The sequence below is a fragment of the Ferdinandcohnia jepli genome (genome assembly GCF_047246645.1).
Classification (GTDB): domain Bacteria; phylum Bacillota; class Bacilli; order Bacillales; family Bacillaceae_L; genus Ferdinandcohnia.
Genome location: NZ_JBFOKR010000005.1, coordinates 57,672 through 257,264, shown reverse-complemented (window position 1 = coordinate 257,264; position 199,593 = coordinate 57,672). Strand labels below are relative to the sequence as shown.

The window sequence follows — 199,593 nt, the reverse complement described above, 5'->3', positions numbered from 1 at the left end:
CCGTGCAGTACAGGAATCATCTTTTACAGGTAGCCTAGGCCTTTTTTTAAAATGTCCTTTACAGAGGGTACACTTTAAATCAGGTCATCCTTTTTTCTATTACTTACGTAAACAATACCTCTACATATGAGGATACAAGCAAAATGGTAATAAGTATATTTATTGTTCTAAACACTTTCGGCTGGCGGTCGTCAGGAATTTCCTTTTGCTCACAGAGTCTGTATGTCATTTGATTAATATAGAACAAGATAAACACAGCAAATGGAATATAAAATAAGATCAATCCTACTCCCCCCAAACATTCTTCTTAATTATTAATTAATATATCGTAGCCATCTTCAATTTCTTCAATTAGACAAGACTTCGGTGCTCTTATTATCTGTTTGAGATATATAAAATCCGGTACACAGAGACCGAAATTAATGGCCGCAGCGATTGTAAAATAATGAATATAACCTGGAAATAATATACATGCACCCAATAATAAAAAAGTTAAAACCAAGCATGGTGTAAGAAGCACACCGGTAATAAATGGTTTTGATAGCGAGTATTTTGAACGTGTTGAAATTACTGGTACAGCGCCATACCATTTCAGAATAATTGTTATCCGTTTGCCTGACAACCAAAATGGAATAATATGCAGGAGCTCATGTAAAGGATAAATTAGAACTAGTGCTAATACAAAAAAAAGTGAGCCCTCTTCCCTCAAATCGATTGAAGAATACATTAAATTCAATGGTAGATAAAACAGAATAAATGCCATGAACATTGATATGAAGGATATCAATGTAATTCGATGGAACCCATAATCCTTTGACAGATTAATGGTTTTCCAACAAGTCATAAAAAATCACCTTCCGCAATCATCAATAGTAGCAATAATGCGTGTTCAATGAGTCAGGAACAATGAGAAAAGAATGGATCCACAAGGGTCGGAGTACATAAACTCCTACAGTCTAATCATTTGGTGACTTTTTGAACATCTTCATATTTAATAATCTCTAAACTTACTAAACTACTTTACTGTGTTTCTGAAGAAATTGCAATAGGTACAGCAAAGAACGACAAAGAACTTGTAAATTCGACTTTTTTGGGAATAATAATAACCAAATAAGAACGATCCTTATAGGGGAGATTCGGATGGAGACACTTGAAGAACGCATTGAACGCCTTGAGTATTATCAATCTTTAGTCATGGGACTTGTGGATGACAGATTAGCGCCCTTTTATAAAATGATAATAGACGCTAAATTAACGAAGAACGATGTTGAGGAATTATTGAACCTTTGTGAAGAATTGAGCATTAAATTCAAAGAACAAAAAGCGGAGGGATTGGTTGTATTCACACCGCTTTTAACTCATTTTGTAGGCATGCTTCATCCTAATTTAAATCCTGAGCAGACCATATATGTCCTGTTGAAACAAGGGATGTATACTGATCTAATGCAAGAACTAAAAAAGATGGTTGCTAATATTCAGTAATTTTACAATAAGTTACGATTCTATTTTCTCTTCTACCCTTTTATATAACTTACCGTCAACTTCAATGAATTCATCCTTAATATTTTGGAACGATTTTTCAAAGATCTCCATGTAATCATCGCCGTAGATATTTCGAACGATACTCATTACTTCAACTACCTCTGGGAACTTCCCATAAAGCTTGCGTAATGGAAGGGCACCGTCGAAAACTGCATTTTTACTAGGGTCATAGGCTTCAATAATCTTAAGGAATATCTCTTCACCTTGTTCAGTTAGTTCAATGTACGTGTTACGTTTATCATTTTCTTTCTTAGAAAACTGAAGTAAACCTCTTTCTTCCAATTTCTTTGAAAAGTTAAACACAGTAGAAACATGCATGACTCCAAACTTAGCAATCTCAGAGATTGATGCTCCCTTCAAATGATACGCAATCCAAAGGATATGATGCTCATTAATATTTAGATCATAAGGTTTGATCCACTGTTGCCAATCCTTTTCAATAGATTTCCATAGTGCCTTACTAAGTTGTGCAATTCTCTGACTAAAAAGGATTGCCTCTTTCATAGAGTCCAATTTTTCTTCATGTTTCATAGATTCACCCACTTTTTATTTCTCTTACTACTATTATGCCAATAAAATAAAAATTAATAAAGATGTAAATTTACAAAATTTTTAAATAAAGTGTAAAAAACTGATTTTATTTATGTAAAACTGATTCTTCAAGATTTTGCAGTGCGCTTTCAATTTCTAAAAGCTCTTTTTGAATATTTTTCTGATTCCCTTCTACATCTTGTCTCCAATCCATGATGGATTGCTTTACCTCAGTAGAAAAATCAGAAATAGTAGAGACAGAATGTTTTGTTGAACTAACAACTTTGTTTTTTAAATTTTTACCATCAGCAACCACATGTGAGATGACTTGAGGAAGCCCCTTTTGATTATTTCTCAATACTTTTCTAAGATCTTTGCCAGTTGTAGGGGTACTCAATAAAACCGAAATTCCTCCTATAACTGTTCCAATTGCAACTCCATATAATAATGACTTTGTTTTGTCCACTTCTATCACTCCATATCCAATACTTTTTCCCCTCTTTTTAGGTAGTAAGGTACCACATTTATACTTTAAGATTGTTCTGTTGGTGTACTTCACTCGGGACTTTAGCCCTTAGAAAAAACAATCAGGTTTCTGTGACTATTATCAGTAGGTAAATACTCCTACTGTGCAAAGTTTTTCACTTTATTACACATTTCTACAAAAAGTGAAAAACTCCTCTTACTTTCATTATTTTTTAGATAGTTCTTTATGTAAAAGGTCTTGTTGAATGTACCAGCGATCAACGATACTGTTTCGCAATAAGACAAAGGTAAGTTGTATTGTTTCTTTTCCCCCTTCCTTTTTAAAGATTTCTACTTCAACTGGAATTTCAATACTTAAAAGGCCATGACTATCATCAACTGGTAAATAGGACATATTTTTTATTGTAAAGATACTAATTTCATCTAATTTTTTATATAGTTTTTTCAACTTCTTTCTTTCCATCATTGTTTGAGCAAGTATTTTTTTATCACCTTGGTTAATACCTGCAGAAAATATATTGATTAATTGATATGGGTCAGCTTTGTTAATGAATTCATCAAGCTTTCCTCCTGCCTTTAAAAGCATAAGCATATGGGCAAAGTCAGGTTCTTTTGACCCGTGTGTGGTACTTCCTAAGAAGTGCACACAAAAGTGTCCTGGGAAACCGTTTTGAAGTGCACCCGCACCGTGTGGCATTCCATGCATAGAGGCGGCAATCATTTGGTCTTCATAGCGCACAATAATTGCTCTTCGTTTCCAACTCCATTTACCACTATATATTTGTTTCATTATTTTTGTATCTTCTATCGTTAATGGTTGTACATCAGCATGTGCACTGCCAGCTCTTCTTTGAACACGGAATTCTAAGCCAGTTTCAATATCAATTATCGTGAAGAAGGATTTCCTCGGAAGTAGCTCATTGACGATTTCCCACGGAACGAGCTCAATTTTAAAGCTAATCGGGGAATCCTGTTCTTCATATGGACTGCTGTTAGCCTGTACTGTTGAGAACACTGGTACACACAAAAGCACACAACATATAATTACTTTAATCATCGTTGTTCCCTTCTTTCTTAAATTTAGCTTGCCAAATAATTCTTAATTCTATTTATAGGAAAGAAAAAAACTCGCCCATAGTAGGACGAGTTTTCAATAAATTTATTTATGAAAGCCTGGCTTATAGAAACTGCGATTATCTAATGCAAATACCCGTTCCGAGAATTCCCCAGGTTTAACTCGGTCAAGAGCACGGTCTAGCATATTCATCTTGGCGTCAAGGTTATCAATATAATGAAGAATTTCTGCTTCCTTAATGAGTGGAGGTTTAGGACTTCCCCATTCAGCCTTACCATGATGACTTAAAACAATATGTTGAAGAACTGTCACTTCTTCTCCGTCAATGCCTAGTTCTTTAGCAGCCTGTCCAATTTCGTTGACCATAATCGAAATATGCCCTAGTAAATTTCCTTCTACAGTGTACGTTGTTGAGATAGGTCCAGATAGTTCAATTACTTTTCCGAGATCGTGTAAAATAACTCCTGCATAGAGTAGGTCTGTATCTAATGACGGATACAGATTTGCAATAGCCTTCGCTAAATCCAACATAGACACAACATGATATGCTAGGCCAGATACAAATTCATGATGATTTTTTGTTGCGGCTGGATATTCATAAAAAGATGCTTGGTATTTTTTTAATAGGTGTCGAGTAATTCGTTGTATATTTGAGTTTTGCATCTCAAAAATGTATTGAGTAATTTTAGTTGCCATTTCGTCTTGTTCAATAGGTGCAACTTCCAGAAAGTCACCTACCGTAACCCCATCTAAGTCAGTGATAGGTCTTATATTACGAATTTTAAGCTGATTTCGTCCTCGATAACTATTGATATCTCCAACGACTTTAACAATACTTTGTGCGGCATAGCTTACTTCATCATCAGGAGTCGCATCCCATAACTTTGCTTCTATTTCTCCACTTTTATCCTGTAGGATTAGTGTTAAAAATGGTTTACCGCTACTTGCAATTCCTTTTGAGGATGACTTTATAAGTAAATATACGTCTATTTGCTGTCCAACCTCATAGTGGACAATCCCGTTGACCATATCTATTCCTCCTGCATGTATTAATTGTTATCTAGTTATCTATCAAATTATAACATACTTCGTTAGTATATCTCTTTGTACGTTAATTCCTGACCTAGTAAAATAGGTTTACTATCTTTGCATTTCTCCAATACATGTTGATGACAAGTAAACAACAAAACTTGATGATCCTTGGAAAGTTCTTGAATTAGTGATATTGCATAATCTAATCTCTCTGAGTCAAAATTCACAAAACTATCATCAATAATAAATGGAAATGAAACATTCGGATGCATTGTATGTGCCAACGCAAAACGAAGTGCAATATAAAGCTGTTCAGCGGTTGCCTGACTTAATTCGATTGGTTTATAGCGAATACCATTAGTACCCTCTACGAGAAAACTTTCTGAGTCACTTTCTGAAAATATACGATTGTATTTTCCATTTGTTAGGATTGAAAAATAAGTTTCAGCTTTAGCAATTACCATAGGTAGACGGATCTCTCGATACTGTTTGATTGTTTTCGTTAAGATGTCTTTTGCAACAGCATGTGCCGCCCATTTTTTAGCAAATTCTTTGGCAGCCGTTTTTTTAGCTTCAAACGAATGAAGGACATCTGCATATGTTCCTCCATCTTCAAGCTCTTTAATACGATAGTTGATTTCTGAACGTTGCAGCTGCAAACCTTTTTCTTTTTCTGTAGTTTGTTTAATTTCTTCGGTCGTTTCCTCTATTACAGTTTGATAATTTTCGTCAAGCTCACACTTATCTACAAGAGTTTCAAATCGGTCTAATTGTGCTTGAAGTAAGATAAGTTTTTCTTTTATTCCTTTTGCTACCTCATTTGACTGTCCTTTCGCTCGAAACTCTTCTTCATTGTTTACATTAGCATGGTCCCATAATGTCTGGCACTCACTCATAATATGCTTAATTTCAAATTTTAACTGTGACATTCTATCAGATGCATCCTTGATTTTCCCCTCATCATCAAAGACCTTTTCTTGTTTCTTTTTTTCTTCTTGTAGATGGATGATTAGCTTTTCAACAGCAGAACTATAATTATCTACTTGAAGATTCACTTTTTGAATAATCATTGCCACTCTTTTTTGGTAGCCCTTGATTGCTTCTAGAGTTTCCTTAATTTGCACCTCGAGCTTTCTCTTCTTTAAAACTCTTTCTTTAAGAGATTCTAGAATTAGAAAGGCGTCCATTAAACGTTCATTGGTAATTTGTTCTGAAATTCCATATTGCACCCTGCATTGTTTAGCTTTTTCCTCTATGGCAAATTGTCCTTTTTCCCACTGTTCAAAGGCTTCTACTACCTTGTTATAGGCTCTTTCGTTTTGCATCAAGGAGGATTTTTCAATCTCAATTTGCTGCCGTACTTGCTGATCTCTTATGAGTCTATTAGATGCTTCGGTATCGTGATTATACACTGTGCTTTGAAGCTGCTCCTGTATTTGCACTAATTTTCTCGATAATATATCCCTTTCTTCTTTCAGGTCACCTACGCCAGAGGAGAATTGGGATAATAATAAAGTTCCAAAAGGGAATAAAAGAACTAATAGAAGCGTAAAGAAACCTCCAAAAAGCCAGTCTGACTTCATGAATGAAAATATCAATGCAAGCATGATTGCTGCACCTATCCCACCCAAAAGAAACTGTAATTTTCTCTTAGTTTGTATCCGCTTTTTCTGAGATCCTTTAATCTTTAAGTCAATTCGATTAATTTCTTCTTCGATATATTCTTTTTCTTTTTCTAAATCTGACCTTTGTGACTGTGAACGTGCAGCCTGCTCGCACCTCTTCCTTTCGTCTTCCGAAAGAACTTGTTTCTGATACTCTTTTAGTTTCGTTTCATTGGTTTCTAATGCTTCTTTAGCTCGGATAAAGTTTTCATCTAAAAACTGTTTCCGCTGCTTACTACGTTCAAATTCCGAAGTTATTTCAGAAAATAGATCTTTTGCGGAAATACTTGTATCAAGCAATAGTAATTCTTCATCAGACACCACCATATTTAAGCGGTTTTTCAAGTGTGTCATCTCATCTTCAATTGAAAGCAGTTCATTCTTTAAAGCAGTTGCATTATTTTTTTTCTCATTATAAAGGCTCTTATTTTTGGAAAGCTCATTGATAGCCTGTTCATTCTCAAGATATGAATAATTAAGCTCAATGCTGGTCATTGATTGTTCCCATTCGACAACTTTTTGAGTTAATGCTGAAAGCTGTGCTTCATATGGCTTTAATTGTGACTGGAGCTGGTCTAACCGCTTAATACCGGCTTCTGGGAATGGTTCGTAGCTAGGAAGTTTTTCCAGGTGTCTTTCCAGTGTCTTGTATTCCTCAAGCAAAGGCTGAATCGATTGTAGGCGTTCTGCCTCTTTAATCTTTGACTGTAATAATGCTTTGTGGAGTTCAAGATGTTCTAGGCTTTCATCAACCTCACTTTTTCTATCTAACAAAGCCAAATATTCATTGTTTTGGTTTTGCCATTTTAATATATTTGCATGTTCCTCTTTAAGCATCGCAATTTCATGATTAAGGAGTGGCTTTTTTCCACTTGGCTTAAATATACCGTCCATTTCCTTTATAAGCTTATTTTCTAAGCTTAGTAAAGCATCTGTTCCGACAACACCTGATGAAAATAAAAATCTTCCTACATCTTCAGAACGTAATTGGTGGACGCCTTGAAGACCATGGATATTAAACGAGTAAATATTTTGATAGAGTGACTTGTCCATTCCTCGGAACAACTCTGCGAGAAATTCTTCACCAGCCACAGTTCCATCAGGTAAATAAACACTTACATCACCCGCTGCTTTTCCAGGCAATCTTTCAACCATAAGCGTTCCATATTGTTCTGTTTCGACGATTAGTTTTCCTCCATACTTCGCACCTGATTTAGGGACATATCTTTGTTCTTGTTGGGCCTTTGTAGGAAAGCCAAATAAGATACTATGTATAAATGACATAATTGTTGATTTCCCTGCTTCATTTTCACCATAGAATGTTTGAAACGTTGGAGAAAGCTGAAATTCTCTATTTTCAAGCTTTCCATAGCCATATATTTGAATACCAATAATTTTCACAAGGTCACCCCCTTTTTGCTTGATTTATATTTGAAAGGATTAGCTTTTCTGCCTCTTGGAGAATCTCCTGTAATTCCTCGTCAGTAAATGACTCTACATATCTTCTATAGCCTTGATTGCTACGTAAAGGGGCAAATGCATCACCATACTCCTCATAAGTCTCAATGTTTTCCAACAAATCACTAATAAAATGTGATTCTTTTTTAAGTTTGTCACGGTCAATTTCTATTTGGCTATTAAACTTTACTTTACTCACCCAAACAAAATTGTTTGACTCTTCATCATCATTTAATAGCGCGACTAAGTCTTCCTGTGTCGTGTTGTCTTGAAGACTCTCGTGGAGGGTCCCTGAACCTATTAATTCAATGGTTAAAAATAAACCTTGCTTTCCTTTACGAAGGCTATCTTTTAAGGAAAATAGTTGGTCGCTAAGCTCGTTAAAGCTCTTAATACCCGTAATATCAAAAGAAGTAGTTTCCCATAGAATCTCTGCGGTAGGTATAAAGATAGTCGTAGCGCCCTGGCTTGATAGGGTTACGAGATATCCACCTTTCTCACCTGTTTCCTTTCTATGCCTGCCTTGAATATTCCCTGGATATATAATCGGCGGATTCTCGGATAATACGTCTCTTTTATGAATATGGCCGAGTGCCCAGTAATCAAACTCTTTTTGTAGTAGCTCTGAAAGTAAAAATGGAGCATAACGGCTATGACTGCTTTCTCCTTCAATACTTCCATGCAGTAAACCTATATGATAAGGAGATTCATCTTTTTTTACATAAAAACGTGTTTTATTTTCTTCTACTGATTTCCTTAAGTAGCTAAAGCCATATATGTTTGCCAGAACCTGTCCTTCTTTTTCATAAGACTTTACTTCAACTTCTTCGCTTGTAAACACATGTACATTACTTGGCCATTCAAAATGTGGCCAACTTCCTCCTAAGTGATCATGATTTCCATGAATGATATACACAGCAATATCGTATTTTTGGAGGCGTTCCATTTCCATACGGAATCTTGACTGAGCACGTAAACTTCTATCTTCCCCATCAAATAGGTCACCTGAAATAACGACAAAATCAACCCGATGTTTAATGGCAGCATTTATTAATCGTGATAAAGAGATAAAAGTACTTTCCTGAACACGCTTAAATATACCTTTTGGAAGATTTGATAACCCTGAAAATGGACTATCTAGATGTAAATCAGCAATATGTAAAAAAGTAAGTTCCTTCATACAGTCCGTCCTCCTAGTATTAGTACTTTCATTTTACCACCCGAATCATACGAATGCACGTTCTTATTTATAGAAAAGAAAAACACGCAACCATTGGTCGCGTGCTGTAAAATCATTTCTCTTTTTTCGTTAGATGCAGTGCTTGTCTTATGTCTTTAAAGGACGACGACTTTCCATACATTAGTACTCCGCCACGATATACTCGAGCCCCAAATATAGCTAGAAGGACAATGGTTAAAACAAGTAAGCCAATACTTAATGCAATTTCCCAAGTTGGGATTGTTAACATTCCTACTCGTAGGAACATAATCATTGGCGCAAAGAACGGAATATAAGATGTTACTGTAATAAACGGAGCTTCTGGCTTTGTTAAACCAAACATTGCAATCATGAATGCAGCCACAATTATCAGAGTCATAGGTGTGATCATTTGGTTAATATCTTCAATACGACTTACCAGAGATCCTAAGAATGCTGCTAAAGTCGCGAATAAGAAGTAACCTAATATAAAGAAAACAACCGCATAAACAAATGTTGAAACTGGTACATCACCGAAACCAAACACCTCAAAGAATCCACCATCCATCTCTGACATGCTTTGTTTTAGTGATGCGTATCCAATAGCAAGGATTACCGCAAATTGAGTTAAACTAAGCAAAGCGATTCCAAGGATTTTTCCAAACATTTGTTTAATAGGTGAAACACTAGATATTAGAATCTCCATTACTCTTGATGATTTTTCAGTTGCTACCTCCATCGCAATCATGTTTGCATACATAATGACTGCGAAATAGATCACAAATAGAAGCACATATACTAATCCACGAGCTTGACTAAGTTCTTCCTCGGATTTAGCATTTTCAGCAAGTGCCACTTTTTCAAAATATACAGGAGAATATAGCTCAGTAATTTGGTCTTGAGTTAAACCGGCTTTCGTCGTAGCAATAGTTACCTTTAACTGTTGTAGTGTCTGTTCTAATTGGCCAGACACTTCAGAATCTGTAATTGATGTTGCCTTATAGACACCCTCTGGTAATCCATCTGCATTTTCTGATAAAAGGAGGTATCCTGTAAGATCTCCATCATTTACCTTCTTCTCAGCTTCTGTCTCATTTCCATCAAATCTCTCTAATTCTATGTCAGGTGACGAGGCGTTAAGTGTCTGTTCAAAAGCTGTAAAGAGGCCATCATTTTTAGTTAATACGGCAATATTTATATCTTCCTCTTTATCAAACGTCTCAATAATTGTTTGGATATTTGATAATCCAAAAATAAGTAATGCAGTGACAATTGTTGTAATTATAAAGGATTTTGTTTTAAGCTTACTCCAATACGTATGGAAAAGAATAATCCAAAACTTATTCATAGGAAGCACCCACTTTCTCAATAAAGATATCGTTGAGGGATGGTTCCTCGAGTACGAACTTTCTTACAAAACCTTTACCAGAGATTGATTCTAATATTTTTTGGGATATTTGCTCACTCTCTACCTGAAGGTGAAGTCCTTCTGCCGTTTCCTTTGCTTTCGTTACACCAGGAATACTTTTCAGATGACTAATATCAAAATCTGCATGAACGATTACATTTTTCTTACCAAAAGAGCGTTTAATTTCTTTTAGAGATCCATGCACAACAGGCTTTCCATGATGCATAATACATAGATGTTCACATAACTCTTCTACATGCTCCATACGATGACTAGAGAACACGATTGATGTTCCTTCATTTTTTAAATCTACAACTGCTTCTTTTAAGAGCTCTACATTGACAGGGTCAAGTCCACTGAATGGTTCGTCTAAAATTAGAAGTTTTGGCTTATGAATCACTGACGCTATGAATTGAATTTTTTGCTGATTTCCTTTTGAAAGCTCCTCGACTTTTTTTGTAGCATATTCAGGAACTTTAAATCTTTCTAACCAATAATCAATTTGTTTCAGGATTTCCTGTTTTTCCATACCACGCAATCTAGCTAAATAGACTAGTTGATCTCGAACCTTCATTTTCGGATATAGTCCTCTTTCCTCAGGTAAGTATCCTATTAGATGACTCGTATCATAATTAATCTTTTTACCGTCCCATGAAATACGGCCTTCAGTAGCGTCTAGTAATCCAAGAATCATACGAAACGTTGTCGTTTTTCCAGCACCGTTCGCACCTAGAAATCCAAACATTTCCTTTTCAGGTATTTCAATAGATAAATGATCTACTGCTGTAAACTTTCCAAAACGCTTTGTAACATTTTCTAGTTGTAATGCCATTTTCGTCTCCTCCTTCTCCCATTAGGTAGTACGTTTAAATGTACTTTTGGTTTCATTTTTCTACAACTTTTTCCATATAAAAAGCTACCATGGCCTATATCATAATTGTTGCATCAAGCCTGGCTATCTACTAAACTTTAAGTATCAGAATTTTTATACAAAAGGAGATTAATGAAATGAATTACGTTTTAACTGTATTTGATAAATCTGGAGAAATGCTTTTAGAGGAATCCTTCGAGGCAGCATCTGAAAAAGAAGCGAAAGAAATAGGCGAAAAAAAGTTGCAGGAGAACAACTATTTGGAAGCGACGCACCGCTGCACAAGCTCTGCAGGGAAACTAATTTTATTCCATCGTTAAAGAAAAAGGTTACCCATTGGTAACCTTTTTCTTTTACTACTTATTTCCCTACAAATGTTGGCTTACGCTTTTCTAGAAAAGCCCTTACGCCCTCTTGATGGTCCTCTGTATTTCGCATTTCCTGTTGTCCTTGTTTCTCTAATTCTAGTATTGTCTTAAGTTCTGGTAAGTGAACCTGGTTAAAAATTGTTTTTGTTTGTACCATTGCTTTCACCGGTTTCTTTAACCATTTTCCAACCTTTTGTAAAACTGCGCCTTGTAAGTCATCGTCAGCCACTTCATCGATTAACCCGATTGATAGCGCTTCCTCAGGAGACATTTGTTTTCCTTCCCAGATGACTTGCTTCGCCTTAGCTTCTCCAAGTCTTCTTTGTAGGAAGAAGTGTCCACCACCATCTGGAATTAAAGCGATTCCAATAAAATTCATTGCTAAAATGGAATGTCTATCAGCAATAATATAATCTGCAGCAAGCGCAAAACTGAGTCCTAGTCCCGCAGCTGGTCCATGAATTGCACTTATCACTAGTTTCGGCATTGTATAAAGCGTTGTCATAAGTTCTGAAATAGTATCCATTACTGGTCCAAATGCACTTTCATCAGTAGAGCTTAGCATCGTTTTGATATCTCCACCAGCCGAAAAACCTCGCCCACTTCCAGACAAAATAACAATGCTTACTTCATCGTTGGATGCTACCTCTTTTAACGTTTGTACAAGTTCATTTAACATCGTGACATCCATTGCATTAATTGCTTGAGGACGATTAAGAGTGACATGAGCTACTCTATTATCGATATGTAAAAAAACAGTTTCACTTTGTTGAGTTGCCATTTTTACTACCCCCTGTTTGTTATTTGTTTCCATTATACAATTATATAAGTATAATAGAAATAATTTTCTAATAGTTTAAGCCATCCACTGAAGATGGATGGCCGTGCATTACTACTTCATTTCTGATAGATGTTCCTTCAATTGGTCTCGTAAAGCTCTCTTTAAAAACTTTCCTACAGAAGTTTTTGGTATCTCGTTCATAAAGACAATATCGTCTGGTAGCCACCACTTTGCAAATTGAGGTTTTAAGAACTCATAAAGATCTTCTTTAGTCGTTGTATCTTTAGCAGTATCTTTTAAAACAACACATGCAAGTGGTCGTTCCTGCCATCTTTCATGAGGAACAGCGATAACAGCAGCCTCAAATACCGCATCATGAGCCATCAGAGCATTCTCAATATCGACTGATGAAATCCATTCCCCACCGCTCTTAATTAAGTCCTTTGTACGGTCGACAATTTTTACAATTCCTTCTTCATCAACTGTTACAACATCCCCGGTATGTAACCAGCCATCTCTAAAAGCATCTTTGGTTCTCTCATCCTTATAATATTCATCTGCAATCCAGTTTCCTCTTAATAGAAGTTCTCCCATTTCTTTGCCATCCCAAGCTACTTCACCATCAGGTCCAACCACCTTCATATCTACAAGAGGGACTAGTGAACCTTGTTTTGACCGAATTTCCAATTTGTCTTCATCAGACAAATCATTTTGGTAGCTCTTTAAGCGAGATAGTACAACAAGAGGCGTTGTTTCAGTCATGCCATACGCATGAATAAATGGAATTTTATATTTTGACTCGAATGCTTTAATAAGCCCCTTAGGTGCTGCAGAACCTCCACATAAGATACGAGTTAAACTACTAGTGTCATAGTTTCCTTGCTCTAGTTCATTCAGAAGTCCTAACCAAATGGTTGGTACCCCTGCTGTAATTGTGACTTTTTGTGATTCAATTAGTTCCGCAATAATTTTTGGTGTAAAATAAGGTCCTGGCATTATTTGTGTCGTACCAAACCATGTGGCAGCAAACGGAATTCCCCATGCATTTACATGGAACATTGGCACAACTGGCATTGCTATATCACTTTCAGATAAACCGGAGCTGTCTGCAAGTCCAAGGGCCATACTATGTAAGACAACTCCACGATGAGAATAGATCACACCTTTTGGATTACCTGTAGTTGCAGAAGTATAGCACATCCCAACCGGGTCATTTTCATCAATATCTTTTTCGAATTCAAATGATGGGTTCCCTTCACTAATGAGTTGCTCATAATGATAGACTGGCTCAAGGGTAGTTTCTGGTAAGTCTTCCTTATCAGTCATAATAACGAAGGCTTCTACCGTTTGTAGTTCGTCTTTTATTTTTTCAATCAAAGGTAGCAAATCATCATCTACAAATAAAATTTTATCTTCTGCATGATTCACTATATAGGATATATGAGCAGGTGATAGTCGAATATTAATGGTATGTAAAACAGCACCTACCCCAGGAATAGCAAAATACGTCTCCAGATGGCGGTGATGGTTCCACGCAAGAGTACCCACACGTTCTCCTTTGGCTACCCCTAATTTGTGGAGAGCACTTGAAAGTTTCCTTGTTCTCTCGCCTATTTCCTTATACGTGTGAGTCACAATTCCAGTAGATGTCCTTGTGACAACTGTTTTCTTTGGATAATACTTTTCTGCGCGTTCTAACATAGAAGAAACAAGCAACGGTACATTCATCATACTTACATTCCTCCATAAAATGTATTTAAAGACTTTTCTTTTTAGCCAGTCCTTGGATGATTTTTTCACTATGCTCTCCTAACGCTGGAGCACTCGTTCTTCTTACTACAAAATCCTGCTCATATCGAGTTGCAACCTGGACACTCTCTTTATCCTTTACAATCATCTGACGAACTCCACTGCCGTACCTATTCATTGCTTCTGTGGCTTCAAGTACTGGTGCAAGGCAGCAATCTACCTCTTCAGCAAACTCACTCCATTCTGCTAGAGTTTTGCTTTTAAAAAGATTAGTTAGTTCCATGAAGGTAGGATTCTCTAGATTTGCGTAAGAATATTGAGTTTTTATCCATTCAGGTTTTTCACAAGCATTACAGAAGTTCTCCCAAAACTTTTTCTCTAAAGCGCCTAGACTAACATACCTGTGATCGCTAGTTTCATAGATAGCATACGAAACAATGGTACCTGCTAAAGCTGTAATTCCATTTTGCTTTCCTGTTTTATGTGCTAGGACAAAATGATTATTCATTAATCCTAACAACGCATCTACTAGTGAAACATCGATATATGTTCCTCTCCCTGTTTGCCCTCTTGCAAATAATGCAGCTAGTATGCTTTCAGATGCAGCCATTCCTCCTAGATGATCTGCGAGTGTTAACGATGGATGTATTGGTCTCCCTTTATGATCCTTCAATTGGGAAAGGACACCTGTTAGTGATAGATAATTTATATCATGACTACCTAGAGTTGCTTCCTTTCCCACAAGCCCATAGCCTGAAATAGAACAATAGATAATTTTTTCATTGGCTTTGCTCACAGATTCATAGTCAAGTCCAAGTCTTTTCATTACTCCTGGTCTAAAACTTTCTATAAGTACATCGGCACTTTTTATTAACTCAAAAGCTCGTTCTAACCCGCCTTCACTTTTTAAATTGACTGTAATGCTTTGTTTAGAAGCATTGTTTGCCTCAAATACAATTCCTTGTTCATCCGGTGGACCCATTTTTGCACGAGCAAGCTCTCCATTAGGAGGCTCGACTTTGATGACAGTTGCCCCAAAGTCTGCTAATCTTAACGCCGCATAAGGACCTGGGATATATTGTGAGAAGTCTAGGACTGTTCTCCCTTTTAAGTACATGTTTTAAAGCCCCATGTTTTTTACGATAATTGTTTTCATGATTTCGTTCGTTCCCGCATAAATAGCAGAAACTGGCGTATCTCGATACCTTCTGGCAATCTCATATTCTTCCATATATCCATAACCACCATGCAACTGCATACATTCTGCTGCTACTTTTTTAGCCAGATCTGTTAGCCACCATTTTGCCATTGATACTTTTGTAACTACATCCTTACCAGCCATATGTTGTTCAATCAAATCATCTATAAACGTTCGGCCAATTTCAATTTCTGTTGCCATTTCAGCTAGTCTAAATTGAACAGTTTGGAATTTACTAATCGACTGGCCAAATGCTTCTCTCTCTTTTACGTATTTAACAGTTAGCTTCAACATAGTTTCGGCGGCGATTTGTCCAGAGAGAGCCACAATTAATCGTTCCTGCTGTAACTGTTGCATAAGATAATAAAATCCTTTACCTTCTACTCCTAATAGATTCTCAGCAGGTACTCTCGCATCCTCAAAAATCAACTCAGCTGTGTCCTGTGAATGGAGACCGATTTTCTCTAATTTTCTTCCTCTTGAAAAACCAGGTGTATCTTTTTCAATTACTAATAAACTGATTCCCTTATGTCTTTCTTTAGGATTTGTTTTACAAACTACGACAACAAGGTCAGCATGTATGCCATTTGTAATAAAAGTCTTTTGGCCGTTCACTATATAGTGGTCACCATCTTTTATAGCTGTTGTTTTGATACCTGCCAAATCTGAACCTGCTCCCGGCTCAGTCATGGCTATGGCTGTTATGAATTCACCAGAAATACATTTAGGCAACCATTTCTTCTTTTGTTCTTCTGTTCCATATTCGTTGAGGTACGGTACTACAATATCGTTATGTAGACCAATCCCTACCATGCTTGCTCCAACTTTTTCAAGTTCTTCATTAATAACAACTGAATAACCAAAATCAGCTTGTAACCCGCCATATTTTTCATCTACCCATGGACAAAGGAAACCATTCTCTCCCATCTTTGACCAGAATGATCTTGGAATGATTCCGTCTTTCTCCCATTGATTAAAAAAAGGATATGCTTCTTTTTCTAAGAACTTTCGAAATGCATCACGTAGTATATGATGCTCTTCTTGTAAGTAACGCGCTGTCATTATTGTTGCCTCCTACTTTTTACGCTTTTGCTGTATCGCCTGTGAATTGCTGACGTAATAAAAACTTTTGTATTTTCCCACTCGCATTACGTGGCAGTTCGTCTACAAATATATACTTACGCGGTCTCTTATAACCCGCTAATTTATCACTATTTTTACAAAATGAATCAAGTTCATGTTCAGTTACCTGGGGATCCTTTTTCACAACAACTGCTATAACTAATTCACCCCATTTTTCATGAGGTTCCCCTAAAACTGCAACATCCAGGACACCTTCATGTTCATATAAGACATCCTCCACTTCTCGTGGGTATACATTTTCCCCGCCACTGATTACCATATCGTCAACACGATCTGCTACATAAAGATAGCCATCATCATCGAAATATCCTAAATCACCAGAATGATACCACCCTTTATATAATGACTTCTCAGTTGCTTCTTCTCTATTAAAATACCCCACCATCATACTTGGTCCTCTAACGATAATCTCTCCGACTTCATATGGAGGTAACATATCCTCGGGGTCTGATGGTCCATCTTCAGTTGGTCTCACAACACGTACCTCATGATTAAAACAAGCTTTGCCTGCAGAACCTGCTTTTGTAAGTTGTTCATCCTCAGTAAGGAACGTAATAGCCGGTCCCATTTCTGTCATACCGTATGCTTGGATTAAATTAACGCCAAGCTTTTCTTTACATGCTTTGACTAATACCGGCGCCATCGGTGCTGCACCATATAATCCAAGGCGTAACGAGGAGATATCATAGTTTTCTAGATTTTCCTGTAGAATCATATTCCACATGGTCGGAGCTCCAAACATAACCGTAATCTTCTCTTCCTGAATGCTTTGCAGTACTTGCTTAGGTTCAAAATGGTGGATAATCACATTACTTGCTCCTACATGGACTCGAGGTAAAAAACAGCAATGAAGCTCTGCACAGTGAAACATCGGTGCTGTTACTAAGCCTCGGTCATTATGTGTAAGCCGCTTTGCCGCTATACATGTCATGCTCTGCTCAACCATATCACGATGGCGGTGCATAACCCCTTTGGGTTTACCAGTGGTACCACTTGTGTACATAATCGCATATACATCATCTTCTGAAACGGTAACTTGAGGTGACTTCGTAGAAGCTTGACTAACTCGTTCATGGTAGTTAACAGCATAGGTTGGGGTAACATCATCAATTGACCAAAACGATGTTTGTGGGTATTCTTCTGCAATTGGAGCAATGTTTGGCTCTAAGACTTTTTCAAATAAAAATACCTTTGGCTTTGCATCTTGTAAAATATATGCGATTTCCTGAGACTTTAATCTAAAGTTAATAGGGTTTAAGATTGCGCCAATTTTGGTGCAAGCAAAAAAAGTAGTTGCCAGTTCACTATTGTTAAAAAGGTAGGTAGAAACCCGGTCGCCTTTCTTTACACCAGAAGCAATAAATGCATTTGCTAGTTTATTCACTTCTTCATTCCATTGATGATATGTCCAGCGGATTCCTTTTGTTCGGTCAACTAGTGCTTCTTTCTTTGGAAATTTGCTAACTGTCTGTTCGAATAGAGTACCTATGCTAACGTACATATAAATCCCCCTTTTTAAGTTACCAGAAAACGCTTACAAAAAATTCGGAAATTGAAAGTACTAATCAGTTAATCTTTATGATGTCTAGTACTAGATTAATTCCTCATCATAGGAGAAAATCCCTTTTAATTTTTTAACTTTTCAGTTTTTTATTGTAAAAGAGTTTTATCTATACCCCCTATGTTAATGAACACCGTTTTTGGGATTCCATACTCCCTGCTGCTTGAGGTTATGAAGAATCTGCCCAATATGGTAGGAGTTATGAATGTTGATATTTGCAATGGTCGTGTTCCAGTCCCCTTCTAGATCTGGTCTTACTCTACTTTCTAGTTTCTCATCATCTGCATTCTTGAGAGTATTTCTCCAATCTTCCATTACAAACAACAACTTTTCAACAGCTCTTCTCCAGCTATCTTCTCCTTCTTCTAGAAAGGTAAAAGTGTCATCATTACTAGAGATCATTGATTCTTCAAGTTGGTTGCCTTTAAATCGTTGTAAATAACGGTCATTCCAAAAAGTTAGGTGAGCCACAATCTCCCAAATTGAATTTTCAGCACCTACTTTTTTCATTGCTTGTGATCGTGTTACTTCTGCTAAAACATTTTTAAGTGGCACAAACCAATTCGGTTGGTCAATGCTTGCTGAAAATTGAGCAATTAATACTTCTTTTGTAGTAAGAGTCATCCTAGTTTCCTCCTATACTTTCGTTCTTTTTATAGTATTTTTTGAGCAGTAGTTTCATGCCGATTTTTCTTTAGAATCGTATTTTTAAATAAAAAACTCCCATTCTTAAGAATGAGAGCTTGGTACTTTGAACAAGTCATTGAGGATATTTAGTTTCTTTTCAGTATACTCAGCAAAACTATCGTTATAGGTTTTTGGGTCTTTCGGGTTTGCAAATTGTGTGATTTTGCCTGTGTCTGGCTCAATAAATTTACTTGCTGCTCCACAACCTAAACCGATAATAGTCTGTTGTTCCTCCATGATCATAATATTGTAGATGCTTTCTTGACCTGGAAGAGCATAGCCGACATTTTCTAAATTACCGAGAATGTTTTTCATACGATACAGGTAATATGGCACATAGCCATGTTCCTGCGTCCAAGTAGAAGCATTGTCCATCATTTGTGTGATTTCTTCTCGTCCTGCAACCTTGTATTTATCTTTATTTCTTGTCATTTCAGATGCACGTTTAAATGATAAAGTGTGCACTGTTAAAGATTCAGGCATTAATTTTTCAGTTTCCGAGAGAGTATAGTTAAACTCTTCAACACCTTCTCCAGGTAAACCAATAATCAAATCCATATTTATATTATTCATACCCATCTTACGTGCCAAATGGAACTTTTCTATCGTTTCATCAACCGTATGATGACGTCCAATTGCTTTTAGGGTTTCTTGAATATACGATTGTGGGTTGATACTGATTCTGTCTATATTCCACTTTTTAAGAACATCAAGCTTTTCAGGTGTAATGGTGTCTGGTCTTCCTGCTTCCACAGTAATTTCTCGGATGTCCTTCACATCTGGAAATGACTCATACATTTCTTCATAAAGCATGTCCATTTCTTCGGCAGTTATGCTTGTTGGTGTACCTCCGCCATAATAGACAGTGGTAATTTTAATTCTATTTTCTTTCAACCATCGACCGATTTCACGCATTTCATAGTGAAGTCCGCCTAAAAATGAATTCACAGAACCTTGTCTTCCGTTTATTGCATATGCAGGGAAGGTACAATAGGCACATTTCGTAGGGCAAAATGGAATACCTATATAAATACTAACTTCTTTTTGAAGGTCATATAAATCTGGAACCATTGTTAACTGTCGCTCTACAATTTGCTGCATCAATTCTATTTTTTCATCCGTAATTAGATAGTCTTCTTTTAATTCTTTATGTGCCTCCTCATACGAAACGCCTGCGTTACGCTTTTTATGGAGGAGCTTTGTTGGTCGGATACCTGTTAAGATTCCCCAAGGTTGGATAACTCCTGTCAGTTCCTGTAAGACAGTTACATACACATGGGAAACAGCACTTTTTACTTTCTTAAACATTTCTTTTTCTGTTTCAAACGGAGGAAATTCCTTTGAATAGTTTCCTTCATACATGTTACCAGTTGCGATTTCTGTAAGCTTTGCATGGGCAGTTATAATCGAATCAGCAATTGAATATTGAATATCTATAATAAGCTCAGGATCCGCTAATGTCGTGATCGAAAGCTCACTTTCTTCATAAAAAAGATTAGTAATTAGCTGAAGGGGTCTACTAAATCTTTCATCCTCTAGCCCAGTAAATAAAATACGCATTTGAGTCTCACCTTTTCTAAAATTAGCTTACTTAAGTGTACAGAATGTAGGTTTTAGAATCAATATGAGAATTACTGTTAAAAATTTGTTTATGTGTTAATGGCGCATTTACCTATCAGTAAATAAGTTACTGTCGTTATAGTAAAAATAATGGCGTTAATTCTTAAATACTATCGTTACTCTGGATTTACGGCCATTATTCTAAAATACAGCTGATACTCTACGTTTTAAACATTAGCCAAATTAAACAAAACCCCCACATCAAAATGCGGAGGTCCGAACTTACATATTTAAGATAAGTGCAAGTTATTTTTCAATTTTAATTTGTTTTAAAAACTCAATTCTCTGTTGTTTTCTAAAGTGTTCCTTAATCATGTAGGATACACCATTCATGTTATTTGACCGTGTTACCCAGTCCGCTGCAAATTTCACTTCCTTCGGTGCATTCCACATTGCAACACCCAGTCCTGCCGCTTCAATTATTTCAATATCATCATGAGAATCACCAATAACAACCGTTTCAGATAACGGAATATCTAAATGATTTGCTAATGCTTTTAATCCAATTAACTTTGATACACCAACCGGGACAATTTCTAATTTGTGAGGTTCAACCAAATCCACTTGAACATATTCAAAATGCTCTAAGATGGTTTCTTTTACATTTTTTAGTTCATCTTCACTTTGAGAATAAACCTCAACTTTTGGTGGAGCTACTGGATTATCAGTCAGGTAGTCACCTAGTGAATCTACAAACTGCATTGGATAAAACAATGGATCTCCCGAACCGAACATTGCTTTTGCAATCAGGTTTCCTGGAAATCTCATTCGATTACCAATAGAGAATTTTTCATGCTGCAGTCGAATCGATACTTTATAGTTTTCTAGAACTTGAACAATATTAAAAGTCTTTTCTTCTGAGATTCGTTTAACATGAATTGGATTATCAAGATTATCACTAATAAATGCACCATTATGTGTTATTAGCAATGAATCTAGTTTTAGTGCCTTGGCGATCTTTTTTGTTGATGGAAAGTGACGTCTTGTAATTAATGTCACATACACTTCCTTCGCCCGAACAAAATCAATGGCTTCCTTAGTACCACTTTGAAGTCTGCCATTCGACCGTAATAACGTCCCATCAACATTTATTGCAAGCAACCTATACATATAGCGGATCCTCCTTCTCGATGTAGCTGTCCCTATACATATGGTTATGAAAAAAGAAGAATGATTAGAACTATGAAAAAGTGCAAGCGCGATGAATAGACCTCAAGGGAAAGGCACTGAAACTAAACAAAATAAGAACCCCACATCTCTGCAGGGTTCGTCTTCGCGTATCTTATTGTTGTTCCATGCTGCCGTATAGCTCTTCTAACGGTTTCAACATGATTTGATTTAATTCATTCACAACCATACTCATTCGTTGCTCAGCTTCCATAAGCTTTGAAATTTTATCATGTTGTTGAACTAATGCAACTTGCTTTTGTGCTTGTTCTACTTCTGCCTGAGTGATTTCTTCACCCATCATTTGCTTTTGCTGAAGTGAAAGCTGAATGTTACGGAAGCTTTCAAATAAGCGTTTTGCACCCTCATCACTATTGACAACATCGTACATTTGCTTTAACTGTTTATATTCAGCACTCTCACGAATTGCCTTCTCTACACTATAAGCTACATCATATAAATTTACTGCCATTGTTTTACCTCCTTTTTTACTTTACTACGCACCAAAAAACTACATGAGTTGTCGATTATAAAATGGAAATCGTAGCATTTTTTAACACTTTAATCCTATTCAGGAAGTCTTTATGTGTTAAATAGTACCCATCAACTATAACAAACTATTCTATAGAAAGCACGTGATGTGGGTAAACCATGTATTATCAAGATTGCTATAACTTGTTATCCACAATTACCAGCATATTCATAAGTAGGCTATTGTGATATTCTATTGAAAAATTTGAACGATAACTCCTTGAAAAATCCCGATTATTCCTCCAAGTAAAGCTCCAAGATACGTAATCATTTTAAACTCTCGTTTCGAGATAGAAAGTACCATTTCTTCTAATCGATCTACAGAGAATGTTTCAACCTGATTTTTAACAATTTCCGCTAAGTGAAGACGTTCCATCATTAGTTCAATACGGTCTGCTATAAAGTCACCGATTAGCCCGATACCTTTTGGAACTAGGTCTTCCACAATCTTGTGTTTAAATGGCTGTAACAGCACTTCTGCTGGCGTTTCAAGGTATTGCTTAATTGGGAAGAGCTTGAGTGTTTGCTCTTTTACTATCGTTTGAACTTTATCAGTATCAATTTGTTCTAATAGTGTTTCAACATCCCATTCCTTTACCTTATTCCATTCTCTTTCCATTAGTGAAACTAACAAATCTCTTGTTCCTGGATTTTGGAGGAATTTTATTATTTCTGGCTGCACCTTGTCAACCAAACTCATATTTCCTAGAAACATTTGAAGCATGTTACCAAGCATACCTCTGTTGGCTAAAAAATCATCTATCATACGTCGCAGACGACCTTTTCCTTCTTCACTCTCAAAATATTCTATTCCCTTTTCCGCAATATAAGTGGCTACTTCTGGGAACTTCGCCTCAATCTTTTCAAGTAAAGGCGCTGGTATTACGGAACCAATATGCTTATTCCTAATTTCACTTAACAAATGATTATACTTTTTCTCGACAAATGCTGTGATCTTTTCTTCTGCAACCACATCTAATTTATGTATACCAATCGACTCTGCAATCTGTATCAAATTCTTTTCTGAAGAAATAAAATTATCCACTTCTTCCTTCGCCCATTCTTCAATACTCGAAACAAAACTTTGGTCCTGTAGCTTGTTCTTAATGCTTTCTGGAGTTAACAAATGTTCTACCACCATTTTCCCCATTTGTACAGCAAGTTCGTCTCTTCTCTTAGGGATTAAACCTGGTGTAAAGGGGAGTCGTTTCCCAGCAATATAAACTGCTTTATATGGTCTGAAAAGCATTTTAATAGCTAACGAATTTGTAATTCCTCCTATGATTGCACCTATTACCGCCATAAATAAAACCAATAATAACCCTTCCATGTATACCATCCTTTAAAATCATTATTTATTTTCACTCACAGATTTTCAAGAGTTTTCATACGATACGATATCAGCATTCGCCTAGATATAAAAGCGCAAGCGCCTTGGAAAAAGGAACATCGACTAAATAACCGCCACGTCCTGTGGCGAACGCCGATGTCAGCACATCCTCGAAAATGCTACGCATTTTCTTCGTGCGATGTGTATGCTGCCGTAGCCTTCCTTGTCCTGTGCAAGTCCGACAAGCGCTGGCCGGCTAATGTCGCCACATCCTGTGGCAACGCCGGCACTAGCACGTCCTGTGCGTCGGAACCCTGACGAGGAGGCTCAAAAAATTGCTAAAGCAATTTTTCTGCGAGGTTTATGCTCACGTAGCATTCCTTAGTGTTGCCGCCGCAGGAGGGGTGAAGCGACCTCGAGCTGCTTAAAAGTAGAGCTTTTGCGCAAGATACTCGAAGAAGCTTATTCATGCAGGAAAACTGGCTAGGCGCTGGAGCTGGATATAGAAAACTATATAATTCACTTAAACAATTATAGTGCTTGAACTCCAAGTCAGCAAATGAGGGAATCGGTATGATAGATAAAACACATATTGAGGTTGTGCCTTTTCCAGATGAAGAGTTGCACCCTTTTAAGATAAAGATAAGTGAAAAAATAATCAATTTATTTTCTTTACACCATACACAAGAAATTGAATTATCCTGTAGCAGGAATAGTACTCTTGTAGAAATCGTATCTATTAATGAAAGAGACCCTGTCATACACCTTAGTTACTCACTTTTACAAGAACTCAAACTGCCAAATGAAACTTTTTCTCTTTCACTTTATAAAGTTAGCAAAAATCGGCTGTCACTCGGCCCCATCATTGGACTGCTTACTGACATTTCAGAGAAACAGAATCATGTTTCTTTTGGGTCGATTGAGAACTTTTGTAGAGAATTATCTATGTACGCAGATCAAGTTGGTGCATTTTTTTATGTATTCTCTATAGATACGTTTAACGAACAAGTTGGTTTTGTATTAAGAGATGATAAATGGAAAAAAACTGTCGTACCATTTCCAGATGTTGTACACAACCGCATTCACTCTCGAAAAAAAGAGCAATCTAGTCTATTTAAAACGTTTGTTAGTACCCTGCAAGAAAACCATACTCCCTTTTTTAATGACCATTTTTTAAATAAGTGGGAGGTTCATGAGATTCTTCAGGAGAATGATCATTTGCTCTCTTACCTACCCGATACAGAGTTATTAACACATAGAGATATACTCTATGAAATGCTTGAAAAATATGAATGCGTGTTTATTAAACCCGTTCACGGGAGTCAAGGAAAGAATATCTTTCGAATTTCCAAAACCAATGAGAATATATACTTTCTAGATTATACGACGTTTTCTGGTGAAATCGAAACAGTTTATCATAGTTTCACAGCACTATTTCAATCCTTGCATTATCGGTTTAAACAACAAACCTTCATTGTCCAACAATGTATACCCCTTCTTCAATATAAAGAAATGCCTTTAGACTTTCGAATTCTTTGCCAAAAACAAGAAAATGAGAAATGGAGTACAACTTCAGCAGTTGCAAGAGTTTCATCTAAAGATCAATTTGTTTCAAATATTGCAAGGGGTGGTGAAATAAAAAAATTGAATGATGTTCTGTTAGATAACTTTGAAGCTAGGGAAGTTCCAAATATTAAGCGCCTAATGAAGGACTTGTCTATCGAAGTTGCAAGTATTATTGATATGTCGAATGAGGGTGTTTATGCAGAACTGGGAATCGACCTAGCCTTAGACAAAGACGGTAAACCTACGATTATTGAAGTCAACACAAAACCTTCCAAGAACCTAGAACAAGATAAACCTTCAACCAAAATCCGGCCAAGTGCCAAGGCAATTATCCAGCACTGTGTGTATCTTGCAGATTCTCGTTAGCCAATAAAATCTATGATGAAAGGAGAGATAAGAGATGATAGCCCTTGGTTTTGTAACTCTATATGCAAATCAAGAAAGATCGTATGCTACTGAAATTGCAAAACGAGCACAAGCATATAATATCCAGTTTTATAGATTTACCCCAATCTCCATTGACCCTATGTCTGAATATGTCCATGGTGAAATCTATAATTTTCAAACAGACTCTTGGGAAAAGGCAGAATTTGAAATTCCTACGTTCCTTTATGACCGATGTTTCTACAGTAATGATGACCATTCAAAAAAGTGTCAACCAATTATGAACTGGTTAAAAAACAGACCTGATTGTATTTTTTTAGGGCATGGGCTTCCAAATAAATGGGACATTCACAATGTACTCATTCAAGACAAACTACTCTCCCCTTACATTCCCACGACTGAACAAGCAACTTCAACAACAGTCATACTGCATACATTGATGAAAATCCACAAAATAATTCTTAAGCCTGAGAAGGGCTCAATGGGGAGAGGAATTGTTGGTCTTGTCCTACACAGAAGTTATGCAGAAGCCATTTATAAAGAAAACGGCCAACTACGAACAACACAATTTGCAACGAGAGGCGATTTAAAGAATTGGCTTAGTGATAACATTTTAACTCAGCCATACCTGATGCAACCTTACTTACCACTTCATGATGAAAACAACCGACCTTTTGATATTCGAATACTTTTACAAAAAGATCCAAAAGGGAAATGGATTGAGCAAGGCCGTGGAATTAGACAGGGCTTTGTGGACCACATTATTTCAAATATAGATGGTGGTGGACAGATCATTTCTTTTGAAAAATGGTCTGAGAGTTTATCAGATAATCAAAAACTATTATTACAGGAAAATATCCAAACACTAACTACAAGACTTCCCTTTCTATTAGAGGAACAATTTTCACCTTTATTTGAATTAGGTATTGATGTAGGAGTTACAAAGGACGGCGCACTTTGGCTCTTGGATACAAACTCTAAGCCCGGTCGAAAGGTATTATTACAAACTACATCCGATGAAAAAAAGGAAGAATTATATACTGCACCATTACGATATTGTCTCTATTTACATTCACAACTATCTGGATTAAAAAGGAGCTGAAATTATGCGAACATCACTTCCACTTTCAGTAAGTAAAAATGAGTCAGGAAAAGTTTATATTCCTAATACTTTCAAATTAAATACTCCAATTAAACAACTATTTTTTGGGACTTCTTCTTGTGAATGTGAAGTTATACAGGTTGAGAAACAAGAAATAAGAATCTCTGAAGATATATATTCTGCATTACGTATCCCTTACATTAGCAGGACTCAACTTTTTTTCAATGAAGACACCCTATATATCGGTCCACTAGTTGGCATATTTACAGCAGGATTTAGTGAATCGGCTATTCGTCCTATCGGTGAGCGAACACTCTTTTTTTCAAAGCTCCTAGCAGCGGAAAAAGCTGTCGGTGCATATGTGTTTGTTTTTGGAGCTAAGCATATCGATTGGGAAAAAGGCACAATTCAAGGATTATTTCACCACCGCAACGGCTGGGAAACGATAGAAGTTCCTTTTCCAAATGTTATCTATGACCGATTACCAAACCGCAAAACTGAGAAAAATAGAACTCTTCAACAAATAAAACAAAGATTGCATAATGAATATTTAATTCCTTGGTTCAATCCTGGATTTTTCGATAAATGGGAGGTCCATCAGCTGCTTGAGGGAGATAGCAGAGTAGCAAGTTATCTTCCTGAAACACATAAGACACCGACATTTACATTAATTGAGCGAATGCTCTCTAAATATCAGCATGTCTATCTGAAACCGGCAAATGGCAGCCTTGGATTAGGTATATTCCAAATTATTTTTGATAAGGAAAATGAAGGTTACTACTGCCGGTATCGAGATGAGCAAAATACAAACAGATTACAACGCTTTTCAACCATTGAAGCATTAATTAATACTCACTTCAAAAAGAGACGACTAGAGGATTATATTGTGCAGCAAGGTATTCATCTAGTTCGTGTTGATAAAAAGGCGGTCGACTTCCGAATCCACACCAATAAGAATGAAGAGGGTCAATGGCAGGTCAGTGTAATGGCAGCGAAAATATCTGGTCTTGGAAGTGTAACGACACATGTAAATAATGGTGGAGTGATTCGTACAATCCAAGAAATCTTTCCAAATACAGAAGAGTGTGACCGAATTACATCCTCCCTTAACGATGCTGCCCTAACACTTAGTAAAGTAATTGATAGAAGATATAAAGGGCATATTGGAGAAATTGGTTTTGATTTAGGCGTCGATAAAGATGGAAAGGTATGGCTGTTTGAAGCAAACTCTAAGCCAGGCAGATCCATTTTTTCACACCCAAAACTGCGGAAATATGATAAATTATCAAGTCAGCTTCCTTTGCAATACGCCATTTATTTAACTGAAGCTACAATTAAATCGCCAGAGGAACTTTTCAAATGATTTCCCTATACTACCACCTAGCTACTAAAATGTGGTATCACACTGAAAAGAACATAGACTACACCTTAGGACAAACAAATCAGGTTATTTCGTACCAGGGGAGCAGACTCAATGATTCGCTCCCTTTTCCTATTGCAAGTGATGGTACGAAACTCGGACCTCTTCTCGGTATTTTAACAGGGGCAGGTGAAAATTCGTTTTTGGGTAATGTTTCAACTTGTCGGAGAATCCTTGGCGCCCTTCAGGAACAAGGAGCTTTAGGAATCGTTTTAACTCCAGATTCATTTAAAAAAGAATTTGTAGATGGATACTATTATTACCATGACTGGAGAAAATGGATCAGAGTGCGAACCCCACTGCCTGATCTTGTATATAACCGTATCCCATACAGATACATGGAGGAAACGCCTGAATATCTTCATACCATTTCTATTCTAAGGGATAAGACTATCCCCTTTTTTAACCCATCCTTTTTTTCTAAATGGGAGACGTTTCAAATATTGAAAAAAAACAAATTCCTTTCTGTTTTCCTTCCCGATACCATACTCTTTCGAAGCAAAGATGATATAGAAAACATGCTGTCTAAACACCAAACAATTTACGTAAAATCCACTAATGGACATAAGGGTTTAGGGATATATGTTATAACTCTTGAAAATCAAGGAGTTTGTGTAAAAACAATAAAAGAGAATATACCTTTTGAGAACTTTGAAACATTTTGGAAGGAATACTCTAGGATCTTTACAAAGGGTGATTTTATTATCCAAGAGGCGATAGAAGCCGACAAATATAATAACCAACGCTATGACCTACGGATTCTTTGTCATTCTCTCGAAAAATCCTATACAATAAGTGGAATTGGTGTGAGGCTAGCAGGAAAGAAAACAATCACAACACATATTCCGAACGGTGGTTCAATCATTCCTTACTCGAACGTTCAATCACGATTCAATGAAACACTGATCGAAAAAATCGCAAATGAAATTGGAACAGAGCTTACCTCCCAAATTGGAGAGTTTATAGGAGAGTTTTCAATTGATTTAGGGCTTTCAACAGAGGGACAGTATGTTATCTATGAAGTAAATTCAAAGCCAATGGTATTTGATGAGCCTCATATCAAAAAACAAGGCCTTGAAAATTTAACCAAACTCCTTATAATGAAAGCAAAGACAACCTAGGGGGAGCTTGGTATGATATCGCATTTTCAGTGGAAGCCACTTTTTAAAAGCAGCAAAATTCCTGGCTGGAGCTTTTCCTTTTTCCTAAACGGGATAAAGTACAATGGCACATACAACAAAGATGGAAGTATTGATTGGCACGGCATACATCCTGAAATAGACAAAATCGACGATGTTACAAAACAAATTCATGAACTGATGCTATTTCATGTTTATGAGTAGTTTAAGTTTATTCAGCAGAAGTCCCCTACTTCTAAAAGTGGGCGATGAATGCAAAAAGAGTATACAATTCAGCTGTTGTTCAAACTCCGGATGAATAAAATTAAAGCCTCCGGCGGATGCCTCGATTTTTATAAGGAAATTTTCCACGCTTTAACTGGCAATATTGCCCTAACGGCCAACTGCCAGTAAAAGCCTGAGAGTGAACACAGACTAACAGCGCCACGTCCTGTGGCAACGTCTGTGTGACCCACTTCCTGTGGGCCGCAACTAGAATCAGTGGAAAATCACCACTGATTAAGTTTCACTCTATCGAGCGTGCTCGAAAAAAAACGGGCGCAAATACGCCAAGGTGCATTTGATTTGAAAAGCATTTTTTTCTCACCTCCTTCACACACTATCCATATATCGGGAAGGAGGTTTTCCTATGTCTAAAAAAGGGAATGAGCGTGTTGACCTTCAATACGAGGGTAAAGACAAAGTATTTATGGACGTAGATCGATTTATTAACGAAGGAATGTCAGGCGGCAGTGTCCACCGGTTCCATGGTTCAACCAATATAGAAGAAGCACGCGATTTCGAAAAAGAAGACCCACCACATACATCAGAATAAGCTAACTTTCATACATTCAACATTACAATCTCCTTCTGATATAATAGAAGGAGATTTTTGATTGCAGGATAGAAGGGACACGAACTAAAATGTTAGAAAATCTAAAAAGGCATTACAAAGATGCTTTGATCCTTGGTGATCTACCTATTCAAACCGATACATATTTGTGGTTTATAACAGAAACTGGTGCTTATTTCGGCATTAAAAAAGACCATCTAACTTCACAAGAGGTAACCTTGTTATCTTCCCTATTTACACCTTATGGTAAGAACAATCAAGAAATGTCTGACATACAGTTATACTGGTATAATCTCTTATTTTTAAATCAACTAAATATGAAAAGCCCACAAACTTTTTCTCATTGCAGACTGATTCATATACACGCAAACCAACCTATTACTGACAAACATGAATTCCAAGAAGCTATTGTTTCAGTACTTTCAAGGGAAACTACATTTCTTTGGGAAAATGAATACACCGGTTTAATTATTGAGCATCGAAATGATGAAACAGTTGATGAAGTTAGCTTTGAAGAGCTAGTTGTTACGTTAACTAGTGACTTTTATGCTGATTTCCATTTATTTGTTGGACAGGTTCATTCAATAACTCAACAGCTACATGACACTTTTAGAACAGAAAAAGAGTTATTCCAAAAAGGAATGCATTATTTGTATCAGACTAAGGTTTACTATACTCATGATATTTTACCGTATTTATTTCTAGAAAAAATGGATTCCCCCCTCCGGAACACCCTTGTAAACGTAATACCAGAGGATATCCAGAATGATGATGAACTTTTAGAAAATATTAAGGTTTTCTTAGAAAGTAACTTAAATGTCTCTAATGCCTCAAAGCGCCTATATATGCATCGCAATAGTCTACAATATCGAATTGACAAGTTTATTGAAAAGTCCGGTATTGATATTAAGCATTTTCAAGGTGCTGTCACAACCTATTTAGCGATTCTTACATTGGAGCATTTTACTGATTCGTAGACATGCACGAAAACCCTTTCAAACTTTTGTGCACTTTTTACATTTACGGTTTTACGTTGATTCAGTAAACTAAGCCTATAGAAAGAAAACGATTTCATTAGGAGGGCTCAAAGTGGCTGAATTAAGACTTGACCATATTTATAAGGTATATGATAACAAAGTAACTGCTGTAGAAGACTTTAACCTTCATATTCAAGATAAAGAATTTATTGTATTCGTAGGTCCATCTGGTTGTGGTAAATCTACAACTTTACGTATGATTGCTGGTCTTGAAGAAATTTCAAAAGGTGATTTCTACATTGACGATAAGCGTGTAAACGATGTTGCACCAAAAGACCGTGATATTGCAATGGTATTCCAAAACTATGCATTATATCCACATATGAATGTGTATGATAACATGGCATTCGGTTTAAAACTTCGTAAAATGCCTAAAGACGAAATCGATCGTCGTGTAAAAGACGCTGCTAAGATTCTTGGATTAGAAGAATACTTAACTCGTAAGCCAAAAGCTTTATCAGGTGGACAACGTCAACGTGTTGCACTAGGTCGTGCTATCGTTCGTGATGCAAAGGTATTCTTAATGGACGAACCTTTATCAAACCTTGATGCGAAACTTCGTGTACAAATGCGTGCAGAAATTTCAAAGCTACACCAACGTTTACAAACAACTACTATCTACGTAACGCATGACCAAACAGAAGCGATGACAATGGCTACTCGTCTTGTAGTTATGAAAGATGGTATCATTCAACAAGTCGGTGCACCAAAGGATGTATATGATAGTCCTGAAAACATCTTCGTAGCTGGTTTCATTGGATCTCCTGCTATGAACTTCTTCCAAGGAACATTAAAAGATGGTTCATTCCAACTTGGAGATGTATCAATTGCTGTTCCAGAAGGAAAAATGAAACTTCTTCGTGATAAAGGCTATGTAAATAAAGAGGTTGTTCTTGGTATTCGTCCTGAAGACATTCATGATGAACCAGTGTTCATTGAAGCTTCTCAAGGTTCAAAAGTAACTGCTAACATTGAAGTTGCTGAATTAATGGGTGCTGAAACAATGCTTTACTCACAAGTATCTGGTCAAGAATTTGTTGCTCGTGTTGATTCACGTACAGACATTAAGCCAGGACAAAACTTAGAACTAGCATTCGACATGAACAAATCTCACTTCTTCGATACAGAAACTGAATTAAGAATTCGCTAATAAACGAAAAGGTCGCCCGATGGCGACCTTTTTTCATTCCTTAATAAACTTTACTTCCTCATTCTGACAGTTATTACAATAAAACAAATGAGCACATTCATGTTGGCTCAGCGTATTCTCGTAACCATCAATTTTTTTCATCTCATCAATTGGCATATACGCACTATAATCATCAAAAAAATCGATTACTCGTCCTGAATCCTCCAGTCTATTTCCACATTGATTACAAGAAAAACTAGCTGTATCCAATCCATTACATAACGGGCATATATTCATAAGTTGTCTCCCTTTTATCGTATTCCTGTACTTCTAGTTTTTGATGAAAAAAAGGTGTTATGCTTTCTTTTTTACAGGAATTAATTGCCACTTACTTTTTCGAATATAATCATTTGAATTTCACATAATACTTAGTACAAACACAGCAACACATTAATTCAACGGCAACAACGGAGCAACAATTAATAACATTACGGGTTAGCCTAGTGGCTAAGGAAACCCTTATATCTGGTGCAATTCCGGAGTAACCCACCAAAAAAAATCTTAGTTTAAGGAGATGAAGGAACATGGCAAACAACAACAACAGTAACCAATTATTAGTAGCAGGTGCTCAACAAGCAATCGATCAAATGAAGTATGAAATTGCTCAAGAATTTGGTGTAAACTTAGGTGCTGATACTACATCTCGCGCAAACGGATCAGTTGGTGGAGAAATCACAAAGCGTTTAGTATCTTTCGCTCAACAATCTATGAGTGGTCGTCAAGCTTAATATCAATTAAATAATATGGCTGAAAAGAGGCACCCTGCGGGGTGTCTCTTGTATTGTCTACGTAAAAACATAGTTGTGTTATTGGTAAGATTGCGGAGTTACGTACCTCCACTTGAACTTTCTTCTGTTTGAGGGTACGATTCCTGGGTTTATTTTAAGGAAGATATTTGTGTTCTAGTATATCTTGCCTAAATTTCCTATCCCCTAAGAATTACCTCAGACACCCTTCCTTACTCTCAACCTAATGTTCCAAGTTTTGACTTGACTTATTACAAGTAAGAGAAGAAATACTAAATACGAAGATATATTTTCAGGAGGAGATTACTTTGAAGGATAAGTTTCAAAACAGCACAGATGAATTAGCTGGACGATATTATCATACAGACGACTATAAAAAAAATGACGAACTTTCTTCTGGCCTGGCAACTACACATGAACAGGTAAGTGATGCATATATGGAAGGTGAGATTAAAGCTGTCATAGATGATGCAAATGGACAGGACTTTGAAATTCCGAGAAAAGGTTACGAGGAGTAATTTCGGAATTGTTCTTAGGAGAGAGTGCAGATGAGTGAAGTAAATCAGTTTTTACGGAATATCACTAACATGGCAAAAACCACAATTAATCATACATCAAATGCTGTAAAAGCTAAATTGGATTCAGTGTTGCATAAGCCTTCGATGACGTTGACAATCGATGAGCTTGCACAATATATTGCAACACATCCTGATACAGTCTTTGATACAAAGGTCTTTCTTGGGTTTCAGTATAATTTTTATCATTTAAAGGTCGATGATAAAGTGTTTTATCTTGAAACAAAGGGAGATAAGGGAGATTACATCCTCGAACTGAGTGTAAAAACGCCTACAGATATATTGTTTGATTATCACTCTTGCGACCATAAAGCCGATTCAGAAGAAAAAATACGAATACCAGAACACCTTGAAAAGTTGGTTCATTAAAAGAAATGCGCAAGCGCCTTGAAAAAGGAACATCTACTAAAAACCGCCACGTCCTGTGGCAACGACGGCACTAGCACATCCTATGCGTCGAAACCCTGACGAGGAGGCTCTAAAAATTGCTAAACCAATTTTTCTGCGAAGCTTATGCTCACGAAGCCATTCCTTAGTGTTGCCGCCGCAGGAGTGGTGAAGCGACCTCGAGCTGCTTAAAAGCAAAGCTTTTGCGCAAGATAATCGAAGAAGCTTATTCAGGTGGGAAAACTGGCTAGGCGCTGGGGCTAGACATAAAACTTAGTTGAAAATTATATGCTTTTTCCTGTTGAAAAGGATAGCCCAAAGGCTATCCTTATTTTGTAAGTATAAAATTCTTTCCTATCTGCATAAGTGCACTACGGCTCTGCTCTCGCCTAGTTTTCTAATCAACTTCTAGTATTGGTTGATTAACTTCAACATTTACTTTTCGAATACGTCTATTTTCAACTTCGGTTACAGTTAATGATAAATGCAAGTAATCAAAAGTATCGCCTGTAACAGGTATTTTTTCAAATGATTCAAATATCCAACCGCCAAGTGAATGATGAGAGCTTTCTGGTTCTTCAATTCCCATTAACTCAGCAAAATCATCTAGGGGTATATCAGCATTTATTTCATAGTTATTTTCATCTATTTGTGTAATGTATTTTATTTTTTCATCGTGTTCATCCCAAATTTCACCGACAATCTCTTCAAGAATGTCTTCTAAGGTGATTAGTCCAGAAGTTCCTCCGAATTCATCCACGACTATTGCCATATGTGTTTTACTCTTTTGGAGTTCTGGTAATAGTGTTGAAATCTTCATCGATTCAACAACAAAGAATGGCTTTCGAACTAGAGAGCGAATATCAATCTTCTTTTGCTGCACAAGATGACTTAAAAATTCTCGCTCTGATAAAATTCCGATTATATTATCAGTATTATCTTCGTATACAGGAACACGCGAATAGCGCTCCTCTAAAAACATATCACGAATTTTATCAATGGAATCATTCACTTCAACAGAGACCATGTCAATCCTTGGTGTTAGGATTTCACCAACTAGGATATCATTAAAGTCTAAGGATCGATGAACCAGTTCTTTCTCCTTATTATCAATAACTCCTTCTTCTTCACTCATATCTACCATTACTTTTAACTCTTCTTCTGTAAAAGATGGAGTGTCATTATCACTCTTAATAAGCTTTGCAGCCATTGCTTTTAACAGTCCGAATAGAAAAGTAATCGGTGTTAATATTTTCATTAACGTAAATAAAACACCAGATACAACTAATGAAAAGGATTCTGCATTTTCTTTCGCAAAAGACTTTGGAAGAACTTCCCCAAAGATTAATATTAAGATTGTCATTACAAATGTACTTACGACAAGCCCAGTGTTTCCACCAAATATATCACTCGCGACCTTGGACGCTATTGAAGCAGCTGCTATGTTTACAATATTATTACCTACTAGAATAGTCGATAACGCATTATCAAAATGCTCTGTAATATAATAAGCCTTTTTACTTCCCCGTCGCTTTTCGTCAACATAGTTTTTTAGTCGAATCCGGTTTACACTTGAGAAAGCAGTTTCACTTGCTGAGAAAAAAGCAGATAAAAGAATTAAAACAAATAATAAAACAATGGTACTCAGTGGCAATTCGTCCACGAAAAATTCACTCTCCTAGTTTTGTTAATCAGCTCTGTGTAAGGTCACAATAATAAGTGAAGTTTAGTATTAGAGTACCTACAAAAGCTTATTTGTTCAGTCATTACTCTGACCATAAAAAAAATAGATATTTTAATAATAGCAAAGAATCGTAAAAATGAAAATCATATAGTGCCGAGTGTGATACAAATCACTTTAACTGATTTTTAGTATTGGTATAGTAACAATAGAAAATTCTACGGTGGTGACAAGATGGAACAATATAAAATAAACACTTTATTTGAAGAAATTGGTGGTACACCGACAATAGAAAAATTGGTAAATGCTTTTTATCCAAAGGTATATAGTGATCCTGATTTGAGCCCTTTGTTTGAAGGTGACATCGAGGAAATAAAAAGAAAACAGCGAATGTTTCTTACTCAGTTTTTAGGCGGACCTACACTTTATAGTAACGAATTTGGACCTCCTGCGATGAGACATCGACATATCCCATTTGAGATTACACCTACTCGTGCAAATGCATGGTTACGCTGCATGAAGGAGGCATTCGAAGAAACTGGACTAACAGGAGATGCAGCAGATGCATTTTATAGTCGCTTGCAACAAGTTGCTGGAATAATGGTAAACACAGAGGAATAAAAAAATACTCATCAGATATCACGCTGATGAGTATTTTTAATTAGGATTCAATTATCATACTACCAATAAAGAATACTAGAACTAAGGCAGCTGCAATGTTAAATGTAATTGATAGTTCTTCCAAGATGACCCCTCCATACCCTCTTTTTTATTAGAGTACCACCGATTCTTTAGGAATCATGTGTTATTTTTGTCTATGGAGTGAACATTTTATGAACATTTCTTTACAAGTAACTTAGCCTGCCATTGATGAATTTTTGCCTTGTTGTAACTGATACATCTGATAATACTTGCCTTTATTTTGCATTAGTTCATCATGATTTCCTTGTTCCACAATTTGGCCACGGTCTAAAACTAGAATCTGGTCCGCATTTTTGATCGTCGATAATCTATGCGCAATAATAAAAGTTGTTCTTCCCTTTTTCAGAACCTCTAGTGCCTCCTGAATTACCGCTTCGGTTTCAGTATCAATACTAGCAGTTGCTTCATCTAGGATTAGAATTGCTGGATCAAACGCTAGTGCACGAGCAAAGGAAATTAATTGACGTTGGCCTGATGATAGAGTACTACCTTTTTCAATAACAGGCTCATCATAGCCGTTTGGTAGGCTTTTTAATAACTGATCTGCCCCGACATCACTTAATGCCTTTTCCACCTTTTCACGAGAAATGGATGGGTCATCTAAGCTTACATTTGATGCAATAGTTCCTGTAAAAAGGTATGGATCCTGTAAAACAATCCCCATATGCTTTCTGAGTTGTTGCTTAGGTATGTCGTTTATATTCAATCCATCAATCGTAATTTTACCTTCTTGGATGTCATAAAAACGGAATAATAGGTTCATGATTGAACTTTTTCCAGATCCTGTATGACCCACTAGTGCTACCGTTTCTCCTTGTTTTGCTTCAAACGAGATATCTTTTAGGACATACTCGCCTTCTTTATAACCAAAGTTTACATGTTTAAACTCAACATTTCCCTTATATCGTGGCATTTCATCTTCATATACATCAATACCTTTTGTATCAAGTAATTTAAACACTCGCTCACCTGCAACCAGGGACTGCTCAAGTAGAGCAAGCTGGTTTACCATGCCGGTAATTGGTTGGAAAAGACGATTTAAATAATCTACAAACGCATAAAGAACACCTAACGAAATCACGCTATCTGCACTGAGCGCTGCTCCCCCGAAATACCAAATCAAAGCTACAAATGCAAGGTTCCGTAAAACGCCTACCAGGTTGTGCGATGTTAACGCATTTAAGCTCAGAAGCTTATTTTGATAAGAAAAATGGGTTTCGTTCATTGCTTCAAATTCTTTTTTAGATTCTTCTTGTCGCTTAAAGGCTTGAATAATTGTCATACCTTGAATGGACTCATTAATCATTCCGTTTATTTCACTTAATAGTGAGCGAATTTTGTGATTGTACTTGGATGCAAATTTCCGATACACCTTGATCCAAATAACTAATATTGGAACTAAAACTAAACAAATTAAAGCTAGTTTTACCTCTAGTAAAAATAGTGCTATGAAAATACCAGTCATATAAATTGCACTTGAGAAGAAGTTTGCAAGCACTGTTACATAAAGGTCGCGAATTGCTTCTGTATCATTCGTGATTCTTGATACTACTTTACCTGCCGGCAAGTTATCAAAGAATTGAATTGGAAGACGTTGAATTTGACCAAATACATCTTCCCGCATTTTTTGTATGATGCGATTTGACGACGTTTGTAATAAATATCGTTGTCCGTAATGAAAAATGGATGCAATAACTAATAATCCAAAGTAGATTGCAATTAGTTTTATTAACTTTGGAACTTCTGGACGATAGAACCTGACAAGTTCATCAACTGATAACTTTTCAGCAGCATAAGAAGCTGTTTTCCCATTTCGACTGATTTCAATACCATCGTTGGTAGCTTTTCGCTCTCCATCAAATTCAATATTATTATTTAAAAAATAATAAGAACGGCCAACCTGAAGGATACGTGCTTCATTCCCTTTTTCTTCACCACCAGTAAAGTTGTCTGAACGCTTATACCAGGTATTATTGTAGTTCACCGCGTCTTGACTTTCGGATGTTTCATACCAGGTATTTTCAATACCAAGGATATGGTCATCGATCATTATTTTTGCGATAAATGGGCCAGTTAACTCAGCTGCTACCGCTATGGATAGCATCAATAATGCTGAGATAATAATCTTTTTATATAGGAGTGCATAAGAAACGAGTCTCTTACCTACGTTCATGCAGACACCCCACTTTCTGTCATTTCTTCTACTTGTTGACGTATAAATTGTTCATTGTACCAACCGTTTAGTGCCAGTAAATCTTCATGGCTTCCTTCTTCAATAATTTGACCTTCATCTAGAACAACAATCCAATCGGCATGCTCAACTGCTGATAAACGATGAGTAGTGATAATCGTTGTTTTTCCAGAACGTTCACGTCTAATATTCTCAATAATCTTTGTTTCTGTCTTTGCATCAACAGCTGATAAAGAGTCATCTAGAATTAAAATTTCCGGATCCACTAGCAATGCTCTTGCAATCGAAATTCTTTGCTTTTGTCCACCAGATAAAGCAACACCTTTTTCGCCTACAAGTGTTTGAAGGCCGTCAGGAAGCATAGTTAAATCCTTTCGAAATGCTGCTAATTCAATTGCCTTTTCCAACTCAGCCTCTGATGCATCTTTTTTACCAAATAAGATGTTTTCACGAACAGTCCTGGAGAACAGAACATGATCCTGTGGAACATATCCAATCCACCCATGTAAATCTTTAATTGAAATTCGGTCAATTGGTACTCCAGAGATTAGTAATTCTCCTTGCCCAACCGGATACTCCCTTAGCAATTGTTTTACCAGCGTTGTTTTTCCACTGCCGGTTTTCCCGACTACTCCTAGGGTGCCACCTTTTTCAATTGTAATAGATACATTTTCTAAATTTTTTACCGTTGAAGTTGGATACTGGAACGTCACATTATGAAACTCAATACGCTTTGGAATATCTACCTTTACAGGATTTGCGTGTTCAACGACATCTGCTTGATAGGAAAGTGTTTCATTTACCCTATCTAATGAAGCATTTCCTCGTTGCATAATGTTGATTAGCTCCCCAATTGCAAACATTGGCCAAATCATCATACCTAGATACACATTAAATGAAACTAATTCACCTAAGGTAATTTCATTATGAAATACTAAAAAAGCACCATAGCCTAACCCGATAAGATAACTTATTCCTACTAGAATTTTCATCGTTGGGTCAAATAGAGCATCTATCTTAGCTACCTTTATATTCTTTTCAAACACATCTTCAGTTAAGTTATGAAATCTTTGTTGATCAGCTTTTTCTTGGACATATGCACGGACAACTCGAATACCGGCTATTGATTCAAGTACCTGATCGTTTAGAGTTCCAAACGCATCCTGCGCCTCCATAAATCGTTCATGAATTTTCTTACCATACACATTCATGACCATAGCCATGATAGGTAGCGGTATTAAGGATGCTAATGTAAGCTTCCAACTAATTAAGAATCCCATCGTAAAAAGTATTGTTAACATAAAAATACTTGAGTCAATTAGTGTTAAAATACCAAAACCTGCTGTTTGAGAAACAGACTTCAAATCGTTAGTGGCACGAGCCATTAAGTCCCCGGTTCTATTTTTTTCATAGAAACCTGGTTTCATTTTTAATAAATGTCTCATAAACCGACCACGGAGAATTCTTTCTACTACATATGCTCCTCCGAATAATTGGTACATCCAGACATATGTGACTCCATATATAAGGACCATTAATCCTAATAAAAAAAGTAGATATTGAACAATCTTATCCTGGGTTAATGTCCCAATATGAATTTCATCAATTGCAACTCCAATTATCTTTGGTGGAATAATCTCCAGAATCCCAACGAGTATTAACAGGATAATTGCAACTGTATATCTCTTCCAATGCTGTTTAAAAAACCAACCTAATTTAAATAATACCGAAAACATAGCTGTTATCTCCCTTCATGTCTACAATTTCTACTAGCCGCTTTCTGGATCTCCGACATATTTAATTCCACTTACTACAAATCCCCTCATTTTGTGTTCCTCCTTAAAATTTTTTATAGCAAACAATCTGGTAGATTGTTGTACCCAATTTGAAACCACGCAAAAAGGACATACCACACGAAACAGCGATATGCCCTAAAAAAGCATAAAAGCACACGTCACGTATTAAAAGTGACCTGTACTTTTGGTTAAAAGTGTATAAATGTAGTAGGAAAATGTTTATCTACTATAATTAAACAAAGGAAAGGTCACGAAACTATTTAACTTTGTGATTGGTAAAATCAATACATTTTTCATTTCGATACCCTCCCTTTCCATTTACTAGTAATTTTAATACTTAGTTAGATTACCACCGTGGACATATTTTTGTCAATTACTACTTTTTTGATAATTACCTATTTTTCGATTACCCCAAATATCTGTGGTATAGAGTTTTCGCTTCTGCAATGTCCTTTGTCCCGTGAACCAGCACTCGGCCATCCTTAAAAATGACGAGCCTGTTTTTACCGATTGTAAAAGACAGTAAAAATGGGTTTTGCTCTACAATTCCTCCATGTGTCTTTAAAAGTGTAGCTAATTCATCTAAATTACGTTCAATTCTTTCTGATGGTCTTATTTGTACTGAATCTCTTCCACATAACACGGCTGATTTGGTTTGATTTTCAAATGATAAGTATGGATAGGTTCTATCCGTACCACATGAGAGACAACTATCCTTTTTTACTTTGTCTACCTTAATTGCTGTATACTGATTTTTCCAAAGATCAAAGGAAACTAATTTTCCACGAAGTGACCCGATATCTTCAACTAAGATTTTTAATGCTTCTGTTACTTGGTAGGCAACCACCATTTGTACCGCAGGACTAATAATTCCTGCCGTATCGCAGGTTAATCCTCCAATCGGCACTGTCTCAAGCAAACAATTGAGACAAGGAGTTTGGCCAGGTAAAATGGTATAACTTATCCCGTAACTTCCGACACATGCTCCGTAAATCCAAGGGATATTGTATTTTTGAGATGCATCATTTACGAGCATTCTCGTATCAAAGTTATCAGTTGCATCTATGATGATATCGACTTTCTGGATGAGTTCTTGAATCTCTTCAACGCCTACATCCATTACATAAGCATTAATATCAACCTCTGAATTCACTAGTTGTAAACGCTCTTTGGCTGCAATTGCCTTTGGCAAACGATTCCTAGCATCCGATTCCGCATAAAGCTGTTGTCGCTGTAGATTACTCCACTCTACATAGTCTCTATCTACAATCGTAAGCTTACCTATGCCGGCACGCACAAGTGCCTCGGCGCTTCCTGTTCCAAGAGCACCTGCACCTACTACCAAGGCATGCTTATTTCTTATCTTTGTCTGACCCTCAACCCCAATTGGAGCAAATATTTCATGTCGAGAATATCGTTCACTCAACCGTTCTCATTCCTTCCATTGTCTAGTATTCATATTATTGAATACTACATGTCTGAGGTCTATGGTATCATATTGGCTTCCTATTTTTGTAGTTGTTTGGTTCTATAGTGGCTATTTTATAGTCGATTTCAACTTTACTGGCCAATTCTCATGTGTATACGCCATTTCCCAAAAGGCGTATTCATATTGACTACTAATTATAAAATGCTCTTTCATTCTAGCACGGTCATTTTCTGTTACTCTCTCTGCTAATTCGTCAATCAATTTAATTTGTTCCTCAACTAGCGTTTTGAACCAAGCTCCACCGTATGCCGAAATCCATTCCTGATAAATTGGTTGAGATGGTTGGCAATCTTTTAGCTGTTCTCCAATTTCGTAATACAGCCAATAGCATGGTAATAGTGCTGCAACTATATCACCTAAATGCCCTGTATAAGCTGCCCTATATAGGTGGGAGGTGTAGGCATATGCTGTTGGGGCTGGGTTAAACTCTGTAATTTCTTGTTGATTGATCTTCAGCTGTCTCGAGAAGTTTTCATGTAGTGATAATTCTGCTTCATAGGTTCCTTGAGCATGAACAGCAAAGAGATTAGTTGTATGTAAGTCTTCAGCTTTTGCTGCACCTAATGATTGTATTTTTGCAAAATGTGAAAGGTAATATGAATCTTGTAAGACATAATAGCGGAAAGACTCTAAAGACAAAGTTCCATCCCCGATACCTTTAACAAAGGGATGGTTAAAGCTCGCTTTCCAAATTGAATCTGCTGCTAAACGAATTTCTTGTGAAAATTTCATTATGTTTCTCCTCCTACTGTATTTATTTATTAAGATTCAACAATTCCACTTGTAAAAAATCAATTAAAAAACCACCTCCTCTACACAACGTAAAGAAGGTGGCTAATTTTAGAATACAACTCAAAGAAACTAAAGGTATGTATTGGCCTGCCCACTTCCCTACGCTGGTATAATCCAGATCAGGTTCTAAGAGTCTTAAGGTCATGTACGAACAATCCTCAATCTCAGCCTTTTGCTTTTATGCTTAAAGGCACCCCTAGTGGTAAACTACTATTCACTTTTCATAGTTATCCTAACATTTTTATAATCCTTCTTCAAATCTTTTATGCAATAGCTTTTTCTTTCTTATTATGCCTAAAGTCCAAACAAATCCAGGTACAAAAATGGAAATAACAGAAGCTACTAGTACCCACTGATTCTCCATAATCATAATTGCGCGATGATGATCAAAGACAAGCCAATAACTATAGGCACATAATATAATGCCTACAGGAATAATAACAGGTCGATAATCTTTTAGATTAAATAGACGTTGAAACGATATGGATGCACAGAGTAGTGTCATTAGAATTTGTGTAATCGAAGAAAGAGCGAAAAATGCAATCATAATCATTTCATATCTATGAATAAACAACCCTATTTCTGCACTTCTAGCCATTTGCATACAAGAGATTATATAATTGCCTGTTACTTCTGCAGATAGTACGCCCGCTTCTAGAATCGGCCACATTAACACAAAAGCCCCGCCATATCCAATCCCTGCAACGCCTGATTTACCCCATGTTTTTGGATTCTTTACATTAGGTAAAATGAGTGCAGCCATCATTGTTGCCATAGCCCAGTCCGTATTGTTATGACGGCTTGCCCAAAGTGTTTCTCCTACACCTGAACGAAATACAGGTAACAATTCGCGGATATCAAAGTTCGATAATGACCCCAGAAGCAGTAAAATATTTAGTGCAAGTATCGATAAAATGCCTATGACTGCCATCCTTCCGATAACCTCTAACCCAAACATAATTCCATAGACACCTATTAAAAATGGAACAATGATAAATAGTAAGATCGGTGCATCAGGTAAAAAATAATCTTTTAAATGATAAACAAACGTTGTCATAACCGCACCAAAAGCACCAATAAAGAATACAAAAAGCAGCAGACTTATAACTTTACTAAACCATTTTCCTCCCAGTACAGCACTTTGTTCTATTAAATCTGATTGAGGTAATCTCCTAATAATAAGTACAGTAAGAAGCATAAAAAGAGCACCCTGAAAAGTAGATAGTGCAGTTGCTATCCACATATCACTACCAATCTCACGGGCCATCGATCCTTGTGTTAAACCAATGGCTTTGGCATAGACCAAATTTATGATAATCGCCATAAACATACCATTTGTAATTTGTACTCTCATTCCTTATCACCTGTTACCCCTCGTTTTGTGGGCCTATATAATAGGGCAGAATCATTTAATTCAGCAATTACTTGAATTTCTACTTTCGCTTGAGTAAATTTTTCTTCCCAGTTATCCTTTATCTCTTTCCATTCACTTGGATACTTATTATTAAAAACCTTTCCTAGTTCAAGAAAATCAGATTGATAATCTTCTTGTGCTAGCTTTACAACTTTTGTTAATTCATTTTTCAATGTCTCTTCAAGTTCTGTTTCAAGTTTCTTAATGCTTTTTCCATCAGCCAAGCTAAAAGGACAGCCCGCTTCAACAACACTAGCGAAGGTGTGCATTTTCACAAGAAATGATGGTGTTTGATTACGATAAGAAGGTGTAACATCAAAGGTCTGCTTTCTAAGCTCCACACTTATTCTTTTTGGAGGATTATTTGGACATGATAACGCAACAATACCTGATTCTAAACTTTCTACGAACGGGAGTAGCCCTCTTACTTCATCCGGTTTGATAATGCCAACTAACTTATCCTTTTTGAATACTCCAGCACCTGCCAGCTCTACTTGCTTATACGCACCAGCCTGGCCTGGTTTTTTATTAGACACTCCTCTTTCTGTTAAGCGTACCCTTGCTAAAACTGGTTCAGAGCTTTCACTTAAGTAGGCAGACTGTAGATCAATCATTTGCGTCCTAGGTGCTTGGGCAGATATATCAGTAAATCTAAATAATTTATCCAATGCCTCTCCTGGTATAACTTCAAGGCCGGTAATTGTGGAAACGACTTCACTAGCATTGTTAGGAGTTACGAGGACCCAGGTTCTCATCCTTAGCTCTGGATTGCGCGTGAAAAAGTCAATAATATCTGCAATCCCCTTTTCCCTGGCGACATCTTCATTGATTACAACGGCATAGTTATGGGCCCAAAACACTCTCCTTGTTGCAAAAGTAGCCAGATTTCGAATTGCCTCAAAAATAGTTTCCCCTTCTGCACTGGCAGACCAAATTGGGTCTCCAGTTTGACCTGACGGAGCACCAGTTTGCCCTCTTGCATCTGCTGGACGGGCGACCTGAGCAGTAATTTTTATATGTCCATCTTTCTCTGCTTTATCTATTCCTACTGCCATGACTAGAGCAAGGTCATTAATCTCTCGCTTTCCTACACAGCCAGTAAGAAAACTAAAACATAATAGAACAAGTGCTACTTTTTTTACCATACACACCACCAATCCATTTATATAATCATGAGTCTACACTATTCTTTTTTCGTACCACCGTCTTTCGGAGGTTTTGGAATTTGCTGTTTCCCTTCACGCATTTCTTTCCCCTCTGCTAGTTCTGGTTGCCTTTCCATTTTCCACCAAGGGAAACGAATTAAAGCATCCTTTTGGTCTGTTGGTGCTAATGGTGCTGCTGGCGCTAGATATGGCTCACCAAATGAACGTAAAGAAAGTGCATGAATTACCAATAAAGTAAACATTGCTGTAAATCCTAATAACCCCAGCGTTCCTGAAGCGAATAATAATGGGAATCGTACCAGCCTAACAGAAATAGATGCTGCATAATTGGGAATGGCAAAAGAAGATATGCCTGTAATTGCAACAATAATTACCATGAAAGGGGAAACCAACCCTGCCTGAACTGCAGCCTGACCAATTACTAGTGAACCGACAATACTGACAGCCTGTCCGACTGGCTTGGGCATTCGTAATCCCGCTTCTCTCATCAATTCAAAAGCAAGTTCCATAATTACTGCCTCTATTAAAATAGGAAAAGGAACAACCTCTCTACCAGAAGCAATTGTGAGTGCCAAAGGAGTAGGGATCATTTCTTGATGAAAACTCACCAACATGACATAAATAGATGGAAGTACTAAACTGAACACGAACGCGGCATACCTAACTATTCTAAAAAAAGAACCAGATATAAATTTAGAATAATAATCGTCACTTGCCTGTAAAAATTGCCAGAAATACGTGGGAACTATTAGTACAAAGGGTGTATTATCAACAAAGATGGCTACTCTTCCTTCTAAAATAGCTGCTGCTACTTTATCAGGTCTTTCTGTACTTTGAATTGTTGTAAAGGGGGAATAAGGAGCATCTTCAATTAGTTCTTCAATATATCCACTCTCAATTACTCCATCGATTTTTATCTTTTCAAGACGACTTTTTACTTCCCTAACTAATCCCTCTTTCACAGTCCCCTCAAGATAAGCAATATTAATGTCCGTTCTTGTTTTTTGCCAACCTTCAGGGCTTCAAGCTTTAAATACGGATCTTTTATCCTTCTTCTAACCAACGCAGTATTCGTTCGAATATTCTCAGTAAAACCATCCCTTGGACCTCTGACCACTTGCTCGGTTTGTGGTTCACTTATTGATCGTTCGTTCCATCCTCTTGTTGAAATAAGTAATGCTTCATTAGACTGATCTATTAGGAAAACAGAATCTCCACTTAAGATGCCATTAACTGCTTCTTCTACTTTGGTTATCAATTTAACAGTTTGGATATAAATAAAATGTTTTTTTACCTTCTCCGCAAGTTCTTGTCCAATGTCCGGCTTATCCGATGTAGAAAGTAATTCATTTGCCTGAAACATAAAAATCTTGATAATCTCATTGATGTCTTTTGAGTTAACAAGTCCATCAGTATACACACTAATAGCTTTTAGATTTTTTTCGTCCTGGAAGACAAAGTCACGAAATATAACGTCATCTGTCAATGTAAAGATAGACTGGAGGAGAGATTTATTTTCTTCAATACTAGGTTTTAATTCCTGTTTCAAACTTTCCTCTATTGCTTTACTCATTGTTGTCAAGCCTTTCTAGAAGTACATTTTACGTGATTTACTCTATATCTTTTAAAATAAACATATGTTGTGATCTACATAACTGCTTGTGAAATTCCTTTCCTTTCTCTATTCATTTAATCACTTATAGAAGGAATTTTATTATGTATAGGAATACCATTATCTCCTGTTATATCCATTTATGTAGGCTATTATTCGAAGGGTTAACTGAATGTATCTTTATTTATATGAAGGCAATAATGGATTACTAATGAAGGCAGAATAGGGTGAGGAAAAGATGGATTTATATCATTCATGGCTTTATATACATGTACTCAATACAACCTGGTTTGTGTGGGCAGTGGTAATTATCGTATTTGGTTTTAATCTAATAGCTCCGATTATTATTTGGTTCGTGATGAACGGCAGACGAATTAACATACCTTTTATGAGAAAAAAAGAAAAAGCTAGACAATAATTCCGTCTAGCTTTAGATACTATTCAACAAACACTGCTGTACCATATGCAATTATTTCAGAAGCATTTTGCATGACTGCTGAAGTCTCTAGTCTCATTGCAATTACTGCATTAGCACCTTTTGCTTGAGCATCTTCCACCATGCGTCCAATTGCTTTTTGTCTAGCTTCATTCATCATTTCTGTATAATCAGTGATTTCACCACCAACTATTGTTTTTAAACCAGCCATTATGTCTCTTCCGATATGCTTTGATTGAACTGTACTTCCTCTTACAAAACCCTTTAATTCCTTTATTTCTTTTCCTGGCACGTAATCAGTAGTCACGATAATCATTTTCTTCATCCTCCTTCTTTTCTTTTTTTCTTTCTCGAATCAATAACCAAAACAATAGGAGTATTGTAACCATATAAATCGCGTAAAAAGTTAATGCAACCTCTATATTGATGAACAGGAAGATTATTCCTACGATTTGGCCTATTATTGCAACACTTAACACAAAGTATTTCGCCACATTCTTCATTATTTCCTACCTACTTTAAACAGCAAATATTTTTTTCTTGCAAAAAGAACATAAAATACGGTTGGCCAGGGTGCCTGTATTAAACCCAATATCCCCCAAAACCAGTGATTATGTCCACGCTTCCTGGCATCTAAAAATAACCATAAACTCTGAATCATCAAGATGACTACGACTAGAATAATTACGATGATATTGTCTGTTGTTTTCATGCATTACTCACCCGTTTTCTATATTGAAGGTACACATAGATGGGCAGGCTAATCGTTGCAATCCCTTGAACAATAAAAAATGCAATCGGAATTCTGAATAAAGCCGTAACAAGCCCAGTTAACACCAATAATGCGATCAATATAAAAGCTGTTAGTTCCTGCCTGAATTTTTTCTTTTGCTTCGCTTGTTCGGCGATGACCATTTGCTCAAAGACTTGTAAATCAGGAGTGAAAACCGAATAATTGTTGTCGACTTTTGTGAAAGCCTCATTGATCTCCTGTATTGTTTCAACATCTTCTTCAGGTTGTTGATCTTTTTTTAGTAGCAGTAGTTTGTTTTTCTTCATTTGGTCTCAACTCCTTTCTCACAGTTTGTATTCCATTATGTATCCTAGATTTAACAGTACCTAGAGCAATATGTAACATATCAGCAATTTCTTCATACGAATACCCATAATAGTGTTTTAACACAATTGGTATCCGAATTTCATCAGACAGCCTTCCCAAGGCGCTTAATACATCTGTCCATTCCTCTGATTGATTTTCAAACTGCCACTTCATTTTTCGCAATGCTTGTTCTTGTTGTTGGTAGCTTTGTTCTCGCTTCTTCTTACGGAGGTTATCGATATATAGATTCGTTGCAATTGTAATCAGCCAAGAAGAGAATTTTGCTTTTCCGTTGTATAGTTTTATCTTCTCCATGCTTTTCATCATAGTTTCTTGTGCTAAATCTTCTGCTACATCAGGCTTCATTGTAACCTTGATTAAATATTTAACTAAGAATGGATAATTCTCCTTAAAAAGCATTGCGAATGCAAGTGAGTCACCTCGCTTTGCACTGTTAATCAAATCCCTCTCATCCATTAATTTGTTTCTCCCCCAGAAGAATATATTTTTTTATTTTTTTGTCTACTCAAGCCTATTTTACATAAGATTCGTTAATAGTACGAATGAGGTTTTAAAAAGTTCACTAGAATTTTTAAAAATGTAAAACTTTTTTTATGAAATTTTTTTATAAAGTAAAAAATGGCCTCAACAGAGAGCCATTTTAAGCAAACCGATAATAGATAAGAATAAATGTTGCTAAAACAAATAGGAAGTTTAAGAATACGAATATCATTTGGTCTAGTATGGTTTTGTGAATTCGGATTGGAGGGTGATAAAACGATACACCTTCGATAATAAAGATAACCAGTACAATATGGATCATTAAATGACCTACAACTTCTGTGTAGCCAAATAACATGGTTGTGGAAATAAAGATTAACGTTAATATGAACGAAAGAATTCTGTTTAGCACACCCACTACAAGCAAATACCCCACCACAAATTCAATAAATGCTGCTAGTACGATAAATGCTTCAGGTGGAAAACCAAAGGTAGGTACCCCATGGTTATGAATAATATCTAAACTCATGGCTGGATACACCCATTTTTCTACCGCCACCCAGCATAATGAAAGTCCTGTTCCTAAATATAGGAAAGGAAAACCCCAGTTTTCGAGCTTTGTTTTACCAATTAATAAGACAAAAATAATGGCTATGTAGAAACCGTAATCGAGCATATGAAAGATTCCAACTTGATTAAGTACATTTATAAATAAGAGTAACAATAGTACTGCTCCTGCCTTGGTTGCGTAATGAATAGGAATCACCAATAATATAATAGCAAGCCATGCTAGAATGACTTCCCAAGTCTCAATGATATAAAACTCCGGAGCAAATATTGTTCCTGACATAACCTGAACAATTAAAGCTAATGCAGTACCATATTTTAAAATGTATCTGGAATATTTACGAAAATAATCGAGCTTATTATCAATCTTCTTAGCATATGGAATTTCCATTAATTTTGGAAGAAACTGCGGAAGTACTGCTAATACTACCGCCACTAAGAGTGCAACAGTCATGAATAATGGAGATAAGATGTGTTCTATCGTCTCTTTTTTCGGTTCAACCTTAGTGAACCATTTAACATGTGCTAACGTAATAATTGGTGTAAGAGTGATTACACTTACAAAACATGCAATCCAGCCTTTTTTCATGAATAATCTCCTTTGTGTTGTTGATAGCTTTATTGTTTGCTCCACAAGGAGAAATATGCGATAAGTGTAATCATACTTATTGTTTTAACGAACGTAAAAAAGCCGATTCATCAAAATTGACAAATCGGCTGTTTGTATTATTCACTAATCTCTGTTTTTTTTGCTTGAGCTAATTCTTCAGTGAGGTTATCAATGCTGTTTTTGACGTTGCCTTTTCCTGAAAGATTCTCAATGATCTCTTTTACATCAATACCAGATGAAGCTTTTAATGTCTCTTGTAGTGATGACATTAAGTTAGTTGCATAGCCGGTAACTTTGTTTGCTCCACCGTTTTCACCACTACTACCCGTATCAACAACTGTAATCTTATCGATATTAGATAATGGAGCAGCAACTTCTTTTGCATATTGAGGAAGCATTTTAATAACCATATCCAAGATTGCAGCTCTTCCATACTGTTCGAAAGCTTCCGCAATTTTTTGTTTTGCTTCCGCTTCTGCAAGACCTTTAAGGCGGATAATTTCAGCTTCAGACTCCCCTTGTGCTCTTTGGGCTTCTGCTTTAGCAAGACCATCAATACGGATTTTCTCTGCTTCCGCTTTTGCCATTGCTTCAATTCGATATTTATTTGCATCTGCTTCTGCTAATTGTTTTGCTTTTTCAGCTTCTGCAGCTTGAACAACCGCATAACGATCAGCGTCCGCTTTCTTTTTAACTTCTGAATCATATTGCTTTTCACGTCGTAGAATTTCTTTTTCTTCTAACTCAATCTGTTTTTGTCTTTCAATAATCTGAATTTGCATTTGTTGCTCAGTAACTTCTTGTTTTGCACGAGCTTCTTCTAAATGATATGCCTGGTCAGCACGAGCTTTTGCGATATCCTGCTCTCTACGGTACTCAGCACGTTTTAACTCATTTATTTTTTCAGCTTCCGCAACCTCAGTTGCACGCTCCAGCTCTGATTTCTTCGCATCTTTGTCTGCTTCAGCACGCTTAATACGTGTTTCTTTGTCTGCTTCTGCAGTTGCAATATCAGCATCACGTTTTACTTGTGCGATTCTAGGTTTACCTAAAGACTCAAGATAGCCATTCTTATCTCGTACATCTTTAATTGTAAACGATACAATCATTAAACCCATTTTTGCTAAGTCTTGTGAAGCAACACGTTGAACTTCCTGAGAGAACTTCTCACGGTTTTTATAGATTTCTTCTACTGTCATGGAACCAAGAATAGAACGAAGATGTCCTTCTAGTACTTCACGTGCTTCGTTTTCACGGTCTTCTTTACGCTTACCCAAGAACTGCTCAGCTGCTGTAGCAATTTCTGAAATAGAACTGCCAATTTTGATAATTGCTGTACCGTCAGCCATAACAGGAACACCTTGCTCCGTGTATACCTCAGGTGTAGAAACATCCAATTTACTAGATAATAGACTTAAAGGCTCTGATTGTTGAAAAACTGGTAATATAAATGCACCGCCGCCACGAACAATTTTAATACGGTTTCCTGATTCGTCAACATGCACATTCTTTCCACCTAAATAACTACCAGTAACGATTAGCGCCTCATCAGGTCCAGCTGTTTTGTACTTTGTTACAAATACACCAATGAGAGCTAATAGTAAAAATGCAACAACTCCAATTACAATTAAAATTCCAGTTGACATATGGTTTCCCCCTTTAATATTGATTCATACTTTGATACGGTAAAACGTAGACTACGCTTTCCTTTATATCTATAACAAGAACCTTTTCATCATAAGGAATCGGCTCATTATTAAAGCTTTTCGCAGATTTTGCAATTGTCCCGCTAATACCCTCGATAACTATCTCTCCAAACCCATCGACAGGTATTGAAGTAATTACCCGGCCAATTCTCCCTTTTAAATCTTCTTCTTTATAAGCAATTGATTCCTCAGCCGAAGATAATGGGATTAACACAAAAACATTAAGTAACGTGACTAATATAAATGCTAATACAAGAGCAATAAGAAAGGTAATTAAACTAGTAAAAGACAATATTTTTTCAAAAATGTAACCTGATGCACTTAGAAATGTGAGGAAAGAAAAAACAAGTGTGGGGCTCAGGAAGCTGTCAGGGAACAAACCATCAAGAAAATCGCCAAATAAAATGAGAAGAAGTGTACATACTCCACTAACTACTAAGCCAAAAAGATAGATTGTTTGGATGTCATATCCGAATAATTCCATAGCTTCACCTCCATATTAAAAACTAATGACTTACTTCTTTACCCGATACTTTCATTTACGAAATAGATATGTAAAAAGTTTCATTTTATCAAAAAATAAAAATTTTTATCTTTTATGTCGAAAATTAAAAAAGCTCCTTTGAAATCCAAACTTTTAAGAGGAATCCGAGCACAATATATGCTACTATGTACTTCCATTCAATTATTAAACGATCATTCTTTTTTTGAACAATACCTAGTCCAATAATCCACCAAAATAGTTTTGAATCAGTTATTCGCTTTTTACTAATATGGATTGAGTTACTTTCATCTCTTTTCTTATTTTCATGTCTAGCCCATAAAATGACGATTACAATGTCCGCAATCGCTCCAATTGAAATAGCTGTTAATACAAATGCCGGCGAAGGCTTCCATCTATCTGGATCCTCTGCTGCCTTCCTTTTTTCAACCCGCTCTTGCTCCTTCTTAAGAGCCTCTTGAAAACTTTGAGTAACTTGGGTATACTTCACATTTTCAATTGCCTTATTTTTTGGTACATCAAAGGTAGAATAGTAGAGACCTATTCCAACTGCTAATAAAATAAACAAGCAATAAGCTAACGCAAAAAGAATTCCTTTTTTCATAGAGATAGCACCAACTTATTTAATTTTTTTCCATTGTTCCTAAGTGATTTATTCTATAGAATAATAGTCCTTCATTAATTCTTTAGACCATTTTGGTTGATTAGCTACTTCTCGGGGAGCAAATTCATTCATATATGGTTTGATATCTATAACAGGTGTACCATGAATAGCATCAAGACCTTCAACAGTCAATGTGAGTCCATCTACGCTTATTAATTTGCAGCAACTAACTCCTAACAAATTAGGACGACCTTTTGCACGTTGAGCAAAGATGCCCACCTCAGGCCAATTTGGATTATTACGTGGTCTTCTGGCAGTTGTTTCAATACGCTCTGGATTAACTCTATGGAAAAAATACACAACCTCTAAATGTGAGAATCCATCCAACCCCTTTGTTACATCACTAGTAAACTGATTTTTATCGAGTGTAATCGTTGAAACGATACCACCCCAAAAGTCATCCTTTACTTCTGTTCTTTCGTTACTAACGCTTCCAATAGACTTGATCCTAAATTCCATCGTTTCACCCCCACATTCTTCCTATTTCTACAATACTTTACAAATTAAAATAAATAAAGGACTAAATTACTATAACTATTAATAAGGTTTTCTTATATACATCAATCGAAAAAAAAAAGACTCCGTTTTCCGGAGCCTAAGGCTTAATCATCATCGTCAACTTTATCTTTTTTACCCTTACCCTTACCGTTGCCATTACCTTTACCGTTTTTCTTTTCTTTCTTATTAGCTTTACCATTTTCTTCTTTTCGCTCTTCTGTTCTTTGTTTAACAGGTGGCTGGTAGTATGGTAGGTTAAACGAGCTCGATGGGACGTTTGCCAGTGATTGTTGCATAATCTCTTTGAGAACAGTTGCCGCTGTAGCACTTGTTGTAGTTAAATAATGTTTTTCATCTGTTTTGTCATAGCCCATCCATACAGTTCCAACTATCTCAGGTGTATAGCCAACCATCCAAATATCCTTTGTCCCGCTAACACCTTTAATTCCTACTTGAGTAGAACCTGTTTTACCTGCAAGTTCTCTACCATCCATTTTGGCATTTTTGCCTGACCCGTTATCAACAACACCTTTTAGCATAAAGGTAATACGTTTTGCAACTTCAGGATTAAGGATTTGTTTTGGCTCTTCTTTCCATTCTGAAATAATATTACCTTTTGAATCTACTATTTTTGTAATGGCATGTGCTTCAGTTTTTTTTCCTTCATTTGCAAAAGCCGAGTATGCTTCTGCCATATGAACAGGTGCAACACCTGTATGAAGTCCCCCTAATGCAAGACTTAGATTATGGTCATCTTCGGTAATCGGTAAACCAAATCTTTCAACAGAGTCTATTCCCTTTCGTAACCCAATTTCATTTAATAACCAAACAGCAGGGACATTATCAGAATTACGAACAGCATCATACACTGTAACACTGCCTTTAAACCTACCCGAAACATTTTGAGGTTCATATCCATTAAAGGACATTGGCTTATCTGGGAGTACGTCATATATACTATACCCGCTTTCTATAGCAGGCGTATAAACTGCAAGAGGCTTTATTGTTGAACCTGGCTGTCTTTTTAACTGAGTAGCACGATTAAAGCCTCGGAAAACATGTTCACCACGTCCACCAACTAATGCATTTATCCCCCCAGTTTTAGGATCAATTAAGATTGCACTACTTTGAAGCAGCTGATCCTCAGTAGAAGCAGGGAACAAATTGTCGTTTGCAAATACATTTTCAACAGAACTTTGCATATGTTGATCCAGCTCCGTGTAAATATGCAGTCCTCCTGACATTACTTCACTTTGCGTTAAACCATATCGTTTTATCGCTTCCTCAATAATATGATCTACATAAAAAGGATATTTCCCTTTATAGGGATCAATCTGTCTACCTTTAAACTCCATTTGTTGTGCTTTTGCTTCTTGTACTTCTGTAGCTGTGAGAAATCCATGCTGCTCCATCATACTTAGTACAAGGTCTCTTCTTTCAAGAGACTTTTCTTCATTTATTAAAGGGTTCATCTTGGAAGGTGATTTAATTAATCCAGCAAGTATTGCCCCTTCACTTACTGTTAATTCATTAACTTCCTTTCCAAAATACACAAGGGCAGCATTTTTAATTCCCCATGCTCCTTCACCAAAATATATTTGGTTTAAGTACATCTCCATAATCTTTTCTTTAGAAAAAGTACGCTCTATTTTTTGTGCGAGGAAAAACTCATCAATTTTACGCTTTAATGTTTGGTCATGAGTCAAAAACACATTTTTCGTAAGCTGTTGTGTAATCGTACTTCCACCTTCAACCACTCCACCCGCTTTTAAATTCCGAGCAAGGGCACGGAAAATCCCGATATAATCAACACCGGGATGTTTGTAGAATCTATGGTCTTCAATTGCGATCACGGCATTTATAACATGTTTAGGAATTTGCTCGTAATCAACAGCCTCTATTTTGGGTCCAGGTACCTTACTCGCAATCTCCCCATGCTTATCATAGATGATGGTTTCTTCTGGAAGTGGATTATTTAATGAGCTTACATCCTGCTTATTAATGTACATATTTACACCAATTGTTACGAATAAAATAAATACCAATGCTAATAAGAGGAAGATTTTCATTTTTCCAGCTTCGGAAATAATTTTAACGAATTTTCCATTCATTCAATACGTCCTCCATATAAGTTTGTTCATGATGTCTTTAACTAATGTTTTACGCTATAGAGCATTACATATATTGATTCGTTAGAAATCTCTTTTTATGGGGGATGTACAATTACCAATTTGTAGGAAAATTTATCCCTTTAACTAGGTGGGACAAAGGGAAAGGTTCACTTTCCCAATTTCATCCTCACCAACCATATTGATTAGGTTTGCTGATTTTTCATATCTCTTACCACGAATAAGTTACCGTTCTTTTAAGAATTCTTGAATTCGACTCGTAAAGTCTGTCCTGTCATAGCTACGATATAAATTGCTGGCTAATCTAATTGGGTCTCCAAAAAAGAAACGTTCATACAGTGTTTGTCTTGACCCAAACGCACTTAAACAAATATCCCAGGCAAGTCTGAACAATTTTACACGTTCATGGCCATTGGTATTTGTTCCTTGAAGATACCTTTCAAGATCTTCTCTTTTTGCGGATGCAAAGTCTTTTTCAGTAGGAATTGACACTAACCCGCTTGCACCTAATAGCTGTAGTATTTCAGTAAAGCGCGGATAGAGTCGTGGGAATAGGTTAATCGCACTGTATAAAGGGTTTAACTCCGGTGCCATGGTCCCCCATTTATCAAAAGAAGCATGATGTTCAGAGGAGTACAGCAATGCTTTTAACGTCTCAAGCGCAACAATTATCTCACTTATTTTCCCTTGGACATGTTGGTATTCCCCAATGTTGATTGTATCTACAAGAAGCTGGGCTACTCCTAGTAAACTTTCCGTTTTAACTACTTGTCTTGAAATAACCTGGTGCAGAACTAGAGGGAAAAAGCTTGTTTCGCTGTACATCTTGTTTGCGCACTCCATATTCTCATGCAAAAACACTCTTTCCCATGGTACAAGCACATGGTCAAATACAAGAACAGTGTCCATTTCTTCAAATCTTGCACCTAGTGGATGATCAAACGTTGAATCACGGTAAGCAAACGACTCCCGGCAGAGGAAGGAGAGTCCTTTTGTGTTGCTTGGGATTGAAAATGCAAACGCAAATTCCTTTCCCTGTAGATTACCTCCAGAGGGAAAAACGATTAACTCATCTGTAATCCCTCCTTGCGTAGCAAGCAACCTAGCTCCATGAATGACAATTCCGTCTGCATTTTGATCGACTACCTTTGCTGCAATAATTTGGTCATCTTCCTCGAAATGAAAAAGGGCTCTGTTTGTCTGTGGATTTATAAAGGTATGGGTAAATGAATAATCATTTTCCCTAGCTTCCTCATAAAACCTTACAAGATTCCTGGCAAACTCCGGTTTGTTCGAAGAGAAAACGTCAGCGCCTGCGCTTACTGCCATTAGCGCGGTGTTCATATAGTCTGGAGATCGTCCCATCATCCCAAGGTTGCTCTTCGCCCACTCTTGAATCATATGCCGTCTTCTTTCTAAATCTTCCTTTGTTTTTGGTATTAGATATGATGTTCCTACTTTTTCTCCACTTATGGGTGAAGTGTATGTCATTATACCTTGCTTTTTCTTATCAAATTGAAGGTCATAGAGCTTTGCCTGACTTTTCATAATCCCTTTAAAAGCTGGATGCTCAGATATGTTTCCGCTAACTCGCTCCCCTTCAACCCATACATCCGATTGAAGCTTATTAATACGATCAATATACTCTTTCCCTGATATAATCCCCAACACCCGCACCTCCAAAAAATCACTACACTAAAATATGCAACACCAAACCATACCGTGTAGGCACCCGAAATATTGATGTGCCAGCATTTACGGACAGTGTACTTTTGTAGTGTCAGGCACCACAAAAAGACATTTCGTGCAATTTGTCCTTCTCAGGAGGACACTTTCAATTCAAAAGCGGCCAGGACTAGACATCCTGACCGCTTTTTTAAACCTTAGATATATATTTTCACATCCCATCAATAAGCTATGTTTCTCTCTAGTATCAGTAATAGTGCAAATCAGCTCTCATCCCTGCCTACCTCCGATAAAATTCTAGAATGTCAGTATACATTTTAGAATGATAGTACATACCTAACTGCAAACCTCTTTCTATCAATTGTTTACATTCTCCCTCATATTTTGTAGCAACGACCTCGTAGATTTCATTTGCATGTTGTACATCAAGCACTTCATGGTCTGTAAAATGCACAAGTGACTTGTTTTCACTTCCATAATTATGTTTGGCAAATTGACCAACAATAGGTGAGACACGTGCAACAATCTCTTCGATAACCCCTAGGGCGGCTAATCCTTCTAAATAATGATAATGAAGACATAAATCAGTTAATGCACGGTTATACGCTATTACCGGTATAATCGGCTCACTTTCTTCTATTTCTGAATCTGAAACTCCGATTCCTTTTAAAAACTCCTTATACGTAACACTATGAACATACTTTTCATTCATTTTCCCATGTTCTTCAAATAAGTTTTCTACAAGCGGCATTCTCATTCTGTAGTCAGACATGTTTGTTAATATCGCTGATAGGAATCTTGGAAAATAAAGAACAACCTGATAAATCTGAAGTGCAATGTCCTTTCGTTGTTGCTCACTAAATTCATCGTTTTTTAAAGCCACAAACAAAGGATGTTCCTCTATTTTTTCAGCTTCAAACATTGCTTCGGTAACTCTTTTTAATTCTATAAATCTCTCCATCTCTATTCCTCCTAAATTAATGTTAATTCGTGAAAATTTATTACAGTATCTCCTGGAAGGTCACCATAGCCATATGTTGTAGATGATAACTCAATGTGAAAAAGTCTTTTCCTCCATGTAACAGCATGTAATTCTGAAACTCCGAAAAACAAATAGGTGTATCGATGTTTATACTGGTTCTGAATGTAGGGAAGAAATGCCTCTCGGTAATCATATGTGCTATCTTTAGTAGCATAAAAAGCCATATACGCATGTTTAAATTCTTCATCCTTCCCCGGTAAAGAAGGACAACCAGTTAAGCGACATAGTAAATTAAGAATTTTAAAAGATAGAGGTGCATTTTCTGAGTACCTTAACTTCCTTGCTGCAGACTGATCAACAAGCTTACAAAGCGCCAGAGGTTCATTTTTTCTATTTTTTATGGTTAGGAAGATATCATTCTCTCCAAGAAAAAGTCTTTTATCGCAAGGGGCAAAGTTTTTGCCTTTGGACAGCTCTTGAAAGATTGGCCATGCTTCGTGTCCCTTTATTTCTTCAATATCATATTCAGCATTTTTTTGTCTCAGAGGTATAAACAGTGGAATTCCAATATGGACTGTTTTACCAATTGGTTTACCTCTTGGCAGTATGTCAGTATCTTTTGTAAACGATGATGAATTTTGATTACCGTCTAATACTGTGGAAAACATCCATTTAACCTCGCCTTCCTTCTCATATATCGAATGTAATTGTTGAAACATCCGATAAAAAGCCAAGGTCTTTTGGTAACTTGGATGTATTCGCAGGTCATTCAAGTAGTACGTTTTTGTGCATATCCCCCCAATGAGACGATAATGCATACTTACAGCAACACTGCCAATCAACTCTTTATTTTTGAATAATCCAAACTGCCTCGTCTCTCCGAACCCGTTGGATAAATGAAAGAAATTGGGTACACGATCTACATAAAACAAATCAGACCCAGTGTTTGTGGTGAATGATAGTTTTATCAATTCATCATTATAGGTTTCATCTAATTCAACCAATAAATATGTCATGTTAAACGCCCCACTGTTACTTTCTGATACAGCATGGATCGTTCTAATTGTTCAAAGTAGGATGATAGTTTTTTATCAACTATAAAATTCTTGTTAAAGTAATCTGGTAATCGGCTTGTGCTTAACATATTGCGATATAATACAATCGCATCAGTAGACTTCGCCTCCAGTATGCCATTACATATTTGCACCCTATCTTTTTCACTAGCCCAATCAAAAACATTGGAAAGATAGAATGCATCAATAGAATTCACTTTTTGTAAAAGTGAGTGAAGAGCTTCGTTATAGATATGAACCTTTTCAATATTTCGCTTCACAATTTCATAGCCGTGTTCAGACATATAATATGGAAGGCCTTCTGGCTCATTGTATAAATAAGATGAGAATAAAATTTGTGATAGAAAATAATTATTTTGAATTTGTTTCGTAGTGACCTCTTTCTCAAATTGCTTCATAAAGAAATTTCCAAAATCATTCTCACTTGCATTAGTGAACATAAAGGTCGGAAAGAATTGAAGATGAGTGGTTTTGCTTAGTAAAATCTTTACAGTTGTCTGCCATTCAAGTGTTGTTAGATACTTTTCATAAAAGGCAATTTGTTCTCCCAGGTCCCTCGACTCAAAAAGTAGTTTCCAGATTGATTCATCATAAAGATTTCTGCAGATATTTTCTCCAATAAACCTGTAAAAACGTTCGTTCACACCACAGTGATTAATACCTTGTTGTATGGATTCAGATTTATGTTCCCAGTAATTCCTTGTGGACTCCTGTAAATATTGCTCTAAATAACGAAACGTCTCGATACGTCTGTCATCAGGTGTCTCACCTATAAATGCCAGATATTCTTGTCTGCCTAAGTGCTGAATAGCAATCTTTTTTAATTCGATTAAGGCACATTGAGCAGGATTATAATCCACACAAATAACTTCTTTAATGTCATCCTTTAATAGTGAGAAAGCAGTACACCCACCTGATCCGACTACGACTAGTTTTTTGGGATTCTCTATACTGGATATCTCTCTTTCTACTAAACTATCTTCTCTTATCTGCGAAAAAAATAAATCAAACATAGTTCGTAGCCCCTTCTTCAAAACGTTTAAGAATTTCGTGTTTTGTCGTCTTCCAGTTACTCATTTTTTCTCTTCCTACTTTCAGTTGGTTAAGCAGTCCCATCCTTCCACCATCTTCATGTGGAACCATTGCGTAAAGTAAAATATTAGTTCCAGAAGTGAAATCTATATTTCTCAAACGTAACCAGGACTCAAGAGAAGAATGAATTTGCCTGCTCTGATACAGTGTTTCTTCCGATTGAGATGTGAATTGTTTAAAATTTATGTTCTGAATATGACTAAGATACTGTGAAAAGACCGCAACCTTTTTCTTATTTTCATCTGGTATGCCGACATGTTTGAAGGCTGGATATGCATAATCTTCGAACAACGCTTTAAAAAGGATTAGTACCTCTGGATTTTGTATTTCAGCTAAAAGATGAATGTTTTTGGTTTGATGTCTTACCACTGCATCATTAAGGGATGTTAAAAATAAGTCCAAGAAACAACTCATCTTTGAAAACATTGGTCCATAATAGACAAAAATTTCATCATTATGTTGGAACTCTTGAATGAATTGGAATGCACATAACCTACCGGCCATTCTCGCACTTACTACACTGTTGTACATAGTAAACCGGTCCATTATATAAGAATCCTGTATCTTACTAACTTTTTGTGAGAATCTAACCATATCAACTTTTTCTTGCTTACTTACAGAAGTTGTTTGTTTTGTCTCGATATCTAAACTCCACTTCATTTCTATCCCTTCCTTTTAATAAACAGTCAGTTACTAAAAGTGTAAAATTACACTCAAAAACACCTTATGTGTAATTTTACACTTTTATGAATATATTTCAAGTTACTTTATAAAACTTTTTAAAAATAAACAAATCGCCTATCTTAAACTGTCCGCCTGAGGTGGACAAACTGATCAAAATGTCTTTTTGTGGTGCCTGACACCACAAAAAGACATTCGTCAAATATTACATTTTTGTAAATTCAGTGAAAATAAGTTGTAAATTCGACAGTTTTAGATAAAAATAAACAATGGATTTCATTTTTTTATTGGAGGCAAAACACTATGTTGTTTGAGAAGAAAAAGGATGTATTTTTCGAGTCACTTACTGCTATTTCCACAAATCTTAAAGAGGCAGCTGATTACTTTGTTCAATTTAAGATTAAAGATGTAAGTGATTTACCTACGTTCTCTACCGAAATGAAGAGTTTTGAGAAAAAAGGGGACGAAATCATCCATAAATTAATCACTGCACTTAATAAATCCTTTATTACACCGATCGAGCGTGAGGACATCCTACAGTTAGCAATGAAAATGGATGATGTTCTTGATGGTATGGAGCAATGTGCATCTCGTTTTGATATGTATACAATGACAGAAATTGATGACTATATGAGAGAGTACGCTGATTACATTCACAAAAGCACAATCGAGATTTTCCATGCAATAGAATTTTTATCCGCAAAGAAACTATTAGATATGAGAACACATGCCATTAAAATTAATGATTACGAATCTCATTGTGATGAACTTTTACGTACTTCAATTAAAGAACTTTTTACAAAAGAAACAAACCCAATTAAAATAATTCAACTAAAGGAAATTTATGAGATTCTCGAAGGTATTTCTGATTACTGTGAGGATGTTGCTGATACACTCGAAACAATTATCATGCGAAATGCGTAAGGGGATCTTAATAGATGGATACTTTATTTATACTAACGATTTTAATTATTTTCTTTGCACTAGCATTCGACTTCATTAACGGATTTCATGACACTGCTAATGCAATTGCTACTAGCGTTTCTACAAAGGCTCTAAAACCTAGAGTTGCAATAGTACTCGCAGCATCTATGAACTTTCTGGGAGCAATAAGCTTTACAGGAGTAGCTAAAACAATTACAAAGGACATTGTTGATCCTTTTGCGATTGAAAATGGGACAGTTGTCATCTTGGCTGCCCTCCTTTCCGCTATTGCCTGGAACTTGATTACTTGGTACTACGGAATCCCAAGTAGTTCGTCACATGCATTAATTGGATCTATTGCAGGTGCTGCCATTTCCGCAGCAGGTGTGGGAATCCTAAACTATGGAGGCTTTATAAAAATATTACAAGCACTCATAATTTCTCCATTTATTGCATTAGCTGTTGGATTCCTAATGATGAGTCTTTTTAAAACTATATTTAAAAATACGACCCTCTATAAAACCAATAAAGGATTTCGTATTTTTCAAATCTTCACAGCTTCACTTCAAGCCTTTACTCATGGTACAAACGATGCACAAAAAGCAATGGGTATCATGACAATGGCATTAATTGCTGGTGGTTTTACAACATCCACAGACATTCCTTTATGGATACGTATTGCTGCAGCAACTGCAATGGGACTAGGAACATCAATTGGTGGATGGAAGATTATTAAAACAGTTGGCGGTAAAATCATGAAAATTAGACCTGTTAATGGTGCCGCTGCCGACCTATCATCCGCATTAATTATATTCGGAGCAACAACAATTCATCTCCCTGTTAGTACAACACATGTCATCTCCTCAGCAATTATGGGTGTTGGATCTGCACAACGTGTAAAAGGGGTTAAATGGGGAGTTGCTCGTAAAATTGTGTTAACATGGGTCATTACACTTCCAATATCAGCAATACTTGCAGCTTTAATTTATCAAATCATTAACATTTTTTTCTAAAAGGTGGCAAATGCCGCCTTTTTTTGTTGCCAAAATTTATATTTAAGTTTACAATATATTTAAGGTAACTAAAATGTTAATTATACTTAATTATAAAGGAGGGTTAATTATGGATATTAAAAATTACACGAAAGAAACATTTAAATTATTAGATAAAGTTAACTCACTCTTACTTAGAGAATTTGAATCTATTCTCCAATACGAATTAACGCCAAAGCAATCAATGTTAATTCAATTTGTACATATTGCAAAGACAATTACAGTTAATGAATTAGCCCTGCAGATGAATACTACTGCAAGTGCCGTGAGTCAATTGCTTAATAAACTTGAAAAAGAAGATTACATAAAAAGAGAAATCAACCCAGAGAATCGTCGTGAAATTCTTATTTCACTTGGACTTAATGGCCTAAAGCTTTATGAAGAGTACGACAAGATTGACCAAAGAGTCATCGATAAGTATTTTTCAAAATTAACAACAGATGAAATGGTTCAATTTAGAGCAGTCATTGAGAAGCTCCATACAATCATTACAGACGAAAATGATAAAGGATAGGTGACGATTATGGTGTGGTTTCTCACTCTCTTACTGACTATTAGTTGTATTCCCGGTATTCTGTTTATGCTAAGTTCAGAGAAGAAGATTCTATCTTCTTCTGAAGAGGATATACCATTACTAACCAGAGTTATTACACATATTCTTGCTGTTGTACTTTTTTCTTTAGCAGGTTCCTTTTTTGCAATTAAAACGAACCTTGTTGACCCATTTACAAAAGGTATTTTAGATGGAACATTTAGTTGGCAACATTTTACCGAGCTGATGCAAACCGGGGTAACCTACGGTCTTATTTGTTCCATTGCAAATATCGCAGCCTATTACTTTATCTTTAAGAGAGCTGTTGATGCGGATTCTTTTAATAAAATTGAACAGCATTATCAAAACATGGGCATTGGTGCTCGTATTTTTTATGGGGGAGTTATTGAGGAAATCATTTTCCGTCTTGGAATAATGGGTTTTATTATTTGGCTAGGCTCAATGATCCTAAGTACAAACAATAATATTCTCATTTGGGTTGCCATACTCATTTCAAGTATCCTATTTGCACTAGCTCATGTACCTGGAATCTCATCTATGGGATTGAAAAAGACTCCTGCGATCATGATCTATGCTCTTGGTGGAAATATTTGGGTAGGGATATGGTGTGGTCTTGCATTCCTACAAGCAGGAATATTCGCAGCAATTGTTGTTCATATTCTGTTTCACTTGCTTTGGTATCCAATACAGATGAATTCAAATAAACAAAGGGGGAGTTTACATGGTACAATCATCAAAAAGTAAAACAATTATTATCTTCATCTTAATTGCTCTAGCAATTCTTAGTTGTAATTATATTGTGATGACAACAGATATTGTTGGCCCAATTGATGATTTGATGATTATTGCTTCATTAATTGACTTAACCATTGTCCTTCCATTGTTTTTCTATATTTTAGTCGTCAGAAACCGTTTCTCCATTATTACCCTACTTCCAGTAGTAATTGGTGGTTTCTGGTTTTCCTACTTCATAGTTCCTCATCATGAACTTGCTGTTTTCTCATACGTTAAATATAGTATCTATGCCTTAGAAGCCATTTTTATCGCTATTGAATTGGCACTAGGTATTATTTTATTACGTAAAATTCCAACGCTTATAAGGAACTACAAAAAAAGAAAAGAGCTAGATTTCTTTTTTTCGACTACTCTACGTAATGCATTCCGTGAAACATTTGGCCAGAAAAAGTTTGCAGACATTCTAGTGTTTGACTTCTCAATCTTTTACTATGGACTATTTGTCTGGAAAAAGAAATGGCAACCAAACGAGAACGTCGGAGAGGTATTTTCTTTTCATACAAAGTCAGGGTATTTTGGAATCTTCATTATGCTAGTTCATGCGATGGTCATTGAGGTGATTGGAGTTCATTTCTTAATCGCTCAATGGAGTACAACCGCTGCTTGGATATTCACTGCTTTTGATGTATATGCGTTGCTATGGATTATTGCAGACTATCATGCAGTGCGCCTTTCTCCTATCGTATTATCAAATGGTAGACTTTACGCTCAAGTAGGGGTTCGTAGAGGAATCGAAGTTAACTTAGATAATATTAAATCAGTATCTTCTACAATAACTGATAAGAAAAGTAGAAATCGCGAAAAAAATAGCTTTGCTATCACACTTCCTGATTTCTTTGAAGAAGATCCGCAATTTGAAATTGAACTGAAAGAACCAACAATAGCAATTCTTCCTTTCGGAAAACAAAAAGAAATTACAAAATTGTATGTAACCGTTGATGAAAAAGATAAATTTCAGCACATGCTTAACTCCGTAACAGAAGTAAATTAAGCAGATAGAGAACTCACTCTTGGAAGGCTAGTCTATTCTGTATATTTTCTAATATACATGTAGAAAGGCTATCAGGGATGTGAGTTCTTTTGTTTTCTTATATTAATCGAAAAAAATCACTGTATAGGGCATTAATATTCTTAATTGTTTACTTAAACACACTATTAACTTTCACTGTGATATATATATTATTAGATGTGTTTAACCTGGGTGAACTACATGACCATTATGCTTCTGATTCACACCAAGGACAATCCATTGATATGATTACACGGTCTTTGTATTTTAGTGCCATTACACTACTATCTGTTGGCTATGGAGATGTAACTCCATTTGGTTTAGCAAGAGCCTTTGCCATTATTGAAGCTCTTATAGGATATTTATTACCGGTTGTAATCGTGATACAATTTCTCCCACCCTTTTTAAGTAGAGGGGAAGAGGATAATTTTCCTTACAATTAGAAAACTCGGAGATTGCCGACCTTTAGCGACAGCAGAGCCGTAGTTGCCCTTATGCAGATAGGAAAGAATTTTATACTTTTCTATCTGCATAATAAGAGCTAGCCTCCTTGGCTAGCTTTATGTGAATATCATTGTGTACCCTTTTTTATATATTCAGCAATTGTAACAGTACGCTTCGCCTGGTGCTTAACTGCAGCTTCAACATCTTCTACTATGTTTCCATTTTGGTCTACTGTTGCACTTGTTCCATATGGATTTCCACCTGCTGCGAAAATGGATTGATCTGTATAGCCTGTTGGGACAATAATTGCACCCCAGTGATACATTGAATTATATAAGCTTAACAATGTAGATTCATGTCCACCATGAGCGTTACTTGTTGTAGCCATTGCGCTCACCACTTTGTTTACCAATTTACCGTTAAACCATAAACCGCCTGTAGTATCTAAAAACTGCCTCATTTGCGCCGGCATGTTACCGAATCTTGTAGGCACGCTGAAAATAATGGCGTCTGCCCATTCAAGGTCATCTAATTTTACTTCTGGTACATCCTTGGTTTCATCATAATGTGCTTTCCAAGCCGGGTTAGATTCAATTGCCGCTTGCGGAGCTAACTCTGGTACTTTTAACACTTTCACTTCAGCTCCAGCTTCCTTTGCACCGTCTGCTGCCATGTTGGCAAGCTTATAATTCGTGCCAGTCGAGCTATAGTAAATAATTGCTAAATTTACTCCAGTCATTTTTCATTCTCTCCTTATGTATTTAATTTTTAAAATTTCATTTTAGTATTGCGCTTTCCCACTCCTCATATGCATACACCAAAAGTTTTATAAAGGCTGCTCATCCTGGGCCATTTCAACAAAATGCCCTGAACGTTCAATTTTTGTTTTTAAATATTTTTTATTAAACTCAGATACATCGCCCCAAATTGGCATACGTTCTGACACATTCATCCCTGCATTTTTTAACGCATTCAACTTTCTTGGGTTATTAGTTATTAATGAAACTGGTTTTGAACGTAGCACTTTCAAAACCTCGATGGCATCATCATAATTTCTTGCGTCATCAACAAAACCAAGCTTAATATTGGCTTCCACAGTATCCAATCCGTTTTCCTGTAACACATATGCCATCGCTTTACTGAACAAACCAATGCCCCGACCTTCATGATTTGCTAGATAAAATAATGCTCCGGAACCATGGTCTCTTATTATTCGCATTGATTCTTTCAACTGAAATCCACAATCACAACGCTTGCTTCCAAAAATATCACCGGTGTGACAAATACTATGCATACGGATAAGTGCTTCTTCTGAATGTTCAAAGTCTCCATAAACTAAAACACTTGATTGCTGCATCTCAGCCAAATTCGAAGCGGATAACTTTTCAATGATTCGATTGATATCTTCAGTTACCTCATCACAAAGTAACCAGCAGTACCATTTAAATATGACGGTTTCACCATCTAAATTTACTGGAAGTTTTATTGGCCCTACTAAATATATAGCTTTTTCTCCTTTACGGATTAGCTGAATCTTATCTTCTAAAATGGAAATGATGTCTTTTGTAATCACAATAAATCCCCCCATGATTCTTTCTGATTACAAGTAGTATTTGAATTTTGAAAGGGATTATCCCAAGTGTAAATTAAAAACCCGATTAAGCCTCTGATTGAGGTTAATCGGGTTTTGGTTTTTATTCTTCTACTACCTTTTTACCGTTAAATAAGAATACTCCTAGAGCTAATACAGCGAATATTGCGAAGTAAATAAATAATACTCCGAGATTCGACCACATAAAGCCGCTATCATTTAGTGAAATGATCGACTTAAATCCTGCATTTGAGTATGTTAATGGTAAGAATTGGCTTAGATTACGTAAATTTTCAGGTAACATTTCAATTGGCAGGTTTGCACCTGTAATTGATAGCTGCAATACAATAAACGTTAGTGCAGCAAAACGACCAATGTTACCGCCTAATGCTACGAGGAAGAAAATGATTGTCATGAATGTCATACTTACGAAAATCGTAAACAGGATAAACGAAAACGCACTTCCCACCTGGAGCTTTAGGAACAGCAACGCAAAAATTGAAACAAGTAAAGCTTGAGTAATTGCGAAAATAGAAAGCTTCATATATTTACTTGCAAACCAGCTTACTTTTGAAACTGGTACATCTGCAGGCTTCTTAAAGTCTACTACAAATGACATAATAAGCATTCCTACAAACAATGCAAGTGAAATAATATATGGTGCAGTTGAATCTCGATAATACTGATATCCATTCACCTTTTCACCAACTGTTTTAACTGGTGAAGAGAACATTGAAATATTAGTGTCAGTAGCATTTATACCACCAGTTTTTTCAGCACCATCGCTTAAACCGCTATTTAACTCTCCGCTGCCGTCTTTAATCTTACCTACCCCATCATTGATTTGAGTAGCACCATCAGTTAAATCGCCCCAACCTGTTTTAACAGTTTGAGTACCATCACTTACTTGCTTCATACCTGCATGGAGTTTACTAGCTCCTGCAGATAGTTGCTGCCAGCCTGTGTTTACAGTGGCATTACCCACAGCAATTTGTGAAGTACCCGCTTGAAGCTGTGTAACTCCACCTGTTAGGGTTTGCCAGCCTGTGTTAACTGTTTGATTGCCGGCTGCGATTTGCTTAGAGCCTGCATTTAACTCAGTTGCACCTGATGTTAGTGCTTTCCAACCTGTGTTAACGTCTGCTGTACCTGCACTTATTTGAGTTGTACCCTCTTTTAAATCTGATACTCCTGCAGTAAGTTCTTTCCAACCTACGTTAACTGTGTGGTTTCCACCTGCAATTGATTTGGCACCCTCATTCATGACAGGGATCTGTTCTAGCATTGTGCTCCATGAAGCGTCTAATTGTGTAGTGCCTTCTGCAAGTCTCGTAAATCCTGGAATCAACTCATTGTTAATACTTGTAGATAATTGGGTTTGACCAGCAACAAGAGCAGCAATACCATTTTTAAGAGTTTCTGGTTTATCTGGTTCAAAAATGCCTTTTTCAAGTGCTTCAACACCTGGTTTAAGAGCAGTATCTATACCTGTAATAACATTATTAATTCCATTCTCTAAATCCTTACTTCCTTGGACTAATTCTGCAAAAAGTGGGTCAGCAGCAAGTAATGGATGCTTTGAATATGCCTCTAATCCTTCTGCTAACCTCTTCGAACCTTCTGATAGCTCCCCTACACCATCTCTAAGTCCACCTACCCCAGCATTTAAACCTCGAACACCTGGTAAGATTTTATCATCAATACTCTTTTGAACACTTTGTAATCCACCTAATACCAGCTCAGCTCCACCTTTTAACCTAGGTCCACTTTGTTCTAATGCCAAAGCACCTTGATGAAGCTCAGTTATACCATCAGAACCAGCAGTAACCTTATCTAACAAGCTCTGAACACCAGCAGAAAGATCCTTTGATCCAGCAGCGAGTGTTTCAATGTTTTTCGAACTTTCGTTTAACTTGCTTAATAAAGTTGCAGTCCCAGCATCAGCAGCTGCAGCACCTTCTGCAAGCCTAGTAATATCAGGCTGTTTCACAGTCAAGTTAGTCAAAAGTTCTTTCGTTCCTGCTTCAAGATCCTTAGACCCCTTAGCCAGCGCAGCAATATCCCCAGACTTCCCTTTCAAATTACTTAAAATCTCACCCGCTCCATCATTAGCCGCCTTTGCACCTGCAGCTAGCTTGGCGATGTCTCCCTTTTTGCCTGTAAGGTTGCTAAGTAATTCTCCAGTACCAGCTTCAAGCTCCTCTGCACCCGCAGCAAGCTTATCGATATCTGGTGCTTTTTCTTCTAAGGAATCTACCATTGTAGATGTTCCTTCGTGAAGTTCTTCTGAACCAGAGTGAATTTGCTCAGAGCCATCGGCAGCAGATTTGAAACCGTTTGCAATTTCACCTAATTGAGAGAAAAGGTTTTTTGCATAGGTTTCTGTAATTTGGTTGCCTAATTGTTCACGAATTCTTTCTGTGGCACTATTTGTTACTTGTGATGCCATAAAATTTAGACCTTCGTTTTGGATATAACGAAGCTCTGGAATTTGAGGATTTTCATCTAACACTGTTGTAATCTTCTCTGAAAAATCCTCTGGGATTTCAATAACCATGTAATAATCTTGGTTTTCTAGTCCCTTCTGCGCTTTTTCTTCACTAACAAATTGGAAGCCAAGCGTCATACTTTCTTTCATACTTGCAACTAAATCTTCACCAACGTTAATCGGTTCATCCCCTGACATACCACCTTTATCTTTGTTGACTACAGCAACAGGTAAGTTTGAAAGGTTGTCGTACGGTGACCATGTTGCAGATAACAGAATTCCTGCATAAACAATTGGAACGAGCAATACAGCGATAACTGAAAGCAAGATTCCCTTTCTCTTTGTCAGTTTTGCAAGATCTGCTCTGAGTAGGTTGAATGCATTCATAGAAAGCCCCCTTACATTTTTTATTTAATCAATAATGAATGAATACTCATTCATAATATTCAATCATTACTGACTTTTCTTAATATTCTAAGTGTAATGTGGAAAATCCTTCTAAAAAATGCAAATGTCGAATAATATTTTTGATGTCAATACATGTCGACCTGAATTTCCAGCGATAAAACTTGCATTTTCTATTATATAAATGATATAGTTACCTAGGTAACTAATTCGGTGTATATTATCTGAGGTGATATGATGCAATCAAAACACAAGCTCTTTCATGCTGTTCATCAACTATCACGTCAACTTACAAAGCATGTAAATGAAACATTAGAACCATTTGGACTATTTAGTGCACAATGGTCGGTTTTATATGTATTAAAAACGAAGGGTACATTAACACAATCCGAGCTATGTGAATACTTATCCGTTGAAAAGCCACCTATGACACGTACAATTCAAAAGCTTGTAAATCTCGGGTATGTTCAACAAATAACTGGAGAAGACAAACGTAGAAAAAATATTGAATTAACGGAGAAAACATTAACTGAATATCCAAATTGGGAAAGAGCCATGCAACGAATGAATGAAAAACTACTTGAACATTTTCCTAAAGAATCACAAGAACAATTAACAGAGCTTTTAAAAGAATGGTCAACTCAAATTAAATAACCAACATTTACTCAGTGGAGGACCTTGTCCCCACTTTTTATTGTGGTTCAAAACTTCAACAGGGGGAAAACAAATGGGAAAACAAAAACTCTGGACAAAGGATTTTATTAATATTTCATTGAGTAATTTCTTTGTCTTTTTAAATTTTTATTTTTTACTGGTTTCATTACCGGTTTATACATTAGGTGATTTAGGTGGAAATGAGCTGGAAGCAGGACTAATGATAACTGTATTCTTATTCTCAGCTATCATCGTTCGTCCCTTTGCTGGTCAATGGCTGAACACATTGGGAAAAAGAAAAACCTTCATGCTTTCCTTACTAATATTCATGGTGTCATCATTCTTATATTTCCTACCAAATTCAAGTTATACTGTGTTACTTCTTCGTTTCTTTCACGGAATTGGTTTTGGGATGGCTACTACTGCTGCTGGAGGAATCGTTGCAGATATTGTGCCAGATTCACGTAAGGGTGAAGGAATGGGGTACTTTATCATGTCAAATAACTTAGCAATGGTAATTGGACCCTTCCTCAGTTTAACAGTGATGAATAAATATGGGATGGATAGTGTTTTTATTCTAAGTATAGTGTGTGCTGTTATTGCTTTCGGAACTGGCTACTTTATCAAAATACCAGAATTGCCAATTGCCAAAACTACTACAAAAACAAAACTCAGTTTTTCAGACTTGTTTGAGATACCTGCGTTACGAATTGCAATTGTTGGTGGACTCTTCGGTCTAGTTTATTCTTCCATTCTTTCCTTTGTTTCCGTTTATGCTCAGGAATCTGGTTTAGTAGAGGTCTCAAGCTTCTTTTTCGTTATTTACGCTGCTGTTCTGTTACTCTCAAGACCGTTTACAGGTAAGTGGTTTGACCTATACGGTGCAAATGTGATTATTTATCCTGCAATCGTATTGTTTGCGATTGGGATGTTACTTTTAGGACTCACAAGTAATCCGGTATTGTTTTTAGTTTCTGCCGCTTTGATTGGTCTAGGTTGGGGTACATTATTTCCTAGTTTCCAAACAATTGCAATACAACAAGCTGCGCCAAATCGAAGGGGTACTGCGACGGCTACCTTTCTCTCTATATTTGATACTGGTATTGGCGTAGGTTCTTCTATTGTCGGAATCATTGGAGCAAGAATTGGCTTTGGATCCTTTTATTTTTACAGCTCATTTTACGTTTTATTTGGAATTCTTCTGTATTATTTTATACATGATAAAAAGATGAAACTTTCATTAAAACATAAACAGACTTCTGAAGTTTCATCTACAATGTAAAACAGTAGGACATAAGGTTCTTAATCTTATGTCCTTTTTTCTACCCATAAGACTCCTATTTTTGTCGACTTGGCACTTCCTTAAAGCAGAAAATTAGATTCCCACATTTGAAACCGCTATAATTATTGTTGAATACTAATTTACATAAGGGGTGTTTACGCAATGTTTGATGTTATTATCGTTGGTGCAGGTCCTGCAGGAGCAAGTGCAGCTCTATTTACAGCAAAAGCTGGAAAAAAGACATTACTAGTAGATAGTGATAAAGGTATGACAAAACGTGCATGGGTTGAAAACCATTACGGTGTTATGGAAATTGAAGGCCCTGAACTTGTTGAAATTGGAAAAAAACAAGCAGCTAAATTTGGTGCAGAAGTTGTTCAGAATGAAGTTACTTCTATTGAAAAAGTGGATAATGGCTTTAAAATAAGCACTAATAACGGTGATTTCGAAGCAAAACATGTAATCCTAGCAACTGGTGTTTCTACTGATTTAGCATCATCTATAGGTGTAGCAACAAAAGCAGGCACAGAGCCACGCATTAAGACAGTCCTAGATGTAGATGCATCAGGTAAAACAAATGTAGATGGCATTTGGGCAGCAGGAACTTGTGCAGGAGTAAGTGTTCATACCATTATTACTGCTGGTGACGGCGCGAAAGTAGCTATTAACCTAGTTAGTGAAATGAATGGTGAACGTTATGTTGACCATGATTTATTAAAAAACTAAACAAAGCAAAAACCAGGTATGAAGTGCTCCTACCTGGTTTTATATTGTAATAAGAATGCCTATATATGCCGTCATAGTACATAATATAATCGAACTACTTATATACAGTAACCCTTCTCTTTTTCTTCTCTCAAGTAATAATTGAATTGCCTCATAACCAAAGGTCGAAAAAGTTGTAAATGCTCCACAATATCCAATACCGAATAAAAGCCAAACCCACTCTGAGATACTATGAGATAAATAAAGACTAGAAAGGATTCCTAGTAAAAACGAACCTGCCATATTGATCAGTAAAGTTGCATACGGAAACTTCTTCCCTATCTTTTTGGTAATCCAAATTCCGATTCCGTATCTACTTGCGGCTCCTAACGATCCTCCCAATCCAACCAAGATCATCAAGACTGTTCACCTATCTTTCTTTGAGAAAGTCGATAGCCACCATATGAAAGAACCATTCCTAAAATTCCGCTAATCAAAATATAGATTAATGCAGAAATAACCTTACCAGCCTCCATTAAATGAATAACTTCTACGGAAAAAGTAGAAAATGTGGTAAATGACCCAATAAAGCCAGTACCAAATAATAATAGTAGCTTGGGGTCTATTCTATTTGAGGTTGCTGATAAAAACCAACCAAGTACAAAACAACCAATCAGATTTACTGTTAGCGTTCCAATTGGAAAACCATTTACTGTTATTAGCCATTCACCAAGCAAATATCTCAAAATAGCTCCAAAGAACCCCCCGACCATAACCATGATTACATTCATTTTCAACACGTCCTAAGTCTTAATAAAGAGATTATATCATGTTGTCTTTTTATTAGTTGAAACCATTTTTTAAAATATACGTATTACAACTATCAACTCTAAAGCAATCTTATAAAGAAGGGTGAACGTTATGGAATCAATACAGACTCTTGAAGAGGAATTAAAAAGAATAGAAAAGTGGGAAAAGGATCAATCTGGGCTATTTTTTTGGGAACGAATAAGCCGTCTCCCTTTTAAAATTTTAGATAAAATTACACCAAAGTTTGTACATGAAAAAATTGGTGTTTTATTAGACGAAGTTGGAAGTTATATTCAAACCGGTGGCAAATATCTTATCCAAGAAAAGACAATCTTTTCTCTTGTTGAAAAAAAGACGAAGACCCCTATCTCAAGTATTACTGATATTAAAAACATACCGATTCATTCAATGGACGAAATAAGTAAGGAGCATGCAGAAACATGGTCAACTGTAGCGACAATTCAAGGTGCTACAACAGGAATCGGTGGTATTTTTACGTTAGCAATAGACATACCCGCTCTACTTGGAATGTCCTTGAAAACTCTTCAAGAAATTGCACTGATACATGGCTATGATCCAAAAGAAAAGAGTGAAAGAGTATTTATTATTAAATGTCTGCAATTCTCAGCAGCCGATATAGTTGGAAAACAGGCAATTCTAAAGGAACTTACAAGCTTTTACCAGGAAGATAAAAACTCCTACGAAATGATGTCGCAACTGCAAGGCTGGCGTGAAGTTGTTTACACATACCGAGATAATTTTGGTTGGAAAAAGCTTTTTCAAATGATTCCTATCGCTGGGATTATCTTTGGAGCAATAACAAACCGCTCAATGATTCAGGAGCTTACTGAAGTTGGGAACATGTTATATCGAAAACGAAGAATTATGGAAAGATTGTATCTGGAGAAAGAAAAACAACAACAAGATGATGTTGTGTAACTTTTAATTTTAAGCGCTAACTATTTGATTTTCTTGGTTAGCGCTTTTTTCTATCACCATTCTTTTTATAAGCATGTTCCCCCTTTTTTTGCAGGAGACCTGAAACCTCTCCATCTTCCAGTATTACTACTTTAGCAGTAAATCCCCCAACATAACTCACGTTTCCCCAAAAAAGCGAATACGATACAAGGAGACTTAAAACGAAAGGTGACTTTACTATGAAGTGGAAAAATTATGGTTTATGGGTCTCACTTGCATCTATACTTTACATGGTATTTCGAGACCTGGGAGTTCAAATAGATTTAACAACTTGGGAAACATATGTTACTGCCGTACTAGGCATATTAGCAACACTAGGAATTGTTTCAAATCCTGACAAAGGAAAAGGATTCTTTGACAAGGTTCCTACGTCACCAACTGAAGCAATAGCCCAAGTAGCACAGCATCTCCAGAATCAAGGTCAACAAAATCAACAAACAGGTTCAAACCTGCAAAACCTGAACCAACCAATGGAAAATCAGCAAATGGGGATCCCACAACAAAACGCAGAACAGTCATTCCAAGGACAACTACACACTCAACAAAGCCAACCACTTGATTCGCAAAAAAGCTATAACCCAAATAATTACTCTAACACTTCACCTTCATCACCACAACAATCACAAGATACAGAACCATCAAGTGTACCTTCTGAGATGTATGACGAATCGCAATCCATTCCAAATGACAGCTTACAAGATGCACACCCAACAAACCAATCAACACTTGATCGAGACTCTGTTCATGGCATGCCACCACCACCTAATGAAAGAATGTAATTAAGAAAAGCGCAAGCGCCTTGGAACAAGGAACATCGACTAAAAAGCCGCCACGTCCTGTGGCGAACGTCGATGTCAGCACATCCTCGAAAATGCTACGCATTTTCTTCGTGCGATGTGTATGCTGCCGTAGCCTTCCTTGTCCTGTGCATGTCCGACAAGCGCTGGCCGGCTAATGTCGCCACGTCCTTATGTCTTCGCCGGCACTTGCACGTCCTGTGCTTCGGAACCCTGACTTGTCCAGCTTCAGCGGCTAGAAACTCGAGAAATTTCAACTCCTCCGTCAGAGGCAAAAGACGCCTCTTTTGTCGGAGTCTCCAATTTCCTCGTTTCTGACCAAGCCGCTTCAGCATTTCAGTGAGGAGGCTCGAAAAAAAGCAAAGCTTTTTTCCTGCGATGAATATGCTCACGAAGTATTCCTTAGTGTTGCCGCCGCAGGAGGGGTGAAGCTACCTCGAGCTGCTTAAAAGCAAAGCTTTTGCGCAAGATACTCGAAGAAGTTTATACACGTAGGAAAACTGGCTAGGCGCTGGAGCTAGACACCGAAAACTAGGTTAAAATTCATATACTTTCTTGTTATTATAGAAAAACACCCAAACCAATTTGGGTGTTTTTATTCGCCTTTAACTATGAATAATCTTTTGTGAAATTAAGAAACTATACCTATAGAAATCTGAAGAGTGGTGGATATTACGAATGTGAAGGCGATCGAACGGTTATTATGGAGCATTGCCCTACCAGGATTTGGGCAATTATTAAATAAACAGTATATAAAAGGTATAACCTTCATTTTATTAGAGTTCTTAGTTAATACAATGGGGAATTTTAATGAAAGTATTAGGTTAAGTTTTCTTGGGGAAACGCAGCTTGCCTTAGAGACAACGAATTATGGATGGCTTATGTTTTATCCCTGTCTTTATTTTTTCGCAATGTGGGATGCTTTTAAAGAAGCTGGTGGAGGAAGAGCACCCTATTCATTTTTACCATTCGCTTTTTGCGCCTACATGGTTACTGTAGGATTGATGTATGCACCTAAGGCCAATTTTTTTGGCATTACCTTTGGTCCAGTATTTTTTCCAATGCTTTGTGTTATTCCCGGTCTTATTATTGGATTTCTGATTCGATGGATTATTCTCACCTTCAGTAAAGAAAAAATAAGTACATAAAAAGGGAGTATACATTCACTCCCTTCTTTCTTATTTTCCTATAAACATCTGGGTCCAGTAATTACCTTCAACATGTCCAACACCAATATGAGTAAAGTTTGAGCTTAATATATTCTTACGGTGTCCTTCACTATTCATCCAGGCTTGTACAACCGCCTCTGGAGATTGCTGCCCCATTGCGATATTTTCACCAGCAGCACGATATTGAATTCCAAATTGTTTCATCATATCAAATGGAGATCCATAAGTTGGACTGGTATGAGAGAAATAGCCATTCTGCTTCATATCTGCAGACTTTGTTCTCGCCACTTCACTTAGCTTTTCGTCAATTTGTAACGGAGCAAGACCATATTTTGCACGCTCTTGGTTGGTTAATGTAACAACCTTTTGCTCAAATTGATTTAATGAATAAGAAGTTGGCTGTAGTTCAACTGGCTTAGTTTCTGCTACAGGTTGTTGTTGAACTGGAGTGTTATTTTGTACAGGTTGCTCCACCTGTTGTTCCTTTTGCTGTGGTGCAGGTTGCTCAGTTTCTTTTTCAACCTCTTGATTTGTAGTAGTGGTTGGTTTGTTAAATTGTGAATAGTACTTACTTAGTAAATTTTGAATATATTGATTCCAATTCGTATTTTCATTGAATGATACTGTATAAGTTTTTTGATAGACTTTATAGGTTGAATCAGCATTACTTTGTGCAGATCCTACGATTGGTCCTCCTACTAGTAAAGCTCCTGTTAAGACGATTGCTGCAAATTTCTTTTTCATCTTTCCTACCTCCTTGTTTCTTTTCATATTTGAATCATACCACGTGTTTTTTGTAATATTTGAGGTAGGAATTTCCACATATTTTTTTTAAATAGTTTACTTCCCTTTTATTTTATTATCAGTTCTATAAATAACGAACTGATAGGTAAAAATAACTACAACTATATATTTTAATTATTTTCCCAATACTGGTTTTTTTTACATGTAAATTAATCTTGACAACTTGCCAACCTCCATTGAAATATGACAAACATTAACATATCATTACAAACTTTATCATTCTATGTCTCCTCCCCTTTTTTAATTATCTAAAAACCGAAGAAGGTACATCAAATATATTCCATAATAGAATAACAAAAATAATAGAGACAACCCATGCAGGCAAAGGTTTCAAATGATGTAAACGTATAATTGAGAACATGACTATATTAAAAAGTATCGACCAACCCAAATTCCACCCATTGTAGTACTTAATTAATCCTAAAGATAAATCGGCAAACTCATTTAATGTGTATATCAAAACCCAAATTAATATGTATAAGTACTGTCTGGTTCTTCCCTTCTCTTCAGGAAATCTACCAAGGAAAATTGCAATCGTAGCAGGGTATTTTATTGCCATAATTGATAGAGATACATGTGTATCCGTTATCCCAATTTCTGAGTCTACTCCTTTTGGAATGTATTTCCACATTGGATAATAGTCATTTAGCATATACAAGTAAAGGAAGTCTCCCAATAAAAAAAAGAGGAAAGTGGGGTAATACTTATTAAAGTTTCTCCAATCCCCCCATATAAATAATGCCAGTAACCATAGTAGTCCATAAATCCCGTTCACAAGAACACCCTCAATTCAATTACGAAACAGTTATTTGGAAATTTTTTGAAGTTACCATATATTATTCCCAAACAATTAAAAAATAAAATAACTACCATATAATGGTAGTTATTTTAGGTTTATTTATTTTTCTTATATAATTTAACTTTGTCATTAATTACTTCATAACTATTTTCTTTAGGCATAAATTGAATGGTTTCTTTGTCCCCAAGCCCCAAGATTCCTAAGGATGCCAGGCTGTCATAAAATAGTTCGTGAACTCTTTGTTGTAAATGCTTATTAAAATAAATTAAAACATTCCTGCATATGATTACATGAAATTCATTAAATGATTGATCTGTCACTAAGTTATGCTGAGCAAAAACGATATTTTTGTTTAAATAACTATCAAATTTTACACCTGTATTCGTAACCTGATAATAATCGGAAAAGGCTGTTTTACCCCCAGCTTGAATATAATTACTTGTATACTTTTTCATTCTTTCTAGGGGAAAAACACCTGATTTGGCATTTTTTAAAGCAACAGGATTAATATCGGTCGCATAGATTTTGGTTCTTTCATATAAACCCTCTTCTTGTAAAAGAATGGCCATTGAATACACTTCTTCGCCAGTGGCACAACCAGCATGCCATATACGTATCGAAGGGTATGTCCGTAAAATCGGTACTATCTTATTGCGAAATTCTCGAAAAAATATAGGGTCTCTAAACATCTCAGTAACATTTATCGAAAAGTCTCCAATAAGTCGTTGTAAACAAGCTGAATCATGCAAAACCTTATCTAGTAGACTAGTGATTGTTGGAAGGTTTTCTACATTTACCCGATGCAATACCCTTCTTCTAATTGAGTTATAGGCATAATTTCTAAAATCATAGCCACACCAAGCGTATAACCCGTGAAGCAGTAGCTCAATCTCAATTTTTTCGATATCACGTGTATCTTGCCTATCTATATTGTCGAGCATGTATTAGTTCCTTTCCTGATACAACCAAACCTTAATTAGCGAGATCAGTTTGTCAGGATCAACTGGCTTTACGATATAATCAGATGCTCCGACAGTTAAACACTTCTCACGGTCTTCCTTCATTGCTTTCGCTGTTAATGCAATAATAGGTAAATCCATTAGTTTTGGTGTTTCTCTAATTTTTCGAATTGCTTCATAGCCATCCATTTCAGGCATCATAATATCCATTAGCACTAAGTCGTAGTTATTATTACGATTCAAAATGTCTAATCCTTCAATCCCATTTTCTGCAAAAGTAACATCCATACCGTACAATTCAAGTATATTTGATAGAGCATATACATTCCGGACATCGTCATCAACTAGGAGAATTCTTTTATTTTTTAGATCGTCCATTTGTTCAACTTTGCCAACATGAAGTAATTCAGACGTTACATTATATCCTTCAAAAAACAAGCGAAGTTCATCCTTTAACCGTTGTGGAGAATGCTCATTCTTAACGATAATGGTATCTACATATTTTAATAATTGCGTCTCTTCTTGTTGTGAAATGATTCTTCCAGAATACACAATGATCTTTCTTACCTCATTCGTTTCCTGCTCTTTCATTTTTTCAAGCAGGCGAAATCCAGTTGTATCTTCCAGACTTAAGTCGAGAATTACACAATCAAACTTATTAACCTTTAATTCCTCTAACGCTTCTTGACCAGTAGCGACGGCTTTAATAATTACATCTAAATCCCCGATAAGTTCCATTAAGCTTGTTCGTTGCTTCGCATCATCGTCAACGATAAGGATTCTTTTAATATGACTGTTTTTACCCGGTAGGTCAGCTTTTTCTTGTTGCGGACCCAGGGTATCACTATTGCTTAATACTGGTTCATCAATGGATGCTGCAGCTTCATCAAGAGCACTATATTCGGATAACTGGTCAATAATAAAGTCACTGACTTTGAATGTAAATATACTTCCTTTTCCTTCAGTGCTTTCTACATTGATTTCTCCACCTAGTAAATTTGCATTTTCTCTACTTATAGATAAGCCTAAACCGGTACCCCCATATTTTCTACTTGTGGTTCCATCAGCCTGTTGAAATGCTTCAAAAATTTGTGCAATCTTGTCCTTCGGTATACCAATTCCTGAATCTGAAACAGTAAATAAAAAGCTATTTTTCGAGGTAGAGGTAGGGGCACTACTTATCTCTAAAGTAACTGTTCCTTTATGAGTAAACTTACATGCATTTGATAAGAGATTTCTAAGAACCTGTTGGATTCTTATCTCATCACTAATAATCCACTTCGGAAGTCCTTCTTCTTGAAGAATAGATAACTCCAACCCTTTTTCATTTGCAATAGGTTCAAATGTACTACGCGCAAAATCAACAAGGGTCGAAATTTGTACCTTTCTAATATCAAGATCCATTTTTCCTGATTCAATTTTTGCCAAATCTAATATATCATTTATCAAAGATAACAAATCATTACCAGATGAATAAATTGTGTTTGAATATTCCTTTTGTTTATCAGTTAAGTTACCTTCTTTATTATCTGCTAAAAGCTTTGATAGAATTAACAAACTATTTAAAGGTGTTCGTAATTCATGTGACATATTTGCTAGAAATTCAGACTTGTATTTTGAAGCTAAGGAAAGTTGGTATGCTTTCTCTTCTAAATCATTTCTTGCGTTTTCCACTTCTCTATTCTTTTGTTCAAAACGCCTATTCTGTTCCTCTAAGCTCTTCGCCTTTTCTTCTAACTCTGCATTTGTTTGTTCTAACTCCTCTTGCTGAGCCTGAAGTCTTTCTTCAGAGTAACGGAGCGACTGAGTTTGCTGCTCCAGTTCTTCATTTGTTGCCCGAAGTTCCTCCTGCTGAACCTGTAACTCTTCCGACTGTGCTTGTATTTCTTCCATTAACGTTTGAGATTCTTCTAATAATGTTGCTAAACGGATTCTTCCCATTAAGTTTTCATAAATAATTCCTAAGTTAGCCGTTAGTTCCTCTAAAAAGCTTTGCTGAATATCGCTATATTTCTTAAAGGATGCCATTTCAAGTACAGCGATTACGTCCCCCTCAAAAAGAATCGGTATAACGTATATATTTAATGGCGTTGCTTTTCCAAGTCCAGATGAAATCTGAATGTAATCAGTTGGCACATCAGTTAATAGAATAGGTGATTTCTCCAGGATAGCTTGACCAACCAGACCTTCTCCAGTCCGGACTATATTTGAGATTTGTTTTCTTTCTTTTAAAGCGTACGAAGCTAGTAATTTAAAAGTTGGTTCTTCAGCTTTTCCATTGATATCCCTACTATAAAAAACAGCATGGCTTGATTCTACAAGAGGTACAGTCTTTGACAAGAAAGTCTGGGCCAATGATTCCAAATCAGGAGTGCCACTCAGACTAGTTGTAATTTCAGCAATATGCGTTTTTGCCCAAGTTAATTGTTGATCTTTTTCGATTTGGTTTGCTAACGTTCGAGTCATTTTATTAAAAGAGCTAGCAACATCAAATATTTCGTCTTTTGATTTAACTTCTACTTTCGTATTTAACTCTACTGAGCCATTTGCTATATCGCTCATAATACCAGCCATAGAAGTCAATTGTTTGGATATACTCCATACGGTTATAAAAAGTAAAATTCCTATACCACTAATACCAATTACAAGTACTACTAGACTATTAATAAGTTCTCTTTGAGAATTAGACAGCATTTTCTCTAACGATGATTCCATACTCGTTTCAAACGAATTAGTTAACTGTTTGGATACTTTAGAGAATTCTTCATGAAGAGAAATCGAGTTTTCACTCATTAGTTGTTGAGCTTCACTCACTTTTCCATTGCTTACTAAAGTTACAACTGCATCCTTATATTTATTAAATCGGTCGTTTAAAGCTCTTAATTCAGCCACTAGCTGTTTTTGTTCAATTGAAATACTCTCAGATTCAAGTGAATTTAAATTTTGTTGAATAGCCTCTGTTTCTAACCGCAGCTTAGCTAATTCTGCTTCAATTGAATCCTCATTTCTAAAGATAACTAAGTTTCTAAGTATGATTCCTTCATCTTTTACGTCCCTATATATTTGTTCACTTAAAGTTGAAATTTTATGGTTGTCTTTAACCGACGTACTGGCCTTTGTTAGATGAGTAATTTGTACTATTCCAATTCCAATTAAGATGAGTAATAGAAGTGGAAGGGTACTAAGAGAGAGTAATAATTTTGTTTTTATTTTCATTAGAGACTCCTTCATGGCTAACGTGTCTTATTGAATAAGAAGAGTTTCCCCCTCTTTAATAACCGTATCATACACTTTTGCCATAGCTTGTACACGGTCGGTCACCTGTAATTTTTGCAGAATACGAGTAATATGATTTTTGACAGTATGTTCGCTGATAAATAACTTATCCGATATTTCTTTATTACTAAGCCCAGTAATAATTAATTTAAAGACATCCATTTCCCTGGAGGAAATAGAATATTGATCCTTTGCGCGGTTAATAGCCGCTTCAAGAACTTCTATGCGAAGATCTTTGTCTGGGGTTAAAGTAATTGTTTGTTGTGAATTCCTATCGGACTTGATATCTCCAGACGATTTAATCGTTGACTTATAAATTTGAGGATTCACTAAAAAGCCTTCAAAGCTGGAAGGTTCAACAGGCTTACTAAATATGAAGCCTTGAACCTCGCGGCAATGTGTTGTGGCCACAAAGTTTAATTGTTCTTCTGTTTCAACACCTTCAGCAACCACTGACATCCCCATGTTTTCGGCTAAATTAATAATTGTCTGTACAATTGCTTTGCCATCTAAACCATCATTAAATATATCTTGAATAAACGACCTGTCAATTTTTATTGCATCAAGTGGGAAACGTCGCAAGTAATGTAAGGAGGAATAGCCCGTTCCAAAATCATCAAGGCTTATCTTAATACCCATCTTTCTTAATTTCAAGAGTGTTTGTGTAATGATGTCTTCATTTCCTAAAATAACGGTTTCAGTAATTTCTATCTCCAATAGCTCAGGAGGTAATTGAGTTTCAGCTATGATGGTCTTAATAGACTCAACTAAGTCTTTTTGTAAAAATTGCTGTGGAGAAAAGTTAATTGCAATTCGAACTGGTGTTAGTCCTTTGTTTTTCCATGTCTGTATCTGTTTACAGACTGTTTTTAACACCCATTGTCCAATTTCAACGATTAAACCCGTTTCTTCTGCTAACGGAATAAAATCCATAGGCGATATTAATCCCCAGCTATGATGATTCCAACGAATTAAGGCTTCTGCACTTGTGACCTTCCCAGTTTCAAGGTTTACACGTGGCTGGTACACAAGTGATAACTGATTTCGTTCAATAGCATAGCGTAGGTCGTTTTCCATTAGGAATGAACGATAGGATTGTATATTCATTCCAGAATGATACACTTTGTATTTGTTTTTACCTTGTTCCTTCGCTCTAAATAAAGCCACGTCCGCATTTTTTAATAATGTGATAGAGTCCTCGCCATCGAAAGGAAAAACACTTAATCCAATTCCGACTGTGAGAAATAATTCATAATTATTAATAAGAAATGGTTCTTCAAAGGAAGAAATGATAGATTCCGCAATCTCTAATGCCGTTTCTCGATCAGTTTCCGGTAGCAGAATATTGAACTCATCTCCTCCGACACGTGCAACTAAATCACTTGTTCTTACTAATGTAGAAAGTCGCTTTGCTATTTGTTGCAGTAACCTGTCACCAGTAATATGACCCAGAGAATCATTCACATACTTAAAGCGATCCATGTTTAAATACATAATCGCTAAGGTTGAATTCATCCTTTTGGAATGATCAAGTGATTGGATCAGTTTGTCATGAAAACTCCTGCGATTTGGCAGTTCTGTTAAGGTGTCATGATACGCCATATACTCAATTTCTTTATTCTTTAGTAACAAGGCCTCTGATTGTTCAACTAGCTGCTGTCTTATTTTATAAAGCTCCACAAACCCTTCTACCTTTGCCTTTAAGATGAGTGGGTTGAAGGGCTTCATAATATAATCAATTGCTCCTACTGAGTAGCCTAGAAATATATGTTCAGCATCCATATTATTTGCTGTTATAAAAAGAATCGGTATGTTTTTCGTTTTCTGACGAGCTTTGATAATTTTAGCCGTACCGTAGCCATCCATTCCAGGCATTTGGACATCTAATAATATCGCGGCAAAGTCATATTTTAATAGGTATTTAAGCGCCTCTTCTCCAGAAAAGGCTTTGATTAATTGGTAGTCATCGGACTCGATGATAGCCTCTAAAGCTAGTAAATTCTCAGGTCTGTCATCTACAATGAGAATATTAATCTTCCCCTCATTTTCTCCCATGGTACTCACCACTCCAATTGACATAATTTCGACACATTTTTTATAGAATACCACATTACTGTCAATTGAAGTGTTAGAATTAGTCTGTTGGGCATACTAAATTATACCAATTAGTAAAAAATAGAGTATAAGAGGTAGATGTTATAAACCTTTAGTACTACTCTTTAAAACTATGACTCTAAATTCTTAAGAGTTGAAACCAAATCACCAAAATAGGGTTTAACGATAAAATCTTTTGCACCATTTTGCAATGCTTCGAGCATTAATGATTTTTGTCCTAAAGCAGAACACATAATTACATTTATATCTGGATTAATTTCACGTATACGCTTTAGCGCTTCGATACCATTCACTTTTGGCATTGTGATATCTAACAAAACGATATCTGGTCTAAATTCTTTACACCGATCGACTGCCTCTATACCATCTTTCGCTTCTGTAACAACCTTAAATCTGCTATTATTACCGAGCATATCTCGTAACCACATTCTCATAAATTTAGAATCATCTGCAATTAACACCGTTTTAATCATTCTTTTTCCCCTTTACTTATCCATCCTATTTTAGTTTTTGATATTGAGTAATAAATTTATCTAACTCCTGACTCACATAAAGTGTATCTCTATGATTCATACCTTTTTCCTCAGCAATCTCAAGCAATTGTTTTTTTAATGAAGTAATACAATTAAAAAGATGAACTTTGTAGCATTCATTACCTAGCCAATCCAGCATATTTCCAGTATGATCCCGCTCGTTAATTTCAAAATATGCTATATCTTCATATCTTTTTGTCTCATCTAGAAAATGTCTAATACATAACACCTCATTTTTTTGTATTACCTACTGTTTCGGCAAGATTAAGTATGTTGAGGTCGTAACTTTTTTAAATAACTATACTTATCATCTTTTATAAAGCTACAACCTTCTAAATATGGATTATTACGAAGCTGTAAAGAGAAATGATGTAATTTTTTTATGATGCAGTCTCGACTCGATTCATCAATTGCAAATTCTAATCCATATTGAAAGATACCCTTACTTTCTTCTTTCCAAACAATGTTACCCATTACCTTTTCAACTTGTCCCATGATGACCGTCTCAAATTCAAATAGAACATCCGGCCTAATTGGTAATTGGATAGTTGAAAGAAACTTAATGCCTCCGGGTCCAATATCCTCTATTACTACTTCCGTACTTCCCACATCTACACGCTTTCCCTGAATAGATATCAAAGTCATGTTAGCACTCAATGGGAATAAGGGTTGAATTCGATAATATTTTCTTCTCTCTTTTTGTATGTCTCTTTTACTGTTAGCTTTTGGTTTAATAATATTGTTTTTAAGAAGCATGCCGAATTCCTGTTTCGGAACAGGCTTACTATAGATATAACCTTGAATTTCGTTACATTCTAACTGGCGTAAAAAATGTAACTGTTCATTTGTTTCAACGCCCTCAGCAACTACATTTATCTCCAAGCCTTTTGCCATAAAAATAAGCGATTTAATGATCATTTCTACATTTTGAGATTTCTTAATCTGCTTGATAAATGACTGATCAATTTTTATTGCATCAATTGCATAATTTTTTATATATGACAAAGAAGAATAACCTGTCCCAAAATCATCTAAGGAAATTTTTATTCCAAGTTCCTTTAAAAACGCAAATGCCGATTCTATTGCCTTTTCATGTTTGATTATAGTTGTTTCAGTGATTTCTAATTCAATGAAACTTGGGTCCGTATGATGTTTTTCTAGAATCTTAGAAAACACCGTTTTCCAATCATTCTTTAAAAATCGTTGTGCAGCAATATTAATTGATATAGGAACGATACGAAGGCTTTCATCTTTCCAATCATTCAGAGTCTGACAAACCTTTTGTAACACCCAATCACTAATGTCATTAATAAATCCTGTCTCTTCTGCAAGAGGGATGAACTCATTAGGTGCAACTAATCCCCACACTGGATGTTCCCAACGGACTAATGCTTCTGCACTTACAATACGACCAGTCGAAGCATCTACTCTGGGTTGGAAGTGTAATACAAGTTGATTGTCAGAAATTGATTTACGTAAATCTCTTTCTAAATCGTATTGTCTAAAGGTTGATATATTTAATGTAGAAGAATATATTTGATACGTATTTTTACCCATTGATTTTGCCCGATAGAGTGCTACAGCAGCATTTTTGATTAAGTCGTCTACATTCTCCCCATTCGATGGGTAGGTTGTTACACCAATACTTGTAGTTAAGAATAATTCGTACTCCTCAATCAAAAATGGTTTTACTAGGCTCTCCACAATTGTCTTTGCAACTTTTATAGGATAATCACTTTGACCATACTCCCAAATAACAATGCCAAATTCGTCTCCGCTAATCCTCGCAAACATTGTATTCGAAGGTAATAGCGCTGTAATACGTTTGCAGAACTTTTTAATTAGTTCATCTCCCATTCGATGGCCAAGAGAATCGTTAATCATATAGAATCTGTCTAAATCTAAATACATTACTGTAAAACAATTGCTGCCCTCATTTAAAAGACTCTGAAGTTTACGTTCAAACAAAATTCGATTAGGCAAATCTGTTATACTATCATGAAAAGCTAAATGCTTTATTTGTTTTTCATACTCTTTTTGGGGAGTTATGTTTGAAACAATCCCATCAATTCTAATTAGATTTCCATTAGCATCTAATACAGGCTGGGTCTGATCCTGAACCCATATAACATCACCTTGTCTATGGATAATTCGGTATTGATGTTCCAATTTTACGCCTTCCTGAAGTTTGCATTGTAAATCTGTATACGATTGAAAATCATCCGGATGAATGAGGGAATCCCAGGTTAAACGGTTGTGAAAATCCGAAGGTGTATAACCTGTAATGATCTCAATACCCTTTGAAAGTAAAATATACTCCCTTTTCGTTACATCATACGACCAAATGCCAACCTCCAGGTTATTGTATATATATTCAATCCTATTTTCTGCCTCTTCTAGTTTCATTTCCGCAAGTTTACGTTTTGTAATATCCAACAGAGTTCCTATATAGCGAATAGGGATTTCGTTTTCATCTAACATGACCTCCGCTTGTTCTGTGACATAAGATACCGTCCCATCCCTTCGTACCAAACGATATTCAGCGCTATAGTTCTCACCATTCAGCAATGCATTATAATACGTATTTCTATATTGTTCACGATCCTCTGGGTGAACGAAAAGTAATGCTTCTTCAAATGAAGGTGTGAAACTTTCTAAAATTTCTCTACCTGTTAAATGGAATAACTGGTTTGACCAATATATTTCGTCAGCCTCAATATTGAAATCCCAGCTTCCCATTTTTCCAACTTGCTGGGCTAATTCTAGACTTTCTTTTATCTTATCTACTTCCTCCTTACGTTGAACAAATGTTGTAATATCCTTTGCAATTTTATATAAACCAATTATCCTTTTGTTTCCGTCCATGATTGGAATATATGTAATATCAACATGAAATGATTTTCCCATTTTATTTGTGGCAATGGTTTGATGATTTTGAGCTTTCCCTGTTAACGCAAGGTTTGTATATGTTTCTATTTCTCTATTTTCATAGTAATAATTAAGGTTTTTATGTATGCCATTTTCAGTAATTCCATACATTAAGGCTGCAGAATGGTTAAAGCACTTTACCTTGCCTTCCACATCTATAACAAAAACAGCAGAAGGATGATTTTCAAATAAACCTTTGAACATTTCTTCATTATGAAGAGTTTGACCGTCTACGGAAGTTCTAGTAGTAAAAGGAATCGATCCTTTTCTGATTTGTTTTAAGAAAGGTAAGCTTGCCACAATGTAACCCCCAATAAGAATAGTAGAGAAAGTGAAACTGTTTTCTGGTATTTTTTCAATTTAACTTTTTCGAACATCATTTATTTTCTATATTTCTATTTTGCTGGATATTTACTGAAAACAGAATCACCAGGAGTTCTCAATGATATAGGAAGTCATTCCTATTTGTGATTAGGACTAGTCCTAATTGTAGAAGAGTTGTCGAAATAAACTAATTTTGCATGCAAAAAAAACACGCTGATTTTTACTATCAGCGTGTTTTCCTTTATTGATTTACTGCATTATCAAGTCCACCAGGAGACTGGTGTATAGCAAGCTTTTTAACTAGCTTATCGCTTTCAGTGTTCAAGCCTTTAAGGTTTACTTTTATGCCATTCTGATGATATTTAATCACCACTTTATCAATTGCACCGACTGCTGAATCATCCCACAGATGTGCATTGGATAAGTCTAAGTCGATTTCTTTAACATTTTCTTTAAAATCAAAACTGTTAACAAATTCAGTAACAGACGCAAAGAATAATTGTCCTGAAACATGATATACCTTACGTTGTGAATCCTTTGCAGAAAGACTTGTTACTTTCACCTTCGAAATTTTTGCTGCGAAGAAAATAGCACTCAGGATAATACCTACTAATACACCTTTTGAAAGGTCATGTGTTTGCAGTACAGTAGCAACTGTAACAATCATAACTATTGTATCCGTAACTGGAACTTTTGTTATTGTCTTTAAATATGCCCAATCAAATGTTCCGATAGAGACCATAAACATAACACCGACAAGTGCAGCCATTGGAATTTGAACTAGGAAGTCACTTAATATCAGGATAAGGACCATTAGGAAGGTTCCAGCAACAAATGCTGATAGTCTTCCTCTACCGCCTGATTTCACATTGATTACTGATTGGCCAATCATCGCACAACCAGCCATACCGCCAAAGAAACCTGAAACGATATTCGCAATACCTTGCCCACGCGCTTCCTTATTTTTATCACTTTCTGTATCTGTCATATCATCTACAATCTGGGCTGTTAAAAGCGATTCAACTAACCCTACGATAGCGATTGATAATGAGTAAGGAAAAATAATCTTCAACGTTGCTAGGTTGAATGGAATATCAGGGATTAAAAAGATTGGAAGTGTGGAAGGTAACTCTCCCATGTCCCCAATTGTACGTACACCACTGTTTGTGAAAACGGCAATGACTGTCATAACAATAATTGCAACTAATGGTGAAGGAACTGCTTTTGTAAAGCGTGGGAAAATATAAATAATTGCCAATGCTCCAGCTAACATCACATACATTTGCCATGATTCACCGACAAAATGCGGCAGCTGAGCAGTAAAAATCAAAATTGCCAGTGCATTAACGAAACCTGTCATTACAGAACGTGGCACAAACTTCATAAGTCTACCGAGCTTCAATACTCCCATGACAATTTGTATAATTCCTGTTAATACTGTTGCAGCAAGTAAATAATGTAAGCCATAATCCGCAACTAAGGTTACCATGAGTAGTGCTGTTGCTCCGGTGGCAGCAGAAATCATTCCCGGTCTTCCACCGACAAAAGCAATTGTAACTGCAATACAAAACGATGCATAAAGTCCAATCATTGGATCGACTCCTGCAATAAGTGAGAATGCAATCGCTTCTGGAATTAATGCAAGCGCAACAACGATACCCGCAAGTATATCTCCTCTCACATTTCCAAACCATTCATATTTAATTTTAGATAAATTCAAATCGGCACCTCTTCCTATATTATTCATTTTGTTTTTTGTCCAGCTGCAGCGCCTAGGAACTCGAGAAACTTAAACTCCTTCAGAAAGAAAGAGCGCTTCTTTGTCAGAGTCCGAGTAGTCTCGTTTCTATTCGAGGCTCTTCCGCTTTTCTTGTGACTTTCAACTCTCATGAAAGTCGGGTCCGTCTAGAACAAAACAAAGTATATAGCATTGTGACATTTCTGTGAATCAGTGATGTAAACGTAAACATAATATATTTTCTTCAATTTTCTCTTTGTTTCTTCCAAATACATTGTAGTAAGGGAAATCACAAAAAATATGCTGGTATAATGAGGAAGGGTACCAGACCATTTTTTCATTTTTTCCATAAAAAAATAGCTCATCTGTGGATGAGCCAGGAACATAGATTCTGGAGCATTTATTATTTTACGATCAGCACAGGGCAATTCGCTCTTTTGGCTACCTTATGGCTAACACTACCCAACACAAACTCTTGTAGGACATTTAGTCCTCTACTCCCAATGATAATGATTTCAAAATTGTACTTGTTTGCATAGTTTACAATTGTAGGTCCTGGATCACCATGTAATATTTTCACTTCAAAAGGCACATTTGCAGCATTAGCTAACTTTTCGACATCCTTCATTCGTTCCTTACACTTGTCTCCAAAATCAACTGAATTCCAGTTCTTCAGTACATCTGACTTTACTTTGTCAGGGTCCACAACATAGACAACCTCTATCATTGAACCAAGACTGCATTTTGCTATATTTATTGCGTTTTCTGCAGCCCTTTTTGAATGCTCTGAACCGTCTGTAGCCAATAGTATTTTTTTATACATGTTCCATAGCCCCCATGAATTCAATATGAAATTCAATTATTAACTACTTCTATATTTAAATGATGTAATCCTGTAACTTACTTTAGATTTCTTGAATATGCTATCATTTTTATGATAAATTCCATTTTTCGGTATGATTGCTATTTTTATTATGAAATAATACATGCATTTAGAATGTGATAACCATCACATAACTTCATGTGAATACTTCTACTACACTGTTTTGTTCAAACACCTACTAAGCAATACAAAAAGAAGCTACCACTAAGTAGCTCCTCGTTAACTTAACTTATATATACTTCCTATGGACAGATTTCCCGTCATACGTAAACACAACAGTTTTGTTCTCAAGCACCGTTTCCATATGAACTGGTCTGCCCCATAATTGAAAAATATAAGGGAGTACTTTTTCAAGGTACTTTAAATCCAATTCAATGTCTTCATACCAGTGTTTTAAGTATAGCTCTCCACTTTTTAAGTAGTCACCATCGGTTACTGTAATATATGGGAATCCACCATTCACACGCATACTAACAAGTTGATCACGAACCTGCTCCCATGCTTTGTCTACAATCTTATAGTCACGACCTTGCTTTTGAAACAAATACATATCTTCTCTCATTACCAATTCTTTTGTTAAATAATTTCGGATGAATGATATATCTGATTCCACTTCTCGAACTTCAAATATCTTGTCACGGCCAGAACCTGCTTGAACACCTCTTTCCATCATTTCCTTTGTAGGATTATTATATCGCTCCTCAATGTCTTCGAATATTTTCAAGCCAAGATAGTAGGGATTGATACTTGTACGTGAAGGCTGAACTACGCCCGCATTTAGCTTCGCGAATTCAATTGCTTCATCTGAGGTAAGATCCATTTCACGGATTATTCGTTGGTGCCAATAGGAAGCCCAGCCTTCGTTCATGATTTTCGTTTCAAGCTGTGGCCAGAAATAGAGCATTTCCTCACGCATCATCGTAAGGATGTCGCGCTGCCAATGTTCAAGCTCCCTACTGTATTCTTCAATAAATAAGAGGATGTCTTTTTCAGGTTGAGGTGGAAATTTCTTTTTCTTCCTTTGTACCGGCTTTGGTTTTGTATTTTTTGTATCCAAACTCCATAAATCATCGTAAGGTGTAATAGGCTTCTTTACTTCCTGTTCCTCTTCAAGGTCTTCTAGACTCCAAGCTAACTTTGGTCTCATAAGCGAGGGGTCAATATGCTCTTGAATCGCAAGTACAGCATCTAAAAAAGTTTCTACCTCTTGCTTGCCATATAAATGTTCATAATGTTTAACTCTTTCAGCAGTAGCAGCCATGCTTTCCACCATGTCACGCTTTGTGTTCCCAAAACGACAGTTATTTTTAAAGAAATCACAATGTGCAAGCACATGGGCAACTATTAACTTATTCTGAATCAGGGAATTGGAATCTAATAAGAATGCGTAGCAAGGGTCGGAGTTAATAACAAGTTCATATATCTTACTTAGCCCTAAATCATATTGCAATTTCATACGATAGAATTGTTTACCGAAACTCCAGTGTGAAAAACGAGTTGGCATTCCATAAGCACCGAATGTATAAATAATGTCTGCAGGACAAATTTCATATCTCATTGGATAAAAGTCGAGCCCAAAGCCTTCTGCTATCTCAGTTATTTCGTCTATTGCATATTCCAGTGCTTTGCGGTCTGAAGTATTCACAGTTGATCTCCCCCTTTTCGTCCTTATCACAATTTATGAAGGATTGGTCGAAATGATGAGGGAGATTTAAAAGAAAAGAGGAGTGCTGCTTTGGTTTAAGAACATGACTTATATACCGCTCTACTTTTTCATACGAAGCAGGTACCGTTACTCACTCTTTCGATACCCGCTCCACATTAGCACCTTACTTTACTTCTTCAATACTTAAAGACATTAATGTTTCTGTTTTAGGGTTAAACAAAATCATTACTCTTGCTGTAAATGTACGTTCTTTTCCTTGGACTTTTAATTCAAAGGTGTCTTTAGCTTGTGTATCAGTGATTTCTTCCCTACCTTTATATTGGTAATCACTAATTTGGCTTTCAGGGTAGTTTAACTTTGCCACATCAACAGCAATCTTCCCCCACTTTTCATAATCCGTAGGCAGTGGTTGTTGTTGCTCAGCACCTACTATTGCTCCACTTGTAGCAAGCAGAAGAATACAGATTAAAGTCGTTAATCTTGCTTTTACCTGTGTCATTTTTAAATCATCCTCTCTACGTAAAAATCAGTTGTAGTATGCGCATATTTTAAAAATTTCCACCATAGAAAAATAAGGAATTTCGACCTATACAAGTGAATAGATTATTCACTCAAAATGTTTTGGATTCCTCACCAAGATTTACAGTGAAAAATTCTCCTGATTCTCCACACACTATAAACAACTCCTATAAAGGAGGTAAAAAAGTGAATACTGTAGATTATGACAAAGCTCTTTATTACACGCACCGGTCACAGTGGGACAACCTGCTTATTTTAATGGTTCGCACAAAGGACGATTTCCTTTCCAAGAAAATTGAACACTTTTTACACGCATATAACTTTGAAAAAGACTACTCAGTTATCGAAAGACATCTTTATTCTTTACTGCGATATATTGACCATGCGTCGACGGATAGCATGGAAGAATTAACTGCATATATGTGATGGATATAAACAAAAAGAGGAATACCCTTTTTACAGGAGTATTCCTCTCTTCATAAACAATTTTATAATCCATGTTTAACAGCATACAGTGCTGCTTGTGTTCGGTCTTGCAGCTCCAACTTGGATAATATGTTGGAAACATGTGTTTTGACGGTTTTTTCAGTAATGATAAGACTAGCGGCAATCTCTTTATTGCTTTTTCCTTTTGCAATTTCTGAGAGAACTTCCAACTCTCTTTTTGTTAGATCGTCAAGTAACGACTGTTCGTTTTTATCGCCATTCATTAAATGTGTCATTACATGATTGGTTACTTTTGCATGGAGTTGGCTTTCTCCTTTAAAAACTGCCCTAATCGCCTGAACCAGTTGATCAGGCTCAATATCCTTTAACTGGTAACCAGTTGCACCGGCTCTAATCGCTGGAATCACATGGTCTTGATCTGAAAAGCTGGTAAGAATCAGTATATGAATATTAGGATGTTTTTCTTTTATTTTTCTTGTTGCTTCAATTCCATCCATCTCTGGCATAACCAGGTCCATCAATATGACATCAGGCTGTAATTGTTCCGCCAATAAAACTGCTTCCTGACCATCTTTCGCCTCAGCAACAACCTCAATATCTTTTTGTGTTTTTAGAAAAAATAATAATCCTCTTCTGACAACATGGTGGTCGTCTGCAATCAATACTTTAATTGTCAACTGACTACACCTCCCTGAGCGGAATTTCAATATAAATTGCTGTACCTTTACCGATTTCACTTGTTAGTGTAAACGTGCCATTCAAGGCTTCTGTACGTTCCCTCATACTTGCTAATCCAAGTGAAGGAATTGGTTGGTCTTCCACGTAGTGAAAGCCGCAACCGCTATCCGTAATTTTCATCGCGACTGCTTTTGTAGTAACACTGATCATAATGGTTGAAGCAGTGACTCCCGAATGCTTTTTACAGTTATTCAAAGCCTCCTGGCCGATTCTCCATAAAGCTTCCTCAATCTTACTAGGCAAATCAATGACTCCTTTAACTTCTACATCTACTTGAATTCCAAGAACTTTCCCATAATTTAAAAGAGCACTTGCTACACCGTTTTCTAATCCTTGAGGACGCAGCTGCCAAATTAGAGCTTTCATTTCACTCAATGCTTCCTGTGAGAGCTCCTGCATATAGGACAACATCTCTTTAAGCTCTGGATCCTCTGTCAATTCTTTTGTACCTCTCACTGTTAAAACCAATGAAAATAGAAGCTGATTTACTGAATCATGAAGATCACGTGCCAACCGATTACGCTCAGCCAACAGGGCAAGATTTTGCTCATTTTCTGCTAGTTTAATTCTTTTAATGGCTGTTCCAATTTGAAATGCTACCGATTCAAGCAAGGCAAGTTCTTCATTTGTAAAATGCGTTTTATTAGGTGATGCCACATTTAACAGACCGAACCTTTCTTCACCCGCTCTTAAAGGTACTGTCGCATGATGTGTAATTTGATTGGTCTCTCCCCAGTTGTATGTAACTGCATCCTCAAGTCGTTTACATTCCATAATATTTGCCGCTCGGAGTAGCCTACCTTTGTTATATTTATCAACACACCAGCAAATTCCCTGACACATAGGCTTTTTTTGTTCCCAAGTTAAAGCTGGTGGTAAATTGTAATCAGCTATAAGCTCATACTTTCCCTTAACATCAATTAAAAATAGCCAACCCGTTTCAAGTCTAGTTACCTCTAATAGCTCTTTTAATACCTGTTGTAACATAAGATGCAAATCATTTGACTGATTTAATGTTTCTGCAATTACCTTTAAGGTTTGGAGCTTATGCAGCTGCGAAACTTTGTCCACCAAATTGGTTCCTCCCCACAAACTGTATCTATTTTCCATTATACAACCGTTTGGCAGGATTTGCGTTAGAAAAAAGTCTTGCAGTTTTCTACGACTTTAGACTGAGGGTTTTAAGCAAAAAAAAAGACCCAATGGGCCTCTTTCTTATCCTAATACTTTATGAACTTGTGCCATGACATCTGAAGAAATATCTTCTAAAACCTGCTGACTGTTCTCAAGTGAAGTACCTTTTACAGCAAAGTAGAATTTCACTTTAGGTTCTGTACCTGAAGGACGAACACAGAACCAAGAACCATCCTCAAGGAAGTATTTTAATACATTTGATTTAGGAAGCGTAATTTCTTCAACATTTCCTTCTGCTACATGTTTGCGAGTACTTTCTTTGTAATCCTCAATCAAGGTTACTTTTCGGCCAGCAACTACAGTTGGTGGTTCGCTACGGAAGGTTGCAAGCAGATTATTAATTTGTTCTGCTCCTTCTTTGCCTTTTAAGGTTAGTGACTCTAAACCTTCGCGATAATAACCGTAATTTTCAAAAATCTCCATAAGACCTTCGTACATGGTCATACCTTTATTTTTGTAATATGCACAAACTTCGACAGATAATAAGGCAGCTTGCACCGCATCCTTATCACGGGCAAAGTCACTAATTAAATAACCATAGCTTTCTTCATACCCAAATTGGAACTTGTATTCACCAGTTTGTTCATATTCTTTAATTTTTTCACCGATAAATTTAAAACCTGTTAACACATCAATTGTATCCAGGTTAAAGGACTTAGCAATTTCACGTCCGATTTCCGAGGTTACAATTGTCTTAAGAACTACACCATTTGAAGGAAGTTTTCCTTGCTTTTGCTTTTCAGACAAAATATAGTGTAACAAAATTGCACCTGTTTGGTTCCCTGTTAAAACAACATACTCACCTTTATCATCTTTTACAGCTACACCTAAACGGTCAGCGTCCGGATCTGTACCAATTAAAATATCAGCATCAATCTTTTTACCTTCTTTAATCGCTAATTCGAATGCTGCATGTTCTTCTGGATTAGGCGATTTAACTGTTGAGAAGTTTGGATCTGGTAGCTCCTGTTCCCTGACAATAGTTACATTTTCATAGCCTAATGCTTTCAGACCATTGCGTACAGGTTTATTTGCAGTACCATGTAATGGGGTGAAAACGACTTTCACTCCTTCTTGAGAAAGTTCAGGATTAAGTGAAATTGTTTTTAATTTTTCAGTGTATGCATTATCAATTTCTTCCCCAATCATAGTAATAAGACCAGACGCTTTTAACTCTTCCTCACTAGCAACCTTCATTTCAAGTTCGTTTTGGACAGCATTTACTTTTTCAATCACTATATCTGCTGCCTCTGGAGGTAGTTGTCCCCCATCAGAACCATACACTTTGTACCCGTTGTATTCAGGCGGGTTGTGGCTTGCAGTTACTACAATACCTGAAAAAGCATTTAAGTGACGAACCGCATAGGATAGTTCAGGAGTTGGGCGTAATTCATCGAAGACATATGTTTGAATACCATTTGTAGCAAGTGTTCGTGCTGCTTCCATAGAGAACTCAGGTGATTTGTGACGACAGTCATACGCAATGACAACTCCACGTCGCTTTGCTTCCTCCCCATGGGATTCAATAAATGCAGCAAGTCCAGCAGACGCTTTACGAACTGTATATAGATTCATACGATTTGTACCTGGACCTATTTCCCCACGCATACCACCCGTACCAAACTCTAGATTTTTATAAAAACAATCCTCTAATTCCTTTGGGTTGTCCTTTTTCTCAAGTAATTGTTGCTTTATTTCTTCATCCAACCCTGGCGTATTCAACCAAAGGTTATACGTATCCTTCCAGTTCATTTACGAACCTCCTAATATCATTCTGTTACACACATTATGTCAATAGTTTCCCTCTACCTATTCTATAAAAAAAACTTTTCATTTCCAATTATTTTATGTAAGAATGTCTGTTTTTTGCAGAGAATGAGGATAAGACCTATGTATAATGCCATGAAGTTGTTGATTTTACATACTCCGTTTTCTTTTTGACTTGAGTGGGGGTGGTCCTTCATTTACTTACCCACTCAACTCTCTTTTGTCACTTGAGTTGCGATGACTTAGCATTTATATTCAACTCATGTCTAATAGTAGAACCTTTAGAAAAAAACATTTTGGTAGATTTGATGAAAAAAGTAAGAATATAATTAATCTAACATAGTAAAACATTTATTGGTTCAACGTGAAGGGGGAGGCAATTTGAAACAAGTTGGAAAAATTAAAGAAATTACCCGCTATCCTGTTAAATCCTTTGCAGGAGAATACTTAGAATCCTGTAAAATAGATACATATGGTATAGTTGGCGACCGTTTTTATTCATTTTATGATGAAACAAAGAATGATTGGAATCGATTTGTTACTGCCCGAACTATTCCTGCAATGCTTTCTTACAAGGCGAACTTTATAGACAATGATGTAAGGATCACATCACCTGATGGCCGGACGTTTTCTTGGAATGAAGAACTTCTTCAAGAAATACAGAGATACTCATCCAAAGTGATAACAATGTCCGAACACAAGTCACCACATCCAGACAACCCGAATCTTTTGTCAGTTGATGCAGCAAGCATTCTTCTCATCACAGATTCAACCTTACATAAACTTGAAACCATGTGGGGTAAGAAGCTGGACTCACGTCGATTTAGAGCAAATTTACTTGTGTGTTTAGATGACTCTGCTATGTCTGAAAGCGATTGGATTGGAAAGCGGATATTTGTCGGTACCACTGAATTAATGGTGGATTGTTTTTGTGAACGTTGTTCGATGACTACAATTGACCCTGACACACTCGAAAGAGATGCATCTCTATTGAAAAAAATTAATAAGGAAATGGATTTACATTTCGGCGTGTATGCCTCGGTTATAAAGACCGGGGAAATTACTGTTCAGGATAAAGTATATATAGAATAAGTTGAGCACTAAAAATTGAAAAAGCAGCCTAATTAATTTGGGCTGCTTTTTTGCCTATTAATACAATTACTACATACTCGCCTCAGTTGCATCTTTTATATACTTTTCTACTTCTACCTCATAACCTAGCATTTCTTCTGAACTCCAGCCGTAACGTTCAGCCATGTACTTTATTATCGGGTTCTTCCATCGATTCACCCATTGAATATCGAAGAACATCGCACCTGTACGACGAATCAGATAGTCTATTGGTTTGGTTACCATTTCATGTTGAATCCCATATTCTACGGAAGCATAAATCTCGAGTGGTAATTTTGCATTTTCAGCATTATTTCCTGTTTCTCTCATGATCCCAATCAATGTATCAATGTTGGATCCATATAACCGTACTAGTCTTTCGGCTTCTTTTTTTGAAAGTGAAAAGTCATGTACGAGTTTGTCAATCTTTTCGGCAACAAACAATGGATATTTCTTGGAACCACCTACACTACCGCCAGAAATTTCAATGTTCTTTGTTTGACAAGACTTAATATTGGTATAGCCTTCTGCTTTAAATAGCTTCGCTACTAAGTCAACAACGATTTCTGCCATTTTGCGATAGCCTGTTAATTTTCCACCCGCAATTGTAATAAGACCAGTTTCTGATTGCCAAATTTCATCTTTACGTGATATCTCTGATGGATCTTTACCTTCTTCGTAAATAAGCGGACGCAGTCCAGCCCAACTGGATTCGATATCGTTGTCAGTGACTTGTACACTTGGGAACATATAATTTATGGTCTCAATGAGATACGTCCGATCCTCAACTGTAACTGTAGGACGAGCTGTATCTTGGTCATAAAATGTATCAGTTGTTCCGACATACGTTTTTCCATCCCTTGGAATTGCAAACACCATACGACCATCTGGTGTATCGTAATATACAGCTTGCTTTAACGGAAACTTGGATTGGTCAATGACGATGTGAACTCCTTTAGTAAGTCGTAAAACCTTCCCTCTTCTAGAACCATCTATTTCACGCATTTGATCAACCCATGGACCTGTCGCGTTAATTATTTTTTTGGCAAATATCTCGTATTCCCTGCCAGAAAGTTGGTCTATTACTTTTACGCCTTTTACTTTTCCATTTTCGTAAATAAAGGAATCAACTTTGGCATAGTTAACAGCTTTTGCTCCTTTTTCAATAGCTTTTTTCATGACCTCAATTGTTAGTCGAGCATCATCAGTTCGGTATTCGACGTAATAACCACCGCCTACTAATCCGTCTTTTTTAATCAAAGGCTCTTTTTCTAAAGTTTGCCTTACATCTAGCATCGTTCTTCTTTCCGAACGTTTGACTCCCGCTAAAAAGTCGTACACTCGTAGTCCAATTGAGGTCGAGAACTTTCCAAATGTCCCCCCCTTATGAAGTGGTAATAGCATCCACTCTGGAGTTGTCACATGTGGTCCATTTTCATAGACAATCGCACGTTCCTTACCTACCTCTGCCACCAATCCAACCTCGAATTGCTTGAGGTAACGAAGGCCACCATGTACCAATTTAGTAGAGCGGCTTGAAGTACCAGCTGCAAAATCCTGCATCTCAACTAATGCTGTTTTTAGACCACGTGTTGTTGCATCAAGCGCAATACCCGCACCTGTAATTCCACCACCAATGATAAAAACATCATGTATCTCATTTTGCATTTCCTCTAAAATAGTACTTCTATTTAAACTTGAAAAGTGTGTCATACATATCTCCCCTTTAGATAGAAAAAAGAGACCACAAAACCATTATAATCGTCGTCGATTACAATGTCCTGTGGTCTCTCCGTATCTCCTACCGAAATATTAACTTACTTTTATGTTAACACACATTTTATTTAAATGCCATAGTTGCATTTACTGCCTTTTTCCAACCGCTGTAAAGCTCTTCACGTTGCTCCTCTGACATAGTTGGTTCAAATGAACGGTCGATATTCCACTGAGTTGAGATTTCAGACTGATCCTTCCAATAGCCAACTGCTAATCCTGCCAAGTAAGCTGCCCCTAATGCAGTTGTTTCATTTACAACTGGACGCTCAACAGGTACTCCTAAAATTCCGCTTTGGAAATCCATTAAGAAGTTATTTTTAACAGCACCACCATCAACACGTAGTGTTTTTAAAGAAATTCCAGAATCAGCTTCCATCGCAGTTAACACATCTTTTGTTTGATATGCCAAAGACTCAAGTGTTGCACGGACGAAGTGTTCTTTTGAAGTACCACGAGTGATACCAAATACTGCACCTCTAACATCACTATCCCAATACGGAGCACCAAGCCCTACGAAAGCAGGTACTACGTACACCCCATCAGTTGACTCAACCTTCGCCGCGTAGCCTTCGCTATCTTTTGCATCCTTAAACATGCGTAGACCATCTCGCAGCCATTGAACGGCAGAGCCAGCAACGAAGATACTTCCTTCTAATGCATACTCTACTTTTCCGTCTAAGCCCCAGGCAATTGTTGTTAATAGCCCATGGTCAGATGGAACAGCTTTTTCTCCAGTATTCATTAGCATAAAGCAGCCTGTTCCATAAGTATTTTTCACCATACCTTCTTCATAGCACGCTTGCCCGAATAATGCTGCTTGCTGATCTCCTGCAACACCGGCAATTGGTACTTCTTGACCAAAGAAGTGATAAGGAGTTGTGGAAGCATACACTTCAGATGATGGTCGAACATCCGGAAGCATTGACTTTGGAACTGTCAGATGCTCTAGTAACTCGTCATCCCACTGTAGATCATAGATATTGTACATCAATGTTCTAGAAGCATTAGAATAATCTGTCACGTGAGCTTTACCGCCTGAAAGCTTCCAAATTAACCATGTATCAATTGTTCCGAATAATAATTGGCCATTTTCTGCTTTTTCTCGTGCACCTTCAACATTGTCTAAAATCCATTTTACTTTGGTACCTGAGAAATACGCATCAATTAGCAAACCTGTTTTTGCTCGGAATGTATCATTTAGGCCCTTTGCTTTTAAATCTTCACAAATACCAGCTGTTTGACGGGACTGCCAAACGATCGCATTATAGACTGGCTTACCTGTTTCCTTATCCCAAACTACTGCAGTTTCACGCTGATTTGTAATCCCGATTCCGGCGATTTGCTCAGCTTTCACCTGAGATTCAGATAGTACAGATGCCATAACTGATAAAATAGAGCCCCAAATTTCATTTGCATTATGTTCTACCCAGCCTGGCTTTGGAAAGATTTGAGTGAATTCTTTCTGTGCAACGTGAACAATTTCCCCTTTTTGATTAAACAGAATTGCACGAGAACTCGTAGTTCCTTGGTCTAACGCTAAAATGAATTTTTCCATTTATGTTGCCCCCTTATATTTCAACTAATTTTACCTAGCACATAAATTCTTTACTTATGATTAAAACACGCTTGCTTGTTTTTTGCTACCAACATACCCAATAATTAGTACAACAACCAATGCAGCAAGTACATACCAGAATGCACTTAGTATAACTCCTTCAAAAACAGCCTTATAAAATACGCCTCCAAACGATCCCCCTACTAGCGGTCCAATAACTGGAATCCATGAATATCCCCAGTTTGAGCTACCCTTACCTGGAATAGGAAGTAAGAAGTGCGCAATTCTTGGTCCTAAATCACGAGCTGGATTGATAGCATACCCAGTAGTTCCCCCTAGCGACATACCGATTACGACAATTAATAGACCGACAATTAACGGATTTAAGCCTTCTGTAAATTCATTCGCTCCGATTGCAAGAATCCCCATTACCAATACAAACGTCCCTACCATCTCTGAGATAAGGTTTGAAAAGTTGTGAGGAATCGCTGGATCAGTTGAAAATACTGCTAGTTTTGCTCCTTGATCCTTTGTTGCTTTCCAATGTGGTAGATAATGAGCAAATACAATTGCCGCCCCAATAATAGCACCAATCATTTGTGCTGCGATGTACGCTGGAACATCAGCCCAAGCGAAATCACCAGTGAACGCCAAGCCAAATGTTACCGCAGGGTTTAAATGTGCTCCACTAAACTGTCCTACAGCATATACTGCCATTGCCACCGCAAGACCCCACGCAAATGTAATGACTACCCAGCCACCTGCATTTGATTTTGTCTTGTCTAATACAACACCTGCAACTACACCACACCCGAGGATAATGAGGATCATCGTACCAATAAGTTCACCCATAAAAGCTGTCATAGATTAATTCCCTCCCATGTAAGCGTTTTTATTTTTCGTTAATAAAAGAGACGGGTTGATTTTAGTGCGGTAATGAAACCTTGTTACACTATCAAAATAGGTAAAAGTAAAAAGATGGCTATACTTTTTTCCGCAAAAAAGACCACGACAAATGAACCTACACTAAGGTGTTTATCGTGGACTCCGTATCTCCGTCACTTTTATTAACTTACTATATTCATATGATGCTAGAACTCATTACATGTCTAACTTTTAATTATTTTTTCACACCATAATTCTACATTTGATGTTGTAACAGCTGAAGCTCCAGCTTTTAACGCATTTTCAATATCTTTTTCAGATGATATAAATCCTCCCGCTAATATTGGAATATTCGTTTTGTTGCTAGTTTCCTGAATTAGGGAAGGGACGATCCCAGGTAACACCTCAACAAAATCTGGTAACGTCTTTTTTAAAAGAATAATGTTTTTCTCAAATGCATGTGAGTCTAGTAGAAACATGCGCTGAATCGCGTAAATCTTCTTTTGCTTCGCTCTTTGAATGACGTTCCCCCTTGTTGAAATGATTCCATAAGGCTTTACTTCTTGGCTTAAATAGTCAACTGCATATTCATCACTTTTCAAGCCTTGAACAAGGTCAACATGCAAAAGCAGTTTCTTCTGATGAGCCGATGCAAGCTGAAATACATTCTTTAGCTGTGCAACATGCAGTTCTAATAAAACCCCATACTCCAAAGGACCTTCAAGGAATCTTTCAAATGCTTTCATATTACGAATTGCTGGGATAACCTTCTGCTTTCGGAAGCTCATTGTCTCCCCCTCTTTACACTATATGAAACTCTCAAGCCAGCTTACTACTTCCTGTTCGTCCTCACCATTTACCTTGAAAGTCAATTTCTGCCCCTCTTTAATTCCAGCGCTCATCAAACCTAGGATGCTTTTGGCATTATAGCTTCTATTATTTATATTAATTTCTACATCACTAGTATACCGACTTAAATTTTTTACTAACTCAGCCGCCGGTCTTGCATGAAGGCCATCTTTAAGAGTTACTGTTATCTCTTTTTCAATCATACTATCACTCTACTTTCCTACAGTACTGTATGTACTGGTATTATCGAGTAAGCTTATTTAAAGCTCTGACTCCCTCTGCAGCCTGCACGACTTCCAACAAAGAACTTCCACACCCGGATTCAACGACTGCTACATATGAGCCCTCTACTATAGGTGCATCCACTAGTTTCATATTTTCGTTATTTCCTAGCATTTCTATTGCCATTTCCGCATTTAGTAGGGCACTTCCTAAATCAAAAAATAGAACAACACCTTTTTCCGAATTTACAAGTTCAATTGCCTCTTTGATAGCAAACGGATCAGTACCAATTCCTCCATCCTCTGTTCCGCCTGAAATGGCAATTGGAACGTCAGGCTGAATTTGGTTGAGCAGTGCTTGTAGTCCTTTTACTAACTCGACACTATGCGAAATCAACACAATTCCTACATAACTCATGAAGCACTCACTTCTTTACAAACCTTCGCTAACTCCTCAAAAAAGTAATACGAAGAAACTGAGCCTGGATCTAAATGGCCAACAGAACGCTTACCTAAGTATGCGGCACGCCCTTTTTTAGCCTCTAATTCCTTTGTCCCTTCCATACTTGTTTTCGCAAGGGAAACGAGAGCATCCCAATCTTCGCTTTCTTTTTGCAGGTATCCTACAACCGGCTCCCAGACATCGATCATTGTTTTGTCTCCTATATTCGCTTTTCCTCTCATTTTGAGTCCTTCTAATGAGGCAGCTAAGGCAGTAGAAAGATCAGCATAAGTTAACTCTTCCTTCCCTTTCACTTCTGCTGAGGCTTTTAAAAAGACTGTTCCGTATAGAGGCCCGGAGGCTCCGCCTACTTTTGAAAGCAGAGTCATTCCAATGTCTTTAAATAAACTCCCTACATCTTCATAGTTAATAATCGTGATTTTGTACACAACCTCTTGAAAACCTCTAGCAATGTTTAAACCATGGTCACCATCACCAATTGCTTGGTCCAACTCTGTTAAATATGTCTTTTGTTCCTGGAGTTTTTGACTAAGCGCCTGCATCCATTGCTTTACGTGTTCTACACCTAGTTTCATTACATTCCCCTCTCAATCCTTGTTTCACTTTACCTTTTAAATGCAACTGTTTGCGCTTCAGCATTCAATAATTCAGTTAACTGGTCATCCAACTTCAATACTGTAATTGAACAACCTGCCATCTCTAAAGAAGTCATATATTCACCTACAAACGTTTCATAGACATTAATTTCTCTTTCCTTTAAGATGTCTGCTACTTTTTTATTTAAAATATAAAGCTCCATAAGCGGTGTAGCACCTAACCCATTCACCATGACAGCAACATTAGCCCCAGCTTCTAATTGTAAATCTTCTAGTACTTTCTCTAGTAGGGTTGTTGTTACTTGGTCAGCCGTTTGAATTTCTCCCCGTTCAATACCAGGTTCACCATGAATCCCCATACCAATTTCCATTTCTGTCTCACCAATTGTGAAGCCTGGTTTCCCAGCCTCAGGAATTGTACACGGTGTTAACGCCATTCCCATCGAGCGAACGTTTTCAATTACCTTATTCGCAATTGCCTCAACCTCTTCAAGAGAAGCACCCGTTTCCGCCAATGCACCTGCAATTTTGTGAACAAACACAGTACCAGCAATACCGCGTCTACCTGTTGTATACGTTGAATTCTCAACAGCTACGTCATCATTAACAACAACCTTCGCCACCTTGATGCCGTCCGCCTCTGCCAGCTCAGCCGCCATTTCAAAATTTAAAACATCACCTGTGTAATTTTTAATGATTAATAGAACTCCCTTGCCACCATCTACTGCTTTAATTGCCTCATACACCTGATCTGGCGTTGGTGATGTAAAAACCTCACCCGCTACTGCACCATCAAGCATCCCTGTACCAACAAACCCACCATGTGATGGCTCATGACCACTTCCACCACCACTTACCAATCCTACCTTCCCCTGAATAGGAGACTCTGCGCGAACAATAACAGACGTATTCGGAACAAGCTTCACCTGCTTCGGATGGGCCAACACAAACCCCTCCAACATCTCGCGCACAACTTCCTCTGGCTGATTAATCAACTTCTTCATACACATCCTCCTCAATTTATGTCCTTGTACAGTTTATTTAGTAAAAAAGCAGTAGAGAACAACAAAACAGAAAAAACTTTGGTTGTATGGGAGAATTTGTGTGGTGTCAATTTGTGGTGTCAGGCACCTTAGAAATACAGTTGTCTTTTTGGGGTGTCAGGCACCACAGAAATACATTCGTCCACCTCAGGAGGACAGTAGATTAATTTTCGTGTGGGATAACGGGGTTTTGGCTTGTGGCGCCTGGCAATCGTTATCATGGGGTAACCTAAATTTCCATAAATTAAAACACCACTTCCAAAGGAAGTGGTGCAGTAACTTCTTATTTCTTTTCTAATTTCTCAATGAGTAATTTTAGTTCAATTTCAGCCATTGATTCTAGTCGGTCGTCGACTTCACAGAACTCTAAATCTTTTGTGACCGCATTAGGGACAATGACACAATACATGCCTGCTCGCTTCGCTGCAAGAGCACCATTTGCAGAGTCTTCAAATACTAGACATTCTTCTGGTGAAACGCCTAGGCATTTTGCTGCTTCTATGTAAAGAGTTGGATCGGGTTTTACAATTTCAACATCATCAGAGGTACGAATGCATTCAAAATACTCAAACAGACCAAGTGTCTTCAAATGAGTCGAAACCCATTGATAGGTTGAGCTTGAAGCAAGCCCTACCTTCAGCCCTATTTCTTTTGCAGCCTTTAAATATGCCTCAACTCCAGGTAAAGGACCTTCACACTTTGTTCTTTCCTCAAATCTTTGTTTTCTAAGTTTAGCTAGTTCCTCTTGATTAAGCTTTTTTCCAATCTGTTCTTCTAAATATAACAATGGATTAAAACCAGCTTGCGTTCCAATTACTTTCCCCCAAACTGACAGAGGAAGTTCTGTCCCATGTTCTTGAAAAATTTCATTTAACACGTTATATTCATGGGTTTCAGTATCAAAAATCAGTCCATCAAAATCAAAAATTACTGCTTTTATCATGATAACAACTCCTACCTACGGGATTTCTATCTCTATTATAAAGGTATGTAGAATAAAGTCCATTTTTCACAAATGCTAATACACGTTATAAGTTAACAGAATATTCACATTCAAAGTCAGGTACCATCATTATTTTCTGTATAATTAGCTTGATGTCTTAATATTAAAAGGATGTGAAATATGCTTCATAAGGTTCGTACAAAATCAAATGAACTACTAATTTTAGAATCTTTAAACTTGAGGATGAGTTTATCAGAAAAAGAGAAACAGCACTATCTCAATTTAAAAAAGGGATACGAAGGGGAGGTTTTATTTGACTCATTTACAGAAAAACTTACTAATAAGTGCATTGTATTAAATGATCTACTCCTCAAATACAACAACACTTTGTTCCAGATTGATTCAGTTATCATCCACTCAAATAATCTACTTTTCTATGAGGTGAAAAATTTAGATGGAGATTACTTTTTCGAAGCGGACAAACTTTACAAGAGTCCCAAAACGGAAATTATTAATCCATTGCTTCAATTAAATAAAAGCGAAACGCTATTACGACAATTACTAAAGCAACTTGGATTTAACTTTGCTGTCAAAGCTTCGATTGTGTTTATCAACCCCGAATTTACTTTATACCAAACTCCTCTAAATAAACCATTTATCTTTCCAACACAATTAAAACGCCACATAAATGACTTGGATGAGTTACCTTATAACATCACTAATCAACATCATAAACTAGCTGAAAAGCTGATATCCATACATTTGGATGAATCACCATATAACTCATTGCCATCTTATAAATACGACCAAATTAAAAAGGGAATTACCTGTTCTATGTGTGGTTCGTTTTCGGTTGAAGCTGAGAGGTATTCTTGTACTTGTCTGGAGTGTGGTCAAAAAGAAAGGAATGAACTTGTAGTATTAAGAAATGTAAAAGAAATTAAACTCCTTTTCCCTACAAAAAGTCTAACTACAAAGGTAGTTCAAGACTGGAGTAATAATTTAATAACAACAAAAGTCATAAGAAATACTCTAGAGAAAAACTATAAAAAAGCTGGTATTCATCAATGGACTTATTACATATAAAATATTCATAAGTGTGTTTTTTTCTTCATGAGGGCTTTCATCACTCTATGAGTGACCTCACTATGTCTTTATTCTTTATAAGGGCTTTCATCACCTCTATGAGTGACCAACTCCTACCTTCGGTACCCTATCTGGCTCTATAAATTCGTGAATAATCTATGACGAAAGCTTTTCTAATTTACATCAAGTATATTTGATACTATAATTTGAGATATATACTTATGGAATGAGGTAAAGTTGTGGATTCTAAAACAAACGAAAAGGCACTTGAATCATATTTATTTATAGCATTCGCTGCAGCGTTGATTTCTACATTAGGAAGCCTTTATTTTTCAGAGATAAAAAAATATATTCCTTGCGAATTATGCTGGTACCAACGTATTTTCATGTACCCACTCGTTATTATTTTACTAATAGGAATTATAAAGAAAAACTACACAATTGCTCTTTATACATTTGTTCTTTCACTAATAGGCGGGTCAATTTCGGTTTACCACTATCTCATTCAAAAAGTGTCCTTCTTAGGTGAGCATTCCATGTCTTGTGGAGTTGTTCCTTGTACAAGTCAATATATTAACTGGTTTGGGTTTGTAACAATCCCTTTCTTAGCACTGACCGGTTTTACGATTATTGCAATCACAAGCTTCTTAACTCTAAAAAAAATGAAAGAAGGTAAATAAACTTGAAAAAATTAATAATATTCACAGTAATTATTGTTGGTTTATTTGGAGCTCTTGCATTTATAACTACTTCACAGAATAAGCAAAAGGTAGAGGGTAACCCATACGGCAAAGATAATCTTGAACAGGCTACAATTGATCAACTTGATGATGAGAATTACGGAAATCAAATCTTACCTGAAGAACTTGAAGAAAAACTAAACAATGGTGAATCAGTAACTGTTTACTTTTACAGCCCTACCTGTGAATGGTGTAAAAAAACAACTCCTGAGATTGTACCTATGACAGACGAAATCGGCCTTGATCTTAAGAAATACAATTTACTTGAGTTCGAAGATGGCTGGAACACTTATGGCATACAATCAACACCAACTTTAGTTCATTTCGAAAATGGTGAAGAGGTATCACGTTTAGTTGGGTACCAAGAAGATCCGGATAGCTTTAAAAAATGGTTTGAAGCTGCGCTAGCTTCATCTGAGTCAGAAAAATAATATACGACCCTTACTAAAAAATCCCTACTCATTGTGAGCAGGGATTTTTCATTTTTAAAGGTCACCAACCTTTATGTATTAAGCTAAGTATTGATTTGCGGGCTTGGAGTACTTACTAAGTACTTCGTGATTTACACTTTGGAACTCATTAATTGTAAATGGAAAAGAATAGCCATAATCATTTAATGTCTGTGCATTCTTTAAAAAGATTTCTTCGTGGCTATCCTCGAAACCCTCATACTTAACAGTTTCTAATACCGCAATAATGGCTTGCAAGCTAGAAATTACCTTAAAAGCTTTGTCTAATGTTCTGTTATAGTAGACGTCTTCCTCTTTAGGTGCTAATACATTTAGTTTTTCGAGTTTTACAATGTAGTCATCTTCAAAATAAATAGGAAAGATTGAAGAATACATGTAATTGATTAGCTCCTCGATATGATGTTCCTGCTCAGGAGTTGATGCTACTACGATTCTCAATGTTAAACCCACCTTATATCTCCATATTGTTAATTAACACTAGGATAACATAGGCTACACAGCTTGTGGTAAGGTAAGTCTTTCCTGATTAGCCACTTCTCTCTTTCTTTTCCATATCCCTTTCGATATACTGAAGAAAATTAGCAATGTCTACTGCCAATTATAATTTTACATGGTAAATGAAGGTGATTTTTTTGGAAATAACTAAAATTGGTGAATGGCTCGAGATACTAATTCCCCAAGACTGGGATGGATTATCAATTGAATCTATTCTTAAAGATAGTTGGGGCATCCCAAAACAAATGCTGCATCAATTTCGAATGGATAAAAGTGTAAAGCTTAATGGAGAAGTCACTCTGTTTAATACTATTGTTAGGAAAAACAATAGGCTTTTGCTTCATCTATTTACCGAAGAAGAGTATGGAGTAGAACCGGAATATACGGAAAACATACATATCTTATACGAGGATGACCATATACTTATAGTTAATAAACCTGCTGGAATGGATACTCATCCTAATGAAAAAGGCCAATTAGGAACTTTGGCAAATGTTATTGCTTATCATTTTCAACTAAATGGCGTTCAAACTAAGGTCCGCCATATTCATAGACTAGATCGTGATACAACAGGAGCTGTTTTGTTTGCAAAGCATAAGCTTGCTTCTGCTATTTTAGATCGCCGTTTAGAAAATAGAGAAATTAAGCGTACTTATCTGGCTCTGGTTCATGGAATTGTGAAACAGAAAAAAGGTGTGATTGACAAAGCAATCGGTCGTGATCGCCATCATCCTACAAGAAGAAGAGTTTCACCGACTGGTCAAAGAGCAATTACTACGTTCAAACTACTAAAAACCATACCTAATAAAGAAGCATCCCTTATAGAGTTAGAGCTTCAAACAGGTAGAACTCATCAAATTCGTGTCCATATGAGCGATATGGGGTATCCACTTCTTGGTGATACATTATATGGCGGTAAACCAGTTATTCACCGTCAGGCTTTACATGCTGCTAAAATAAGGCTGCGGCATCCAATTACGAATGACATCATTGAATGTGAGGCACCCTTTTTAGATACCCCATCTATTTTCGAGGTATAAACAACCATTTGTAAAAAATTCAGGACCTGTACACATACAAGACCTTGTTTCTTTTTATATACTTATCATATTGAGAATGTTAACGAAAGGAGACCATCTTTGCAGGATTTAATGATTTATCTCATATTAGGACTATGTATTGGAGTGATGTCCGGCTTCTTTGGAATTGGCGGTGGATTTATTTTAACCCCCACCCTCATCTTAATGGGCTTTTCTCCTGTCATAGCAATCGCAACAAGTCTCTTATATACAGTTGCTACCTCCCTGTCGGGTGTTGTTGCACATCTACGGTTAGGGAACATTAAGTGGGAAACGTCAGTTGTTTTAGGTATTAGTGGTATCGTTACGACACAGCTTGCATATCCATTTGTTCTCTTTTTAGAGCGTTATCAACTTGAAGATACCGTTATTCCAATCATGTATTTGGCGTTGATTCTTTATTTTTCAATATCAATTCTTATGACAAAGTCTCAAACACAGGTAACCGCAAAGCACTCCAAGAATACCTATCTTAAAATTGTCTTCATTGGCGCATTTGCCGGATTTATCTCGACGGCATTAGGCGTAGGCGGTGGATTCATTATTGTTCCGTTATTAATGAGTGTCCTGGCTTTTCAACCTAAATATGCGGTTGGTACAAGCTTGCTCGGGGTCTTAATGATCGTTATAGCTGGATTTGCCTCTTACGCATCATCAATTCAGCTTGATTATTGGGTCATCGGATGTTTAATTATTGGAGCTTTAGTTGGTGGGCAACTAGGAGCGAGGGTTACCAATGTTTACGAAGATACACAGGTACGTTACTTCCTTGCTGGTTTGTATATCGCAACTGGAATAAGCTTAGGTTTAAAGCTACTTCACCATGAGATGATTGGGTTATTAATTTTATTCACATATTGTATATATATGCTTGTCCATTTTGTACTTCACTCGATGAAAAGGCTACGCCTGAAGGAAAAGGAAGCAGGATAAAAAACAACATCCCCTACTTAAGAGGATGTTGTTTTCGTTTAGTTAATTGTTTGGTGTTTAACGATGTAATCTAACATAAAGATGATATCGTTTTTGCCTTCAATTTCTAGATGCTTCTCATCAAGTTTGCTAACTTTTTCGCTTAGTTTTACTAGTTGTGTATAGCCTTTTGCTTCATTTTTATCGAATGCTTTCTCTGAATTACGAATCTGAACAACAAGTGAGTTTTTAATACCCTTATTGCCGTCTGCTGCATGAACTAGCTCTATTGTGTTTTCAAGATTAGCTGCAATAACATCAACCACAAGTGATTTTGCTGCTTCCACATTCCCTTGGTTATCTACTGCTCTGAAAAGCAGAGTATGAGTACCTTCACCGGAAATTGTAATGCCTTCACCATATTGAGTCCATGTAATTCCTTGATCTAAACTATATTCTATATATTGAACTCCTGATTCCTCATCAGTTGCATTCAACTCGACTTCGATTTTTTCTACATACTGACTAGTTGAAAGATCTGCTTCTGGTACAATTGCTGTTGTTACAGGTGTAACTGTGTCAGCCACAACTGTTACCTCAGAAATACGGCCTTCAGCCTCATAAGCAATCGGACCATCATAGCCTCTGACAAAGTCAACCGTTGCCTGTAAATCGTCTGGACCTTGAACTGGATTTTCACCAAGCTCTAGTAATCGATATTTATCACTGCTATGTGGATACATATAGTTGTTTACTGTAACAGTGTATGTTCCATTTGAATCAATTTTTGAACCATCTTTTAAGAAAATGTCGACTACCTCTCCCCATTCTCCAAGTGAAGGGTCCCATGTATAACTGAAACCACCTACACTCACATCAGGGCCATAGCTGCTAAATTGCGTATTTAGTACTTGTTTAAGCTCATCGCCGGTAATTTCAAGTTTAACTAATGTATTACCAAAAGGTTGGATATTAAAAAGCTCATTCCAGGTGATGTCACCAACATTAAGGTCATCACGGATTCCTCCGCCATTCATTAATGCAAAGTCACTATTCATTGCGGCAATCATTCCGTCAGCAATCAGGTTACCAAGTGCATTATCACCAATTTCACCTTTTGTTGCATAGCCACCTGTCATATCAAAAGCAGCTACACCAATAACTTCATTAAGTTTTGGACCAACTTCTTCAAGATACTTGTTTAAAAGCCCCTCAACCTCTGGGTCTGGAGTTACGCCTTCTTGGACAACATCTACAATTTCAGCTGACTTTTTGACAATGTCACCAGTTGCACGATCAATTTCTAGGTCAACATCGGCAAACGCCTTACCATATTCCCATGCTTGAACGATTAGTTTATTATCAACAACAGCATTTACCTTCACATGATTGTGAGCTGCAAAAATAACATCAACTGCATCGTTTACTTCCGTTGCAATCCTTGCAATATCACCTGAAGCAGTTTCCCCAGATTGATTTCCAGGTACATGCGCTAAAACTACAATTGCCTCTACTCCTTCAGCCTGTAGTTCAGGAACAAATTTATTTATTGCTTCTACTTCATCAGTAAATTCTACGTTCTCATTGCCTTTTGCAATAATCATATTTGGTGTGTCTACAGTAGCTACACCAATAAATCCAATTTTTTCACCATCTACTTGTAAGATTGTATACGGATCAAGAACTAATTCGTTTGTATCCTTATATTCTACATTGGCTGCTACCATTGGAAAGTCAATACCATCATAATTAGGAGTCCCATTTTCATGCTCTCCACCATTGATTAAGCGAAGCATTTCAGCTACACCTTCATCAAATTCATGGTTTCCTACAGTTCCAACATCAAATCCGATTGATTCCATCATCTCTACTGTTGGCTCATCCTGTAAAAGTGCTGAAACTGGCGAACTTCCACCAACCATATCTCCAGAATGAACAATTAATGTGTTAGGATTAGTAGCTTCTCGCTCACGCAAGTTTGAAGCTAAATAATCCATTCTTCCGTAATTCACACCATCCACATTGCCAGTTACATCAATTTTCCCGTGTAAATCATTTACACCTAGTAATTGCACTTGTAGATTATCATTTTCTGCACCATTAACTGGTACATATCCATTTTCTTCAGCTTCTTGTGCACTTGCAAAGAAAATTCGTTTTTCAACTGGTACATCTTCAAAGTCCTCAGGAAGTACATATTCCTTAGTATCCGAATTACCTACATAACGTAGTAATCCTTTGCCTTGCTCTCTTGCACGGAATTCAAATGGCAATTCAAGAAGTGGATCCTCATGATTCCAAATTCCTTTTCCTGCATCCTTAGCTTCTTTTACAGTAGCTTGGAACAGATTGTAATCCGCTTCATCTCCAATTGGCCATAAGAAATAGGTAGAAGCATAACCTTGTTGTACCATATCAAGATTTGTATTTAGGTTATCAGATTTACGAATAACCTGTGCTAATAAACGTCCATAATCATCAGTTGCCTCTTCTCCAACTTTTAAAAGAACTGCATCGCCAGGTTTAAGGATTTCATTAAGGTGTGCTTTTGCAGCATTACCATGATCTAACTGATTTTGATCCAGTTCACCTTCAGGTTTATGATAGGTTTCTGGTGTATCGATATTTACGTAACGAACTTTTGTTGTTCCCAGAACAGGAGTTGATAAATGAATGGTGTCGCCATCTACCACACTAGCAACAGTAGATTCATATACTCCTGCTGGTGATGGAGCTTCAGGTTGTTCTGCTGCGACTTGAAGATCTGTTTGTTTTCTTGGAATAAGCTGATAAGAATCATATTGGCTTAAAATAGCCGTAACATCATACCATTTACCTTCCTCTAGTTGGCTAACATCCAATGATCCTTCCATTACACGAAGAGTTGTCGTATTTAAGTCAGCATCAACAAACGAAATATTATATCCGCCACCTGCTGGTGAGCCTGGAATATCTTTAACAAATCCATTTACATGGACTAATGATCCTTCTAAATGTTCTGCTATACTAGCATCCTGCATTTGTGAGATTGTTAGAGTAGTAGGTTTTGGTAGTGCTTGCCCCACTTCAAGAATCTCAATACTGTCAGGCTCAATTTCTGTTAGCCCTCGATATGCTGTTATGTTTCCTTGAATTTTTACAAGGTCGCCTTCATCTAAATTCTCAAATTGAGAAGCGTCAAATGCAAAAACGTTAATACCTGCTGTTTCATCTTGTATGTAAGTTGATAGTTTGCCACCGCCAATAGCTGTATTGTCAGCTGTAACAACTCCCTCTACCTGAACAGTTTCCCCTCTTTTGGACTTTGCCTCAGTAATTGAAATTGTTTCTAGGGGTACATCAGGGTCTGGTTCGGAATTACCGTCTACTAGTTCAAATGAAGTTGGGCTTTTTAGTCCAGGAACAGTAAAGTACGCTTCTAAACTACCTGTTACATGAATCTTCTTACCCACTAAGTCCGGATTTTCTAATAATGCAAACTCTCCCCTAAAATTACTTGTAACTTGAACAGGCATAATCTTACTTGGGTCTCGTTCAGTTGGAGAGTCAGCAATTGCAATGTTATGGTCATTTGCAAAAGGCGCCTCAAAATCATAACTATTCGTTGATTTCGTATGCCCTACCACATACCCCTCAACAGTAGCACTCCCACTGTTGTTAGCAATCGCTTCGCTTACAGTGATTACATTTTCTTCTGCTTGTGCAGTCGAAGTAAACATTGTTGAAAAGTTTGATAGAATTAAAGTAAAAATTGCTAGAAAACTTATAAACGTTCGAGCAGTTCGTTTTTTCATCTTGATCCTCCTACAACAAATTGTTTTACACTCTATTAATGATACAGACCCCATGTTTAGACAATATTAAAATAGTGTAAAACTATAAAACAGTTATTTATCACTATAGGTTATTATGGCTGCTCTATTACTTAAGGTACATACAAAGTCTGACCTTTAGGTCATTTGCCACAGTTAGTTCTTCGTTCCGAAATATTGATAAAATTGGTATGATTATGATAGCAATATAATTTAACAAAATGGGGTGTTAACTTGAATTTTTACAATGAGGTCCTAAAACGAAAAGATGATTTACTAAATGATCTTCAAACGATTCTTCGAATTGATAGTGTAAAGGATCTTCAAACCAAAACAGACAATAGGCCAATGGGAAATAAAATTGGAGAAGCACTAGAAACGATGCTTTCGATTTCAGAAAAGGCTGGCTTAGAAACGACCAACATAGAGGGAATGGTTGGGTATGCCGAGTATAGTCCTTCAAAAGCAGATGAGTATATAGGAGTTCTCTGTCATTTAGATGTTGTTCCAGCAACTGGTGATTGGACAACGCCGCCATTTGAGCCTGCTATCCGAGATGGAAAGCTTTTTGCTCGCGGTGCAATTGATGACAAAGGTCCAACTTTGGCAGCATTTTACGGGTTAAAAGTTGTAAAAGAATTGGGTCTTCCACTTAAACACAATATCCGTATTATATTTGGAACGGATGAAGAAAGTGGTATGAGCTGTATGAAGAAATATACAGAGGTAGAAAAAATGCCATTGGCAGGATTTGCGCCAGACGCCGTTTTTCCAATCATTCATGCCGAAAAGGGGCAAATTAATGTGAAACTGGAACAAAAAGACGGACAGTCGGAGACTCAAGGAGATTGTAACCTCCTTTCGTTCATTGCAGGAGAAAAAGGAAATATGGTTCCTGATCAAGCTGAAGCAGTTATTGAAGGAGACCATGACTCTATCGTTTCGAAATTTATCCAATACTGCAAAGAAAAAGGTTTGGAATATACATATTCAAACGAGGATCGAAAAACGATACTCTTATTGAATGGCGTCTCTGCGCACGGAATGGAGCCTGAAAAAGGACTAAATGCTGGATTTGAATTAGCTTTTTTCCTTCAGGAGCTTTCTTTCAGCGAACATGCTAATCAATACATTCAATTTATTACAAAAGCCTTATACAACCAACATAAGGGTGAAGGTTTAGGAATTGTTTTTACTGATGAAATAACTGGTCCTTTAACCGTAAATGCTGGTATTTTCAAGTTTAATCCAGAACTTTCAGAAGTGCATCTTAATATTCGCTGTCCTGTGTTAACAAACTATAATGAAACCATTGAAACATTAACAAATACAGTAGAAACATACGGCTTTACAGTTGCTTCACTCGCATCAAAGGAACCTCACCATGTACCTAAGGATTCTCCAATGATTAGGGCTCTTCAGGAGGTTTATTTCCTTGAAACCCACGAGGAACCTACTCTATTATCAACAGGTGGTGCAACCTATGCACGTTTTATGGAAAACGGAGTTGCATTTGGAGCTTTGTTCCCAGGAAAAGTGATGACTGCTCATCAAAAAGATGAATATATTGAAATTGAGGATTTGCTGAAGGCAACTGCTATCTATGCACATGCTATATATAAATTAGGAAATATATAAATATAAAAGAGGTATTTCATGTGCATACCATGTGAAATACCTCTTTTTCTGTAACTCCATATTTGTCCATTTCATAAAACAAGTTATCGCATATTTTATAGTACCCCATGTAAAAAGGAGGTGCTACTTATGGGTTATGATGGAGGAAACAACAACAACAGCTTTGCGCTAATCGTAGTACTATTTATCCTACTAGTTATCGTTGGCGCGTTCTATATGTATTAATCTCTGTGTGTGTATGCTGAATCCACAAGTATCCACCCCTAACACCTCTTTGAAGCATTCTTCTTTATGAAGAATGCTTCTTTTCACTTTTAACCAGTCTGGTATTCAGCCAGTCGATGATATCACGATAGACTTCTTCCTTATTAATTTCATTTAATATTTCATGTCTACCTTCTTTGTATAACTTTACAGAAACATCCTTTATACCGAGCTTTTTATATACTTCACTCGCTTGAAGGACACCCTTTGAAAAATTACCAACGGGGTCTTTATCACCAGATAGTAAAAAGATCGGTAAATCTAGTGGAACTTTCTTATTTTCCTCATCGTTATAAATGGTAGAGATACCTGTTAAAAGGTCGTAATAAAATCCCGCCGTGAAAATCCCTCCACAAAGTGGATCCTCGATGTATTTGTCAACTTCTTTTTCATCTCTTGTAAGCCAATCAAATTCAGTTCGAGCTGACTTAAAGCTTTTGTTATAACTTCCAAATGTCAGTTTATTCATTAATGGACTTTGTGTTTGCCCGCCTTTTCGTTTCATTTCCCGTTTAGCAATTGCCATCCCAATTTTACCGATAAATCCAGGATTTCCCCCTGTACCTGATAGGAGCACCCCTGCAATCTGATTTCCGTAAAGCTGTATATATCTTCTTGTTAAGAAAGAGCCCATACTATGGCCTAATAAAAAAATCGGAATAGCTGGATGCTCTTTTTTAATAAGTGCTGTTAATTGATGCATATCTTCAACGACTCTATCAAACCCGTTCTCATCCGCAAAATATCCGATACTATTTGTTTCTTTTCCTGTTTTTCCATGCCCACGATGGTCATTTCCGTAAACAATATACCCCGCGTTTACTAAATTAGTAGCAAATAAATCATAACGTGCGATATGCTCAGCCATTCCATGCGCAATTTGAATAATACCCTTTGGATTCGTGTTGCCAATATCTATCCATTTTTTACAAAAAACAATGATGTCATCACTAGTTGTAAATGTAAAATCAATACTTTCCATGATCTCCACCTACCTTTACACCTATTATATGATGAATTGAAAGTAATAGGAATTACTTTCATTCCTCTACCAACCAAACTTGGAAATAACCAACTATTTTTATCTAGGTTTGTTTTTGTTACTATAGAGACATCAACAAATGCTGTAATGTTTGTTTCCTACTATTGTTTCAACCGAATACTAGATTTTAGGGAGTTCAAGAGATTTTGCAGCAACATCAGGCCATCTCGAATATGGAAGATGACGCTGCCTATGCGAACACCCACCTGTGAGAGTGCAGGTTGTGAAACAATATGGGGACGGCAATTGTGGCATTCCCTTTGTAATCTAGGCTGGTTCCGGTTTCCGGATCCAGCTTTTTGCGTTTCCTCCATTCTAGGAGGTCAATTTTTTTGTACCGTTTCAAACAGATACCTTTCGTGTTAGACGTCTATACGATTATAATTAAAAGTAGGAATTCAGAAAACTATGAAAGGAATGAAAACAATGACAGCTGCTTTTACTGTAAAAGGTACATGGACTGGAAATCGAAATGGAGAAGGTACCATTTCAACAAACGGTTTACAAACTGTCGTTTCTGCTCCGAAGGAATTAGACGGACCGGGGAACGGAACAAATCCTGAGGAATTACTGATATCTTCAGCTACAACCTGCTATATGATTACATTAGCTGCGGTTTTATCAAATAGAGAAATAGAATACATAAGGCTTGATGTTACATCAGAAGGTACTGTTCGAAAAGATGGTAAACGTTTGGTATTTGAAAAAATCACACATAAACCAGTGATTTCAGTTACGCAAGCCGACAAGGAACTTGTTGAAAAACTAGAGCAACTTGCGCATCGTGCTGAAAGAGCCTGCTTTATTTCACAAACTTTAAAAGGAAATGTTGAAGTTATTGTTGAACCATCCGTAAAAGTTATAGGATAAGTTTAGACCCCCTTTTTGTATAAGGGGGTCTTTTATGCAAGCGAATAATAGTCTTGAAGATATTTTTGGAATAAGCCTGTTTCCTCAGACGGATTGTTTGTAACAACATATGTTGCTGCAATCGGTAGCTCAAATCCGTCCGTATCAACCTCAAGAACTCTTCCTTCCAGTATTTCTCTTGTAACAGTTGAGTGTGGCAAAAAAGAAATGCCAAGACCCTCTTCTATGAACCGTTTTGTCACATTAACTTGAGATACTACCATTGAACGTACCCTTGGAAACCTTTGTTTTATGTATAGTAGCAATTCATCCCAATATACTGGGTGATTGTGTGAGAATACCATATGTTCATGAATTATTTTTTCAAAATCGATTGGTAACGCAGTTTCCGCATCTCCCCCATCATGAGGTACAATAAGTCGAACAGGGTCATCATATAATTTAAAGCTACTAACTCCAGTATCATGACTCATTCTCGATAGCCCTAGGTCTGCCTTTCCTGCTCTAACGGTTTCCCCGATAATTGCTGATTCGACTACATTAATTGCGATCTCAATGGTTGGGTGCTTCTTCATAAAAATTCGAATTAGATTCGGTAAAATCGAAGCTGCAATTAGTGGAGAAACAGCCAATGTAATTTTCTGATCGTATCCTTGCCGCCATGCCTCAATATCCCCTATTCCTGTCTCAAAACTCTCTAATATATTACGGGCATATGGATAAAACCGTTTTCCAGCTGTAGTAAGAAAGATATTTCGGCCTCTTTTTTCAAACAGACTTGCTCCGACAACGTTTTCTAATTGTTTAATATGGACAGTTACGGTTGGTTGTGCAATATATAGCTTTTCAGCAGTTTCGTGGAAGTTTTCAGTTGAAGCTGCCGTAATAAATGTTTTTAACCATTTGATATCCAAAAAAAACCTCCTTTTTGATTATATTTCATAATCAATTTATCAGTTATTATTTATTATTCATAATCAAATGAATGTTGTAAAGTAATAGTAAAGAAATAGTTTTAGGAGGGGATTTACATGGCAAAGGTTACAGGATTAGAAGGAATTATTGCGGCAGAAACCGAAATCAGTTTAGTTGATGGAGAAAACGGATACCTCGTTTATAGAGGACAATGGGCAAAGGAACTTGCCCTTCATTTTACATTCGAAGAAAGTGCATATCTATTATTATATGGCAAACTTCCATCGGAAAGTGAACTTCTTATGTTCACAAATGAGTTGAAGCAACACCGCAATATTCCTACACATGTCCGTGACATAATTGGCCTTATACCGAAGAACACAGAAATGATGAGTGTACTACGGACAGCTATCTCGGCTTTAGATGATGGTTCTTTTGCCTGGAAACCAACTATTGAACAGGCTATTAAAATAATTGCAGTTTTGCCTACCATCATTGCGTATCGATTCCATTCAGATAACTTAACTTCATTTGTAGAGCCAAACAACCAACTAACACATGTAGCCAATTACTTTTATATGTTGCAAGGCGCTTATCCAACAGAAGCTCAAGAGCGAGCACTTACTGCTTATTTTATATTAACGCTTGAACATGGTATGAACGCTTCGACGTTTTCAGCAAGAACCGTATTATCCACTGAAACTGATATACTTTCTGCAATATCAGGTGCAATAGGAGCAATGAAAGGCCCGCTTCATGGTGGTGCACCTACTGAAGTTATTCATATGCTAAATGATATCGGGACGATTAAACGTGCAGAAGCTTGGTTGCGGGATAAGTTAGAGAACAGAGAAAAAATTATGGGCTTTGGCCACCGTATATATAAAACACATGATCCACGTGCTGTAGCTTTAAAGGAGATTTCTCAAACTCTATCTGGACAGGATCCATGGTTAGATTTAGCATTACATGTTGAGGAAACAACAATACGTTTGTTAGAGGAATTTAAACCCGGGAGACGGCTTTATACGAATGTTGAATTTTATGCTGCGGCTGTCTTAAGAGCAGTAAATATGCCTGCTGAACTATTTACTCCAACGTTTACAGCAAGTCGAGTAGTTGGTTGGTTAGCACATATACTAGAGCAAGCTGAGCATAATCGAATTTTTAGACCTCAATCGAAGTATGTTGGTGAGATGCCGGCTCGTTATTGAGCTGGCTTTTTTGGTTTTCTGATTAACGGCCGTTTTTTTAGATTAATAGCTGTATTGTGTAGTACCGGCCGTATTTCTCGATTAATAGCTGTATTATCTAATTAACGGCCGTGTTTCTATTTTAACGACCGTATATCAAAAGAGGTAGTGCACTTTCGCACTACCTCCAACTACAAATTATACATTCTTCGCTTCATACACCTTTAAATTCGAATAAATCACCTCAAGTAAAGGTGTTTCGATATTGTGTTCTTGAGCTATTTTATATAAGTATCCTTGAAGTTGATCCGCTTCAACCTGAATGCCTTTTTCCATATCGCGCTGCATTGATGATTTCATTTCATATGTCATTTGGTTAATTGTTTCGAGATGTTTTTCTTCAATGTCATCAGCTATCGGTGCATTAATCGCACGCATAACTGAACCAATCTCTTTATAGAGGTTTAAGATCAACTTTTGACCGTTGGCTTCTTCGCGTATCGGGCCAATTGGTGACCGCATTAAAGTTGTTATTCCTGATAAACCAGTAATAAACATGTATTTATGCCACATATCACGAATGATATTATCACTTAATTGGAAATTAGTTTTTGTACCAGAAAGAGTCTCTTCTAATTGTAGGATACGCTCCGTTTTCTCACCTGATAATTCTCCAAAAACCGCCATATGCCTAGGACTGGTTTGTAGAATCGTTCCTTTCGGATCAAGTGTGGTCTCAATAAAGCATAGTCCACCAATTACATTTTTTGAGTTGAATTTAGATCTTAGTACCTCAAGATGACCAAATCCATTTAACAACGGGTAAATCATCGTGTTCTCATTCACATAAGGCTCAATGCTATGTAAGGCCGCTTCTAAATGATACTGCTTCGTTGAAAGAATGATTACATCAAAAGGTCCCGCCTCATCCCCTGATTGTATGGTTTTAGGAGTCAGGTTCATATCTCCATGAACACTCTCAATTTGAAGTCCATTCTCTTGTAATTGCTTTTGTCTGTTTGCTCTTACTAAAAATGTAACATCTTCCCCCTTTTCAAGAAGACGCCCGCCAAAATAACCGCCAACTGCTCCCGCACCTACGACAAGTATTCTCAAATTCTCACAACCCCTTTTCTACTATTCTGACTTATTTATATTATACATAGAGGCCATAGAAAAAAGCCAGCAGTGCTGGCTTTTACAGTCTAGGAATCTCTTTAATTCGAAACATAATTTGCAGCTGAACGGATTTGAACTTCAATAGTTCCGCCCTGTACAATCGTTTTAATTACAATTGGGTACGGTCTGTTATTAGCAAATTTGAAATCTTTATATGGGTAAGCAACTGTTGCATCTTGGCCATAAGGAACATAACCAACTGGCTCTGAATGGTGGTGAAGTTCCAGAATCTCAAGTCCCGCTTTTGCTACTGCATTATACAGTGTACTCGAAGTTTGACATACACCCCCACCATATCCAGGAACAAATTCATGATTTACGATTACTGTTGCAAGACGGTAGCCATTCGCCTTTGAGGCATTCCCTACAACCGTGTTAAAATAAAAACGATCACCGGGTCCAAGAACAATCTCGTTAATCTCTGCTGCCGATTTCTTAATATTGAAGACCCTGCCTTCAACACTAGGATCAAAATAGGTTGTAAAGCTTCCTAATTCGACTTCGTCAATACCGGCAACTGCTTCCTTAGTAACATTTGGTGATACCTCTTCTATCGGCAACACGACTTGTGTATTATACACAGATTTATTTAACAGTTGCTCAACTAATACAGATTCTTTTAAAATCATTCTGCTCTGGCCTTCAACTAGTTCACCATTACTAAGTTTTGCAGGTATCATTGGCCTGTCAATCGTTGCTGCCAGTTCAGTAGCCAATTGACTTGCTTTCAATTTCAGTTCTTCCTCATTTTCAAATTGTGTTGGGTTGATTACTTCAATGACCTTGTTATCTCGTGGATCGACTACTGCAATTTCATGTACAAAGTCTTGACTACGCTCTTCTAAACTTGTAGGCGTGACCTCATGTAAATTCACGGTCACTTGTTTCTTTTCACCTATGCTACAACCACCAATGAATAAAACTCCCAGCAAAAAGGTTAAAGTTGTTTTCTTCATGCCTCTCTCTCCCATTTAAAAATTACTTAGCCGAACTTTCCCCATTTTTTACATTTTTAGGTCCTAGGTAACAAACCGCCCCAAATTAGTGGACAAATGTAACAAATATTAAAAAATAATTACAGAAAAGCCTACATAGGAATCTTATTTTTTTAAAAAGAATATATTCCTACTTACTGTAAAAATTTAACTGTTTGTCTTCTCATGTATAGTGTAATGTATGTTGAAAGAGAATTTTGTAGAAATTAGGCAGAATATTTAAAAAATATATGCTAAAAGTAGTATTGCAGCAGAGAAGAATGTAGGATTGTTACGTCATACCATTAGACGAAAGAGGGCTTGTACTTGTTACTATAAAATGTAATATTTGTAAAAATGTTTGTATAACCAAAAATAGCTACCCTCATAAAATTAGAAAAGCGCAAGCGCCTTGGTAAAGGAACATCGACTAAATAACCGCCACGTCCTGTGGCGAACGTCGATGTCAGCACATCCTGTGCAAGTCCGACAAGCGCTGGAACCCTGACGAGGAGGCCGTTGCCGCCGCAGGAGGGGTGAAGCGACCTCGAGCTGCTTAAAAGCGGAGCTTTTGCGCAAGATACTCGAAGAAGCTTATTCAGGTAGGAAAACTGGCTAGGCGCTGGAGCTAGACACCGAAAAATAGGTTGGAACTTTTATACTTTCTAATCATTAAAAAAGCCTGTAACCAAGTTCTCTTGATTACAGACCTCCATTAGGAACCCTCCTCTGAAATATTTCCGAAAGAAAGATTCTCACTGTCACTTTCCATATATACACGTCTTGTTGGTAACCCGAGAGATACTCCCTCTTTGCCCAAGATATCCAAAATTTTAAAGTTGATTTCCTCACGAATTTGTAAATACTCTCCCCATACCGTCGTTTTTGTAAAAAAGTATAAGAAGATGCCGAGACCATTATCCTGGTATTGATCAAAGGTAACAAAAATTGTTTCCTGGTGCACTTCTGGATTATTTTTTAACAATGATTTAATTTGCTCAACAACCGATTCCAGTTTTTCCTTTGATGTTTCATGAGTTACTCGTAAATTAAATGATATTTGTCGCTTTCCCATTTTACTCCAGTTTGTAATTGTTTCATTTGCAAGTGTAGAATTTGGTACCGTTACTAACGCTTGAGCAAATGTACGAACCATTGTACTCCTAAATGTAATGTCCTCTACCGTTCCCTCCACACTCGGAGTCATAATCCAATCACCAATCGAAAATGGCTTTTCAGTAATTATAATGACACCGCCAAACAGGTTTTTAATAGCATCCTGTGCAGCCAGTGCAAATGCAAGTCCCCCAAGACCTAAACCGGCAATGAAGCCATTGATATCATAATCAAATTCTTGTGCAATAATGCTGATTCCAATTGCAATAATGATTACACGAATTGCTTTTGATAAAAAAGGAATAAGAATTGCATCAATATGTAGATTAGATCTTTCATTTATTTTATGAAACAGTAAGGATGACGAAGATGAAAGATTGAAAAATCCCCACGCAATTAGAAAAATAATGGATGACCGAATTAGGTCATTAAATAACCTATTATCTTGATCTATGTAAGGAAAATATCCAACAGCCACATATATGCCAATTATGATAAATAACCATTGTACTGGTTTTTGAAAAGCTAGAAAGATATGTGTAAAAAAATCACTTGGTGCCTTTCTGCTTAATTTTAGTAACAGGTTAAAGATATACTTGGTAAACAACTTCCGGAAAATAAGGAACAACAAGAATATTCCAATGGAGATTCCAATATTTAACCAAGTTTCTTCGTAATGAAAAGGAATCCATGACATTGTTAACTAACCTCCCCGTATTGGTTTAGATTACCCTTGCGATAGTTCTTTTGATTTTTTAGTACAGCTCTCCATTGCTGAAATAATGCTTGATCGGAAATTATACTTTTCTAATGTGGCCACTGCTTGAATGGTTGCTCCACCAGGTGTACACACGTTATCTTTTAGTTCTCCTGGGTGAAGTCCAGTTTCTAACACCATCTTTGCTGCACCTAATAAAGCTTGTGAGGCTAGTTTATAAGCCTGATTTCTTGGAATTCCCTGCATAACAGCTCCATCAGCTAGCGCTTCGATAAACATATATGCATACGCAGGAGATGAACCGCTTACTGCGGGAATAGCATCCATCAGCTTTTCCTCTACCACTTCTGCCCGGCCAAAGCCTTCGAAAAGACTAATAACTTCGGTCACTTCTTCAGAAGTAACTTGGTCGTTTACACAGAGCGCACTCATTCCTTCTCCGACTAGTGAAGGTGTGTTTGGCATTGATCGAACAGTTTTGACTGCCTTCCCAAAGTTGCTTTCAATAAAGCTTAAACTGATACCGGCTGCGATTGTAATAATGATAGTTTCTCCTTTTACATTATCAGCAATTTCCTTTATGATCTCAGCATATAAATTTGGTTTTACTGCTAAAAAAAGCAGATCTGCTTTCGATGCAACCTCTCTATTATCAAGAGTTGTTTTAACGGAATATTTATTTTCTACTACAGTTAATGTTTCATTTGTATTCGCACTTACAATGATTTGTTCTGCTCGTACAATTTCTGAAGAAAGTATCCCTTGTATAATAGCCTGTGCCATCTTTCCACAGCCGATAAATCCAATTGTTTTATTCATATTAAATCTCCTTATAAACGTAGATAATCTCAATTATAAAGAAACTTAGCCTATAAACAAACTGATGTGCCTCTAAAAACCTATTCATATAATTAATAAAAAAGGACAAACTAACCCAAAAAGAGGTGAAGAGCATGTATCGTTTTGAAAGGCTACTTGATACTGTGTTTGGATATACCGGCTGGCACGATATCACTAACACAATGATTTCGCGAGAACAAGAATTAGGATATTTATACGAGGAAGAAGAGGAAGATAGCACTCAATTTGATACATAAGAAAATAGCCGGGTTGCCCGGCTATTATTGTTTCCAAATAACAAGTAAAGTACGATTAATCACCGCAACTACAGCAAGAGCCCAGGCAAATCCTTGGTTTCCTGAAAAGTAAAGCGCAAAAAAAGCTGCAGCGAAAATAAGTATCTCCACCACTAAACGCATCGGTTCATCAAGAAGGTATGGAGATTTAGGCGCAATGAATGTTCCCCAAATAACTGCTGCAATAAGAGGCGCACCAATTCCAACTCCCCATTTAAGGAACATGCCTTTATCAAGTGTGAAACCCCAATACCCTAAAGATGCCAACACACAGAGCTCTAATAAAAAACGGACGCCTATATTGAGACTTTTCAGCAGCATCATATAAACCTCCCCACTTCCCCCAAAAAAATGGTACTATCTATATGATTATTTTCGCTAATCAGGACTATTTTCCTTTATTTTTCTAGCTGTATTTTTCCATAACAATGACAATTTTGGATGTGGTCATTCACCATACCGACAGCTTGCATAAATGCATAACAGATGGTTGAACCTACAAACTTGAAACCCCGCTTTTTTAAGTCTTTACTTAGTTTATCACTTATCTCGGTAGTTGCTGGAACTTCACTTAGCGAGGTAAAGTGATTTTGTACAGGCTTTCCTTCAACAAACGACCATATGTATGAAGAAAACGAACCAAACTCATCTACCACTTTAAAATAAGCCTTTGCGTTTGTAACAACTGCATTCACTTTTAATTTATTGCGAACGATTCCCGGGTTTAAAAGGAGTTCGTCTATCTTTTTCTGATCATATGTAATGATTTTCTCTGGATCAAATTTATCAAATGCCTTCCGATAGTTTTCTCTTTTCTTTAAAATAGTGTACCAGCTTAAACCAGCCTGAGCACCTTCTAAGTTTAAGTATTCAAACAACAATCGATCATCATAAACAGGGACTCCCCATTCATGATCATGATATTCGATATAAAGTGGATCTTCATTTACCCAACCGCATCTATTCAAGGCTCTTCCTCCTCTCACTTATGTATACAAGGATTATATCAAACCGAGCCCCAAAAATATGTAAGGAATAAAGGGCCATCCTTTATTCCGTTATCTCATTATTCTTTAATTCCCTGTAGCCATTCCTGATAGCATTCATTACACAATGTTTCTTCGCGCTCACCTTCAACATTGACAAATGCTACGTAATGAAATCGTTGTTCTTCAAATGGTTGATGACAATAGAAGCATTCTGCTGTCATATTCAATACCTCCTAATGGAATAATTCCTCCTTCTTATTTTTATCTATCTCTTCCGTGTTTTTTCACGTTAATTATATCCATTAAGGGTCATAAGACTGCATACAGTGAAAGCAAAAAAACATTTTTCACCTAAAAGAGACCAATTTATGAGAAATGACCGAATTTAGATAGGAAATTAACAGTCTGGAAATGATTTATGATTTTTAATTTCAGAATACGATTTTTAATCTTGATTTACGGTTTTTAGTAGGAAAATACGATTTATAAATTCAAAATACGGTTCTTAATTAAAAAATACGATTTTTAGCAAAAACGACGTATACTAGAAAACTCGGCGATTGCAGAAACTGTAGGCGACAGCAGAGCCATAGTTGCACTTATGTAGATAGAAAACAATTTTATACCTTCCTTTCTGCCAAAAAAGAGTCAGCAAAATGCTGACTCCACTTTACATCTCAATATACCTATCACTTGGTATATCACTAAAAAACGTACTTCTTTCACCTACAGAAAAGATATGAAGTTCATGCATCGCTCTCGTACAAGCTGTATAGAAAAGCTTTCGTTCATATTCTCTGCCATAGCTAACGTTTGAGCCATTGTAAATAATGACTGCGTCAAATTCAATTCCTTTAGCAAGATAAGTTGGCAAAACAAGTATACCCTTTTCAAAAGAGTACGTTTCTTCATCCATTAAATGAAGCTTAATTTTGTCCTTATATGCCTCAAATACTTTTTCACTTTCAGCTGCAGTTTTACAGATAATCGCAATTGTTTGATGACCCGCATTTTGTAAGTTTTTAATTTTTTCCAGGACCTTTTCGTGCAATGAGTTTTCACTTTCGACAATGGTCAAGGTAGGTAAATCTCCACTACGATTGAAAGGTTCAATATCTTCTCCACCTGGAACCAAGACCTTTGTAAATTCAACAATTTCTTGAGTAGAACGATAACTTTTTGTTAGATTGATGACTTCGTACTTTCCTTCCTCGTATAACTCAGGAGAAAGAAGTGTTGGTGCATTCACTGAATGTGCATAAATCGCTTGGTTGTAATCACCTAAAATAGTCATTCGACTGCTAGGGAAAAGTTGTTGTAAATAGGCTAATTGGAATGGTGAATAATCTTGCGCCTCATCAATAAATAGATGTCTAATATTCGTATTTGATTTCTTTCCCTCAATTAAATCTTGCAAGTATAAAAATGGGGTTGAATCCTCATAAGTTAATTTGTTATTTTTGAGATTATTAATCGTTAGCTCGCAGATCTCTTTCCAATTTTCCGTTACAGATTGTTCCTTGTAATAAGTAAATAGTTGTTCATAAATCGCTGTTATATTGATAAAACCAAGATTTTTTATAAACTGTCTAATCGGTTTAAAATAACGTCTAACAATTTCTTTGGCAATTAATTTTTCTTCTCTATCATAGTCATCAAACGTTTCCTCTGAAAATTTTCGTTTACGTTGAAGTTCTTTATAGATCATTAAGTATTCCTCTTGATCCATCAGCTCGGCTTCTTCAATAACCCAGTCCTTTTTCCGTTCTTTTCTTTCAATACGTATTACTTCTTTTGTAAGCCATTGAGTTAATGAACTTAATCGATTTGGAATTGAAACGGATTGCTCTAGACTTACAAAATGACTATGAATATCTTCCTTAGAAACAATTATTTTTCCTCTAAAGGTTATATCTTTAAATTGAAGCCCTTCACGACTAAGAACTCTAACAAAATTATCAATTAAATCTTTAAATTGTAAACTCGCTTTGAACGAAATCGCATTTAAACGAACATCATATAACTCATTGTTCATTTCAGTTAGTAGAAATTCCATTTGTTCAAACGGATTCTCAATTGTAAAAAATCTATCTAAGCGGTACTCCACATATTCCTGGAATGTTGATTGTTCCATATTGTCTTCACCAAGCTCAGGTAAAACCGTAGCAACATAGCTATTAAATAGAGGATTGGGCGAGAACAACATGATGTTGCTTGAGCTTAGTTGTTCACGATAGCGGTATAGCAAATAAGCAACCCGCTGAAGAGCAGCAGATGTCTTACCAGACCCAGCAACACCTTGAACCAGTAAATATCGACTACTTTCATTCCGAATGATTTTATTTTGTTCTTGCTGAATGGTAGCCACAATGCTTTTCATTTGGGTATTAGAATTTGCACCGAGTACAGCCTGGAGCATTTCATCTCCAATTGTTACCCCTGTATCAAACATACTTTTTATCTTACCGTTTTTTATAATAAACTGACGCTTTACTTTCATTTCTCCCTCTACTGTCTCATAGTGGGTATCGTATTTAGCCGGACCAGGATAATAATCGTAATATAGACTTGAAATAGGAGCACGCCAGTCATAGATTAAAAAATCCTCCTCATTCTTATCAAGAAGTGAAGCAATACCAATATAAATTTTTTCTACTCCTTGCACAGAATCCTCTTCAAAATCAAATCTTCCAAAATAAGGAGAATACTTAAGTCTACCTAAGGTTTTAATTTGTCTTTGAATTTGTGAATGACTTCTTTCACGCTCACCTAACAATTCTGATTGTTGTTTAATGCTTTGAAAGGTTTCAATTACATCATCAGGTTCATCCAGGTTAACAGTTACGTCTTCCCAGAACGAATTTCTAAGGCCAACAACCTCACTTTTTATGCCGCCAACCTTCGATTCAAGTGCATTAACCTTCTGATCTATTTCCTCCAAAACATAATCTACACGATTCTGTTCATGGATAAAGTCTGCGTTTCCTTTTTCCATTTACAACCATCTCCTTATTCGTGAACTCAGTTCCGTCTTCCGATTACTTATCTCTTCTTAAGGTATGACAATTAGTAAGAAATTAATGATAAAGCGTGCCATTAATCAATAGTTTTCTTTCCTCCCGTATTCTAAGTTAAACATTAGCCTGACTAATTCCTTCCATGTCAGCCTCATTATTTTACCCATAAGGCTACTTGCAGGATAAAAATTAAGTAGTTGACATTCGTTTAATATTGAGTTAAAATTATTATAGGGAAATCTAACTTATAAAATAATAAATAGATAAAAAAAAGACAGAACTAATTCATGTTACCATGTTGTTCTGTCTTTTTCAATGTTTTTTTAGCTAGTTTTTTGCATATACTCTAGTGTTTTTTTAATGCCAACTTCATACGGTGTTGCTGGCAAATCCCCTATTTCACGCGTATATTTCGCGCCTTCTAAAACAACAGGTTCTTCTGTTAAGTACAACATCTCTACAACTTCCCTCATTTGTTTATCAAATATCCCTAGAAGACGAATCATATTTTTGGTCACAGTTGAAACCTTTTTATGATAGGAAAGATGATCACTTGCAATTTTAACTACCTCTTCTCCGGTGATCACTCCTGCCGCAGGGATATTCCAAATTTGTCCGTATGCATTTTCATGTAAAGAGAGTTCTACAATTGCTTTTGCACCATCTGGTGTATAAATATATTCACGTGCATTTGTTTGATCACCCACAAACATCGCCTTCTTGTTTTGCACCATTTTCTCAAATGTATAATGAAGCATTGCATTTACAGCATTCGGCCCATAAAAGTCTGGAAAGTGAGCAATTAAGACGGGAACCTTGGCCTTTGTTGCTATTTTTCCTAATTCAACACGAATCTTCCCTTTCTTTGTATGCGGATTTTTTGGTAACTCTTCGTTTACTTTGCTACCATTACCTCTTCCATAGGAATAGATATTATCTACAATAGCTAAGTTAGCGTTTGCTTTTTCAGCTGCCTCAACTACATTTTTCATAATTCTTGGTTGTTTCTCCTCCCATTCACTATAAGGGATGTTTACTGCATGATAAATAACATCAACATCTTTCGTAGCAAGTTCCAGGTCATCCTTATTAAAAACATCACCCGGATGTATTTTTACTTTCTTGTTTACTCCAAAAAGCTTCTCCATTTTTTCCTTTGATCTTGCAAATGCAATTACCTCAATACCTCTAGTCGCTAGCTCTTCAACAATTGCAAACCCCATCCCACCTGATGCACCAAGTACTATTGCTTTTTTCATAATTACCTCTCCTTTTATTGAACACTGTTCAATTATTGTTAAATTTTTTTTGAGGGTCTTATTTTTATATGCCCCCATTTTCACTTGTTAAAAATTGGTTTTAAAATATAGTCTATATGCGCTTTTGCCATTGTCTTAACGTCTTCGTAGGTTTGGTCGCTTCTACAATAATGTGTAACAAAGCCATGTATAGACAAAAAGATAGACCAGATATCTTGCACGTTTGCTTTCTGGTTACTCAGTATTGCAATCGTTTGAGCAAACCTGCTATAGCTTTCAAGTGGTTCCTGCTGAATACAGCTTTTCACTTCTTCATCGTTGATTAAAAACATTAACTCATACTGACTTTTATGAGTAAGACCGAATTCTATATATCCTAATAAGATTTGTTTGATTTTTTCGTCTGAATGTAGATCTTTCTCAATTATCTGCTGAAGTACATTATTCAACATTTCAAAATCCTTAACAACCATTGCGTAAAACAAATCTGCTTTATTTTTAAAGTGATAATAAATGGAACCATGACTATAATTTAATTCCTTTGCTATTTGACGCATAGATACATGCTGATAGCCTTTTTGAACAAATAGATCATGTGCAACATCCATTATTTTTTCTCTTGATAGTTCTTCTTGAACTTGTTTTCTCGGTGACATGTTATAAACTCCTTTTTGACCACTGTTCAATTATAATATATTCCATTATCATCCAACTGTCAAATCTTTTTAATATATTATTGCTATTTTGCCTTCTATCTTTGAAAGTGAAATATACATACTTTAGTGGTGATTTCCGCTCCTGGCACTCGCTTTCCGCGGGCGGACCGTGAACCTCCTCTACGAAATGCTGAAGCGGCTTGCTCAGAAACGAGGAAATTGGAGACCCCAACAAAAGAGGCGTCTTTTGCCTCTGACGGAGGGGTTGAAATTTCTCGAGTTTCTAGCCGCTGAAGCTAGACAAGTCGCTCGCTCCTGCGGGGTCTCACTTGACTTGCACAGGATGCGCTGACGTCTACGTTCGCCACAGGACGTGGCGGTCTATAGTAAACGTTCCTATGAACCTCCCGTAGGAGTCTCCTGCCATGCGCTCCAATCACCTTCCGGCAACATAATATTCAGTTTTTATATCATTTTCAATACATTAATGAGCAACAAGTTTTAAAGAAAAAGTGGACCCTATATAGAGTCCACCATTTGAGTTTATTCAACTTTTCGTAGCACTTCGTGTTCTGCTTGTTGGGCATTTGCCTTTGCTTCTTCGTTTTTCTTTTTCTTGAGGTAGCCTAGGCCAACCACTGCTGCTACTACTACTAATTCAAAGCCATATTTCACAAATCCATTTTCAAAGTATACCTTTAGGAACTTTTCTCCGACAATCATTTTTGATGCTGTCCATGCTAATACAGCAGCTCCAATTGTGATGATGATTGGAAATCTGTCTACCCATTTTAGGATTAGCGTACTACCAAACATAATCACAGGTACAGATATTAATAACCCAAGTACAACTAATAACATGCTTCCATGAGATGCACCGGCAATCGCTAAAACATTATCCAGACCCATAAGTGCATCTGCAATAACAATTGTTCGTATAGCAGCCCAGAAATTACTTGCCGCTTCTACGTCATGATCTTTTTCATCTGTAAGAAGTTTATAAGCAATAATAACTAATAAAAGTCCACCAACCAGCATTAAACCTGGAATTTTTAATAACCAGACAACTGCTAGGGTTGCTACTATTCTTATAAGAATAGCCCCCACTGTTCCCCAAATAATTACTTTTTTCTGTTGATGCTTAGGTAAGTTTCTCGCTGCTAGACCGATAAGGATTGCATTATCTCCCGCTAGTACTAAATCAATCATAATAATAGCCATAAGTGCAGTGAAAAATTCAGCGCTAAATAGTTCCATCAAAAATCTCCCTTCTAATTAATCTTTAAGTATCTAGTAAACTATTTATCTCAAATATGAAGGGTAAACCCTTCATATCGAATTACTTTGCGTCGTTTAAGTGTTTATCATCAATACGTTTTTCGATTTTCTCAAGCTCTACTTTATCTCGTAAAAGATCTTCTTTATTCTTTTTGATTAACTCATCAAATGATGTAGTCCCTATTCTTTTTTTCAACATCCTGCTCACCTCTCTTACTACTTCTCCTAAAAAATATAAATGACCTTTACCGTTTTGGTAAAGGTCATAAATAAAGACCTCTACCGTTTTCTGGTAAAGGTCTTGCTAACAACGTTATAGTTGCCAACAAAGCCGAGAGTTTTCACACTCTGAAATGACGACTTTGCTGTAAAAGCTACTCCCCTTTAGGAGAACTATTCGAAATATTTTATTACTTAAAATTTTATACCATGTTTTTACTATTGTCAATCATTATATAATATTTTTCCCATAGAAGATCTCATCCATCTCCGTAATTAAACGTTCTGCAATTACTAATTCTTCTTCTGGAGTGAGTGTTTCTTTAGTGGTTTCGAAGAATAAATAGTGCTCTAAATCAAATTCTTTTAGCTTACACTTCGTATGAAATATATTTTCTTGGTAGACGTTCACATCAATCATGTGGTAAAGCTCTTGGATTTCCTCTGGAATGTAATTTTGAATGGAATTGATTTCGTGATCAATAAATAATTTATGTCCCGTTACATCTCTTGTAAAGCCACGAACTCTGTAATCAATCGTCATAACATCTGTTTCAAAAGATTGTATCATATAATTTAGTGCCTTTAATGGTGATATCTCTCCACATGTTGATACATCGATATCTGCACGAAACGTACTAATACCTTCATCAGGATGAGACTCGGGATACGTGTGAACTGTAATATGACTTTTATCTAACTGACCAACAACCGAACCTGGAATCGGTCCTGGTGATTCTTCAAAAGCTTCATCAGGTGATTGGTCAACTGGCCCTTCTGACACTAAAATTGTAACACTTGCTCCTTGAGGAATATAATCCTGTTTTGCTACATTTAAAACATTAGCTCCAATAATATCAGCAACATTTGTTAAGATTTCTGTTAATCGATCTGCATTATATACATCATCAATATATTCAATATAAGCATCTCGTTCTTCTTGTGACCTCGTGTAGCAAATATCATACATATTAAAACTTAATGATTTTGTAAGATTATTAAAACCATGTAATTCATTGATTTGATTTGGAGTCAGCTTCGTGTGCATTTTGTGTGTCATCTACCATTCCCCTTTTATTTTATTTATCTTAATAATCGTTACTAAATGACTGTAGTTTTAAGTTCACTATTTTTATGTTGGTTGAAATGGAGAATTCTATGCATTTTAGGATGGATTTCATTTGAGCACTTGTTTTCAAATATTAGGTATTGAGTAGGGGTTCATGCGGACATTGTTGATTTATGGATAGAATTTAAAGGAAACAAAACCTCAATATTGCCCTTTATGCATGATATTTTGAATTTGTGCATTTTAATACGAGAATAAGCATTATAATAAATAAAACTTACGCATGTTAGCAATTCTTCCTAAAATGCTCAAAAAAATACCCGGCAATAAGCCGGATATTCATGAATTGTAAAGGGGGGATGAAAAAGAGCTTTTTCACATCTTTAATACTACCCCTTAAATATGAACAAACTATGAATAGACCATTACGATATTATTAAACTTCATTCAATTCCTTTTAGGTAGTAGACGATTAATCAGTAATATCTACCATTTACATATACTTTTTAGAAGTTCAATATCAGTACTTCCCATTGAAAAAACACAACTATAGGAGTTGATACCCATTACATTACAAATCGGTATGATCGGAACAGGGTATTTTAGTAACATGCATTGCAGTATATTAGCCAAAATGCCTGGAGTAAAAATAAAAGCAATATTAGGTACTAGCAAGGAAAAAGCCAATCAGTTTGCTAGTCAGTTTGACTCCGCTAAGGGTTATGATAGCCTGACCCAAATGTTAGATATGAATACTTTAGACGCAGTATACATAAGTGTCCCTCCAATGTCTCATGGGGAAATAGAATTGGAATTGATTAAAAGAGGTATTCCGTTTTTCATAGAGAAGCCACTTAGTAATGATATAGCCACTCCCACAAAGATTTTAAATGAACTAAAAAACAAGCCATTATTAACTTCAGTTGGCTATCACTTTAGATATAAAGAATCCATTCAAAAGTTGAAGAGTCTATTACTTGAGCAACAGCAAGGAATGGTAGTTGGTGAGTGGTCAGGTGACATGCCCATGGTATCATGGTGGAGAGACCAGAATAAGTCCGGCGGACAATTTATTGAACAAACAACTCATCTTGTAGACCTTTTGCGGTATCTTGGTGGAGAAATTGATGAAGTATTTTGCTATGTTAGTAATCAGGTTATGCATAGAAAAGCAGACAACGTATCAGTCTCAGATGTGGGAACAGTTAATATGAGGTTAACCAGTGGGGCTGTAGCAAACCTCTCAAACACTTGTATTCTTCCTCCTGGTATAAATAAAGTGGGGCTTTCTTTTTATACAGATCAAGGTTTGCTAAGTTGGTCTCAAGAAAAACTTCATGTACGTACTACTTCAGCAACCTATGATGTAATAGATAAAAGCAATCCATACAATATTGAAAATAAAGCATTTATAAAAGCTCTAAAAACTGGTGATACTTCGGGCATTCTTTCTGATTATGAAGATGCCTATCAAACGCTATTGGTTAAAGTCGCTGCTCTAGAAAGTGCTGAAAAAGGGGTACCTGTTTTACTTGAAACTCTTAAAAGGAATTGAAAAGCCAGCCTCCTTGGCTGGCATTTTTTTATGCATACATCTTATTTTCTTCTTCTTTTTTAAAGAAACTCTTCATCGCGTGGAATACATCCGCTTTTTGCTTTAGAATGTAATATCTGAACTTTTCATCTTCAATATTTTTATAAGCTGACATTAGCGTACTGTGTCTGTTGTATTGATTAACTTCTCCATATCCAAACATATTGGAAACCTTCATCAATTCAGTGACCAGCTTTACGCATCTCGCATTATCTGATGTTAAGTTATCACCGTCTGAGAAATGGAAGGGATATATATTAAAGCGGTTTGTCGGGTATTTATCATCAATAATTTCTAATGCTTTTCGATAAACCGAAGAACAAATTGTTCCACCACTTTCTCCTTTTGAAAAGAAATCCTCTTCTGACACGACCTTCGCTTCTGTATGATGCGCAATAAATTCAATCTCGACTGTTTCATATTTGGTACGAAGGAATCGCGTCATCCAGAAGAAGAAGCTTCGAGCCATATACTTTTCCCATATTCCCATACTTCCACTTGTGTCCATCATTGCAAGCACAACAGCTTTTGAGTCTGGCTTAACAACTTCATTCCATGTCTTAAATTTAAGATCTTCTTTAAATATCGGATGGAAGCTAGGTTTACCCGCCATTGCATTACGCTTGTAGGCAGACATCATTGTTCGTTTTTTATCGATATTGCCCATTAATCCTGTTCTGCGGATATCATTGAACTCAATGTTTTCTACAACGTTTTGATCCTGCTCTTTTCGTTTTAAGTTTGGTAATTCTAATTCCTTAAATAAAGCTTCCTGCAGTTCCATTAACGATACTTCTGCTTCGTAATAATCTTCTCCAGCTTGATCTCCTGCACCTTGACCTTTTCCAGGACCTTTTTGCCCAGCACTTGAACCATCTCTTGCGATTACATCACCAACTTGGCTCTCTCCATCTCCCTGGCCCACGTGTTTATTTTTATCATAATTATAGCGGATCTTATATTCATCTAACGACCGAATCGGAATTTTCACAACTTCTTTTCCGTTTGACATTACGATGCTTTCCTCTGTTATCAAATCCGGTAAATTGTTCTTAATCGCATCTTGGACCTTTTCCTGGTGCCTCTTTTGGTCATCATGGCCTTTTCGATGGAGGGACCAATCTTCTTGCGAAATGACAAAGTTACTTTTCGACATTACTTTTCCCCTCCTTAATTTTTTTGACATTGTTAAGACCTTATGTTGATATACACCCTTATTAAAGAAGTTGCGAAACCTATTAGTGAAAAAATCAACATTCAGTTTAACAGAGCCTAATTTAAAAATTCTCCTTACATCATTCACACTTTCTTATTCGTTTACATAAACTATCTTGACGGTTTTTAGGAAGTAATAAATAAAAGAAAAAACTCCAACAATAGCAGCTCACAAAAGATTTAAACTTATACATTTAAGGGATAAGCAATTGCATAGCTGCAACAAAAATTAACCGGCTACTCACACTCCAACTTTTGCGAAAGCTAGAATGAATATAAAGTAGATTACTCTATACTATGCAAGAATATCGTATTATTGACAAAAAATTTCGTAAATTAGGCGATAAGTCTTTTAAAACAGACAAGTTCTGTTTCTTTAACGCATGAAAAAATTAGTATATAAGAAAAGTATTAAATACGTTTGCTTACAACGTAGACAAGCATAATTGTTATTCCCTACATATTTATTAAAAGGTGAAATTGGACATTAAAAATGGGAGTATTTCTGGAGATTGACGGTAATGGGGTAAAAAGGGATTAGACCTAAATGGCCTAACCCCTTTCATTATTTAACGATTTAGTAAGCTTCCAACATAACGAAGCAGCTCATTTGCGGAAGTAGAATTGTATCCATGCTCATCAATTAAACGTGCCACAACCTCATTAACCTTTTTCAACTGCTGCTCATCTGGTGTTTTGGTTGAAGTAGTAATTTTGACGACATCTTTTAAATCTGCAAAAAGTTTCTTTTGAATCGCTTCACGTAAACGTTCATGGGAGTTATAATCAAATCTTTTACCTTTACGCGCGTAGGCTGAAATTCTGATTAAGATTTCTTCACGGAATGCTTTCTTTGCATTTTCAGAAATTCCAATTTGCTCTTCAATCGATCTCATTAGCTTTTCATCCGGATTCATTTCTTCACCCGTTAATGGATCTCGCAGTTTATTTTTGTTACAGTATGCTTCAACATTATCTAAATAGTTATCCATTAATGTTTTAGCAGATTCTTCATAGGAATACACGAATGCCTTTTGAACTTCTTTTTTCGCGATATCGTCATATTCTCTACGTGCGATTGATATGAAATTTAGGTATCGCTCGCGATCTTCATTACTAATCGATGGATGGTGCTCTAGTCCGTCTTTCAATGAACGCAAGACATCCAGTGCATTAATCGATGGGTTTTCTTTTCGGATAATGGTTGATGAAATACGATTAATCACATAACGTGGATCTATTCCACTCATTCCTTCATCCTGATATTCTTTTTTAAGTTCTTCAACGTCAACCGCGTTAAAACCTTCCACACTTTCTCCATCATACAATCTCATTTTCTTCACGATATCGATATCACCTTTTTTTGGTGCTTTCAATCTTGTTAAAATGGTAAACATCGCTGCTACTCTAAATGTATGCGGCGCAATATGGACATCTCGCACATCACTTTCACTGATCATTTTTTCATAAATTCGTTCTTCCTCAGATACTCGTAAATTATATGGAATTGGCATGACAATAATACGCGAGTGAAGTGCTTCGTTCTTTTTATTGGAAATGAAAGAGCGGTATTCTGTTTCATTGGTATGAGCAACTATAAGTTCATCAGCAGAAATTAATGCAAAACGTCCCGCTTTAAAATTACCTTCCTGTGTCAAGGAAAGCAAATGCCATAGGAATTTTTCATCACATTTTAACATTTCCTGAAACTCCATCATTCCACGATTCGCCTTGTTTAGTTCCCCATCAAACCGATACGCACGAGGATCGGATTCTGAACCATACTCTGCAATCGTTGAAAAGTCAATACTCCCAGTTAAATCTGCAATATCCTGTGACTTTGGATCAGACGGACTAAATGTTCCAATTCCAACACGTTTATCCTCAGAGAATAAGATTCGTTCTACAATTACATCTTCAATTCGATCGTTGTATTCTTCTTGTAGCCTCATCATATTTAACGGTGATAAATTACCTTCAATCCGAATTCCATATTCATTATAGAAATCTTCTCGTAAATGATGAGGTATTAAGTGTAGAGGGTCCTCGTGCATTGGACAGCCTTTTATCGCATAAACCGCACCCCGTTCTGAATGAGAGTACTGTTCTAAGCCTCTTTTTAATAATGAAACAAGCGTCGATTTCCCACCACTTACAGGGCCCATCAGTAAAAGTATTCTCTTTCGAACATCTAAGCGTTTCGCAGCCGGGTGGAAATATTCTTCAACTAAGCGTTCAAGCGCCTCTTCAAGACCAAATAACTGATGATCAAAAAACTTATACTTTCGTTTCCCATTCACTTCTTCAATTCCAGAGTCTTTGATCATATTGTATACTCTTGAATGGGCAGATTGGGCAACCCAAGGCTTTTCCTTTAAAATTTCCAAATACTCAGCGAAGGTACCTTCCCACTTCAAACGTTGTTCCTCTTCACGATACTTTTCTATCTTTTTTAAGATATCCATTAGGGGCCTCCTCCATCATGATGTCATATGCACGTTTAATACAATGTATGCGAGGATGTCCTTTAACATGCTTTTATCTTACAAATTTCAACATGTCCAATTACCTTGAAAAAACTTCCAAAACTAAATAATAGCACTTGGACAATAAGAAAAAAGGATAAATCCTTGGGTGGATGTGAAAGAATAAGAAGTAGAAGATGTTAAAGAATATCTCTTTAGATTATGTGGGAGTCTAGAATCGGTTCACAAAAAGTTCAAATTTGTCCATAGTTTTGATTCACACTTAAAATAAATTGGGTTATAATACTGTTATAGTGTGTATGAAGAACTACTAGGGTTCAAACAAAGCATTTGAACTTCCTTACATAAAGGAGGAAAAGCACATGAAATTAATCCTTATTTTTGGAGTAATGCTTGCCTTTATTACAGCTATCTTTACTGGTGGCTACGAAGACAAGCCAGGTGTAAAGAAATAATAAAAATGACCTTTACCAAAATGGTGAAGGTCATTTTTATATTCAAATGTGATATATTCTCTTCCACTTAAACTTCCGTAATCGGCGGATTTATTTTAAGTAATCCTGGATAATTCTGCTGACGTAATGCTTCATAGATAAGAATTGCAGCAGTATTGGAAAGATTCAATGAGCGAACATTTCCTGTCATTGGAAGGCGTAACGCACGGTCCATATTTTCTCTAATAAAGTCTTTAGGTAAACCTGTTGTTTCTTTACCAAACACAAAGAAGTGATCTTTGTCTACATTACTATAATCAAAGGATGAGTACGTTTTTTCTCCGAATTTCGTTATCAGATAGAATTCTCCATCCCTATATTTTTCAAATAACTCATCTAATGAATCATAATAAAAAATGGTTACGTGTTCCCAATAATCTAAGCCTGCACGTTTCAGCATTTTATCATCTGTTGAAAAGCCAAGCGGTCGAATTAAATGTAGTGTTGTATCGGTTGCAGCACAAGTACGAGCTATATTTCCTGTATTTGCTGGTATTTCTGGTTGGTATAATACGACATGTATTCCCACTTTCGTCACCTCATTGGTTATTATACCAAAAAGCGAATGTTAATTATTAGTGATATGAAAAAACTTGTACTTGATATTGGGTGTGTATGCGGTTGAATCTTCATACGACCAATACCTCATCCTGCTATTTTGTGATTGTGCATTAACAAGTGGATACCCTCTCGCGTCCTTTGCTACAACAATTGTGTTGTGATTGAACTTACCATCTCCTTCAAAATCATAGCAGATAACATCACCTAATAGTAACTGTCTTGGAGAGGTGACCTCTCTTGCACGAAGCCCTTTTTGTGAACCTGATAAGTACCATCGAAGCGCATTCGCAACAGACCAACTCCAACTCCAGCTATTATTCTGCATCCACCAGCCCTTTCCACGGTCAGGGTGACCATACATAGGTGCTTCACCAGCATGCAGGCACTGGGATATAAAATTTGTACAATTATCATTGAACTTCTTGTAGTTCGGATTATAACCATTCCACCAACGTTCTGCATACTGGACCGCGGCTAACCGATTATAACGAAAACTTCTCGGCGAATCCTCTTCCTCTATTTCCCGCACCATCGGTTCATAGTCTTCATTTACTACCTTGGGAATTTCAATATCACTTACTAATTTATTCATTGTAAAGGTAGCCTTTCTTTCCTCACATTGTTCTTCAAGATAAAGGTTCTTATTTTGGCGCACCAAAAATTGATAATGAACAAGATAATGAAGGTGAGTCTTACCATCCACTTCATCCTTCTTAAGAATCTTCCCGTCAGCATGACATTTTACAATTTCTGAGGAACGCTTCTCAAGAAGCTCCTTTTTCCTCTGAATGAACTTGAGATCCTCCTCAGGTAATTCAACCAAACTACCTCGTCTATTACCCACAAGCAAACTAGCCCTTGCCTTAATAACCTTCGCTAAAGCATCCTTCATCGTTCCCACACCACCTTCTCTCTGTGTTACTACACAATATGACGCACCACCTACTTTAAGTACGAAATTGGAGTATTAGGATAGTGTAAAACGGTGCCAGGCACCGTAGAAATACATCTGTCTTTTTTGGGTGTCAGGCACCACAAAAATACATTTGTCTTTCTAGGGCGGACACATAAAAAACCAAGCACGAATGGAAGGAGTAGCATTCGTGCTTGGTTAGTTAGACTCATAGGCCTTTTTTAACTGTTCCATGTTAATTTTTGTTTTGGTTTGAAGCAGTGCCTTCATTACTCTTTCTGCTTTAACAGGGTCCTCATCACTAACCATTTCATTTAATGTTGCTGGGACCACTTGCCATGAAACACCAAATTTATCTTTTAACCATCCACAGACTTGTGCTTTCTCGTCTCCACCCTCAGAGAGTTTATCCCAAAAGTAATCTATTTCCTCTTGAGTCTCACAATTTACAATAAATGAAATTGCTTCGGTAAATTTATATCTCGGGCCTCCATTTAATCCTACAAAATCTTGACCCTCCAACTGAAATTCGACGGTCATCACTTTTTCTTCCGATAGAGGATTGCCTTCATTCTTATCTTTTCCATAACGGGTAACTCTACTGACCTTGGAATTTGGAAAGATAGATGTATAAAATTTGGCTGCTTCTTCTGCTTCATTATTAAACCAAAGATTTGTTGTGATTTTTTGTATTTTATTAATACTCACATTCTACACTCCTTTGTTCTTCATTCATTTACTTAATATTTTCTTTTTACTTTTGTTTTCCTATTATGGCCACAAAAAACAAAAGTAAGTTGCTGCTCCATGAATATTAAAATCTACAAAAAAGGATAATTTTTACATCATGTTGAATATACACTATAAAACAATAAACGAGGTGTATTCTTTTGAGTAATCAAGTTTGTGTAATTGGCATTTATGTTCCGAATCTTACTGAAGCAATTGACTTTTATACCAACACTTTAGGCTTTGAAGTGAACAAGCAGTACGGTCCAAAAATCGTAACTCTTGTCCATGGAGATTTACCGATTGTATTAGAAGAAAACGAAAATGCGATATATAATCGGGACAATAACGCTTCAGGAATTGCATTAGCATTACGAACTGAAAATATCTATGAAACAGCAAAAAACTTAAAAGAAAAGAATGTTACTTTTATTGTTGAAGAACCAACTAACTGTCCTCCAGGAAAATTTATTAGTTTTAAAGATCCTTTTGGAAATATGTTAGAATATCTTCAATTTGAGAATATGTAGTAGCTGAACATTAGAAAAAAAGAAGCATGGATTTGGATACCATGCTTCTCCTATTTTTTATCTAAGTCTTCTTTTCCTAACCAAGCCATACAGTAATACTCCACCTATTAAGAACACGAAGAAGCCAACTACAATTCTTATAAGAGACACACTACCAACAAACGTATCATAACTGGTTTGTTCCACTGTTACTACTGTCCACCAATCACCCTCTGTTGAGAAGTAGATTGCTAGAAATAACCATGTTAAAAAGCCGAAAAAGGTAAACAAGAATACACCAATTTTTCTATTCAAGTGAATTTCCTCCAAGCATACTTTCTTTAGTTACTCTATCATTAAATAACCATAACATACGTTAAGCCCTTAAAAAGAACCCAAGCCAAAATAGGAAACACAAAACTTTTCAAAGCAGTCTTCCACCCATAAACTCCTTTTCGATATAATATGTAGTCCACAATAAAGAACACAATTGATGCTATTAGACTAAACAAAAACAATATCGACCCGAAAAGTACATGAAAAGTGAATGATAAAGGATACTTCATCTCTTTAGCAGTGTATTTTGCTAACAGATGTCCAAGCGATTCACTTATTATAGAAGCTAAGGTGCCGTACAGCACGATGAACGGAAAGCTTAATGGAAGAAAAGTTGAAACTGTAGAAATATAATCGTTAACATACTCTCCAAAAGTATTTAAATCGCTCGAAAAAGTAACTAGACCCATTATGATGGCATATACAACTACCGAAATTGCAGCTGCAATGAACTTTCTTGAGATCGTTTTATTAAATTGTATTTCCATATGGAGTCCTCCCCAAGTTCTCTACTCAATTAACTTGCAATAAATCAATACTGGTAGAGGTCTAATGGTAATGTTCTACATTGTAGAGAGAGAATCCTTCTTAGGTTATAGCCGGAATAAATTCACCTCCAGATTTGAAAAATAACCTTCCAACTTGTTTGTATACATATATACTTTCTATAAATAAATAGCTGATGCCTCATTAGGTGAAAACTCTTCCAAAACTGTTCGACTTGCAACTAAGAAAAGATTTTGATTGGAAGCTTTTTTTGGATCAGATGCAAACAATTTCGCATAAGGATAGATTGCTTTAATCCTAGAGTATATCTTATATAAGTTTTTATCATTTTTTATCGTTCCAATATAATTAATGAGTAATATACCATTATGGGAAAGTTTTTCGTTTGTCAAAGCAAAAAACTCTTTCGTTATTAAATGTTGCGGAACCCCATTACTGCTGTATGCATCCAAAAGAATAATATCCTGAGATTGTAACTGAAGTGTTGATAAGATTTCTAGTCCATCGCCTACTTCCACATTGTTTCCAGAATGACCAAAATATTTTTTGGATACTTCGACAACTAGAGGATCAATTTCTGCAGTAACCAAATATTTTTCATAATAATAGGAACTTATTGTGCCAATTCCATGACCGATTATGAACCCCTTTTTACAAGAAGATCCATAATAATTAATAAGCTCTACTATAGTTCGAGAATATGGTAAGACTAGAAAATCTGGGTCATCCATTTTCTTTACACCTTGTACAGCATCTGGAGTAAATTTTAGTAGCCGGAAATTACCATGTACTCCTTCGTACTCGCTTTTTTCCACAACGTAAATGTCTTGAAATGAGCTAGTAGTCTTAAAAATCACCCTTGATCCTGAACTATTTACCTGTCGATTTAAACCTTCATTTTTATTTGAATAAGACATTGTTGGTCCTCCATAACACATTTTTACTATAGACTATTCACTGTTCTATTTTTTGAGCGAAAAAATGCCATAAGAATTATGTAGAACATAGAGGCAAAGTACAATGCTTACAATAAAAAAAGGACCTAATGCTTAGGTCCTTGTGTAGTATTTTCATATGAAACTAACGAAACATTGCCAAACCATTCTCAATCTCATGTAGAACCTGTTCATCCTTCTCTTTTTGCTTCGCTTTTTCTAATATCTCAACAGCTACTTCGTCTCCAATTCTGCCTAACGCCCACGCTGCTGTGCCGCGAAGAACCGGTCTTGGGTCATCTTTTAGAACTTTTTCTAAATCAGGAACAGCACTGCGATCTTTAAAATGTCCTAATGCAATAATTGCATTACGTTGAATTGGTTTCTTGCCCCGCCAAGAGCCAGATAATTTTCCAAATGTCTCTTTAAACTCTTTATTACTAATAGAAAGTATCGGTTTTAGCAATGGCTTTACAACTTCCGGCTCCGGTTCCATCTCTTCATGGAAGTGAAAATCGATACCCTTATTCTTTGGACATGCTGTTTGGCAGGAATCACAACCATACAATCGGTTCCCAATTTTAGTACGAAACTCTTCCGGTAAGAAGTCCTTCGTTTGGGTTAGGAAACTGACACATCGTTGCGCATTGATTTGGCCACCTTGAACCAACGCACCTGTTGGACACGCATCAAGACATGCAGTGCATGAGCCACATTGATCCTCAATGGGTGTATCTGGTTCAAATGGAATGTTGGTAATCATTTCACCAAGATAGACATAAGATCCGAATTCAGGAGTAATGATGGCGCAGTTTTTCCCGCTCCAGCCAATACCTGCCCGCTCAGCAACCGCTCTGTCCGATAATTCTCCTGTATCAACCATTGATTGCAATTTAGACTCAGGTAGTTTTTCTTTAATAAATGCCTCAAGCTTTTGCAAACGATCGCGGAGCACATGGTGATAATCCTCTCCCCAAGAAGCTCGTGCAAATAATCCGCGACGTTCCTCCTTTGTACTTCTCGGTGCATCCTTAAGTTTTGACGGATAGGCTAATGCAATTGCAATAATTGATTTTGCTCCAGGTAAAAGTAGTTCAGGATTTGTTCTTTTATCAATATCTCCTGCTTCAAAGCCTGACTGATATCCGAGTTCTTGTTGGCGAATCAATCTAGATTTAAGTTCATCAAATGGTGACGCACTAGTAAAACCTATCTTATCAATTCCAATATTCTTACTATACTCTATAATCTCTTGCTTTAGTTTCATCATGTCCATGCTAAAACCTCCTTTCTTTAAAGGCCGTTCTTTATTCTTTCACTAGCATTTATGGTACACTATTCTCAATTAATTTTGGAGGGATTAAATGATGGAAATTACTCTTTCTCCTTTTGTTTTAGAAAAAGTACCCAATTTTAAAGTTGGTATCATTCAGTATGATAACATTGTTGTCGAAGACTCACCACAAATGCTACGCGGAAGGCTTCAAACCTTCCAGGAGTCACTCTTTTTTGACCTAGAAGATAAAAGCTTTTCAGACTTTCAAGGAATCTCTGAATGGCGGGATACTTTTAAAAAAATCGGAACTGATCCCGATCGCTATCGTCCTTCAGTCGAGGCGATTTACCGTAGGATAAAAAAACGAAACTTCCTGAACCTTATACATTCAGCTGCGGACCTAAATAATTTCTTCTCGATGCAATATGAAATACCAATCGGTATCTATGATACTGACAAGATTGAGGGTAAGGTCGAGATACGAATAGGACATGCTCAAGATGAGTATGTAGGAATTAATGGAAGAAAAATCTCAATGGAGAATAAGCTACTATCCAGTGATGACCTAGGAGCATTTGGAAGCCCATATGTTGATTCAGAGAGAACAGCAGTAACAGCTGATACCAAGAATGCGATACAGATTGTATATTTGAAACCGTCTCTATCAATCGAAAGTTCGGAAAAATTAGTTGAGTCTCTCGGAACAATGTTTACACAGATTCACGGCGGTACAGTAGAATCATTTGTATTGTCGTAAATTCTTTTCTATTTGAACATGAACATGAAAAAACGCAATACCTCGTTTATCTAAGAAACGAAACACTGCGTTAGTTATGTATGGAGCGGGTGATGGGAATCGAACCCACGACATCAGCTTGGAAGGCTGAGGTTTTACCATTAAACTACACCCGCACATTATTAAATTAACATTACATCATTCAGCAATACGATTTGATGGCCTTACATGCCTCTTCCTCTGCAAGCTAATTCTAGGAAGCTAATCCGTCGAGGCAACTCGAAGGTTATTCATAGATGCTTTGCTCGTGGCTGAGGTTTTACCATTAAACTACACCCGCACATATCAAATTATATCCGAAATATGTGAATATTAAAACAAATAATTTTTAAATTTGTAAATATTTTTCTTTGTTGAATTTTGTCGAATGTTGTTCCCTCGACTACTTTTCCTATTATACATATGTGTATTTTATTTTGCAATAGTTAATTACGATTTTTTGATTACAATAGGGAAAACCCTTTTTATTGAAGGGTTTTCCCTTATTCATGTCCTAACGTAAAAACTTGCAAGTCCATTCTAAAAAACCTTTGACTTTACCTTTTGACAGGAGTAGATTCTATATATGTATATTCAAATAATCAGATATTCTAACAATCAAAGGAAGGTTGAACATGCTACATAAGTGGTTCTTTACAGGAAGATTTAAAAATTATTCATTTCAATCCTTTCAAAAGGATCTTATATCAGGAATTGTAGTTGGTATTATTGCGATACCTCTGGGGATGGCATTTGCAATTGCATCCGGAGTGAAACCAGAATACGGAATTTACACTACAATTATCGCAGGGATCCTAATTTCTTTACTTGGCGGATCTAGGTATCAAATAGGCGGACCTACTGGCGCCTTCATTCCTATTCTTTTTGGTATCGTTGCTACCTACGGATTTGAGAACCTGTTAATCGCTGGTTTTATGGCAGGTATTATTTTGTTTTTAATGGGGATTTTCAAACTTGGCTCTCTTATCAAATTTATTCCGAGACCTGTAACAATCGGTTTTACATCTGGAATTGCTGTTATTATTTTCGTCGGCCAGGTTCCGAATTTCCTTGGTTTATCAAATGTAGAAAAACACGAATTATTTTTAGACAATATGAAAGAAATCTTCCTTCATATCAACGAACTCAGTTCGTACAGTGTGTTGACTGCTGTTATTTGTTTAGTAATGCTACTACTTACTCCAAAATTTTTTCCAAAAGTACCCGGTTCATTAATCGCATTAGTCGTTTCAACGGGTATTGCGACTATGTTTTATCCAACTCAAGTAGCTACTATAGGGTCAACATTTGGCGATATACCTAGTAATCTACCAAGCTTTCATTTTCCAGATATCACGTGGGATCGTATTGTAGAATTAATTCGACCGGCTTTTGTAATTGCTATTCTCGGAGCAATCGAATCATTACTTTCTGCAGTAGTTGCTGACGGCATGACTGATAGCAAGCACAATAGCAATCGCGAGCTGGTAGGCCAAGGAATTGCTAATATGGTGACTCCTTTATTTGGTGGTATTCCTGCTACAGGAGCGATTGCACGGACAGCAACAAATATTAAAACAGGCGCAGTGTCACCTTTATCTGGTATCATTCATGGATTCGTTGTACTTCTCGTACTAGTTCTTTTTGCGCCTTATGCTTCAAAAATACCATTAGCAAGTATGGCTCCTATTTTGATGGTTGTAGCTTGGAATATGAGTGAACGACGAGTTTTTTATCATGTACTTAAAACAAAGACAGAGGATTCACTTGTATTAGTTGTCACTTTTTTATTAACCGTTTTTACAAACCTTACTATTGCTGTAGAGGTTGGACTTGTGTTAGCGGTTATTATATTTACAAAACGAATGAGTGATATAATAGTTACTGAAAAAGCTCTTCCAAATCCGGCTAACAAACATGATAAAGTTGAAAGCCATGTTGTAACCGAATCGCATGATTGTCCTCAAATTAGTATTTATAATGTTGAAGGACCACTGTTTTTCGGTGCCGCTCAAGCATTTGAACAACGGATTATGAGCACAATTAATTACAAACCAAGGGTGCTCTTATTACGTCTTAGTAGAGTTCCATTTATGGATACAACTGGTGAAGCTCGCTTAGCAAGCATTATAAAGGACTTTTCAAAACATGGTATTGTTCTAATCTCAGGTATCAAGTCTCAGCCTAAAAGTGTACTTATGAAAACTGGATTATTCGAACAAATCGGGGAAGAACACTTTTTTGAGCATACTGGAGATGCCATCAACTTTGCACTTACACAATTAAATAAACATAAATGCCTGGGGTGCAGACATTATGCTTTTAAAGAATGCACCGCACTGTCAGGAACCAAAGAGAAAAAACTTGATAAGAAAACCGTCGTAGTACATTAGTAGAAAGTGAGGATATCAAGTGAATTTAGAAATGCAGCAATTCAAAGCCGACTTTTTTAAAGCCCTAGCACATCCATTACGAATTCGAATTCTTGAATTACTAACAGAAGGAGATAAAAATGTTAACGAGATTCAAAGTCTAATTGGAAGTGAAGGGTCTGCAGTCTCCCAACAATTAACCATCCTTCGATCTAAAAATATTGTGATTGGAACTAAAGACGGTAACAGAGTAATCTATTCGTTACGCGACCCAATGATTGTAGAACTATTGTCAGTTGCAAAGCAAATCTTTAATAATCATCTCGTTGATACTATTAGTCTTCTTGATAAAATGGGGGAAGATGAGTAAGTAAACCCGCTAAAGGCGATTTTTTATAAAGGACACCGTTTTAAGTGTATGTAAAAAACAAACGGTGAACTGTAGTCCAAACTCAGTTCACCGTTTCTCTATCAATCTATTATCTTGCTAACGGGAATCCAAATCCTGAAGCAATATCATCTCCTGCTCCAGCATATTGCCCACCTTGAATGTCATTGCTTTTTGCACGGTTTTGAAGTTCCAAACGTAATTGATGATTTGTCAAACTTGGATTTTCAGCCCAGATTTTTGCTGCTAACCCTGAAATATGAGGAGTAGCCATTGAAGTTCCACTAATTGTATTATACGTCCCATCACTCCATGTTGATTCAATCGCACGTCCAGGTGCTGATAATTCAACATCTCCTTCACCGATTACATAATCGCCATCAGTATTTGGATTACCTCTTGAGGAGAAGTCAGCTACACGATAGTTACCATTTTGTTGAACATCCTCCAACGCTGCAACTGCAATTGCATTATGAAGACCTCCTGGGTATCCAATAGTATTTGGAGCTGGGCCTTCATTACCCGCTGCCGCAACAACTAAAGCACCGTTATTAACTGCATATGTGACAGCATCTGCAATTAGTGTATCCTTTGAACTCGAACCAAGAGACATTGAAATAACAACCTTTACTCCATTTTTCTTCCCCTCATCCGCAGCATGGCGAATCGCTCCAGCAATATCGTCTGAATAGCCAAATCCGCTATTACCTAATACTTTATATGCCCATAGCTTAGCATCAGGAGCTACACCATATATCCCAGTACCTGAACCACCATTTGCTAATACCGTCCCAGCAACATGTGTACCATGACCATTTTTATCAGAACATTGCCCATTAACAATCGGAGATTTACTTTGGCTGAAATCCTTACATTGTTCCGCATTTGCTTGTAAATCTGGGTGTGTAATTAATGTTCCAGTATCTAATACAGCAACACGAATGTTATCTCCACCGTCAGTTGCTGAGATACTGGCATTGTCATAGATTGCTTCAATTCCCCAAGGTGTACGATCTGTTGGGGCTGCACCTGCACCTGGCTGAGGCTTGGCGTTAATTGACACTGTATCAACTAAAGTAACTTTAAGATTTTTATTTTTTAAAAGTGCTGCATACTGATTTTCATTAACAGTTGTCGTAAAGCCTTTACCTGCAAAGTCCCAACGCGCTCCATAGTCAGACATCAACTTTGCTTTATCTGTCATTTTGAGAGGCTGGATTAAAATACGCACGTCTTTTGAAGGGGATTTGTCTTGACTAGGCGCAGCAAAAACCCCCATTGCAAACACTGAATAAAGAAATACGGCTACCAAAATAACAGACATTGTCTTTGTTAAAGTTTTCAAATCATTTCCCTCTTTTCTTTTTTATATGTAGGTAAAGAATCTAGAAATTTTATAAGAATAGTAGTATAGAAAAGGTAGGTGTACTTGGAAGATTTTTTTGCGGAAATAAGAATTACTTTAAAAATATTTGAAAATAACCACCTCCGATAAATCTTATCCGAATATTTATAATATTCGTTAACCAATTATAAACTCTGCTCTCCATTTTCACATTGGTTCAAAGGAACGATTTTCTTTCTTTAGTAGTCGTAAAGTAGCTATTTTTCGGGGTGTAATAAATCCTAAATTAAACTCCAAAAAAAGAGGCCAACTCAGATTACTGAATCAGCCTTGCCATCTATAATTTTTCTTTAATCTCCTTTATTTGCTCCATATGTCGTTGCTCGTGTAACCCAATAAATTCAATCCACTGCGCTAAGTTTAAGTCCCCAAAGATAGGATGAACATAAGATTTCTGTTCTAATAACGAGCGTTCAACTCCTTCAAATGATTTGAGGAACCCTACTCTCGATTCTTTGAGCATTCCCTTTATCTTTATTAAAGAAAGAAAGTCCTCTTTCGGCACTAAAAATGATGGAGCGTCTATTTTTAAGCTTCTGTTGAGTGTATGTTTTAATGGTTTGGTTACTACAGGTTTAATTGTAGCAGACTCTAATTTACGTTGGATAAGGTTTGTGACTGACTTTTCAAGTAAATACAAATGTTCCAGTACCTGCGCAATGGTCCATGACCCTTCTTCTACACAAGTATTTAGTTGTTCATCAGTCAACCCTTCTACTAGAGATAGAAGCTCTTCTCTAATTTGATTATTTATTTCAATCATTATTTTTCACTCTCCTCTAGAATTTAGTGTTTTTAAACTTTTCTGGTTTTGTAACATAGGAATCTATAATATAGCCACAGTTTGTGCAGATATTATAGATAATGTCTGACCCCAAACTCATTTTGTTTATTGGGTGTATAACCGCATAACCCGAATGTTTGCCCTTCCCAATATCCTTACTCCCACACTTTGGACACTCTAACATTCTAAAAAACCCCCTATTCTAATAAATTATATATCTGTAGCCTTAATGACTTATTTTCACTATTTCTTTTGTCATATGTGATATAAGCAGGAACTCTTATTTGATGTTTTTAATATATATGTCTATGTATCTATTTCAGAATAAGGTGGTGGAACTGTGGAAAATCAGAATCGAATTAAGGATGTAGAAGATAATAAGGTCATGGCAATATTAGCGTATATCATCTTCTTTCTTCCATTATTAGCAGCCAGAGAATCTACATTTGCGATGTATCATGCAAATCAAGGACTCCTTCTTTTCTTATTAGCAGTAGGTATAAATATCGTTGGCACAATCATCCCATTCATAGGTTGGATGATTATCCTTCCATTAGGTAATTTACTTGTATTAGCTTTAGCAATCTTAGGAATCATAAACGCTGCAAAAGGCGACGAGAAACCGTTACCTATATTAGGGAAATATCGTTTAATCAAATAGTTCTTCTTGCTAAGTTTGTGTACTACACTTAAAGCATTTGTTTATTGGCAAATGCTTTTATTTTTTATACACAGTGTAATAGCGAGTCGTCATCAGAACAGCTACTAGTATTCCTATTGAAATTAGCGATGATAACCACCCAAACCATACATCTGTCGAAGTCTCTTTGAACATAAAAATTCCATCACCTGGTTTACCACTTACACCATAAAAAAGTCCATATACAACATTCAGTCCAAAGTGAATCCCTGTATTTACCCAAATTGAATTCGTTTTATAAAAAACATACGTTAAACTTAAACCAAGAACAATTGAAAATATCGTGTTTTGTATACTAAAGCCTGCGTACCACACATCGTCAAAGGCATATAACAATATAGAGATAACAAAAACGGTTGGAACTGATAATTTATCCTTAAAATGATGGAAGACAAGCCCCCTTGTCAGCATGTCATTTATAAGTGACCCTGTCCCAAAGCCAAATAATACTGCAAACATTGGGAAAACGCTCTCGTTTATTGACTTAAAACCCAGTATTTCATACTTCCCTAAGGCAATATAAGAACCGAATAAAATCGTCCAAAAAAATGCACCAATTATAAAACCTATTAGACTATTTTTTCCCCAGCCTTTGTAAAAAACAACCCCATAGATCCTAATGTCACCCTTACTAAAAACCCTTGCAACAAAATACGCAATTGGAAAAAATAAAATAATATGGAAAAACCGGAATACATCATTCATAGGAAGAATGAAAGGAAAAAGATTAAAATATAAACTAAGAATGATAAATTGTGTTAAAAAAATAAGAATTGTTTTTTTCATATATGCACCTTTTCACGTAATTATTAGATATATTCTATAAAATGAGCTTTTTCCCTTTAATAATATCCTAGATTGTTTTAAAAGTAGTTGGCTAGGAATCCTCGAATTAAACGTAAGTTCTAAAACCTGTATACAAAAAAACAGCCCAAAACACTAACCCTAGCATTTTAAGACTGCATAATGATTTTATTCATTATTTGTAAAAGATTCTGGTAAATACTCTTCACCAAAATTATTTAATATAAACTCTCGTTCTTCGGCTTCATTCATTAACCCGTAGGCTTTGCCGACGGTTCCATTTTGATAATCCCAAAAGTAATTATGGTCATCGTCAGCACGGCTAAAGTCCCCAATTTTCCAACGCTCGATAATTTCCAGTAAGTCTTTTTTTCTTTTAAAATCACTCTTTATTAGAATCTCATGTATTTTATTAATAGTATCTGGAATCATCGGAGTTGTTCCCCATTTATCTTCTGCTTAAACCTTTTGATGAGTCATTTTATGCATGGCCACAATAACATCATATTCTGATGAAGAAGAATCCAACTTCAAATCAAAGGTAATGCCGTTTACTTTTCTCGTTTGTTCCTTAAATTCTTTTTCTTTGTCTTTTGCGGAAGGCTTACCCTTTGCTTCTAAAACTGTTTTTGAATGTTCTCCACCAGTGCTTTCAAACATTTTATACGCGCCAAATGCGAGTGCTGCTGATCCAATGACAAGAATCGTTATCCCAATAATCCATAGCCACGTTTTCATCTAATCCCCCCATTGAACCTTGCTATTATAACCCCGGATTCTTCAGAAAGGGGTAGTAACCCAATATCTATCATATCATATAAAATTCCAGATTATTACTATTCAATCCTATTTATATACTAACCTACAATGCTTTACTATTAATTTTGTCTTTTGCTATACTCCTTCTCCCTTTTCTTAACCTTTATGTGCTCTAGGCATGAGAGTAAGACCAAACTGATATGACTACTCTTTTTTTGTTGTAACATCTTAAGGCATTGAAAACATACGTTTTAAAATTGCTAAAATGCATAAATCGAAAATAATATCCCTAGCAGTAGCCTAGATGGTCAAATCTCAACCATTGTCAAATAAGTGACAAAGAAGTAATAGAAATCTATCGATATAGGAGATTAAATTAAATAAAATCACCTATTGTAATAACAAAAAGGAGTAAAAGTTAACCTGTTAACTATCCTTCCTCCCAATTCGAGCAAACCCCAAACCCAGACCACCAAAAAAAGCAGTCTAATTTATTTCTAAATTAGACTGCTTTAGACAGTTACTTATATTTATTAATTTTGTTTTGCTTACCCTATACTGTTGCAGGCTTTGAAGACTTTTGATTCATATTTTCAATCTTACTTACTGCTTCTGCACTTGTATCAACACGTTTTACAAACAATGCCATGATTAGAACGATTATATTAATTATAAACGTTATATAAAAAGAATATTGAATACCTGCTAGTAATGCTTGCTGTGTTAAAGCAGCAGTGGAAGCTTCAGTTAATGTTGTAGGATCGACGGTCTTCATTAAGCTTTCAGCTTCAGTTTTAGTTACAGAGTTCATAATTGTGATTAACACAGCTGTACCGATAGAACCGGAAACTTGTTGCGCTGTGTTGTTTAGCGCTGTACCATGTGGATTCATTACGGTTGGTAACTGGTTAAGCCCATTTGTCATAATCGGCATCATAACCATTGACATACCAAACAAACGTAAAGAATAAATAAAGATGATATAGCCATAACTAGAGTCAATTTGTAAATGTGCTAGCATGTAGGTTGAAATAGCTGTAATTGTAAGACCTACTACCGCTAGAATTCTTGGACCAAATTTATCAAACAACTTTCCTGTAATAGGTGACATGATCCCCATTATAATTGCTCCAGGTAACATCATTAACCCTGAATCAAGTGGTGAAATACCACGTACACTTTGTACATATGCAGGAGTTAAAATCATCCCTGAAAACATCGCTACTGAGTTTACAATTGCAATAACTGATCCAAGAGCAAACATTGGATACTTGTAAACGCGTAAATCTAACAGTGGCTTTTCAATTCGTAATTGACGAAGAATAAATGCAAGTAAAGCAATACCTCCGATAATCAACGTCGCTAAGACAACTCCATCTGTCCAGCCATCTGAGCTAGCTGAACTACATCCGTACAGTAATCCACCAAAACCAATTACAGACAATACAACAGAAAGATAATCAACTGTTGCAGTTTTATCTTGTTCCATCACATTATCGAGCTTCCAAACAGCTAATAATAAGCTAATAACTGCTAATGGAAGGATCATTTCAAAAAGCACACGCCAGTCATAATATTCAACAATGTAACCAGATAATGTTGGTCCGATTGCAGGAGCTGTTATCATAACTAATCCGAAAATTCCCATTGCAGCACCACGTTTTTCACGTGGAAAGCTTACTAACATAACGTTCATTAACAATGGCCCCATTACAGCTGAACCAGCCGCTTGAACCATACGTCCAGCTAGTAAGAAACCGAAGTTCGGCGCAAATGCTGCTAACGCCGTTCCTAACGTAAATATAACCATTGATGCAATGTATAAACTACGATTCGAAAATCGTGTAATTAAAAATGCTGATGCAGGAATTAATACACCACTTACAAGCATATATCCTGTAGCTAGCCATTGTACCGTTGAGTAATTTTCAATCTCTAAATCTATCATAATAGACGGCAATGCCACGTTTAATAACGAGTTATTTAAAAACGAAACAAATGCACCCACGAACAAGACAGCGATCATTAAATATGGTGTTTTTTTATGTTGGAAAGTAGTATCCATATTATCCATCCCTCTAGTCTTAATAAATTTTCTTTGACTTGATACATTTTATACCGATTGTATAAAAAATACAATAACTTTATACTCATAGTATAAATATTGTTTTTCTAGTTCGGGAAAATTATACTAGTTATACCAGAGTTCAACGGGAGGACGCCATGAATAACCGAAAACGAAGAGTGGCTGATATTGCACTAAGCTTGTTTGTTGAAAAAGGAATCCTGCAAACCTCAGTCCAGGACATTATTGAAAAAGCCAATATTTCAAAAGGAACGTTTTATAACTACTTCAATTCTAAAAATGATTGTATAGCAGATATTCTTGAGTTTCTTCGCTATGATGCAAGCCAACAGCGAATTGCTATTCAAGTTGGAAAGGATTCTAAGGATCGAGACGTTTTTATAGAGCAAATTACAATCTTAATGCGATTAAACGAAGAACGTAACTTACATGCTTTATTTGAGAACATATTGTCTTCAACGGAAACTGACCTAAAAAAGCTGGTCCTCCATCATCGAGTCTATGAAATGGACTGGCTGGCAAATCGGTTGATTGAGGTTATTGGGGAAGATATTCGGGAATATGCATTTGAAGGTACCATTTTATTTTACGGTATGCTTCAGCATATACTATTTACGATGCGACTAACAAACAACACCTTTTCATTAACTCATTTAGTAAATGTTATATTATCTTACTTAGAATTAATTTTTGAACATATGAAAGCAAATAATACATCGTTATTAAACTACTCTGCTATCGACTTAATGCGAAGCAAAATTGATAAAAAAGTGGTAACTCTACAGGAATTAAAAGAAATGGCTGAACACCTCCATTCGCATCATACATTTAATGAAGAACAACAAGATTTATACAATGCAATAATGGACGAACTCCAGCGTGAGCGTATACGAAAAATCGTTCTCCAGCCATTACTAAAACCATTCCAAAAACAGTTTAACGGAACCAAAATTGAAACACAAGTTCACACCTTTATTAATATGCTTTGGTATTACTTAAAAAGTGGAGCTTAGGACCTTACGTAAAACTGAACCAATTAAAGCTACCGAAATTTGGTAGCTCCTTTCATTACCTTACTTTACTTAACAAATACATGTTTTTCGTTTCAATCCTACACGGTCTTTTAATTCAACTTTTTTAATATAGTCTGTTGCCATTGGTACTTTACATGCTGTATTTCCGACATCAACATGCACCTTTCCAATATGCTCTGCAACTTGCTTTGCTTCCTCTGTGAGTTCCTTTACGTAGCAACCAACTGACAACACAAATCCATTCATCACATACCGAACCCTATTTTTTTCATCATGGATTGTATCTTTCACTTGTCTTAACAGGCCCTTTACTTCCTGAATATCAAGTTCTTCATCAGGTGTTATTGATAGATAGTTTGCATATGTATTCCAGCCGGCAACGGCAATCATTTCTACTTCTGATTTCATCCATTCGCGAGCCAGCTCAAGAGCATAACTACTTTCTGCTGCTACCCCGGCGACCGTGTATTCCGCTAACAAATACCAGTAGGCTTTCTTCGCCCACTCCTGTAACGTCTCTTTCGATATCAGCTTCGGATTGACCGAAAGTCCAGCTAAATACATGGCGTCATGGTTTCCTGAATTATATAATTGTAAAGCCAATTCTTGGTCCTTTTTCACGTACTTTACGAGTTTTTTCAAGTCTCCTATTTTAACGCCAAAATATGGTTCTTTCACTCCATGATTTGTATAGATCTTCTTTGTTTGACCGGAACCTAATTCCTCTAGCTTTTGCATGATCTCCTCGTATGTCATTCTAACTACCTCCCTTATCTCCATAACCCTAAAATTGTGCCCATTACTGTAAATGTAAGGACATGATAACCAGCATTGGTGTAAAGATTTTCTCTCAAATAAATAAGTAATCCGCATTGCTACCGCGACCAATAAAAGTACAAACATTTACCCTGCAAATCGCACCGAATACTCTTATCCCCCCTCCTTAGATTCTACCCACTAATTCCTATCGACCAGACTATTTATACAATTATTCAACAATGATAATCAGAGTCCTGCATGGAAAGTTATTTGTTTAATCCACTAAGCATGTATATTTCTGTTTAATAGAGTTATATACTGAAGATAAGGTAATTTTTCCAAGTCAAAAAAAAGGGGAGAACTATGAAACTAGGAGCATTTTCTGTAAGTTTAAATGTAAAAGACATATCTGCTTCAAAGGAATTTTACGAGAACTTAGGATTCCAATCATTTGGAGGGGATATTTCTCAGAATTGGCTTATCATGAAGAATGAAGGTTGCGTTATTGGATTATTCCAAGGAATGTTTGATAAAAACATACTAACGTTTAATCCCGGCTGGAATCAAAATGCCGAAAATATTGATTCATTTACAGACGTTAGGGAACTCCAAAAACAGCTTAAGGAAAAAGGAGTTGTTTTTAGTTCTGAAGCAGATTTATCAAGTGAGGGGCCTGCACATTTTACAATTGAAGACCCGGATGGTAATTTAATTCTTGTCGATCAGCACCGTTAAAATTGTACATAAACTCAACGGAAAAGACCCTTTGTAAATGAAGGGTTTTTTTATCTATTATGTTACTTTCTTCGAATTTTCCGCTTTTAATAGGTAATAAATTCCGATTATTATACAAGCCAACATTGTTGGGAGTACATATTAAAATTGAAGAATATGTACTTTCGACTATCAACTTCTCCATAAAAAATACAAATACTGTTGTGAAAAGTAGAAAGTAACAGATCGCGACAGTTTTATAAGCTTTAGCAGAGTAACTCTTCTTAATTTCACCCAATTATACGCCCCCTTCTAAGTCGTATGTATGACAAAACTAGAGTATTAATTCAATTATTTTAGAGTATCCAAAAGGTAGAACAGATGCGATTATTAAACCTACTACACTTGTTATGATTGAATATAAAACACCCTTCCGAACAGTTAATTGGTTTCTTTCAACAGTTATCTTATAGACCCTTATCATTTGAAAAACACAAATAAAAATGATAAGTGCTGAAAAAAGACTAGTTACTACTAATACCATTTCATCCCCACTTTCATTTAACTTACTATCTTTTAATACGAATCAACCCCTTTTTTGTTTCAAATTTTTACAATTTTAGACTTTTAGTGCTCGCTGATTGTCGAGTCGTTTTTAACGGGTCTCCCACTTTTCAAAGCTCTACAGGTATGATATTTTCCCCATTCCCTAATCCCATTCTACTGATTCAATAGTCTCGGAAATATAAGATATTTTAAAATTGAACCAACTAAATATCTATGACTTTGTGATTATTTTTAATTTTCTAACAATTTAGCAGTTTGTAATCTATTAATTGATGGTATTATTTAGTAGATTTAAATAAATTTAGGGAGGCTAAATACATGCAGCAATTTAAAAAAGCTTTTTTATTAATGGTAGTTTTTTTGCTGTTTTTGTCGACACCAGCTTTTGCAGACAAACCAGGTTTAACAGATTTTCCTGAACCACAGGACCCAAAGTCTTGGGTACTTCCTGAGGATATGACTTGGGGTGATTACAAGCCAGTTCCAGGTTATGATTGGCAAAATACTAACATAGAACCACAGAGAGTAATAAAAGGCGCATTAATTGTTGTTGATTTCTCTGATCGTGAATTTATTGTAAGTGGAGATGTGGGATCTGAATTAGCAGGTAACCCTATTAACGGTAATATCCCTAGAGACGAAGTTCCACAATTTTGGGAGGACTTCTTAACAAAGCCTCAAGCACTTAACAACTATCGTACAATTGACGAGTTTTGGAGAGAAAACTCCTTTGGAAATTGGGCTGTTGAGCTAGAAGCCTTCGGTCCATATCGCATGCCACATACTGAGTTCGATTATGGTATGAATGAATGGAACCAACAAGAAAACAAACCACCACAATCTGAAGGTAGCTTTGACTTAAGAAGGGATGCAAGAGCAATTGCTCAAGCTGATATTGATGCATCTGGTGAAGATTTCGACTTTGTATTTATCCTTCATGCTGGCTATGACGAATCAGGAGTTTGGCAGGAGTTTGGTGAAATGATGTTCCAAACTGCTGAGGATGTAACTGATGAGTTTGGTGTACCGTCTCTCTATGATCCGGATAACCTTATGGCTAACTGGGCAAATACTCGTTACGTACCATGGACTTCTTGGATTGCGGCTAGTAGCCTTTGGTCTAGAGCTGGAAGTGGAGTTTCAATTCAAGGTGAAAACGACGGAATGGGAACTTTCGCTCACGAATTTGGACATATTATGGCTCTTGCTGATAACTATAACAACCCATACGGAAGCCCAGTATCACGCTCATACTCTGGCCCTTGGGAACTAATGAGTCGTGGTAGCTTTAACGGTCCTGGTGGTCCGCATACGCGTTGGATGGTTATGCCTACATTAGGTGCTTCTTCACCATCACACCATATGTTACGAAATAAAATTAAACAAGGCTTCTTAACGGAAGATCAATACATTAACATTAGTCGTGAGGAACTTGCAGAAACTGGTCCACTTTTTGCTGATGTTCTTGCCCGTGAAATTCCGGCAGGTAGTGAGTTCGGACGTTCTGATGAAGTCAATGGGATTAACATTCAAATGGAAGATTTAACCCCAGCAAATTCTCTAAATGATGATTGGCGTGCTGATATGCAACGTGGAGCAAAATGGTATAACAATTATACAGTTGAGGTTGTTGATCGAATTGGATTTGACTCATTCCAAACAGATTCCGGTGTCCTTTTAGCAAAAACGAAGAATGCTGAGTCGTCTCCTAATATCTGGGTAGTTGATTCTCACCCTGAAGATATCGACCAAGTTGATTTTGTAAGACCTGATGGTACAGAAGCAATGTACTCTAAAGGTGATTACAGACAGCTTGCTGATGCATTATTCAAGGCAGGAACAGGTGATGGAGTGATTAGTGAATATGTTGATGAGCATAATCGTCTCCATTTCTATATTCTTGATAAGACATATGATGATGTAGGTGCCCTTTCCTATCGTGTAGCTGTTCGTCACATGGATAGTGATGGTCCATTCACACGTGGAGTAACTGCTTCTCGTGGTACAACTGAGTTTGCAGCTGCTGGAAATGTAGCCGTATACAATTTCAATGTAACAAACACTGGTAATTCAACTGACATCTTCCGTCTTGATGCCAAAACTGCTTCTGGTTGGGAAGTTATGCTTAAAAATAACTTCGTTGAAGTACCTGCAGGTGAAACGGTAGTAGTACCTGTATATGTGAAAATTCCTAAGAACAAGCCAGTTCCAAACAACTTATCGTTTACAAGTACATCTGAAACAGATGCAAATAAATTTGCAAGTGTATCTGTACGAGTTGGGCCTGGCAAAGGGAAATAAATTAAAGTCACATGAGAGGAAGTATTTTATGTACTTCCTCTTTTACTAGAGTAAAAGAATCATAAACATTAATTTCTTAGGAGGTAACTATGAAACTTAGAAATCGTTTTTTGAAAGTTGCAATGTGTTCTACACTAGCAATTCCTTTACTCCTTAGCTCTAACAGTACATTAGCAAGTGAGACAATTTTAACTGAAAACAATAATAGCCCCACTACTGTACCACAGATAGAAATTATCGATGGAATGACTCAACCGATTTTTTCCCACAGCGAGTCTATAACTGAGCGTATCTATGTGGAGACAACTGTTGATAGTGATCGTGACGGGAAACTTGATCGAGTACGAGCAGATATAATTCGACCTAAAGAGACAGAGCAAGGACTAAAAGTACCTGTTATTTATGAAATGACTCCATACCGTTCAGGTATTAAGAATGTACCTGTATATGATGTTGATGTTGAGCTTAATGATGTTCCTAAAAAAGGAAAAGCTGGAGAGAATGGCGGAAAACCATACGCTTCTTATGCACCAGGAAGTTTTCCTACGTACTATGATGATTACTTCGTGCCAAGAGGATACGCTGTTATTTTAGCAGAGAGTATTGGAACTGGTTTATCGAATGGGTGCCCTACAACAGGTGATGAAAACGAAGTCCTTGGTACACGTGCTGTAATTGATTGGTTAAACGGTCGTGCTGACGCATATACACAAGATGGCGAACCTGTAATTGCTGATTGGACAACTGGAAATGTTGGAATGACAGGTGTCTCTTATAACGGCACTCTTCCAAACGCAGTCGCAACAACAGGTGTAGAAGGATTGAAAACAATCGTTCCGATTGCTGCAATAAGTAGCTGGTACGAGTATTATCGTTCCAATGGTCTTGTAGTAGCTCCTGGTGGTTACCAAGGCGAGGATGCCGATAACATGGCCGAAGCAATTTTAACAAGAGCTAATCCAGAGGCATGTAGTGACGTCATTAAGGAACTGACTGAAGGCATGGATCGTCAATCCGGTGATTACAATGCATTTTGGAGTGAACGTGATTATTCAAAGGATGCAAAAAATATTGAGGCTAGTGTCTTCCTTATACATGGATTAAATGATTGGAACGTAAAAACTAAGCACTTCTCCGATTGGTGGACTGCTTTAGAGGAAAATGATGTTCCAAGAAAACTATGGCTTCACCAAGGCGGACATTCGAGTCCATACAATTTTAGAAGAGATGTATGGCTTCCTACTTTAAACAAATGGTTTGATTACTGGTTATATGATATTGAAAATGACATTATGGAAGAACCTATGGTAGATATTCAGCGAGAAGATAGAAATTGGACAACAGAACAAAACTGGCCAGCAATTGGAACTGAAGCAACAGCACTACATCTAAAGCCTACTACAGATAGTGCAGGTACCTTCAGTCTAAATCCAGTACCAAACAATAATAAACAGAACCAAACCTTAATTGATAATCCCTTAGTTAGAGCAAATCAGTTAGTAACGTACTTGGACGCTAATACAGAAAATCGTCTCGTATATAAAACACCTGCTCTTACTGACGCTATGAGAATTAGTGGAACACCTAAAGTTGAGATTCGTGCAAGTATTGACCGTCCAACTGCAAACCTTACTGCTTTACTAGTAAACTATAAAGCTGATAAAACAGAAATTGTCACAAGGGGTTGGGCAGATCCACAGAACCTGCATGATGAATCTAGATCAACTGCGCTAACACCAGGTCGTGAATATACCTTTACATGGGAGATGCAGCCAGATGATTACGTGTTTGAACCAGGAGATCAACTCGGAATCGTCATTATTGCCAGCGATAACGAATACACAATTCGCCCAACAGCTGGTACTAAGATAACAGTAGATCCTGAGCGTAGTAAAGTGATTCTACCGGTTGTTGGAGGATCTGACGGTGTGAAGTGGGAATAAAGTGTGAAAGAAGAGAGTGCCTTGTAAGAGTAGTTATATGCCCACTCTTTCAAGGCAGTATTTAACAGTCTGTTTTGATTATTAGTGCTAAGTAATCATATCTTTTAAAGATTGATAGTTTTTTACTATTTATACATTAGTATTATAAATATTTTCAATAACATTAGTCCTAGTAAAAGTCGGTTAACTAACCAATTAATCTATTGGAGGTAATCAATGAAAAAGAAAAGCAAGTTCTTGTCAGTTATAGCTACGGCTGCCCTATCGATTCCTTTACTTCTTAGTAGTGCTGTTCCTTCAGTAAATGCATTGAGTCTGCCAAATAATGAGACTACTTCTGTCAAAACTACAGCGAATCTAGCTGTGGGTGACGTAAACATTGTTCCACTTCAAGTTACAGGACCTGCAGATCAACGACTAAACCTAATTATATTCGGCGATGGCTACACAGTAGATGAAATGGACAAGTTTCATGCAGATGTGGATAGGAACCAGAACGTTCAATGGGGAGTTGAGCCGTTTCGTAGCTACCGTAACTACTTCAACGTGTACATGGTTGAAACCCCCTCAATGGATTCTGGTATAAGCTGCGACCCTGATGATGGAAATGTTCGTCGTGACACAGTTTTCAAACTTCAGTATGCGAGTAACTGTCCTGCAGATAAATTAGCCCGTGGTGTTACGTATGGATCTGGTGGAACTCAAGCACGTAATGATATCATTAATAATTACTTAGCTCCGTATCTCGGTATTTCAGCTAATGCCCAAAACATTCAAACATTAAATATTGCCAACACATCTACTTATGGTGGAATTGGTGGAGTTCATGCAACAACAACTGGAGGAAGTCCTCAAGGGCCCCTCGTTTCTCTGCATGAATTAGGACACTCACTAGGTAATCTCAGAGATGAGTATGCTTACTCAAACCGTGATGTTCCAGGTGGTCCACATCCAAATAGTGAACCTAGTTCGTTCCATCATACCCGTATGAGTTCTGAAGAGATGATTGAGTTACAGGAGAAATGGTGGCGCTGGCTTGGTGAGGAAAGTGAATCAGGTGGAATTATCCGAGCAGCTGACCCAGATGGTTATGAAAGTGGATCACTTCGAAGTTCTAACGTATGGCGTCCGAGTGAACACTCAATGATGCGACATACTGGTTTCTACTTTGATCAGGTTGGTAGGGAGCATATGACCCAACGAATTACTGGAATGCGTAATGCAGATGAAATGCCGGTTAATTCCACCCCTGAAGGTGAAGTTGGGCCAAACGATATACTTTGGGTAGAAACCATGCATCCAAGATTCCACAAATTAAATGTATCATGGGAACTTAACGGAAATAAGATTGCAAATACGAATAATAGTAGATATCTTGAGCTTACAAACCTGGATGCAAAATTAGGTGATAAGATAAAAGTCACTATCCAAGACCGTACTGAATTCGTGCGTGACCCATTTTATTTAGATGGTCCGAGAATGACCCAAACAAGAGAATGGACCATTGGAAAATCCCTAACAAAAGCAGAAGTAGACGTTAAGTTTACTGGCCATTCTTCAACTGAGCGCGCACTTGCATTTGACGAAGTTGCCTTTGTTCAAACAACACATCCAACAGATCGAATGCTTGATGTAACATGGGAACTTAATGGTGAAATAATTGAAGACACTTTTAACAGCCGTCTACTCGACTTGGCTGAAATTGATTTACCAAAGGGTTCTTCTACACTTAGTGCAACAGTGATTGACCCAGCAAATCCATCTGGTCAGTCTGATACAGTTACTTGGACAGTTGACAACGTTCTTCCTACTGCTCCAAAAACACTTACAGAACCACTCACAACACTATTAGGAACAGTGGAGCATTATGTATACTTTAATGAATTTGACATGCTGCTTGATCCTCAGGATGACCAACCCGGATTCGTAGTCGGTGAACTTCGTCTAAATAAGGATGGTTGGTACAATTATTTCGGATTCCCTGACCAACCGGAAGGTACACCATTTAAGTTCTCACACACTGGAACTGATATCAAAGCATTAACATACGGAAACCTTGGAACTGGGGGACTTTCTAAAGTCACCTTTGAGCAATCCTACACTGCAAATGACCCAGGTGGTGCTTTCGTACCGGGATTCGGAACACACATAATTGAACATCGAGCAATCGACGCAACAGGTAATATTGGTAAGGCAGAAATGTTCAAAGCTACTGTGCTTCCTGGTAAAGCATTAGAGTGTACATCTACAATAACAGGTAACCAAAAGCGTCTAACAGTTAACAAAGGTGTTACTTGCTTGGAAGATGCAACCGTTACTGGAGGAGTTATAGTAAGCAACGGTGCATCATTATTGGTATCAAACAGTATTATTAATGGTCGTTTAAAGTCTGACAAAGCAAATGTGATTCATATATTTGGTACAAAGGTTAATGGAAAGACAGAAATTACTGGTACATCTAACAACATAGTCCTTGCAGGAAATTCATTAAATGGTGGACTTACCCTATCTGAAAACAGCCAAATCTCTACTAATGAGCAATATGGCGATTACGGGCCAATTTTAGTAGGGAACTCTATAAGTGGAGGATTAGATTGCGACGGTAATAGCTCCAACGTTACTGATTTCGGAGCAACCAACATTATTGCAGGTGCTAAAAAAGGTCAGTGCTCTGGTCTATAAAAATGATGAAAAACCGTTCCTCGTTTTTTCAGGAACGGTTTTCATATTTCTCGGTTGTTGTTGCAAAGGCTCTTGATAAGTCCCGTTAAACATCCATTTCTCCTATTACTTCCTAGACCTACGATTATAATCCCGCTCAATCCCTGCTTTCCACGTTCTGTCAATCGTCTTCCCGCTGCGGATTTTCTCAACTGCTTCGCTAACCATTTCATAATTTAATTGAGTTCCAATATTGTCGGCATGGTAATCTACCGCAAAATCTTCATCAATACCAAACTCTGCTGCGGTTGAGACAGCATCAATATTCGCACCAAGGAACATGAAATCCCAGCCATATTTCTCTTTTTGATGCTGAACCATCTTCTTTATTTTTTCTGAAGTGAATTCACGACTCGCATTCTCCATACCATCTGTCGTTATGACAAACAGAACTTTATCGGCTCTTTCTTCTTTACTTGTACGCTTTTGAACATTCGAGATTTTTTGAATGGTAAAGCCTATCGCATCCAATAAAGCTGTTGTCCCTCCTACTTCATAATCTCTTTCTGTTATAGGAGAAATACCTCTTATATTAATTCGGTCGTGAAGTAATTCATAATTATGGTCAAATAAAACAGTCGTTACAAAAGCTTCCCCTTCAGCCTGTTTTTGCTTTTTCAACATGGAATTAAAGCCACCAATTGTATCTGCTTCAAGACCTGACATTGACCCGCTTTTATCTAAAATAAATACTACCTCTGTTACACTTTTTTTCATCCTATTATCCTCCGCTCTTTGTTTTAATTTACAAGCTAAGAATAACAAGATTTTCATTTGAGTTGGTCGCTTCAAAAGCGACATTTTTACGCTCCAAGCAAATGTTGATCAAATGCAAATAAAGCTTCATTTATTTCATGGATATTATAGTTTCCTTGTTGGATGAAAAATTCAATGATTACATCAAATTTACTGCTGTGTGATAAGGTGTACCCTGCAGCAGAAAGTAGTTCATTTGTTTCAGCAACACTTAATTGTAAAGCAATTGCAAAAGCAACAGCCGTTTTCTTTTTAGGCGTATACTCTGGTTCATTTCTTATTTTTGAAAATAAGCGCCTGTCAATATTCGCTCTTTTATAGGTCTCAACATCTGTCATTCCCCGTTCATCAATTAGCCGAAGAAGACGTTCTGAAAATGACTCATCAAGCTCTTCTATTAAATTAACTAAACTATTCTCAGTGATTGCTTCACTTTGTTTTACAGAAAATTTCTCCTCGAGCTCTTCCAATTGTTTAAAGCGGTCTTGTCTACGATTGAACAGTACCTCTACTTCTTCAACATAGTTTTCATCAATATATTCATAGATAGATGTAAACAGCTTTTTGCTTAACCCAAAAGATGCATTATCGAAGACCACGAGATAAACAAGCATTTCATTTTGTAATAAAAATGAACTAATTGTAGAGACAGCAACCTGTAGAGCTTCTTCTTTCGGGTAACCATATATACCAGTTGAAATCAGTGGAAATGCGACTGATTTACAATTATGTTGTTGAGCTAGTTCTAGCGAATTCTGATATGAATTCTTTAACTGCTCTGTCTCATGATGAGTACCATCCTTCCAAACTGGACCAGGCGTATGTATAATATATTTTGCTGGTAAACTATATCCTTCGGTAAGCACAGCTTGTCCCACCGGACATCCACCAATCTCATTACATGCCTGCTGAAGCTCCTTCACACCAGCAGCCTTAAAGATAGCACCACAGACACCGCCACCCATCTGCAACTCCGTATTCGCAGCATTTACAATCGCATCTACCTTCATCTTTGTCAGATCATTTCTCACAATCTCTAATGGCATAAGCAGCAGTCTCCTTTCGTCGGGGTGGGACGCAGGGACAAGTCCCTTTGTCCCAAAACTAGTACTCTCATTGACTCTATAGTTAGTATGTAACCTAGGTAACCTAATATAGTCATTATACACGAAAGCGTTCATAAGCTAATTACCATATTCGGTAAAAACTATACATACAAAAAGCACCACATTAGCGGTGCTGCTCGTAGAAATTAAGTCTTTATTTTGCATTTTCATCTGGTTGATGAATGCCGATAATATTTCCTTCCGTGTCCAAATAGTAGCCCTGCCACGCCATTCCTGGTAAGGCATATTTCGGTAATGCTACCTGGCCACCATTACTTAAAATCTTGGCTTCAGTTGAATCATAGTCCTCTACACCCATCGTACATGAAAAACCATTCAAAGGCTGGCCTTTTTCCGGAGGAGGGCCTTGTCGTTTCATAAGTGCTCCATTAATTCCTGGTACGCTATCATCCCCAGTCACAGCTCCAAAGTATGGCATACCAGCATATTCTGTCCAGTCTTGAAATGTCCACCCAAATACTTCTCCGTAAAACGTTTTTGCGCGCTCCATGTCATCAACATGAATTTCGAAATGAACTAATCTTCCCATGTAAACCTCCTGCTATTTTTTCATTTAGACCTTTAGTATGTAATTCAACATCTTGCTGTGTAGCTCCTTCTTCATTATCGTTAAACTTTAGGAAATCTATACTAAATGGGACAAGAGACCTGTCACTCTTTCCCTCCTACCAGAAAATGTTTTGATAGGCCCAATTTAAGGTGAGAACTAGTATGCCAGCAACTATGTTAAACCAGCCTAGGAATTTGCTTACTTTTTTTTCTTTTTTCAATTTTTCATCTTTGTATATTTTTACATCGAATAGGAGGATTAAGACGCCGGTAGTAATACTTAAAATGACAATATAATTCGTATACCCGATATAGACCAAATTAAACTCCTCCCGAACACTTAAACTATTTTCCCTTTGTACCAATTCTACGAATTTTAGATGAACATTGAATATCAAAGGTTATATCCTTATATATTTCTCTCCAGTTTTCTTTTGTTTTTACTTTAGTATTCCAATAATTTGGTTGCTTCGCTCGTACATATTCTCCAAATCCAAATATATCGGACTGCTCCGCTTGTAACTTTTTTATTAATTTTGTAGTTCCCTCCACTACTCCTTTTGAACCTGACTCTTCAATTTTCCGAAGAATCTCAGGATCATTTATTTTCACATCAAGAGTTCCTTCATCAACTAACGCCTCATAATGTATCTTTATAGTAAAATGCGGTATCCCATTTCGAATAGATGTTTTTATAGATGACTTACGTTTGTCCGCCCTAACAAGTACCTTAGAATCTGTATCAGGTACTTCAACAAAGACTTCATACCCACCCATTTTTTCACCTGTTATAGCCATGAACAACCCAATTTCAACCGGCTCTGTTTTACCCACCATTTTGTCATCTACAAAGTAGGCCAAACCTGAAATTTGAATATTATCCTCTTTTTTTATTTCTAGATACGGAAGGAACGTTTCCTGCCCTTTACTTTGAAGCTTCGTCCAAAATAACCCTATAAAATCATCAGGAAACTTTCCCAATCCAACAGCATTTTCAACCATTGCTGATAAATATAAAGTAGGTACACGTTCTAGCTTAGGAGCTACTTCCATGAACTTCTTTGCTTCTCCCTTTGAAACGACCATCCAGGCTGTTCTTCGTATTTCCGGATTTCTTCGAAGGTAGTCATTGAATCTTATTAATCCGTCTTTTGCAACTTCCTCACTAACTACAATGATTCTGAGATGACCAAAGAACAGTTGGTCTGCCACTTCCTGCTGAAGAACTGCAATCGCGTCATCAATTGTATAACCTACTACTTTGATTAACCAGGTTGGCTTTTGATCTACGCCAGCCCCTCCGGTCTGAGGCCCCAATGGAATACGCCCTGGCACAGCAATTTGAGCAGTAAGTTCAATTAATCCTTCTTTAGGTTTAGGAAAATTCTTACCCAATCCAGTTATTTGCTCAAGAGATTCTTCCGCTTCTGATTTATCAATTTTGTCAATCGATATCCCCAATACAACTGCACGTTGTTCAATATCTTCACTATCCCAGCACCCAGCTAATAGCAGGCAAGGTACAACAGTCATTAGAATCGCCTTGATGATAGACTTATGCTTTGATACTCCCACTTTTTTTCACCTTTTTCTTTATAAGGTCTACACAAAGTAATAAAGATGGATAACCAATCGTTATGATAAGACCTAATCTACCAAAGACTTCAATAACGTCATATAATTGCAAAATATTTTGGGGAATCATCGCTATAACAAAAACAATCGGTAAAATAAATAAGGATAACATTTTATGATCCCTTAACCTAAATAACTGACTTATAGAATGAACCGTAAACATATAGCTTGAAAAAAGGGTAGTAAAAACTGCTGTTACCCATACCGATAAAAATACAATATCCAAACGTTGCAGAATATTTCCGGGTATAGATGTAGTGCGTGCTAATTCGAGTGTTGGCCATAATAACTGTTTAATTTCACCCGGTCCAAATACAGCGACAGTTGCTACAACAATCAAAAAATATAACCCACCTGCAAATATCATCCCAAATAGACTAGCCTTTATTGCTTTTTTGGGATTTCGCATGTAAGGGATGATCATCGTAAAGATAAACGAGCCCTGGAATAATGCTGCAATAGTAGTCGCTCCTACAAAGTAATTCCCTGGTTCGTTACCCATAATCGGAAATAAATATAAAGTATTTGCATTTTTTAAAGATAATGCAACAACGATTAATCCTGGTGCAATTATGATTGGCACATAAAAATTATGTATATAAGCAAATATATTGATATCATTTCTCGTCGAAATTGCAGCAAGAACTAACATTACAATAACCGTTACCTCAAGGGGAGTCTGCTTTAGTATTGCGGTTATAACAACCGCCCCAAATTCTCTTGATGTTAATCCAGTTAACGTTGCAAAAAAGAGGATAACCATAAGGCTTGAAAGCCTTCCTGCCCATTTCCTAGAATATCCTCTCCATATACAATTAAAGATTTACGTGGGTGGCGTATCCCTAGGAAGGTAATTATTCCAAGTCCTAAAGATGCAATCGCTATCCCCATTAAGGTAACCAGCGGAGCACCAGTATCAGCAGTCTCTACTGCAAATAGTGGAAGTGCAAGAAGTCCGACACCAATAATCGTACTAATTAGAATTGTCGTCGCTTGTATGACTGTTATTTCCTTTGGGTATTCCATCAGACTTCCCCTCCTTCCACTTTTCATTTCCGACCTTTAATGGATCCAACGTATTACTTGGTGCTTTTTTCAATTCCTCCTTAGTCGTTCCTAAACGGTCCGAATTCTGGGGGTGAAGCATAGCTGGACGTTTAGGCATCCACCAAAAAGGTGCCCTTATGATAACATCCTTAAAACCTTGAAAATTACCGGGTGTAACGGGGCTCATATAGGGAACTCCGAAGGATTTTAATGAGAGCATATGGTTAAAGATAAAAATAACTCCAATCACTACACCATAGAGCCCAAAAAAACCAGCCATAATCACAATTGGAAATCGCAGCATACGTAGCGCAAATGCAGCACTATAGGCAGGTGTTGCGAATGACCCAATCGTTGTTAAAGCAATAACAACAACTGTAATAGGGCTTGCTATCCCGGCTTCAACAGCAGCTTGTCCAATAACAAGAACTCCTACTATAGAAAGAGCCCCACCAACCTGCTTGGGTAAACGTACAGTCGCTTCTCGGAGTACTTCCATAGCTATCTCAATGATTAGAACTTCGATAACTGCTGGAAAAGGCACCCCTGCTCTACCACCTGCAACTGCTACAGCAAATTCAGTTGGCAAAAGCTCAGGATTAAACGATATAAAGGATACATAAAGAGACGGAAAAATTAATGAAAAAACTAAAGCTACCATACGTGCAAGTCGCACAAAGCTTCCCATTAAAAACCGGGATGAGTAATCTTCAAATGTTTGATAAAACTGGTTAAAAACAACTGGTACGATGAGAGAAAAAGGGGACCCATCTACTAGTATGGCAACCCTTCCTTCTAGCAGGCTTCCAACCGTTTTATCAGGTCGTTCCGTGCTCTGTATCTGAGGGAAAGGGGACATATGATTATCTTCAATAAATTGCTCGATATATCCCACATCTAATATCGCATCTATATCAATTTTACCTAGCCGATCTTTAACCTCATTAACTAGGTCATTCGTGGCAATTCCTTCTAGATAACAAACTGCAACAGTTGATTTAGATAAGCGCCCAATTTCTAATGTTTCTATACGGAAATCAGCTGTTTTCAACCGATTTCGCAGCAATGCCAAATTAGTCTGAAGAGATTCAATAAAACCTTCCCTCGGCCCTAGAATAACCTGCTCTGTTTCAGGTTGAGAAATCGAACGTTTTTCGATATTTTTTACACCAAATTTTATAGCAGTATCTAATCCATCAATAAAAACAAGCGTTTCTCCTCGTAATAACGCTTGTATGATTTTTTCAATATTACATTCACCCTTCGCCTCACTATGAAATATGGATTCATTAAAAATAAAATCCTCCAGGTTTTCTAATGTGATAGTAGAGATATCAGTATAAATTGGGATATACATTAACGGCTTCATAACTTCATTGTTAATTGCCTTTTTATCAACTAGGCTGGAAAAATATACAATGACAGCACGAAACTTTCCATACAATTGGAAGTGCCGATAAAAAAAGTCAACATTTTTCCCTAATAAATCTTGGAGTAACTCAATAATTTCATCAAGACTCTTGCCAATCTTCTTCTTCTCCATGTCCTCAACCAACTTATGAGGAATTGGGATAGCTTCTTCCGGCTTTTTTTGAGAACTATTTCGTTTACTCCTTCTAATCGTTGACCATGACATCGCGCTACCTCATTCAAAGATATAGATTTTTTTATTATTTTCCTATAAAAACGGTATTTTATTCTTTCGCAGGAAAAATGAGTAAAAACAAAAAGCCACTCACACTCGAAATTCTCATTTCAAGTGTAAGCGGCTTTTTGTGACATGGTTCCCGTCTGGGACAGAGGGACAGGTACATTGTCCCAAAACCAAAGAGAAAGTTAGTCTAGTTAAGAAAGAATCAGTCTAATTCCAATAACTAATATAAAAATTCTAAAGACAAGTACAATTGTTTTCTCATTTAATGATTTGTTAAGAATTGCACCAAATTTTGCTCCGAACCATGCGCCAGGTATGAGAGCAAGAGCGTATAGCCATTCGACATTTCCTTGTTGGATATGTGCGATTGATCCTGTAATTGCAGATAGAAACACTAGTAACATAGAGGTTGCAACAGCTACAGATGGTGGAAAACGAAAAACTAGTAACATGAGAGGCACCATTAGTGCTCCCCCACCTATTCCGAATAGGCCAGACAATGCACCAACCACAAAAGCAAATGCGATACCCAGAGGTATATAAACTCGATAAGTCGTTTCCTTCCCTTCATTATCTATATAGGTTCTTTCAAGCCCCTTAGAGAACTGGATAGGTTTTAGCTTGTTTGAAATGGCCAATACGAACGAAATAAATACCATTAATATTCCGAACAAGGTATAAAAGAATGTAAGCTCTAATTTATCATTTAAATAAGCGCCAACTATAGCTCCTGGTCCGCTTCCAATAAAAAATATCAATCCACTTACATAGTCTACTTTCTTTTGTTTTAAGTAGGCTAACGTCGAAGATAAGCCAGTAAAAACAATAATTAGTACAGACGTACCAACAGCAGTTTGTGGGCTTATTGAGGGAATAAGCGCAAGACTACCTCCTAAGAACAATAAAGAAGGAACAATAACTACTCCCCCACCTAAACCGGCAAGACTACCAATCGTACCTCCCACAAACCCAATTAATAAAAGAAGTATATAAACCAATTTTGTACGCTCCCTTATGCTGGCACAGAGGACAGGTCCCTTGTCCCATTTTCTATGTATCTTTCAATTATACAGGAATAGTCTAATTACAAAAGATAGATTTGGTAGTTTTTCATTTCACAGTTGACATTTCAATTTGTAAAATGTAAAGTAAAGTCTATAAATTTAATATTTCGTTTTCTTTCTTATCAAGAGAGGTGGAGGGACTGGCCCTATGATACCTCGGCAGCGGACTTTAAATAGTACTGTGCCAACTCCAGTAGCGTAATGCTAGAAGATAAGAAGAGCAGGATTCTACTTATCTATTACCCTCTCTTCTTATTTTTGAAGAGAGGTTTTTTATGTTTGGACATTAGGACAGTGACCTGTCCCCTTGTCCCAAATCAATAAAAGGGAGAGATTCAATTGACAAAGACATTAGTTAAGGCACCGTTTAGAGCAGATCATGTAGGTAGTTTATTACGGCCAGAGAGGATTCATCAGGCAAGAAAGGCATTCCAGGCAGGCGATATTACTGCACAAGAATTACACGGAATTGAAACAGAAGAAATTAAGAAAATTGTTGATAAGCAAATAGAGGTAGGATTACAAGCTGTTACTGATGGGGAGTTCCGTCGCCGTTTTTGGCATACTGATTTCCTAGAGCATTTAAATGGTGTTGAGGGCTATGTTCCTGAAAGTGGTTTTGCATTTAAAGGTGAGGAAACTGAGCGTTACGATGTGCGTGTTGTTGGAAAAATCTCGTTTAACCCGGACCACCCACATGTTAAAGACTTTATTGAATTTAAAGAAATTGTTGGAGACCGAGCTGTTGCTAAACAAACGATTCCAAGTCCTAACCAATTATTTAACGCTGGTATCCGTAATTTAGAAATCTATCCTGACATTGAAGAATATACAAAAGATATCATCCAAACCTACCGTGATGCAATTAAAGCTTTTTATGATGCAGGATGCCGTTATTTACAGCTAGATGATGTTTACATAGCTGGTCTGAATGCACCAGAAATTCCTTTTAATGATAGTGGCTATTCACGTGAAGAATTAATTGACCTAGCTTTACGTGTTGTTAATGGTGTATTGGAAGATAAGCCAGAGGATTTAGTTGTCACTACTCACCTATGCCGTGGTAACTACAGATCTAAATGGGCTTTTGAAGGTAGTTATGCGAAAATTGCGCCTACCCTTTTTGCTAAAGAAAAAGTAACTGGGTTTTTCTTAGAATATGATGATGACCGTTCTGGAGACTTCGGACCATTAGAATATATTCCAAATGGGGGACCACAAGTCGTACTTGGAGTATTCACTTCAAAGCATGGTACTTTAGAAAACAGGGAAAACATTAAAGCTCGTGTAGAAGAAGCAACAAAATATGTACCACTTGAGCAATTATGTATCAGCCCACAATGCGGTTTCGCTTCCACTCACCACGGTAATATCTTAACCGAGGAAGAACAATGGGCAAAATTGAAATATATCGTAGATATCTCTAAAGAAATTTGGGGATAATGGGACGCAGGGACTATCCCAAAACCATAGTAAAAGCGAACACCTTCATATAAGATGTTCGCTTTTATACTATTATGAATAGGAGTATACAATTGTCCTTTCACACAACGCATTATTTACTCTTACACCTAAATAAACATATTACGTGTTTAGTACTAGGCACAGTAAACCAGTCTAACCCAAGTTTGGACAACGACCTGTCCCTCAGTCCCAGCAGTTTGGAACAAAGAACCCTTGTCTCACTACTGAACTACAATACTAAGTTCCTCAGTCATTCTATTTGCTTCAACCTTCAAGCTAATTTCTCCAGCATTTAAGGCTTTTAGCTCAAGTGTTTGCTGGTTAAAGAGTGCATCATATTTACCGGATGATTCTGCACGGGCTAGTTCCTCTCCCTTACCGATAAAGACATTGTTACTACCTTCCCATTGAACAGTTGCTGGATAGCGAAGCGGGAAGTTTAGATTGTCTTTTTGATGGCCAGTCGCCTCAATTTTTACAGTTTCTCCTACTTTTACACTTACAGGTGCTTGGAGAGTAATTGATAGTAATAATGGATTAACCTCAGCTTGAATCCAGTCCGAACCTGATACGTTACCATTTGATTGCTCTGGTCCCTTTGCTTTATCAGGTATCGGAGTTGGGTCAACTCCAAACATAGTCCACTCATAAAAACCACCCGCATCTGATGAGCCGTATGGTGCTTTTCCAGATGGACCAACGACCATATATGGAACACCTTCGACACGGTCAACACTAACAGTATGTGCATGTCCGCCTACGAATAGCGCTCCCTTACCACCTGAGTCTTGACGGAACTCTGTTAAAAATTGTTCAAGAAGATTCGATTCTTTTCGGTCACTAAGCTGACTATTTTTCGTTGGCAGCGGATCTCTTGTAGGATGATGTGCCATTACAACGACATTTTTTACCTTCGGATCTGCTGCTGCTTCCGTTAATGCTTTTTTCAAGTCTAAAAGCTGCTGAAAATCGCTAGTACGGAAACTTCCAGTCGATGAATCTAGTAAAATAAATCGTGTACCTTTGTGGTCAAATGTATAGCGGTTGTTTTCATAGACTTCTAAGAAGTTATCCAATGTACCTGGTCCCATAATTTCATGATTTCCAGGAAGATAATAGATTGGTAGCTTATCTCCAACCTCTTCTTGTAAAATTTGCTCTGCAAGGTCAAAGTCCTCTTTCCAGGCTGAGTCAACTAAATCCCCGTTTATAACCAAGAAGTCAGGTTTCGCGGCCACGATTTGGCGTAGTGATTCGCGAGCCATTTGTACTTGAGAACTGTTTGGTGACTTTGCAACAAACTGACTGTCTGCAAGTACCGCAAACGTCCAACGTCCTTTTTCAATTTCCCCATTTTGAATGATGAGTGGATCGGCATCCTTAGTTTCTTCAGGGACATCAATTGATGTAGGAACCTTAACTGTCACATCATCAAACACTAGTTGACCTGTATACTGATTATTTCTGTTAGTTTCAACTGGATAAATTCTCCAAAGTTTTACTGGATATCGTACACCTTCTGGTATTGTTGTCTCTACATACTTCCATCCAGTCCAATCCACTTTATCTGCTAGAGTTAACGTATACCTTGTGCCTCCTGCATCTTCAAGTACTGTTCGAAGCCAAGCTCCATTTCCATCACCTTTTACCCATAATCCTATTTTCTGTACACTGCCCGGAAGCTCAATCATCGGTGATGCTTGTAAATAAGCCGCTCGAGTCGCTGTTGTTGTTGAAAAATCATATGCTAGCTCTATCCCCTTGCCAGTCCTTCCGTCAACATGACTCATGGATGCCCCAACGGCATCTGGATACTTTGTAAATGACCAACCATTTATCTCTTCAAACTCATCTATTTTCTGGGTAGCAAGACCAATTGTTACCGGAAGATACGCAACCTCATCTTGAACCGTTATTGTGACTAACGCAGACTCCCCATCCTTTTTAGGAACTACAGTAAAGCTGCCATCTACATTTTCCATGATTGAAATAATAGTATTATCATATTCTAATTTCACATCCCGTGCCTCAATAGGTGCACTGTACCCATCCTTGTCATAACCGTTAACAGAAAAACTAGTCTGTTTTCCTACTTCAAGACTCAGACGTGATTCCGAAGCTTCAATTTTATTTAATGCACTCAGAACAGTAATCTCCATTGATCCTTTTGCAGACTTTACTTGTGCCTCAGCAATTGCCTTACCAGGCTTTTTAGCATGAAATTCTCCATCTTTCCCAAAAGTCCCTACATCTGCAGGTAGCGCTTTCCATTTTACGTCCTCAACTGAAACCGGAGTATAATTTTCATCATGCCCCAGACCAATAAACGTTCTTGTTAAACCTGGGAATACACGGCTACTCTTTTCTGATTCAAACACTGTCGCAACAGTAAAGCTATTCAATTCGCCACTTCCAGCCTTTGCAAATATCCCAATTCCATTAGGTACAGACCTTTCAACACCATCTGACGGCTGATTTACAACCTCAATATTGTCTGTTCCTGGTTTGCGAGCAACCATAGTTGTTGAGCCTCCACCGTCAAGGTTTAATGCAGAATATGCACCATATTCTTTTAACAACTCCGCTAACTCTTTAAAGGTCATTCCGCGACTATCTGTTTGACGTCCATCAACTGCAACTAGAATCATTGTTTTACGATCCTCTGAAAACCCAACAGCACTTCGGGGAGCCGAAGTAGAATCATCTAGATTTGAAAGGACCTGCCCTTCTTCGACTAATTTAACATTGCCTCCAACAGCGAAGGAGACGTCGTTGTCGGTCTTAGGAGCATAATTTACACTTACATCATCTCCAACTGATAATGTTTGTAATGCAACTGCACCCTTTTCCCTTCCGACAAGTACAAAAGCATTTTCAGGAATAGCACCTCGTCCAGCTCCTTCAGAAACGGAAGAAACCTTTCCCTCCGTTACAGTTACCTCATACACTGGACTTCCACCTTGTGATCGTTCTGCACTTCCCCAAATAGATGTATATAACCCAATACCATCTTTAGAAATACCATATTGATTGAGTGTATCAAGTGTAAATTCACCGGTAGGAAGCTTCACTTTTCCATCAAGTAGAATAGTAGAAATATATCCAAGCCCACTTTTGTCTACTCCAGCCGTTAATGTGTGACTACCTTGTGGCCCCTTTATCATTTCTCCCCCACTGATTGCAGTACCAAGTGGAGCTTTTGTATTATTAATATCAAAAAAGTCTCCATTTACTCCTGCAATTGCCCCAGCCTCCTTTGCCATTTCAGACAGTGGTTTAGCTGACGATATTTTTCCAGGATATAGCAAGTCCGTTGAAACGCTTTCATTTCCTAGCTCAATGGTCATAACTTCTCCGTTTAACCAACCTCGGATATCAAACCTTTCAAACCTGGTAAGATTAATACCGGGACCTATAGGAGTTGTCTCCTGATTTGATACAAGCGTCTTTCCAGCTGGTCCAACAAAGATAACTGGTTCATTTTTGTTAGAAGATGTTGACCGAGCTTGAGCTACATCTGATGGTTCACCATCAGCATGTACAGTAGGTGCCAATGGAACTGTAATTACTGAGGCTAGTACAACATTTCTCCACCACTTTACATTCATTTACCTAATCTCCCCTCTTTTTGAATTTATGAAACGCTAGTGTGAAATAAAATTTTACATAATGCATAATATTCTTGAAGTTAATTTTCATTATAGCAAGAATCTATTTATAAATTAACATCCGAATAATAAGGAAACATTAGCGTAGTATTAAGCTTTTACAGGTAAAAAGCAGCGGAAATATTTACATTAGAGAAGAATGTTTAGAGGTTTTTGGGGGAAAACCGGGACTAAAGATTTAGAAAATATAGTAATAGAATCAAACGACTAAGTGTAAAACATCTAAAAAACAGTTAAATAGTCATATGGTTAGACCTCAATTCTCTCATCTTTCTTTTGTGTGCAATACAAAAGGAGCCCACCTTCCGTAGGCTCCTACTTGTACTTTATCAAGTACACTAAAAAATTTTAAATCATGTTGTCATTGATACCGGACTTTCAAATGAAATATAAAAAGTAGTTCCTTGATTCAATTGACTATCAACTTGAATCGTTCCCCTATGATTTTGAATAATTTTATAACTTACCATAAGCCCTAGGCCATTTCCTTCTTGCTTAGTCGTAAAAAATGGCTCACCTAATTTTTGAAGCTGGACTGGTGCCATTCCAATACCTTCATCTTTTATCGTGATTGAAAAATTCTGTTCTACCCTTTCAACACTAATAAAAATGTTACCTCCGGTAGGCATAGCTTCAATGGAATTCTTTAAAAGATTTAAAAACACTTGTTTTAATTGATTTTTTTCACCGGAAATGACAATACTTTCTAATGGGAAACTGTATTCAATATTTATATTTTTGAGAATCGCCTCTGGCTCGAGAAATTTCACTACACTGGTTAAAATACTTTTTAAATCACAGTCACTATAGTAAATTTGATGAGGTTTTGCAAAAACCATAAACTCACTAACAATAAAATTAATACGATCTATCTCATCAAGGATTGTATTGACATACTGTGGCTGTGTTCCGTTACCATTCAATAACTGTATAAATCCACGGACAGTCGTCAACGGGTTTCGTATTTCATGGGCGATGCCCGCTGCCAGTTCTCCTATCATCGCAAGTTTCTCAGTTTTACGTAAGGCTTCTTCCGTATTTCTTTTTTCTGTAATGTCATATTGTATGGAAATGTGTTTATACCGCTCACCATTTGCATCAACAAACGGAATGATGGTTGTATCAAGCCAATATTTTGTTCCATCTTTCGCTTGGTTAAGTATCTCCCCTTTCCATACCTCTCCACCTTGAATTGTATTCCAAATTTCGTCAAAGAATGAAGGGGGATGAAAGTTTGAAGAGTATATATCATGTTTTTTCCCGATTAATTCTTCTCTAGTATATTTATATAACTGGCAGAAGTTGTCGTTTGGATATATAATTTTATCTTCGCGATCAGTTATCGCAAAAATAGTGGCTTCATTTAAAGCTCTCTCTAAATCTGCAAGCTCACTAAGTGTCATTCGTAAATCTTCTTTTGACTCATCTAATGCGAGTTTAATAACAGATAATTCTTCATTGTACATGTTCATTAGTGTTTTAGAGATAATCTGGTATATGTTTTCAATTATACTAATTACTTCAAAATAACAATTTATGGAAATACTCTCATTTAGTACTTCTTCTTTAAGCATCTCCATAATTAATGAACGAGTATGATAAACAAAGTTGAAAGATTGATCAAGGGAAGCTTTCGTCTGGATAAAAAAAAGACCATAATTTTCTACGCAAGTAATAAGGTTATTTTCCAGTTCATCAATCGGGTTCATTAAATACTCCCCTATATGAACGAATACGTTTTCCACCGTAATCCGTGGAAATTCCATTCTACTATATTTAGGTTTTTTATAATTATCCTCTCCGATCGGGATTTTAATTGCTTCCATTACATCCTTATTTAAATCTTGTATTTTCCTACCAATGTACTCAATTTGTTTATTCATCGTTATCCCTCATATAAAAACATTTTTTTCTAAATATTTGACAAAATTCATCAAATCCCTTCTTTGTGACAATAAATTAGGTGAAAAACAAGAACATTTGTTAATACGAGTATATGACGAAAAAATCCCCAACGAAACATAAACATATAGGTGTCAGGGTTCTTTCATTAGTTAAGTATTGGTACTTATTTTATTAAACATAATATATTTCCGCAGAATAACAAGGAAAATTTTGCAAGAAAACAGTGCATAGTATTCTGAATTGATTAGATAATAAAAGGTAAAAAAGGTGAAAATTTATTATGCATTTAGTATTATCTTTATGTTTATTTGGATTTGCTTACTTCATGGGTGATTGGAGAAACTGGCAAAAATATATCCTTACTATTCAATATGTAATTATTTCTAATCTTCTTTACAACTATTTCTGTCATGATTACCTACTTTGGCATTACAAAGGAGATATTTTGCCGAATAAACATTCTATCGTTGACTTGGCCTATACTTTTGTCAATTTACCTGCTATAACGTTATTATTTCTTTCTCACTATCCTTATTTAAACACCAAACTAAAGCAAGCAAAATATATATTATTTTGGGTAATTGGTTCATTTTTGGTTGAATTTCCATTTGTGCATTTTAAAAGGTTAATATTAAAAAATGGATACGAGTATTGGATGGATATATTCTTTTACATAGTAATGTATGTAATGATTCGTCTAAATCACACTAGACCTATTAAAAGCTATCTCTTTTCTGTGGTAATCATTTTATTTATGCTGTGGTTTTTTAAAGTACCGATAAAATAATTATGTATTACGTACAAAACTCAAACGTATAAAGTAAAAGGATTGAATCCAGTGAAATTACCGAATTCAATCCTTCTCTGCTACATTAAGACCTCAATTCTTTTTTTAGAAACCACTTCCAAATTCCAAACGCTATATACAAAGTAAAAAACATCGAAATCCAGCTATAATACCATTCCCAATGCCTGTACTCAATATTATCTGTATAACTCTCAAGGATTAATTCCACTACTGTTAATCCAGAGACTATGACGCATGTAAAAAGGATACCTCTTCGGATAGAGTTCCGTGGATAGTACAAATTATAAATGGCACTAACTATCGGGAACACAAAGTACTCAAAAGTAAAACTTGTACGAGCTGCATAATCAAAAAGTCGAATTGGATAACTAATTAATTTAAACTCGGAAACAATAAATCCTAATGGCCATGTGATTGATTGCATAATAAGGAAGCCTAAAATTGCTAATCGGTAATTTCGAGCCGGTACTAAAAAATAGAATAGTAAGATTGCTATAATCCATGCTGAAAATATAATAATAGTTTCTAACATTGATACCTCGCCCTTTTCAAAAGCAAGATCATTAAAGAGGTACAAAACCAAGGTGTTTTTCTGTTAAATAACCTTAATCTTCATTATTTTCTACCATCCATATTAGCCATTCCTTTATGGTTTGTCTATAAACCTATACAAAATTACTATATATAAAATAACTTTTTTACTATCTCTATATAAAAAAGGTAATATATAGAAATTAATATTTAGTCGATTTATTTAATATTTTTAATACCGTAAATTTCAATAGAATAAAAAACATCTTTTTGTGGGGGAAACTTGGATATCCATATGCAAAAGACACATACTAAATAAATGGAAGATTAAAGGAGATGTTTCTAATGATTGGACTTCCCCTTGCAATAATATTTACGCTTTTTATTTCTTATATCTTTTTTTTTCAAAGGAAATCCTTAACCTTTCTAGAAAATTCCATTATTTTCATGCTGATCACCATACTTGCAACAAATGTTATTACGATCTTATCTTTAAATTTCAAGCTAATTTACACAACGGACAATCCATTACTATTTCCAGCAGTACTACTATACAGAGATGTAATTATACCGTTGCTTGTTCTATTTATTTGTAATGTTTGTTTTACGGGATTAAATTTAAAAGTGAAGTTTGTTAATTTCATTATTACTTTTGCATGTTTGCATGGTATTGAGATACTTTTAGTTTTTCTTGATGTATTTGAGTTTAAAAAATGGAATTTTTTCTTTTCAGGTATTATTAATGCAGCCTACCTACTTTGCGGATTAGGAATTGCTAAAATTGTTTTGTTTATTTCAAAAAGGAGTCTAAGCAATGACAGTAGTTTATGAAAATGCATTTGATTGGAATGAATGGTTTGTTATTATTACGCTCCTATCGTTTAATCTCCTTGTTTTTATATTACCTAGAATTCTTCCCATACTTGAGGGAATTGCACATTATCTATTTGGAATTACAATTGTTCATTTCTTTGATCATACAACTAGTGTTAAACCATGGGATTTGTATGATGTAAATGATAATTCCAAATTTCAATTGATCGATTTCACTTATTATGTAATGAATGGTCCGTTTAGTTATTTTTTTATCTACTTTTACTCGAAGCTAACAATAAAGGGATATAAAAATATAATCTACATCATAGTCTGGTCGGGATTCTCCGTTTTAGTTGAATGGATTGGAGTAAAAATCGGTCTTTTCCATTACGATAAAGGATATAAAATGTACTGGTCCTTCCCCATTTACATGATTGTCCAAACCCTCCAAATTATCTACTACCACATAATTCGCAAATCATCAGCTGTGTGACATTTGGAAAACAGGAAACCTGGCCATAGTGGGACAAGGGACAGTGGCCCCCTGTCCCACATCTTTTCATCTTTTCCTAAAAATGCTAAAATTTCCCTAGGATGTTTTCCCTATTTCGTTTTATTGCCTCTTTTAAATCATAGATTAATAGTAACTCCACCTGAGACAACTCATAAAAAAAACAAATATGAAGCTAAATTACATAGGAAAGGCGACTTACAATGTTCACTCAGTTAAAAAAGTGGAACACATTGCGCAACCAAATTTTGTTTGTTTTCTTAGTTGTTATGATTATTGTTCTTTTCATCGTGAGTCTTCTAACACTTAGACAAGTATCCTCCCTTTTAAAAAACAATGCAGAAAAGCAAATCCAGCAGGTTGCCATTGAAGCAAATGGTAGAATGGAATCTCTTTTTGAGCAAATTAATATGTCTTCCAAGCTCGTGATAACAGATGAAGAAGTTCAGCGCACGTTAACTAAGGTTTATGACGGAAATGATGTCACCTTTAATGATCGTCAACAATTAATGGGACGTATTAACAGAATAATAGGTAATACCTATGGAATTGCTTCTTTTCAACTCTTTTCCCACAAACAGCAGCTTGTTCTTCCTCTTGGTGATATTGCGTTAATGAATCGTTTTAATAAGGATTGGTTTGTCGAGGCAGATCGTGCACAGGGTGGCTTGGTCTGGCTTGGCGACGATCCGAATGATATTAATAACTTCCTGGCTATCCGTCGGGTCAATTTAATGGAACGAAGATATATCAATGGTGGTTATCTATTATTTAGTATTAATCGCAATCACTTTCAGTTTGCGAATGAAAAGAGTGATTTCAATCAATATTCTATTCTAGTAGATCAAGAGCAACAGCCGATTATTCAAAATTACAATGGAGATGTATCGAGCATTATCCAGAGTGAAAAAACCACTGTTCATCTTGATAAACAAGATTATCTGGTAACCAAACAATCTTCCAGAAAAACAGGTTGGACCGTTCTTATTTTAACTCCTGTCAGTGAACTTACAGAGGGGATTACAATGATTCGAACTGGTATCCTACTATCTGGAGTTGTTGGATTACTAATTTTTACGGTTTGTTCTTTTCTCCTTTCCACAATCATTACCAGACCTATTTTACGACTGACCAAAACCATGCAGCGTGCTGGAGAAGGTGCATTAACACTCACTCCAAGTGTAGCGTCAGTTAACGAAATTACAGAGTTAAACAGCACCTACAACCAGCTTGTAAAAGAAACTAATCACCTTATACAGATGGTGTATCAAAAAGAAATCTTACGGAGCAGGAGTGAGTTAAAAGCGCTGCAAGCCCAAATTAACCCGCATTTTTTATTTAATACATTAGATGCACTTCAGTGGTCACTTGAAGAGAAAAACGAAGAAGAACTCGCAGAACTGGTCATCGCAATGTCCGACTTATTCCGCTACACCATTACAAAAGAAACTGATGACGATTGGGTCTTTCTAAAGGACGAAATCAAACATATCGGGGACTATATGGAGATTATGAAAATGCGCTTCGGCGAGAGACTTCAATGGCAAGTTACTCTTCCAAAACAATACGAGCTTATTAAAATACCAAAATTAATTATCCAACCTTTAGTAGAAAATGCAATTTTACATGGAGCTGGAAACAAAGCTGGAAACTGCCACATTTCAGTATCAGTTGAACCTGTAAGAAAAGGATTTAAAGAAAGAATTCGAATCTCAGTTCAAGATAATGGTTCTGGTATGGATAAAGAACGTCTTGACTGGATTCTTCAATCAATGGAAACGGGCGGCACATCTTCAGAGACAGGAAAAGGCATGGCTATTTCAAATGTGTATAAACGTTTGAAGTTGTATTACAAGGAATTTTTACAACCAGATCTTTCAATTAAGAGTACGTTACATGAGGGAACACGGATTTCATTTGAACTACCTATAAATGGAGGGGAGTAAATGATTACAAAAAATATAGTTATCGTTGACGATGAACCTAGAACGAGACAAGGTATTCAGAGAACATTGGAAAGCTGGAACAAAGGTGAATTCACAGTTCTTACTGCAGAAAGCGGAGAGGAAGTGCTTCGTATTACAGAGGAAAAGAAGATTCATATCTTACTATCTGACATCCGCATGCCTGAAATGAATGGGTTACAGCTATTAAAAACCCTTAAAGAAAAAGGTATGACACCTGTAGTCATAATGATTTCTGCCTACTCCGAGTTCGAATATGCTCATGAAGCCATACGACTTGGCGTCGTCAACTATCTTCTAAAGCCGATTGGTAAAAAAAAGCTCCTTGAAGCTATAGAAGAAGCTGTAACCGTTTTGGAAAAACAAGTACGTGCCGGCATGATTGAAAAAGTTGTTGATCAAAAAATTGTCGAAGCTAATACAAAAATTGAAACGACAAAAGATACAATTCGCGAAGCCGTTGCCTATATTGACCAGCACCTACATGAAGAACTAACCCTAAAGGATGTAGCAGCCCACGTGTATTTGAATTCCAGTTATTTTAGTGTGTTATTCAAGGAGCAGATGAACCTGAATTTTAGTGAATACATTACAAGGCGCCGAATGCAGCGGGCAAAGGAATTGTTGCTTTCCACCTCTCTACCGGTCAATGAAATTGCCGAGGAAGTTGGTTATAAGACATCGAAATATTTTATTAAGATTTTCAAAGAATATGAGAATACAACACCAAGTAAGTACCGAAGAACAACAAATGAAAAAGCTTTCTAAAAATAGTAGTATTTTTCCTAATCCTGGCTCCCTTTTTTGAAAATTAGGACGATGGTAGACTTTAACTAGTAAGGAACAAAATCAAAACGTTGAGGGGGTTTTTGATTTATGAAAAAGAAAGCGTTTTCTATTATGGTGTCCTTAGCTTTACTTGGGGGGCTCATTTTAGGAGGATGTTCAAATTCTGATGACACATCCAACGAACCAGCAGATTCATCTAGTGGAGACAAAACAGTTGTAAAGATGATGCATTTATGGCCAGAGGGTAGTTCAAAGGCCCAATTCACAATCGTGGACAACATTATCAAAGCGTATGAAGACGCAAATCCTGATGTAGATATTCAGACAGAGATCTTGGCAAACGAGCAATACAAAGAAAAAATCAAAGTATTAACTGCATCAAATGAACTTCCAGACATTGGTATTACTTGGGCAGCTGGATATATGCAGCCCTTCGTTGAAGGAAATATGTTTGCACCTCTAGATGATATTGTTAAGACAGATCAATTTGTCGCTGGCACACTTGATGCTTTCTCAGTAGATGAGAAACCATATGCACTACCTCTTGAATTAAACATTGCACCTATTTATTACAATAAGGAAATTTTTGAAAATAATGGGCTAGATGTACCAACAACATATGATGAGTTCTTGAATGTCGTTGAAACTCTTGCTAAAAATGACGTAATTCCTATTACTTTAGGAAACAAAGACCGTTGGACTGGTTCAATGTGGTATATGTACCTTGCAGACCGTATTGGTGGAACTGATACATTAAACAATGCAATCAATCGCTCTGGCAGCTTTGAAGATCCTGCTCTTGTAAAAGCAGCTGAAGAAGTTAAAAAACTTGTTGATATGGGTGCTTTTGTAAAAGGAACAAATGGTCTTTCAAATGACGAAGCGAAAGGATACTTTATGAACGAACAAGCAGCGATGTACTTAATGGGTACATGGGAGCTGCCAAACTATACAACAAGCCCAGATGTTCCTCAAGAATTCAAAGACAAAATCGGATATTTCAAGTTCCCTACGTACGAGGGCGGAAAAGGTAATATTGATAGCTTTGTAGGCGGACCTGGTGTTGGATTATTCGTTTCAGAACAATCAAAGGTAAAAGATGAAGCAAAAGAGTTTGTTGCTTACTTAGTTGAAGAATGGGGTAAACATTCAGTTGTTGACGCTGGTGTAATCCCTGCTACAAAGGTTGATACTTCAAGTGGCGACCTAGCACAAATGTACATTGACATCCTTAATGACTTAGGAAATGCATCAAACCTGACTCTTTACGCGGATGTGCAAATGTCTGCTGCTGTAGCTGATGTTCACTTAAATCAAATTCAAGCGCTATTTGGCGGACAAACAACTCCAGAAGAGTTTGCCAAAGTCCAAGAAGAGGCACTTGCTGCTGAAGAATAATAGTTACGTAGGAATGAGGGCATATTGCTGAGAATATGTCCTCTTCTTTAATCTACTGACACCTATCGAAAGGAAGGTGACGAACCAGATGAAACATGTAATGTCACAAAAATATATAATTGCCCTATATACACTTCCAGCGTTGCTTCTTATTCTCATCCTTATTTATATTCCGGTTGTATTATCAGGTTATTATGGTCTCATGGATTGGAATGGAATTGGGGAAATGGAATTTATCGGGTTAGAAAATTACGTCACCCTGATTCAAGATAAAGTATTCTGGACAAGTACATGGCACTCCTTTCTCCTAGCCATTTTCTCAACACTTAGCCTCCTGCTTTATATGGGAGTATCGCTTATTTTAGCTAGTAAAATTAAGGGTTCTGATATATTGCGTAAAATATATTTGATCCCAATGCTTTTATCTTCTGTTGCCATTGCGCAGCTGTGGATGAAAATTTTTGACCCTACAAATGGAATGCTTAATAAACTACTTGAACTCTTTGGTGTAGAAAATACACCGATATGGTTAGCAGATCCAAACATTGCATTGTATGCCATTTTCATTCCCATCATTTGGCAGTACGCCGGTTTTTATATTTTGATATATTACGCAGCTTTAAAAAATGTACCGGATGAAATTATTGAAGCTGCAAAGATTGATGGTGCCTCCCCACTTCAAATTGCGTTACGAATTAAATTACCACTGATTTCAAATGTTTTTAAGATAACAATTATGCTTGCGGTAGTTGGTTCTTTAAAATATTTCGATTTGATCTACGTAATGACTGGTGGAGGACCAAACGGTGCAAGTGAAGTTATAGCTTCTTATATGTATAAAGAAGCATTTAAATTAAATAACTTTGGTTACGGTAGTGCCATCGGATTTGGACTATTAGTCATCTGTCTGGTCATGACGTGGGTAACGTCAAGACTAACAAAAACGAATGAAGATGTTCAATATTAAGGGGGAATACACAATGAGTGAGGTTCAAACGCAGGTCACATCCAACCTTCCCTTACCTAAAAATACAAGGAAATCCTACTTAGGCAAAATCGGCTTTGGCATCCTTTATCTAGTATTAGGGCTATTTGCAATTATTCAAATCTACCCATTGGTTTGGTTAGTATTTTTTTCACTGAAGACCAACCAAGAAGTGTTTGGGATGTCTCCCTTCGCATTACCAAAGGATCCACAATGGGGAAATTATACGAAGGCTTGGACATCCGGGAATATCGGAGTCTACTTTTTCAATTCGGTCTGGATTACAGTATTATCAGTTGCCTTAACCATCATTCTAGCTAGCTTTGTAACATTTGCAATAACAAGAATGCATTGGAAACTAAGTGGTCCCATTCTCGGATTATTCTTAGTAGCTTATATGATTCCTTTGCATTCTACGTTAATTCCTTTGTTTAAAATGTACAATTCAGCGAACTTAATTGATAACCCGTTATCGATTGTCCTATCATATACGGCCTTCAACCTACCGTTGACCGTTATGATTTTACTTGGCTTTTATAAAACATTCCCACGTGAAATTGAAGAAGCCGCAATAATGGATGGATGCTCGGTTCACCGACTTTTCTTCCAAATCACGCTGCCAATGACGTTACCTGTGCTATCAACGACAGCAATAATTAACATGATTTACAACTGGAATGAATTTGTATTTGTAAATACATTCATCAGTTCTGACAGTTGGAAAACACTAACGGTCGGTATCAATAACTTTGTTGGTCAATACTTAACAGACTGGGGCGCGATTGGGGCAACTCTTGTTATCTCGATTGTACCTATATTAATCGCTTTCTTGTTTTTAAGTGATAAGATTGTGGAAGGTATGGCAGCTGGGTCTGTGAAAGGGTAGAGTAAACTCGGCGATTGCCGATCCCTTTAGGGGACAACAGAACCGTAGTTGCACTTATGTGTTTAGGAAAGTATTTTATAATTTACTATCAGCTAAATAAAAAGACAGATGAATGGCTTCTCTTTCGGGAAACTATCAGTCTGTCTTTTTTTATACTATGTTGATAAGTTTGCTTTCTTGTTATCTGCCTTTTTGAAAGTTAGTAAGCAAGTTGCCATTATCACAGTTGCTGAAAGGCTACCTGCAAAGAAAAAACCGAAGCCTGGAATGAATTTCACCACAAAAAATATGGCAACAAGACTAGCAATCATCACAGTGTTTTCTAGTGGGTTGATAAGCATTAGGAAAAATGAATTTTTTATGATTTGATTTAGTTTGAGATTGTAATGGACATAGACCGGGAATATGTATATGGTAGTTAACCCTGCCACCAAAATAAGCATGTATACAGGAATTTGAACTAAACTTGTATATGAACTGCCTGTAAATTTAATGAAAACAAGATCAAGCACCAGTAAGCCAGCAACCAGCCAGATGATTACTCCTAATACATTTCCTCTGATAAACTCTGATTGATAGGTTTTCCAAAATGTTCGAAATACCGGAATGTCTCTATCCCCCATTAACCATTTACGAATGACAGTAAACATTGATATTGTTGCTGGGAAGAATCCTAGGAAGACTAAACCAAGGAATGAAAAGCTAATCCATAGTAGGTTAATATATACAATTCTTGTAATCCATTCGGTGGCGGTGTAGGCTCGGTTTAACATGTAATCGTATCCTTTTTAATTAAGATACATTCTATTATATAGTAGATTTCGTTACCTGAGCATATATTCTTGATGTGTATAGGGAAACCAGTATGTAAATGTAGGAACTGTTAACTTAATTTTGTAGAAAAGTTCTAAAATATCTACAAATAGATTTAAACAAATGAATCGTTTCAACTGCTTCGTTAATATGGTGATGCAAGCTAAATTATTTACGTAGTTGTTTTTAACGTTCTATAATTTACATTTCCTTAAATTTTAGACTTAACATATCATTTCTTTGGCTTCTACCTTCATTTCATTATATCGTTCATTTAAAAGTACTAATATGGAGTCATCAGCCGTAAAATGGCGAACGAAGGTCTGAATATCACGTCTGGAATATTTCCCCTGATCATGTATTTTATATCCCCTACCGTTAAGTTTAAACCTTATCATGAAACTGTCGGGTTTCGTATTTTTTCTCGGAAAAACTTGAACAAAATTTAGTACTACTTCGAGACATGCGCAATCTGGATTCATACAATATGAATCCGCGATCAAGAATAACCTTTCATTAGAGTTAAGGTGGAAAAAATTATTGTTTTCATTGGGGAAAACCTCTGAATAACAAACAGTAATACCTTTGGCAATCTTACTTAGCACAGCATTCATAATAACGCTCCTTTTGATTGAACCGGCATATTCCCCATCAATTCAAATAATCTATTGAGCAAATTCTCTTAAGTATTTTTACTGGATGTGGATAGTATAGGGGCTTAATAGTGGATTTTAATTGAAGAGATTGGACGGGGAAAAACTGCAGATTAATAGAATGAAATCAAAATCTAAAACACTTATTATTACTATGGTTATTAGTTCGACATTTTACTACCTCCCTTCCAGTAAAATTATATCACATTATACTTATCCATACTTTTTAACAAGTAAGAATTTATTACAATTTTGTGAATATTAATCAAGGCGGCAATCTCCCCTGAAACGTCCTGCTTTCACTTAACAGTTTCTTGTCCCTAGTTAACCCTTGTTTCAGAAAACTTATTATCAAAGGGATGAATAGGTATTATTTAGAAGAATCGAAGACTGCCAAGCCTATCATTCGGCCGTAGAGCTGTAATACGCTGATGTTTTTAGGAAAGTATTTTATAATTTACTATTAGTAAAAGATCACCCAGGCACTAGTTACCAGAGGTGATCTACTTTTATTTTCTCTATATCTTCAGTCTCTTTGCTGAGAACCTCTGGATTTCTTTTCTTGTTTTTTCTTTTCCTCATTTTTATTTTCTATATGCCCCTGCGCATTCACTTTTGAATCTCTATTCATGTTTAATACCTCCTAGTAAGTAGTAAATTTGTTCATATGATTATTTTTGATTAAAACGTTTCCATTTATTCCTAATGTAACAATAAAAAAATAACCATAAACAAACGTTCATCAAAAACAATATTCCTAATTAAATATATTTACACTTACTATTGGGTTCCAATTATATAACTGTTTATCAGATCGAGTGAATAAAATAAAAAGCTGTTTAAAAGACAGATACCCTAATTTCCCCACCGATTAGTGTGTTTTTTCATAACTTTTCATTGATCTATATTGGATCGGTTTTTCATTCGCTAAATTAATAAGTCTCAATTTCCATTCTTTTAAATGTTCTAACCTAACTTCTTCAGTAGCACCTGCCGGGAATAAAAATGGCTCTAATACATCCATGCCACAGTAGTATAGTTTTTCATGATTAATATTAAATAACAGATCATCAATTCTCCCTTTAATACCATCGTCTCCATAATCAGAAAGGTCCTCTCCACCATGTGTGATAGACAGAATAGCCTTTTTACCTTTTAGATTACCTTGGTCATAACGCCCAGGGCCATAGGCAAATTTATATGATAATACTCTATCAAACCACCCTTTAAGAATTGCTGGAACGTCACTCCACCACATCGGGTACTGCAATATCACCAAGTCGGCCCAAGCAATATAATCCTGCTCTATTAAGATATCATTTGAAAATGTCTTATTAATATATGCGTGATACTGCTCAGAAATATAATTGAACTTATGTGGGTTCTTTAAAACAGTAAAGTCATTTTTATCTGCTACAGCTTTAAATTGCTTAGCATACAAATCAGATACTATTACTTCATGCCCCTGCTCTTCTAATATTTCTACAGCTATGTTTTTAAGAGAGGCATTTAATGAGTTTTCATCGGGGTGTACGTATACAATTAGTACATTCATTTGCTAAATCTCCTTTACTATTATTGTTATTCAGTTCTTTTCCTCAAAACAGCAAAACCTTTATATGTCTCTAGCTTATCTTCTTTTCTCTCTTTTTTACCTATTTATATGAAATATAAAGCAACCCATATAGAAAGAAAGAAATCCTTACGTAATATCCTTATTACTTGCTTACTCCAATTCCTTTTCATTATAATGGTAATAGAAAAAAGTATAAATGCTCTAAATTCTTATTTTTTCATAAAAGTATACTTCCAAAACACTATGTTAATTCTCTTACACTATCCTCAGATTGTACGATTTGTTTTAAATTTTAAAATATGTATGTACTCCCTACGAAAAATAAATCATGTTTTCAAATTCACATTGAAGCAAATTGCATTGAATTCTCAATTACATATAGTATTTCGCAACAAAGATATCGTTCGTGAATTCTATAATCTCCTTCTATATAGTACTTCTTCCAAGGACTAAATCAGTGTTTTAGTCACTACAATAAATAAACTATCATTCTTATACTCTATTTTACTTTCAATTTAACGAATCTTATATTATAATAATTACAGAATAACAATAATTATAAATTTAGTTCATAAACTAGATTCATAATTATTAATCTTACATATAAGGAGAGTTGAGAAATATGGATCATAAAGAAAATGCAACCACTGGAGGCTGCCCGTTTCACGGCGGTGCTACTAGTCCAAAATCAAGTGGTACTACAAACCGAGACTGGTGGCCAAACGCGTTAAACCTGAATATCCTCCGTCAACATGACACAAAATCAAACCCTATGGGTGAAGACTTTGATTACGTAGAGGAATTCTCAAAGTTAGACTATGATGCTCTTAAGCAGGACCTTAAAGACCTAATGAAAAACAGTCAAGATTGGTGGCCAGCAGACTATGGCCATTATGGTCCATTCTTCATTCGTATGTCTTGGCATGCCGCAGGTACTTATCGTAATGGCGATGGCCGTGGCGGTGGTGGAACTGGTAACCAACGTTTCGCTCCACTTAATAGCTGGCCAGACAACGTTAGCCTTGATAAAGCACGCCGTATTCTATGGCCGATTAAGCAAAAGTATGGTAATAAAATCTCTTGGGCAGACTTGCTTGTTATGGCAGGTAATGTTGCGATTGAGGACATGGGTGGTCCTGTCATAGGTTTTGGAGCAGGTCGTGCTGACATTTGGCATCCAGAAGAAGACATCTATTGGGGTGCTGAAACAGAATGGCTAGATGACAAACGTTACACTGGTGAACGTGACCTTGAGAATCCACTTGCTGCTGTTCAGATGGGATTAATCTACGTTAACCCAGAAGGTCCTAACGGTAAACCAGACCCTCTTGCTTCTGCTAAAGACATTCGTGAAACATTTGCACGTATGGGAATGAATGATGAAGAAACAGTTGCCTTGATTGCAGGAGGACATACTTTCGGTAAGGCACACGGTGCTGGAGATGCTTCTCAAGTTGGCCCAGAACCAGAGGCTGCTCCAATTGAAGCACAAGGCTTAGGTTGGGAAAGTACCTACGGTTCAGGAAAAGGTCGTGACACTATCTCTAGTGGACTCGAAGGTTCTTGGACTGCTAATCCTACACAATGGGATAATGGTTACTTTGATTTATTGTTCGGATATCAATGGTGGCTTACAAAGAGTCCTGCAGGTGCATGGCAATGGATGGCTGTAGATCCTGCTGAGGAGCATCTAGCACCAGATGTAGAAGATCCGTCTATTAAAGTTCCAACGGTTATGTTTACATCAGACTTAGCGTTAATTCATGATCCAATTTACGAAAAGATTTCTCGTCGCTTCCATGAGAATCCAGAAGAATTTGCAGCTGCATTTGGTCGTGCTTGGTTTAAGCTATTACACCGTGACATGGGACCAAAAGCTAGATACCTTGGACCTGAAGTTCCAGAAGAAGATTTTATCTGGCAAGATCCAGTACCAGCTGGTAACTATGATTTAACTGATGCTGACATAGCTGAAATTAAAGCGAAAATCCTAGACTCAGGTCTTACTGTTAGCAAACTTGTAACAACTGCTTGGGCTTCAGCAAGTACGTACCGTGGTTCTGATCACCGTGGTGGTGCAAATGGAGGACGTATCCGCCTTTCACCACAGAAGGATTGGGAAGTAAACCAACCTGAACAGCTTGCACAAGTTCTTACAGTACTTGAAGGCATTCAAAAGGATCTAGATAAAGACATCAGCTTGGCTGATCTAATTGTTCTAGGCGGTAGTGCTGCTATCGAAAAAGCTGCTCGTGATGCAGGCTTTGACGTTACAGTTCCTTTTGCTCCTGGACGTGGCGACGCTACACAAGAGCAAACAGATGCTGAAAGCTTTGACGTATTAGAGCCAGTAGCTGATGGTTTCCGTAACTATCAAAAGAAACAATATAGTGTAAGTCCAGAAGAACTCTTAATAGATAAAGCACAACTATTAAACCTAACTGCACCAGAAATGACTGTTCTTATTGGCGGTATGCGTGTTCTAGGTACAAACTTCGGTGGTACACAACACGGCGTATTCACTGACAATGTAGAACAACTTACAAATGATTTCTTTGTTAACTTGCTTGACATGGGAGTACAATGGAAGCCTGTAGGAGCAAACGTCTATGAAGGCCGTGACCGTAAAACAGGTGAAGTAGTTCGTACAGCAACTAGAGTAGACCTAGTATTCGGTTCAAACTCTATTCTCCGTGCTATTGCAGAAGTATACGCTCAAGATGATAACAAAGAAAAATTTGTGCGTGACTTTATCGCTGCATGGGTTAAAGTTATGAATGCAGACCGCTTCGATCTTAAAGTGGCTAACCGTAAGGAAGCTCAACTAACAAAATAAGAAGTAATGAATACAAAGAAACCGCCGTCTGTAGATGGCGGTTTCTTCATTCATTCAGTAAGCGGCTTCTATCTATATGTTTGGAAATCCTAGGTATTCCTTATAAAAACAAAATATGTAAGTAGTTCTTTTTCATTTATCGATAAACTACTCCTTAAATCTTCTGTTCGCAAAATAAATTCTTTAACTCCTATAAATTCCGATTCTGAAACTAAATAAAACAGTGTACCTCTTTTATGTTCCTTAAAGTTGGTTTTTAGTTTATACGTTTTCATTGGATAACCTTCCTAGTTTCTATCAGAAGTAAATACTTATATTATCTCATTTTGCTTATTTTCTGCTTACCTCCTTGTTTAGGTGAAAAAAGGAGGAACCACTACTGGCTCCCCCTACTATCTACATATAAATAAAATAAGCAATAAACATCACAAAGAGAACATACATAATCGGATGCACATCTCTATGCTTTTTCAAGGCAATCATTGTAATAGGATACATAATAAACCCTAATGCAATCCCTGTAGCGACGCTTGATGTTAAAGGCATCATAATAATCGTTGTAAATGCAGGTATGGCTATATCAAGCTTCGTCCATTCAATATGGCGTACTTCCGCAACCATCATAGCACCTACAATGATTAGTGCAGGAGCCGTTATTTCGGCTGTAACGACTGATAACAATGGTGAGAAAAAGAGCGATAATAGGAAAAATCCTGAAATAACAATAGAAGCAAAACCTGTACGAGCTCCCGCAGCGATACCTGCTGTTGATTCTATAAACGAAGCAGTTGTTGATGTCCCCAAAATTGAACCTACAACAGAGGCAGATGAATCAGCTAATAGAGCTGGTCCAGCATTTGGAATTTTATTCTCCTTTAGGATACCCGCTTGACTAGCTACTGCAATTAACGTTCCTGCAGTATCAAAAAAACCTACAAATAAAAAAGTGAATATAACAACAAATAAGTCAGGTGTAAATACATTTGGAAGCTCCGAAAACACGACACCAAATGTAGGCTCAAGACTTGGAATACTTCCGATAATTCCTGTTGGTCTATCAATAATACCTACAATCATCCCGACAATTGATGAGATGACCATACCATAAAAAATACCGCCCCGAACTCCCCTGACTAGCATAACGGATGTAATGATAAATCCAAATAACGCAAGAGCTGTAGGACCTGAAGTAAAATCCCCTAATGAAACAAACGTCGCATCATTTCCCTGAATAATCTTCGCGTTTTTCAACCCGATAAAAGCTACAAAGAATCCTATTCCACCGGCTATCGCATATTTTAAATCCTGTGGAATGACATTAATAATTTTTTCACGTATTTTTAACACACTTAAAATTACAAATAATATTCCTGAGATGAAAACACCTGTTAACGCTGTCTCCCATGGAATTCCCATCCCGATTACAACTGAATACGTAAAGAATGAGTTTAACCCCATACTTGGTGCAATTCCAATTGGATAATTCGCTAGTAAGCCAATTAGCAAGGAACCGATAATCGCTGTGATTGCAGTTGCAGTAAATACAGCACCCTTGTCCATCCCAGACTCACTTAGTACTAGTGGATTAACAACAAGAATATATGCCATTGATAAAAATGTTGTTAACCCCCCAATGAATTCCTGCTTAAAGGTTGTTTGACGTTCGCTAAATTTAAAATAAGTGTGCATAGGCATATGCCATCTCTCCCCATAGTGGTATGTTTATAATAAATCTGACAGTAAAATAAAAATTTTATACTTAGTTTTCCCCACTACAATTAAAAAATGCCTCGATAGCATAGCTACCAAGGCATGTACAAAAGAGAGGTTCATAGAACACAAGTATCCATATAAACCATCCTCTCTTGTAGTCAAGCTTTTTACGGTAGCCTGGTAGAAACGATCGAGCCATATTCTCGAACATATACAAGAAAACTATATTAATATAATTATAAAAGTTTATCAGGTATTATGTTTATCGTCAAGTGAATCGGATTCAGGTTCAGATTTTATAAAATGTAACAACAAATTAAGACATGAGAAAGAGGCTGACTCAGACGGTCCGATTTACCGACACTTTGAGCCTAGCCCCTTTTTATCAATTTTCACTTATTCTTTAAAAGTGTATAGCTCTAAAATCTTTCAAGGGCTATATCCCTCACTTATCTACAAGTAATATCCAATAATGGGTACATTTACTAATAACTACTCATAAAGAACCAAACCCAGTACTATAAAACTATTGGAGACAGTCCCTAGATAAACTTGTTCCAACCAAAATTAAACAAGTTCTACGTAAAATCTCTTCTCTTCTTCAGCCACAACAAAACCAACGGATTTGTATAAATTCAGGGCCATTTCGTTCTCCGTATCTACCATTAATTTCGCTTTTTCCAAGTCCTTGTCCTTAAGGTAAGTTAGAGCAGTAGTTAGAAGAAATTTTGCAATCCCTTGTTTTCGCCATTCAGTTTTAACAAATACATCCTCAATAACTCCCAGTTCTTCTTCTTGCCATGCCATTGCACAAGCAATAATTTCACCGTCTTTCCTAACCGGCAAGGCCATCCAGTTAGGATTATTCTTGTATTCTCGTAGTCTATTTAATCCTAAAGCAGCATCTGGCCAAATAATACATTCTGTTTCCAAATATTGGTTTTCCTCTTCTTCACTTTCCATTTTCCAGAACTCCCAACTTAGTTCCTCCTGAGATAAATTAGCAAGTGTAATTGGTAAGTGTAAGTTCCTATTCATCGTATATAAGGTATTCGATTGCCGAAACCCTTTTTCTTCTAAGAAAAACCGATTATTGTGTACCTCTGTTCCAAAGTTACCTACGCATAGATGGGTTTTAAAGTTTGGTGACAATGATTCTTTTAATTTTAATGCACGTTGATAAAGACTTTCATACACTTTATTTAATAAATCTGTATCTGTCTCTCGGTCTGGCAATGTCTTTAGGTTTAAGTAAATGCTATGTCTGCTAGCTTCAGGATGTCCGTCAGGAATCGTATTCACAATTTCAACCTGCCCCTTAGCTATCATTTTTCCATCTTCATACGCACAGAAGACGTTTTCCCAATTTTCCTCAGAACCAATCCACCAGAACACAACATTCTTATCTTTCGCAACTGCTTGATAAAAAACTCCTAACAATGGCATATCTTCTTGTTTAAAATTCCGAACCTCAATTGAATTCATGCACTATCTCCTTTTAGGATCCTTTATACTTATTTATCATTCTATATGACGACTCTTTTCAAAAAAGGTTTCATTATATAACTCAAATTATATTTCCTTTAAGAAGGTCAACAATATCATATAATTTTACCAAGTTGTTTCTTTCTCCTTAATATAATTTAACTGATATAGGGTTGAAGAAAGGATTTCATTTTATCACTCCAAGCTGACCCATATAATCATTTTTCACTAATATCCCTTCCATACTAACGTACGTTAGTGTAAAATGATAATTAATGTTTTTATGGATGGAGGTTTCAAGCATGACACTCAGTACGAAGGAAAAAATCTTCAATACTTCCCTCGACCTCTTTTCACAAAGAGGATTTAGTGGGGTTTCTATTCGTGAAATCACAAGAGAAGTCGGAATTAAAGAGAGTTCTTTATATAATCACTTTCGTAATAAAGACGAAATATTGGAATCCATTTTAAATTACTTTAGAGATGATTTTTCAAAGACTCTTCCACCTGTTGAGTTATTAGATGAGATTTTAC

183 protein-coding genes, 1 tRNA gene, 1 other RNA gene, 3 pseudogenes and 3 riboswitches (1 of these 191 cut by a window edge) are annotated in these 199,593 nt (G+C 36.6%); of the genes and pseudogenes, 62 read left to right on the top strand and 126 right to left on the bottom strand.

Annotated features, from left to right (window positions below):
• Positions 1 to 103 precede the first annotated feature (103 nt).
• Both AB3M96_RS07425 and AB3M96_RS07420 read right to left on the bottom strand, forming a co-directional pair.
• Positions 104 to 283, bottom strand: coding sequence for a hypothetical protein (locus tag AB3M96_RS07425; RefSeq protein ID WP_412966941.1), 180 nt, complete (start codon positions 281 to 283; stop codon positions 104 to 106).
• A 24-nt stretch (positions 284 to 307) separates the two neighbouring features.
• Positions 308 to 844, bottom strand: a complete 537-nt coding sequence (locus tag AB3M96_RS07420; protein WP_412966940.1) for a DUF3267 domain-containing protein — start codon at positions 842 to 844, stop codon at positions 308 to 310.
• Positions 845 to 1,140: 296 nt separating this feature from the next.
• Between AB3M96_RS07420 and AB3M96_RS07415 the strand changes: the two genes are divergently transcribed.
• Complete coding sequence (locus tag AB3M96_RS07415) at positions 1,141 to 1,482, top strand: DUF1878 family protein (protein WP_412966939.1); 342 nt, start codon at positions 1,141 to 1,143, stop codon at positions 1,480 to 1,482.
• Between the two features lie 12 nt (positions 1,483 to 1,494).
• On the opposite strand, the gene AB3M96_RS07410 is transcribed toward AB3M96_RS07415, so the two are convergent.
• The 8 genes from AB3M96_RS07410 to AB3M96_RS07375 all read right to left on the bottom strand — a co-directional run bounded on the left by AB3M96_RS07410 (position 1,495) and on the right by AB3M96_RS07375 (position 11,226).
• On the bottom strand, positions 1,495 to 2,073 hold the full coding sequence (locus tag AB3M96_RS07410) for an HTH-type transcriptional regulator Hpr (protein ID WP_412966938.1): 579 nt from the start codon (positions 2,071 to 2,073) through the stop codon (positions 1,495 to 1,497).
• 106 nt (positions 2,074 to 2,179) lie between these two features.
• Positions 2,180 to 2,539: a YtxH domain-containing protein gene (locus tag AB3M96_RS07405; protein ID WP_412966937.1), complete on the bottom strand. Its 360-nt coding sequence runs from the start codon at positions 2,537 to 2,539 to the stop codon at positions 2,180 to 2,182.
• 225 nt (positions 2,540 to 2,764) lie between these two features.
• Positions 2,765 to 3,616 carry a hypothetical protein gene (locus AB3M96_RS07400; protein WP_412966936.1) on the bottom strand — a complete coding sequence of 284 codons (852 nt, stop codon included), beginning with the start codon at positions 3,614 to 3,616 and terminating at the stop codon, positions 2,765 to 2,767.
• Between the two features lie 102 nt (positions 3,617 to 3,718).
• Positions 3,719 to 4,663, bottom strand: coding sequence for a 3'-5' exoribonuclease YhaM (gene yhaM, locus AB3M96_RS07395; RefSeq protein WP_412966935.1), 945 nt, complete (start codon positions 4,661 to 4,663; stop codon positions 3,719 to 3,721).
• Between the two features lie 62 nt (positions 4,664 to 4,725).
• Positions 4,726 to 7,731 carry an ATP-binding protein gene (locus tag AB3M96_RS07390; RefSeq protein WP_412966934.1) on the bottom strand — a complete coding sequence of 1,002 codons (3,006 nt, stop codon included), beginning with the start codon at positions 7,729 to 7,731 and terminating at the stop codon, positions 4,726 to 4,728.
• Positions 7,732 to 7,735: 4 nt separating this feature from the next.
• Positions 7,736 to 8,968: a metallophosphoesterase family protein gene (locus AB3M96_RS07385; protein WP_412966933.1), complete on the bottom strand. Its 1,233-nt coding sequence runs from the start codon at positions 8,966 to 8,968 to the stop codon at positions 7,736 to 7,738.
• Positions 8,969 to 9,080: 112 nt separating this feature from the next.
• A complete protein-coding gene (locus AB3M96_RS07380; protein ID WP_412966932.1) occupies positions 9,081 to 10,334 on the bottom strand; it encodes an ABC transporter permease in 1,254 nt (417 codons plus the stop codon).
• Positions 10,327 to 11,226, bottom strand: a complete 900-nt coding sequence (locus AB3M96_RS07375) for an ABC transporter ATP-binding protein (RefSeq protein ID WP_412966931.1) — start codon at positions 11,224 to 11,226, stop codon at positions 10,327 to 10,329. The genes AB3M96_RS07380 and AB3M96_RS07375 overlap by 8 nt, the downstream gene beginning before the upstream one ends.
• Positions 11,227 to 11,402: 176 nt before the next feature.
• Between AB3M96_RS07375 and AB3M96_RS07370 the strand changes: the two genes are divergently transcribed.
• Entirely contained in the window at positions 11,403 to 11,585 is a 183-nt protein-coding gene (locus tag AB3M96_RS07370) for a YhzD family protein (protein ID WP_412966930.1), read from the top strand.
• Between the two features lie 40 nt (positions 11,586 to 11,625).
• Here the strand turns inward: AB3M96_RS07370 and AB3M96_RS07365 are convergent, their stop codons facing one another.
• From AB3M96_RS07365 to AB3M96_RS07320, 10 genes are all read right to left on the bottom strand, one after another.
• Positions 11,626 to 12,414, bottom strand: a complete 789-nt coding sequence (locus AB3M96_RS07365) for an enoyl-CoA hydratase (protein ID WP_412966929.1) — start codon at positions 12,412 to 12,414, stop codon at positions 11,626 to 11,628.
• Between the two features lie 111 nt (positions 12,415 to 12,525).
• Entirely contained in the window at positions 12,526 to 14,145 is a 1,620-nt protein-coding gene (locus AB3M96_RS07360) for a long-chain fatty acid--CoA ligase (protein ID WP_412966928.1), read from the bottom strand.
• Positions 14,146 to 14,170: 25 nt separating this feature from the next.
• A complete protein-coding gene (locus AB3M96_RS07355) occupies positions 14,171 to 15,280 on the bottom strand; it encodes a CaiB/BaiF CoA transferase family protein (protein WP_412966927.1) in 1,110 nt (369 codons plus the stop codon).
• A gap of 3 nt (positions 15,281 to 15,283) precedes the next feature.
• A complete protein-coding gene (locus tag AB3M96_RS07350; RefSeq protein ID WP_412966926.1) occupies positions 15,284 to 16,423 on the bottom strand; it encodes an acyl-CoA dehydrogenase family protein in 1,140 nt (379 codons plus the stop codon).
• Positions 16,424 to 16,442: 19 nt separating this feature from the next.
• Positions 16,443 to 18,005: a fatty acid--CoA ligase gene (locus AB3M96_RS07345; RefSeq protein ID WP_412966925.1), complete on the bottom strand. Its 1,563-nt coding sequence runs from the start codon at positions 18,003 to 18,005 to the stop codon at positions 16,443 to 16,445.
• Positions 18,006 to 18,188: 183 nt separating this feature from the next.
• Complete coding sequence (locus AB3M96_RS07340; protein ID WP_412966924.1) at positions 18,189 to 18,689, bottom strand: DinB family protein; 501 nt, start codon at positions 18,687 to 18,689, stop codon at positions 18,189 to 18,191.
• Between the two features lie 105 nt (positions 18,690 to 18,794).
• A complete protein-coding gene (locus AB3M96_RS07335; protein ID WP_412966923.1) occupies positions 18,795 to 20,312 on the bottom strand; it encodes a coproporphyrinogen III oxidase in 1,518 nt (505 codons plus the stop codon).
• A 306-nt stretch (positions 20,313 to 20,618) separates the two neighbouring features.
• Positions 20,619 to 21,482, bottom strand: coding sequence for a Cof-type HAD-IIB family hydrolase (locus tag AB3M96_RS07330; protein WP_412966922.1), 864 nt, complete (start codon positions 21,480 to 21,482; stop codon positions 20,619 to 20,621).
• Positions 21,483 to 21,654: 172 nt separating this feature from the next.
• Positions 21,655 to 22,011, bottom strand: coding sequence for a YlbF/YmcA family competence regulator (locus AB3M96_RS07325; protein ID WP_412966921.1), 357 nt, complete (start codon positions 22,009 to 22,011; stop codon positions 21,655 to 21,657).
• Between the two features lie 252 nt (positions 22,012 to 22,263).
• Positions 22,264 to 23,400, bottom strand: a complete 1,137-nt coding sequence (locus AB3M96_RS07320; RefSeq protein ID WP_412966920.1) for a DUF445 domain-containing protein — start codon at positions 23,398 to 23,400, stop codon at positions 22,264 to 22,266.
• Between the two features lie 573 nt (positions 23,401 to 23,973).
• On the opposite strand from AB3M96_RS07320, the gene AB3M96_RS07315 reads away from it, so the two are divergent.
• The 8 genes from AB3M96_RS07315 (at position 23,974) to AB3M96_RS07280 (ending at position 32,030) form a co-directional block, all read left to right on the top strand.
• Positions 23,974 to 25,332 carry a YheC/YheD family endospore coat-associated protein gene (locus AB3M96_RS07315; protein WP_412966919.1) on the top strand — a complete coding sequence of 453 codons (1,359 nt, stop codon included), beginning with the start codon at positions 23,974 to 23,976 and terminating at the stop codon, positions 25,330 to 25,332.
• A gap of 34 nt (positions 25,333 to 25,366) precedes the next feature.
• Positions 25,367 to 26,452, top strand: coding sequence for a YheC/YheD family endospore coat-associated protein (locus AB3M96_RS07310; protein ID WP_412966918.1), 1,086 nt, complete (start codon positions 25,367 to 25,369; stop codon positions 26,450 to 26,452).
• 4 nt (positions 26,453 to 26,456) lie between these two features.
• On the top strand, positions 26,457 to 27,815 hold the full coding sequence (locus AB3M96_RS07305) for a YheC/YheD family endospore coat-associated protein (protein ID WP_412966917.1): 1,359 nt from the start codon (positions 26,457 to 26,459) through the stop codon (positions 27,813 to 27,815).
• On the top strand, positions 27,812 to 28,993 hold the full coding sequence (locus AB3M96_RS07300) for a YheC/YheD family endospore coat-associated protein (protein WP_412966916.1): 1,182 nt from the start codon (positions 27,812 to 27,814) through the stop codon (positions 28,991 to 28,993). Before AB3M96_RS07305 ends, AB3M96_RS07300 begins: the two co-directional genes overlap by 4 nt.
• A gap of 12 nt (positions 28,994 to 29,005) precedes the next feature.
• Positions 29,006 to 29,215, top strand: coding sequence for a YheE family protein (locus AB3M96_RS07295; protein ID WP_412966915.1), 210 nt, complete (start codon positions 29,006 to 29,008; stop codon positions 29,213 to 29,215).
• A gap of 424 nt (positions 29,216 to 29,639) precedes the next feature.
• Positions 29,640 to 29,825 (top strand): hypothetical protein, encoded by a 186-nt coding sequence (locus AB3M96_RS07290; RefSeq protein WP_412966914.1) that lies wholly within the window; start codon positions 29,640 to 29,642, stop codon positions 29,823 to 29,825.
• Between the two features lie 89 nt (positions 29,826 to 29,914).
• On the top strand, positions 29,915 to 30,820 hold the full coding sequence (locus tag AB3M96_RS07285) for a PucR family transcriptional regulator (RefSeq protein ID WP_412966913.1): 906 nt from the start codon (positions 29,915 to 29,917) through the stop codon (positions 30,818 to 30,820).
• 112 nt (positions 30,821 to 30,932) lie between these two features.
• On the top strand, positions 30,933 to 32,030 hold the full coding sequence (locus tag AB3M96_RS07280) for an ABC transporter ATP-binding protein (protein ID WP_412966912.1): 1,098 nt from the start codon (positions 30,933 to 30,935) through the stop codon (positions 32,028 to 32,030).
• A 33-nt stretch (positions 32,031 to 32,063) separates the two neighbouring features.
• Here the strand turns inward: AB3M96_RS07280 and AB3M96_RS07275 are convergent, their stop codons facing one another.
• Positions 32,064 to 32,306 (bottom strand): hypothetical protein, encoded by a 243-nt coding sequence (locus AB3M96_RS07275; protein WP_412966911.1) that lies wholly within the window; start codon positions 32,304 to 32,306, stop codon positions 32,064 to 32,066.
• Between the two features lie 287 nt (positions 32,307 to 32,593).
• Between AB3M96_RS07275 and AB3M96_RS07270 the strand changes: the two genes are divergently transcribed.
• The 3 genes from AB3M96_RS07270 (at position 32,594) to AB3M96_RS07260 (ending at position 33,759) form a co-directional block, all read left to right on the top strand.
• A complete protein-coding gene (locus tag AB3M96_RS07270) occupies positions 32,594 to 32,797 on the top strand; it encodes an alpha/beta-type small acid-soluble spore protein (protein ID WP_412966910.1) in 204 nt (67 codons plus the stop codon).
• A gap of 326 nt (positions 32,798 to 33,123) precedes the next feature.
• Positions 33,124 to 33,333 (top strand): YozQ family protein, encoded by a 210-nt coding sequence (locus AB3M96_RS07265; protein WP_412966909.1) that lies wholly within the window; start codon positions 33,124 to 33,126, stop codon positions 33,331 to 33,333.
• A 30-nt stretch (positions 33,334 to 33,363) separates the two neighbouring features.
• The gene (locus AB3M96_RS07260) at positions 33,364 to 33,759 is read left to right on the top strand and encodes a hypothetical protein (protein WP_412966908.1); all 396 of its coding nucleotides are present in this window, start codon (positions 33,364 to 33,366) and stop codon (positions 33,757 to 33,759) included.
• Positions 33,760 to 34,174: 415 nt separating this feature from the next.
• Here the strand turns inward: AB3M96_RS07260 and AB3M96_RS07255 are convergent, their stop codons facing one another.
• The gene (locus tag AB3M96_RS07255; RefSeq protein ID WP_412966907.1) at positions 34,175 to 35,440 is read right to left on the bottom strand and encodes a hemolysin family protein; all 1,266 of its coding nucleotides are present in this window, start codon (positions 35,438 to 35,440) and stop codon (positions 34,175 to 34,177) included.
• A gap of 252 nt (positions 35,441 to 35,692) precedes the next feature.
• Here AB3M96_RS07255 and AB3M96_RS07250 point away from each other — a divergent pair, with 252 nt between their 5' ends.
• Entirely contained in the window at positions 35,693 to 36,079 is a 387-nt protein-coding gene (locus AB3M96_RS07250; protein WP_412966906.1) for a globin domain-containing protein, read from the top strand.
• 235 nt (positions 36,080 to 36,314) lie between these two features.
• On the opposite strand, the gene AB3M96_RS07245 is transcribed toward AB3M96_RS07250, so the two are convergent.
• From AB3M96_RS07245 to AB3M96_RS07215, 7 genes and pseudogenes are all read right to left on the bottom strand, one after another.
• Positions 36,315 to 38,333, bottom strand: coding sequence for an ABC transporter ATP-binding protein (locus AB3M96_RS07245; protein ID WP_412966905.1), 2,019 nt, complete (start codon positions 38,331 to 38,333; stop codon positions 36,315 to 36,317).
• On the bottom strand, positions 38,330 to 40,087 hold the full coding sequence (locus tag AB3M96_RS07240; protein WP_412966904.1) for an ABC transporter ATP-binding protein: 1,758 nt from the start codon (positions 40,085 to 40,087) through the stop codon (positions 38,330 to 38,332). Before AB3M96_RS07240 ends, AB3M96_RS07245 begins: the two co-directional genes overlap by 4 nt.
• Before the next feature lie 466 nt (positions 40,088 to 40,553).
• Positions 40,554 to 41,573, bottom strand: a complete 1,020-nt coding sequence (locus AB3M96_RS07235; RefSeq protein WP_412966903.1) for a thiazole biosynthesis adenylyltransferase ThiF — start codon at positions 41,571 to 41,573, stop codon at positions 40,554 to 40,556.
• 111 nt (positions 41,574 to 41,684) lie between these two features.
• On the bottom strand, positions 41,685 to 42,368 hold the full coding sequence (gene tenA / locus AB3M96_RS07230; RefSeq protein WP_412966902.1) for a thiaminase II: 684 nt from the start codon (positions 42,366 to 42,368) through the stop codon (positions 41,685 to 41,687).
• Between the two features lie 139 nt (positions 42,369 to 42,507).
• Positions 42,508 to 42,636: riboswitch (TPP riboswitch) on the bottom strand.
• A 33-nt stretch (positions 42,637 to 42,669) separates the two neighbouring features.
• Positions 42,670 to 43,782 (bottom strand): GerAB/ArcD/ProY family transporter, encoded by a 1,113-nt coding sequence (locus AB3M96_RS07225; RefSeq protein WP_412966901.1) that lies wholly within the window; start codon positions 43,780 to 43,782, stop codon positions 42,670 to 42,672.
• The gene (locus AB3M96_RS07220; protein ID WP_412966900.1) at positions 43,779 to 44,987 is read right to left on the bottom strand and encodes a Ger(x)C family spore germination protein; all 1,209 of its coding nucleotides are present in this window, start codon (positions 44,985 to 44,987) and stop codon (positions 43,779 to 43,781) included. Before AB3M96_RS07220 ends, AB3M96_RS07225 begins: the two co-directional genes overlap by 4 nt.
• Positions 44,988 to 45,025: 38 nt before the next feature.
• Positions 45,026 to 46,581: pseudogene (locus tag AB3M96_RS07215) on the bottom strand (spore germination protein).
• 277 nt (positions 46,582 to 46,858) lie between these two features.
• On the opposite strand from AB3M96_RS07215, the gene AB3M96_RS07210 reads away from it, so the two are divergent.
• On the top strand, positions 46,859 to 47,038 hold the full coding sequence (locus AB3M96_RS07210) for a hypothetical protein (RefSeq protein ID WP_412966899.1): 180 nt from the start codon (positions 46,859 to 46,861) through the stop codon (positions 47,036 to 47,038).
• A 19-nt stretch (positions 47,039 to 47,057) separates the two neighbouring features.
• Here the strand turns inward: AB3M96_RS07210 and AB3M96_RS07205 are convergent, their stop codons facing one another.
• From AB3M96_RS07205 to AB3M96_RS07130, 16 genes are all read right to left on the bottom strand, one after another.
• Positions 47,058 to 47,372: a YbjQ family protein gene (locus tag AB3M96_RS07205; protein WP_412966898.1), complete on the bottom strand. Its 315-nt coding sequence runs from the start codon at positions 47,370 to 47,372 to the stop codon at positions 47,058 to 47,060.
• A complete protein-coding gene (locus tag AB3M96_RS07200; RefSeq protein WP_412966897.1) occupies positions 47,353 to 47,559 on the bottom strand; it encodes a hypothetical protein in 207 nt (68 codons plus the stop codon). The genes AB3M96_RS07205 and AB3M96_RS07200 overlap by 20 nt, the downstream gene beginning before the upstream one ends.
• On the bottom strand, positions 47,559 to 47,768 hold the full coding sequence (locus tag AB3M96_RS07195) for a sigmaY antisigma factor component (protein ID WP_412966896.1): 210 nt from the start codon (positions 47,766 to 47,768) through the stop codon (positions 47,559 to 47,561). Before AB3M96_RS07195 ends, AB3M96_RS07200 begins: the two co-directional genes overlap by 1 nt.
• Positions 47,765 to 48,115 (bottom strand): YxlC family protein, encoded by a 351-nt coding sequence (locus AB3M96_RS07190; protein ID WP_412966895.1) that lies wholly within the window; start codon positions 48,113 to 48,115, stop codon positions 47,765 to 47,767. The genes AB3M96_RS07195 and AB3M96_RS07190 overlap by 4 nt, the downstream gene beginning before the upstream one ends.
• The gene (gene sigY / locus AB3M96_RS07185; protein ID WP_412966894.1) at positions 48,069 to 48,632 is read right to left on the bottom strand and encodes an RNA polymerase sigma factor SigY; all 564 of its coding nucleotides are present in this window, start codon (positions 48,630 to 48,632) and stop codon (positions 48,069 to 48,071) included. The genes AB3M96_RS07190 and sigY overlap by 47 nt, the downstream gene beginning before the upstream one ends.
• Before the next feature lie 184 nt (positions 48,633 to 48,816).
• The gene (locus tag AB3M96_RS07180) at positions 48,817 to 49,812 is read right to left on the bottom strand and encodes a DoxX family membrane protein (RefSeq protein ID WP_412966893.1); all 996 of its coding nucleotides are present in this window, start codon (positions 49,810 to 49,812) and stop codon (positions 48,817 to 48,819) included.
• Between the two features lie 137 nt (positions 49,813 to 49,949).
• Entirely contained in the window at positions 49,950 to 51,479 is a 1,530-nt protein-coding gene (gene floT, locus AB3M96_RS07175; RefSeq protein WP_412966892.1) for a flotillin lipid rafts scaffold protein FloT, read from the bottom strand.
• A gap of 13 nt (positions 51,480 to 51,492) precedes the next feature.
• The gene (locus AB3M96_RS07170; protein WP_412966891.1) at positions 51,493 to 52,023 is read right to left on the bottom strand and encodes an NfeD family protein; all 531 of its coding nucleotides are present in this window, start codon (positions 52,021 to 52,023) and stop codon (positions 51,493 to 51,495) included.
• A gap of 124 nt (positions 52,024 to 52,147) precedes the next feature.
• Positions 52,148 to 52,645, bottom strand: coding sequence for a hypothetical protein (locus tag AB3M96_RS07165; protein ID WP_412966890.1), 498 nt, complete (start codon positions 52,643 to 52,645; stop codon positions 52,148 to 52,150).
• 48 nt (positions 52,646 to 52,693) lie between these two features.
• Positions 52,694 to 53,164: an SAM-dependent methyltransferase gene (locus AB3M96_RS07160; protein ID WP_412966889.1), complete on the bottom strand. Its 471-nt coding sequence runs from the start codon at positions 53,162 to 53,164 to the stop codon at positions 52,694 to 52,696.
• A gap of 143 nt (positions 53,165 to 53,307) precedes the next feature.
• Positions 53,308 to 55,314, bottom strand: a complete 2,007-nt coding sequence (locus tag AB3M96_RS07155; RefSeq protein ID WP_412966888.1) for a transglycosylase domain-containing protein — start codon at positions 55,312 to 55,314, stop codon at positions 53,308 to 53,310.
• Positions 55,315 to 55,557: 243 nt separating this feature from the next.
• Complete coding sequence (gene hpaB / locus AB3M96_RS07150) at positions 55,558 to 57,000, bottom strand: 4-hydroxyphenylacetate 3-monooxygenase, oxygenase component (protein WP_412966887.1); 1,443 nt, start codon at positions 56,998 to 57,000, stop codon at positions 55,558 to 55,560.
• Positions 57,001 to 57,298: 298 nt separating this feature from the next.
• Complete coding sequence (locus tag AB3M96_RS07145) at positions 57,299 to 57,979, bottom strand: iron-containing redox enzyme family protein (RefSeq protein ID WP_412966886.1); 681 nt, start codon at positions 57,977 to 57,979, stop codon at positions 57,299 to 57,301.
• Positions 57,980 to 57,990: 11 nt separating this feature from the next.
• Entirely contained in the window at positions 57,991 to 59,016 is a 1,026-nt protein-coding gene (locus tag AB3M96_RS07140; RefSeq protein WP_412966885.1) for a hypothetical protein, read from the bottom strand.
• Entirely contained in the window at positions 59,013 to 60,086 is a 1,074-nt protein-coding gene (locus AB3M96_RS07135) for a DUF3419 family protein (protein ID WP_412966884.1), read from the bottom strand. Before AB3M96_RS07135 ends, AB3M96_RS07140 begins: the two co-directional genes overlap by 4 nt.
• Entirely contained in the window at positions 60,079 to 60,825 is a 747-nt protein-coding gene (locus AB3M96_RS07130; RefSeq protein ID WP_412966883.1) for a hypothetical protein, read from the bottom strand. The genes AB3M96_RS07135 and AB3M96_RS07130 overlap by 8 nt, the downstream gene beginning before the upstream one ends.
• Before the next feature lie 324 nt (positions 60,826 to 61,149).
• Between AB3M96_RS07130 and AB3M96_RS07125 the strand changes: the two genes are divergently transcribed.
• From AB3M96_RS07125 to AB3M96_RS07100, 6 genes are all read left to right on the top strand, one after another.
• A complete protein-coding gene (locus AB3M96_RS07125) occupies positions 61,150 to 61,770 on the top strand; it encodes a DUF47 domain-containing protein (RefSeq protein ID WP_412966882.1) in 621 nt (206 codons plus the stop codon).
• Positions 61,771 to 61,784: 14 nt separating this feature from the next.
• Complete coding sequence (locus AB3M96_RS07120; protein ID WP_412966881.1) at positions 61,785 to 62,783, top strand: inorganic phosphate transporter; 999 nt, start codon at positions 61,785 to 61,787, stop codon at positions 62,781 to 62,783.
• 109 nt (positions 62,784 to 62,892) lie between these two features.
• A complete protein-coding gene (locus AB3M96_RS07115; RefSeq protein ID WP_412966880.1) occupies positions 62,893 to 63,336 on the top strand; it encodes a MarR family winged helix-turn-helix transcriptional regulator in 444 nt (147 codons plus the stop codon).
• Positions 63,337 to 63,345: 9 nt separating this feature from the next.
• Positions 63,346 to 64,119 (top strand): CPBP family intramembrane glutamic endopeptidase, encoded by a 774-nt coding sequence (locus AB3M96_RS07110; protein WP_412966879.1) that lies wholly within the window; start codon positions 63,346 to 63,348, stop codon positions 64,117 to 64,119.
• On the top strand, positions 64,097 to 65,161 hold the full coding sequence (locus tag AB3M96_RS07105) for a hypothetical protein (RefSeq protein WP_412966878.1): 1,065 nt from the start codon (positions 64,097 to 64,099) through the stop codon (positions 65,159 to 65,161). Before AB3M96_RS07110 ends, AB3M96_RS07105 begins: the two co-directional genes overlap by 23 nt.
• 176 nt (positions 65,162 to 65,337) lie before the next feature.
• Positions 65,338 to 65,622 (top strand): potassium channel family protein, encoded by a 285-nt coding sequence (locus tag AB3M96_RS07100; RefSeq protein ID WP_412966877.1) that lies wholly within the window; start codon positions 65,338 to 65,340, stop codon positions 65,620 to 65,622.
• A 128-nt stretch (positions 65,623 to 65,750) separates the two neighbouring features.
• On the opposite strand, the gene wrbA is transcribed toward AB3M96_RS07100, so the two are convergent.
• The 3 genes from wrbA to AB3M96_RS07085 all read right to left on the bottom strand — a co-directional run bounded on the left by wrbA (position 65,751) and on the right by AB3M96_RS07085 (position 70,089).
• Positions 65,751 to 66,362: an NAD(P)H:quinone oxidoreductase gene (gene wrbA / locus AB3M96_RS07095; RefSeq protein WP_412966876.1), complete on the bottom strand. Its 612-nt coding sequence runs from the start codon at positions 66,360 to 66,362 to the stop codon at positions 65,751 to 65,753.
• Between the two features lie 87 nt (positions 66,363 to 66,449).
• Positions 66,450 to 67,196 carry a GTP cyclohydrolase II gene (locus tag AB3M96_RS07090; protein ID WP_412966875.1) on the bottom strand — a complete coding sequence of 249 codons (747 nt, stop codon included), beginning with the start codon at positions 67,194 to 67,196 and terminating at the stop codon, positions 66,450 to 66,452.
• Positions 67,197 to 67,317: 121 nt separating this feature from the next.
• The gene (locus tag AB3M96_RS07085) at positions 67,318 to 70,089 is read right to left on the bottom strand and encodes a YhgE/Pip family protein (protein ID WP_412966874.1); all 2,772 of its coding nucleotides are present in this window, start codon (positions 70,087 to 70,089) and stop codon (positions 67,318 to 67,320) included.
• A gap of 255 nt (positions 70,090 to 70,344) precedes the next feature.
• Here AB3M96_RS07085 and AB3M96_RS07080 point away from each other — a divergent pair, with 255 nt between their 5' ends.
• The 3 genes from AB3M96_RS07080 (at position 70,345) to AB3M96_RS07070 (ending at position 72,769) form a co-directional block, all read left to right on the top strand.
• Positions 70,345 to 70,761, top strand: a complete 417-nt coding sequence (locus AB3M96_RS07080; RefSeq protein ID WP_412966873.1) for a MarR family winged helix-turn-helix transcriptional regulator — start codon at positions 70,345 to 70,347, stop codon at positions 70,759 to 70,761.
• Positions 70,762 to 70,834: 73 nt separating this feature from the next.
• Positions 70,835 to 72,043: an MFS transporter gene (locus AB3M96_RS07075; protein WP_412966872.1), complete on the top strand. Its 1,209-nt coding sequence runs from the start codon at positions 70,835 to 70,837 to the stop codon at positions 72,041 to 72,043.
• Positions 72,044 to 72,205: 162 nt separating this feature from the next.
• Positions 72,206 to 72,769: an FAD-dependent oxidoreductase gene (locus AB3M96_RS07070; protein WP_412966871.1), complete on the top strand. Its 564-nt coding sequence runs from the start codon at positions 72,206 to 72,208 to the stop codon at positions 72,767 to 72,769.
• 39 nt (positions 72,770 to 72,808) lie between these two features.
• Here AB3M96_RS07070 and crcB (AB3M96_RS07065) read toward each other — a convergent pair whose 3' ends face one another.
• Together crcB (AB3M96_RS07065) and crcB (AB3M96_RS07060) are read right to left on the bottom strand one after the other, a co-directional pair.
• The gene (gene crcB / locus AB3M96_RS07065; RefSeq protein WP_412966950.1) at positions 72,809 to 73,165 is read right to left on the bottom strand and encodes a fluoride efflux transporter CrcB; all 357 of its coding nucleotides are present in this window, start codon (positions 73,163 to 73,165) and stop codon (positions 72,809 to 72,811) included.
• A complete protein-coding gene (gene crcB / locus AB3M96_RS07060) occupies positions 73,165 to 73,539 on the bottom strand; it encodes a fluoride efflux transporter CrcB (RefSeq protein WP_412966870.1) in 375 nt (124 codons plus the stop codon). The genes crcB (AB3M96_RS07065) and crcB (AB3M96_RS07060) overlap by 1 nt, the downstream gene beginning before the upstream one ends.
• A gap of 130 nt (positions 73,540 to 73,669) precedes the next feature.
• On the opposite strand from crcB (AB3M96_RS07060), the gene AB3M96_RS07055 reads away from it, so the two are divergent.
• From AB3M96_RS07055 to AB3M96_RS07045, 3 genes are all read left to right on the top strand, one after another.
• Positions 73,670 to 74,497, top strand: coding sequence for an EcsC family protein (locus AB3M96_RS07055; RefSeq protein WP_412966869.1), 828 nt, complete (start codon positions 73,670 to 73,672; stop codon positions 74,495 to 74,497).
• A 218-nt stretch (positions 74,498 to 74,715) separates the two neighbouring features.
• The gene (locus AB3M96_RS07050) at positions 74,716 to 75,315 is read left to right on the top strand and encodes a hypothetical protein (RefSeq protein WP_412966868.1); all 600 of its coding nucleotides are present in this window, start codon (positions 74,716 to 74,718) and stop codon (positions 75,313 to 75,315) included.
• Positions 75,316 to 76,013: 698 nt separating this feature from the next.
• On the top strand, positions 76,014 to 76,481 hold the full coding sequence (locus AB3M96_RS07045) for a hypothetical protein (protein ID WP_412966949.1): 468 nt from the start codon (positions 76,014 to 76,016) through the stop codon (positions 76,479 to 76,481).
• A 30-nt stretch (positions 76,482 to 76,511) separates the two neighbouring features.
• Here the strand turns inward: AB3M96_RS07045 and AB3M96_RS07040 are convergent, their stop codons facing one another.
• From AB3M96_RS07040 to AB3M96_RS06985, 12 genes are all read right to left on the bottom strand, one after another.
• On the bottom strand, positions 76,512 to 77,246 hold the full coding sequence (locus tag AB3M96_RS07040) for a CAP domain-containing protein (protein WP_412966867.1): 735 nt from the start codon (positions 77,244 to 77,246) through the stop codon (positions 76,512 to 76,514).
• Positions 77,247 to 77,550: 304 nt separating this feature from the next.
• Positions 77,551 to 78,081 (bottom strand): CBO0543 family protein, encoded by a 531-nt coding sequence (locus AB3M96_RS07035; RefSeq protein ID WP_412966866.1) that lies wholly within the window; start codon positions 78,079 to 78,081, stop codon positions 77,551 to 77,553.
• A gap of 119 nt (positions 78,082 to 78,200) precedes the next feature.
• Positions 78,201 to 79,046: a CheR family methyltransferase gene (locus AB3M96_RS07030; protein ID WP_412966865.1), complete on the bottom strand. Its 846-nt coding sequence runs from the start codon at positions 79,044 to 79,046 to the stop codon at positions 78,201 to 78,203.
• A 3-nt stretch (positions 79,047 to 79,049) separates the two neighbouring features.
• Complete coding sequence (locus AB3M96_RS07025; RefSeq protein WP_412966864.1) at positions 79,050 to 82,280, bottom strand: response regulator; 3,231 nt, start codon at positions 82,278 to 82,280, stop codon at positions 79,050 to 79,052.
• 27 nt (positions 82,281 to 82,307) lie between these two features.
• Positions 82,308 to 84,395 (bottom strand): EAL domain-containing protein, encoded by a 2,088-nt coding sequence (locus tag AB3M96_RS07020; RefSeq protein WP_412966863.1) that lies wholly within the window; start codon positions 84,393 to 84,395, stop codon positions 82,308 to 82,310.
• A gap of 170 nt (positions 84,396 to 84,565) precedes the next feature.
• On the bottom strand, positions 84,566 to 84,928 hold the full coding sequence (locus tag AB3M96_RS07015; RefSeq protein ID WP_412966862.1) for a response regulator: 363 nt from the start codon (positions 84,926 to 84,928) through the stop codon (positions 84,566 to 84,568).
• Positions 84,929 to 84,953: 25 nt separating this feature from the next.
• Positions 84,954 to 85,217, bottom strand: a complete 264-nt coding sequence (locus AB3M96_RS07010) for a Spo0E family sporulation regulatory protein-aspartic acid phosphatase (RefSeq protein ID WP_412966861.1) — start codon at positions 85,215 to 85,217, stop codon at positions 84,954 to 84,956.
• 35 nt (positions 85,218 to 85,252) lie between these two features.
• Positions 85,253 to 88,216 carry an EAL domain-containing protein gene (locus AB3M96_RS07005; RefSeq protein ID WP_412966860.1) on the bottom strand — a complete coding sequence of 988 codons (2,964 nt, stop codon included), beginning with the start codon at positions 88,214 to 88,216 and terminating at the stop codon, positions 85,253 to 85,255.
• A 265-nt stretch (positions 88,217 to 88,481) separates the two neighbouring features.
• Positions 88,482 to 89,960, bottom strand: a complete 1,479-nt coding sequence (locus AB3M96_RS07000) for a SulP family inorganic anion transporter (RefSeq protein WP_412966859.1) — start codon at positions 89,958 to 89,960, stop codon at positions 88,482 to 88,484.
• 421 nt (positions 89,961 to 90,381) lie between these two features.
• The gene (locus AB3M96_RS06995; protein WP_412966858.1) at positions 90,382 to 90,801 is read right to left on the bottom strand and encodes a universal stress protein; all 420 of its coding nucleotides are present in this window, start codon (positions 90,799 to 90,801) and stop codon (positions 90,382 to 90,384) included.
• 289 nt (positions 90,802 to 91,090) lie between these two features.
• A complete protein-coding gene (locus tag AB3M96_RS06990; protein WP_412966857.1) occupies positions 91,091 to 92,506 on the bottom strand; it encodes a SpoVR family protein in 1,416 nt (471 codons plus the stop codon).
• Between the two features lie 184 nt (positions 92,507 to 92,690).
• The gene (locus AB3M96_RS06985; protein ID WP_412966856.1) at positions 92,691 to 93,026 is read right to left on the bottom strand and encodes a DUF3889 domain-containing protein; all 336 of its coding nucleotides are present in this window, start codon (positions 93,024 to 93,026) and stop codon (positions 92,691 to 92,693) included.
• Positions 93,027 to 93,232: 206 nt separating this feature from the next.
• Here AB3M96_RS06985 and AB3M96_RS06980 point away from each other — a divergent pair, with 206 nt between their 5' ends.
• The gene (locus AB3M96_RS06980) at positions 93,233 to 93,472 is read left to right on the top strand and encodes a YhdB family protein (protein ID WP_412966855.1); all 240 of its coding nucleotides are present in this window, start codon (positions 93,233 to 93,235) and stop codon (positions 93,470 to 93,472) included.
• Between the two features lie 62 nt (positions 93,473 to 93,534).
• Here the strand turns inward: AB3M96_RS06980 and AB3M96_RS06975 are convergent, their stop codons facing one another.
• From AB3M96_RS06975 to AB3M96_RS06965, 3 genes are all read right to left on the bottom strand, one after another.
• The gene (locus AB3M96_RS06975) at positions 93,535 to 94,170 is read right to left on the bottom strand and encodes a response regulator (protein WP_412966854.1); all 636 of its coding nucleotides are present in this window, start codon (positions 94,168 to 94,170) and stop codon (positions 93,535 to 93,537) included.
• Positions 94,171 to 94,174: 4 nt separating this feature from the next.
• On the bottom strand, positions 94,175 to 95,341 hold the full coding sequence (locus AB3M96_RS06970) for a GAF domain-containing sensor histidine kinase (RefSeq protein ID WP_412966853.1): 1,167 nt from the start codon (positions 95,339 to 95,341) through the stop codon (positions 94,175 to 94,177).
• Between the two features lie 105 nt (positions 95,342 to 95,446).
• A complete protein-coding gene (locus tag AB3M96_RS06965) occupies positions 95,447 to 97,177 on the bottom strand; it encodes a phospho-sugar mutase (RefSeq protein ID WP_412966852.1) in 1,731 nt (576 codons plus the stop codon).
• Positions 97,178 to 97,573: 396 nt separating this feature from the next.
• Between AB3M96_RS06965 and AB3M96_RS06960 the strand changes: the two genes are divergently transcribed.
• Entirely contained in the window at positions 97,574 to 98,284 is a 711-nt protein-coding gene (locus tag AB3M96_RS06960) for an MOSC domain-containing protein (protein ID WP_412966851.1), read from the top strand.
• A 69-nt stretch (positions 98,285 to 98,353) separates the two neighbouring features.
• On the opposite strand, the gene AB3M96_RS06955 is transcribed toward AB3M96_RS06960, so the two are convergent.
• The 9 genes from AB3M96_RS06955 to AB3M96_RS06915 form a co-directional block, all read right to left on the bottom strand.
• Entirely contained in the window at positions 98,354 to 100,015 is a 1,662-nt protein-coding gene (locus AB3M96_RS06955; RefSeq protein ID WP_412966850.1) for a glycerol-3-phosphate dehydrogenase/oxidase, read from the bottom strand.
• 127 nt (positions 100,016 to 100,142) lie between these two features.
• Positions 100,143 to 101,633: a glycerol kinase GlpK gene (gene glpK / locus AB3M96_RS06950; protein WP_412966849.1), complete on the bottom strand. Its 1,491-nt coding sequence runs from the start codon at positions 101,631 to 101,633 to the stop codon at positions 100,143 to 100,145.
• 60 nt (positions 101,634 to 101,693) lie between these two features.
• Positions 101,694 to 102,497 (bottom strand): MIP/aquaporin family protein, encoded by an 804-nt coding sequence (locus AB3M96_RS06945; protein ID WP_412966848.1) that lies wholly within the window; start codon positions 102,495 to 102,497, stop codon positions 101,694 to 101,696.
• Positions 102,498 to 102,742: 245 nt separating this feature from the next.
• Positions 102,743 to 103,306, bottom strand: a complete 564-nt coding sequence (locus AB3M96_RS06940; RefSeq protein ID WP_412966847.1) for a glycerol-3-phosphate responsive antiterminator — start codon at positions 103,304 to 103,306, stop codon at positions 102,743 to 102,745.
• A gap of 18 nt (positions 103,307 to 103,324) precedes the next feature.
• Positions 103,325 to 103,570, bottom strand: coding sequence for an HPr family phosphocarrier protein (locus tag AB3M96_RS06935; protein ID WP_412966846.1), 246 nt, complete (start codon positions 103,568 to 103,570; stop codon positions 103,325 to 103,327).
• Between the two features lie 40 nt (positions 103,571 to 103,610).
• Positions 103,611 to 104,006: a dihydroxyacetone kinase phosphoryl donor subunit DhaM gene (gene dhaM, locus AB3M96_RS06930; RefSeq protein ID WP_412966845.1), complete on the bottom strand. Its 396-nt coding sequence runs from the start codon at positions 104,004 to 104,006 to the stop codon at positions 103,611 to 103,613.
• Entirely contained in the window at positions 104,003 to 104,626 is a 624-nt protein-coding gene (dhaL, locus tag AB3M96_RS06925) for a dihydroxyacetone kinase subunit DhaL (RefSeq protein ID WP_412966844.1), read from the bottom strand. Before dhaL ends, dhaM begins: the two co-directional genes overlap by 4 nt.
• 29 nt (positions 104,627 to 104,655) lie before the next feature.
• On the bottom strand, positions 104,656 to 105,651 hold the full coding sequence (gene dhaK, locus AB3M96_RS06920; RefSeq protein ID WP_412966843.1) for a dihydroxyacetone kinase subunit DhaK: 996 nt from the start codon (positions 105,649 to 105,651) through the stop codon (positions 104,656 to 104,658).
• A 322-nt stretch (positions 105,652 to 105,973) separates the two neighbouring features.
• Complete coding sequence (locus AB3M96_RS06915) at positions 105,974 to 106,633, bottom strand: HAD family hydrolase (RefSeq protein ID WP_412966842.1); 660 nt, start codon at positions 106,631 to 106,633, stop codon at positions 105,974 to 105,976.
• Positions 106,634 to 106,813: 180 nt separating this feature from the next.
• Here AB3M96_RS06915 and AB3M96_RS06910 point away from each other — a divergent pair, with 180 nt between their 5' ends.
• From AB3M96_RS06910 to AB3M96_RS06900, 3 genes are all read left to right on the top strand, one after another.
• Positions 106,814 to 107,719, top strand: coding sequence for a nuclease-related domain-containing protein (locus tag AB3M96_RS06910; protein ID WP_412966841.1), 906 nt, complete (start codon positions 106,814 to 106,816; stop codon positions 107,717 to 107,719).
• 239 nt (positions 107,720 to 107,958) lie between these two features.
• On the top strand, positions 107,959 to 108,399 hold the full coding sequence (locus AB3M96_RS06905; RefSeq protein ID WP_412966840.1) for a disulfide oxidoreductase: 441 nt from the start codon (positions 107,959 to 107,961) through the stop codon (positions 108,397 to 108,399).
• 2 nt (positions 108,400 to 108,401) lie between these two features.
• On the top strand, positions 108,402 to 108,890 hold the full coding sequence (locus AB3M96_RS06900; protein WP_412966839.1) for a thioredoxin family protein: 489 nt from the start codon (positions 108,402 to 108,404) through the stop codon (positions 108,888 to 108,890).
• 78 nt (positions 108,891 to 108,968) lie between these two features.
• Here the strand turns inward: AB3M96_RS06900 and AB3M96_RS06895 are convergent, their stop codons facing one another.
• Positions 108,969 to 109,367, bottom strand: a complete 399-nt coding sequence (locus tag AB3M96_RS06895; RefSeq protein ID WP_412966838.1) for a DUF5365 family protein — start codon at positions 109,365 to 109,367, stop codon at positions 108,969 to 108,971.
• Positions 109,368 to 109,561: 194 nt separating this feature from the next.
• Here AB3M96_RS06895 and AB3M96_RS06890 point away from each other — a divergent pair, with 194 nt between their 5' ends.
• Both AB3M96_RS06890 and AB3M96_RS06885 read left to right on the top strand, forming a co-directional pair.
• On the top strand, positions 109,562 to 110,464 hold the full coding sequence (locus tag AB3M96_RS06890) for an RluA family pseudouridine synthase (RefSeq protein WP_412966837.1): 903 nt from the start codon (positions 109,562 to 109,564) through the stop codon (positions 110,462 to 110,464).
• Positions 110,465 to 110,563: 99 nt separating this feature from the next.
• The gene (locus AB3M96_RS06885) at positions 110,564 to 111,436 is read left to right on the top strand and encodes a sulfite exporter TauE/SafE family protein (protein WP_412966836.1); all 873 of its coding nucleotides are present in this window, start codon (positions 110,564 to 110,566) and stop codon (positions 111,434 to 111,436) included.
• A 38-nt stretch (positions 111,437 to 111,474) separates the two neighbouring features.
• Here the strand turns inward: AB3M96_RS06885 and AB3M96_RS06880 are convergent, their stop codons facing one another.
• Complete coding sequence (locus AB3M96_RS06880) at positions 111,475 to 115,209, bottom strand: 5'-nucleotidase C-terminal domain-containing protein (protein WP_412966835.1); 3,735 nt, start codon at positions 115,207 to 115,209, stop codon at positions 111,475 to 111,477.
• 252 nt (positions 115,210 to 115,461) lie between these two features.
• Between AB3M96_RS06880 and pepV the strand changes: the two genes are divergently transcribed.
• Positions 115,462 to 116,865, top strand: coding sequence for a dipeptidase PepV (pepV, locus tag AB3M96_RS06875; protein WP_412966834.1), 1,404 nt, complete (start codon positions 115,462 to 115,464; stop codon positions 116,863 to 116,865).
• A 129-nt stretch (positions 116,866 to 116,994) separates the two neighbouring features.
• On the top strand, positions 116,995 to 117,090 hold the full coding sequence (locus AB3M96_RS06870; protein WP_412966833.1) for a YjcZ family sporulation protein: 96 nt from the start codon (positions 116,995 to 116,997) through the stop codon (positions 117,088 to 117,090).
• A 64-nt stretch (positions 117,091 to 117,154) separates the two neighbouring features.
• Here the strand turns inward: AB3M96_RS06870 and AB3M96_RS06865 are convergent, their stop codons facing one another.
• Positions 117,155 to 118,111 carry an alpha/beta hydrolase gene (locus tag AB3M96_RS06865; protein WP_412966832.1) on the bottom strand — a complete coding sequence of 319 codons (957 nt, stop codon included), beginning with the start codon at positions 118,109 to 118,111 and terminating at the stop codon, positions 117,155 to 117,157.
• A gap of 136 nt (positions 118,112 to 118,247) precedes the next feature.
• Here AB3M96_RS06865 and ssrS point away from each other — a divergent pair.
• Both ssrS and AB3M96_RS06855 read left to right on the top strand, forming a co-directional pair.
• A non-coding RNA gene (ssrS, locus tag AB3M96_RS06860) (6S RNA) lies at positions 118,248 to 118,430 on the top strand.
• A gap of 158 nt (positions 118,431 to 118,588) precedes the next feature.
• Complete coding sequence (locus AB3M96_RS06855; protein ID WP_412966831.1) at positions 118,589 to 119,041, top strand: OsmC family protein; 453 nt, start codon at positions 118,589 to 118,591, stop codon at positions 119,039 to 119,041.
• A 32-nt stretch (positions 119,042 to 119,073) separates the two neighbouring features.
• Here AB3M96_RS06855 and AB3M96_RS06850 read toward each other — a convergent pair whose 3' ends face one another.
• Positions 119,074 to 119,955: a LysR family transcriptional regulator gene (locus tag AB3M96_RS06850; protein ID WP_412966830.1), complete on the bottom strand. Its 882-nt coding sequence runs from the start codon at positions 119,953 to 119,955 to the stop codon at positions 119,074 to 119,076.
• 117 nt (positions 119,956 to 120,072) lie between these two features.
• Between AB3M96_RS06850 and AB3M96_RS06845 the strand changes: the two genes are divergently transcribed.
• Positions 120,073 to 121,170, top strand: coding sequence for a citrate/2-methylcitrate synthase (locus tag AB3M96_RS06845; protein ID WP_412966829.1), 1,098 nt, complete (start codon positions 120,073 to 120,075; stop codon positions 121,168 to 121,170).
• Positions 121,171 to 121,347: 177 nt separating this feature from the next.
• Here the strand turns inward: AB3M96_RS06845 and AB3M96_RS06840 are convergent, their stop codons facing one another.
• The 4 genes from AB3M96_RS06840 to proC all read right to left on the bottom strand — a co-directional run bounded on the left by AB3M96_RS06840 (position 121,348) and on the right by proC (position 125,955).
• The gene (locus AB3M96_RS06840) at positions 121,348 to 122,265 is read right to left on the bottom strand and encodes a ketopantoate reductase family protein (RefSeq protein WP_412966828.1); all 918 of its coding nucleotides are present in this window, start codon (positions 122,263 to 122,265) and stop codon (positions 121,348 to 121,350) included.
• 101 nt (positions 122,266 to 122,366) lie between these two features.
• The gene (locus AB3M96_RS06835; RefSeq protein WP_412966827.1) at positions 122,367 to 123,284 is read right to left on the bottom strand and encodes a VanW family protein; all 918 of its coding nucleotides are present in this window, start codon (positions 123,282 to 123,284) and stop codon (positions 122,367 to 122,369) included.
• Between the two features lie 733 nt (positions 123,285 to 124,017).
• Positions 124,018 to 125,115: a mechanosensitive ion channel family protein gene (locus AB3M96_RS06830; protein WP_412966826.1), complete on the bottom strand. Its 1,098-nt coding sequence runs from the start codon at positions 125,113 to 125,115 to the stop codon at positions 124,018 to 124,020.
• Positions 125,116 to 125,145: 30 nt separating this feature from the next.
• Complete coding sequence (gene proC / locus AB3M96_RS06825) at positions 125,146 to 125,955, bottom strand: pyrroline-5-carboxylate reductase (RefSeq protein ID WP_412966825.1); 810 nt, start codon at positions 125,953 to 125,955, stop codon at positions 125,146 to 125,148.
• Between the two features lie 134 nt (positions 125,956 to 126,089).
• Here proC and AB3M96_RS06820 point away from each other — a divergent pair, with 134 nt between their 5' ends.
• Positions 126,090 to 126,233: a hypothetical protein gene (locus AB3M96_RS06820; protein ID WP_412966824.1), complete on the top strand. Its 144-nt coding sequence runs from the start codon at positions 126,090 to 126,092 to the stop codon at positions 126,231 to 126,233.
• A 24-nt stretch (positions 126,234 to 126,257) separates the two neighbouring features.
• On the opposite strand, the gene AB3M96_RS06815 is transcribed toward AB3M96_RS06820, so the two are convergent.
• The 9 genes from AB3M96_RS06815 to speD form a co-directional block, all read right to left on the bottom strand.
• Entirely contained in the window at positions 126,258 to 126,593 is a 336-nt protein-coding gene (locus AB3M96_RS06815; protein WP_412966823.1) for a YrdB family protein, read from the bottom strand.
• 77 nt (positions 126,594 to 126,670) lie between these two features.
• The gene (locus AB3M96_RS06810) at positions 126,671 to 127,240 is read right to left on the bottom strand and encodes a DNA-3-methyladenine glycosylase I (protein WP_412966822.1); all 570 of its coding nucleotides are present in this window, start codon (positions 127,238 to 127,240) and stop codon (positions 126,671 to 126,673) included.
• Positions 127,241 to 127,338: 98 nt separating this feature from the next.
• The gene (locus AB3M96_RS06805; protein ID WP_412966821.1) at positions 127,339 to 127,482 is read right to left on the bottom strand and encodes a hypothetical protein; all 144 of its coding nucleotides are present in this window, start codon (positions 127,480 to 127,482) and stop codon (positions 127,339 to 127,341) included.
• 449 nt (positions 127,483 to 127,931) lie between these two features.
• Positions 127,932 to 130,256: an RNA polymerase recycling motor HelD gene (helD, locus tag AB3M96_RS06800; protein WP_412966820.1), complete on the bottom strand. Its 2,325-nt coding sequence runs from the start codon at positions 130,254 to 130,256 to the stop codon at positions 127,932 to 127,934.
• A 345-nt stretch (positions 130,257 to 130,601) separates the two neighbouring features.
• Positions 130,602 to 131,537 carry an SDR family NAD(P)-dependent oxidoreductase gene (locus AB3M96_RS06795; RefSeq protein ID WP_412966819.1) on the bottom strand — a complete coding sequence of 312 codons (936 nt, stop codon included), beginning with the start codon at positions 131,535 to 131,537 and terminating at the stop codon, positions 130,602 to 130,604.
• An 80-nt stretch (positions 131,538 to 131,617) separates the two neighbouring features.
• Entirely contained in the window at positions 131,618 to 132,193 is a 576-nt protein-coding gene (locus AB3M96_RS06790; RefSeq protein WP_412966818.1) for a TetR/AcrR family transcriptional regulator, read from the bottom strand.
• A gap of 543 nt (positions 132,194 to 132,736) precedes the next feature.
• Entirely contained in the window at positions 132,737 to 133,450 is a 714-nt protein-coding gene (locus AB3M96_RS06785; RefSeq protein WP_412966817.1) for a TerC family protein, read from the bottom strand.
• Positions 133,451 to 133,532: 82 nt separating this feature from the next.
• Positions 133,533 to 133,670 carry an FbpB family small basic protein gene (locus tag AB3M96_RS06780; protein ID WP_412966816.1) on the bottom strand — a complete coding sequence of 46 codons (138 nt, stop codon included), beginning with the start codon at positions 133,668 to 133,670 and terminating at the stop codon, positions 133,533 to 133,535.
• Positions 133,671 to 133,922: 252 nt separating this feature from the next.
• Positions 133,923 to 134,750, bottom strand: a complete 828-nt coding sequence (speD, locus tag AB3M96_RS06775; RefSeq protein ID WP_412966815.1) for an adenosylmethionine decarboxylase — start codon at positions 134,748 to 134,750, stop codon at positions 133,923 to 133,925.
• A 592-nt stretch (positions 134,751 to 135,342) separates the two neighbouring features.
• On the opposite strand from speD, the gene AB3M96_RS06770 reads away from it, so the two are divergent.
• On the top strand, positions 135,343 to 136,314 hold the full coding sequence (locus AB3M96_RS06770) for a Gfo/Idh/MocA family protein (RefSeq protein WP_412966814.1): 972 nt from the start codon (positions 135,343 to 135,345) through the stop codon (positions 136,312 to 136,314).
• 28 nt (positions 136,315 to 136,342) lie between these two features.
• On the opposite strand, the gene yhbH is transcribed toward AB3M96_RS06770, so the two are convergent.
• The 5 genes from yhbH to AB3M96_RS06745 all read right to left on the bottom strand — a co-directional run bounded on the left by yhbH (position 136,343) and on the right by AB3M96_RS06745 (position 142,730).
• A complete protein-coding gene (gene yhbH / locus AB3M96_RS06765) occupies positions 136,343 to 137,509 on the bottom strand; it encodes a sporulation protein YhbH (RefSeq protein ID WP_412966813.1) in 1,167 nt (388 codons plus the stop codon).
• A 628-nt stretch (positions 137,510 to 138,137) separates the two neighbouring features.
• Positions 138,138 to 140,033: a PrkA family serine protein kinase gene (locus AB3M96_RS06760; protein WP_412966812.1), complete on the bottom strand. Its 1,896-nt coding sequence runs from the start codon at positions 140,031 to 140,033 to the stop codon at positions 138,138 to 138,140.
• A gap of 543 nt (positions 140,034 to 140,576) precedes the next feature.
• A complete protein-coding gene (gene trmL / locus AB3M96_RS06755) occupies positions 140,577 to 141,077 on the bottom strand; it encodes a tRNA (uridine(34)/cytosine(34)/5-carboxymethylaminomethyluridine(34)-2'-O)-methyltransferase TrmL (protein ID WP_412966811.1) in 501 nt (166 codons plus the stop codon).
• 39 nt (positions 141,078 to 141,116) lie between these two features.
• Complete coding sequence (locus tag AB3M96_RS06750; protein WP_412966810.1) at positions 141,117 to 142,001, bottom strand: amidase domain-containing protein; 885 nt, start codon at positions 141,999 to 142,001, stop codon at positions 141,117 to 141,119.
• Positions 142,002 to 142,220: 219 nt separating this feature from the next.
• On the bottom strand, positions 142,221 to 142,730 hold the full coding sequence (locus AB3M96_RS06745; RefSeq protein ID WP_412966809.1) for a VOC family protein: 510 nt from the start codon (positions 142,728 to 142,730) through the stop codon (positions 142,221 to 142,223).
• Positions 142,731 to 142,912: 182 nt separating this feature from the next.
• Between AB3M96_RS06745 and AB3M96_RS06740 the strand changes: the two genes are divergently transcribed.
• Positions 142,913 to 143,281 carry a VOC family protein gene (locus AB3M96_RS06740; protein WP_412966808.1) on the top strand — a complete coding sequence of 123 codons (369 nt, stop codon included), beginning with the start codon at positions 142,913 to 142,915 and terminating at the stop codon, positions 143,279 to 143,281.
• A 57-nt stretch (positions 143,282 to 143,338) separates the two neighbouring features.
• Here AB3M96_RS06740 and AB3M96_RS06735 read toward each other — a convergent pair whose 3' ends face one another.
• The 4 genes from AB3M96_RS06735 to queG all read right to left on the bottom strand — a co-directional run bounded on the left by AB3M96_RS06735 (position 143,339) and on the right by queG (position 146,314).
• On the bottom strand, positions 143,339 to 143,575 hold the full coding sequence (locus AB3M96_RS06735) for a hypothetical protein (RefSeq protein WP_412966807.1): 237 nt from the start codon (positions 143,573 to 143,575) through the stop codon (positions 143,339 to 143,341).
• A 41-nt stretch (positions 143,576 to 143,616) separates the two neighbouring features.
• Entirely contained in the window at positions 143,617 to 144,084 is a 468-nt protein-coding gene (locus tag AB3M96_RS06730; RefSeq protein WP_412966806.1) for a hypothetical protein, read from the bottom strand.
• A 177-nt stretch (positions 144,085 to 144,261) separates the two neighbouring features.
• Complete coding sequence (locus tag AB3M96_RS06725; protein WP_412966805.1) at positions 144,262 to 145,020, bottom strand: spermidine synthase; 759 nt, start codon at positions 145,018 to 145,020, stop codon at positions 144,262 to 144,264.
• Between the two features lie 163 nt (positions 145,021 to 145,183).
• Entirely contained in the window at positions 145,184 to 146,314 is a 1,131-nt protein-coding gene (gene queG, locus AB3M96_RS06720) for a tRNA epoxyqueuosine(34) reductase QueG (protein ID WP_412966804.1), read from the bottom strand.
• Positions 146,315 to 146,405: 91 nt separating this feature from the next.
• Here queG and AB3M96_RS06715 point away from each other — a divergent pair, with 91 nt between their 5' ends.
• Positions 146,406 to 147,071, top strand: a complete 666-nt coding sequence (locus AB3M96_RS06715; RefSeq protein WP_412966948.1) for a B3/B4 domain-containing protein — start codon at positions 146,406 to 146,408, stop codon at positions 147,069 to 147,071.
• 81 nt (positions 147,072 to 147,152) lie between these two features.
• Here AB3M96_RS06715 and AB3M96_RS06710 read toward each other — a convergent pair.
• Positions 147,153 to 147,226: transfer RNA gene (locus AB3M96_RS06710), tRNA-Gly, on the bottom strand.
• A 498-nt stretch (positions 147,227 to 147,724) separates the two neighbouring features.
• Here AB3M96_RS06710 and AB3M96_RS06705 point away from each other — a divergent pair.
• Entirely contained in the window at positions 147,725 to 149,482 is a 1,758-nt protein-coding gene (locus AB3M96_RS06705; RefSeq protein WP_412966803.1) for a SulP family inorganic anion transporter, read from the top strand.
• A 19-nt stretch (positions 149,483 to 149,501) separates the two neighbouring features.
• A complete protein-coding gene (locus AB3M96_RS06700; protein ID WP_412966802.1) occupies positions 149,502 to 149,831 on the top strand; it encodes an ArsR/SmtB family transcription factor in 330 nt (109 codons plus the stop codon).
• A gap of 109 nt (positions 149,832 to 149,940) precedes the next feature.
• On the opposite strand, the gene AB3M96_RS06695 is transcribed toward AB3M96_RS06700, so the two are convergent.
• A complete protein-coding gene (locus AB3M96_RS06695; protein ID WP_412966947.1) occupies positions 149,941 to 151,173 on the bottom strand; it encodes a S8 family peptidase in 1,233 nt (410 codons plus the stop codon).
• Between the two features lie 358 nt (positions 151,174 to 151,531).
• Positions 151,532 to 152,017 carry a DinB family protein gene (locus tag AB3M96_RS06690; protein WP_412966801.1) on the bottom strand — a complete coding sequence of 162 codons (486 nt, stop codon included), beginning with the start codon at positions 152,015 to 152,017 and terminating at the stop codon, positions 151,532 to 151,534.
• 361 nt (positions 152,018 to 152,378) lie between these two features.
• On the opposite strand from AB3M96_RS06690, the gene AB3M96_RS06685 reads away from it, so the two are divergent.
• Entirely contained in the window at positions 152,379 to 152,699 is a 321-nt protein-coding gene (locus AB3M96_RS06685) for a DUF4870 domain-containing protein (protein WP_412966800.1), read from the top strand.
• A 57-nt stretch (positions 152,700 to 152,756) separates the two neighbouring features.
• Here the strand turns inward: AB3M96_RS06685 and AB3M96_RS06680 are convergent, their stop codons facing one another.
• The 4 genes and pseudogenes from AB3M96_RS06680 to AB3M96_RS06665 form a co-directional block, all read right to left on the bottom strand.
• Positions 152,757 to 153,524 carry a CPBP family intramembrane glutamic endopeptidase gene (locus AB3M96_RS06680; protein ID WP_412966799.1) on the bottom strand — a complete coding sequence of 256 codons (768 nt, stop codon included), beginning with the start codon at positions 153,522 to 153,524 and terminating at the stop codon, positions 152,757 to 152,759.
• A 186-nt stretch (positions 153,525 to 153,710) separates the two neighbouring features.
• Positions 153,711 to 153,989: pseudogene (locus tag AB3M96_RS06675) on the bottom strand (DUF6241 domain-containing protein); the annotation flags it as partial.
• A 12-nt stretch (positions 153,990 to 154,001) separates the two neighbouring features.
• On the bottom strand, positions 154,002 to 154,280 hold the full coding sequence (locus AB3M96_RS06670; RefSeq protein WP_412966798.1) for a hypothetical protein: 279 nt from the start codon (positions 154,278 to 154,280) through the stop codon (positions 154,002 to 154,004).
• 574 nt (positions 154,281 to 154,854) lie between these two features.
• On the bottom strand, positions 154,855 to 156,366 hold the full coding sequence (locus tag AB3M96_RS06665) for a DHA2 family efflux MFS transporter permease subunit (protein ID WP_412966797.1): 1,512 nt from the start codon (positions 156,364 to 156,366) through the stop codon (positions 154,855 to 154,857).
• A gap of 158 nt (positions 156,367 to 156,524) precedes the next feature.
• Between AB3M96_RS06665 and AB3M96_RS06660 the strand changes: the two genes are divergently transcribed.
• Positions 156,525 to 157,400 carry a TetR/AcrR family transcriptional regulator gene (locus AB3M96_RS06660; RefSeq protein ID WP_412966796.1) on the top strand — a complete coding sequence of 292 codons (876 nt, stop codon included), beginning with the start codon at positions 156,525 to 156,527 and terminating at the stop codon, positions 157,398 to 157,400.
• 69 nt (positions 157,401 to 157,469) lie between these two features.
• On the opposite strand, the gene AB3M96_RS06655 is transcribed toward AB3M96_RS06660, so the two are convergent.
• A complete protein-coding gene (locus tag AB3M96_RS06655; RefSeq protein WP_412966795.1) occupies positions 157,470 to 158,177 on the bottom strand; it encodes a DNA alkylation repair protein in 708 nt (235 codons plus the stop codon).
• Positions 158,178 to 158,543: 366 nt separating this feature from the next.
• Between AB3M96_RS06655 and AB3M96_RS06650 the strand changes: the two genes are divergently transcribed.
• Positions 158,544 to 158,915: a VOC family protein gene (locus tag AB3M96_RS06650; protein WP_412966794.1), complete on the top strand. Its 372-nt coding sequence runs from the start codon at positions 158,544 to 158,546 to the stop codon at positions 158,913 to 158,915.
• Between the two features lie 313 nt (positions 158,916 to 159,228).
• Here AB3M96_RS06650 and AB3M96_RS06645 read toward each other — a convergent pair whose 3' ends face one another.
• On the bottom strand, positions 159,229 to 159,438 hold the full coding sequence (locus tag AB3M96_RS06645) for a hypothetical protein (protein WP_412966793.1): 210 nt from the start codon (positions 159,436 to 159,438) through the stop codon (positions 159,229 to 159,231).
• 341 nt (positions 159,439 to 159,779) lie between these two features.
• Here AB3M96_RS06645 and AB3M96_RS06640 point away from each other — a divergent pair, with 341 nt between their 5' ends.
• From AB3M96_RS06640 to AB3M96_RS06630, 3 genes are all read left to right on the top strand, one after another.
• Positions 159,780 to 161,762, top strand: coding sequence for a M6 family metalloprotease domain-containing protein (locus tag AB3M96_RS06640; protein WP_412966792.1), 1,983 nt, complete (start codon positions 159,780 to 159,782; stop codon positions 161,760 to 161,762).
• Between the two features lie 89 nt (positions 161,763 to 161,851).
• A complete protein-coding gene (locus AB3M96_RS06635; RefSeq protein WP_412966791.1) occupies positions 161,852 to 163,705 on the top strand; it encodes a Xaa-Pro dipeptidyl-peptidase in 1,854 nt (617 codons plus the stop codon).
• A 216-nt stretch (positions 163,706 to 163,921) separates the two neighbouring features.
• Positions 163,922 to 166,387 carry a M64 family metallopeptidase gene (locus AB3M96_RS06630; protein WP_412966790.1) on the top strand — a complete coding sequence of 822 codons (2,466 nt, stop codon included), beginning with the start codon at positions 163,922 to 163,924 and terminating at the stop codon, positions 166,385 to 166,387.
• A 105-nt stretch (positions 166,388 to 166,492) separates the two neighbouring features.
• On the opposite strand, the gene AB3M96_RS06625 is transcribed toward AB3M96_RS06630, so the two are convergent.
• The 8 genes and pseudogenes from AB3M96_RS06625 to AB3M96_RS06590 all read right to left on the bottom strand — a co-directional run bounded on the left by AB3M96_RS06625 (position 166,493) and on the right by AB3M96_RS06590 (position 174,192).
• Complete coding sequence (locus AB3M96_RS06625) at positions 166,493 to 167,143, bottom strand: vWA domain-containing protein (protein WP_412966789.1); 651 nt, start codon at positions 167,141 to 167,143, stop codon at positions 166,493 to 166,495.
• Positions 167,144 to 167,229: 86 nt separating this feature from the next.
• On the bottom strand, positions 167,230 to 168,228 hold the full coding sequence (locus tag AB3M96_RS06620; protein WP_412966788.1) for a macro domain-containing protein: 999 nt from the start codon (positions 168,226 to 168,228) through the stop codon (positions 167,230 to 167,232).
• A gap of 214 nt (positions 168,229 to 168,442) precedes the next feature.
• Positions 168,443 to 168,838, bottom strand: a complete 396-nt coding sequence (locus AB3M96_RS06615; RefSeq protein ID WP_412966787.1) for a VOC family protein — start codon at positions 168,836 to 168,838, stop codon at positions 168,443 to 168,445.
• A 136-nt stretch (positions 168,839 to 168,974) separates the two neighbouring features.
• Positions 168,975 to 169,178, bottom strand: coding sequence for a CLC_0170 family protein (locus AB3M96_RS06610; protein WP_412966786.1), 204 nt, complete (start codon positions 169,176 to 169,178; stop codon positions 168,975 to 168,977).
• Between the two features lie 25 nt (positions 169,179 to 169,203).
• A complete protein-coding gene (locus AB3M96_RS06605; protein WP_412966785.1) occupies positions 169,204 to 170,433 on the bottom strand; it encodes a Ger(x)C family spore germination protein in 1,230 nt (409 codons plus the stop codon).
• A pseudogene (locus AB3M96_RS06600) lies at positions 170,414 to 171,519 on the bottom strand (GerAB/ArcD/ProY family transporter). The gene AB3M96_RS06605 and the pseudogene AB3M96_RS06600 overlap by 20 nt, the downstream one beginning before the upstream one ends.
• On the bottom strand, positions 171,467 to 173,176 hold the full coding sequence (locus AB3M96_RS06595) for a spore germination protein (protein WP_412966784.1): 1,710 nt from the start codon (positions 173,174 to 173,176) through the stop codon (positions 171,467 to 171,469). The pseudogene AB3M96_RS06600 and the gene AB3M96_RS06595 overlap by 53 nt, the downstream one beginning before the upstream one ends.
• Positions 173,177 to 173,385: 209 nt before the next feature.
• Positions 173,386 to 174,192 (bottom strand): sulfite exporter TauE/SafE family protein, encoded by an 807-nt coding sequence (locus tag AB3M96_RS06590; RefSeq protein ID WP_412966783.1) that lies wholly within the window; start codon positions 174,190 to 174,192, stop codon positions 173,386 to 173,388.
• 182 nt (positions 174,193 to 174,374) lie between these two features.
• Positions 174,375 to 174,476: riboswitch (SAM riboswitch) on the top strand.
• Between the two features lie 121 nt (positions 174,477 to 174,597).
• Between AB3M96_RS06590 and AB3M96_RS06585 the strand changes: the two genes are divergently transcribed.
• Positions 174,598 to 175,701: a 5-methyltetrahydropteroyltriglutamate--homocysteine S-methyltransferase gene (locus tag AB3M96_RS06585; protein ID WP_412966782.1), complete on the top strand. Its 1,104-nt coding sequence runs from the start codon at positions 174,598 to 174,600 to the stop codon at positions 175,699 to 175,701.
• Between the two features lie 242 nt (positions 175,702 to 175,943).
• Here the strand turns inward: AB3M96_RS06585 and AB3M96_RS06580 are convergent, their stop codons facing one another.
• Positions 175,944 to 179,330, bottom strand: a complete 3,387-nt coding sequence (locus AB3M96_RS06580; protein ID WP_412966781.1) for a phosphodiester glycosidase family protein — start codon at positions 179,328 to 179,330, stop codon at positions 175,944 to 175,946.
• A 413-nt stretch (positions 179,331 to 179,743) separates the two neighbouring features.
• A complete protein-coding gene (locus AB3M96_RS06575) occupies positions 179,744 to 181,273 on the bottom strand; it encodes an ATP-binding protein (protein ID WP_412966780.1) in 1,530 nt (509 codons plus the stop codon).
• 302 nt (positions 181,274 to 181,575) lie between these two features.
• Here AB3M96_RS06575 and AB3M96_RS06570 point away from each other — a divergent pair, with 302 nt between their 5' ends.
• A complete protein-coding gene (locus AB3M96_RS06570) occupies positions 181,576 to 182,082 on the top strand; it encodes a CBO0543 family protein (protein WP_412966779.1) in 507 nt (168 codons plus the stop codon).
• A gap of 85 nt (positions 182,083 to 182,167) precedes the next feature.
• Here the strand turns inward: AB3M96_RS06570 and AB3M96_RS06565 are convergent, their stop codons facing one another.
• A complete protein-coding gene (locus tag AB3M96_RS06565) occupies positions 182,168 to 182,635 on the bottom strand; it encodes a CBO0543 family protein (RefSeq protein WP_412966778.1) in 468 nt (155 codons plus the stop codon).
• 446 nt (positions 182,636 to 183,081) lie between these two features.
• Here AB3M96_RS06565 and AB3M96_RS06560 point away from each other — a divergent pair, with 446 nt between their 5' ends.
• From AB3M96_RS06560 to AB3M96_RS06530, 7 genes are all read left to right on the top strand, one after another.
• The gene (locus AB3M96_RS06560) at positions 183,082 to 183,465 is read left to right on the top strand and encodes a hypothetical protein (protein WP_412966777.1); all 384 of its coding nucleotides are present in this window, start codon (positions 183,082 to 183,084) and stop codon (positions 183,463 to 183,465) included.
• Positions 183,449 to 183,943 (top strand): hypothetical protein, encoded by a 495-nt coding sequence (locus tag AB3M96_RS06555; protein WP_412966776.1) that lies wholly within the window; start codon positions 183,449 to 183,451, stop codon positions 183,941 to 183,943. Before AB3M96_RS06560 ends, AB3M96_RS06555 begins: the two co-directional genes overlap by 17 nt.
• Positions 183,944 to 184,194: 251 nt before the next feature.
• A complete protein-coding gene (locus AB3M96_RS06550; RefSeq protein WP_489672276.1) occupies positions 184,195 to 185,907 on the top strand; it encodes a sensor histidine kinase in 1,713 nt (570 codons plus the stop codon).
• Positions 185,908 to 186,693 carry a response regulator transcription factor gene (locus AB3M96_RS06545; RefSeq protein ID WP_412966774.1) on the top strand — a complete coding sequence of 262 codons (786 nt, stop codon included), beginning with the start codon at positions 185,908 to 185,910 and terminating at the stop codon, positions 186,691 to 186,693.
• A gap of 108 nt (positions 186,694 to 186,801) precedes the next feature.
• Positions 186,802 to 188,112 (top strand): extracellular solute-binding protein, encoded by a 1,311-nt coding sequence (locus AB3M96_RS06540; RefSeq protein WP_412966773.1) that lies wholly within the window; start codon positions 186,802 to 186,804, stop codon positions 188,110 to 188,112.
• Between the two features lie 88 nt (positions 188,113 to 188,200).
• Entirely contained in the window at positions 188,201 to 189,079 is an 879-nt protein-coding gene (locus AB3M96_RS06535) for a carbohydrate ABC transporter permease (RefSeq protein ID WP_412966772.1), read from the top strand.
• Positions 189,080 to 189,092: 13 nt separating this feature from the next.
• Complete coding sequence (locus AB3M96_RS06530; protein ID WP_412966771.1) at positions 189,093 to 189,983, top strand: carbohydrate ABC transporter permease; 891 nt, start codon at positions 189,093 to 189,095, stop codon at positions 189,981 to 189,983.
• 155 nt (positions 189,984 to 190,138) lie between these two features.
• On the opposite strand, the gene AB3M96_RS06525 is transcribed toward AB3M96_RS06530, so the two are convergent.
• The 3 genes from AB3M96_RS06525 to AB3M96_RS06515 all read right to left on the bottom strand — a co-directional run bounded on the left by AB3M96_RS06525 (position 190,139) and on the right by AB3M96_RS06515 (position 193,004).
• The gene (locus AB3M96_RS06525; protein WP_412966770.1) at positions 190,139 to 190,756 is read right to left on the bottom strand and encodes a YesL family protein; all 618 of its coding nucleotides are present in this window, start codon (positions 190,754 to 190,756) and stop codon (positions 190,139 to 190,141) included.
• Positions 190,757 to 191,020: 264 nt separating this feature from the next.
• The gene (locus tag AB3M96_RS06520; RefSeq protein WP_412966769.1) at positions 191,021 to 191,194 is read right to left on the bottom strand and encodes a hypothetical protein; all 174 of its coding nucleotides are present in this window, start codon (positions 191,192 to 191,194) and stop codon (positions 191,021 to 191,023) included.
• A 1,126-nt stretch (positions 191,195 to 192,320) separates the two neighbouring features.
• A complete protein-coding gene (locus tag AB3M96_RS06515) occupies positions 192,321 to 193,004 on the bottom strand; it encodes an NAD(P)H-dependent oxidoreductase (RefSeq protein WP_412966768.1) in 684 nt (227 codons plus the stop codon).
• A 643-nt stretch (positions 193,005 to 193,647) separates the two neighbouring features.
• Between AB3M96_RS06515 and katG the strand changes: the two genes are divergently transcribed.
• On the top strand, positions 193,648 to 195,861 hold the full coding sequence (katG, locus tag AB3M96_RS06510) for a catalase/peroxidase HPI (RefSeq protein WP_412966767.1): 2,214 nt from the start codon (positions 193,648 to 193,650) through the stop codon (positions 195,859 to 195,861).
• A gap of 89 nt (positions 195,862 to 195,950) precedes the next feature.
• Here katG and AB3M96_RS06505 read toward each other — a convergent pair whose 3' ends face one another.
• The 3 genes from AB3M96_RS06505 to AB3M96_RS06495 all read right to left on the bottom strand — a co-directional run bounded on the left by AB3M96_RS06505 (position 195,951) and on the right by AB3M96_RS06495 (position 199,059).
• The gene (locus tag AB3M96_RS06505) at positions 195,951 to 196,136 is read right to left on the bottom strand and encodes a hypothetical protein (RefSeq protein WP_412966766.1); all 186 of its coding nucleotides are present in this window, start codon (positions 196,134 to 196,136) and stop codon (positions 195,951 to 195,953) included.
• A gap of 121 nt (positions 196,137 to 196,257) precedes the next feature.
• A complete protein-coding gene (locus AB3M96_RS06500; RefSeq protein WP_412966946.1) occupies positions 196,258 to 197,550 on the bottom strand; it encodes an NCS2 family permease in 1,293 nt (430 codons plus the stop codon).
• A gap of 159 nt (positions 197,551 to 197,709) precedes the next feature.
• A riboswitch (purine riboswitch) is annotated at positions 197,710 to 197,811 on the bottom strand.
• A 330-nt stretch (positions 197,812 to 198,141) separates the two neighbouring features.
• Entirely contained in the window at positions 198,142 to 199,059 is a 918-nt protein-coding gene (locus AB3M96_RS06495) for a GNAT family N-acetyltransferase (protein WP_412966765.1), read from the bottom strand.
• Between the two features lie 302 nt (positions 199,060 to 199,361).
• On the opposite strand from AB3M96_RS06495, the gene AB3M96_RS06490 reads away from it, so the two are divergent.
• Positions 199,362 to 199,593 carry the beginning of a TetR/AcrR family transcriptional regulator gene (locus tag AB3M96_RS06490; protein WP_412966764.1) on the top strand. 374 nt of this gene lie beyond the right edge of the window, so 232 of the gene's 606 nt are visible here — the first part of the coding sequence; it begins with the start codon at positions 199,362 to 199,364; the stop codon falls past the right edge of the window.

What these genes read in the sequence shown, in the direction of transcription:
- floT (WP_412966892.1), bottom strand. Translation starts at nt 51,479, where the DNA reads ATGTCAACTGGAATTTTAATTGTAATTGGAGTTGTTGCATTTTTACTA.
- AB3M96_RS06560 (WP_412966777.1), top strand. Translation starts at nt 183,082, where the DNA reads ATGCTGATCACCATACTTGCAACAAATGTTATTACGATCTTATCTTTA.
- AB3M96_RS06575 (WP_412966780.1), bottom strand. Translation starts at nt 181,273, where the DNA reads ATGAATAAACAAATTGAGTACATTGGTAGGAAAATACAAGATTTAAAT.
- AB3M96_RS07355 (WP_412966927.1), bottom strand. Translation starts at nt 15,280, where the DNA reads ATGTACTTAAAAGGGAGAACAGTCCTAGACTTCTCACAATATATCCCA.
- AB3M96_RS06505 (WP_412966766.1), bottom strand. Translation starts at nt 196,136, where the DNA reads ATGAAAACGTATAAACTAAAAACCAACTTTAAGGAACATAAAAGAGGT.
- AB3M96_RS06645 (WP_412966793.1), bottom strand. Translation starts at nt 159,438, where the DNA reads ATGGTATTAGTAGTAACTAGTCTTTTTTCAGCACTTATCATTTTTATT.
- katG (WP_412966767.1), top strand. Translation starts at nt 193,648, where the DNA reads ATGGATCATAAAGAAAATGCAACCACTGGAGGCTGCCCGTTTCACGGC.
- AB3M96_RS06780 (WP_412966816.1), bottom strand. Translation starts at nt 133,670, where the DNA reads ATGTTGAAAAAAAGAATAGGGACTACATCATTTGATGAGTTAATCAAA.
- AB3M96_RS07295 (WP_412966915.1), top strand. Translation starts at nt 29,006, where the DNA reads ATGATATCGCATTTTCAGTGGAAGCCACTTTTTAAAAGCAGCAAAATT.
- AB3M96_RS06805 (WP_412966821.1), bottom strand. Translation starts at nt 127,482, where the DNA reads ATGACAGCAGAATGCTTCTATTGTCATCAACCATTTGAAGAACAACGA.
- AB3M96_RS06665 (WP_412966797.1), bottom strand. Translation starts at nt 156,366, where the DNA reads ATGGATACTACTTTCCAACATAAAAAAACACCATATTTAATGATCGCT.
- AB3M96_RS06870 (WP_412966833.1), top strand. Translation starts at nt 116,995, where the DNA reads ATGGGTTATGATGGAGGAAACAACAACAACAGCTTTGCGCTAATCGTA.
- AB3M96_RS07030 (WP_412966865.1), bottom strand. Translation starts at nt 79,046, where the DNA reads ATGCTCGACAATATAGATAGGCAAGATACACGTGATATCGAAAAAATT.
- AB3M96_RS06615 (WP_412966787.1), bottom strand. Translation starts at nt 168,838, where the DNA reads ATGGGAAGATTAGTTCATTTCGAAATTCATGTTGATGACATGGAGCGC.
- AB3M96_RS06725 (WP_412966805.1), bottom strand. Translation starts at nt 145,020, where the DNA reads ATGTCTTATTCAAATAAAAATGAAGGTTTAAATCGACAGGTAAATAGT.
- AB3M96_RS07160 (WP_412966889.1), bottom strand. Translation starts at nt 53,164, where the DNA reads ATGGAATTTAGGATCAAGTCTATTGGAAGCGTTAGTAACGAAAGAACA.
- speD (WP_412966815.1), bottom strand. Translation starts at nt 134,750, where the DNA reads ATGACACACAAAATGCACACGAAGCTGACTCCAAATCAAATCAATGAA.
- AB3M96_RS07240 (WP_412966904.1), bottom strand. Translation starts at nt 40,087, where the DNA reads ATGTTTTCGGTATTATTTAAATTAGGTTGGTTTTTTAAACAGCATTGG.
- AB3M96_RS06760 (WP_412966812.1), bottom strand. Translation starts at nt 140,033, where the DNA reads ATGGATATCTTAAAAAAGATAGAAAAGTATCGTGAAGAGGAACAACGT.
- crcB (WP_412966950.1), bottom strand. Translation starts at nt 73,165, where the DNA reads ATGATCTTGGTTGGATTGGGAGGATCGTTAGGAGCCGCAAGTAGATAC.
- AB3M96_RS07200 (WP_412966897.1), bottom strand. Translation starts at nt 47,559, where the DNA reads ATGAAGAATGTGGCGAAATACTTTGTGTTAAGTGTTGCAATAATAGGC.
- AB3M96_RS07415 (WP_412966939.1), top strand. Translation starts at nt 1,141, where the DNA reads ATGGAGACACTTGAAGAACGCATTGAACGCCTTGAGTATTATCAATCT.
- AB3M96_RS06670 (WP_412966798.1), bottom strand. Translation starts at nt 154,280, where the DNA reads ATGAAAACGTGGCTATGGATTATTGGGATAACGATTCTTGTCATTGGA.
- wrbA (WP_412966876.1), bottom strand. Translation starts at nt 66,362, where the DNA reads ATGACTGGAGTAAATTTAGCAATTATTTACTATAGCTCGACTGGCACG.
- AB3M96_RS06595 (WP_412966784.1), bottom strand. Translation starts at nt 173,176, where the DNA reads ATGTCATGGTCAACGATTAGAAGGAGTAAACGAAATAGTTCTCAAAAA.
- AB3M96_RS06940 (WP_412966847.1), bottom strand. Translation starts at nt 103,306, where the DNA reads ATGAGCTTCCGAAAGCAGAAGGTTATCCCAGCAATTCGTAATATGAAA.
- AB3M96_RS06680 (WP_412966799.1), bottom strand. Translation starts at nt 153,524, where the DNA reads ATGAAAAAAACAATTCTTATTTTTTTAACACAATTTATCATTCTTAGT.
- AB3M96_RS07290 (WP_412966914.1), top strand. Translation starts at nt 29,640, where the DNA reads ATGTCTAAAAAAGGGAATGAGCGTGTTGACCTTCAATACGAGGGTAAA.
- AB3M96_RS07315 (WP_412966919.1), top strand. Translation starts at nt 23,974, where the DNA reads ATGATAGATAAAACACATATTGAGGTTGTGCCTTTTCCAGATGAAGAG.
- dhaK (WP_412966843.1), bottom strand. Translation starts at nt 105,651, where the DNA reads ATGAAGAAGTTGATTAATCAGCCAGAGGAAGTTGTGCGCGAGATGTTG.
- AB3M96_RS06820 (WP_412966824.1), top strand. Translation starts at nt 126,090, where the DNA reads ATGTATCGTTTTGAAAGGCTACTTGATACTGTGTTTGGATATACCGGC.
- AB3M96_RS06945 (WP_412966848.1), bottom strand. Translation starts at nt 102,497, where the DNA reads ATGACAGCTTTTATGGGTGAACTTATTGGTACGATGATCCTCATTATC.
- AB3M96_RS06785 (WP_412966817.1), bottom strand. Translation starts at nt 133,450, where the DNA reads ATGGAACTATTTAGCGCTGAATTTTTCACTGCACTTATGGCTATTATT.
- AB3M96_RS07385 (WP_412966933.1), bottom strand. Translation starts at nt 8,968, where the DNA reads ATGAAGGAACTTACTTTTTTACATATTGCTGATTTACATCTAGATAGT.
- AB3M96_RS06660 (WP_412966796.1), top strand. Translation starts at nt 156,525, where the DNA reads ATGAATAACCGAAAACGAAGAGTGGCTGATATTGCACTAAGCTTGTTT.
- AB3M96_RS07115 (WP_412966880.1), top strand. Translation starts at nt 62,893, where the DNA reads ATGGATATTAAAAATTACACGAAAGAAACATTTAAATTATTAGATAAA.
- AB3M96_RS07285 (WP_412966913.1), top strand. Translation starts at nt 29,915, where the DNA reads ATGTTAGAAAATCTAAAAAGGCATTACAAAGATGCTTTGATCCTTGGT.
- proC (WP_412966825.1), bottom strand. Translation starts at nt 125,955, where the DNA reads ATGAATAAAACAATTGGATTTATCGGCTGTGGAAAGATGGCACAGGCT.
- AB3M96_RS06655 (WP_412966795.1), bottom strand. Translation starts at nt 158,177, where the DNA reads ATGACATACGAGGAGATCATGCAAAAGCTAGAGGAATTAGGTTCCGGT.
- AB3M96_RS07165 (WP_412966890.1), bottom strand. Translation starts at nt 52,645, where the DNA reads ATGAAAAAAGGAATTCTTTTTGCGTTAGCTTATTGCTTGTTTATTTTA.
- AB3M96_RS06705 (WP_412966803.1), top strand. Translation starts at nt 147,725, where the DNA reads ATGCTACATAAGTGGTTCTTTACAGGAAGATTTAAAAATTATTCATTT.
- AB3M96_RS07325 (WP_412966921.1), bottom strand. Translation starts at nt 22,011, where the DNA reads ATGGCAGTAAATTTATATGATGTAGCTTATAGTGTAGAGAAGGCAATT.
- AB3M96_RS07245 (WP_412966905.1), bottom strand. Translation starts at nt 38,333, where the DNA reads ATGAACGTAGGTAAGAGACTCGTTTCTTATGCACTCCTATATAAAAAG.
- AB3M96_RS07380 (WP_412966932.1), bottom strand. Translation starts at nt 10,334, where the DNA reads ATGAATAAGTTTTGGATTATTCTTTTCCATACGTATTGGAGTAAGCTT.
- AB3M96_RS06965 (WP_412966852.1), bottom strand. Translation starts at nt 97,177, where the DNA reads ATGAACTGGAAGGATACGTATAACCTTTGGTTGAATACGCCAGGGTTG.
- AB3M96_RS07225 (WP_412966901.1), bottom strand. Translation starts at nt 43,782, where the DNA reads ATGAGAGTACAAATTACAAATGGTATGTTTATGGCGATTATCATAAAT.
- AB3M96_RS06855 (WP_412966831.1), top strand. Translation starts at nt 118,589, where the DNA reads ATGAAAACAATGACAGCTGCTTTTACTGTAAAAGGTACATGGACTGGA.
- AB3M96_RS06915 (WP_412966842.1), bottom strand. Translation starts at nt 106,633, where the DNA reads ATGATAAAAGCAGTAATTTTTGATTTTGATGGACTGATTTTTGATACT.
- AB3M96_RS06650 (WP_412966794.1), top strand. Translation starts at nt 158,544, where the DNA reads ATGAAACTAGGAGCATTTTCTGTAAGTTTAAATGTAAAAGACATATCT.
- AB3M96_RS07340 (WP_412966924.1), bottom strand. Translation starts at nt 18,689, where the DNA reads ATGACTCTTACTACAAAAGAAGTATTAATTGCTCAATTTTCAGCAAGC.
- AB3M96_RS07135 (WP_412966884.1), bottom strand. Translation starts at nt 60,086, where the DNA reads ATGTTTGATTTATTTTTTTCGCAGATAAGAGAAGATAGTTTAGTAGAA.
- AB3M96_RS06795 (WP_412966819.1), bottom strand. Translation starts at nt 131,537, where the DNA reads ATGAAAAAAGCAATAGTACTTGGTGCATCAGGTGGGATGGGGTTTGCA.
- AB3M96_RS07345 (WP_412966925.1), bottom strand. Translation starts at nt 18,005, where the DNA reads ATGTACGTTAGCATAGGTACTCTATTCGAACAGACAGTTAGCAAATTT.
- AB3M96_RS07270 (WP_412966910.1), top strand. Translation starts at nt 32,594, where the DNA reads ATGGCAAACAACAACAACAGTAACCAATTATTAGTAGCAGGTGCTCAA.
- AB3M96_RS06830 (WP_412966826.1), bottom strand. Translation starts at nt 125,115, where the DNA reads ATGTCATGGATTCCTTTTCATTACGAAGAAACTTGGTTAAATATTGGA.
- AB3M96_RS07025 (WP_412966864.1), bottom strand. Translation starts at nt 82,280, where the DNA reads ATGAAAATAAAAACAAAATTATTACTCTCTCTTAGTACCCTTCCACTT.
- AB3M96_RS07105 (WP_412966878.1), top strand. Translation starts at nt 64,097, where the DNA reads ATGGTACAATCATCAAAAAGTAAAACAATTATTATCTTCATCTTAATT.
- AB3M96_RS06580 (WP_412966781.1), bottom strand. Translation starts at nt 179,330, where the DNA reads ATGAATGTAAAGTGGTGGAGAAATGTTGTACTAGCCTCAGTAATTACA.
- AB3M96_RS07310 (WP_412966918.1), top strand. Translation starts at nt 25,367, where the DNA reads ATGATAGCCCTTGGTTTTGTAACTCTATATGCAAATCAAGAAAGATCG.
- AB3M96_RS06535 (WP_412966772.1), top strand. Translation starts at nt 188,201, where the DNA reads ATGAAACATGTAATGTCACAAAAATATATAATTGCCCTATATACACTT.
- AB3M96_RS06880 (WP_412966835.1), bottom strand. Translation starts at nt 115,209, where the DNA reads ATGAAAAAACGAACTGCTCGAACGTTTATAAGTTTTCTAGCAATTTTT.
- AB3M96_RS07050 (WP_412966868.1), top strand. Translation starts at nt 74,716, where the DNA reads ATGAAGTGGAAAAATTATGGTTTATGGGTCTCACTTGCATCTATACTT.
- AB3M96_RS07360 (WP_412966928.1), bottom strand. Translation starts at nt 14,145, where the DNA reads ATGATGAATGTACCGTTGCTTGTTTCTTCTATGTTAGAACGCGCAGAA.
- AB3M96_RS07210 (WP_412966899.1), top strand. Translation starts at nt 46,859, where the DNA reads ATGGATTTATATCATTCATGGCTTTATATACATGTACTCAATACAACC.
- AB3M96_RS06525 (WP_412966770.1), bottom strand. Translation starts at nt 190,756, where the DNA reads ATGTTAAACCGAGCCTACACCGCCACCGAATGGATTACAAGAATTGTA.
- AB3M96_RS07015 (WP_412966862.1), bottom strand. Translation starts at nt 84,928, where the DNA reads ATGATTAAAACGGTGTTAATTGCAGATGATTCTAAATTTATGAGAATG.
- AB3M96_RS07040 (WP_412966867.1), bottom strand. Translation starts at nt 77,246, where the DNA reads ATGAAAAAGAAATTTGCAGCAATCGTCTTAACAGGAGCTTTACTAGTA.
- AB3M96_RS07260 (WP_412966908.1), top strand. Translation starts at nt 33,364, where the DNA reads ATGAGTGAAGTAAATCAGTTTTTACGGAATATCACTAACATGGCAAAA.
- AB3M96_RS07305 (WP_412966917.1), top strand. Translation starts at nt 26,457, where the DNA reads ATGCGAACATCACTTCCACTTTCAGTAAGTAAAAATGAGTCAGGAAAA.
- AB3M96_RS07155 (WP_412966888.1), bottom strand. Translation starts at nt 55,314, where the DNA reads ATGAATGGAAAATTCGTTAAAATTATTTCCGAAGCTGGAAAAATGAAA.
- AB3M96_RS07370 (WP_412966930.1), top strand. Translation starts at nt 11,403, where the DNA reads ATGAATTACGTTTTAACTGTATTTGATAAATCTGGAGAAATGCTTTTA.
- AB3M96_RS06515 (WP_412966768.1), bottom strand. Translation starts at nt 193,004, where the DNA reads ATGAATGTACTAATTGTATACGTACACCCCGATGAAAACTCATTAAAT.
- helD (WP_412966820.1), bottom strand. Translation starts at nt 130,256, where the DNA reads ATGGAAAAAGGAAACGCAGACTTTATCCATGAACAGAATCGTGTAGAT.
- AB3M96_RS07190 (WP_412966895.1), bottom strand. Translation starts at nt 48,115, where the DNA reads ATGAAGAAAAACAAACTACTGCTACTAAAAAAAGATCAACAACCTGAA.
- AB3M96_RS07020 (WP_412966863.1), bottom strand. Translation starts at nt 84,395, where the DNA reads ATGGGAGAAAATGAGGGGAAGATTAATATTCTCATTGTAGATGACAGA.
- AB3M96_RS06845 (WP_412966829.1), top strand. Translation starts at nt 120,073, where the DNA reads ATGGCAAAGGTTACAGGATTAGAAGGAATTATTGCGGCAGAAACCGAA.
- AB3M96_RS06495 (WP_412966765.1), bottom strand. Translation starts at nt 199,059, where the DNA reads ATGAATTCAATTGAGGTTCGGAATTTTAAACAAGAAGATATGCCATTG.
- AB3M96_RS06750 (WP_412966810.1), bottom strand. Translation starts at nt 142,001, where the DNA reads ATGAAGGATGCTTTAGCGAAGGTTATTAAGGCAAGGGCTAGTTTGCTT.
- AB3M96_RS06730 (WP_412966806.1), bottom strand. Translation starts at nt 144,084, where the DNA reads ATGGAAATACAATTTAATAAAACGATCTCAAGAAAGTTCATTGCAGCT.
- dhaL (WP_412966844.1), bottom strand. Translation starts at nt 104,626, where the DNA reads ATGAAACTAGGTGTAGAACACGTAAAGCAATGGATGCAGGCGCTTAGT.
- AB3M96_RS06500 (WP_412966946.1), bottom strand. Translation starts at nt 197,550, where the DNA reads ATGCACACTTATTTTAAATTTAGCGAACGTCAAACAACCTTTAAGCAG.
- AB3M96_RS07365 (WP_412966929.1), bottom strand. Translation starts at nt 12,414, where the DNA reads ATGGCAACTCAACAAAGTGAAACTGTTTTTTTACATATCGATAATAGA.
- AB3M96_RS07375 (WP_412966931.1), bottom strand. Translation starts at nt 11,226, where the DNA reads ATGGCATTACAACTAGAAAATGTTACAAAGCGTTTTGGAAAGTTTACA.
- AB3M96_RS07205 (WP_412966898.1), bottom strand. Translation starts at nt 47,372, where the DNA reads ATGATTATCGTGACTACTGATTACGTGCCAGGAAAAGAAATAAAGGAA.
- AB3M96_RS06790 (WP_412966818.1), bottom strand. Translation starts at nt 132,193, where the DNA reads ATGTCACCGAGAAAACAAGTTCAAGAAGAACTATCAAGAGAAAAAATA.
- AB3M96_RS07350 (WP_412966926.1), bottom strand. Translation starts at nt 16,423, where the DNA reads ATGACAGCGCGTTACTTACAAGAAGAGCATCATATACTACGTGATGCA.
- AB3M96_RS06865 (WP_412966832.1), bottom strand. Translation starts at nt 118,111, where the DNA reads ATGGAAAGTATTGATTTTACATTTACAACTAGTGATGACATCATTGTT.
- tenA (WP_412966902.1), bottom strand. Translation starts at nt 42,368, where the DNA reads ATGAAATTTTCACAAGAAATTCGTTTAGCAGCAGATTCAATTTGGAAA.
- crcB (WP_412966870.1), bottom strand. Translation starts at nt 73,539, where the DNA reads ATGAATGTAATCATGGTTATGGTCGGGGGGTTCTTTGGAGCTATTTTG.
- AB3M96_RS06640 (WP_412966792.1), top strand. Translation starts at nt 159,780, where the DNA reads ATGCAGCAATTTAAAAAAGCTTTTTTATTAATGGTAGTTTTTTTGCTG.
- AB3M96_RS06910 (WP_412966841.1), top strand. Translation starts at nt 106,814, where the DNA reads ATGCTTCATAAGGTTCGTACAAAATCAAATGAACTACTAATTTTAGAA.
- AB3M96_RS06955 (WP_412966850.1), bottom strand. Translation starts at nt 100,015, where the DNA reads ATGACACACTTTTCAAGTTTAAATAGAAGTACTATTTTAGAGGAAATG.
- AB3M96_RS07170 (WP_412966891.1), bottom strand. Translation starts at nt 52,023, where the DNA reads ATGGAATTATTCGGATATGACATCCAAACAATCTATCTTTTTGGCTTA.
- AB3M96_RS06635 (WP_412966791.1), top strand. Translation starts at nt 161,852, where the DNA reads ATGAAACTTAGAAATCGTTTTTTGAAAGTTGCAATGTGTTCTACACTA.
- AB3M96_RS07300 (WP_412966916.1), top strand. Translation starts at nt 27,812, where the DNA reads ATGATTTCCCTATACTACCACCTAGCTACTAAAATGTGGTATCACACT.
- AB3M96_RS06630 (WP_412966790.1), top strand. Translation starts at nt 163,922, where the DNA reads ATGAAAAAGAAAAGCAAGTTCTTGTCAGTTATAGCTACGGCTGCCCTA.
- AB3M96_RS06815 (WP_412966823.1), bottom strand. Translation starts at nt 126,593, where the DNA reads ATGCTGCTGAAAAGTCTCAATATAGGCGTCCGTTTTTTATTAGAGCTC.
- AB3M96_RS06520 (WP_412966769.1), bottom strand. Translation starts at nt 191,194, where the DNA reads ATGATAAGGTTTAAACTTAACGGTAGGGGATATAAAATACATGATCAG.
- AB3M96_RS06555 (WP_412966776.1), top strand. Translation starts at nt 183,449, where the DNA reads ATGACAGTAGTTTATGAAAATGCATTTGATTGGAATGAATGGTTTGTT.
- AB3M96_RS07055 (WP_412966869.1), top strand. Translation starts at nt 73,670, where the DNA reads ATGGAATCAATACAGACTCTTGAAGAGGAATTAAAAAGAATAGAAAAG.
- AB3M96_RS07420 (WP_412966940.1), bottom strand. Translation starts at nt 844, where the DNA reads ATGACTTGTTGGAAAACCATTAATCTGTCAAAGGATTATGGGTTCCAT.
- AB3M96_RS07130 (WP_412966883.1), bottom strand. Translation starts at nt 60,825, where the DNA reads ATGAAGTGGAGTTTAGATATCGAGACAAAACAAACAACTTCTGTAAGT.
- yhaM (WP_412966935.1), bottom strand. Translation starts at nt 4,663, where the DNA reads ATGGTCAACGGGATTGTCCACTATGAGGTTGGACAGCAAATAGACGTA.
- AB3M96_RS07320 (WP_412966920.1), bottom strand. Translation starts at nt 23,400, where the DNA reads ATGGAAGGGTTATTATTGGTTTTATTTATGGCGGTAATAGGTGCAATC.
- AB3M96_RS06625 (WP_412966789.1), bottom strand. Translation starts at nt 167,143, where the DNA reads ATGAAAAAAAGTGTAACAGAGGTAGTATTTATTTTAGATAAAAGCGGG.
- AB3M96_RS07125 (WP_412966882.1), top strand. Translation starts at nt 61,150, where the DNA reads ATGTTGTTTGAGAAGAAAAAGGATGTATTTTTCGAGTCACTTACTGCT.
- AB3M96_RS06620 (WP_412966788.1), bottom strand. Translation starts at nt 168,228, where the DNA reads ATGCCATTAGAGATTGTGAGAAATGATCTGACAAAGATGAAGGTAGAT.
- AB3M96_RS06695 (WP_412966947.1), bottom strand. Translation starts at nt 151,173, where the DNA reads ATGTCTGTTATTTTGGTAGCCGTATTTCTTTATTCAGTGTTTGCAATG.
- AB3M96_RS07070 (WP_412966871.1), top strand. Translation starts at nt 72,206, where the DNA reads ATGTTTGATGTTATTATCGTTGGTGCAGGTCCTGCAGGAGCAAGTGCA.
- AB3M96_RS06540 (WP_412966773.1), top strand. Translation starts at nt 186,802, where the DNA reads ATGAAAAAGAAAGCGTTTTCTATTATGGTGTCCTTAGCTTTACTTGGG.
- AB3M96_RS07085 (WP_412966874.1), bottom strand. Translation starts at nt 70,089, where the DNA reads ATGAATGCATTCAACCTACTCAGAGCAGATCTTGCAAAACTGACAAAG.
- AB3M96_RS06530 (WP_412966771.1), top strand. Translation starts at nt 189,093, where the DNA reads ATGAGTGAGGTTCAAACGCAGGTCACATCCAACCTTCCCTTACCTAAA.
- queG (WP_412966804.1), bottom strand. Translation starts at nt 146,314, where the DNA reads ATGGACATGATGAAACTAAAGCAAGAGATTATAGAGTATAGTAAGAAT.
- AB3M96_RS06835 (WP_412966827.1), bottom strand. Translation starts at nt 123,284, where the DNA reads ATGAAGAAAACAACTTTAACCTTTTTGCTGGGAGTTTTATTCATTGGT.
- AB3M96_RS07145 (WP_412966886.1), bottom strand. Translation starts at nt 57,979, where the DNA reads ATGGAGAGATTTATAGAATTAAAAAGAGTTACCGAAGCAATGTTTGAA.
- AB3M96_RS07400 (WP_412966936.1), bottom strand. Translation starts at nt 3,616, where the DNA reads ATGATTAAAGTAATTATATGTTGTGTGCTTTTGTGTGTACCAGTGTTC.
- AB3M96_RS07275 (WP_412966911.1), bottom strand. Translation starts at nt 32,306, where the DNA reads ATGAATATATGCCCGTTATGTAATGGATTGGATACAGCTAGTTTTTCT.
- AB3M96_RS06985 (WP_412966856.1), bottom strand. Translation starts at nt 93,026, where the DNA reads ATGACACAGGTAAAAGCAAGATTAACGACTTTAATCTGTATTCTTCTG.
- AB3M96_RS07120 (WP_412966881.1), top strand. Translation starts at nt 61,785, where the DNA reads ATGGATACTTTATTTATACTAACGATTTTAATTATTTTCTTTGCACTA.
- AB3M96_RS07220 (WP_412966900.1), bottom strand. Translation starts at nt 44,987, where the DNA reads ATGGTAAAAAAAGTAGCACTTGTTCTATTATGTTTTAGTTTTCTTACT.
- AB3M96_RS06690 (WP_412966801.1), bottom strand. Translation starts at nt 152,017, where the DNA reads ATGATTGAAATAAATAATCAAATTAGAGAAGAGCTTCTATCTCTAGTA.
- AB3M96_RS06545 (WP_412966774.1), top strand. Translation starts at nt 185,908, where the DNA reads ATGATTACAAAAAATATAGTTATCGTTGACGATGAACCTAGAACGAGA.
- AB3M96_RS07075 (WP_412966872.1), top strand. Translation starts at nt 70,835, where the DNA reads ATGGGAAAACAAAAACTCTGGACAAAGGATTTTATTAATATTTCATTG.
- AB3M96_RS06570 (WP_412966779.1), top strand. Translation starts at nt 181,576, where the DNA reads ATGCATTTAGTATTATCTTTATGTTTATTTGGATTTGCTTACTTCATG.
- dhaM (WP_412966845.1), bottom strand. Translation starts at nt 104,006, where the DNA reads ATGAGTTATGTAGGAATTGTGTTGATTTCGCATAGTGTCGAGTTAGTA.
- AB3M96_RS07195 (WP_412966896.1), bottom strand. Translation starts at nt 47,768, where the DNA reads ATGAAAACAACAGACAATATCATCGTAATTATTCTAGTCGTAGTCATC.
- AB3M96_RS07110 (WP_412966879.1), top strand. Translation starts at nt 63,346, where the DNA reads ATGGTGTGGTTTCTCACTCTCTTACTGACTATTAGTTGTATTCCCGGT.
- yhbH (WP_412966813.1), bottom strand. Translation starts at nt 137,509, where the DNA reads ATGTCGAAAAGTAACTTTGTCATTTCGCAAGAAGATTGGTCCCTCCAT.
- sigY (WP_412966894.1), bottom strand. Translation starts at nt 48,632, where the DNA reads ATGGATGAGAGGGATTTGATTAACAGTGCAAAGCGAGGTGACTCACTT.
- AB3M96_RS06770 (WP_412966814.1), top strand. Translation starts at nt 135,343, where the DNA reads ATGATCGGAACAGGGTATTTTAGTAACATGCATTGCAGTATATTAGCC.
- AB3M96_RS06935 (WP_412966846.1), bottom strand. Translation starts at nt 103,570, where the DNA reads ATGATTGAAAAAGAGATAACAGTAACTCTTAAAGATGGCCTTCATGCA.
- glpK (WP_412966849.1), bottom strand. Translation starts at nt 101,633, where the DNA reads ATGGAAAAATTCATTTTAGCGTTAGACCAAGGAACTACGAGTTCTCGT.
- AB3M96_RS06970 (WP_412966853.1), bottom strand. Translation starts at nt 95,341, where the DNA reads ATGGAAAATAGATACAGTTTGTGGGGAGGAACCAATTTGGTGGACAAA.
- AB3M96_RS07410 (WP_412966938.1), bottom strand. Translation starts at nt 2,073, where the DNA reads ATGAAACATGAAGAAAAATTGGACTCTATGAAAGAGGCAATCCTTTTT.
- AB3M96_RS07140 (WP_412966885.1), bottom strand. Translation starts at nt 59,016, where the DNA reads ATGACATATTTATTGGTTGAATTAGATGAAACCTATAATGATGAATTG.
- AB3M96_RS06715 (WP_412966948.1), top strand. Translation starts at nt 146,406, where the DNA reads ATGGAAATTACTCTTTCTCCTTTTGTTTTAGAAAAAGTACCCAATTTT.
- AB3M96_RS07330 (WP_412966922.1), bottom strand. Translation starts at nt 21,482, where the DNA reads ATGTATAGGTTGCTTGCAATAAATGTTGATGGGACGTTATTACGGTCG.
- AB3M96_RS07180 (WP_412966893.1), bottom strand. Translation starts at nt 49,812, where the DNA reads ATGAAAAAAGGCTGGATTGCATGTTTTGTAAGTGTAATCACTCTTACA.
- AB3M96_RS06565 (WP_412966778.1), bottom strand. Translation starts at nt 182,635, where the DNA reads ATGTTAGAAACTATTATTATATTTTCAGCATGGATTATAGCAATCTTA.
- AB3M96_RS07335 (WP_412966923.1), bottom strand. Translation starts at nt 20,312, where the DNA reads ATGCGTATTTTATTTACTGGGCTAGAGGATGAAAGATTTAGTAGACCC.
- AB3M96_RS06995 (WP_412966858.1), bottom strand. Translation starts at nt 90,801, where the DNA reads ATGTATAAAAAAATACTATTGGCTACAGACGGTTCAGAGCATTCAAAA.
- AB3M96_RS07080 (WP_412966873.1), top strand. Translation starts at nt 70,345, where the DNA reads ATGCAATCAAAACACAAGCTCTTTCATGCTGTTCATCAACTATCACGT.
- AB3M96_RS07250 (WP_412966906.1), top strand. Translation starts at nt 35,693, where the DNA reads ATGGAACAATATAAAATAAACACTTTATTTGAAGAAATTGGTGGTACA.